General features: G+C 68.2%; 222 protein-coding genes and 2 tRNA genes (2 of these 224 only partly in view). 88 read left to right on the top strand and 136 right to left on the bottom strand.

The features are described 5' to 3' along the window. Positions 1-802, top strand: the 3' portion of a protein-coding gene (locus ACFQRE_RS13670) for a GNAT family N-acetyltransferase (protein WP_380123198.1). 467 nt of this gene lie to the left of the window's left edge; only the last 802 of its 1,269 coding nucleotides appear in the window; its start codon lies beyond the left edge, outside the window; its stop codon occupies positions 800-802. Positions 803-956: 154 nt separating this feature from the next. Here the strand turns inward: ACFQRE_RS13670 and ACFQRE_RS13665 are convergent, their stop codons facing one another. The 3 genes from ACFQRE_RS13665 to ACFQRE_RS13655 form a co-directional block, all read right to left on the bottom strand. Next, positions 957-2,969 (bottom strand): protein meaA, encoded by a 2,013-nt coding sequence (locus ACFQRE_RS13665; protein WP_380124276.1) that lies wholly within the window; start codon positions 2,967-2,969, stop codon positions 957-959. A 133-nt stretch (positions 2,970-3,102) separates the two neighbouring features. Further along, positions 3,103-4,161 (bottom strand): acyltransferase family protein, encoded by a 1,059-nt coding sequence (locus ACFQRE_RS13660; RefSeq protein ID WP_380123196.1) that lies wholly within the window; start codon positions 4,159-4,161, stop codon positions 3,103-3,105. Between the two features lie 35 nt (positions 4,162-4,196). Beyond that, a complete protein-coding gene (locus ACFQRE_RS13655) occupies positions 4,197-4,550 on the bottom strand; it encodes an STAS domain-containing protein (protein ID WP_380123194.1) in 354 nt (117 codons plus the stop codon). Positions 4,551-4,650: 100 nt separating this feature from the next. On the opposite strand from ACFQRE_RS13655, the gene ACFQRE_RS13650 reads away from it, so the two are divergent. Beyond that, entirely contained in the window at positions 4,651-5,316 is a 666-nt protein-coding gene (locus ACFQRE_RS13650) for a cob(I)yrinic acid a,c-diamide adenosyltransferase (RefSeq protein ID WP_380123192.1), read from the top strand. Positions 5,317-5,334: 18 nt separating this feature from the next. Here the strand turns inward: ACFQRE_RS13650 and ACFQRE_RS13645 are convergent, their stop codons facing one another. The 11 genes from ACFQRE_RS13645 to ACFQRE_RS13595 all read right to left on the bottom strand — a co-directional run bounded on the left by ACFQRE_RS13645 (position 5,335) and on the right by ACFQRE_RS13595 (position 14,262). Then, positions 5,335-5,763, bottom strand: a complete 429-nt coding sequence (locus ACFQRE_RS13645) for a DUF2550 family protein (RefSeq protein ID WP_380123190.1) — start codon at positions 5,761-5,763, stop codon at positions 5,335-5,337. Between the two features lie 19 nt (positions 5,764-5,782). Then, a complete protein-coding gene (locus ACFQRE_RS13640) occupies positions 5,783-6,052 on the bottom strand; it encodes a F0F1 ATP synthase subunit epsilon (protein ID WP_380123188.1) in 270 nt (89 codons plus the stop codon). Between the two features lie 120 nt (positions 6,053-6,172). After that, entirely contained in the window at positions 6,173-7,633 is a 1,461-nt protein-coding gene (gene atpD, locus ACFQRE_RS13635) for a F0F1 ATP synthase subunit beta (RefSeq protein WP_380123186.1), read from the bottom strand. Between the two features lie 8 nt (positions 7,634-7,641). Beyond that, the gene (locus ACFQRE_RS13630) at positions 7,642-8,544 is read right to left on the bottom strand and encodes a F0F1 ATP synthase subunit gamma (protein WP_380123183.1); all 903 of its coding nucleotides are present in this window, start codon (positions 8,542-8,544) and stop codon (positions 7,642-7,644) included. 140 nt (positions 8,545-8,684) lie between these two features. After that, positions 8,685-10,322: a F0F1 ATP synthase subunit alpha gene (gene atpA / locus ACFQRE_RS13625; RefSeq protein ID WP_380123181.1), complete on the bottom strand. Its 1,638-nt coding sequence runs from the start codon at positions 10,320-10,322 to the stop codon at positions 8,685-8,687. Positions 10,323-10,426: 104 nt separating this feature from the next. After that, complete coding sequence (locus ACFQRE_RS13620) at positions 10,427-11,236, bottom strand: F0F1 ATP synthase subunit delta (RefSeq protein ID WP_380123179.1); 810 nt, start codon at positions 11,234-11,236, stop codon at positions 10,427-10,429. Continuing rightward, positions 11,236-11,877, bottom strand: coding sequence for a F0F1 ATP synthase subunit B (locus ACFQRE_RS13615; RefSeq protein ID WP_380123177.1), 642 nt, complete (start codon positions 11,875-11,877; stop codon positions 11,236-11,238). Before ACFQRE_RS13615 ends, ACFQRE_RS13620 begins: the two co-directional genes overlap by 1 nt. Before the next feature lie 49 nt (positions 11,878-11,926). After that, positions 11,927-12,139 carry an ATP synthase F0 subunit C gene (atpE, locus tag ACFQRE_RS13610; RefSeq protein WP_009775711.1) on the bottom strand — a complete coding sequence of 71 codons (213 nt, stop codon included), beginning with the start codon at positions 12,137-12,139 and terminating at the stop codon, positions 11,927-11,929. 107 nt (positions 12,140-12,246) lie between these two features. Further along, the gene (atpB, locus tag ACFQRE_RS13605; RefSeq protein WP_380124273.1) at positions 12,247-13,059 is read right to left on the bottom strand and encodes a F0F1 ATP synthase subunit A; all 813 of its coding nucleotides are present in this window, start codon (positions 13,057-13,059) and stop codon (positions 12,247-12,249) included. A 169-nt stretch (positions 13,060-13,228) separates the two neighbouring features. Next, positions 13,229-13,690, bottom strand: a complete 462-nt coding sequence (locus ACFQRE_RS13600; RefSeq protein WP_380123174.1) for a hypothetical protein — start codon at positions 13,688-13,690, stop codon at positions 13,229-13,231. A gap of 179 nt (positions 13,691-13,869) precedes the next feature. Then, the gene (locus ACFQRE_RS13595; RefSeq protein ID WP_380123172.1) at positions 13,870-14,262 is read right to left on the bottom strand and encodes a hypothetical protein; all 393 of its coding nucleotides are present in this window, start codon (positions 14,260-14,262) and stop codon (positions 13,870-13,872) included. A 254-nt stretch (positions 14,263-14,516) separates the two neighbouring features. On the opposite strand from ACFQRE_RS13595, the gene ACFQRE_RS13590 reads away from it, so the two are divergent. Then, on the top strand, positions 14,517-15,911 hold the full coding sequence (locus ACFQRE_RS13590) for a sugar transferase (protein ID WP_380123170.1): 1,395 nt from the start codon (positions 14,517-14,519) through the stop codon (positions 15,909-15,911). A gap of 113 nt (positions 15,912-16,024) precedes the next feature. Here ACFQRE_RS13590 and ACFQRE_RS13585 read toward each other — a convergent pair whose 3' ends face one another. From ACFQRE_RS13585 to ACFQRE_RS13555, 7 genes are all read right to left on the bottom strand, one after another. Beyond that, positions 16,025-17,299: a serine hydroxymethyltransferase gene (locus ACFQRE_RS13585; protein WP_380123169.1), complete on the bottom strand. Its 1,275-nt coding sequence runs from the start codon at positions 17,297-17,299 to the stop codon at positions 16,025-16,027. Continuing rightward, the gene (locus ACFQRE_RS13580; protein WP_380123168.1) at positions 17,292-17,999 is read right to left on the bottom strand and encodes an L-threonylcarbamoyladenylate synthase; all 708 of its coding nucleotides are present in this window, start codon (positions 17,997-17,999) and stop codon (positions 17,292-17,294) included. Before ACFQRE_RS13580 ends, ACFQRE_RS13585 begins: the two co-directional genes overlap by 8 nt. A 337-nt stretch (positions 18,000-18,336) precedes the next feature. Beyond that, the gene (locus ACFQRE_RS13575; protein WP_380123166.1) at positions 18,337-18,888 is read right to left on the bottom strand and encodes a hypothetical protein; all 552 of its coding nucleotides are present in this window, start codon (positions 18,886-18,888) and stop codon (positions 18,337-18,339) included. Between the two features lie 144 nt (positions 18,889-19,032). Next, positions 19,033-19,890 carry a peptide chain release factor N(5)-glutamine methyltransferase gene (gene prmC / locus ACFQRE_RS13570; RefSeq protein ID WP_380123164.1) on the bottom strand — a complete coding sequence of 286 codons (858 nt, stop codon included), beginning with the start codon at positions 19,888-19,890 and terminating at the stop codon, positions 19,033-19,035. Continuing rightward, complete coding sequence (gene prfA / locus ACFQRE_RS13565) at positions 19,887-20,969, bottom strand: peptide chain release factor 1 (RefSeq protein WP_380123162.1); 1,083 nt, start codon at positions 20,967-20,969, stop codon at positions 19,887-19,889. Before prfA ends, prmC begins: the two co-directional genes overlap by 4 nt. Before the next feature lie 119 nt (positions 20,970-21,088). Next, the gene (gene rpmE / locus ACFQRE_RS13560) at positions 21,089-21,304 is read right to left on the bottom strand and encodes a 50S ribosomal protein L31 (RefSeq protein WP_009775720.1); all 216 of its coding nucleotides are present in this window, start codon (positions 21,302-21,304) and stop codon (positions 21,089-21,091) included. Between the two features lie 210 nt (positions 21,305-21,514). Beyond that, complete coding sequence (locus tag ACFQRE_RS13555; RefSeq protein WP_380123159.1) at positions 21,515-22,714, bottom strand: trans-sulfuration enzyme family protein; 1,200 nt, start codon at positions 22,712-22,714, stop codon at positions 21,515-21,517. Positions 22,715-22,816: 102 nt separating this feature from the next. Between ACFQRE_RS13555 and ACFQRE_RS13550 the strand changes: the two genes are divergently transcribed. Together ACFQRE_RS13550 and ACFQRE_RS13545 are read left to right on the top strand one after the other, a co-directional pair. Beyond that, positions 22,817-23,320: an Lrp/AsnC family transcriptional regulator gene (locus ACFQRE_RS13550; protein WP_380123157.1), complete on the top strand. Its 504-nt coding sequence runs from the start codon at positions 22,817-22,819 to the stop codon at positions 23,318-23,320. After that, positions 23,317-23,793, top strand: a complete 477-nt coding sequence (locus ACFQRE_RS13545; RefSeq protein ID WP_380123154.1) for a GNAT family N-acetyltransferase — start codon at positions 23,317-23,319, stop codon at positions 23,791-23,793. The genes ACFQRE_RS13550 and ACFQRE_RS13545 overlap by 4 nt, the downstream gene beginning before the upstream one ends. Before the next feature lie 74 nt (positions 23,794-23,867). Here ACFQRE_RS13545 and rho read toward each other — a convergent pair whose 3' ends face one another. The 7 genes from rho to ACFQRE_RS13510 form a co-directional block, all read right to left on the bottom strand. Continuing rightward, the gene (rho, locus tag ACFQRE_RS13540; protein ID WP_380123152.1) at positions 23,868-25,871 is read right to left on the bottom strand and encodes a transcription termination factor Rho; all 2,004 of its coding nucleotides are present in this window, start codon (positions 25,869-25,871) and stop codon (positions 23,868-23,870) included. 259 nt (positions 25,872-26,130) lie between these two features. Next, complete coding sequence (thrB, locus tag ACFQRE_RS13535) at positions 26,131-27,063, bottom strand: homoserine kinase (protein ID WP_380123149.1); 933 nt, start codon at positions 27,061-27,063, stop codon at positions 26,131-26,133. Between the two features lie 2 nt (positions 27,064-27,065). Further along, positions 27,066-28,154 (bottom strand): threonine synthase, encoded by a 1,089-nt coding sequence (gene thrC / locus ACFQRE_RS13530; protein WP_380123147.1) that lies wholly within the window; start codon positions 28,152-28,154, stop codon positions 27,066-27,068. 1 nt (position 28,155) lies between these two features. Beyond that, on the bottom strand, positions 28,156-29,481 hold the full coding sequence (locus tag ACFQRE_RS13525) for a homoserine dehydrogenase (RefSeq protein ID WP_380123145.1): 1,326 nt from the start codon (positions 29,479-29,481) through the stop codon (positions 28,156-28,158). Between the two features lie 50 nt (positions 29,482-29,531). Further along, positions 29,532-30,992 (bottom strand): diaminopimelate decarboxylase, encoded by a 1,461-nt coding sequence (gene lysA, locus ACFQRE_RS13520; RefSeq protein WP_380123143.1) that lies wholly within the window; start codon positions 30,990-30,992, stop codon positions 29,532-29,534. Positions 30,993-31,003: 11 nt separating this feature from the next. Beyond that, complete coding sequence (gene argS, locus ACFQRE_RS13515) at positions 31,004-32,650, bottom strand: arginine--tRNA ligase (protein ID WP_380123141.1); 1,647 nt, start codon at positions 32,648-32,650, stop codon at positions 31,004-31,006. A gap of 9 nt (positions 32,651-32,659) precedes the next feature. Further along, positions 32,660-33,094, bottom strand: coding sequence for a response regulator (locus ACFQRE_RS13510; RefSeq protein ID WP_380123139.1), 435 nt, complete (start codon positions 33,092-33,094; stop codon positions 32,660-32,662). A 73-nt stretch (positions 33,095-33,167) separates the two neighbouring features. On the opposite strand from ACFQRE_RS13510, the gene ACFQRE_RS13505 reads away from it, so the two are divergent. After that, positions 33,168-33,242 (top strand) — tRNA-Arg (locus ACFQRE_RS13505). Positions 33,243-33,469: 227 nt separating this feature from the next. Here the strand turns inward: ACFQRE_RS13505 and ACFQRE_RS13500 are convergent. Next, positions 33,470-34,507, bottom strand: a complete 1,038-nt coding sequence (locus ACFQRE_RS13500) for a hemolysin family protein (protein WP_380123137.1) — start codon at positions 34,505-34,507, stop codon at positions 33,470-33,472. Further along, on the bottom strand, positions 34,504-35,853 hold the full coding sequence (locus ACFQRE_RS13495) for a hemolysin family protein (RefSeq protein ID WP_380123135.1): 1,350 nt from the start codon (positions 35,851-35,853) through the stop codon (positions 34,504-34,506). Before ACFQRE_RS13495 ends, ACFQRE_RS13500 begins: the two co-directional genes overlap by 4 nt. A gap of 188 nt (positions 35,854-36,041) precedes the next feature. Between ACFQRE_RS13495 and ACFQRE_RS13490 the strand changes: the two genes are divergently transcribed. The 5 genes from ACFQRE_RS13490 to ACFQRE_RS13470 all read left to right on the top strand — a co-directional run bounded on the left by ACFQRE_RS13490 (position 36,042) and on the right by ACFQRE_RS13470 (position 42,935). Further along, the gene (locus ACFQRE_RS13490; protein ID WP_380123133.1) at positions 36,042-37,022 is read left to right on the top strand and encodes an ABC transporter ATP-binding protein; all 981 of its coding nucleotides are present in this window, start codon (positions 36,042-36,044) and stop codon (positions 37,020-37,022) included. After that, positions 37,022-37,846, top strand: a complete 825-nt coding sequence (locus ACFQRE_RS13485; RefSeq protein ID WP_380123131.1) for an ABC transporter permease subunit — start codon at positions 37,022-37,024, stop codon at positions 37,844-37,846. Before ACFQRE_RS13490 ends, ACFQRE_RS13485 begins: the two co-directional genes overlap by 1 nt. A 237-nt stretch (positions 37,847-38,083) precedes the next feature. After that, positions 38,084-41,986 (top strand): multifunctional oxoglutarate decarboxylase/oxoglutarate dehydrogenase thiamine pyrophosphate-binding subunit/dihydrolipoyllysine-residue succinyltransferase subunit, encoded by a 3,903-nt coding sequence (locus tag ACFQRE_RS13480; RefSeq protein WP_380123129.1) that lies wholly within the window; start codon positions 38,084-38,086, stop codon positions 41,984-41,986. Between the two features lie 83 nt (positions 41,987-42,069). Next, positions 42,070-42,246, top strand: coding sequence for a DUF6104 family protein (locus ACFQRE_RS13475; protein ID WP_009775737.1), 177 nt, complete (start codon positions 42,070-42,072; stop codon positions 42,244-42,246). 2 nt (positions 42,247-42,248) lie between these two features. Continuing rightward, positions 42,249-42,935 (top strand): GDSL-type esterase/lipase family protein, encoded by a 687-nt coding sequence (locus ACFQRE_RS13470; protein WP_380123126.1) that lies wholly within the window; start codon positions 42,249-42,251, stop codon positions 42,933-42,935. 13 nt (positions 42,936-42,948) lie between these two features. On the opposite strand, the gene ACFQRE_RS13465 is transcribed toward ACFQRE_RS13470, so the two are convergent. After that, complete coding sequence (locus ACFQRE_RS13465; protein ID WP_380123124.1) at positions 42,949-43,917, bottom strand: zinc-binding dehydrogenase; 969 nt, start codon at positions 43,915-43,917, stop codon at positions 42,949-42,951. Between the two features lie 48 nt (positions 43,918-43,965). Between ACFQRE_RS13465 and mmuM the strand changes: the two genes are divergently transcribed. Continuing rightward, positions 43,966-44,850, top strand: coding sequence for a homocysteine S-methyltransferase (gene mmuM, locus ACFQRE_RS13460; RefSeq protein WP_380123122.1), 885 nt, complete (start codon positions 43,966-43,968; stop codon positions 44,848-44,850). A gap of 19 nt (positions 44,851-44,869) precedes the next feature. Here mmuM and ACFQRE_RS13455 read toward each other — a convergent pair whose 3' ends face one another. Beyond that, positions 44,870-46,027, bottom strand: coding sequence for an NAD(P)-dependent malic enzyme (locus ACFQRE_RS13455; protein WP_380123120.1), 1,158 nt, complete (start codon positions 46,025-46,027; stop codon positions 44,870-44,872). Positions 46,028-46,198: 171 nt separating this feature from the next. On the opposite strand from ACFQRE_RS13455, the gene ACFQRE_RS13450 reads away from it, so the two are divergent. Continuing rightward, on the top strand, positions 46,199-46,558 hold the full coding sequence (locus ACFQRE_RS13450) for a S24/S26 family peptidase (RefSeq protein WP_380123118.1): 360 nt from the start codon (positions 46,199-46,201) through the stop codon (positions 46,556-46,558). 66 nt (positions 46,559-46,624) lie between these two features. Next, on the top strand, positions 46,625-47,026 hold the full coding sequence (gene sodN, locus ACFQRE_RS13445) for a superoxide dismutase, Ni (protein ID WP_380123115.1): 402 nt from the start codon (positions 46,625-46,627) through the stop codon (positions 47,024-47,026). A gap of 74 nt (positions 47,027-47,100) precedes the next feature. On the opposite strand, the gene ACFQRE_RS13440 is transcribed toward sodN, so the two are convergent. From ACFQRE_RS13440 to ACFQRE_RS13430, 3 genes are read right to left on the bottom strand one after another with little or no spacing between them, the layout of a single operon-like run. Beyond that, positions 47,101-48,432, bottom strand: a complete 1,332-nt coding sequence (locus ACFQRE_RS13440) for an HD-GYP domain-containing protein (RefSeq protein ID WP_380123113.1) — start codon at positions 48,430-48,432, stop codon at positions 47,101-47,103. Beyond that, entirely contained in the window at positions 48,429-49,679 is a 1,251-nt protein-coding gene (locus ACFQRE_RS13435; RefSeq protein ID WP_380123111.1) for an HD domain-containing protein, read from the bottom strand. Before ACFQRE_RS13435 ends, ACFQRE_RS13440 begins: the two co-directional genes overlap by 4 nt. Positions 49,680-49,695: 16 nt before the next feature. Continuing rightward, positions 49,696-49,827 (bottom strand): hypothetical protein, encoded by a 132-nt coding sequence (locus ACFQRE_RS13430; RefSeq protein WP_380123109.1) that lies wholly within the window; start codon positions 49,825-49,827, stop codon positions 49,696-49,698. 164 nt (positions 49,828-49,991) lie between these two features. Here ACFQRE_RS13430 and ACFQRE_RS13425 point away from each other — a divergent pair, with 164 nt between their 5' ends. Beyond that, the gene (locus ACFQRE_RS13425; RefSeq protein ID WP_009775747.1) at positions 49,992-50,066 is read left to right on the top strand and encodes a 50S ribosomal protein bL37; all 75 of its coding nucleotides are present in this window, start codon (positions 49,992-49,994) and stop codon (positions 50,064-50,066) included. A 95-nt stretch (positions 50,067-50,161) separates the two neighbouring features. Here ACFQRE_RS13425 and rsrA read toward each other — a convergent pair whose 3' ends face one another. Further along, positions 50,162-50,464, bottom strand: a complete 303-nt coding sequence (gene rsrA / locus ACFQRE_RS13420) for a mycothiol system anti-sigma-R factor (protein ID WP_380124270.1) — start codon at positions 50,462-50,464, stop codon at positions 50,162-50,164. A gap of 5 nt (positions 50,465-50,469) precedes the next feature. Next, a complete protein-coding gene (locus tag ACFQRE_RS13415; protein WP_380123107.1) occupies positions 50,470-51,096 on the bottom strand; it encodes a sigma-70 family RNA polymerase sigma factor in 627 nt (208 codons plus the stop codon). Between the two features lie 156 nt (positions 51,097-51,252). Here ACFQRE_RS13415 and ACFQRE_RS13410 point away from each other — a divergent pair, with 156 nt between their 5' ends. Continuing rightward, positions 51,253-51,792 (top strand): ferritin, encoded by a 540-nt coding sequence (locus ACFQRE_RS13410; protein ID WP_380123105.1) that lies wholly within the window; start codon positions 51,253-51,255, stop codon positions 51,790-51,792. Positions 51,793-51,796: 4 nt separating this feature from the next. Here ACFQRE_RS13410 and ACFQRE_RS13405 read toward each other — a convergent pair whose 3' ends face one another. Both ACFQRE_RS13405 and ACFQRE_RS13400 read right to left on the bottom strand, forming a co-directional pair. Further along, positions 51,797-52,432, bottom strand: coding sequence for an alpha/beta hydrolase family protein (locus tag ACFQRE_RS13405; protein ID WP_380123103.1), 636 nt, complete (start codon positions 52,430-52,432; stop codon positions 51,797-51,799). After that, positions 52,429-53,271, bottom strand: a complete 843-nt coding sequence (locus ACFQRE_RS13400; protein WP_380123101.1) for an SOS response-associated peptidase — start codon at positions 53,269-53,271, stop codon at positions 52,429-52,431. Before ACFQRE_RS13400 ends, ACFQRE_RS13405 begins: the two co-directional genes overlap by 4 nt. A 152-nt stretch (positions 53,272-53,423) precedes the next feature. On the opposite strand from ACFQRE_RS13400, the gene ACFQRE_RS13395 reads away from it, so the two are divergent. Genes ACFQRE_RS13395 through rsgA form a run of 3 tightly spaced genes read left to right on the top strand, consistent with a single transcriptional unit; the run spans position 53,424 to position 56,279 of the window. Then, positions 53,424-53,963, top strand: a complete 540-nt coding sequence (locus tag ACFQRE_RS13395; RefSeq protein WP_380123099.1) for a DoxX family protein — start codon at positions 53,424-53,426, stop codon at positions 53,961-53,963. Further along, on the top strand, positions 53,950-55,248 hold the full coding sequence (gene aroA / locus ACFQRE_RS13390) for a 3-phosphoshikimate 1-carboxyvinyltransferase (protein WP_380123097.1): 1,299 nt from the start codon (positions 53,950-53,952) through the stop codon (positions 55,246-55,248). The genes ACFQRE_RS13395 and aroA overlap by 14 nt, the downstream gene beginning before the upstream one ends. Continuing rightward, positions 55,248-56,279: a ribosome small subunit-dependent GTPase A gene (gene rsgA, locus ACFQRE_RS13385; protein ID WP_380123095.1), complete on the top strand. Its 1,032-nt coding sequence runs from the start codon at positions 55,248-55,250 to the stop codon at positions 56,277-56,279. The genes aroA and rsgA overlap by 1 nt, the downstream gene beginning before the upstream one ends. 191 nt (positions 56,280-56,470) lie before the next feature. Here the strand turns inward: rsgA and ACFQRE_RS13380 are convergent, their stop codons facing one another. The 5 genes from ACFQRE_RS13380 to ACFQRE_RS13360 form a co-directional block, all read right to left on the bottom strand. Next, a complete protein-coding gene (locus tag ACFQRE_RS13380) occupies positions 56,471-57,694 on the bottom strand; it encodes an ABC transporter ATP-binding protein (RefSeq protein ID WP_380123093.1) in 1,224 nt (407 codons plus the stop codon). Then, entirely contained in the window at positions 57,687-58,721 is a 1,035-nt protein-coding gene (locus ACFQRE_RS13375) for an ABC transporter ATP-binding protein (RefSeq protein ID WP_380123091.1), read from the bottom strand. The genes ACFQRE_RS13380 and ACFQRE_RS13375 overlap by 8 nt, the downstream gene beginning before the upstream one ends. 16 nt (positions 58,722-58,737) lie before the next feature. Beyond that, a complete protein-coding gene (locus tag ACFQRE_RS13370) occupies positions 58,738-59,658 on the bottom strand; it encodes an ABC transporter permease (RefSeq protein WP_380123089.1) in 921 nt (306 codons plus the stop codon). Then, positions 59,651-60,580: an ABC transporter permease gene (locus ACFQRE_RS13365; RefSeq protein WP_380123086.1), complete on the bottom strand. Its 930-nt coding sequence runs from the start codon at positions 60,578-60,580 to the stop codon at positions 59,651-59,653. Before ACFQRE_RS13365 ends, ACFQRE_RS13370 begins: the two co-directional genes overlap by 8 nt. Positions 60,581-60,860: 280 nt before the next feature. Then, on the bottom strand, positions 60,861-62,510 hold the full coding sequence (locus ACFQRE_RS13360; protein WP_380123084.1) for a peptide ABC transporter substrate-binding protein: 1,650 nt from the start codon (positions 62,508-62,510) through the stop codon (positions 60,861-60,863). Positions 62,511-62,705: 195 nt separating this feature from the next. Here ACFQRE_RS13360 and hisN point away from each other — a divergent pair, with 195 nt between their 5' ends. Continuing rightward, positions 62,706-63,488: a histidinol-phosphatase gene (gene hisN, locus ACFQRE_RS13355; RefSeq protein WP_380123082.1), complete on the top strand. Its 783-nt coding sequence runs from the start codon at positions 62,706-62,708 to the stop codon at positions 63,486-63,488. Positions 63,489-63,514: 26 nt separating this feature from the next. Here hisN and ACFQRE_RS13350 read toward each other — a convergent pair whose 3' ends face one another. From ACFQRE_RS13350 to ACFQRE_RS13325, 6 genes are all read right to left on the bottom strand, one after another. Beyond that, positions 63,515-64,873, bottom strand: a complete 1,359-nt coding sequence (locus tag ACFQRE_RS13350) for a M16 family metallopeptidase (protein ID WP_380123080.1) — start codon at positions 64,871-64,873, stop codon at positions 63,515-63,517. Positions 64,874-64,928: 55 nt separating this feature from the next. Continuing rightward, a complete protein-coding gene (locus tag ACFQRE_RS13345) occupies positions 64,929-66,215 on the bottom strand; it encodes a M16 family metallopeptidase (RefSeq protein WP_380123078.1) in 1,287 nt (428 codons plus the stop codon). Positions 66,216-66,273: 58 nt separating this feature from the next. Next, a complete protein-coding gene (locus tag ACFQRE_RS13340; RefSeq protein WP_380123076.1) occupies positions 66,274-67,689 on the bottom strand; it encodes an NAD(P)/FAD-dependent oxidoreductase in 1,416 nt (471 codons plus the stop codon). A 173-nt stretch (positions 67,690-67,862) separates the two neighbouring features. After that, positions 67,863-68,549 (bottom strand): uridine kinase, encoded by a 687-nt coding sequence (locus ACFQRE_RS13335; protein ID WP_380123074.1) that lies wholly within the window; start codon positions 68,547-68,549, stop codon positions 67,863-67,865. 80 nt (positions 68,550-68,629) lie between these two features. Continuing rightward, positions 68,630-68,703, bottom strand: a tRNA-Met gene (locus ACFQRE_RS13330). A 71-nt stretch (positions 68,704-68,774) separates the two neighbouring features. Next, positions 68,775-71,912, bottom strand: coding sequence for a UPF0182 family membrane protein (locus ACFQRE_RS13325; protein ID WP_380123072.1), 3,138 nt, complete (start codon positions 71,910-71,912; stop codon positions 68,775-68,777). 90 nt (positions 71,913-72,002) lie between these two features. Here ACFQRE_RS13325 and ACFQRE_RS13320 point away from each other — a divergent pair, with 90 nt between their 5' ends. Beyond that, positions 72,003-72,539 (top strand): PPA1309 family protein, encoded by a 537-nt coding sequence (locus ACFQRE_RS13320; protein ID WP_380123070.1) that lies wholly within the window; start codon positions 72,003-72,005, stop codon positions 72,537-72,539. A 24-nt stretch (positions 72,540-72,563) separates the two neighbouring features. Here the strand turns inward: ACFQRE_RS13320 and ACFQRE_RS13315 are convergent, their stop codons facing one another. Together ACFQRE_RS13315 and ACFQRE_RS13310 are read right to left on the bottom strand one after the other, a co-directional pair. Further along, positions 72,564-73,673 carry a YlbL family protein gene (locus ACFQRE_RS13315; RefSeq protein ID WP_380123068.1) on the bottom strand — a complete coding sequence of 370 codons (1,110 nt, stop codon included), beginning with the start codon at positions 73,671-73,673 and terminating at the stop codon, positions 72,564-72,566. Next, complete coding sequence (locus ACFQRE_RS13310) at positions 73,670-74,125, bottom strand: molybdenum cofactor biosynthesis protein MoaE (RefSeq protein WP_380123066.1); 456 nt, start codon at positions 74,123-74,125, stop codon at positions 73,670-73,672. The genes ACFQRE_RS13315 and ACFQRE_RS13310 overlap by 4 nt, the downstream gene beginning before the upstream one ends. Positions 74,126-74,213: 88 nt before the next feature. Here ACFQRE_RS13310 and ACFQRE_RS13305 point away from each other — a divergent pair, with 88 nt between their 5' ends. Beyond that, the gene (locus ACFQRE_RS13305; RefSeq protein ID WP_380123064.1) at positions 74,214-75,713 is read left to right on the top strand and encodes a zinc-dependent metalloprotease; all 1,500 of its coding nucleotides are present in this window, start codon (positions 74,214-74,216) and stop codon (positions 75,711-75,713) included. Then, the gene (locus ACFQRE_RS13300; protein WP_380123062.1) at positions 75,710-76,315 is read left to right on the top strand and encodes an NUDIX hydrolase; all 606 of its coding nucleotides are present in this window, start codon (positions 75,710-75,712) and stop codon (positions 76,313-76,315) included. The genes ACFQRE_RS13305 and ACFQRE_RS13300 overlap by 4 nt, the downstream gene beginning before the upstream one ends. Positions 76,316-76,320: 5 nt before the next feature. On the opposite strand, the gene ACFQRE_RS13295 is transcribed toward ACFQRE_RS13300, so the two are convergent. Next, on the bottom strand, positions 76,321-76,914 hold the full coding sequence (locus tag ACFQRE_RS13295; protein ID WP_380123060.1) for a M48 metallopeptidase family protein: 594 nt from the start codon (positions 76,912-76,914) through the stop codon (positions 76,321-76,323). A 200-nt stretch (positions 76,915-77,114) separates the two neighbouring features. Between ACFQRE_RS13295 and ACFQRE_RS13290 the strand changes: the two genes are divergently transcribed. The 3 genes from ACFQRE_RS13290 to ACFQRE_RS13280 all read left to right on the top strand — a co-directional run bounded on the left by ACFQRE_RS13290 (position 77,115) and on the right by ACFQRE_RS13280 (position 79,425). Further along, the gene (locus ACFQRE_RS13290; protein ID WP_009775774.1) at positions 77,115-77,276 is read left to right on the top strand and encodes a DUF5679 domain-containing protein; all 162 of its coding nucleotides are present in this window, start codon (positions 77,115-77,117) and stop codon (positions 77,274-77,276) included. Positions 77,277-77,479: 203 nt separating this feature from the next. Beyond that, on the top strand, positions 77,480-78,094 hold the full coding sequence (locus ACFQRE_RS13285; RefSeq protein WP_380123057.1) for a hypothetical protein: 615 nt from the start codon (positions 77,480-77,482) through the stop codon (positions 78,092-78,094). Next, positions 78,091-79,425: an ABC1 kinase family protein gene (locus ACFQRE_RS13280; RefSeq protein WP_380123055.1), complete on the top strand. Its 1,335-nt coding sequence runs from the start codon at positions 78,091-78,093 to the stop codon at positions 79,423-79,425. The genes ACFQRE_RS13285 and ACFQRE_RS13280 overlap by 4 nt, the downstream gene beginning before the upstream one ends. A 39-nt stretch (positions 79,426-79,464) precedes the next feature. Here ACFQRE_RS13280 and ACFQRE_RS13275 read toward each other — a convergent pair whose 3' ends face one another. The 7 genes from ACFQRE_RS13275 to ACFQRE_RS13245 form a co-directional block, all read right to left on the bottom strand. Then, the gene (locus ACFQRE_RS13275; RefSeq protein ID WP_380123053.1) at positions 79,465-79,896 is read right to left on the bottom strand and encodes an NUDIX hydrolase; all 432 of its coding nucleotides are present in this window, start codon (positions 79,894-79,896) and stop codon (positions 79,465-79,467) included. A 41-nt stretch (positions 79,897-79,937) separates the two neighbouring features. Further along, positions 79,938-80,516, bottom strand: coding sequence for an HhH-GPD-type base excision DNA repair protein (locus ACFQRE_RS13270; RefSeq protein ID WP_380123050.1), 579 nt, complete (start codon positions 80,514-80,516; stop codon positions 79,938-79,940). A gap of 67 nt (positions 80,517-80,583) precedes the next feature. After that, positions 80,584-80,997 carry a rhodanese-like domain-containing protein gene (locus tag ACFQRE_RS13265; protein WP_380123048.1) on the bottom strand — a complete coding sequence of 138 codons (414 nt, stop codon included), beginning with the start codon at positions 80,995-80,997 and terminating at the stop codon, positions 80,584-80,586. After that, entirely contained in the window at positions 80,994-81,491 is a 498-nt protein-coding gene (locus tag ACFQRE_RS13260) for a cysteine dioxygenase (RefSeq protein ID WP_380123046.1), read from the bottom strand. Before ACFQRE_RS13260 ends, ACFQRE_RS13265 begins: the two co-directional genes overlap by 4 nt. Before the next feature lie 538 nt (positions 81,492-82,029). Continuing rightward, positions 82,030-82,317, bottom strand: coding sequence for a WhiB family transcriptional regulator (locus tag ACFQRE_RS13255; protein WP_380123044.1), 288 nt, complete (start codon positions 82,315-82,317; stop codon positions 82,030-82,032). Between the two features lie 149 nt (positions 82,318-82,466). Further along, on the bottom strand, positions 82,467-82,691 hold the full coding sequence (locus tag ACFQRE_RS13250; RefSeq protein WP_380123042.1) for a hypothetical protein: 225 nt from the start codon (positions 82,689-82,691) through the stop codon (positions 82,467-82,469). A 128-nt stretch (positions 82,692-82,819) separates the two neighbouring features. Further along, on the bottom strand, positions 82,820-85,006 hold the full coding sequence (locus ACFQRE_RS13245; RefSeq protein WP_380123040.1) for an ATP-dependent DNA helicase UvrD2: 2,187 nt from the start codon (positions 85,004-85,006) through the stop codon (positions 82,820-82,822). Between the two features lie 58 nt (positions 85,007-85,064). On the opposite strand from ACFQRE_RS13245, the gene ACFQRE_RS13240 reads away from it, so the two are divergent. Then, positions 85,065-85,325 (top strand): mycoredoxin, encoded by a 261-nt coding sequence (locus ACFQRE_RS13240; protein WP_380123038.1) that lies wholly within the window; start codon positions 85,065-85,067, stop codon positions 85,323-85,325. A gap of 23 nt (positions 85,326-85,348) precedes the next feature. On the opposite strand, the gene nudC is transcribed toward ACFQRE_RS13240, so the two are convergent. Beyond that, complete coding sequence (nudC, locus tag ACFQRE_RS13235; RefSeq protein ID WP_380123036.1) at positions 85,349-86,293, bottom strand: NAD(+) diphosphatase; 945 nt, start codon at positions 86,291-86,293, stop codon at positions 85,349-85,351. A gap of 39 nt (positions 86,294-86,332) precedes the next feature. Between nudC and ACFQRE_RS13230 the strand changes: the two genes are divergently transcribed. Beyond that, the gene (locus ACFQRE_RS13230) at positions 86,333-87,868 is read left to right on the top strand and encodes a macrolide 2'-phosphotransferase (RefSeq protein WP_380123034.1); all 1,536 of its coding nucleotides are present in this window, start codon (positions 86,333-86,335) and stop codon (positions 87,866-87,868) included. On the opposite strand, the gene ACFQRE_RS13225 is transcribed toward ACFQRE_RS13230, so the two are convergent. Genes ACFQRE_RS13225 through ACFQRE_RS13215 form a run of 3 tightly spaced genes read right to left on the bottom strand, consistent with a single transcriptional unit; the run spans position 87,834 to position 95,539 of the window. Further along, positions 87,834-91,145 (bottom strand): ATP-dependent helicase, encoded by a 3,312-nt coding sequence (locus ACFQRE_RS13225; RefSeq protein WP_380123032.1) that lies wholly within the window; start codon positions 91,143-91,145, stop codon positions 87,834-87,836. The genes ACFQRE_RS13230 and ACFQRE_RS13225 overlap by 35 nt on opposite strands. Further along, positions 91,142-94,285, bottom strand: a complete 3,144-nt coding sequence (locus tag ACFQRE_RS13220) for an ATP-dependent helicase (protein WP_380123030.1) — start codon at positions 94,283-94,285, stop codon at positions 91,142-91,144. Before ACFQRE_RS13220 ends, ACFQRE_RS13225 begins: the two co-directional genes overlap by 4 nt. A gap of 51 nt (positions 94,286-94,336) precedes the next feature. Beyond that, a complete protein-coding gene (locus ACFQRE_RS13215; protein ID WP_380123027.1) occupies positions 94,337-95,539 on the bottom strand; it encodes a ThiF family adenylyltransferase in 1,203 nt (400 codons plus the stop codon). Between the two features lie 123 nt (positions 95,540-95,662). On the opposite strand from ACFQRE_RS13215, the gene ACFQRE_RS13210 reads away from it, so the two are divergent. The 3 genes from ACFQRE_RS13210 to ACFQRE_RS13200 all read left to right on the top strand — a co-directional run bounded on the left by ACFQRE_RS13210 (position 95,663) and on the right by ACFQRE_RS13200 (position 97,058). Next, positions 95,663-96,304: a TetR/AcrR family transcriptional regulator gene (locus ACFQRE_RS13210; RefSeq protein ID WP_380123025.1), complete on the top strand. Its 642-nt coding sequence runs from the start codon at positions 95,663-95,665 to the stop codon at positions 96,302-96,304. Positions 96,305-96,366: 62 nt separating this feature from the next. Next, positions 96,367-96,591 (top strand): DUF3107 domain-containing protein, encoded by a 225-nt coding sequence (locus ACFQRE_RS13205; protein WP_009775792.1) that lies wholly within the window; start codon positions 96,367-96,369, stop codon positions 96,589-96,591. Positions 96,592-96,788: 197 nt separating this feature from the next. Then, positions 96,789-97,058, top strand: a complete 270-nt coding sequence (locus tag ACFQRE_RS13200; RefSeq protein WP_035939695.1) for a GlsB/YeaQ/YmgE family stress response membrane protein — start codon at positions 96,789-96,791, stop codon at positions 97,056-97,058. Positions 97,059-97,204: 146 nt separating this feature from the next. On the opposite strand, the gene ACFQRE_RS13195 is transcribed toward ACFQRE_RS13200, so the two are convergent. Then, positions 97,205-97,882: a ferritin-like fold-containing protein gene (locus tag ACFQRE_RS13195; protein ID WP_380123022.1), complete on the bottom strand. Its 678-nt coding sequence runs from the start codon at positions 97,880-97,882 to the stop codon at positions 97,205-97,207. A gap of 200 nt (positions 97,883-98,082) precedes the next feature. On the opposite strand from ACFQRE_RS13195, the gene ACFQRE_RS13190 reads away from it, so the two are divergent. After that, entirely contained in the window at positions 98,083-99,708 is a 1,626-nt protein-coding gene (locus ACFQRE_RS13190) for a DEAD/DEAH box helicase (RefSeq protein WP_380123020.1), read from the top strand. A 183-nt stretch (positions 99,709-99,891) separates the two neighbouring features. Here ACFQRE_RS13190 and ACFQRE_RS13185 read toward each other — a convergent pair whose 3' ends face one another. The 7 genes from ACFQRE_RS13185 to ACFQRE_RS13155 all read right to left on the bottom strand — a co-directional run bounded on the left by ACFQRE_RS13185 (position 99,892) and on the right by ACFQRE_RS13155 (position 105,487). Then, positions 99,892-100,956, bottom strand: a complete 1,065-nt coding sequence (locus tag ACFQRE_RS13185; protein ID WP_380123018.1) for an NAD(P)-dependent alcohol dehydrogenase — start codon at positions 100,954-100,956, stop codon at positions 99,892-99,894. A 78-nt stretch (positions 100,957-101,034) separates the two neighbouring features. Continuing rightward, positions 101,035-101,817 carry a ParA family protein gene (locus tag ACFQRE_RS13180; RefSeq protein WP_380123015.1) on the bottom strand — a complete coding sequence of 261 codons (783 nt, stop codon included), beginning with the start codon at positions 101,815-101,817 and terminating at the stop codon, positions 101,035-101,037. 76 nt (positions 101,818-101,893) lie between these two features. Beyond that, positions 101,894-102,331, bottom strand: a complete 438-nt coding sequence (locus ACFQRE_RS13175) for a VOC family protein (protein ID WP_380123013.1) — start codon at positions 102,329-102,331, stop codon at positions 101,894-101,896. 8 nt (positions 102,332-102,339) lie between these two features. Beyond that, positions 102,340-102,723 (bottom strand): VOC family protein, encoded by a 384-nt coding sequence (locus ACFQRE_RS13170; RefSeq protein WP_380123011.1) that lies wholly within the window; start codon positions 102,721-102,723, stop codon positions 102,340-102,342. A 77-nt stretch (positions 102,724-102,800) separates the two neighbouring features. Continuing rightward, positions 102,801-103,694, bottom strand: a complete 894-nt coding sequence (locus ACFQRE_RS13165) for a RecB family exonuclease (RefSeq protein WP_380123008.1) — start codon at positions 103,692-103,694, stop codon at positions 102,801-102,803. Between the two features lie 60 nt (positions 103,695-103,754). Then, positions 103,755-104,645, bottom strand: coding sequence for a formyltetrahydrofolate deformylase (gene purU / locus ACFQRE_RS13160; RefSeq protein ID WP_380123006.1), 891 nt, complete (start codon positions 104,643-104,645; stop codon positions 103,755-103,757). After that, entirely contained in the window at positions 104,642-105,487 is an 846-nt protein-coding gene (locus tag ACFQRE_RS13155; RefSeq protein ID WP_380123004.1) for a PHP domain-containing protein, read from the bottom strand. The genes purU and ACFQRE_RS13155 overlap by 4 nt, the downstream gene beginning before the upstream one ends. A gap of 126 nt (positions 105,488-105,613) precedes the next feature. Between ACFQRE_RS13155 and ACFQRE_RS13150 the strand changes: the two genes are divergently transcribed. The 4 genes from ACFQRE_RS13150 (at position 105,614) to ACFQRE_RS13135 (ending at position 108,538) form a co-directional block, all read left to right on the top strand. Continuing rightward, positions 105,614-106,120 carry a SigE family RNA polymerase sigma factor gene (locus ACFQRE_RS13150; protein WP_380123001.1) on the top strand — a complete coding sequence of 169 codons (507 nt, stop codon included), beginning with the start codon at positions 105,614-105,616 and terminating at the stop codon, positions 106,118-106,120. Continuing rightward, positions 106,117-106,956, top strand: a complete 840-nt coding sequence (locus ACFQRE_RS13145; protein ID WP_380122999.1) for a hypothetical protein — start codon at positions 106,117-106,119, stop codon at positions 106,954-106,956. The genes ACFQRE_RS13150 and ACFQRE_RS13145 overlap by 4 nt, the downstream gene beginning before the upstream one ends. Positions 106,957-107,043: 87 nt before the next feature. Continuing rightward, on the top strand, positions 107,044-107,541 hold the full coding sequence (locus ACFQRE_RS13140) for a SigE family RNA polymerase sigma factor (RefSeq protein WP_380122997.1): 498 nt from the start codon (positions 107,044-107,046) through the stop codon (positions 107,539-107,541). Then, positions 107,534-108,538 carry a hypothetical protein gene (locus ACFQRE_RS13135; RefSeq protein WP_380122995.1) on the top strand — a complete coding sequence of 335 codons (1,005 nt, stop codon included), beginning with the start codon at positions 107,534-107,536 and terminating at the stop codon, positions 108,536-108,538. Before ACFQRE_RS13140 ends, ACFQRE_RS13135 begins: the two co-directional genes overlap by 8 nt. Before the next feature lie 18 nt (positions 108,539-108,556). On the opposite strand, the gene ACFQRE_RS13130 is transcribed toward ACFQRE_RS13135, so the two are convergent. Beyond that, positions 108,557-108,961: a VOC family protein gene (locus ACFQRE_RS13130; RefSeq protein WP_380122993.1), complete on the bottom strand. Its 405-nt coding sequence runs from the start codon at positions 108,959-108,961 to the stop codon at positions 108,557-108,559. A 90-nt stretch (positions 108,962-109,051) separates the two neighbouring features. Between ACFQRE_RS13130 and ACFQRE_RS13125 the strand changes: the two genes are divergently transcribed. Together ACFQRE_RS13125 and ACFQRE_RS13120 are read left to right on the top strand one after the other, a co-directional pair. Then, complete coding sequence (locus ACFQRE_RS13125; RefSeq protein ID WP_380122991.1) at positions 109,052-109,582, top strand: SigE family RNA polymerase sigma factor; 531 nt, start codon at positions 109,052-109,054, stop codon at positions 109,580-109,582. After that, entirely contained in the window at positions 109,575-110,597 is a 1,023-nt protein-coding gene (locus tag ACFQRE_RS13120; protein WP_380122989.1) for a hypothetical protein, read from the top strand. The genes ACFQRE_RS13125 and ACFQRE_RS13120 overlap by 8 nt, the downstream gene beginning before the upstream one ends. An 83-nt stretch (positions 110,598-110,680) precedes the next feature. On the opposite strand, the gene ACFQRE_RS13115 is transcribed toward ACFQRE_RS13120, so the two are convergent. Further along, positions 110,681-111,208, bottom strand: coding sequence for a MaoC family dehydratase (locus ACFQRE_RS13115; RefSeq protein ID WP_380122987.1), 528 nt, complete (start codon positions 111,206-111,208; stop codon positions 110,681-110,683). A gap of 114 nt (positions 111,209-111,322) precedes the next feature. On the opposite strand from ACFQRE_RS13115, the gene glpK reads away from it, so the two are divergent. Then, on the top strand, positions 111,323-112,837 hold the full coding sequence (gene glpK / locus ACFQRE_RS13110; protein ID WP_380122985.1) for a glycerol kinase GlpK: 1,515 nt from the start codon (positions 111,323-111,325) through the stop codon (positions 112,835-112,837). Positions 112,838-112,943: 106 nt separating this feature from the next. After that, positions 112,944-114,662 carry a glycerol-3-phosphate dehydrogenase/oxidase gene (locus ACFQRE_RS13105; RefSeq protein WP_380124268.1) on the top strand — a complete coding sequence of 573 codons (1,719 nt, stop codon included), beginning with the start codon at positions 112,944-112,946 and terminating at the stop codon, positions 114,660-114,662. Between the two features lie 66 nt (positions 114,663-114,728). Here ACFQRE_RS13105 and ACFQRE_RS13100 read toward each other — a convergent pair whose 3' ends face one another. Further along, positions 114,729-115,781 (bottom strand): DUF2332 domain-containing protein, encoded by a 1,053-nt coding sequence (locus tag ACFQRE_RS13100; RefSeq protein WP_380122983.1) that lies wholly within the window; start codon positions 115,779-115,781, stop codon positions 114,729-114,731. An 18-nt stretch (positions 115,782-115,799) separates the two neighbouring features. On the opposite strand from ACFQRE_RS13100, the gene ACFQRE_RS13095 reads away from it, so the two are divergent. Next, complete coding sequence (locus ACFQRE_RS13095; RefSeq protein WP_380122981.1) at positions 115,800-117,296, top strand: aminopeptidase P family protein; 1,497 nt, start codon at positions 115,800-115,802, stop codon at positions 117,294-117,296. A 12-nt stretch (positions 117,297-117,308) separates the two neighbouring features. On the opposite strand, the gene ACFQRE_RS13090 is transcribed toward ACFQRE_RS13095, so the two are convergent. From ACFQRE_RS13090 to ACFQRE_RS13080, 3 genes are all read right to left on the bottom strand, one after another. Next, a complete protein-coding gene (locus ACFQRE_RS13090) occupies positions 117,309-118,055 on the bottom strand; it encodes a PIG-L deacetylase family protein (protein ID WP_380122978.1) in 747 nt (248 codons plus the stop codon). 36 nt (positions 118,056-118,091) lie between these two features. Next, a complete protein-coding gene (locus tag ACFQRE_RS13085) occupies positions 118,092-118,676 on the bottom strand; it encodes a general stress protein (protein WP_380122976.1) in 585 nt (194 codons plus the stop codon). 92 nt (positions 118,677-118,768) lie between these two features. Next, positions 118,769-119,983: an acyl-CoA dehydrogenase family protein gene (locus ACFQRE_RS13080; protein WP_380122974.1), complete on the bottom strand. Its 1,215-nt coding sequence runs from the start codon at positions 119,981-119,983 to the stop codon at positions 118,769-118,771. 270 nt (positions 119,984-120,253) lie between these two features. Here ACFQRE_RS13080 and ACFQRE_RS13075 point away from each other — a divergent pair, with 270 nt between their 5' ends. Next, the gene (locus tag ACFQRE_RS13075) at positions 120,254-121,105 is read left to right on the top strand and encodes a serine protein kinase RIO (RefSeq protein WP_380122972.1); all 852 of its coding nucleotides are present in this window, start codon (positions 120,254-120,256) and stop codon (positions 121,103-121,105) included. A gap of 65 nt (positions 121,106-121,170) precedes the next feature. On the opposite strand, the gene ACFQRE_RS13070 is transcribed toward ACFQRE_RS13075, so the two are convergent. The 6 genes from ACFQRE_RS13070 to ACFQRE_RS13045 form a co-directional block, all read right to left on the bottom strand. Then, complete coding sequence (locus ACFQRE_RS13070) at positions 121,171-122,949, bottom strand: glycoside hydrolase family 35 protein (RefSeq protein WP_380122970.1); 1,779 nt, start codon at positions 122,947-122,949, stop codon at positions 121,171-121,173. Then, entirely contained in the window at positions 122,946-127,289 is a 4,344-nt protein-coding gene (locus ACFQRE_RS13065; RefSeq protein ID WP_380122968.1) for an endo-alpha-N-acetylgalactosaminidase family protein, read from the bottom strand. The genes ACFQRE_RS13070 and ACFQRE_RS13065 overlap by 4 nt, the downstream gene beginning before the upstream one ends. Before the next feature lie 119 nt (positions 127,290-127,408). Continuing rightward, a complete protein-coding gene (locus ACFQRE_RS13060) occupies positions 127,409-128,674 on the bottom strand; it encodes an ROK family transcriptional regulator (protein ID WP_380122965.1) in 1,266 nt (421 codons plus the stop codon). A gap of 167 nt (positions 128,675-128,841) precedes the next feature. Continuing rightward, entirely contained in the window at positions 128,842-129,612 is a 771-nt protein-coding gene (locus tag ACFQRE_RS13055) for a L,D-transpeptidase family protein (RefSeq protein WP_380122963.1), read from the bottom strand. A 95-nt stretch (positions 129,613-129,707) separates the two neighbouring features. Then, a complete protein-coding gene (locus tag ACFQRE_RS13050) occupies positions 129,708-130,580 on the bottom strand; it encodes an HpcH/HpaI aldolase/citrate lyase family protein (protein WP_380122961.1) in 873 nt (290 codons plus the stop codon). After that, entirely contained in the window at positions 130,580-131,680 is a 1,101-nt protein-coding gene (locus ACFQRE_RS13045) for an HpcH/HpaI aldolase/citrate lyase family protein (protein WP_380122959.1), read from the bottom strand. The genes ACFQRE_RS13050 and ACFQRE_RS13045 overlap by 1 nt, the downstream gene beginning before the upstream one ends. A gap of 54 nt (positions 131,681-131,734) precedes the next feature. Between ACFQRE_RS13045 and ACFQRE_RS13040 the strand changes: the two genes are divergently transcribed. The 4 genes from ACFQRE_RS13040 to ACFQRE_RS13025 all read left to right on the top strand — a co-directional run bounded on the left by ACFQRE_RS13040 (position 131,735) and on the right by ACFQRE_RS13025 (position 135,411). Then, entirely contained in the window at positions 131,735-132,274 is a 540-nt protein-coding gene (locus ACFQRE_RS13040; RefSeq protein WP_380122956.1) for a hypothetical protein, read from the top strand. A gap of 79 nt (positions 132,275-132,353) precedes the next feature. After that, entirely contained in the window at positions 132,354-133,652 is a 1,299-nt protein-coding gene (locus ACFQRE_RS13035; protein WP_380122954.1) for a magnesium transporter MgtE N-terminal domain-containing protein, read from the top strand. Beyond that, positions 133,645-134,256, top strand: a complete 612-nt coding sequence (locus tag ACFQRE_RS13030) for a DUF1003 domain-containing protein (protein ID WP_380122952.1) — start codon at positions 133,645-133,647, stop codon at positions 134,254-134,256. The genes ACFQRE_RS13035 and ACFQRE_RS13030 overlap by 8 nt, the downstream gene beginning before the upstream one ends. 9 nt (positions 134,257-134,265) lie before the next feature. Next, positions 134,266-135,411, top strand: a complete 1,146-nt coding sequence (locus tag ACFQRE_RS13025) for an Mrp/NBP35 family ATP-binding protein (protein WP_380122950.1) — start codon at positions 134,266-134,268, stop codon at positions 135,409-135,411. Between the two features lie 118 nt (positions 135,412-135,529). Here the strand turns inward: ACFQRE_RS13025 and ACFQRE_RS13020 are convergent, their stop codons facing one another. Together ACFQRE_RS13020 and ACFQRE_RS13015 are read right to left on the bottom strand one after the other, a co-directional pair. Continuing rightward, entirely contained in the window at positions 135,530-135,934 is a 405-nt protein-coding gene (locus ACFQRE_RS13020; RefSeq protein WP_380122948.1) for a Sec-independent protein translocase TatB, read from the bottom strand. 25 nt (positions 135,935-135,959) lie between these two features. Then, entirely contained in the window at positions 135,960-137,408 is a 1,449-nt protein-coding gene (locus tag ACFQRE_RS13015; RefSeq protein ID WP_380122945.1) for a S1C family serine protease, read from the bottom strand. A gap of 69 nt (positions 137,409-137,477) precedes the next feature. Between ACFQRE_RS13015 and ACFQRE_RS13010 the strand changes: the two genes are divergently transcribed. Beyond that, entirely contained in the window at positions 137,478-137,780 is a 303-nt protein-coding gene (locus tag ACFQRE_RS13010) for a hypothetical protein (RefSeq protein ID WP_380122943.1), read from the top strand. A 193-nt stretch (positions 137,781-137,973) separates the two neighbouring features. On the opposite strand, the gene sigE is transcribed toward ACFQRE_RS13010, so the two are convergent. After that, a complete protein-coding gene (gene sigE / locus ACFQRE_RS13005) occupies positions 137,974-138,624 on the bottom strand; it encodes an RNA polymerase sigma factor SigE (protein ID WP_380122941.1) in 651 nt (216 codons plus the stop codon). Positions 138,625-138,726: 102 nt separating this feature from the next. Here sigE and ACFQRE_RS13000 point away from each other — a divergent pair, with 102 nt between their 5' ends. Then, the gene (locus ACFQRE_RS13000) at positions 138,727-139,362 is read left to right on the top strand and encodes an O-methyltransferase (RefSeq protein WP_380122938.1); all 636 of its coding nucleotides are present in this window, start codon (positions 138,727-138,729) and stop codon (positions 139,360-139,362) included. 30 nt (positions 139,363-139,392) lie between these two features. On the opposite strand, the gene ACFQRE_RS12995 is transcribed toward ACFQRE_RS13000, so the two are convergent. From ACFQRE_RS12995 to dapE, 9 genes are all read right to left on the bottom strand, one after another. After that, on the bottom strand, positions 139,393-139,758 hold the full coding sequence (locus ACFQRE_RS12995; protein ID WP_380122936.1) for a hypothetical protein: 366 nt from the start codon (positions 139,756-139,758) through the stop codon (positions 139,393-139,395). Beyond that, a complete protein-coding gene (locus ACFQRE_RS12990; protein WP_380122934.1) occupies positions 139,755-141,269 on the bottom strand; it encodes a leucyl aminopeptidase family protein in 1,515 nt (504 codons plus the stop codon). Before ACFQRE_RS12990 ends, ACFQRE_RS12995 begins: the two co-directional genes overlap by 4 nt. 75 nt (positions 141,270-141,344) lie before the next feature. After that, positions 141,345-141,521, bottom strand: a complete 177-nt coding sequence (locus tag ACFQRE_RS12985; protein ID WP_083784437.1) for a DUF3117 domain-containing protein — start codon at positions 141,519-141,521, stop codon at positions 141,345-141,347. Positions 141,522-141,642: 121 nt separating this feature from the next. Next, positions 141,643-142,932, bottom strand: a complete 1,290-nt coding sequence (locus tag ACFQRE_RS12980) for a hypothetical protein (protein WP_380122931.1) — start codon at positions 142,930-142,932, stop codon at positions 141,643-141,645. Further along, positions 142,929-145,016, bottom strand: coding sequence for a hypothetical protein (locus tag ACFQRE_RS12975; RefSeq protein WP_380122929.1), 2,088 nt, complete (start codon positions 145,014-145,016; stop codon positions 142,929-142,931). The genes ACFQRE_RS12980 and ACFQRE_RS12975 overlap by 4 nt, the downstream gene beginning before the upstream one ends. Continuing rightward, positions 145,013-145,432: a hypothetical protein gene (locus ACFQRE_RS12970; RefSeq protein ID WP_380122927.1), complete on the bottom strand. Its 420-nt coding sequence runs from the start codon at positions 145,430-145,432 to the stop codon at positions 145,013-145,015. The genes ACFQRE_RS12975 and ACFQRE_RS12970 overlap by 4 nt, the downstream gene beginning before the upstream one ends. Further along, a complete protein-coding gene (locus ACFQRE_RS12965; protein WP_380122925.1) occupies positions 145,413-145,721 on the bottom strand; it encodes a hypothetical protein in 309 nt (102 codons plus the stop codon). The genes ACFQRE_RS12970 and ACFQRE_RS12965 overlap by 20 nt, the downstream gene beginning before the upstream one ends. Before the next feature lie 35 nt (positions 145,722-145,756). Beyond that, positions 145,757-146,491: an LOG family protein gene (locus ACFQRE_RS12960; protein WP_380124266.1), complete on the bottom strand. Its 735-nt coding sequence runs from the start codon at positions 146,489-146,491 to the stop codon at positions 145,757-145,759. Positions 146,492-146,593: 102 nt separating this feature from the next. Continuing rightward, positions 146,594-147,676: a succinyl-diaminopimelate desuccinylase gene (dapE, locus tag ACFQRE_RS12955; RefSeq protein WP_380122923.1), complete on the bottom strand. Its 1,083-nt coding sequence runs from the start codon at positions 147,674-147,676 to the stop codon at positions 146,594-146,596. A gap of 84 nt (positions 147,677-147,760) precedes the next feature. On the opposite strand from dapE, the gene dapD reads away from it, so the two are divergent. From dapD to ACFQRE_RS12935, 4 genes are all read left to right on the top strand, one after another. Further along, positions 147,761-148,684, top strand: a complete 924-nt coding sequence (dapD, locus tag ACFQRE_RS12950; protein WP_380122921.1) for a 2,3,4,5-tetrahydropyridine-2,6-dicarboxylate N-succinyltransferase — start codon at positions 147,761-147,763, stop codon at positions 148,682-148,684. Beyond that, positions 148,684-149,562, top strand: a complete 879-nt coding sequence (locus tag ACFQRE_RS12945) for a hypothetical protein (protein WP_380122919.1) — start codon at positions 148,684-148,686, stop codon at positions 149,560-149,562. Before dapD ends, ACFQRE_RS12945 begins: the two co-directional genes overlap by 1 nt. A 295-nt stretch (positions 149,563-149,857) precedes the next feature. Beyond that, positions 149,858-150,439, top strand: coding sequence for a TetR/AcrR family transcriptional regulator (locus ACFQRE_RS12940; RefSeq protein ID WP_380122917.1), 582 nt, complete (start codon positions 149,858-149,860; stop codon positions 150,437-150,439). Positions 150,440-150,513: 74 nt separating this feature from the next. Further along, positions 150,514-152,874: an MMPL family transporter gene (locus ACFQRE_RS12935; protein ID WP_380122915.1), complete on the top strand. Its 2,361-nt coding sequence runs from the start codon at positions 150,514-150,516 to the stop codon at positions 152,872-152,874. Positions 152,875-152,988: 114 nt separating this feature from the next. On the opposite strand, the gene ACFQRE_RS12930 is transcribed toward ACFQRE_RS12935, so the two are convergent. The 4 genes from ACFQRE_RS12930 to fdxA form a co-directional block, all read right to left on the bottom strand. Beyond that, on the bottom strand, positions 152,989-153,366 hold the full coding sequence (locus ACFQRE_RS12930) for a hypothetical protein (RefSeq protein ID WP_380122913.1): 378 nt from the start codon (positions 153,364-153,366) through the stop codon (positions 152,989-152,991). Continuing rightward, positions 153,366-154,664: a citrate synthase gene (locus ACFQRE_RS12925; RefSeq protein WP_380122911.1), complete on the bottom strand. Its 1,299-nt coding sequence runs from the start codon at positions 154,662-154,664 to the stop codon at positions 153,366-153,368. Before ACFQRE_RS12925 ends, ACFQRE_RS12930 begins: the two co-directional genes overlap by 1 nt. A gap of 101 nt (positions 154,665-154,765) precedes the next feature. After that, positions 154,766-155,902, bottom strand: a complete 1,137-nt coding sequence (gene dapC, locus ACFQRE_RS12920; protein WP_380122909.1) for a succinyldiaminopimelate transaminase — start codon at positions 155,900-155,902, stop codon at positions 154,766-154,768. 9 nt (positions 155,903-155,911) lie between these two features. Beyond that, positions 155,912-156,241: a ferredoxin gene (fdxA, locus tag ACFQRE_RS12915; protein WP_009775857.1), complete on the bottom strand. Its 330-nt coding sequence runs from the start codon at positions 156,239-156,241 to the stop codon at positions 155,912-155,914. 20 nt (positions 156,242-156,261) lie between these two features. On the opposite strand from fdxA, the gene ACFQRE_RS12910 reads away from it, so the two are divergent. Further along, positions 156,262-157,311 (top strand): GNAT family N-acetyltransferase, encoded by a 1,050-nt coding sequence (locus ACFQRE_RS12910; RefSeq protein ID WP_380122906.1) that lies wholly within the window; start codon positions 156,262-156,264, stop codon positions 157,309-157,311. 7 nt (positions 157,312-157,318) lie between these two features. Here the strand turns inward: ACFQRE_RS12910 and ACFQRE_RS12905 are convergent, their stop codons facing one another. Genes ACFQRE_RS12905 through ACFQRE_RS12880 form a run of 6 tightly spaced genes read right to left on the bottom strand, consistent with a single transcriptional unit; the run spans position 157,319 to position 164,682 of the window. Continuing rightward, a complete protein-coding gene (locus tag ACFQRE_RS12905; protein WP_380122904.1) occupies positions 157,319-159,034 on the bottom strand; it encodes a VanW family protein in 1,716 nt (571 codons plus the stop codon). 38 nt (positions 159,035-159,072) lie between these two features. Beyond that, a complete protein-coding gene (locus tag ACFQRE_RS12900) occupies positions 159,073-159,588 on the bottom strand; it encodes a flavin reductase family protein (protein WP_380122901.1) in 516 nt (171 codons plus the stop codon). Beyond that, positions 159,585-160,451, bottom strand: coding sequence for an N-acetyl-1-D-myo-inositol-2-amino-2-deoxy-alpha-D-glucopyranoside deacetylase (mshB, locus tag ACFQRE_RS12895; RefSeq protein WP_380122899.1), 867 nt, complete (start codon positions 160,449-160,451; stop codon positions 159,585-159,587). Before mshB ends, ACFQRE_RS12900 begins: the two co-directional genes overlap by 4 nt. Next, complete coding sequence (locus tag ACFQRE_RS12890) at positions 160,448-162,259, bottom strand: ABC transporter substrate-binding protein (protein WP_380122897.1); 1,812 nt, start codon at positions 162,257-162,259, stop codon at positions 160,448-160,450. Before ACFQRE_RS12890 ends, mshB begins: the two co-directional genes overlap by 4 nt. A 40-nt stretch (positions 162,260-162,299) precedes the next feature. Then, positions 162,300-164,201: a translational GTPase TypA gene (gene typA / locus ACFQRE_RS12885; RefSeq protein ID WP_380122895.1), complete on the bottom strand. Its 1,902-nt coding sequence runs from the start codon at positions 164,199-164,201 to the stop codon at positions 162,300-162,302. Positions 164,202-164,226: 25 nt separating this feature from the next. Next, positions 164,227-164,682, bottom strand: coding sequence for a (deoxy)nucleoside triphosphate pyrophosphohydrolase (locus ACFQRE_RS12880; protein ID WP_380122892.1), 456 nt, complete (start codon positions 164,680-164,682; stop codon positions 164,227-164,229). A gap of 194 nt (positions 164,683-164,876) precedes the next feature. Here ACFQRE_RS12880 and ACFQRE_RS12875 point away from each other — a divergent pair, with 194 nt between their 5' ends. The 9 genes from ACFQRE_RS12875 (at position 164,877) to ACFQRE_RS12835 (ending at position 173,723) form a co-directional block, all read left to right on the top strand. After that, positions 164,877-166,553: an ABC transporter substrate-binding protein gene (locus tag ACFQRE_RS12875; protein ID WP_380122890.1), complete on the top strand. Its 1,677-nt coding sequence runs from the start codon at positions 164,877-164,879 to the stop codon at positions 166,551-166,553. Positions 166,554-166,651: 98 nt separating this feature from the next. Next, positions 166,652-167,662: an ABC transporter permease gene (locus tag ACFQRE_RS12870; protein WP_380122888.1), complete on the top strand. Its 1,011-nt coding sequence runs from the start codon at positions 166,652-166,654 to the stop codon at positions 167,660-167,662. 4 nt (positions 167,663-167,666) lie between these two features. After that, complete coding sequence (locus ACFQRE_RS12865) at positions 167,667-168,674, top strand: ABC transporter permease (protein WP_380122885.1); 1,008 nt, start codon at positions 167,667-167,669, stop codon at positions 168,672-168,674. Between the two features lie 16 nt (positions 168,675-168,690). Further along, positions 168,691-169,713: an ABC transporter ATP-binding protein gene (locus tag ACFQRE_RS12860; RefSeq protein WP_380122883.1), complete on the top strand. Its 1,023-nt coding sequence runs from the start codon at positions 168,691-168,693 to the stop codon at positions 169,711-169,713. Continuing rightward, the gene (locus tag ACFQRE_RS12855) at positions 169,710-170,903 is read left to right on the top strand and encodes an ABC transporter ATP-binding protein (RefSeq protein ID WP_380122880.1); all 1,194 of its coding nucleotides are present in this window, start codon (positions 169,710-169,712) and stop codon (positions 170,901-170,903) included. The genes ACFQRE_RS12860 and ACFQRE_RS12855 overlap by 4 nt, the downstream gene beginning before the upstream one ends. Positions 170,904-171,041: 138 nt before the next feature. Then, the gene (locus tag ACFQRE_RS12850; RefSeq protein ID WP_380122878.1) at positions 171,042-171,899 is read left to right on the top strand and encodes a trypsin-like serine protease; all 858 of its coding nucleotides are present in this window, start codon (positions 171,042-171,044) and stop codon (positions 171,897-171,899) included. A 105-nt stretch (positions 171,900-172,004) separates the two neighbouring features. Continuing rightward, a complete protein-coding gene (locus tag ACFQRE_RS12845) occupies positions 172,005-172,313 on the top strand; it encodes a 4a-hydroxytetrahydrobiopterin dehydratase (protein WP_380122875.1) in 309 nt (102 codons plus the stop codon). Further along, complete coding sequence (locus ACFQRE_RS12840; RefSeq protein WP_380122873.1) at positions 172,306-173,031, top strand: VIT1/CCC1 transporter family protein; 726 nt, start codon at positions 172,306-172,308, stop codon at positions 173,029-173,031. Before ACFQRE_RS12845 ends, ACFQRE_RS12840 begins: the two co-directional genes overlap by 8 nt. After that, a complete protein-coding gene (locus tag ACFQRE_RS12835) occupies positions 173,028-173,723 on the top strand; it encodes a type 1 glutamine amidotransferase (RefSeq protein ID WP_380122871.1) in 696 nt (231 codons plus the stop codon). The genes ACFQRE_RS12840 and ACFQRE_RS12835 overlap by 4 nt, the downstream gene beginning before the upstream one ends. A 167-nt stretch (positions 173,724-173,890) precedes the next feature. Here the strand turns inward: ACFQRE_RS12835 and malQ are convergent, their stop codons facing one another. The 3 genes from malQ to ACFQRE_RS12820 form a co-directional block, all read right to left on the bottom strand. After that, entirely contained in the window at positions 173,891-176,023 is a 2,133-nt protein-coding gene (malQ, locus tag ACFQRE_RS12830; RefSeq protein ID WP_380122869.1) for a 4-alpha-glucanotransferase, read from the bottom strand. Between the two features lie 88 nt (positions 176,024-176,111). Continuing rightward, on the bottom strand, positions 176,112-177,830 hold the full coding sequence (gene mctP / locus ACFQRE_RS12825; RefSeq protein WP_380122866.1) for a monocarboxylate uptake permease MctP: 1,719 nt from the start codon (positions 177,828-177,830) through the stop codon (positions 176,112-176,114). Next, positions 177,827-178,216: a DUF3311 domain-containing protein gene (locus ACFQRE_RS12820; protein WP_380122864.1), complete on the bottom strand. Its 390-nt coding sequence runs from the start codon at positions 178,214-178,216 to the stop codon at positions 177,827-177,829. Before ACFQRE_RS12820 ends, mctP begins: the two co-directional genes overlap by 4 nt. 300 nt (positions 178,217-178,516) lie before the next feature. Here ACFQRE_RS12820 and ACFQRE_RS12815 point away from each other — a divergent pair, with 300 nt between their 5' ends. After that, positions 178,517-179,131: a hypothetical protein gene (locus ACFQRE_RS12815; protein WP_380122861.1), complete on the top strand. Its 615-nt coding sequence runs from the start codon at positions 178,517-178,519 to the stop codon at positions 179,129-179,131. 9 nt (positions 179,132-179,140) lie between these two features. Here ACFQRE_RS12815 and ACFQRE_RS12810 read toward each other — a convergent pair whose 3' ends face one another. Then, the gene (locus ACFQRE_RS12810; RefSeq protein WP_380122859.1) at positions 179,141-179,752 is read right to left on the bottom strand and encodes a hypothetical protein; all 612 of its coding nucleotides are present in this window, start codon (positions 179,750-179,752) and stop codon (positions 179,141-179,143) included. Between the two features lie 146 nt (positions 179,753-179,898). Between ACFQRE_RS12810 and ACFQRE_RS12805 the strand changes: the two genes are divergently transcribed. Continuing rightward, positions 179,899-181,236 (top strand): HAMP domain-containing sensor histidine kinase, encoded by a 1,338-nt coding sequence (locus ACFQRE_RS12805; protein WP_380122857.1) that lies wholly within the window; start codon positions 179,899-179,901, stop codon positions 181,234-181,236. Here the strand turns inward: ACFQRE_RS12805 and ACFQRE_RS12800 are convergent. Both ACFQRE_RS12800 and ACFQRE_RS12795 read right to left on the bottom strand, forming a co-directional pair. After that, complete coding sequence (locus ACFQRE_RS12800; RefSeq protein ID WP_380122855.1) at positions 181,175-181,894, bottom strand: response regulator transcription factor; 720 nt, start codon at positions 181,892-181,894, stop codon at positions 181,175-181,177. The genes ACFQRE_RS12805 and ACFQRE_RS12800 overlap by 62 nt on opposite strands. After that, a complete protein-coding gene (locus ACFQRE_RS12795) occupies positions 181,875-182,654 on the bottom strand; it encodes a phosphatase PAP2 family protein (RefSeq protein WP_380122853.1) in 780 nt (259 codons plus the stop codon). Before ACFQRE_RS12795 ends, ACFQRE_RS12800 begins: the two co-directional genes overlap by 20 nt. Before the next feature lie 157 nt (positions 182,655-182,811). On the opposite strand from ACFQRE_RS12795, the gene ACFQRE_RS12790 reads away from it, so the two are divergent. After that, positions 182,812-183,876, top strand: coding sequence for a lysylphosphatidylglycerol synthase transmembrane domain-containing protein (locus tag ACFQRE_RS12790; RefSeq protein ID WP_380122851.1), 1,065 nt, complete (start codon positions 182,812-182,814; stop codon positions 183,874-183,876). Further along, a complete protein-coding gene (locus tag ACFQRE_RS12785) occupies positions 183,873-184,979 on the top strand; it encodes a glycosyltransferase family 4 protein (RefSeq protein ID WP_380122849.1) in 1,107 nt (368 codons plus the stop codon). The genes ACFQRE_RS12790 and ACFQRE_RS12785 overlap by 4 nt, the downstream gene beginning before the upstream one ends. A 194-nt stretch (positions 184,980-185,173) precedes the next feature. Here ACFQRE_RS12785 and ACFQRE_RS12780 read toward each other — a convergent pair whose 3' ends face one another. From ACFQRE_RS12780 to ACFQRE_RS12765, 4 genes are all read right to left on the bottom strand, one after another. Beyond that, complete coding sequence (locus ACFQRE_RS12780; RefSeq protein ID WP_380122847.1) at positions 185,174-185,998, bottom strand: COG4705 family protein; 825 nt, start codon at positions 185,996-185,998, stop codon at positions 185,174-185,176. A 154-nt stretch (positions 185,999-186,152) separates the two neighbouring features. Further along, entirely contained in the window at positions 186,153-187,244 is a 1,092-nt protein-coding gene (gene ychF, locus ACFQRE_RS12775; RefSeq protein WP_380122844.1) for a redox-regulated ATPase YchF, read from the bottom strand. Between the two features lie 12 nt (positions 187,245-187,256). Next, positions 187,257-187,481, bottom strand: a complete 225-nt coding sequence (locus tag ACFQRE_RS12770; RefSeq protein ID WP_380122842.1) for a hypothetical protein — start codon at positions 187,479-187,481, stop codon at positions 187,257-187,259. 1 nt (position 187,482) lies between these two features. Further along, complete coding sequence (locus ACFQRE_RS12765) at positions 187,483-188,010, bottom strand: NUDIX domain-containing protein (RefSeq protein WP_380122840.1); 528 nt, start codon at positions 188,008-188,010, stop codon at positions 187,483-187,485. A gap of 64 nt (positions 188,011-188,074) precedes the next feature. On the opposite strand from ACFQRE_RS12765, the gene ACFQRE_RS12760 reads away from it, so the two are divergent. Next, complete coding sequence (locus ACFQRE_RS12760; RefSeq protein WP_380122837.1) at positions 188,075-189,001, top strand: DUF389 domain-containing protein; 927 nt, start codon at positions 188,075-188,077, stop codon at positions 188,999-189,001. A gap of 41 nt (positions 189,002-189,042) precedes the next feature. Next, on the top strand, positions 189,043-190,233 hold the full coding sequence (locus tag ACFQRE_RS12755) for a DNA recombination protein RmuC (protein ID WP_380122835.1): 1,191 nt from the start codon (positions 189,043-189,045) through the stop codon (positions 190,231-190,233). A gap of 61 nt (positions 190,234-190,294) precedes the next feature. Here the strand turns inward: ACFQRE_RS12755 and ACFQRE_RS12750 are convergent, their stop codons facing one another. Next, a complete protein-coding gene (locus tag ACFQRE_RS12750; protein ID WP_380122833.1) occupies positions 190,295-190,696 on the bottom strand; it encodes a VOC family protein in 402 nt (133 codons plus the stop codon). Between the two features lie 136 nt (positions 190,697-190,832). On the opposite strand from ACFQRE_RS12750, the gene ACFQRE_RS12745 reads away from it, so the two are divergent. Then, a complete protein-coding gene (locus tag ACFQRE_RS12745) occupies positions 190,833-191,609 on the top strand; it encodes a TetR/AcrR family transcriptional regulator (RefSeq protein ID WP_380122831.1) in 777 nt (258 codons plus the stop codon). On the opposite strand, the gene ACFQRE_RS12740 is transcribed toward ACFQRE_RS12745, so the two are convergent. Next, positions 191,593-192,240, bottom strand: coding sequence for a M23 family metallopeptidase (locus tag ACFQRE_RS12740; protein ID WP_380122829.1), 648 nt, complete (start codon positions 192,238-192,240; stop codon positions 191,593-191,595). The genes ACFQRE_RS12745 and ACFQRE_RS12740 overlap by 17 nt on opposite strands. 26 nt (positions 192,241-192,266) lie before the next feature. Beyond that, entirely contained in the window at positions 192,267-193,292 is a 1,026-nt protein-coding gene (locus ACFQRE_RS12735) for a 4-hydroxy-3-methylbut-2-enyl diphosphate reductase (protein WP_380122827.1), read from the bottom strand. A 244-nt stretch (positions 193,293-193,536) separates the two neighbouring features. Between ACFQRE_RS12735 and ACFQRE_RS12730 the strand changes: the two genes are divergently transcribed. The 4 genes from ACFQRE_RS12730 (at position 193,537) to ACFQRE_RS12715 (ending at position 196,115) form a co-directional block, all read left to right on the top strand. Then, entirely contained in the window at positions 193,537-194,157 is a 621-nt protein-coding gene (locus tag ACFQRE_RS12730) for a TetR/AcrR family transcriptional regulator (protein ID WP_380122825.1), read from the top strand. Positions 194,158-194,246: 89 nt separating this feature from the next. Further along, a complete protein-coding gene (locus ACFQRE_RS12725) occupies positions 194,247-194,555 on the top strand; it encodes a hypothetical protein (protein WP_380122823.1) in 309 nt (102 codons plus the stop codon). Positions 194,556-194,587: 32 nt separating this feature from the next. Beyond that, the gene (gene xseA / locus ACFQRE_RS12720; RefSeq protein WP_380122821.1) at positions 194,588-195,832 is read left to right on the top strand and encodes an exodeoxyribonuclease VII large subunit; all 1,245 of its coding nucleotides are present in this window, start codon (positions 194,588-194,590) and stop codon (positions 195,830-195,832) included. A gap of 10 nt (positions 195,833-195,842) precedes the next feature. After that, positions 195,843-196,115, top strand: coding sequence for an exodeoxyribonuclease VII small subunit (locus ACFQRE_RS12715; protein WP_380122819.1), 273 nt, complete (start codon positions 195,843-195,845; stop codon positions 196,113-196,115). Positions 196,116-196,214: 99 nt separating this feature from the next. Here ACFQRE_RS12715 and ACFQRE_RS12710 read toward each other — a convergent pair whose 3' ends face one another. Further along, a complete protein-coding gene (locus ACFQRE_RS12710; RefSeq protein WP_380122817.1) occupies positions 196,215-196,793 on the bottom strand; it encodes a DUF4245 domain-containing protein in 579 nt (192 codons plus the stop codon). Between the two features lie 117 nt (positions 196,794-196,910). On the opposite strand from ACFQRE_RS12710, the gene glpX reads away from it, so the two are divergent. The 5 genes from glpX to ACFQRE_RS12685 all read left to right on the top strand — a co-directional run bounded on the left by glpX (position 196,911) and on the right by ACFQRE_RS12685 (position 202,099). Then, positions 196,911-197,909 carry a class II fructose-bisphosphatase gene (glpX, locus tag ACFQRE_RS12705; RefSeq protein ID WP_380122815.1) on the top strand — a complete coding sequence of 333 codons (999 nt, stop codon included), beginning with the start codon at positions 196,911-196,913 and terminating at the stop codon, positions 197,907-197,909. 1 nt (position 197,910) lies between these two features. After that, on the top strand, positions 197,911-198,846 hold the full coding sequence (locus ACFQRE_RS12700) for a PfkB family carbohydrate kinase (RefSeq protein WP_380122813.1): 936 nt from the start codon (positions 197,911-197,913) through the stop codon (positions 198,844-198,846). A 5-nt stretch (positions 198,847-198,851) separates the two neighbouring features. After that, positions 198,852-200,567, top strand: a complete 1,716-nt coding sequence (locus tag ACFQRE_RS12695; RefSeq protein ID WP_380122810.1) for a fumarate hydratase — start codon at positions 198,852-198,854, stop codon at positions 200,565-200,567. Beyond that, a complete protein-coding gene (locus ACFQRE_RS12690; protein ID WP_380122808.1) occupies positions 200,564-201,079 on the top strand; it encodes a beta-class carbonic anhydrase in 516 nt (171 codons plus the stop codon). The genes ACFQRE_RS12695 and ACFQRE_RS12690 overlap by 4 nt, the downstream gene beginning before the upstream one ends. Positions 201,080-201,250: 171 nt before the next feature. Then, complete coding sequence (locus ACFQRE_RS12685; protein WP_380122806.1) at positions 201,251-202,099, top strand: MOSC domain-containing protein; 849 nt, start codon at positions 201,251-201,253, stop codon at positions 202,097-202,099. A gap of 3 nt (positions 202,100-202,102) precedes the next feature. Here the strand turns inward: ACFQRE_RS12685 and ACFQRE_RS12680 are convergent, their stop codons facing one another. Both ACFQRE_RS12680 and ACFQRE_RS12675 read right to left on the bottom strand, forming a co-directional pair. Next, a complete protein-coding gene (locus tag ACFQRE_RS12680; RefSeq protein ID WP_380122804.1) occupies positions 202,103-202,756 on the bottom strand; it encodes an SDR family oxidoreductase in 654 nt (217 codons plus the stop codon). 2 nt (positions 202,757-202,758) lie between these two features. Continuing rightward, complete coding sequence (locus ACFQRE_RS12675; protein ID WP_380122802.1) at positions 202,759-203,187, bottom strand: Ohr family peroxiredoxin; 429 nt, start codon at positions 203,185-203,187, stop codon at positions 202,759-202,761. 45 nt (positions 203,188-203,232) lie between these two features. Here ACFQRE_RS12675 and ACFQRE_RS12670 point away from each other — a divergent pair, with 45 nt between their 5' ends. The 4 genes from ACFQRE_RS12670 to ACFQRE_RS12655 all read left to right on the top strand — a co-directional run bounded on the left by ACFQRE_RS12670 (position 203,233) and on the right by ACFQRE_RS12655 (position 207,382). Then, positions 203,233-204,600 (top strand): GH1 family beta-glucosidase, encoded by a 1,368-nt coding sequence (locus ACFQRE_RS12670; protein ID WP_380122800.1) that lies wholly within the window; start codon positions 203,233-203,235, stop codon positions 204,598-204,600. A gap of 140 nt (positions 204,601-204,740) precedes the next feature. Further along, positions 204,741-205,568, top strand: coding sequence for an ABC transporter substrate-binding protein (locus tag ACFQRE_RS12665; RefSeq protein WP_380122798.1), 828 nt, complete (start codon positions 204,741-204,743; stop codon positions 205,566-205,568). Positions 205,569-205,664: 96 nt separating this feature from the next. Further along, the gene (locus ACFQRE_RS12660) at positions 205,665-206,489 is read left to right on the top strand and encodes an amino acid ABC transporter permease (protein WP_380122796.1); all 825 of its coding nucleotides are present in this window, start codon (positions 205,665-205,667) and stop codon (positions 206,487-206,489) included. 5 nt (positions 206,490-206,494) lie between these two features. Then, entirely contained in the window at positions 206,495-207,382 is an 888-nt protein-coding gene (locus ACFQRE_RS12655; RefSeq protein WP_380122793.1) for an amino acid ABC transporter ATP-binding protein, read from the top strand. Positions 207,383-207,495: 113 nt separating this feature from the next. Here the strand turns inward: ACFQRE_RS12655 and glmM are convergent, their stop codons facing one another. The 3 genes from glmM to rplM form a co-directional block, all read right to left on the bottom strand. Then, positions 207,496-208,842 carry a phosphoglucosamine mutase gene (glmM, locus tag ACFQRE_RS12650; protein WP_380122791.1) on the bottom strand — a complete coding sequence of 449 codons (1,347 nt, stop codon included), beginning with the start codon at positions 208,840-208,842 and terminating at the stop codon, positions 207,496-207,498. 260 nt (positions 208,843-209,102) lie between these two features. Further along, positions 209,103-209,618 carry a 30S ribosomal protein S9 gene (rpsI, locus tag ACFQRE_RS12645; protein WP_380122789.1) on the bottom strand — a complete coding sequence of 172 codons (516 nt, stop codon included), beginning with the start codon at positions 209,616-209,618 and terminating at the stop codon, positions 209,103-209,105. Beyond that, on the bottom strand, positions 209,618-210,061 hold the full coding sequence (gene rplM / locus ACFQRE_RS12640; RefSeq protein WP_380122786.1) for a 50S ribosomal protein L13: 444 nt from the start codon (positions 210,059-210,061) through the stop codon (positions 209,618-209,620). The genes rpsI and rplM overlap by 1 nt, the downstream gene beginning before the upstream one ends. Positions 210,062-210,338: 277 nt before the next feature. Here rplM and ACFQRE_RS12635 point away from each other — a divergent pair, with 277 nt between their 5' ends. Together ACFQRE_RS12635 and ACFQRE_RS12630 are read left to right on the top strand one after the other, a co-directional pair. Beyond that, entirely contained in the window at positions 210,339-210,947 is a 609-nt protein-coding gene (locus tag ACFQRE_RS12635; RefSeq protein WP_380122784.1) for an ArsR/SmtB family transcription factor, read from the top strand. Next, positions 210,944-212,254, top strand: a complete 1,311-nt coding sequence (locus ACFQRE_RS12630; protein WP_380122782.1) for an MFS transporter — start codon at positions 210,944-210,946, stop codon at positions 212,252-212,254. The genes ACFQRE_RS12635 and ACFQRE_RS12630 overlap by 4 nt, the downstream gene beginning before the upstream one ends. Here ACFQRE_RS12630 and ACFQRE_RS12625 read toward each other — a convergent pair. Both ACFQRE_RS12625 and ACFQRE_RS12620 read right to left on the bottom strand, forming a co-directional pair. After that, positions 212,241-214,646: an alpha-amylase family glycosyl hydrolase gene (locus ACFQRE_RS12625; RefSeq protein WP_380122780.1), complete on the bottom strand. Its 2,406-nt coding sequence runs from the start codon at positions 214,644-214,646 to the stop codon at positions 212,241-212,243. The two genes, ACFQRE_RS12630 and ACFQRE_RS12625, sit on opposite strands and share 14 nt — an antisense overlap. Further along, the gene (locus ACFQRE_RS12620) at positions 214,547-215,329 is read right to left on the bottom strand and encodes a pullulanase X25 domain-containing protein (RefSeq protein ID WP_380122778.1); all 783 of its coding nucleotides are present in this window, start codon (positions 215,327-215,329) and stop codon (positions 214,547-214,549) included. The genes ACFQRE_RS12625 and ACFQRE_RS12620 overlap by 100 nt, the downstream gene beginning before the upstream one ends. 194 nt (positions 215,330-215,523) lie before the next feature. Here ACFQRE_RS12620 and ACFQRE_RS12615 point away from each other — a divergent pair, with 194 nt between their 5' ends. Further along, on the top strand, positions 215,524-216,186 hold the full coding sequence (locus ACFQRE_RS12615) for an LmeA family phospholipid-binding protein (protein WP_380122775.1): 663 nt from the start codon (positions 215,524-215,526) through the stop codon (positions 216,184-216,186). Between the two features lie 8 nt (positions 216,187-216,194). Here ACFQRE_RS12615 and ACFQRE_RS12610 read toward each other — a convergent pair whose 3' ends face one another. Continuing rightward, positions 216,195-217,046, bottom strand: a complete 852-nt coding sequence (locus ACFQRE_RS12610; protein ID WP_380122773.1) for a tRNA pseudouridine synthase A — start codon at positions 217,044-217,046, stop codon at positions 216,195-216,197. A 55-nt stretch (positions 217,047-217,101) separates the two neighbouring features. Here ACFQRE_RS12610 and ACFQRE_RS12605 point away from each other — a divergent pair, with 55 nt between their 5' ends. Then, complete coding sequence (locus ACFQRE_RS12605; protein WP_380122771.1) at positions 217,102-218,349, top strand: MFS transporter; 1,248 nt, start codon at positions 217,102-217,104, stop codon at positions 218,347-218,349. A gap of 10 nt (positions 218,350-218,359) precedes the next feature. Further along, on the top strand, positions 218,360-218,656 hold the full coding sequence (locus tag ACFQRE_RS12600) for a DUF2087 domain-containing protein (protein ID WP_380122769.1): 297 nt from the start codon (positions 218,360-218,362) through the stop codon (positions 218,654-218,656). A 174-nt stretch (positions 218,657-218,830) separates the two neighbouring features. On the opposite strand, the gene rplQ is transcribed toward ACFQRE_RS12600, so the two are convergent. The 7 genes from rplQ to infA all read right to left on the bottom strand — a co-directional run bounded on the left by rplQ (position 218,831) and on the right by infA (position 222,922). Next, the gene (rplQ, locus tag ACFQRE_RS12595; protein ID WP_380122767.1) at positions 218,831-219,556 is read right to left on the bottom strand and encodes a 50S ribosomal protein L17, sunset domain variant; all 726 of its coding nucleotides are present in this window, start codon (positions 219,554-219,556) and stop codon (positions 218,831-218,833) included. A 27-nt stretch (positions 219,557-219,583) separates the two neighbouring features. Then, positions 219,584-220,624, bottom strand: coding sequence for a DNA-directed RNA polymerase subunit alpha (locus tag ACFQRE_RS12590; RefSeq protein ID WP_380122765.1), 1,041 nt, complete (start codon positions 220,622-220,624; stop codon positions 219,584-219,586). Between the two features lie 209 nt (positions 220,625-220,833). Continuing rightward, the gene (gene rpsD / locus ACFQRE_RS12585) at positions 220,834-221,442 is read right to left on the bottom strand and encodes a 30S ribosomal protein S4 (protein ID WP_009775925.1); all 609 of its coding nucleotides are present in this window, start codon (positions 221,440-221,442) and stop codon (positions 220,834-220,836) included. Positions 221,443-221,474: 32 nt separating this feature from the next. Then, positions 221,475-221,879: a 30S ribosomal protein S11 gene (gene rpsK / locus ACFQRE_RS12580; protein WP_009775926.1), complete on the bottom strand. Its 405-nt coding sequence runs from the start codon at positions 221,877-221,879 to the stop codon at positions 221,475-221,477. Further along, the gene (gene rpsM / locus ACFQRE_RS12575) at positions 221,879-222,256 is read right to left on the bottom strand and encodes a 30S ribosomal protein S13 (protein WP_009775927.1); all 378 of its coding nucleotides are present in this window, start codon (positions 222,254-222,256) and stop codon (positions 221,879-221,881) included. Before rpsM ends, rpsK begins: the two co-directional genes overlap by 1 nt. A 222-nt stretch (positions 222,257-222,478) precedes the next feature. After that, positions 222,479-222,592 (bottom strand): 50S ribosomal protein L36, encoded by a 114-nt coding sequence (gene rpmJ / locus ACFQRE_RS12570; RefSeq protein ID WP_009775928.1) that lies wholly within the window; start codon positions 222,590-222,592, stop codon positions 222,479-222,481. A 108-nt stretch (positions 222,593-222,700) separates the two neighbouring features. Next, on the bottom strand, positions 222,701-222,922 hold the full coding sequence (gene infA / locus ACFQRE_RS12565; RefSeq protein WP_006946284.1) for a translation initiation factor IF-1: 222 nt from the start codon (positions 222,920-222,922) through the stop codon (positions 222,701-222,703). A 206-nt stretch (positions 222,923-223,128) separates the two neighbouring features. Between infA and ACFQRE_RS12560 the strand changes: the two genes are divergently transcribed. Further along, a complete protein-coding gene (locus ACFQRE_RS12560) occupies positions 223,129-224,382 on the top strand; it encodes a CPBP family intramembrane glutamic endopeptidase (RefSeq protein ID WP_380122762.1) in 1,254 nt (417 codons plus the stop codon). Positions 224,383-224,390: 8 nt separating this feature from the next. Here the strand turns inward: ACFQRE_RS12560 and meaB are convergent, their stop codons facing one another. After that, on the bottom strand, positions 224,391-224,753 hold the end of the coding sequence (gene meaB, locus ACFQRE_RS12555; protein ID WP_380122760.1) for a methylmalonyl Co-A mutase-associated GTPase MeaB. It continues 606 nt past the right edge of the window; 363 of the gene's 969 nt are visible here — the last part of the coding sequence; its start codon lies off the right edge, out of view; the stop codon is at positions 224,391-224,393.

The raw sequence follows: 224,753 nt of genomic DNA, 5'->3' as shown, positions 1-224,753 counted from the left end.
GGTCGACACCTCCTCACGCTTTCGGCTTCGCGACCGACCGGATGACGGTGGACGGGTGGTGATCGTTGCCCCCAGCGAGGCATGGCCCCTCCTCGAGAAGGTGTTCGCCCGCCACCACGACGTCACCCGCGGGAGCGTGGGCCGGCCGACCTACTATGAGTCGTGGCTCCAGGGCTACGACTGGGACGAGATGAGCGAGGACCGCAAGCAGCGCCTCGCTGTGCGTCTTGGTCCGGATGGTGAGCCCGACGGCTTCGTGGCCTACGCCATGAAGCGGCCGGACGACAACGGTGAGGTGGAGGTTCGCGACCTCGTCACGGCGAGCGCTGAGGCGTTGCTCGCCCTCTGGCAGTTTCTCGCTGACATCGACCTGACCGAGATCGTCACCGGCCCAGCGCCCGTCGTCGACCCCCTGACGCACGCACTGGTCAACCACCGCGTCCGACGAGTGACGGCGATGCCCGACCACCTCTGGGTGCGCGTCCTCGATGTGCCGGTGGCTCTCGAGGCGCGGCCATGGTTCAGCGATGACCGCATGATCGTTCGGGTGGTCGACGGCCTGGGTCACGCCGACGGCACATTCGCGATCGACGCCTCTGACGGACGCGCAGCGGTGACCCCGACCTCGGCCGCCCCCGACGTCACCCTTGATGTCGAAACCCTCGGCACGCTCTACCTCGGTGACGTCACCGTCGACCCTCTGGCCAGGGCTGGCCGGATCACGGGCACCGACGACGCCGTCCGCCGCTTCGGCTCCCTCGCGGACGGCAGCCCGGCCCCCCACTGCAACACCCACTTCTGACCTGCCCCAACTTGCCCACGCACAGCGTGGGACCCGCCGCCCGAAGTGGTTTCCTCTCACGTCGCCTGAGGGCGGCGATCAGGCGATGTGGGAGGCCCCGCACGTGAGTGGGACCGCGGCCGCGAGGCGCCGCGCTCAAGGTTGAGAAGTTGGGTCAGGCCGTGGGGGTCACCGTGGCCAGGCGCGAGTCGCGGATGACGTCGACGAAGCGACCCATGATGTCGTTGAGTCCGAAGTCCTTGGGGGTGAACACCTCAGCCACACCGAGCGCCTTGAGCTTGGCCGCGTCGGACTCGGGGATGATCCCGCCGACGATGACCGGAATGTCGCCAGCACCTGCCTCGCGCAGCCCGTCAAGAATCTCGGGCACGAGCTCCATGTGCGACCCCGACAGGATCGAGATGCCGACGAGGTGGACGTCCTCGGACACGGCCGCTGCCACGATCTGGTCGGGCGTGAGGCGAATGCCCTGGTAGATGACCTCGAAGCCGGCATCACGCGCGCGCACGGCGATCTGTTCGGCGCCGTTGGAGTGACCGTCGAGGCCTGGCTTGCCCACGAGGACGCGCAGGGTCTCACCCAGCTCGTCCCGCAGTTCCGCCACACGCTCGCGCACGGCCGACAGCTCGACACCGGCAGCCCCACCGGTGAGGCCCACCGAACCCGTGACTCCGGTGGGGGCACGGAACTCGCCGAACACGTCGCGCAGGGCTTGGGCCCACTCCCCCGTGGTCACCTCGGCGCGAGCGCACTCGATCGAGGCCTCCATGAGGTTCTCGTCGGTCTGCGCGGCTGCCTTCAACCGAGCCAGCGCCGCAGCGGCACGATCGCGCTTGACCGGGTCGGCGTCGCGGGTCTCGCGCCACTCGCGCACCGCCTTGGCGGCAGCAGCCTCGACACCTGCGTCGACGGTCTGGATGGCGGTGTCGAGGTCGGCCGTGAGCGGGTTGGGCTCCGTGGTCTCGAACTTGTTGACACCGACGACGATGTCCTCACCGGCCTCGATCCGCTGGCGGCGTAGAGCGTGCGAGGCGACGAGGGCCGACTTCATGTAGCCGCTCTCGACGGCAGCGACTGCGCCTCCCAGCTCGGCGACGCGGGCGATCTCGGCCTTGGCGCCGGCGACGAGTTCGGCGACCTTGGCCTCGACCACGGCCGACCCCTCGAAGAGGTCTTCGTACTCGAGCAGGTCGGACTCATAGGCGAGCACCTGCTGCATGCGCAGTGACCACTGCTGGTCCCACGGACGCGGGAGACCGAGGGCCTCGTTCCACGCCGGCAGCTGCACGGCGCGGGCCCGGGCACCCTTGGAGAGCGTGACCGCGAGCATCTCCAGGACGATGCGCTGGACGTTGTTCTCGGGCTGGGCCTCGGTGAGTCCCAGCGAGTTGACCTGCACGCCGTAGCGGAAGCGCCGCTGCTTGGCGTCGGTCACGCCGTATCGCTCCCGCGTGAGCTCGTCCCACAGCTCGACGAAGGCGCGCATCTTGCACATCTCCTCGACGAACCGCACGCCGGCGTTGACGAAGAACGAGATGCGCGCGACGACCTCACCGAAGCGCTCGTGCGGCACCTGACCGGCGTCACGCACGGCGTCGAGCACCGCGATCGCCGTGGACATCGCGTAGGCGATCTCCTGCACGGGCGTCGCGCCGGCCTCCTGCAGGTGATAGCTGCAGATGTTGATCGGGTTCCACTTGGGGATGTCAGAAACGGTGTAGGACACCATGTCCGTGATGAGCCGCAGCGACGGAGCCGGCGCAAACACATAGGTGCCGCGCGACAGGTACTCCTTGATGATGTCGTTCTGCGTCGTCCCACCGAGCGACAACACCACGGCCGCAGGGTCCTCATTCGCCGCGACGGCCTGGTCCTCGGCAGCCACTTGGTACATCGCGAGCAGCCACATCGCCGTCGCGTTGATCGTCATCGACGTGTTCATCTGGCCGAGCGGGATCTGGTCGAAGAGTGCTCGCATGTCGCCGATGTGCGAGATGGGGACACCGACCTTGCCGACCTCGCCGCGCGCGAGGACGTGGTCGGGGTCGTAGCCCGTCTGCGTCGGCAGGTCGAAGGCGACCGACAGTCCGGTCTGCCCCTTCGCCAGGTTGCGGCGGTACAAGGCGTTCGACGCAGCGGCACTGGAGTGGCCGGCATACGTGCGCATGACCCACGGACGGTCGCGCTCGGGACGGGCAGGAGCGGCGGCGGGCGCCAGTGCGGCGGAGGGGTCTTCGGGCATGGATTCGACGCTACCCGTGGCCCACCGGTCGAGACAGGGTCTCAGGCGGTGAGAGTCCTCACGCCCCGACAGGGGCGCGCGGGCGTCGAGCGGGCGACAGCGCGTCGATGAGCAACTCCACCGGCCCCCGTCCGATGAATCGTGCCCACGCCCAGGACGTGACGAGCGCCACGGCAAGCAGCAGCCCGAACGGCAACCAGCCGCCTTCGGGGAATCTCGGAATGAGCGGCACGAGCAGCACGACGTGGAAGACGTAGAGCGAGAGCGCGACCTGACCGACGAGCGAGAGGGGTCGCAGCACGGCATACACGGCTGGTCGTCGTCCGGCTGCGATGTCAACGGCCATGACGATCCCGTATGCCGCGAGCGCCAGTCCGTTCTCCTGCACCTGATCGGGGTGGTCACCGGAGAAGACGACCGGGTGCCCCAACAGCTCTGCGGCAAAGCTCGCCCACAGCAGGGTCAACCCGCCGAGGGCGCACCACCACGACGCGCGTGCGTCGCCGAGACCTCGTCGCGCCAGTACTGCTCCGACGAGGAAGAGCGGGAGGAGGGTGAGGACGCGGTAGTGCGTGTTGGTGACGAGCCATTGCACGAGCGGGTTCGCCGCCCAGTCGGCCGTGGTGGCAACGCTGCCTGCGACGCCGCCGCCCGCCCGTGTCACCGCCTCGATCACCCACGGGCTGCCGACGAAGAGAGCGGCCGCGATCGCCACCATCCATCGCGTGCCCAGGACGAGCAGGGGTGTCCCGACGATGAGGAGGAGCCCGAGGATGTGCAGGATCACGGCGACCCAGTGGTTCAGCTGCTCCAGGCCCACGCCGAGGGCGATGAGGGCGACGCCTCTGACCGTCGCGCGCCCGATCCCTCGGGTTGCGGAGCCGCGATCGAAGACCAGACCTGCGGCAACGCCCATGACGAGGACGAACAGGGGCGAGGCGAGGTCATTGATCTGGTTCAGGACGAACGCGCCCGACGTCGACACCCGCTCACTGATGAACGGAACGCCGTGAGCGATGACCATCGCGACGACCGCCAGCCCACGCGCGGCGTCCAGCCCGAGAACCCGGCGTGGCACCACGACGTCGCCGTCATCGTCGGTCACGGGATCTGCCACAGGGACAGGGTGGCAGATGTCGAGGGCCGCAGAGGTCAGCCGACCGCGGTGGTGATCGCCGACGGCAGTGACCCCACGAGGTGGTTCAACCTGGCCCGACGGAGCAGGCGAAGAGTGCGCGGGTCCGCTTCGACGATGCTGAAACCGCGCGATCCCCGGCGAGCGCGTCGCAGGCATTCGACAATGACGCCGAAGCCGGTCGCGTCGCCGATCTCGCACTCCGCGAGGTCCAGCAGCAGGTCGTCATGGCCGTCGTCGACGATGCGGTGAAGCACCATCCGCAGGTCCGGGACGGTGTGGAAGTCAAGGCGTCCGCGCAGGGAAACATGGTGTCCAGACGTGTCGCGATGCTCGACGAGCGTCACGATCGCGGGTCGGCGTTGATCCACGGTCGCCTCCTTCAGGTGGCACCCATTGAACGCGACGGTTCCCACGCTCCGGGCATGCTCCGGGTAAAGAATCGGCAAAGGCGTCTGGCAGTCTCATCCCATGGTCAACCTCACCCGTATCTACACGCGCACCGGCGATGACGGCACCACCGGGCTCGGAGACTTCAGCCGCACGAGCAAGACCGACCCGCGTCTGGCGGCCTACGCCGACGTCAACGAGGCCAACGCGGTCATCGGGGTCGTCCTGGCCACCGGCGCCCTCACCGACGACGTCCGCGCGATCCTCACTCGGGTGCAGAACGACCTCTTCGACGTGGGCGCGGACCTGTGCACTCCCCTGCTCGAGAACCCCGAGTACCCGCCCCTGCGCGTCCAGTCCGAGTGGATCGACGAGCTCGAGGCCGACTGCGACACCCAGAACGCCAAGCTCGAGAAGCTCCGCTCGTTCATCCTCCCCGGTGGCACGGTCGGCGCGGCCCACCTGCACCAAGCCACCACGGTCGTCCGCAGGGCGGAGCGCACGACCTGGGCCGCCATCGAGACTCACGGCACGGAGGTGGGGACCGCCAAGGGTGAGGGCGGCGTGAACCCGACGACGGCGGCATACCTCAACCGTCTTTCGGATCTGCTGTTCATCCTCGCTCGCGTGGCCAACCTCGACGCCGGCGGCGACGTCCTCTGGCAGCCCGGCGGTGGCCGAGCGGCGGCTCCCACCAAGGGCGCCAAGGTCTCGGAGACCGACGACCCCACGACCGACGACGACTGAGCCGCCGCGCCTCAGTCGTCAGGCGACGTTGACGTTGAACCCGGGTGGCGAGCTCTCGAGCCAGGCACGCAACGACGTGTATGCCGCAGGGCTGAGGGCGAGCTCGTAGTCCTTCGACCGCGACCGACCGGTCACGCAGACCGCATCGGAAGGTAGGCCCGGGACGGCCTCACCGAGCCGATGCGGTGCACCGAGGTCGAGGTCGTGGCGGATCCACGAGTGCCCGGGACGCAAAGAGGGACCGACGACTGAGAACCAGTCGAGTCGATCCCCCGCGATGCGCGCCAGGCCGAGACGCCAGCGGCGATCTCCGGTGCTGATCGCACACAGCATGAGCGGCTTGCCGCCCGAGATGTAGCGGCGGCGGAGCCAGATGAAGACGACGGCAGCCACGAGGAGGGCGAGCGCCACCACGAGCACGAGCTCAATGGTGGCGATCGGCGTCATGGCATTCCCCGCCCTGGACCTAGTTGTTCAGACCCGAGGCGTCGACGGCCTCGGCGAGGATCGTGACGCGGTCGTGGTCGACCGAGAGGAAGCCACTGTCGATGGTGGCCGTGCGGACTCCACCGTCGGCGTGGATCTTGACCTCGCCCTCGACGAGAACGCCGAGCAGGGGGGTGTGACCGGGCAGGATGCCGAGCTCACCCTCGATGGTGCGGGCGCTCACCTGGCTCGCCTCGCCCTCCCAGACCTTGCGGTCCGCGGCAACGAGTTCGACCTGAAGCTGGCTCACGAGTTCCTCCGGGAAGTGAAGTGGGAATGAAGTCTAGCGGCGCTGGCTGGGAGCCCCAGCGCCGTATGACGCAGGGCCGATACCACTCGCGGCATCGGCCCTGCGATCAACTGAAGAAGATCAGAGGTTCTTCTGGATCTCCGCGGCCTGACGCTCGACGTCGTCGAGGCCACCACACATGAAGAACGCCTGCTCGGGGAAGTGGTCGTAGTCGCCATCGGCGATCTTCGTGAACGCCTCGATGGTGTCGACGAGCGGCACCGTCGATCCCTCGATGCCGGTGAACTGCTTGGCAACGTAGGTGTTCTGACCGAGGAAGCGCTGGATGCGACGGGCCCGGTTGACGAGGATCTTGTCCTCTTCGGAGAGCTCGTCGATACCCAGGATCGCGATGATGTCCTGCAGCTCCTTGTTGCGCTGGAGGATCGACTTGATCCGCACCGCGGTGCTGTAGTGGTCCTCGGCGATGTAGCGACGGTCGAGGATTCGCGAGGTCGACGTGAGCGGGTCCACGGCCGGGTAGATACCCAGCGAGGCGATCTCACGCGAGAGCTCGGTCGTCGCGTCGAGGTGCGCGAACGTCGTGGCCGGGGCCGGGTCGGTGTAGTCGTCTGCAGGCACGTAGATCGCCTGCATCGAGGTGATCGAGTTGCCTCGGGTCGAGGTGATGCGCTCCTGGAGGGTGCCCATCTCGTCGGCGAGGGTCGGCTGGTAGCCCACGGCGGACGGCATACGGCCGAGCAGCGTGGAGACCTCGGAACCGGCCTGCGTGAAGCGGAAGATGTTGTCGATGAAGAGCAGAACGTCCTGGTTCTGCACGTCGCGGAAGTACTCGGCCATGGTCAGGGCCGAGAGGGCGACGCGAAGACGCGTGCCCGGCGGCTCGTCCATCTGGCCGAACACGAGGGCGGTCTGTCCAAGGACGCCGGCCTCTTCCATCTCGACCATGAGGTCGTTGCCCTCACGGGTGCGCTCACCGACACCGGCGAACACCGAGACACCACCGTGGTCGCGAGCGACTCGGGCGATCATCTCCTGGATGAGGACGGTCTTGCCGACACCGGCTCCGCCGAACAGGCCGATCTTGCCACCCTGCACGTAGGGGGTCATGAGGTCGATGATCTTGATGCCGGTCTCGAACATCTCGGTCTTGGACTCGAGCTGGTCGAAGGCCGGAGCCTTGCGGTGGATGCCCCAACGCAGCGTGGGCTCGAAGGTCTCACCCTCGGCAAGGTTCATGACCTCACCGGTGGTGTTGAAGACCTTGCCGAGCGTCTCGTCGCCCACGGGCACCGTGATGGGGCCGCCGGTGTCCTGCACCTGCGTGCCGCGGACGAGTCCGTCGGTCGGCTGGAGCGAGATGGCGCGAACCATGTTGTCGCCGATGTGCTGGGCGACCTCGAGGTTGAGATTCTTCTTCTCACCCGAGAGCTCGACCGTGGTGGTGAGCAGGTTGTACTGCTCGGGCATGGCGTCGGCCGGGAACTCGATGTCGACGACCGGGCCGATGATGCGCGAGACACGGCCGATGCCGCCGGGCTCGGCAGTGTCTGCTGTGTTTTCAGTGACAGTGGCAGTCATGTTCTCTCTCACTTGCTCTCGGCCAGGGCGCTGGCGCCACCGACGATTTCGCTGATCTCTTGGGTGATCTCCGCCTGACGGGCCTGGTTGACCAGACGGGTGTACTTCTTGACGAGCTCCTCGGCGTTGTCCGTCGCGGACTTCATCGCACGCTGACGTGCGGCGAGCTCGGACGCGGCGGCCTGGAGCATGCAGTTGAACAGGCGCGAGGTGACGTACTTCGGCAGGAGCGCGTCGAGCACGTCCTCCACGCTCGGCTCGAACTCGTAGAGCGGGAACAGGTCCCCTTCTTCGGGGGCCTCGGTCCCTTCCACGATCTCGAGCGGAAGCAGGCGGATGACCTCGGGCTCCTGCGTCACCATCGACACGAAGCGGGAAAAGACGATGTGGACCTCGTCGACGCCGCCCTCGGACTCGGTGTCCCGGAGGAAGTCCGCGACAAGTCGCTCGCCGATCTCACGGGCACGTTCGAAGGTCGGCTTCTCGGAGTCACCGGTCCACTCGGCCGCGAACGGGCGCTGGCGGAACTTGAAGTAGCCCAATGCCTTGCGGCCCAGGAGGTAGGGGACGGCTTCCTTGCCCTCTTCACGCAGACGCGCGATGAGACGCTCGGACTCCTTGAGGACCGACGAGCTGTACGCGCCGGCGAGTCCACGGTCCGAAGTGATGATGACGACCGCAGCGCGGGTCACCTTCTCCTTCTCCGTGGTGAGGAGGTGCTCCTCGTTGGAGAAGGTCGCGACGGCCGAGACTGCACGAGTGATCGCTCGCGCGTACGGGGTCGACTCACGCACGGCTTGCTGGGCCTTGACGACGCGAGCCGCGGCCATGAGCTCCATGGCGCGCGTGATCTTCTTCGTCGCGCTGACGGACCGGATGCGCTGCCGGTAAACCCGGATCTGCGCTCCCATAGTTTTCCGCCTTCCTGTCTGGTCTCTGCTTGCCTGAAAGTTCTCTACTGCTGAAAATCTTGGGTATGCCGTGCAGTCGCCTTCAGCGACCCGGCTGCCGGTGCCGGGTGGTCACGAAGGTGACCACCCGGCATACCGGGTCAGCGCTTCTGCTTGACGATCTGCTCCTGATCGGAGTCGAGGGCGTCGTCGCCGCTCTCGTTCGCGTCGCCGACGGGAACGTTGGCCTTGTCGGAGGGCTCGAAGCCCTTCTTGAAGGAGTCGATCTCGATCTTGAGTGCCTCTTCGGTGGACTCCTCGAACTTGCCCGTCTCGCGGATCGCGTCGAGGAGCTCCTTCTTGCTGCGACGAAGGTGACCGAGGAACTCGGACTCGAAGCGGCGGATGTCCTCGACCGCAACCGAGTCGAGCTGGCCCGTGGTGCCGGCCCAGACGGAGACGACCTGCTCCTCGACCGGGAACGGGTTCGACTGCGACTGCTTGAGCAGCTCGACGAGACGCGCACCCTTGGCCAGCTGGGCCTTGGAGGCGGGGTCGAGGTCGGAGGCGAACATCGCGAAGGCCTCGAGCGCACGGAACTGGGCGAGGTCGAGCTTCAGACGACCCGAGACACCCTTCATGGCCTTGGTCTGCGCGGCGCCACCGACTCGGGACACCGACACACCCACGTCGACCGCGGGGCGGACGTTGGCGTTGAAGAGGTCGGCCTGGAGGTAGATCTGACCGTCGGTGATGGAGATGACGTTGGTCGGGATGTAGGCCGAGACGTCACCCGCCTTGGTCTCGATGATCGGAAGGCCGGTCATCGAACCCGCACCCAGCTCGTCGCTGAGCTTCGCGCAACGCTCGAGCAGACGGGAGTGCAGGTAGAAGACGTCACCCGGGTAGGCCTCGCGGCCCGGCGGGCGCCGGAGGAGGAGGGAGACGGCGCGGTACGCCTCAGCCTGCTTGGACAGGTCATCGAAGACGATGAGGACGTGCTTGCCCTGGTACATCCAGTGCTGGCCGATGGCCGAACCGGTGTAGGGCGCGAGGTACTTGAAGCCGGCCGAGTCGGACGCGGGGGCCGCGACGATGGTCGTGTACTCCATGGCACCGGCGTCCTCGAGCGTGCCGCGGACCGACGCGATGGTCGAGCCCTTCTGGCCGATCGCGACGTAGATGCAGCGCACCTGCTTGTTCGGGTCGCCCGTCTCCCAGAACTCCTTCTGGTTGATGATCGTGTCGACGGCGACAGTGGTCTTGCCGGTCTGACGGTCACCAATGATGAGCTGACGCTGGCCACGGCCGATGGGCGTCATGGCGTCGACGGCCTTGAGGCCGGTCTGCAGCGGCTCGTGAACCGACTTGCGCTGGACGACGTTGGGCGCCTGGAGCTCGAGCGCGCGGCGCTCGTCACTCTGGATGTCACCGAGGCCGTCGATCGGGTTGCCGAGGGGGTCGACGACGCGGCCGAGGAAGTTGTCTCCCACGGGAACGGAGAGGACCTCTCCGGTGCGCTTGACCTCCTGGCCCTCCTCGATCTTGGAGAAGTCACCGAGGATGACGACACCGATGTTGTGCACATCGAGGTTGAGGGCGAGGCCCAGCGTGCCGTCCTCGAACTCCAGGAGCTCGTTGGTCATGGCCGAGGGCAGACCCTCGACGTGGGCGATGCCGTCACCAGCGTCGCTGACTCGGCCGACCTCTTCGCGGGAGGCCGCGCCGGGCTCGTAGGACTGGACGTAGGTGTCCAGTGCGTCCCGGATCTCCTCCGGACGGATCGAGAGCTCCGTCATGTGATCTCTTCTCCTCGGTTACCAGCCCCCTGTGGGGCCGAAGTGTGTGGGGTGTCGTGCTCTTGCTTCTTCAGATGTGGTCGAGCAGTGGCGCGAGCGCCGAGTCAGCCAGTGAGGTCGCGCCGCACCATGTCCAGCCGGCGCACCACCGTGCCGTCAACGACCTCGTCGCCGATCTGGACGCGGATTCCGCCGACGATGCTCGGATCGAGCACCAGCTGCAGCGTGACCTTCTTGCCGTAGATGTCGCCCAGCGCCGCCGCAAGGCGGGACTGCTGCTGCTCGTCCAGCGGTAGGACGGCGGTGACCAGAGCGGTCAGCTCGTCGTGACGACCCGCCGCGAGCTTGAGGTAGGCCTCGAGCACCCGGTCGAGGCGACGACCACGCGGCACGAGCACGGCCTGCTCCGCGAGACGAATCGTCTCGGGCGCTGTCTTGCCCTCGAGCAGGTTGCGCACGACGCCGGCCTTGCCGCTGGCGTCGGTGTTGCGCGTCGACAGGGTGTCGCGCAGCCCCGCGTCAGCGGCGATGATCCGCTCGAAGCGGAACAGCTCATCCTCGACTGCATCGACACGGCCGGCCTTCTCGGCGCTCGCGATGAGCGCCCGAACAGCCAGGGCCTCGAGCGTGTCGCCGAGATCGCCCTCGTCGGACCAGCGCTGCGCGACGACCTCGCCCGTGAGGGCGGTGGCTGCCTCGCTCACCTTGCCGCCGAAGAGGCGGTCGGCGAGCGCACGCTTCGCGTCACCCTCGCGAGAGGGATCGGCAAAAGCACGACGCAGTGAGACGTCGGTCTCGATCGCCTGCGCGATGGAGAAGAGCTCCTCGGCGAGCGCAGCGCGGTCGACACCGTCGAGAGCTTGGGTGAGGGCCTTGTCGGCCGCCGCCCGGGCTCCGCGCGACGAACCACGCATCAGGCGTCCTGACCCGAAGTGCCGAGGTCGAGCTCGGTCTGCTGAGCCTGAGCTGAGTCACCGGCAACTGCGGCCGCGCCGACCTTCTCGGGGCGGACGGCGCCGCTCTCGAGCTCCGCGAGGAAGCGGTCGATGGTGCCCCTCTGGCGCACCTCGTCCTCAAGGGACTCACCGACGATACGACCAGCGAGGCTCGTGGAGAGGGTGCCGACCTCGGAGCGCAGCGAGACATAGGCCTGCTGACGCTCGGCCTCGATCTGACGCTGTGCCGAGTCGGTGATCCGAGCGGCCTCCGCCTGCGCCTTCTCGCGCAGTTCGGTCACGATCAGGGCGCCCTCGGCGCGCGCCTCCTCACGGATGGCGTTGGCCTCGGTGCGGGCCTCGTGCAGCTGCGCTTCGTACTGCTGAAGCGCTGCGTGGGCCTGAGCCTGGGCCTCCTCGGCCTGCTCCATGCCACCCTCGATGGCCGCGGTGCGCTCGGCGTAGAGCGCCTCCATGCGCGGAACGACCTTCGACTTGTACAACCAGTACATGATGCCGAAGGCAATCAACCCGACGATCATCTCAACCGGGTGCGGGAGCAGCGGGAAGCCCGAGGGGAAGCCCACCTCTTCGGCGGCAACGACGGATGTGGGAATCACATCTGGTCCTATCTGTTTAGGGCTCGATCAGCAGTAGACGAGGGTTCGGTCAGCCCTTGAAGACGAACGCGAAGACCAGACCGAGGATCGCCAGTGCTTCGGTGATCGCCATGCCGGTGAAGGCGATGGTCTGGAGCATGCCGCGGGCCTCAGGCTGACGCGCAACCCCATTGATGTAGGCGGCGAAGATCAGGCCGACACCGATGCCGGGGCCGATCGCAGCAAGTCCGTAGCCGAGGAAGGCGATGTTGCCAGTGACCATGTCAGTGTTTCCTTTCGGAGGCGCCGGAGGGGTTCCGGCGTCGAGTGCGGTGCGGTGTATTCAGTTGGTGGTGCAGACCGGCTGGAAAGACCGGGGCGTGTGGCGTCTCAGTGGTGTTCGGAGACGGCGTCGGAGATGTAGAGCGCGGCGAGCAGGGTGAAGATGAAGGCCTGCAGGAACTCGATGAGCAGCTCGAAGAACGTCATCCCGATCGAGAAGCCGAAGGCGAGGAGTCCCGAGCCCTTGAGGAAGAAGTTGTCACCGTGGAGCAGGAGGTACTCGCCTCCCAGGATGAAGACGAGGAGCATGAGGTGACCGGCGAGCATGTTGCCCATGAGTCGCAGTGCCAGCGTCAGCGGGCGGATCACGAAGTAGGTGAGGAACTCCAGCCCGAAGAGGATGGGCTTGAGCCAACCGGGCAGGCCCGGGGGGATGAGCGACTTCAGGTAGGGCAGCACGCCGTGCTTCCGGCGGATTCCCACGGTGTGGTAGACGATGTAGACGATCAGCGTCAGCACGAGTGGGATGCCCAGGCGGCTCATCGTCGGGTACTGGACGAAGGGCAGGATCCCGAAGAGGTTGTTCAGCAGGATGAGCGTGAAGAGCGTCATCAGGAGCGGAACGAACTGTAGGAAGTCCTTGCTGCCGATGATGTCGCGCCCAAGCGTGTTGCGGACGAAGTTGTAGACACCCTCGACCATGAACTGACGCTTGGTCGGCACGACAGCCAGCTGCCGGCTCGTCCCCACGAAGAACCAGGCGAGGACGCCGACGGAGATCAGCAGCACGAGCGCCGGGCGGGTGAACGCAAAGGCTCCCTCGCCGATCAGCGGCCACCAGAAGTCCTGCACGCCAGGCGTCTCGAACCCGCCTTCGGCAGGGACGGAACCGATGCCGGGCAGCATGTGCAGGGTCATCATGTTCGGGGTCAAGACCTCTCCTCCAAGGACGTGTCAAACGATTGCCGCGTCGTCTCCGACCCGAGTGAATCCGCAGTGGCGCACGATGGCACCCGCTTCGTCGAATCTGCAGCCGACGGCACGCCGTACGGTACCGGACGCGCAGTGGTGGTGGATACGCGGGCCGAAATCATGACGGCCCCTCTTCCGGTGCCTGATCCGCGTCTGCCGGCTCGTCGTAGACGGGCACTCGAGCCTTCCGCCAGGCGTACATCTGGGCGCCCTGCCAGACCAGCACGGTGACCAGCAACGCGATTCCGGCGGCCAGGCTGTCGAAGGTCTCGATCTGGCGAGCGAGCACGAGGACGCCGAGCAGAGCGATGACCTGCGCGAAGTAGACCGACATCCCCACGGCCATGAACAGCACGGGCTGGGAGTTGTCGCGCACGAAACGGCCGACGATGAACAGGCCGGAGGCAAAGAAGACGAGCCCGATGGCCACGCCAACAAGGGCGGACACGAGGCCGAGGCCACCTCGGAACGGAGTCAGGACCAGGGCCGTGACGACTCCCGCGACGGCGGTCGGAAGCAGTGCTCCGCGCAGGACGACGTCGAAGAGGTTGTCGCCTCTTGCCGCTGTCTGCTGTGTCATCAGTGGGGTCTCCGTTGACTCGTTCTGGGTGCTTGTGAAAACTATCACAAGCGCCCTGTGGAGGCCAACTGGCCGACGGGACAGGGCGTCCCCGAACCCACTTCCTGCAACAAAGCGGCACCGCCACAACAACGAATGGGGCCCCTGAACCAGAGACCCCATTCGTCAAACGTGAAACTTCACCAGGTTGTGTAGGACTTCCACGAGCCGTAGCTGGTGTATCCGTACCGCTCCAGACCGACTTTTGTCCGGAAGTTGCTCGGCGCCCTGGTTCCGGATCGGAACGTGAAACTCGTCGAGGTACCCACTCCGCCGTCGGCCTCCACTCGGTTGGAGCAGCAGTCCTCTGTGAAATGGATCTGAGCCACTGCGCTCGAACTGTCACCCGCGGTGTCCTTCACAGTGCCCTTGAGGACGATGTAGCCGTTCGTGTCCTTGTACCAGACACCTGACACCGTCACTCCCGACGCAGACTGCGACCAGGAGTACTCCGTCACGGCCTGGGCGTTCGGAGCAGCCACCACGGCTGCCAGCGCGGTCGCCGCGGAGGCGATCGCTACGAATCTCTTCATATCAATTCCCCTTGTCTCGTGGTGCCGAGCCCCTCATGCACGTCCCAGCCCCATGGGATTCGGCGGCCGAGCGACCGCCGCTTTCAGGGTAACCAGAGTGATCTGCACTCGCATGTCGAGATTTGGGCGGACCAAGACACCATGTTCATGGGCTGTGACGGCATGGATGGGAACCACCTCCAACTGCGAGCGGCCAACTGGCCGACGGGTCGGGGTCCCCGAGCGCGACTCCGGCGGCGAATACACTCACCGCCATGAGACAGCGGCTCCTCGTCGGCATGGCCTGCGCAGACGCCGCACTCCTCTTCGTCGCCTTCGTCATCGCAGCGTTTCTGCAGTTCGGCGGTCACCCGTTCAGCGAGACCGTGAAGATGCAGACCCAGGGTCGTGGGCTGATGAGCATCCTCGCCATCGCCATCGTGGGGTCATTCCTCGGCAGTGCACTCGTCGCCGCAGTGATGCCGCAGGGTCCGCCTCGTCCGACGTTCAGTCGCGCCGCCCTCGGGGCACTCTTCGCCTTCCTCGCCATCACAGCGCTGATCGTCCTTGCCCGCCCCTACTACTCGCGACCGCAGCTCTTCACGACTCTGGCGATCTGGCTGGGCCTGGTGCTGCTGTTGCGCGCCGTCCTCCGACTGCGGCCGTGGACCGAGCGCCTCGTCGTCGTCACCAGCTCCGACGCCATCGTGCGGGCCCTGGACGCGACCCCCCACATCACGGTCGTCGGCGTCATCGACCCGGCGGCCACCGGGCCTCTCTCCGCTCCCCCGCCCGACACGATTCTCACGGTCGACCTCAGTGCCCCGTGGTCTCGCGAGGTCACGCGCTACGTCTCTGCGACGTCGGTCGCGGGACGTGAGGTGCGCCCCCTCAACGACGTCTACGAGGAGCACACCGGTCGGGTCCCCCTGGGACACCTCTCCGAGGGCTGGGAGATCGAGACCTCGCTGCTGCGCAAGCTCCCCTTCCTCCCGTTCAAACATGCAGTGGACCTCGTCCTCGTCATCGCGACGATTCCGTTCTGGCTGCCGGTGGTTGCTGTCGTTGCCGTCCTCGTGCGCCTGGTCGACGGCAGTCCGGTGATCTTCCGGCAGGTCCGCGTGGGACGGCGCGGAGAGCTCGTCGAGCTCTTCAAGTTCCGGACGATGCGCGCCGACGCCGAGTCACACGGTGCCCGTCAGGCGACGGGTGACGACCCCCGGATCACCCCCCTGGGCCGGTTCCTGCGCAGTGTGCGGCTGGACGAGTTGCCGCAGTTCTTCAACGTCCTGCGCGGCGAACTCTCCCTGATCGGCCCCCGTCCGGAACAGGTGAGCTTCGTCGAGAAGTACCGCGACGCGATCCCCTTCTACGACCAGCGCCACCTGGTGCGTCCCGGCATCACCGGTTGGGCGCAGGTGCGCCACGGCTACGCCGCGTCGGAGGAGGAGACGATCGAGAAGCTGTCCTACGACTTCTACTACCTCAAGCACATGTCTCCGCTGCTCGACCTCGAGGTCTTCGCCCGCAGCGTGTGGACCATCGCGTCGGCATCGGGCACCAAGCCCAAGGCCCGTCCCTCGGCCGAGGAAGCAGCAGCACTCGAGGACGAGGCGCGCGAGCAGGCCGCCGACGACCGTCGGAGTCGACGGGGCCGCTCAGCCGACTGACGCAGGGACCGTTTCCCGGGGACGGCGGGAAACCGGTCCCTGACAACGGAACAGTTCCCTTGCTCCGGAACCGTTTCCCGGGGACGGCGGGAAACGGTCCCGGGACTACTACTTCAGCGGGGGTATGCCGGGAAGCGCGTCACGAGATCGGTCACCTCGGCGCGCACCTCCTGCGAGACCTTGTGCTCCGGGTCCGCGTCACCGTCGACGACCGCGCGGGCGATGAGGCCGGCAATGGTCCGCATCTCGTCCTCACCCATGCCCTGCGTGGTGACGCAGGGAGTGCCGACGCGGATTCCGCTGGCGATGTTGGGCTTCTGCGGGTCGAACGGGATGGCGTTCTTGTTGAGCGTGATGCCGGCCGCGTCGCAGCGGGCCTCGGCGTCGACACCGGTGACGAGCACCGGCTGGAGGTCGTGCAGTGACAGGTGGGTGTCAGTGCCACCCGTGGTCGGGCGGATGCCCTTGTCCCCCAACGTCTCAGCGAGAACCTTGGCGTTGGCGATGACCTGTTTGGCGTAGGTCTGGTACTCGGGCGAGGCGCACTCCTTGAAGTTCGTGGCCTTGGCCGCGATGGTGTGCATCTGCGGCCCGCCCTGCATCATCGGGAAGACCGCCTTGTCGATGGCCGCCTTGTGCTCTTCCTTGCAGACGATCGCGCCACTGCGCGGGCCACGGAGCACCTTGTGCGTCGTGAAGCTCACGACATCGGCGTAGGGCACCGGGCTGGGGATCGCCTTGCCGGCCACGAGGCCGATGAAGTGCGCGGCGTCGACCCAGAAGATCGCGCCGACCTCGTCGGCCACGCGACGGAAGAACTCGAAGTCGATGAGCCGCGGAATCGCGGACCCACCGGCAAGGATGACCTTGGGCCTGTGCTCCTTGGCCAAACGCTCGACCTCGGCATAGTCGATGTCCTCGGTCTCCTTGTCGACGCCGTAGTGCACGGCGTTGAACCACTTGCCCGAGAACGACATCTTCGTGCCGTGGGTGAGGTGTCCACCGTGCGGCAGGCTCATCGCAAGGATCGTCTCGCCCGGCTTCATGAACGCGCCGTAGACCGCCTGGTTCGCGCTGGCGCCCGAGTGCGGCTGGACGTTGGCATGGTCGGCCTCGAAGAGGGCCTTGGCCCGCTCGATGGCCAGCGTCTCGGCCTTGTCGACCTCGGAGCAGCCACCGTAGTAGCGGCGACCGGGGTATCCCTCGGCGTACTTGTTGGACAGCGTCGAACCGAGCGAGGTGAGCACTGCGGGCGAGGACATGTTCTCGCTCGCGATGAGCTGCAGACCGCCACGGAGGCGGTCGAGCTCCGACACCAGGACACCGGCGATCTCGGGGTCATAGGCCTCCAGGGCCCCGAAGTCCGAACCGTAGAACGTCTCACTCATCGCTGCTGCTCTCCTCGGGTTCTGATTCCTGCTGGTCAGCTGCCTGCTCTTCTGGCGGCAACTCTAGGTGTTGGTTCGCGAGGGCCATGATCTCGTCCGCGTCGATGGCGCCCCGGCGCAGAATCGTCGGCTCGGGGTGCGTGCAGTCGACGATGGTCGACGCCAGCCCTCCGGTCACGGGACCGCCATCGAGGTAGAACTCCACCGACGCGCCCAGCTGGGTCGCCGCATCGATGATGGTGCGCGAGGCCGGCTGTCCGGTGCGGTTGGCGCTGCTCACGGCCATCGGCCCGACCTCCTTGAGGAGTTCGAGGGCGACCTCGTTGTCGGGCATGCGCACGGCGACCGTGCCGCCGGTGTCGCCGAGATCCCACATCAGGGAGGGCTGCGCCTTGAAAACCAGCGTCAGTGGTCCGGGCCAGTAGCGCTCGATGAGGGCACGAGCGTATGCCGGCACGTCCGTCGCGAGTCCGTCGACGGTGCGGACCTCGGGGACGAGGACCGGCGGCGGCATCTCGCGACCGCGACCCTTGGCGTCGAGAAGCCGCTGGACGGCGTCGGGCGAGAAGGCGTCGGCGCCAATGCCGTAGAGGGTGTCGGTGGGGAGGACGACGAGGTCCCCCTGGCGCACTCCGGCAGTCGCCTTGGCGATGCCGTCCTGGCGCCCCTCGGGCGTCGTGCAGTCAAAGACGGGGCTCATGGCACCAGCCTAGGACCGACCACGCATCGTCATGTCGGCGCCTTTCGAGATGGCACGTGAACAGCACAAACGCAGAAATCTTCCGACGCCCTAAACCCCCGCCGACCCCCTCGCCCTGCATAAGGTCAACTCAGAAACTGTCACCGAATGGAGGTGTCGCACATGCGTGGATCCGGACTGATCTGGACCGTCGTTGGTGTTCTTCTGATCATCGCCCTGGTGATCTACATCTTCTGACCAAGGCCGACGCCAAGCCACGGCCCCACCCGCTTGCGGGTGGGGCCGTGGTGCGTCTCACCCGCTTGCGGGTGGAGCAGTGAGAGGGGGACGAGTCGCGTCAGCCGCGACGCGCGCCGGCGAGCTGCCGGAAGGTCCCGAACAGGCCGAGGGCCGCGAAGACGAGGAACATCGCGAGGTCCTTGCCGTAGGAACCGAGGACCTGCGGGGAGAAGAGGTTGTTCCCGAGCATCGACCAGACGGACGGGTAGCCCAGCTCCTTGCCCTCGGGAGTTCCGTAGGCCTGGACGATGTCGCTCGCCACGATCGCAAGGAACGACAGGGCCACTCCCACGATGATGACGCCGACGAGCGGCACGATGCCGCGACGGGGAACAGTGCCCGCGCCCTTGGTGTAGAGCCACATGGCGGCACCCGCGACGACAAAGCTCGAGATCGACGCGATGAACCCCAAACGCCAGATGAGGGCGGCCGAGATCATGCCCAAGGGGATCGCCCCGAGGCTCCAGAGCACACCGCGAGAGACGATCTCGAAGGGTGCTGCTGCTGCGACCGTCGCCGGCTGTGCTCCCTCTGGGACCGGGGTGCTGATGGCCGAAGGCTGCTCGGGAAGGGCGTTCGGCTGCGGCGCCGGCTGCTCGGAAAAGCTCATGGTGGTTCCCCCTGGCTGTGCACGTGGTCGTGCATGTGGTGGTGTGCGTGGTGGCGCCGGGCCTGTCGCCGGCAGCCCACCGTAATGGTGAGGCCGCCACCTGCGCAGGGACATTGGCGAAGGTGTGATGCGGGCGTGACCAACTCAGGCCCGGACGGCCACAGTCGCTCTCGGTCGGCCCGTCAGGTCGAGGCGATCCTCCACGTACGTCCACGAGCCGGTCGCCCGTAACGCAGTGGGCAACGACTCGCCCTGACTGTCGGCGTGCTCCATGACGAGCACTCCCCCGCTGCGCAGAAGTCCTGCGGCACGAGCCGCGACCAGACGCGGGATCGCCAGACCGTCCTCGCTGCCGCCATAGAGCGCGACGTGCGGGTCGTGGTCTCGCACCTCGGGATCGATCGGCTCGGCGAGGGTCGGGATGTAGGGCGGGTTCGACACGACGACGTCGACCTCCGCGAGCTCCTCGAAGGCCGTGACCGCATCACCATGCACGATCTCGATGTCGAGTCCGAGTCGGTCACGGTTGCGTTCCGCCCACGCCACCGCCAGGTCACTGACCTCGACGGCGTGGACCTGTGCATCCGGCACCTCGGACTTGATCGCGAGCGCGATGGCACCCGAACCCGTGCAGAGATCGACGACGACGGGAGCCGTGACGCCGTCGTCGAGACGCGCCTGCGCAGCCTCGATGGCCCACCCAGCAACGACTTCCGTCTCAGGCCGCGGCACGAACACCCCCGGCCCGACCTCCAGCTCGAGACCTCGGAACCAGGCCCGGCCCGTGAGGTGCTGGAGCGGAACGCGACTGGCGCGCTCGGCGACGAGGGCGGCATACGCCTCAGGCACGGGACCACCAAGGATCATGAGCCGCCGCACCTCGCTCGCGTCGACACCCAGGGCGTGCGCCGCGAGCGCGATGGCGTCGTGCTCGGGCGAACCAACCCCCGCGTCGGCGAGCCTCTGGGTGGCCTCCCGGACCGCGTCACGCAGGTCGTTCACGCGGTGCCCTCGCCGAGCGCGGCCAGACGTGCTGCCTCATCCGCCGCCATGGCCGACTCGACGACCGGGTCGAGCTCGCCGCCGAGGACAGTGTCGAGGTTGTAGGCCTTGAAACCGGTGCGGTGATCGCTGATTCGGTTCTCGGCGAAGTTGTAGGTGCGGATGCGTTCGCTGCGGTCGACCGTGCGCACCTGGCTGGCACGGATGTCGGCGCTCGCCGCGTTGGCCTCGTCCATCGCCATCTGGTGCAGCCGCGCCCGCAGCACGCGCATCGCGGCCTCGCGGTTCTGCAGCTGCGACTTCTCGTTCTGGCAGATGACGACGGTGCCGGTCGGGAGGTGGGTGAGCCGCACGGCGGAGTCGGTGGTGTTGACGCTCTGCCCACCGGGGCCGGACGAGCGGAAGACGTCGATCCGCAGGTCGTTGGCGTGGATCTCGACCTCGACCTCTTCGGCCTCCGGCATGACCCACACACCGGCGGCGCTCGTGTGGATGCGGCCCTGCGTCTCCGTGATGGGAACGCGCTGGACGCGGTGCACGCCGCCTTCGTACTTGAGCCGGGCCCACGGACCTTCACCCGGCTGGGGAGCCTTCTTGGACTTGACGCTGACCTGCACGTCCTTGAAGCCGCCGAGGTCGGTCTCGGTCGAGCCGAGGACCTCTGTGCGCCAACCGCGCTGGTCGGCGTAGCGGAGATACATGCGCAGCAGATCGCCGGCAAACAGCGCCGACTCCTCGCCGCCCTCACCCGCCTTGACCTCGACGATGACGTCGCGGTCGTCGTCGGGGTCGCGCGGGATGAGCAACCGACGGAGGCGGTCGGCGGCCTCGGTGGCGCTCGCCTCGAGCCCCGGGACCTCGGCCGCGAACCCGGCGTCCTCGGTCGCCAGCTCACGGGCCGTCTCGAGGTCGTCGGTGGCCACCTGCCAGGCGGCGTATGCCGCGACGGTCGGTCCCAGCGCGGCATACCTCTTGTTGATCTCGCGCAGCTGGTCGGGGTCGGAGGCGATCGCCGGGTCACCCATCTCGCGCTCGAGCGTGGCGTGCTCCTCAGCGAGGGCGGCGGCGGACTCGAACATCGGGTGTCCTCTCAGGGACGGTCAGTGGCGGGTGGGGCGTCGGTGGCGCGCCGTCGGGGGAAACACAAAGCGCCGACCCGGATCCTGTGCAGGATCAACGGGTCGGCGCAGTGAGAGTGCTACGCGTCGGCCTTCTTGCCGTAGCGAGCCTGGAAGCGCGCAACGCGGCCACCGGTGTCGAGAATCTTCTGCTTGCCCGTGTAGAACGGGTGGCACTGGCTGCAGACCTCAGCGTGGATCGCGCCACTCTCGGCGGTGCTGCGAGTGGTGAACGACGCGCCACAGGTGCAGGTGACCGTGGTCTCGGCGTAGTTCGGGTGGATGTCCTTCTTCACGATGTTCTCCTTGAGAGCTCTGGATGTCTCCGGGTCGGCGGGTCCATCAGGTAGATGCAAACCCGGTAGCGCCCCGCCTGCATCCACTCGTGAGGGTGATGCTCAGGAAACGCGTTCGTGCCGTGAACCGGTCCAGCGAACAAGTGTGCCAGAGCAGGCACACAGAGACCTAAACGACGACCCCCACCCCCGCATTCCCCGCCCCAAGGGTCACGGGAGGTTGGCGAAGGCCTTCTCGAGGTCGGCGATGACGTCGTCGACGCCCTCGAGTCCGACCGACAGGCGCAGGAGGTCCGCATCAGGTCGCGCCTCGGAGACGACAAGGCGGTGGGTGAGGCTCGCCGGATGCTGGATCAGGCTGTCCACCCCGCCCAGCGACACGGCATGGGTCACCAGGTCCAGGTGTTCCACGAAGGCCGCCGCCGCGGCATACCCACCCGTGAACCGGAAGGCGACCAGTGCGCCCGGGCCGGCCATCTGGGTGCCGACGAGCCCACGGGGGTCTCCGCCCGCCAGGCCGGGGTAGTGCACCCGCGACACCTCGCAACGCTTGGCCAGCCACGCCGCAACCACGGCTGCGGACTCCTGCTGGGCGCGTACCCGGACGTGGATCGTCTGCAGCCCTCGGTGCAGTTCGTAGGCAGCGAGCGGGTGAAGCACCGCACCGGTGATGGCTCGGACCTGCCGCAGCCGGGCCGTCCACTCGTGGTTGGCCGCCACGACCCCACCCATGACGTCGCCGTGCCCCCCCATGAACTTCGTGGCCGAGTGCAGCACGAGGGTCGCGCCGTGACGGACGGGCTGCTGGAGCACCGGAGTGGCGAACGTGTTGTCGACGGCGACGGGTACGTCACCGGCCTGGGCCACGACAGCCGCGATGTCGATGAGCTCGAGCGAGGGATTCGCTGGCGTCTCGAGGAGCACCAGGCCCGTGTCCGGACGGATGGCGTCGCCGACCGTTTCGGGCGTGGCCCAGGTGACGGTCGTGCCGAGGAGTCCCGTGGCGAGGAGGTGGTCCGAGCCGCCGTAGAGCGGGCGGACGGCGACGACGTGAGGCGTGCCGGCGGCCACCGCCGCGAGGAGAACCGCGGTGAGGGCGGCCATGCCGCTCGCGAACGCGACAGAGGACTCGGCCCGCTCCAGGGCCGCGACGGCTCGCTCGAAGCGGTCGACCCCCGGGTTCCACAGGCGCTGGTAGACGAGGGTCGCCTCGTGGTCCGGCCGCTCCCCCGCACCCAACGTGTCGTATGCCGTTCCGCCGGCTTCGATCGTCGGCATCGGATACGTCGTGGCCAGGTCAATGAGCGGGACGTGCAGCCCGAGGGCCGTGAGGTCCTCACGCGCGGCGTGGACGGCGGTCGTTGCGGGATCGGCGTGGCGCGTCATGGATTCTGTCCTCATGGTGATCATCCTCCGCAGGATCCACGTCCCAGCGAAAGAGTCCCGCTGAAACCGGGTCCAAAGAGGCCTCTGCTGATGCGATCCGCGCTTACGGGTGAGTAGCGTGGGGGTGTGCCGAAGAATCCGCATCCCCTCACTCCAGGCCCGGCCCCGACCGCGCCACCACAGCTCGATGAGATCGACCGCGCCCTCGTTGCCGCTCTCGTGGACGATGGACGCATCTCGAACGCTGCACTGGCCCGCGAGGTGGGCATCGCTGAGTCGACGTGCGTCGGTCGAGTGCGCTCATTGCGTGAGCGTGGTGTCATCACTGGCTTCCACGCGACCCTCGACGCCGCCAAGATGGGGCGCCCGCTCCAGGCGGTCATCGCCATCGGACTGTCGGGACACGACCGGGCGCAGGTCGAGGCCTTCGGCGACGAGATGGCCGGCCTCCCAGGGGTGCTGGCGGCGTTCAACATCAGCGGAGCCGACGACTTCCTCGTGCACGTGAGCGCCGAGTCCCCCGACCAGCTGCGCGACTTCGTCCTCGACAACGTCTCGAGCCGGCCCGGTGTCTCGCACGTGCAGACCTCCCTGATCTTCCGCACCCACACCGGTCGTCAGAGCCTGTGATCCGTCCAGCGACTCCCGCCGACGTCAACGACCTCATCCGGTTCCGGGTGCTCATGTTCGAGGCCATGGGCACTGCTCAGACAGACCTCGCTGCACCCAAGTGGCTCGCCGCCACTCGGGCTTGGTTCGAGAAGGTTCTCGCCCGCGACGACGCGTGCATCCTCGTGGCCGAGGTCGAAGGTCAGGTCGTGTCTTGCGGCGTGGGCGAGGTCAAGCACATCGGGCCCAGCCCGGGCTGTCCCAATGGGTTGGCCGGGGTCATCAACAACATCGTCACCGACGTCGAAGCCCGCGGCCAGGGGTGGGGCCGTCGGATCACCGAGGATCTGGTCGACTGGTTCGACACCGAGACCGACGCACGGCGCGTCGACCTCTACGCCACCCCCGACGGTGCCCGCATCTACCGCGACCTTGGCTTCACCGAGCACGCCTTCCCCGCCATGCAGCGACCGTCACCACCGCGCGCGAGGTGAGCGGACGGCATACCCCGCAAAGCCGCGAAGCGGCCTCCCCAAGGGGAAGACCGCTTCGCAGGTGAGGACGGCTGTCAGTTGTCGCTGTCGTCGTCCTCGAGCCTGATCGAGCTGTTCTGCTGGACCTGCTTGAGGAACTCGTAGTTCGTCTTGCTCTTGCGGAGCCGGTCGAGCAGGAGCTCGATGGCCTGCTGGCTGTCGAGCCCGGACAGCACGCGACGCAGCTTCCACATGATCTTGAGCTCTTCCGGCGCGAGAAGGATCTCTTCGCGACGCGTGCCCGAGTTGTTGATGTCGACGGCCGGGAAGATGCGGCGGTTGGACAGGCCACGGTCGAGCTTGAGCTCCATGTTGCCGGTGCCCTTGAACTCCTCGAAGATCACCTCGTCCATGCGCGAGCCGGTCTCGACGAGGGCCGTGGCGAGGATGGTGAGCGAGCCGCCGTCCTCGATGTTGCGTGCCGCGCCGAAGAACTTCTTCGGCGGGTAGAGCGCAGCGGAGTCGACACCACCGGAGAGGATGCGGCCACTCGCCGGAGCGGCGAGGTTGTAGGCGCGACCCAGCTTGGTGATCGAGTCGAGGAGCACGACGACGTCGTGACCCATCTCGACGAGGCGCTTGGCGCGCTCGATCGCGAGCTCGGCGACGGTGGTGTGGTCCTCGGCAGGACGGTCGAAGGTCGAGGCAATGACCTCACCCTTGACCGCGCGCTGCATGTCGGTGACCTCTTCGGGCCGCTCATCGACGAGGACGACCATGAGGTGAACCTCGGGGTTGTTCGTCGTGATGGCGTTGGCGATGGCCTGCATGACCATGGTCTTGCCGGCCTTGGCGGGCGCGACGATGAGGCCGCGCTGGCCCTTGCCGATGGGGGCGACCAGGTCGATGATTCGGGTCGTCAGGATGCCCGGCTCGGTCTCGAGACGGAGGCGGTCCTGCGGGTAGAGCGGCGTGAGCTTGCCGAACTCGACCCGGGTGCGGGCGTCGTCGGGGTTCTGGCCGTTGACGGTGTCGAGACGTGCGAGCGGGGTGTACTTCGCCCGGTTGTTGCGCGTCCCCACGGTCTGCTGCTGCGGGTCCTCACCATCACGCGGCGCCTTGGTGGCCCCGACGACGGCGTCGCCCTTGCGCAGGTTGTGGCGCTTGACCATGCCGAGCGGCACGTAGACGTCGTTGTTGCCCGGGAGGTAGCCCGAGGTCCGCACGAACGCATAGTTGTCGAGGATGTCGAGGATGCCGGCCACGGGGACGAGGACGTCGTCCTCGGTGAGCTGCGGCTCGTTCTCGACCTGAGACTCGCCAGCAGCGGTGACCGGGCGACGCTTGTCGCGGTCGCGGTCGCGGCTGCGGTTGCGGTTGCGGCGACGACGGCCACTGCGGCCGGTCTCGTCGTCATCGTTGCCCTGGTCCTGGCCGACCTGGTTCGGGCCCTGGTCCTGACCCTGCTGCTTGCCGTCCTGGCCCTGGTTGCGGTCGGCGCGGTCGTTGGTGCGGTCGCGCTGCTCGCGGTTGCCGTCGCGCTGCTCGCGGTTGCCGTCGCGCTGCTCGCGGTTGCCGTCGCGCTGCTCACGGTTGCCGTCGCGCTGCTCACGAACCTCGCGGTTCTGGCCGTTGCGGGCCTCGGCGGGGGCGTCGGCAGATTCGGCGCGCTCAATGCGGTCGGCGCGGTCCGAACGGTCGTCGCGGTCCGTGCGCTCGGTGCGCTCGGTGCGCTCGGTGCGCTCGGTGCGCTCGGGATTGTCCTCGCCAGACGTGGCCGACTCGGTCGACGCCTTCGGGGTGTCGGACTTCGGGGTCACCTGACCCGACGAGGAGGCGCGACGCGATCGACCCTGCGCCGGAGCGGAGGACGTCGCGGAGGACGTCGCGGAGGACGTCGCAGCGGGACCGCTGTCGCCGTTCTGCCGGGACTTGATGGCGGCGACCAGGTCGCCCTTGCGCATCTTGGCGGTGCCGGAGATGCCCATGCTCGAAGCAAGACCCTGGAGCTCGGCGAGGCGCATGGCCGTCAGCGAGCCCGATCGGCGCGGGCTCTGCCCGGATGCCGCGGATGCCTCAAGGGTGGTGGTGTCTGTCACGAAGGATCCTTCCCCTCGTCAGTGGGCCCCGTGCCCGAAAGGGGCGGGGCCGAAAGTGGGTGCCAGAAGTCTGGCGGATTGATCCACGGGGCTGCCGAATTCCGGCGCGTGACTCAGCACGACCAGCCCAACAGTGAAGGGTGCGTATCGCGGTAGGCATCGGTTGAGCAGAACGCTTCCCCGGCATCAACTACGACCGCGCCTCCACACTAACACCCTGAACCGCGCGACAGCCCCCGCGACGCCCGCTTCGACGCGCTCAGGAGTCGTCGACCTGCGCACCACGATCCGGTATGCCGGGCAGCAGGATCTGCCACCCGTCACCTCCCGCTTCGCTCACCGCTGGCGCCGTGGCCGAGGTGGCGAGGACGAGGACGGACGGGCCGGCCCCGGAGATGACCGCCGCATGACCCGCAGCACGGAGCTGGTCCACTAGTTCCATCGAGGCGGGGTAGGCCGGGCGACGGGGCTCCTGGTGCAACCACTCCCGCGTGCCGTCGAGGAGGTACTCGGGCGCACTGGTGATGGCGTGGATGAGGAGCGCCGCACGGGCGGAGTTGGCAGCCGCATCGGCCAGTCGCACCTGAGCGGGCAGCACTGCTCGCGCCGTGGCCGTGGACAGTTGGGTCTGGGGAGTGAAGACGACGGGGACGATGTCGGGGTGGGCGACGAGCCGAAGGGTCGCGGTCCCCTTGTCGGCGTCGTCGGACCATGAGAGCGTCACGCCACCGAAGACACTCGCGGACGAGTTGTCGGGGTGCCCCTCAAGTCGTGCCGCGAGATCGTTCACCACGGCGAGGTCGAGGTCGGCGCCGGGCTGGCCCTCACGTGCCGCGCGGAGGGCGTGTGCGAGGACGATGCCGGTGACGATCGCGGTAGCCGACGAACCCATCCCACGGCCGTGGGGCACGGCGTTGTCGCACTCGAGTCGCAGGCCCGGAGGGGGCTGCTCCCCGAAGGACTCAAAGGCGCGCACGAAGCTGCGGAAGACGAGGTGGGAGGCGTCGGTCGGGACTGCTCCGGAGCCCTCCCCCGCCACCGCGATCTCGAGTCCCGAGTGTGCGAGAACCGTTGCGCGACACCGGTCCCAGACACCGAGAGCGACTCCGATGGAGTCAAAGCCCGGGCCGAGATTGGCACTGCTCGCGGGCACCGCCACGGCCACGGAGGTGCCGGGCTCCCACCGCCCCACGATCAGCTCTCGAAGCCGAGAACCTCGGCGACAGCCTGGGCCTCGGCATGGACCTTGACCGGCACGATCTCGGAACCGTCAGCGGTGCGCAGCGCCCACTGGGGGTCCTTGAGGCCATGGCCGGTCACGGTGCAGACGATGGTCGCGTCGCGCGGGACCTGACCTCGCTCGCTCGCCTGCATCAGGCCGGCGATGCTCGCAGCCGAGCCGGGCTCGACGAAGATGCCTTCGGTCGAGGACAGCAGCCGGTGTGCGGCGAGGATCTGCTCATCGGTGACGGACTCGATGCGGCCACCGGACTGGTCGCGCGCCTCTTCGGCCTGGCGCCAGGAAGCAGGGTTGCCGATGCGAATCGCGGTGGCGATGGTCTCTGGGTTGTCGATCGGGTGGCCGAGGACGAGTGGAGCAGCCCCGGCTGCCTGGAAGCCCCACATCTGCGGAGTGCGGGTCGACACTGCGGGCAGGCCCTCGGCGTCCGCGGCGTACTCGCTGTAGCCGCGCCAGTATGCGGTGATGTTGCCGGCGTTGCCGACCGGGAGGATGTGGATGTTCGGGGCGTCGCCCAAGGCATCGACGATCTCGAAGGCCGCGGTCTTCTGCCCCTCGATGCGCGCCGGGTTGACCGAGTTCACGAGTTCGACGGGATGCACCTCGGCGAGTTTGCGGGCCACGGTGAGGCAGTTGTCGAAGTTGCCGTCGACCTGGATCAGGGTGGCGCCGTGGGCGATCGCCTGGCTGAGCTTTCCCATGGCGATCTTGCCCTCGGGGACGAGGACGGCGCAGGTCATGCCGGCCTTCGTCGCGTATGCCGCGGCCGAAGCGCTCGTGTTGCCCGTGCTCGCGCAGATGACAGCCTTCGCGCCACGACCCTTGGCATAGGAGATCGCGGTGGTCATCCCGCGGTCCTTGAAGGACCCGGTCGGGTTGAGGCCTTCGTACTTGACGAGGACGTTGGCACCGACGAGCTCGGACAGGTGCTCGGCCTGGATGAGCGGCGTGCCGCCCTCGTGCAGGGTCACGACAGGCGAGCCGGCCAGCATCGGCAGGCGGTCGGCATACTCACGGATGACTCCGCGCCACTGGTGTGCCACGTCAGGCCCCTTCCACTCTCATCCAGGAGACGACGGCGTCGACGGTGTCGAGGCCGGTCAGTGCATCGACCGTCGCGGCCAGGGCCGAGTCGGTCGCCCGGTGGGTGACGATGACGAGCGAGGCGCGCTCGTCGCCTTCACCCAGCACCCGCTGACGGACCGTCTCGATCGACACCCCGTGCTCCGCGAACGCTGATGCCACCTGCGCGAGGACACCCGGGCGGTCGGCCACGGCGAGGCTGATGTGATACCTCGTGGTCGCCTGACCCATGTCGACGACGGGCAGGTCGGCGTAGGCCGACTCGGTCGGGCCGTGCCCTCCGGCGAGGCGGTGGCGGGCCACCGCGACGACGTCTCCGAGGACGGCCGACGACGTCGGGTCGCCACCGGCACCCTTGCCGTAGAACATGAGCTCGCCCGCGGCCGTGGCCTCGACGAAAACCGCGTTGTAGGCATCACGCACCGAGCCCAGTGGGTGGCTGCGGGCAATCATGGCCGGGTGCACCCGCACGCTCACGCCGCTGGGGGCGCCGGACTCGTCGCGGACGAGTTCGCAGATCGCGAGCAGCTTGACGACGGCATCCATGTCACGGGCCGCCTGGATGTCCGCGGCGGTCACCTCGGTGATCCCCTCGCGGTGCACGTCATCGATGGAGACGCGGGTGTGGAACGCCAACGATGCGAGGATCGCCGCCTTGGCGGCTGCGTCGAAGCCCTCGACGTCGGCGGTCGGGTCGGCCTCCGCATAACCGAGCGACTGGGCCTGCTCGACGGTCTCGGCGAAGCCGGCGCCGGTCGAATCCATCTTGTCGAGAACGAAGTTCGTCGTGCCGTTGACGATGCCGAGGATGCGCTGCACGTCGTCACCGACGAGGGACTCGCGCATCGGGCGCACGATCGGGATGGCGCCGGCAACGGCGGCCTCGTAGTAGAGGTCGACTCCGTGCTCGCCCGCGGCGGCATACAGAGTCGGCCCGTCCTCGGCGAGCAGCGCCTTGTTGGCGGTGACCACCGAGGCTCCGTGCTGCATCGCCGTGAGGATGAGCTCGCGGGCCGGGTCGATGCCGCCGATGACCTCGATGACGATGTCGGCGCTGCGCACGAGGGTGTCCGCATCCGCCGTGAAGAGTGAGGGGTCAACAGGAACATCGGGACGCGCACGGTCGGGACGACGCACGGCGATGCCGATGAGCTCGAGCCGGGCGCCGACGCGCGAAGCCAGGTCATCGGCGTTGTCGACGAGCATCCTCGCGACGGAGGAGCCCACGACTCCACAACCGAGCAGGGCGACCTTGAGGATCGGCAGATCAACGGTGGGGGATGCCATTTCGGCGGGGTTCTCCTCAGGCGTCACGGGTTCATGCCGCGGCGAAGTGTTCATAGCGCTGCGTCATCACTGCTCCCGACGTCGAGAGCAAGCAGGTCGTCGATGGTCTCACGGCGCACGATGACCCGTGCCTTGCCGTCTCGGACCGCGAGCACCGGCGGCCGCGGAGTGTGGTTGTACTGGCTGGAGAGCGCGCGGCAGTAGGCACCGGTGCCCGGCACGGCGATGAGGTCACCGGGCTGGGTGTCTGCGGGGAGCCACTCGTCCTGGACGACGATGTCGCCACTCTCGCAGTGCTTGCCGACGACGCGGGCCAGCATCGGTTCGGCATCGGAGCTGCGGTTGGCCAACGTGCACGAGTAGTCGGCCTCGTAGAGCGCGGGCCGCACGTTGTCACTCATGCCGCCGTCGACGGAGACATAGACACGGGAGTGGTGGTCGCCGAGCTCGACCGGCTTGACCGTGCCCACCTCATAGAGCGTGAAGGTCGACGGCCCGACGATGGCGCGGCCCGGCTCGATCGAGACCCGAGGCACAACCACGTCACCGTCTCGTGTTCCCAGAATCGCCTTGAACTCGCGGCCCACGATGTTGGCCAGCTGCTCACCGAGTTCCCCGGGCTGCAGCGGCGTGTGCTGCGACGTGTAGGCCATGCCGAACCCGCCGCCGAGGTCGATCTCGGGGCTGTGGTGACCCAGCTCGTTGGCGATCTGCGCGTGCAGTCCCACAAGGCGACGCGCACTCATCTCGAAGCCGCCCGTGTCGAAGATCTGGCTGCCGATGTGCGAGTGCAGTCCGCGCAGGTCGAGGGTGTCGTGGGCCAGGACGGCCTTGGCCGCGTCGAGCGCCTGCCCGCCGGAGAGGCTGAAGCCGAACTTCTGGTCCTCGTGCCCGGTGGCGATGAACTCGTGGGTGTGGGCCTCGACGCCGACGGTCACGCGGATCATCACCGGTGCGACGACGCCGAGGTCGGCGGCGACTGAAGCCACGCGCTCGATCTCGATGAACGAGTCGACGACGATCCGTCCCACGCCGTAGTCGAGCGCGTGGCGGATCTCGGACAGTGACTTGTTGTTGCCGTGGAAGCCGATGCGCTCGGGCGGGAACCCGGCGCGGCGGGCCACGGCGAGCTCGCCGCCGCTGCAGACATCGAGGGAAAGCCCCTCTTGCGCAACCCAGTTCGCAACCGCGGTGCACAGGAACGCCTTGCCTGCGTAGTAGATGTCGGCGCCACCGCACACGGTCTCGAAGGGCGCCGCGAAGTCGTCGCGGAACGACCGTGCCCGCGCCCGGAAGTCACCCTCGTCAACGACGTAGGCCGGCGTGCCGAACTCGCGCGCGATGCTCTCCACGTCGAGACCGGCGACGGTCAAGCGGCCCTCGTCGCCACGGCATACCGAATCTGCCCAGAGCTGCGGGAGCAGCGCGTTGACGTCGGTCGGGAACGGCAGGTAGAGCGGGGGTCCGCCATAGCCTTCGGCGTGGAGGGCACCGGCCTCGTGCGAACGCATCGTTCAGCCCCTCACATGCGCTCGGGCGCGCTGACGCCGAGCAGGTCGAGGCCGTTGGCGAGCACCTGGCGGGTGGCGTCGTTGAGCCACAACCGGGTGCGGTGGAGGTCGGTGACCTCCTCGTCGGCGTTCATGGGCCGGACCCGGCAGGTGTCGTACCACTTGTGGTAGCGGCCGGCGAGATCCTCGAGGTAGCGCGCCACCCGGTGCGGCTCCCGCAGGTGGGCGGCCTGCGCGACGACCCGCGGGAAGTCGCTGAGGATCGCGAGAAGGGTCGCCTCGGTGGCATCGGTGAGCAGCCCCGGGTCGAACCCGCCCTCGCGGCTCACGCCGTCCTCCCCCGCGAGCCGGGACACGTTGGCCGTGCGGGCGTGGGCGTACTGGACGTAGAAGACGGGGTTGTCGTTGGTCTGCTTGCGCAGCTCTTCGCCGTCGAGCGACAGCGGGCTGTCGGCCGGGTAGCGAGCCAGGTTGTAGCGCACGGCGTCCTTGCCGATCCAGTCGAGCAGGTCATTGAGCTCGATGATGTTGCCGGCCCGCTTGGACAGCCTGGCGCCGTTGAGGTTGACGAGCTGACCGATGCGCACGTCGATGTTGACGTCCGGGTCGTCGCCGGCGCAGGCCGCGATCGCCTTGAGTCGGCCGATGTAGCCGTGGTGGTCGGCACCAAGGAGATAGATCTTCTCGGTGAAGCCGCGGTCCTTCTTGCTCAGGTAGTAGGCAGCGTCGGCCGCGAAGTAGGTCGGAACGCCGTCGGCGCGGATGAGGACGCGGTCCTTGTCGTCCGTGAAGTCGGTCGTGCGCAGCCACACCGCGCCGTCCTTGTCATCGACGTGGCCCTGCTCGCGGAGCCGTTCGACCGCGCTCTCGACCGCGCCACCGTCGTGGAGCTCCTGCTCGGAGAACCACACGTCGAAGAACACACCGAACCGCTCGAGCGTCTGCTGGATCTCGGCGAGCTGCGCCGTGTAGGCGAGCGGTCGGACGAGCGCGATGGCCTCGTCGTCGGGCAGGTCGAGCACGTCCGGGCGCTGCTCGACGACGCCCTTGGCGAGGTCGCCGATGTAGGCACCCGGGTAGCCGCCCTCGGGAGTGGGCTGACCCTTGGCACTGGCCAAGACGCTGAGGGCGAACTTGTCCATCTGGGCGCCGGCGTCGTTGATGTAGTACTCCGCCGTCACGTCGGCACCCGACGCGGTCAGCAGGCGACGCATCGAGTCGCCCAGCGCAGCCCAGCGGGTGTGGCCGATGTGCAACGGCCCCGTGGGGTTGGCCGAGATGAACTCGAGGTTGATCGTGTGGCCGGCTTCGGAGTCGTTCTTTCCGTATGCCGTGCCGCTCTCGACGATGTTTCGCGCCAGCTCTCCAGCGCTCGCCGCATCAAGGGTGATGTTGAGGAAGCCCGGACCGGCGACGTCGACCTGCGAGATGCCGTCGATCGCGGTCAAGCGCTCGGCGAGGCGGGTCGCGAGGTCTCGCGGCGGCATACCGGCGGCCTTGGCCAGCTGGAGGGCGATGTTGGTGGACCAGTCGCCGTGGTCGCGGTTCTTGGGTCGCTCCACGCGCACCTCTCCGGGGACGTCGGCGGTGAAGTCACCGGCGGCAGTGGCCTCGAGCAGGGCAGCCCGGATTGCGGAGGAGAGTTCTTCGGGAGTCACCCGGGAAGTCTATTGGGCCGGAATCTCCGGGCGTCCGTCGGCCGCGAGGCGTGAGATGACGTCGACCAGGTCGACCGGGTCGAAGGGTTTGCCGATGAAGGCGTCGAAACCAGCGAGCGCTGCGGCGCTGCGGTCGTGCTCAGTGGTTGAGGCTGTGACCAGAACGGTCGGGACCCCGGCGAGGCGGGGATGCGCGCGGATCGCGGCAATCGCCCACCAACCGTCACGGCGGGGGGTCTGCGCGTCGAGGATGATGACGTCGGGCACCCGGGCCGACGGATCGATGAGGTGACTCATTGCCTCGTGGCCGTCAGCGGCCTCCAGGACGTCGAATCCCTCGAGCTCGAGGTTGATCCGGATGATGGCTCGGATGGAGTCGATGTCGTCGCACACCATGACCAGCGGCCGGGGCGTGATCGCCACGACTGCGGGTATGGATTCCATGGTCCGAACTTTAGGCTGATACCCTCCCTGAGCATCCCAGAACAGCCCGAATAGTCACTATTCGGACCGTTGAGCCCCCGTAGCTCAGGGGATAGAGCACCGCCCTCCGGAGGCGGGGGCGCAGGTTCGAATCCTGCCGGGGGCACCAAAACGACGAAAGACTTTGAACTTCGCGAAGCGTTGTTCAAAGTCTTTCGTCGTTTGGGGCCCACGGCAGAAGTAACAGGCGCTTCGAACGGAGTGAGAGCGCCGACGGGGGCACCATGGGGCAGCACGACGCAGTCGGGCACAGGTTCAGGGCCGAAGGCCCGCTGCCCGACAGGCGACGGTGCAGCGGAAGCTGGCGGCAGCGGACGAACTCAGCCGCGCTGGGACTCAGCGGCGCTGGGACGAGTCCGTGACCTCTCCGACCAGCTCCTCGATCACGTCCTCAAGGAACACGACGCCGATCACTCCCCCGTCGTCGCCGACGACCCGCGCCAGGTGCGAACCCGTCCGCTGCATCGTGGCCAGTACGGATTCCACCTCGTCGCCAGGTCGCACGTTGGCCATCTTGCGGATGCGTTTGGCCGGCACCGGCTGGAGGCGCTCCTCCTCGTCGGCGAACAGGACGTCCTTGAGGTGGAGGTAGCCGGACAGCTCTCCTCCGGCATCGACGACCGGGAAACGGGAGTACCCATGTCGGGCCACGAGTCGTTCGATGCTGTCCGGGGTGGCGTCCAGGCCCACGGTGATGAGTGCACCCAGGGGCACACCGACGTCGCGGGCGTCCTTGTCGCTGAACTCGAGCGCTGCCCCGAGCAGGCCGTACTGGTCCGCTTCGACGAGCCCCTCCTTGTGCGACTCGGAGAGGATCTGGGCGACCTCCTCGGCGGTGAAGGCCGAGGCGAGCTCGTCCTTGGGGTCCACGCCGAGCGCGCGGACGAGGACCTTGGAGATCCAGTCCATGGCGCTGATGATCGGCTTGACGACCTTGGACACGACGACGAGAGCGGGCACCAGTGCGATGGCTGCCCGTTCGGGCGTCGCGATCGACAGGTTCTTGGGGATCATCTCGCCGATGACGACGTGCAGGAACACGACGATGAGCAGGGCGAGGACGAGCGCCAGGATGTCGGCGGCGGCCTCGGGGGCTCCCAGTGCTTCGACCGGACCGACGAACGCGTGGTGCAGCGCCGACTCGGAGACGGCACCCAGCAACACGGAACACACCGTGATCCCCAGTTGCGCCGTCGCGAGAAGGATTCCGGTGCGCGACATGGCATCGAGCGCGGTGCGTGCGCGGCGGCTGCCTTCCTGGGCGAGGGGTTCGAGCTGACTGCGCCGGGCCGACATCGCAGCGAACTCGGCGCCGACGAAGAACGCGTTGGCGAGCAGCAGGACGAGGGTGATGAGGACGGTTCCCAGACTCATGCGGATGCCCCCTCTTCCGCGTCGGGCGAGCCCGTTGGGGCGTCACCCTCCACCGCGACGAGGGTGAAGCGCAGGCGGTCGACCCGACGCGCCTCCATGTCGATGACCGTGATCCGCCACCCGGGCAGCTCCACGACGTCACCGACCTCGGGCACCCGCCCGAGCTCGGACATGAGGAAACCGGCGACCGTTTCGTATGCCGGCCCCTCGGGGATCTCGATGCCGGTGCGCCTGTGCACCTCGTCGGGTCGCCAGAGACCCGGGACGGTCCAGGATCCGTCCTTCATCTGGCGGCCGGTGGTCTGGCTGCGGTCGTGCTCGTCGGAGACCTCGCCGACGATCTCCTCGATGAGGTCCTCGAGCGTCACGACCCCGGATGTGCCGCCGTACTCGTCGACGACGATCGCGAACTGTTGACCGCTGTCGCGCAGGTGGATGAGGAGCGGGTCGAGGCGAATCGTCTCGGGGACGACGAGCGGTGGTGTCATGAGGGCGGAGACGGGCACGTCGTCGCGACGTTCGTGGGGGACGGCGATGGCCTTCTTGACGTGCACCACACCGTCGACGTCGTCCCAGTCGTCGTCGATGACGGGGAAGCGGGAGTGACCGGTCTGGCGCGCGAGCTCGACGCATTCGCGGGCCGAGGCGGACCGGTCGATGGCGGTTGCGCGCGAGCGCGGGGTCATGACGTCGGCTGCGGTCTGGGCACCAAAGGTGAGCGAGGCAGTGACGAGGCGGGCCGTCCCCAGGTCGAGCGTCCCGGCCTCGGCGGACGTCCTGATGAGCGAAGCGAGCTCAGCAGGGCTGCGCGCGGCCGAGAGCTCCTCCTGCGGCTCGACACCCATGGCTCTCAGGGCGGCATTGGCCGTGCCGTTGAGGACGTGGATGAAGGGCTTGAACGCGAGGGCGAACCACCGCACCGGGCCGGCGACCCATTTGGCCGTGGCCAGTGGCGTCGAGATCGCGAGCGTCTTGGGCACCATCTCGCCGACGATCATCGAGAAGATCGTGGCGATGACCATGGCGAGAACGGAGGCCACCCGTTCGGCGAGGGAGTCGCTCAGACCCAGGGACTCGAGCGGCCCGAGCAGCAGTTTGCCGATCGACGGGTTGGCCAGGAAGCCGAGCACCAGCGTGGTCAGCGTGATGCCGACCTGAGAGGCCGAGAGCTGCGTCGACAGGGAGCGCAGGGACGTGAGAACGGACCGGGCGCCCCCATCGCCGCGCTCGACGGCCTTCTCGACACTGGGCCGATCGAGTGCGACCAGCGCGAACTCGGCGGCAACGAACAGGGCGGTCCCCAGCGTCAGCGCAATGCCGGCGAGGACGAGTAACCACTCGGTCATAGTGGAATCCATCCTACGGACCTCACGACAGCCAACGGGACCCCGCCACCCGGCGCACCGCGATCGCCGGTCGAGCACGTCATCCTTCGGGTGGACCTCCGCTCCACCGCGCGGTTGACCCTCTCGCGACGTGAGCCTGCGAGACTTGGCGCCATGGCCAAACATCAGCATTTGGGGGGCGGCGCTCGATGACCGCCACGTCCACGTCCACCGGCGCACGCATCGAGGTGCGTGACCTCACCAAGACCTTCGGGTCCTTCACTGCCGTCGACCAGTTGTCCTTCGCGGTCGAACCCGGCCGGATCACCGGCTTCCTCGGGCCCAACGGCGCCGGCAAGACCACGAGCCTGCGCATGCTCCTGGGGCTCATCCATCCGACCTCGGGCAGCGCGACGATCGATGGCCAGAACTACCACGACCTCGATCACCCGATGTCGATCGTCGGCTCAGCCCTCGAGGCGACCAACTTTCACCCGGGCCGCACCGGTCGAGACCACCTGCGCGTCCTTGCAGCCGCGGGCGGCCTGCCCGTCAGCCGGGTCGACGAACTCCTGGACCTCACCGGCATACCCGCTGCTGCGCGCAAGCGCGCCGGTGAGTACTCCATGGGCATGCGCCAGCGCCTCGGTCTCGCGGCCGCGCTGCTCGGTGACCCGAGGGTCCTCATCCTCGACGAGCCGTCCAACGGTCTCGACCCCGAGGGCATCCGTTGGTTGCGCGGCTTCCTGCGCCACCTGAGCAGCGAGGGCAAGACGATCCTCGTCTCCAGCCACCTCCTCCAGGAGGTGGAGGCCACGGTGGACGACGTGGTCATCATCGCCAACGGCCGCATGGTCCGCTCCGGTGCCATGTCAGAGCTGCGCGGCGCTCCCTCGACGATCGTGCGCACCTCCGACACCTCACAGCTCGCTGGCGCCCTGCGCGTCGCCGACGTCATGGCCTCCCCCGGCACCGACGGTGAACTCATTGTCGAGACGACCGACAAGCGACTCGTCGGTGACGTGGCCCTGCGAGCGGGCCTGCCCGTCTGGGAGCTGCGCGACCGCAAGGCCGACCTCGAAGCGCTCTTCTTCGAGCTCACCGAGGGCACCAACCGCAACCTCGGTGGCGGCACTGCCAGCCCTGCCGAAGCCGATGCCGTCACCGGCCAGGAAGGGGCAAACCTCTGATGGGCAACGCCATCAAGTCCGAGATCCGCAAGATCTTCACCACCCGCCTCTGGTGGGGTCTGGCCATAGGCCTCGCCATCCTTGCTGCCCTCATCTCCGCGGGCTTCGCCGCACTGGTCGGAGTGGAAGGTGCTGGCGGGCCGGACGACGGGAACAACCCGTTCGGGTCGATGACCATCGGCACCGCCCAGCTGATCTACAACGCCGGGCTCATCCAGAACCTCACGACACTGTTGCCCCTGGCACTCGGCGTCCTACTGATCACGTCCGAATACCGCCACAAAACGATCTCGTCGACCTTGCTCGCCACGCCGAAGCGCTCGGTGGTTCTCCTGTCGAAGATCGCAGCCGTCGCGGTGATCGGCGCCGTCTACGCCGTGATCCACGCGGCCTCGAGCATCCTCGGTGGGGCGCTCATCCTGACCTTGGTCAAGAACCAGCCGACGATGCTCGGCGAACCCGAGGTCTGGCGCTCCTTGGGTGTCGGCGTCATCGCGTTCATCCTGTGGATCCTCCTTGGCTTCGGCTTCGGCATGCTCGTGCGCAACCAGATTGCCGCAGTGCTCCTCGCGGTGGGTGTCGGATTCGTCGCACACATCGCCCTGAACATCATCTTCGGTGTCCTCGAGTGGACCACTGCGGCGAAGTTCATCCCGGGCAACCTCACCGCCTCCATGCTCGTCCAGAGCGACCCGGTGGCTGGCGGCAGTTCAGGGCCGCAGCCGTACTTCACGTGGTGGGTCGCCGGCCTGATCCTCGCTGGCTATGCCCTCGCCATGTCGATCGCCGGGGCATGGCGGATGTCGCGTCAGGACATCTCCTAGGACCTCCCACCGCAGGTGAGCAGGCTGGACTCAGGGGCCGGCCCCGCTCCCTGCGGTGGGTCAGGAAAGGCCGAGCCGGTATGCCGTGTGCGAGCCACACGGCATACCGGCTCGTTTTCGTGCGGTGACACACAGCCGCAGACAGGCTGGACCGACGCCCGGCAGGCGGGGTCGGAGAGATAGGCTGGCCGGACCCGAGAACCCTGAAGTCAACGCACAGAAAGAGGCGTAACCGCCGTGCCCGACCAGCCCGCTTCGAACGATCCCCTCACAGCCTTCGGACCCAACGAATGGCTGGTGGACGAGCTCTTCGAGCAGTACCAGAAGGACAAGAACTCGGTCGACAAGGCGTGGTGGGACTTCTTCGCTGACTACGACCCGGCGGCCGCACACGCGGGAGCCGGCAACGGCGCGGCTCCGGGCGACGCTGCGGCACCTACTGCGGCACCTGCTGCGACCACGCCGGCCGTGCCTGCTGTTCCGGCACCGGCTGCATCACCTGCTCCTGCCGCCCCGTCGCAGCCCGCCCCCGCGAAGTCAGCGGCGCCGGCGGCAGCCCCGGCCGCCACGCCCCCGGCTCAGGCCCCCAAGGCCGAGGCCCCCAAGGCCGAGGCCCCCAAGGTCGAGGCCCCCAAGGTCGAGGCACCCTCCGACGCTCCAGCCGGGGCGCCCAAGCCTCGCGATGCGGCCCCGGCCAAGTCCGAGTCAGCTGTCAACGCGCCCGAGACCTCGCCGATCCGCGGTGCGAGCGCCCGGGTCGTCACCAACATGGAGGCCTCGCTCACCGTCCCGACGGCGACGAGCGTGCGCGCCGTCCCGGCCAAGCTGCTCGTCGACAACCGGATCGTCATCAACAACCACCTCGCCCGCTCGCGCGGCGGCAAGGTGAGCTTCACCCACCTCATCGGTTTCGCCGTCGTCAAGGCTCTCGGCGTCATGCCCGCCATGAATGCGGGCTTCACCACCGACGAGAAGGGCAAGCCGGTGCTCGTGACGCCGGCCCACGTCAACTTTGGCCTCGCCATCGACCTCGAGAAGCCCGACGGCACGCGCCAGCTCCTCGTCCCGTCCATCAAGTCCGCCGAGACCATGGACTTCGGCCACTTCTGGACCGCCTACGAGGAGATGGTCAAGAAGGCCCGCGGCGGCAAGCTCACCGTCGAGGACTTCCAGGGAACCTCGATCTCACTGACCAACCCCGGTGGCATCGGCACCGTCCACTCCGTCCCGCGCCTCATGGCCGGTCAGGGTGCGATCGTCGGCGTCGGCGCGATGGACTACCCCGCCGAGTGGCAGGGAGCGAGCGACGAGACGCTCAACCGCAACGCCGTCTCCAAGATCCTCACGCTGACGAGCACCTACGACCACCGCATCATCCAGGGCGCCCAGTCCGGCGAGTTCCTGCGCGTGATCCACCAGTTCCTCCTCGGCGAGAACGGCTTCTACGACGAGATCTTCGAGAGCCTGCGCATCCCCTACGAGCCGGTGCGCTGGGTCCAGGACATCTCGGCCTCGCACGACGACGACATCAACAAGGTGTCGCGCGTCCAGGAGCTCATCCACGCCTACCGCGTGCGCGGCCACCTCATGGCCGACACTGACCCGCTCGAATACAAGCAGCGGCGCCACCAGGACCTCGACGTCACGAGCCACGGCCTGACGCTGTGGGACCTCGACCGCTTCTTCGCGACCGGCGGGTTCGGCGGCCAGCCGTTCCTCAAGCTCCGCAAGATCCTGGGCATCCTGCGGGACAGCTACTGCCGCAGCATCGGCGTCGAGTACATGCACATCCAGGACCCCGAGCAGCGCGAGTGGATCCAGTCCAAGATCGAGGTCGGATACGCCAAGCAGACGCGCGAGGAGCAGCTGCGGATCCTGCGCAAGCTCAACGCCGCCGAGGCGTTCGAGACCTTCCTGCAGACCAAGTTCGTTGGCCAGAAGCGCTTCTCGCTCGAGGGTGGCGAGTCCGTCATCGCCCTGCTCGACCGCGTCCTGTCGCTGGCTGCCGAGGACGACCTCGAAGAGGTCTGCATCGGTATGCCGCACCGCGGTCGCCTCAACGTGCTCGCCAACATCGCCGGCAAGTCCTACAGCCAGATCTTCCGCGAGTTCGAAGGCAAGCAGGACCCCAAGTCGGTCCAGGGCTCGGGTGACGTCAAGTACCACCTCGGCACCGAGGGCACCTTCACCGCCGAGGGCGGGGCGACGACCAAGGTCTACCTCGCGGCCAACCCGTCGCACCTCGAAGCGGTGAACCCCGTGCTCGAGGGCATCGTGCGCGCCAAGCAGGACCGCCTCGATCTCGCCGGTGAGGACTTCACCGTCCTGCCCGTCCTCATGCACGGGGACGCGGCGTTCGCTGGTCAGGGAGTCGTCGCCGAGACGCTCAACCTGTCGCAGCTGCGCGGATACCGCACGGGCGGCACGGTCCACATCGTCGTGAACAACCAGGTCGGCTTCACGACCTCACCGAGCTCGTCGCGGTCGTCGACCTACTCGACCGACGTTGCCCGGATGATCCAGGCGCCGATCTTCCACGTCAACGGTGACGACCCGGAGGCGTGCGTGCGCGTCGCCGAGCTCGCCTACGAGTTCCGCAAGGACTTCGCCAAGGACGTCGTCATCGACATGGTCTGCTACCGCCGTCGCGGTCACAACGAGGGCGACGACCCGTCGATGACCCAGCCGCTCATGTACAACCTCATCGAGGCCAAGCGCAGCGTCCGCAAGCTCTACACCGAGTCCCTCATCGGTCGTGGCGACATCACTGTCGAGGATGCCGAGGCCGCGCTGCGCGACTACCAGCAGCAGCTCGAGCGGGTCTTCGTCGAGACCAAGGAAGCGCTCAAGCAGAACGACGCGGACGCGGCCAGGGCCGCCGACGACAACTACACCGGCACCGACGTCGAGGGTCACACCGGTCTCGAGCCGCCCAAGGCCCAGACGACCGATGCCACGACGCGATCCGCGACCGAGACAGCGATCTCGCCCGAGGAGCTCAAGGCCATCGGCGAGGTCTTCGCCAACCCACCCCACGGCTTCACCGTCCACCCCAAGCTGCAGCAGATGCTCGACAAGCGCGTCGGCAGCGTCAGCCAGGGCGGGATCGACTGGGCCACCGGCGAGCTCCTCGCCTTCGGCTCGCTCCTCAAGGAGGGGACCCCGGTGCGGCTCGCCGGTCAGGACAGCCGTCGCGGCACGTTCGTGCAGCGTCACGCCGTGCTCATCGACAAGGAGACGGCGCTCGAGTGGACGCCGCTGCTCTACCTGGGCGAGGGTCAGGGCCGCTTCTGGGTCTACGACTCCCTGCTGTCCGAGTTCGCGGCCCTGGGCTTCGAGTACGGCTACTCCGTCGAGCGGCCCGATGCCCTCGTCCTCTGGGAGGCCCAGTTCGGTGACTTCCTCAACGGCGCGCAGACGATCATCGACGAGTTCATCAGCAGCTCGGAGCAGAAGTGGGGCCAGCGTTCCTCCGTCGTGCTCCTGCTCCCCCACGGCTACGAGGGCCAGGGGCCGGACCACTCCTCCGCCCGCATCGAGCGCTTCCTGCAGATGTGCGCCGAGGACAACATGACGGTGGCCTACCCGACGACGCCGGCGTCGTACTTCCACCTGCTGCGCCGCCAGGCCTACGCCCGACCGCGTCGACCGCTCATCGTCTTCACGCCGAAGTCGATGCTGCGCCTCAAGGCAGCCTCGAGCATGCCCGAGGACTTCACGACCGGCACGTTCCGTCCGATCCTCCCGGACCGCGAGGGTGCGACCAGCGGCACCGTCGACCGGGTGCTCCTCGCTGCCGGCAAGGCCGTCCACGAGCTCGAGGCCGAGCGGGCCAAGCGTGGCGACACGAGCACCGCGATCCTGCACATGGAGCAGTACTACCCGCTCCCGGGCAAGGAACTCGCCGACGAGCTCACCAAGTACCCCGACGCCGAACTCGTCGTCGTGCAGGACGAGCCGGAGAACCAGGGTGCGTGGCCCTTCCTGGCCCTCAACCTGCCCAAGGCCCTCGCCCAGCACGACGTCCAGCGCCCGCTGCGCGTCCTCTCGCGCAAGGCGTCGGCCTCGCCGGCGACGGGCTCCTCGAAGAAGCACCAGGCAGAGCAGGCCGACCTCGTCGCACAGGCCTTCAACCGCTGACGTTCGACCACACGGTCAGACGCACCGCCCGGCGCGGCCCGGTCCTCACGGACGGGGCCGCGTCTGCGCGTTAGGGTTCCTTGGTGTACTTCACCGACCGAGGGATCGAGGAGCTCGAGGCACGCAGAGGCGACGAAGAGGTCACCTTGGCCTGGCTCGCCGAGCAGCTGCGCACCTTCGTGGACCTCAACCCCGATTTCGAGACACCCGTCGAGCGCCTCGCCACCTGGCTGGCTCGGCTCGATGATGAGGACGACTGAACATGACCGACCAGATCCACCACTCGGAGCCCACCGACGAGGGCTCCCCCGGCGACATCGAGTTCCGACCGAGTGCCGACTTCACCGCGCCCGGAGACGGCCCTCGTGACGTCGCCATCGTCTTCATGGGCGACTCCCTGGTGGCTGGTGTCGGCGACCCCAAGGGGCAGGGATGGGTGACCCGCGTCGTCGGGCGCACCGCGCACCCGGAAGTCGAGTTCACGGCATACAACCTGGGGGTTCGGGGACAGACGAGCGGTGACGTGCTCGCGCGCTGGCACACCGAGTGCCCGCCGCGGTGGAAGTCACGCAGCGAGCGACGCCTCGTGGTCTCCTATGGCGCCAACGACATCGCCGCCGGCGTCACGCTGGCCCGCCACCGGCTCAACCTCGCCAACATCCTCGACGAGGCAGCGAGCACCGGCGTTGCCGCGTTCGTCGTGAGCAGCCCGCCCACGAGCGACGAGGCGTTCAACGAGAAGCTCGCCGTGCTCGTCGAGGCCCAGGCCGACGTGTGTGCTCGGCGCTCGGTCCCCTTCGTCGACTGCTTCCGCCCGCTGCTGGGCCACGACCAGTGGCGTTCCGAGCTCGCGGCCAGCCGCGACGGCCACCACCCCGGCCAGGCGGGTTATGGCCTCATCGCGTGGCTCGTCCTGCACAACGGCTGGAACGAGTGGCTCCAGATCTGAACCCCAGATCGGTTCACGCTGCAAACACCACCTTGCCGGTGACCTGACCGTCGACCATCTTGGCGAAGCCGTCGCGTGCGTCAGCGAGCGGGACGACCGAGTCGATCAGGGGCTCGATACCCTGCGCGACAACGAAGTTCGCCAACTTCTGGAGCTCGTCGCGAGTGCCCATCGTCGAGCCGATGACGCGCAGCTGCTTGAAGAAGATCTTGGTCAGCTCGGCCTTGGCCGGGGCGTCGCCCGAGGTTGCGCCCGAGATGACGATCGTCCCGCCGGGCCGCAGGGCATTGACGGAGTGGGACCAGGTCGCCGCGCCGACGGTCTCCATGACGGCGTCGACGCGCTCAGGCAGTCGCTGACCGGAGGCGAACGCGCGGTCGGCACCGAGGGCGACGGCCTGCTCGCCCTTGGCCTCGTCGCGGCTCGTCACCCACACGCGGATGCCGGCAGCGGCGCCGAGCTGGACGAGGGCCGTGGCGACGCCACCGGCCGCTCCCTGGACGAGGACCGTGCCTCCGGGCTGCACCTGCGAGTTCGTGAAAAGCATCCGGTATGCCGTGAGCCAGGCCGTGGGAAGGCAGGCGGCCTGCTCCCAGCTGAGTTCCGCCGGCTTGGGCACGAGGTTGGTGCGCGGCACGGCGACCTTGGTCGCCAAGGTGCCGTCGTGCAGCTCCGAGAGAAGGGTACGGCGAGGGTCGAGGGTCTCGTCACCGTTCCAGCCGTCCGACGGAATGACCGCGTGGATGAGCACCTCGTTGCCATCGGGGTCGATGCCGGCCGCATCGCAACCGAGCACCATCGGCAACCGGTCGGCGGCCAGTCCCACTCCACGCAGCGACCACACGTCGTGGTGGTTGAGGGCGCAGGTCCTGACGTCGACGACGACCCACCCGTCGCGCGCCTGCGGGTCGGGGCGCTCCCCCACCTCGAGGCCCGAGAGCGGGTCGGACGCGGACTGGGAGACAGCGTAGGCAGCGAGCATGGTTCGACCCTACCCATGGCCCAGGAGGTGCAGTGCGACGATGTGGCGATGACCATCGACGCGCTCCTTCGCACCGGGCCGGTCGTCCTCGACGGCGGCTTCTCCACGGCATTGGAGGCACGAGGTCACGACCTGTCCGGGCGCCTCTGGTCGGCCCGGCTCCTGCGGCAAGCCCCCTCGGAGGTGGTCGCGGCCCACCGCAGCTTTGTCGACGCAGGGGCCGAGATCCTCATCAGCGCCTCGTACCAGGCGAGCTACGCGGGCTACGTCGACGCCGGACTGACCGAGCAGGACTGCGACGCCGACCTCGACGCCTCGATCGAACTGGCCCGTCAGGCCGCCGACGGTCGGGCCCTCGTCGCTGCCTCGGTCGGTCCCTATGGCGCGCACCTGGCCGACGGGTCCGAGTACACCGGCTACCCGGACGTGAGCCGAGCGACGTTGCGAGAGTTCCACTCCCGCCGACTGGAGCGCTTGGTGTCGGCCAACCCCGACCTCGTGGCCGTCGAGACCATCCCCGAGGTGACCGAAGCAGAGGTCGTGGTCGAACTTCTCACCGAGCTCGCCCCAGCCCTGCCATATTGGGTGTCCTTTTCGGCGACGGAGGGCGCGCGACTCACCGGGGGCGCGCCGTTCACGGAGGCCATCGACGTCGTGCGCGGAGCAGGCATCGCCGTCGGCGTGAACTGCACAGCGCCCCGACACATCGACGAACTCCTCGAAGCAGGCGATCCGAGCGTGCCCTACGTCATCTATCCCAATGCGGGCGCGACCTACGACCCCGACAGCAAGACCTGGACCGAGGACGGCTCAGCGCATTTCTCGTCGACCACGGTGCAGCATTGGCACGACCTCGGAGCCCGCTTCATCGGAGGCTGCTGCGGCATCGACGCGGACGGCATCCGCGAGATCGCGGGCGCCGTCCGCGCCTGAGTGACGCGGCAGAGAGCCGTCAGGCGAGCTTGGCCACTGCGGCAGCAACGATGTCGGCAACACCCGGCGCGAACACGCTCGGCACGATCTCTTCGGCCGTGGGCTCGGGCACCATCGCTGCGATCGCCTCGGCCGCAGCCAGCTTCATCGCCTCGGTGATCTGGCTCGCTCCCGAGTCGAGCGCCCCCCTGAAGATGCCCGGGAACGCCAGGACGTTGTTGATCTGGTTCGGGAAGTCCGAGCGACCGGTGGCGACCACTGCGGCATGCCGGTGGGCGACGTCGGGGTGCACCTCGGGGTCAGGGTTCGCGAGCGCGAAGATGATCGAGTTCGGCGCCATCCTCGCGATCTCTTCCTCGGGCACGGTGCCACCGGAGACACCGACATAGACGTCAGCGTCGACGAGGGCGGTGCCGATCAGACCTGACAGGCCGCGAGGGTTGGTGGAGGCAGCGATGCGGTGCTTGTGGCCGGTGAGGTCCGTGCGTGACGGCGAGATGATGCCGCGAGAGTCGCACACGACCACGTCTCGCACCCCAGCCCTCTGGAGCAGACCGGTCACTGCAACCCCGGCAGCGCCGGCGCCGGCGACGACGACCCGGAGTTCTGGAAGGGCGCGGTCGACGACCTTCGCTGCGTTGAGGAGCCCGGCGAGCACGACGATCGCGGTGCCGTGCTGGTCGTCGTGGAAGACGGGGATGTCGAGGCGCTCCTTGAGCTGGTCCTCGATCTCGAAGCAGCGCGGAGCCGAGATGTCCTCGAGGTTGATGCCGCCGTAGGAGGGCGCGATGCGGGCGATGGCGTCGACGAGCTCGTCCACGCTTCCGGTCTCCATGCACACCGGAATGGCGTCGATCCCGCCGAAGTGCTTGAAGAGGATCGCTTTGCCCTCCATCACGGGCATGGCCGCCAGCGGACCGATGTCACCCAGTCCGAGGACCGCCGTGCCGTCGGTGATGACAGCGACGGTGTTGCGACGAGCGGTGTAGCGGGCCGAGAGACTCGGGTCCTCGGCGATGGCCCGGCAGACGTCAGCAACGCCCGGTGTGTAGAGCAACGACAGGTCATCGCGATCACGCAGAGGCTGCGTCGCGTGTACGCCGAGCTTTCCGCCTTCGTGAGCCCGGAAGACCGGACCCTCGAAGTCGAAGCTGGAGTACAACGGGGACGCAGACATGACAGGACTCCCAACACAAAGAACTTGCGCAACCGAAGCGGATCGGTGCGACGGGCCGAGTCCCGGGTGGGGGACGTCGAGGGGCGGGAGGTGTGCCGCGCTCGGCCATCCTCGCACGCTCCGGGCTGGCACGTCTCCGGCTTGCCGCGTGCTCAATGCCACAATCAGCGCGTGCCCTTCCGGTCGATTCCCCGTCCTCGCATCGTGCGGGTGCGCGGCCGGTCCATGGAACCCACGCTCCGCGAGGGCGACCTGCTCCTCGCCCTGTGGGGTGGCAGCGTTCGTCCAGGAGTCATCGCCGTCGTTCGTCTGCCACCCGACGCCACGGGGGCTCCTCGACCTCTCTCGATCAAGCGAGTCGCGCGGGTCGACCCGGACGCTCCGGACCGTTGGTGGCTCGACTCCGACAATCCCCGGGAGGGCGTGACCTCCTTCGAGGTGGGCTCCCTCGACCCGGGCGACGTCCTCGCTGTGGCGCTGGCTCGGGTCTGGCCCCGCCCCGGAAGGGTGACCACACGGCATACGCCGTGATCAGGCCCGCAGGGCTCGTTGTAGGTTGGGAAGTGGCCACAACTCAGCCCAACGAAAGGGACGTTCATGCGCCTCCCCACTCTGTTCAGCATCACCGATGTCAGCGCCCACTGCGACCTGCCCTGCGGCGTCTACGACCCCACCCAGGCCCGCATCGAGGCGGAGTCGATCAAGGCGATCATCGCCAAGGTCGCCGACAACGACGACCCCGACTTCCGCACCCGCGCCGTGCTCATCAAGGAGCAGCGCTCGCAGCTCGTCAAGGAGCACCTGTGGGTGCTCTGGACCGACTACTTCAAGCCGCCGCACTTCGAGAAGTTCCCCAACCTGCACAGCCTGATCAACGAAGCCACCAAGCTCGCTGGCGCCTCGGGCACCAAGGGTGAGTTCGACGCCGCCAAGGCCGACGAGCTCCTCGCAAAGATCGACGAGATCGACGAGATCTTCAAGGAGACCAAGAAGGCCTGACCCGCGACAGCGAGCCACCGCTCGAAGGCCCCGGCGCACGACGTGTGCCGGGGCCTTCGACTGTCCCGGATGGCTCAGGTCCGCAGTTGCGGTTGCACACTGCGGATGAGTGCCTCGACGACCTCGGGGTCGTACTCGTATCCCAGTCCCAGGTGGATCCGCTCGAGGGCAGCCTCGATGGACGGCGCATCGGTTCGGCCGTGGGAGAAGTCGTCAAAGGCATTGGCGACCTTGATGATCCGACTCTCCAACGGCACCTTCTCGCCCCACTCGCGCACATGCCGGAACGGTGTCGTCTGTCCCTCCATGAGGTCTGCGACCCGGTCGAGGACCTCCGTGCGACGCACGATGCGGGCGCCCTCCGAGGCGATCCGTCTCTGGTCGTCGGGTGCGGCCAGCACCGTCGCACCCTCAGGGATCGGTGACCGCAGGCCGACCTGGCCGAGGTCGTGCAGCAGCGCTGCATACTCGAGGTCCTGCAGCTGCTCCGCGTGCATCCCCATGGATCGCGCGATCCTCACCGAGATGGCCGCGACCCTCGAGGCATGGCCGGATGGGGTGTAGCCGGCCACCTCGGTGAGCAGGGACAGGGTGGCGATCGTCTGTCGGTAGGTCTCGCGATTCGTGGTGTAGCGGCGTACGGCCACGTAGGTCAGCATCATCGGCAACAGTCCGAGAGGAAGCGCGGCCAAGCCCACGACCGGAGCCAGGAACGCCACGAGTGGCCCCGCTGCAAGGACTCCGAGGGTGAGCGCCTGGGCCTCCCCCAGCTCCTCGGACAAGGCGCTGACCACTGGGAGGGACCGACGCTGGGCGCGGACGAGGCCGGTGAGGATGATCTCGACATAGAGACCAGCGGCGGCTGCACCCATCATCACGATGGCCACGACCCACGCCGGTCGATGGCGGTCGACCTGCCAGGCCCAGGCCGAGGCTCCCCCGTCGAGCGGCACCACGCGGATCAACGCAGCCGTGACACCGACCCCGACCGTGCGCGCGGCCACGACATACCAGGCGATCCTTCGGTGCAGCACCCAACGCAGCAGGGCGCCCATGCCCAGCGACCCGGCCGCGACGAGGGCCACCGTCCCTGCGGGAACGTCGAACGCGGGGTTTCCGTACACCGAACCCAGCACGGCCAGCGCTATGGCCGAGGCAGTGGAGACGGGAGCGGCAACTCGACCCGAAGGCATCCGCACGCGGAACTGCTCGCCCACCACGATGGCCACGACGAACGCCACAAGAACTGCGGTCTGGTCGCGCGCGACCTCTTCAATCCGCGCGAAGTCCGTCACCAGGGAAGCCCCTACAGTGAACGCCCCGAGTGCGAGGACGAGCGGCTCCACCCGGGTGGCGCGAGCAACCACGCGCGGGGAGAGCACTCCCACGACCGGCTGGGGAGTCATGATGTCGCCGCGACACCGTCGGCGGCGCCGTCATGGAGTCGGACCACACGCGTCAGCACCTCAAGCACGCGGTCCGTGTCCGGGGTCGAGAGACGGCGGGCACGCACTCGTGAGATCGCCGCCAATGGACCGATCCCCTCGTCCGAGTGAAGCATGAGGTCGTACTCGTCTGCCGCGCGAATGATGTTCGCGGCGACGGAACCCGTCGCGTCGGGGCTGCTGGCTCGGGCGACTTCCTCCATGACCGCGGACGCCCCCGCGAGGAAGGGCAGACCCTGGAGCATGGCCGCACCGCGAAGGGCGGCGCTCGCCACGTCGTCGGCACCTTGGCGTCCGGGGGCCACCACAACTCGCCCAAGATCATGGAGCAGACCGGCTGTGCGGACGTCGGCGACCTCTTTGGGCCCGAGCCCGAGCTCCTGAGCCATGAGCCCAGCCATCGCGGACACCCGCCCACTGTGCCCCTCGAGGACGGGCGCTCGTGTCTCGATGGCCGTCACCAGGGCGCCGAGAGCACGTTCTCTGGCGTCGCGCTCCTCGCCGTACTGCAGCAGAGCCCAGCGGGCTCCCGCCAGTGGCGCAAGAGCGACGAGAATGGCCACGGCGCCCATCTGACCAGGGAGCCACATGATGACGACGAGAAAGGCAATGATCCCGTAGGCGAACTGGGTCAGGCCGGAACTGGCCAACATGTCCAGCACCTGAAGGCGGAGTGGAATACCTGCCGACAGACGAATGACCCCGGCGACGATGAAGGCATTCGCCAGGAGCAGGGCCAGATCAGCAATGACGATCGGGGCACCGACGTGCCAGATCAGCTCACGCGGACCCACGAGAGAGGCTGCCGCGAAAGTCCCCCCGGCCAGGCCGTAGGCGATCGCACTGAGCATCGTGGTCGACACGACCGCAGCCATGTTGAAAAGGCGCCGTCGCAGGGGAATGCGACGTCTGGTGGCGGCGGCCATGATCAGGCTGACGAGGCCGCTGCCCAGTGGGCCGACGATGGGGATCGCCGCCAGGATCACGACGTTGTCCGCCGTGAAATGCACACGTCCATCGCTCGAGGTCGCCGGAAGCCACCACGTCGAGGCGCCGAGAAGCGCCAAGGCGCCCACGGCCCACCAGTCGTCCGGATAGCCGTAGCGGACCTCACACAGGACACCCAGGCCGATGGCCAGGAGGACAACGGACGCGATGTAAAGGTTGGTGCCGTCTCTCGCGAGTTGCGAAACAACCTTGCGATTCACGCGTGCGGTGGCGAAGTCACCACTGCCAGGTGTTGGACGTGACGACCCCGACCTTGGCAGCGGAGACGTCGGCCTGGGCGGAGGAAGCACCGAGTGCGGACAGTGCGGCGATGGCGAGGGCAGCAGCGGCGAGACGAAGGGCGCGCATGATGAAACCTTTCGATATGCCCGACCGGCAGTCAGGGCTGAGAGCCCCATCCTTCCACGCGGCGCAAGTGTGTAACAATGACCGTGACGCACGAGTGATTTCTGGAGCCCTTTGCACCGTCGGGGCTCTGGGTCGCCCGTCCACCCCGATCTCGAGGAGTTCCCATGAGCAAGCGTGCCCGCAAGCGCCGCTCGCGCAAGGGCAACAAGGCCAACCACGGCCGCAAGCCCAACGCCTGAGCACTGCGCAGCAGACGATCGAAGGGGCGACCACCGCATGGTGGTCGCCCCTTCGTCGCGTCCGGCGCCAGTTCTCCCCGGCACCGCGACAGGTCTCAGCTGTCGAGTTCGAGGCGGACCATCGTGATGCGCTGGAGGATCTGGACGCGGAGCTGGTCCGGGCACTCCTCCGACCCACCGGACCGCCGCACCGCGGCCTTCACCGCGCGGTCGAGGTCGTGCTCGTGCAGGCACGGTCCGCAGGCCTCCAGGTGCTCCGCCACCCGGGCGACGTCGGAGGGCTGCATCTCTCCATCGAGGTACTCATAGATCCGGTGAAGGACCTCCGAGCACTCCGCGTGGGACTCAGAATGAGACTCGGCGTGGGACTCCGGGGCCGTCTGACTGTCCTTGTGCATCTCGTTCACGACGAGACCTCCTTGCCGAAGCCGCGCTCGGCGGCATACTCAGTCAGCATCTCGCGGAGCTGCCGGCGACCGCGGTGGAGCCGTGACATCACGGTGCCAATGGGCGTTCCCATGATCTCGGCGATCTCCTTGTAGGCGAAGCCCTCGACGTCGGCGAGGTAGACCGCCATCCGGAAGTCCTCGGGCAAGTCCTGCAGCGCCCTCTTGATCTCGGAGTCGGGCAGGTGGTCGAGGGCCTGGGCCTCGGCCGACTTCAGCCCGGAACTGGTGTGCGACTCGGCGCGCGCGAGTTGGTAGTCCTCGACCTCGGACGCGTCGGACTGCAGCGGCTCGCGCTGCTTCTTGCGGTACGTGTTGATGTAGGTGTTGGTGAGGATGCGATACATCCAGGCACGCAGGTTGGTGCCGGGCCTGTACTGGTGGAAGGCGGCGAACGCCTTGGCGTAGGTCTCCTGCAGCAGGTCCTCGGCGTCGGGCGGGTTGCGCGTCGTGCGCATCGCAGCGGCATACAACTGGTCGAGCAGCGGAAGCGCCTCGGCTTCGAAGCGGGCCTGCCGCTCGTCCGGGGTCTCGGTGGTGACATCCACCGTGGGTTCGTCAGAGGTCGTCTGTGGCGTGGTCATTGCGCTCCACCCTAGACCCGTCTCTGTGGGGGACGTCGTGTGCAGTACGAGCACGGGCCAGACCTCTCGGCAACGCGATGCGCCGGTTCTCGGCGCGTGGACAAGGGTGTCAACAGGGGGGAGGGAGGCACCATTCCCCGCGTGTAGCGTTTGCGCATGACCACGCCGACCACGTCACCCTTCGTCACCCTCCTCGGGGAGCAGGTCCGCCACGAGTTCACCGCGAGCCAGCAATACATCGCCATCGCGATCTGGTTCGACGACCTCGACCTCCCGCGGCTCGCCGAGCGCTTCTACGCGCAGAGCGTCGAGGAGCGCAACCACGCGATGATGATGGTCCGCTACATGCTCGATCGTGACTGGGACGTCGAGATCCCCGGCGTCGGCACCGTGCGCAACGCCTTCGACCGTCCGGCCGAGCCCATCGCTCTGGCCCTGGAGCAGGAGAAGGCTGTCACCGAGCAGTGTGAGGCCCTCTTCCGCGCCGCTCGGGCCGAGGGAGACGTCCTGTCCGAACAGTTCATGCTGTGGTTCCTCAAGGAGCAGGTCGAGGAAGTCTCGTCGATGAACACCCTGCTCACCATCACCGAGCGTGCCGGCAACGACTGGTTCCAGATCGAGGAGCACCTCGCCCGCGAACCCCAGGCCGAGCCCACTGACAACTCGGCCCCCGAGGCCGCCGGCGGTGCCCTCTGAACGGTCACTGACCGACCGTCTCGAGGAAGGCGCGGGCCGCTTCGACGAGCGGACCTGTCACCCTGATCGTGTGCTCACCCTTGACCGCGGTGACGTATGCCGGGTCGCTGAGTTCCGCTCGCACCTGCGCCGGGGTGCCGAACGGGTCTCGCTCCCCCTGCACCACGTGGACGGGGATCCCGGCGCCGATCGGAAGGCGCAGCTCGTCGGCCCGTGACACCTCCGGTTTGCCGGGCGGGTGCAGCGGGAACGACAGGCAGAGCACGCCGTCGGCCTCCAGGTCCGCGGCGGTGCGGCAGGCCACCCGGGCGCCGTTGCTCTTGCCCGAGAGGACCAGCGGTCCGGGGAGTCGCCCGCGGCCGCTGCGCAGTGCCGCGACCACAGGAAGCCAGGCCTCGTCCTGCGGAACGGGACGCGGCGGCATACGCCGTCCGGCAACGCCCCACGCCTGCTGGACGAAGGCCACGGCCCAGCCACTCTCGACGAGTCCGTCACGCACGGCGTGGAGGTCGACACCGCCGAGTCCCCCACTCGCCCCGTGCGTGAGAACGACGGTGCCGCGAGCGCGCGGCGGTCGCACGACGTGCGCGTGGGCAGGGCCCAGGGGGGTCGGGACCTCGACGAGTCGTCGCGTCGTCATGATGCGGACCCGATGATCTCGCCGGTCATCGGGTCGACGACGCCGCGCAGCTCGGACTCGGGGAGCGGGTCCAGCAGCTGCGGCCCGTTGGACCGGTTGCTGCTCACGGCCCGGGAGACGGGGTATGCCGTGAAGCGTCCCGGATCGCGCGGCTCCAGGAGGGTGGCCACGTGTGCGAGGTCGTTCAACCTGGGATCGAGCCAGGCCTCCCAGTCGGCGTGGTCGAGGACGAGGGGCTGGCGGTCGTGGATGCGGTCCAGGCCCGGCTCCGCCTCGGTCGTGATGATCGTGAACGTCGTGAGCCACGCAGCGGGGTCGTCCTTGTCGGCGACCGCGGGGTCGCGCCAGAACTCATAGAGCCCGGCGAAGGCACAACTCGCGCCGTCGTCGCGCGCAGTGAAGAAGGGCTGCTTGAGCGGCTTGCCCTTGGTGTCGGTCGCGGTCGGTGAGACCTGCCATTCGTACCAACCCCGCGCCGGAACGAGGCATCGACGGCGTGCCGCCGCCTTGGCGTATGCCGGCTTCTCCAGCACGGATTCCGCGCGCGCGTTGATCATGCGCACGCCCGCCTTGGGGTCCTTGGACCAGCTGGGCACGAGCCCCCACGTGAGCAGCCGAAGCTGGCGCGTGGGTTCTGCCTCGGCCTCGCCACGGGGCGAGCGGGTGAGCACGACGGGCGCCTGCTTGGTCGGGGCCATGTTGGTGTCGGGTGTCCCGGGCGGTGGCGACTGGGGGTTGACGAGGACGCTGCGCGTGGGCTCGGTCGAGCGGTCGTCGTCGACCTCGAACTCGAGGGTCAGCTCGTCTGGGTTGGCCGTGGCCGCGTAGCGCCCGCACATGTCGCCAAATCTACGCACTGGCAGTGACAACGGCACGGACACCGACCCGGACAGAGGCATCGACGTCCGCTGACCCTCGAAGACACGGATCCGCACGAACCAACTACGGTAGGAGAAGGTCCACGATCCGTTACCGACCCTGAGGAGGACGCATGTCTTTGGTGCGTCGTGTTGCCCGTCCCATGCTCGCCGCCATGTTCGTCGTGGGAGGTCTCGACCAGCTCAAGCATCCAGGGGCCAAGGCCAAGGCCGCTCGCCCCGTGCTCGACCAGGCCACAAAGCTCGGGCTCCCGGACGACCCCGAGCTCCTCGTGCGCGCCAACGCTGTGGCCATGGTGGGCGGAGGCGCACTGCTGGCCACCGGACACGTTCCGCGCCTGGCATCGACAGTTCTGGCGGGCGCCCTGCTGCCGACCACCCTTGCGGCACACGCCTTCTGGAACGAATCCGACCCCCAGACCCGCGCCCAGCAGAAGATCCAGTTCCTCAAGAACCTCGGTCTGCTCGGTGGCCTGCTCCTCGCCGCCGTCGACACCGACGGCAAGCCCAGCCTGTCCTACCGCGCTCACCTCGCCGGTGAGCGCGCACAACGCACCGCCCACACGACCAAGCGCGAGGCCCGTCACATGGCCAAGGCTGCTCGGCGCGAGGCACGACTGAAGGCGGTCCAGGCACAGAATGCCCTCACCTGACTGGACCTGCCCCGCTGCCGACGGACCGGTCGCCGCGATCATCGACCTCCCCGGCAGCAAGTCGCTGACCAACCGCTTCCTCGTCCTTGCCGCGCGCGCTGGCGGGGTCTCGCGGCTGCGCCTCCCGTTGCGCTCACGTGACACCCTGCTCATGGCCCAGGCGCTGCGTGGTCTGGGGGTCGGCATCGAAGACGTCGACGGTGACGACTGGTTGGTCACGCCGGGCGACTTCGGGGGCCCCGCAGAGATTGACTGCGGGCTCGCTGGCACAGTCATGCGCTTCGTCCCACCGCTGGCCGCGCTCGCACGCGGACCCGTGCGGTTCGACGGTGACCCGCATGCCCGAACCCGTCCCATGGGTCCGGCTCTCGAAGCCCTGCGGCACCTCGGCGTCGACCTCGACGACGACGGCCGCGGCGCCCTGCCCTTCACCGTGGGCGGCACGGGGGCAGTGCGGGGCGGGGACGTGACCCTCGATGCCTCGGCGTCGTCCCAGTTCATCTCCGCACTCCTGCTCTCCGCCCCGCACTACGACCAGGGCGTGACGATCCACCACGAGGGCCAGCCCGTGCCCAGCCAACCGCACATCGACATGACCGTCGAGGCCCTGCGCGACGCCGGAGCCGACGTCGACGACACCGAGGCCGACACGTGGCGGGTGGAGCCGGGGCCACTCAACCCTCTGGACGTCCAGATCGAGCCGGACCTCTCCAACGCCGCGCCCTTCCTCGCCGCCGCTCTCGTGACCGGCGGCAAGGTGCGGATCTCCAGCTGGCCGCAACACACGACTCAGGCCGGCGACGAGATCCGCGACATCCTCGACGAGATGGGCGCCGACGTCAGCCTCGGCCGCGACGGTCTCACCGTGAGCGCTGTCGACGGGTTCAGCGGCGTCGACGTCGACCTCCACGACGCCAGCGAACTCACCCCCGTCGTGGCCGCCCTCGCAGCGCTCGCCCAAGGGCCCAGCCTCATCCGCGGTGTCGCCCACATCCGTGGCCACGAGACCGACCGGTTGGCGGCGCTCGCCCGCGAGCTCAACGCGCTCGGAGCCACGGTCACCGAGACCGCGGACGGTCTGCACATCGTGCCTCGACCCCTCTCCGCCACGACGTTCCACACCTACGGCGACCACCGCATGGTCATGGCCGGTGCGGTCATCGGACTCGCTGTCCCCGGTGTCGTCATCGAGGACGTCGGCACGGTCGCGAAGACCCTGCCCACGTTCACCGAACTGTGGTTCGGCATGCTCGGGCGGCCCTTGGCTCAGGGGCGCATCGCCTGATGGCTCGCGCCACGAGCGACTACGACGAGTCCGACGCCCGGATCCGCCCCAGCAAACGCGGAAGCCGTCCCCGGTCCAAGGACCGCCCGGCCCACCTCGATGCCGTACCCGGCATGGTCATCGGGGTCGACCGTGGCCGCTACCACGTCCTCATGGAGCCCGGCACCGGCGACGAACGCATGGTGACCTCGATGCGGGCACGCGAACTCGGCCGCAAGGGCATCGTCGTCGGCGACGACGTGTTCGTCGTCGGTGACGTCTCGGGCAGCCCCGATGCGTTGGCCCGCGTCGTGAGAGTGGGCCAACGCCGCACCCTCTTGCGACGCACGGCGGATGACACCGACCCGGTCGAGCGCGTCATCGTGTCCAACGCCGACCAGCTCGTCGTCGTCTGTGCTCTGGCCAACCCCGAACCAAGGCCGAGGCTCATCGACCGCTGCCTCGTCGCGGCCTACGACGCCGGCATGACACCCCTGCTCGCCCTCACCAAGGCGGACCTCGCGGACCCGGCTCCCTTCCTCGAGAACTACGCACCCCTCGAGGTGCGCAGCGTCATCACGGCAACCACCGAGAGCGAAGGAACCGACGGCCTCGAGGCCGTTCGCGACGCACTGCGAGGACATGTCAGTGTCCTGGTCGGGCACTCCGGCGTGGGCAAGTCCACCCTCGTCAATGCCCTTGTCCCCAACGCCTATCGCGCCGTCGGCGTCGTCAATGACGTCACGGGACGCGGCCGCCACACCTCGACTTCGGCGGTGGCGCTGCGCCTGCCCGACGGAGACGGATGGGTCATCGACACGCCGGGCATCCGCTCGTTCGGCCTCGCCCACGTCGACCCCGAACGCATCGTCACCCACTTCCCCGAGCTCGAGGCAGGCACTGGCAACTGCCCCCGCGGGTGTTCGCACGACGAAGAGGAGTGCGCCCTGGACGAGTGGGTGGCCGACGGCCATGCCGGGCCGTCAGGTGTCTCGCGGCTCGAGTCCTTGCGCCGGCTCCTGCGCACCCGCAACCCGCAGACCGGCGACTGACCACAACGACTTCGTGCCCCGCACGGTCATGGCCACTTAGTGCCCCGCACGGACACGAGCCAACAGCTGAAGCCACCTTCGCCCGGTCCGTATGGGGCACGAAGTGGGCGCCCGCAGCAGACACAGGTATGCCGCCCGCTCGGGAGAGCGGGCGGCATACCTTGAGGTGTTGCTGAGCGGACCGGGTGAGCTCAGACGTTCTGACCGGGCTTCTCGTTGGGCTCGTTGTCGATCACCCGGTGGGTATCGCTGGGACGGTCGTACGGACCTTCCTCGCCCGTGGACTGGGAACGCTCGACCGTGGAAGCGGCGTCGGCCGGAAGCCGATCTTCCTCGTCCGCGAAAGCGTCGAAGTCCACGACCTCCGTCGTGGCAAACCGAATGTCGGGCTCGACGTCGGAGACGTCGACGGTCTCGACGATGACGCGGGGCTCAGCGAACAGGCATGCCGAACGGTGCGCGGCCAAGCCGTCGGGCCGGTCGATCAGCTCGGGGTCGTCCACCTTGCAGCGGTCCTGCGCCTTGAAGCACCGCGTGTGGAAGCGGCAGCCCGAGGGCGGGTTCGCCGGCGACGGGACGTCACCGGAGAGGACGATCTGCTCACGCTTGCCACGCATCGTCGGGTCCGGGACCGGAACCGCCGAGAGCAGGGCCTGCGTGTAGGGGTGAGTCGGCCGCTGGTAGATCTCTTCCTCGGTGCCGAGCTCAACCATGCGCCCGAGGTACATCACGCCGACGCGGTCGGAGATGTGCCGGACGACGGAGAGGTCGTGCGCGATGAAGATGTAGGACAGGCCGAGCTCGTCCTGCAGCTTCTCCATGAGGTTGATGACCTGCGCCTGCACCGACACATCGAGCGCAGAGACCGGCTCGTCGCAGATGAGGACTTTGGGCTTCAACGCAATCCCTCGGGCAATGCCGATGCGCTGTCGCTGGCCGCCCGAGAACTGGTGCGGGTAACGGTTGATGTGCTCGGGGTTGAGCCCCACCATGTCAAGCAGGTCCTTGACCGCCGCCTTGCGACCACCCTTGGGCACGACGTCGGGGTGGATCTCGAACGGCTCACCGATGATGTCGCCAACCGTCTTGCGCGGGTTGAGCGACGTGTAGGGGTCCTGGAAGACGATCTGGATGTCGCGACGCAGCTTGCGCATCGCCGACCCGCCCTGCGAGTACATGTCGACACCGTCGAAGTTCACGGTTCCCGCCGTGGGCTCCTCGAGACGCATGAGCACGCGACCCAGGGTGGACTTGCCACAACCGGACTCACCCACGATGCCGAGCGTCTCGCCGCGGTTCAGCTCGAATGAGACCCCGTCGACGGCCTTGACCTGACCGGTCGTCGTACGCAGGACACCACCCTTGATGGGGTAGTGCTTGAACAGGTTGTCAGCCTTGAGGATGACATCAGCCATTGAGGACCTCCTCGGCGAAGTGGCAGGCGGACTGTTGCTGACCGACGCGGCGCAGAGCGGGCTCGTCGGTGCGGCAGATGTCCTGGGCCATGCGGCAGCGCGGGTTGAAGGCACATCCCTGCGGGATGCGCGTGAGGTTGGGCGGGAGACCACCGATGGCGGCCAGCGTCTGACCCTTCTGGTCCAGACGCGGGATCGACTCGAGCAGCCCACGCGTGTAGGGATGTGCGGGGTGGGCGTAGAGGTCCTCAATGTCTGCCTGCGCAACGATACGACCGGCATACATGACCGCTGCACGGTCAGCGACGTCAGCCACGACGCCGAGGTCGTGGGTGATGAGGATGAGGCCCATCTGACGCTCCTCCTGGAGCTCAGCGAGCAGGGCCATGATCTGCGCCTGGACGGTCACGTCGAGCGCCGTCGTCGGCTCGTCTGCGATGAGGACCGCCGGGTCGAGCGCGATGGCCATCGCGATCATGATGCGCTGGCGCATGCCGCCCGAGAACTGGTGCGGGTAGTTCTTGACCCGCTCCCTGGCGCCCGGGATGGCGACGCGCTCCATGAGGCGGACCGCCTGCGCGTAGGCGTCCGACTTGTTCATGCCCCGGTGCTGCCGGAACATCTCGCCGATCTGCCAGCCGACCGGGAAGGTCGGGTTGAGCGAGCTCAAGGCGTCCTGGAAGATGATGGAGATCTCCGGGCCACGCGACTTGCGCCGCTGCTCCTCGGGCATCGTCAGCAGGTCCTGGCCGCAGTAGCGGATGGCACCTGAGGGGATGACGGCCGGCGGCATGTCGAGGATGCCCATGATCGCCTGAGCGGTCACCGACTTGCCCGAGCCGGACTCGCCGAGGATCGCGAGAGTCTCGCCCTGACGCAGGTCGAACGAGACGCCGTTGATCGCTTTGGCGATGCCCTCGGCAGTGTGGAACTCGACGAAGAGGTCGTCGACCTCGAGTAGGCGGCCCTCGGAGTCGGGCTTGTAGCTCGACTCGGGCACGGCGGACTTCGTGGTGGTGCTGGTCACTGGTGGCTCCTCCTGCTCATCGGGCCTTCGGGTCGAACGCGTCCCGCACGGCATCGCCGAGAAGGATGAACGCGAGGACCGCGAGGCTGAGGAACAGACTGGGGAAGAGAAGGACGTGCGGGTACGTGCGGATGGCGCTGAGAGCGTCGCTGATCGCGACACCCCAGGAGATGGCGGGGTAGGTCAACCCGATCCCGAGGAACGACAGTGTCGCCTCGGCCACGATGAACGCACCGAGGTTGATCGTCGTGACGACGATCGCCGGCGCGAGCGCGTTGGGCAGGATGTGCGACCGGATGATCCGCCACGGGCTCGCACCCAGGGCACGGGCCGCGAGGACGTACTCGTTGGGCTTCACCTGGAGAACACTCGAGCGCATGAGGCGTGCGATCGAGGGCCACCCAAAGATCGTCAGGGTGAGCACGACCTTGCCGACCACGACGAAGTAGTTCGTGTCCGGCTTGTTGGGGAAACTCGCCATGAAGAGGATGCCGCCGAGGAGCAGCGGGATCGCGAAGAAGATGTCAGTGATACGGGAGGTCAGGGAGTCGAGCCAGCCGCCGTAGAAGCCGGCGACGACACCGATCACGCCGCCGACGATGAGGGTCGACAGTGAAGTCAGGACTCCGACGATGATCGACGCGCGGGCACCGTAGATGGTGCGGGCGTAGATGTCGTAGCCCTGGGTGTCCGTCCCGAACCAGTGGGCACCACTGGGCCGTTCGCGCACATTGTTGATGTCCCCGAACGTCGGGTCGGTCCTCGTGAAGAGCGAGGGCCAGATGGCCATGAGGACGAACAACCCGATGAGCGTGACCGAGATCCAGAACATCTTGTTGCCACGCAGGGAACGCCACGCATCCTGGGCAAGCGAGCGAGCCTCGCCCACGTCGTCGGCAGCTCCGGGCTGGACGGTGGCAGCGATGGTGTCAGTCATGGCTGATCCTCGGGTCGAGCACGCCGTAGAGCAGATCGACGAGCAGGTTGACGAGCAGGTACACGATGACGAGCACCGTCACCGCAGAGACGACGGCGACACCGTCACGGGAGTTGATGCCCTTCCAGATGTAGCCACCCACTCCCTGGATGTTGAAGATGCGCTCGGTCACGATGGCACCGCCGAGAAGGCCACCGAAGTCGGCGCCGATGAAGGTGACGACCGGGATGAGGGAGTTGCGCAGGGTGTGGACGCCGACAGCTCGCGTCTTGGTCAGCCCCTTGGCCGCAGCCGTGCGCACGTAGTCGGCCCGCAGGTTCTCCACGAGGTTGGTCCTCGTGAGGCGCGCGACGTACGCGATCGACAGGGAGCCAAGCACGAAGGCAGGCAGAAGCAGCGAGTACGTCGACGCCTCCAGGCTCGGCACTGTCGCGGGGAAGATGCCCCACTTGATGCCGAAGGTGTACTGGAGGAACACACCGATGACGAAGACCGGGATCGAGATGACGAACAGCGTGCTCACCGTGACGAGGTTGTCGATGAACCTGCCCTTTCGCACTCCTGCGAGGACACCGGCGAGAACACCGATGATCGTCTCGAACAGGATCGCCATGACGGCGAGACGGCCCGTGATGGTGTAGCGCTTGGCCAGGTCCTCCTTGACGGGGATCCCGTAGTAGTTCGTGCCGAGGTCGCCCTGGACGAACTTGCCGAGATACTTGCCGTACTGAACCGGCAGCGGGTCGTTGAGGTTGTGTTCCTCTTTGAACTTTGCGACGTATTCCGCCGAGCACGGGCGTTCGCCGCACTTGCCGGAGGTCGGGTCTCCGGGCAGGGCGAAGACCATGACGAAAATGATGAAGGTTGCTCCCAGAATCACCGGGATCATCTGCAGCAGTCGCCTGACGATGTACTTGCCCATGTCACCTCCTGTGTCACAGTCGGCCCGTTCCGTGGTAACGGACGAGCGCGGCGAGACGGCATCCGCGCGTCTCGTGAAGTCTGATGATGGCCTCGTGGGCCGGCCAGAACTGCAACATACCTGACGCCTGTTTGGCGGTGGGGCCGGTCACACATCTGGGGGGCGAAGGGGCCCAGCCGAGGGTCGTGGACCCCCGGCATGCGGTCGGCCTGCCGGCGGGAAGCCGGCAGGCCGACAGCCTGCTGAGTGTCGGGTCAGGTGCTCACCCGACACGCGGGAGTCACTTCAGCGAGATGCTCGCGTAGTCAGGCACACCGAACGGCGTGACCTTGACGTTGGTGACCTTGTCGGACCAACCCATGGTGGTGGTGCCGTACCAGAGGGGGATGGAGGCCATGTCCTCGGACAGGACCTGCTCGGCCTCCTGGTAGAGCTTGTTCGACGAGGCAGCGTCGGTGGCCGCAGCGGCCTCCTTGAGCTTGGCGTCGAACGCCGGGTTGTTGTAGTCACCGTCGTTGGACGAGGCGCCCTTGGCGTAGATCGGCGTCAGGAAGTTCTCGATCGACGGGTAGTCCATCTGCCAACCGGTACGGAACATTCCCGTCATCTTCCGGTCGTGGATCTGCTTGCGGAACGTGGAGAAGTCCACGACACCGGTGGCGACACAGTTGACACCGAGAGCCTGCTTGATGCTGTTGCAGGTGGCCTCGGTCCACTCCTTGTGCGACGCGTCAGCGTTGTAGGAGAGGGTGATCTGCTTGCCCTTGAAGCCACCAGCGGCCTCGAGTGCAGCCTTCGCCTTGGCCGGGTCGTAGACACAGGCCTCGCCGCAGACGTCCTTCTTGTAGCCGTCAACGACCGGGGAGACCCAGCCGGTGGCCGGCTGGCGGGTGTTGTTGAAGATGGCCTTGATGATGGCCTCACGGTTGATCGCCATCGAGATGGCCTTCTTGATCGCCGGCGGGTAGTTGGGGTCAACTGCCGTCGGGGCCGTGGTGATCGTCTGGATGACGCCGACCGGCTTCTGGAGGTTGCGGTCCGGAAGGTCGGTCTTGTACTTGTCATCGATCTGGGCGCTGGCCGGGACCTCGTCGGTCACGTCGAGCTGGTTCGCCTGGACGTCGGCGTAAGCAGCACCGGCGTCCTGGTAGATCTTGAACGTGATGTTGTCGACGTTGCCCTTCTTGGCGCCGCTGTAGTCCGCGAACTTCGAGAGCTTGATCTCGGCGTTCTTGGTCCAGGTGTCGAGCTTGTAGGGGCCGGCAGCGACCGGCTTGTCACCGAAGGCCTTCGGGTCCGTGAAGAACGAGTCGGGCTGGGGGGCGAAGGCCGTGTAGCCGAGGCGGACCGGAAGGTTCGAGACCTTGTCAGCCGTCTTGATCGTGAAGGTCGAGTCGTCGACGACCTTGAGACCGGTCATCTCCTTGGCCTTGGGCTCCGGCGCCTTCTGCGGGCCGTCCTCGTCGGGGTCGGTCGACTGCAGGTCGCCGTAGCCCTCGATGGGCTCGAAGAAGTAGGAACCGAGCTGGGCGTTGGGGCCGTAAGCGGTGTAGTTCCATGCGTCAACGAAGTTCTTGGCCTTGACGACGGTGCCGTCATGGAACTTGTAGTCCTTCTTGAGCTTGACCGTGAAGGTCTGGTTGTCAGTGCTCTCGATGGACTCGGCAATGTCGTTCTCGGGCGCGGCCGTCTCGTCGTTGTACTTGACGAGCTTGGCCGTGATGACGTCGAGCACGTTGCCACCGCAGGTCTCGGACGTGTTGCCCGCGATCAGGGGGTTCTCGGGGTTGCAGCCACGAACCGCGATGGCGCCGCCAGTCTTGGCGCCGCTCGTCTCAGGGGTTTCGTCGCCGCCGCCACCGCAGCCAGCCAGAAGCAGGGCTGCCGCCGAAATACCGGCAACGGCCACCGTGCGAGTGGTTCCTCGCATGGATGTCCTCCTACGTGTAGAGCCGCCCAGGGAAAGTGAACGGACATCAAGTGAGAGCCGGTCCCGGTCGGGTGGCCCCCGCATGCCCGTGAAGGGCGCGCGGTCCCCATGAAAGACCACAAGTGCGACTCGCGGGAGAGGCGTGACCGACCCGAGACCCGATTGTGACCGTTGCAAGCGGCTACGGTGACGGACGTGCCGACCTATGACGACGACCTGCGACTTGCCCATGTCCTCGCGGACGCCGTCGAGCGAGTGACCGTCTCGCGCTTTCGCGCTGAGGACTTGCACGTCGAGTCAAAGCCGGATCTCACCCTCGTGAGCGACGCCGATCGCAGCGCCGAGGAGCTGGTCCGGTCGCAACTCAAGCGGACCCGTCCGCGGGACGCCGTCATCGGCGAGGAGATGGAGAACACCGGGCACGGACCGCGGCAGTGGGTCATCGACCCGATCGACGGCACCCACAACTTCGTGCGCGGCGTCCCGGTGTGGGGCACCCTCATCGGACTCATCGACGACGGCAAGCCGGTGCTGGGCCTGGTCGCCGCCCCCGCCCTCAACCGCCGCTGGTGGGCCGCCCTCGGCAGTGGCGCGTGGGTCGGCCGCAGCCTGACCTCGGCCAAGCGCATGAGCGTCTCGAAGGTCTCCAGGATCAGCGACGCCTCGCTGTCCTACAGCTCGGCCTCCTCCTGGGAGGCCGTCGGCCGCCAGCAGGCGTTCCTCGACCTGGCCCGCGACTGTTGGCGTGAACGCGCCTACGGCGACTTCTGGTCCTACATGCTCCTGGCCGAAGGTGCGGTGGACATCGCCGCCGAGCCAGAGCTCAACCTGCACGACATGGTGGCGCTCGTACCCATCGTCACAGAGGCCGGCGGTCGCTTCACCTCACTGCAGGGTGAGGACGGTCCGTTCGGCGGCAACGCCGTGGCCACCAACGGCCTCCTGCACGACGAGGTCCTGGCCCGCATCGGCCTCTGACTCGACTCGCACGAGGAGTTCGTCGCTCAGTTGGGGACGACCCTCACCGGGCCGAGCTCGAGGCTCTCGATGCCGTCCCGGAGCTTTGCCGCATCACCCACGACGATGATGATCCACTCCCCCGTGACGACATCACCGTATGCCGCCGTGAGACGTGCGTTGTCGAGTGCGCCCATGCGGGTCAGTGTGGTCGTCTGGAAGTCGAGTGGGAGCCCCTCGATGGCAAGGGCAGAAGCCTCATCGGCCACCGTGTCAGCAGTGGCATAACGCCCCGGAGCGGTCTGCACGACGTAGTCGACTCCTGCGCGAATCTCCCTGTCGGAGAACCCTGTTCGCGCCTCGCCGAGGATCTCGACGAGGAGTCGCAGCGCGTCGACGGTGGCATCGGCTCGCACAGATCCCGCGGTGATGAAGGACCCGCCGCGCGCACGCGGACGGAAGCTGGCTCGGATGCCGTAGGTGTAGCCCTTGTCCTCTCGCAGAACCGCATCCACGCGTGCGCTCGGAGAGCCGCCAACGATGAACGAGAGCACGGGGTAGGGGTCCCAGCCGGTGGTGATCGAGCGGTCGGGGCCAGGTGCGGCGACAGACAGCTCGCTCTGCACCGAGCCGGGGCGATCGACGAGCACCACGCGCGTCGCTCCCCCGGTCGGCACCGGCGGACGCGCGGGTGTCGCGGGGACGTGATCGCGGTTGACCCAGCCGCCCAGACCGTCGGCGACAGCCTGAGGAACGTCGACGTCGGCGAGGTCACCCGCGATGACGAGGGTGGCGCCCTGAGGACCGATGTGGGCGCGGTGGAAGGCGACGACATCGTCACGCGACATCGCCGCGATGGAGTCCGGAGTGCCAGCAGTCGGCCGCGAGGCGCGCTCGGTCGGCGCCCACAGGTTGGCGGTGAGTTCGCGCGCGCCTCGGTGCGGGGCTGACGCACGTTCCTGCTCGATCTCGGCGAGGCGGCTGCGCAGGATGCGTCGCACCTCGGCCTCGGGGAAGACCGGCTCGGCCAGCGCCTGACGCATGAGGTCCAGGGCCGCGGGCAGGAACCGTTGCGGCACATCGACGTCCACCGTGAGTGCACCGTCGGTGACCGATGCACCGAGCACCATCCCGGTGCGCTCCATCAGCTCCGCGAACTGGTCGCTCGAGTGACGCGCAGTGCCCTCGTCGAGGAGTCGCGCGGTCATCGCGGCAACGCCCTCCCGATCAGTGGGTTCATCGGACAGTGACAGGGGCACGACGAGACGCACGGAGATGACGTACTGGCCGGGCACGGCATACGAAAGAAGGCGTATGCCGTTGTCCGTCACCGACTCGTCGGGCAGCGGGAAGGCCCAGGTCTCGGGCGGGGCGACGTCGGGCCTGGGGACAGTGGGGGTGCTCATCGGGGTCCCCGAAAAGTATCGTAGTGACGGAGGAACGGAGAACTTTGTGGGGTGATCATGCGACTTCCTCGGTCTCGATGTCTGCGCGGTAGGCAACGACTGCGCGGCTGTCGGGTCGCAACCACGCAGCCGCGGCGGCCCGCACCTGTTCGGAGGTGATGGCACGCAGGCGGTCGAGGTGGGTGTTGACGAGCTGCGGTTCTCCGTGGAGCAGGGCGTAGTGGCAGATGGCGTCGGCGCGCTCCTCCTGGCTGGCGAGCATCGACAACCAACCGCGCTCGGCCTGGGCGAGGGCTGCCTCCATCTCCGCCTCCGTAGGGCCCTCGACGGCGAACCGTTCGAGCTCCTCGAGGAGGGCGGCCTCGACCTCGTCGGTGTCGGCCTCGCTGGCGATGTCGACGACGATGAAGCCGAGCGACACCCCGTCGACGAAGCCCCACGACGTGGCGTGGGCACCGAGCGCGGTCTGTTCCTTGCGCACCAGGCGTCGCACGAGTCGCGAGGACGCGAGGCCGCCGAGGGCGTCAAGGGCAAGGCTGACCGCGCTGAACTCCTCGGTCTCGTCGACGGGCAGACGGAAGGCGATGTGCAGCCGGTCGTTGGGCACGTCCTCGCGGCGCTCCACCCGAACCGGCTCGGTGAGCGGAGGCAGGGCGTCGACCGGCCCGCGGCGCGTCACGAGGTGAGGCTCAATCGGCCCGAAATAGCGCTCCACGAGGGCGAATCCGTCATCCGGGGTGACGTCGCCACACAGTGTCAGAACAGTGTTGTCCGGCGCGTAGTGACGTCGGAAGAACGCATGGACATCCTCGACGCTCGCGGCGTCGAGATCCTCCATCGAACCGATCGTCGAGTGGTGGTAGGGATGCCCCTCGGGAAAGATCGCGGCATAGACGTCGATGAGGGCATTGCCGTAGGGCTGGTTGTCGTAGCGCTGCCGCTTCTCCTCCTTGACGACGTCACGCTGGTTGTCGAGGTTGGCCTGGTTCACGGCGTCGAGGAGGTGGCCGTGCCGGTCGGCCTCGAGCCACAGGGCGAGTTCCAGGGCACCCTTGGGCACCGTCTCGAAGTAGTTGGTCCGGTCGAACCACGTCGTGGCGTTGAGCCGACCACCCTGCGTCATGAGGGCCTCGAAGTGCTCGCCGCTCGCGACGCTGCGGGACCCCTGGAACATCAGGTGCTCGAAGAGGTGCGCGAATCCGGTTCGCCCGGCGGCTTCGTGGCGCGAGCCCACTCCCACCCAGATGTTGACGGTGACATTGGGAACGCTGGGGTCCGGCGAGACGACGACACGCAAACCGTTGGGCAGCGTGCGCTCATGGACCGGGTAGTCGAGCGGCATGACGCCACCCTACGTGGCGTTCCCGGACGGCTCGCTGGCCCGCCGGTATGCCGTTCGGTCAGCTCGCGCGCTCGGCCTCGACCTCGTCCGACACGCTTGGATCGGCGGGCTCGACCTGGTCGGGCGCGACGTGATCCGACTCGACCACCGGGAGCTTGGGCAGGTCCTCGGGCGACATCTTGCGGATGATGTTGCGGGCGAGGATCTGCTGCGCCGTCACGGTGCGCTCGGAGCGGCCGCGCCCGATGAAGCTCACCATCCAGTGCAACAAGGTGGTGATGCGCTGCTTGAAGCCGATGAGGTAGACGATGTGGATCGCGAGCCACAACACCCAGGCGAGGAAGCCGGAGAACCGCAGCTTGCCGACGCTCGCCACGGCGCTGAACCGCGAGATCGTCGCCATCGAACCCTTGTCGAAGTACGAGAACGGGCCGGGGGCGGGCTTGCCATCGAGGCGGGCCTTGAGGTGCTTGGCGCTGTATCGGGCGCCCTGGATCGCGACCTGCGCAACTCCCGGCAGGTTGTCGAGCGAGGCCATGTCACCCACGACGTAGACGTCGGGGCGGCCCGGAAGCGTGAGGTCAGGATTGACCTTGACGCGCCCAGCGCGATCGAGCTCCGCGTCGGACTGGGCCGCGAGCATGGCCCCGAGTTCGGAGCCCTGGACACCGGCGGCCCAGACCTTGGTCATCGCCTCGATGCGGGCGTGGGTCCCGTCGGACTTCTCGATGTCGATCCCGGTCGAGTCGACTCCGACGACCTTGGTGCCGAGCTCGACCTCGATGCCCATCTTGGAGAGGCGCTGCTTGGCGGCGCCACCGAGACGATCACCGAAGGAGGGGAGCACCTGGGGTGCGGCGTCGAGCAGGATGATCCGCGCCTGGCGCGTGTCGATCGCCCGGAAGTCCCTCTTGAGAGTGCGATGTGCGAGCTCCGCGATCTGACCGGCCATCTCGACACCGGTGGGCCCTGCGCCGACCACGACGAAGGTGAGGTAGCGGTCGCGTTCGGCCGGTGCGGTGGCCAGCTCGGCCCACTCGAAGGCACCGAAGATGCGGCCACGCAGTTCGAGGGCGTCATCGATGCTCTTCATGCCGGGGGCGTACTCGGCGAAGTGGTCGTTGCCGAAGTAGGACTGCCCAGCGCCGGCCGCCACGAGCAGGGTGTCGAAGGGCGTCACCGTCTCGCGACCCAGCACCTCACTCGTCACCGTCTTGGCCTCGAGGTCGATGTTGACGACGGTGCCGAGGATCACGCGGGCGTTCTTCTGCTTGGCGAGGATCTCGCGGGTGCTCGGGGAGATCCCGCCCTCGGACAGAATGCCGGTCGCGACCTGGTAGAGGAGGGGCTGGAAGAGGTGATGGGTCGTCTTGGCAACGAGGGTGACCTCGACGTCGTCACGACGCTTCAGCGCCTGGGTTCCGAAGAGCCCGCCAAAGCCAGATCCGATGACGACTACGCGGTGCGGGGCCATGCTGTGCCTCCCGAGAGACCACCTCGTGTTGCCACAGGTGCTAGATGCAAAAAACGGCGAGTCGTCAGGTGACGACACGCCGTTGTGGTGTGAGTTGCGACCAGTGCGTTCCTGATCCCCTCCATGGTATCGGACCTCATGCCGCCCGGACGCCACGCGGGACGTGAGGTGCGCTACTGCCCCATCCGGCACAGGATCGGGGCCTGAGGATCGGTGTGGTCCACGACGATCGACGCCTGCGATCGTGGATCCTGCTCTACCAGGTAGATCCGGCAGGCGGCCATGTAGCGGCTGTCGTAGGCCGCGCGAGCCTGCTCCACCCCACCCATCCGATCGGCGTCCCGCGCGGTGCCCCGGCGCATCGCCGCCTCCTCGTCCGCATCGAGATGGATCACCTCGTCCCACAGCGCCCTCAGCCCGTCACGCTGGATGAAGGTGGCGGCGAAGAGCACGACCGCATTGGTGGGAGCGGTGGCGACGGCGTCCGCGATGACGGCGTCGGACACCAGGTCGTGAACCGTCGTCGCGAACTCGCCGCTGCCACCGGGCCCAAGGGGCAGGAGCACCCGCTGCGCCAGGGAGTCGAAGTCGTAGGCGTCCTCGTAGTAGCCACGCGCCGACTCACGCCCCTGCAGATAGCGGCGCTCGCGGACATGGTGGAAGCCGTCCGAGTCGACGTGGATGGCCGGACGCCCCAGGGATTCGACGGCGGCCGCGAGCTCGCCGGCAAACGTCGTCTTGCCGACCCCACACACCCCGTCAATGCCCACGCGCAGTCGTTGTCCGGGCTGCTGTTGGACGAGGTGGCGCGCGATCCGATCCATCACGTCGGTCCGGTCCTGCGCTGCGGTCACGCCCATGGGAGTCCTCGTCAGAAGTTGGGTCACGTCCAGAAACGGCTTCAGGCCCGGAATCCGAAGATTCCGGGCCTGAAGTTTCGTAGCGGGGGCAGGATTTGAACCTGCGACCTCCGGGTTATGAGCCCGGCGAGCTACCGAGCTGCTCCACCCCGCGTCGGGTGAGTGACCTTGCGGCCTCTCGGTATCCCCTAGGTTACGGGACGGTGGCCCGTGCGCCAAATCGGTTCAGGGAGAAGGGCTTGGCGTCCCCGTGGAACTCGCTGTCGGGGTGGGCGACGCGGTCGCTGAACCGCTCGGAGTCGGTGACGCCGTGAGTTGCGGGCTGAGCGCCGCAGCGCGGGCGATGGCGTCCTGGAGATCCTTCTGAGCGACGCCGTATGCCGCGAAGTCACCCTTCTTGAGCGCCGCCTGGCCGGCCGCGTTGGCGGCTTCGATGTCACGGATGACCTCGGCCAGCTGCGCGCTCGGGGTCGTCGTCGGCGTGCCGCCCCCGGTGGTCGGCGGGGTGCCGCCCGTGCCGGAACCGCTGTCACCGGCACTCGCGCCCGAGTTGCCGCCGAAGAGGCCGTCGAGGGCCTGGTCCAGCGTCTCGCCCCAGGCGATGCGCTTGCCGAAGACTGCAACGGTCGCCTTGTTCTGCGGGAAGGAGCCGCCCTCACGCGAAGCCTGGACATACATCGGCTGGACGTAGAGGAGCCCCTCGCCCACAGGAAGGGTGAGCAGGTTGCCGTAGGTCAACTGCTTGCCCGACTGGCGGTTCTGCGCGATGAACTGGCTGAGGTTGAGGGGTTCGGTCGGGCTCTGGGACCGAGCCGTCGAGACCTCGATCTGGTTCTGCACCTGACCGGGACCATCAACGGCCGAGTTGCGTGGCAGCTCGAGCAGACGCATCGACCCATAGGTCCCTGCCGGTTTGCCTGCCTCGGAACCGGCATCAGCATCCACAGCGAGGAACCCACGCAGGATCTCGCGGCCCGTTCCGGAGGGGATGAAGGTGGTCGTCAACGAGAAGGCCGGCGACTTCTGGTCCGGCATGGCAAGCGACTGGTAGTAGACCGGCTGGTCCTGGGTCGCGTGGGTCGGGTCCTTGGGCACGCGCCAGAAGTCGCCACCGCCGTAGAACGAGTTCGCGTCCGTGACGTGATAGCTCGACAGGAGCTGGCGCTGAACCTTGAAGAGGTCCTGCGGGTAGCGAATGTGGGTCATCAGCTGGGAGGACATCTCCGAGAGCGGCGACACAGAGCCCGGGAAGGCATTGCTCCACGCCTTGAGGATGGGGTCGGTCGTGTCCCAGCCGTAGAGCTTGACCGAGCCGTCGGCCGCATCGACCGTGGCCTTGACCGAGTTGCGGATGTAGTTGACCTGCCCCGCACCCGTGACGACGACGCGCGAGGTGGCGCTCACGGAGTCGGACGTGGCCTCAGTGAGGTCGGTGAGCTTGCTGTTGGGGTAGCGCGCGGTGGTCGTGTAGCCGTCGACGATCCACTTCACGCGACCGTCCACGACGGCCGGGTAGGCGTTGCCGTCGATGGTCAACCACGGGGCGACCCGCTCGACGCGCTCTCGAGGCATGCGGTGGTCGAGGATGCGGGAGTCCGAGTTCACCGCATCGGACAGGAGGAACTTCGGCTCGCGGTACTTCACGGCATACGCAAGTTTGCGGATGAAGGACCCGATCTTCACTCCACCCTTGCCCGAGTAGGTCGTGTTGGCCTGACCGCCCTCACCCTTGTCGTCCGGGAAGTCGAACTCGCGGGGCTTGGCGCCTGCGGGTGCTCCCACGATCGAGTACGACGGGGACTGCTCGCCGAAGTAGATGCGGGGTTCGTACTCGACGCCGTTGGGACCCTTGGTGGTGAACCCGTTCGAGAAGAACTGCGGGTCTCCCTCGGTGGTGCGCTTGTTGCCGTAGGCCCCGATGAAGCCGAACCCGTGGGTGTAGACGGTGTGGTCATTGAGCCAGTTGCGCTGACCCTCGGGAACGCCGTCGAGGTTGAGCTCGCGCACCGCCACGATCGAGTCGCTCTTCTTGCCGTCGACGGCGTAGCGGTCGACGTCGAGGATGTCCGGGAAGGCGTAGTACTGACGCAGGCCCTCGAACTGCCGGAACGTCGGCGAGACCACGTTGGGGTCGACGAGGCGGATCCCCGGAATCGTCTCGGCGTCCGCGCGCAGCTGCCCGGGGGCGGCGTCCGTGGTCGCGGCATACGGAGTCTTCTTGATTCCGTCGATGGCGAAGGCCTTGCGGGTGGCGTCGATGTTGCGCTGGATGTACATGGACTCGAGGGACTTCTCGGACGGTCGCACCTTGAGTGACTGCACCGCTGCGGGATAGAGGCCACCGGCGACGACGGCCAGGACGGTGAGCAGCCCGACGCCGATGAGCGGGAGACGCCAGCTGCGCGTCCAGATCGAGGCGATGAAGAAGCCGGCGCACATGACTGTCGCGACAGCGAGGATCGCCTTGATCGGCAGCACCGCGTTGGCGTCGGTGTAGGTGATGCCGGTGATGAGTTTGGACTCGTGCGTCGTGAGGCTGTAGCGGTCCAGCCAGTAGGCGGCCGCGCGCACGAGCGCCAGGAGCGAGGCGACCGTCGCGATCTGGATGAAGGCGGCCCGCGTCGTCGTCCCCCGTCCCGGGAGCTGGAGCCCGCCGTAGACGTAGTGGGTGAAGGCGGCAGCGATCAGCGCGAGGAGCAGCACGACGGTGAAGAAGCTGACGAGGAAGCGCAGCCACGGCAGCGTGAAGACGAAGAAACCGACGTCGAGGCCGAACTGAGGATCCTTGGTGCCAAACGGAACAGCGTTGCGCCACAGCAGGAAGGTGCGCCAGGCGCCCATCGCGGCAGCACCGGCGAGGAGGCCGAGGACCGAGGGGATGACGACCGTCGCGAGACGACGGAGCGGGTCGAGGACCTGACGGTACTGGTCGAGCACCTGGGCCGACGGCGAGGACGGGATGCGCAGCGGACGCGTCCGGTATGCCGTGACAAGACTTGCCGCGACCGCGCCGGCGGTGAGGATGAAGGCGGCGATGAAAAGCAGCACGCGAGTGCCGAGCTGGGTCAGGAAGACGTCCTTGAAGCCCACCGAGTCGAACCACCACAAGTCGGTGAGAATCCCGGAGATGAGCAGGGCGACGATGACCAGCGCGGCAAGGATGCCGATGGTCGTGCCGAGAGGCCCGCGCTTGGGCGGAGTTCCCCCACGAACAGTGCGGATGCGACCCCCGCCGAAGCTGGCGCCGCCCGCTGCCGGACCCTCAGGGCGAGACGGCCGCCCCTGGCCGCCGGGCCCGGTCGCGCCAGGCCCCTTGTCTGCGTCGTCGGGGTTGATCCCGTCGAACCACTCTGACCGGCTCACTTTTAGCTGACTCCACGTCCGTGCCTCCCCGAGCGAGCCCGGGCTGGAGGCCAACCTATCCCGCCAACATGAGTGCGGCACGATGGGTTCGTGACCTCCGCCTCCCAGCCTGTGACCGAGCCGCTCTCCCTCGCCGCCCTCGACACCGAACGCCACGTCGCGTCGTCGGGGTGGGACCAGCCCCCGCGCCTCTTCGCGCTCGTCCCGACTGCCGACCTCCTCAAGCGCGAGCCGCACCTCGCAGCCGGGTTGACGGTGTCCGACCAGATCGACGGTGCGCTCACGGCCATCGAGCAGGAGGATCTGCCCACCAACGAGTCGATCGAGACCCTGCTGGGCCAGATCGCCTGGCCGGAGACCGTCGAGGGATGCGCCATCGTCGTCGAGCGACTCGTCGTCCCCCCGGACGCCGAGCATGGCCTGCCCGAGGATCGCGAAGCCGCGGTGGCCGCCCTCGCCGAGCATCCCGACCGGCGCGATGTCCGGCTGCTGGCGGCAGTCACTCGCGACGGACGCAGCATCTGCCTCCTACGACAGCGCGATCACGACCGCGACGACCGCGTCGCCACCGGGGCCGACATCGCTCCGGGGCTCGTGGCTGCACTGCGAGCCACCTTCACCGACTGACCCCCCGAACGGGCAATCATTCGGTCAGTCGACCGTGCAGGTGGGGAGAGTGTCGGCCTTGCCGGCAGCGATCGCCTTGACGGCGCCGAGGGCGTCGTCGAAGCTCCCGATCTTCACGACCGTGAGGCCGTCAGGGATGTGGCCGACGACCTCAGAGCAGTTGTCTGCGGGTGCCAGGAAGTAGTCGGCCCCGCCGTCACGGGCGCCGTGGAGCTTCTGTCGAATGCCACCGATCGGGCCGACGGACTCGTCCGGCTCCATCGTGCCGGTGCCAGCGATGCGCTTGCCCGCGGTGAGGTCTCCCGGGGTGAGGACGTCATAGACCGCGAGCGTGAACATCGTTCCGGCTGAAGGCCCCCCGACTCCCCCAGCCGCAATGGTGACGTCGACGGGAAGGGTGTAGTCACGTCCGAGGAGGACGCCGATGATGGTGGAGCCCTTGTTGTCGCGAGTCGGCACGGACAGCGACTTGTCGGCGCCCTTGCGCTTGACGACGATGGTCACGGAGCTGCCGGCTTTCTGCGCACGCACGGCGGTCTGCACCGCGACAGCGTCGGTGGTGGGTGTCCCCGCGATGGAGACGAACTCGTCACCCGCCTCGAGCACGCCCTTGGCCGGTGAGCCCTCCGGAACCTGGGACACGATGACGCGCTCGGGCACGACGTGCCCGAGCTCGCGCAACGCGATCGCCGAGGCGACCTCCTGGGAGTCCACCATCTCGGCGGCGTTCTCCTGTTGGATCTCCTCCTGGGTCGACGCCTCGGGATAGATCTCCTCGCGCTTGAACACCTCTTGGTCATCGCGCAGCGCGGCGACCGCGAGGTCAAAGGCGTTGACGCGCACCCCTGGCCCGCCGATGACCCGCACCGTCGTGAAGTCCAGAGCGCCTTTGGCGGGGTATGCCGTGGCGCCCTTGATCGCAATGATCGGCTTGCCGTCGAGCTGGCCAAGAGTGTTGGTGATGGGCCCCGGCTGGAGGACGACGTAGGGCAACGGGATGAACGAGATCCCGGCCGACAGCACGATGGCCACGAACAGGGCGGTGAGCAGAGCGGAACTGCGACGGCTCACGGCATACAGATGAGGATCGGGCGCCCCGAGGTCGTGAGGCGCCGGCGACTCGGGCGAGCTCACGGCATACCCACCCATTCGGTGCCACCGGCACCGAGGTGTTGGTGTTTCCAGATGGGCACCTCGGCCTTGAGCGTGTCGATGAGGTCACGGCAGGCGGCGAACGCCGCGTCTCGGTGGGGCGCCGACGCGCCCACGACGACCGCCACATCGCCGACCTCGAGATGACCACTGCGGTGCAGCGCTGCGAGGCGCACGGCACCGGATCGCGCAGCGACGACTCCCGCGACCTCGGCCAGGCGGGACTGGGCAGTGGGGTGGACCGAGTAGTCCAGCGAGGCGACATCCTGCCCCCGGTCGTGGTCACGGACGACACCGACAAACACGGTGATGCCACCACACGTCGGATGCTGGACAGCCGCCAGAACCTCGTCGATGGACAGGGGCTCCTCACGGATCTGCGCCAACGACACGGTGCCGGTCACCGACTCCGCACCGGTCACGTCGTGCTCCACACGTTCCTCCTCGGAACTATCCCCGGGTCATCCGTGGTTGGGTACTGATAAGACCACATCTTCTCATCGCCGCCACAGGAGCCCAGCAGTGACCGATTCGCACGACCGCCCCGACGAGCCCGAGGACACGGGCATTCCGCCGGAGCTCGAGGAGGTTCTCAGAGGCCTCTCCGGTGGTCGCGAGCTCGACCCGCAGATGCTCGAGATGATGCGGGGCATGGGCCTGGACAAGGTCGACCCGCAGATGCTGCAGATGGTGGCCAGTCAGGTGCAGGCGATGTTTGCCGGAGCAGACGAGTCCGGTTCCGTCGACGCCACCGTCGCCACGGACATTGCCCGCAAAACCGTTGCTGCAGAGGGCGATCCGACCATCTCGGCTGCTGTCTCGGCAGACGCGCGCCAAGCCGTCGATGTCGCCAACCTCTGGCTCAACACCGTCACCGACCTCGACCACTCAGGCCTCGTGGGGCGGGCGTGGAGCCGCGCCGAGTGGGTCGAGGCAACGATCCCCGTCTGGCAGGAACTCGTCGACCCCATTGCCGTCGGCGTCAGTGATGCGATGGGCAACGCCCTGACCAAGCAGCTCGGTGATCTCGGCGAGGGTGGGCTGCCCGAGGGTCTGGTCCCTCCCGGTACGAACCCGGCCGAGGTCATGAGCCAGATGGGACCCATGCTTCGCCGCATGCAGGGTTCGATGTTCTCGGTCCAGCTCGGTCAGGCGGTCGGAGCGCTTGCCGGCGAAATTCTCACCGGCGGCGAGGTCTCCCTCCCCCTCGTCCCCGCTCCCGACGTGGTCCTCATGCCCGAGGCCATCACCGTCTTCGCGCAGGGCCTCGAGATCGACGAACCCCAGGCCCGCCTCCTGCTCGCCGTGCGCGAGAGCGCCCGCACCCGCCTCTTCCACGCCGTGCCCTGGGTGGCACCGCAGCTGCTGTCGGCCGTGCGTGACTACGCCCGCGACACCACCATCGACACCGAGGCCATCGAGGAAGGGTTGCGCTCCATCGACCCGAGCGACCCCGAGGCCATGCAGCAGGCGCTGGCGGGAAGGCTTTTCGCCCCACAGCAGTCCGACGCGCAGAAGGCCGCGCTCGGCCGCCTCGAGACCCTCCTCGCCCTCATCGAGGGCTGGGTCGACGTCGTCACAGCAGCTGCGGTCAAGCAGCACCTGCCGCAGGCCGATGCCCTGGGTGAAGCCGTGCGCCGCCGCCGCGCCAGCGGAGGACCGGCCGAGAAGACCTTCGCCGCGCTCGTCGGGCTCGAGCTGCGCCCCCGCCGCCTGCGTGACGCCGCCAACCTCTTCGCCGCGCTCGAGGCCTCCGGTGGCGCCGAAGCACGCGACGCCGCCTGGGCCCACCCTGATGTCGCACCGTCTGCGGCCGACCTCGACGACCCGCTGGGCTATGTCGAGCGGCAGAACGCCGTCGCGTTGGGCGCCGACTCGTTCGACGCCGAGCTCGATGCCCTGCTCCGCGGCGACACCGGTGCAGCTGGCGACACCAGCGGCTCAGGCAGCTCAGGCGGCTCAGGCAGCTCGGGCCCAGCTGGCAACCCCGACCCCTCGACGGACGGCCCCTCCTCCCCGTGACCGGCGAGATCGACGCCCACGCCGGCTCCGTCGACGCGGCGGTCGCGCATGCCTTCGCGCACCTGCACGCGGACGCGACCACAGCACTCGCCACCTGGCAGGCACCGGACGCGACCCAGGAACGGTTGCGGACGGCATACCTGGATCATCTGCAGCGGCATCCTGACGGTGTCGCCAAGGCCGGACCACCGGCCCACCTCACGGCCAGTTGCCTCGTCATCAGCCCCGATGGCACCGAAGTCCTGCTGACGCACCACCGGCGGGCGAAGCAGTGGTTCCAGTTCGGTGGTCACCTCGAGGTCGGTGACTCACGTCTGTGTGCCGCCGCGCAGCGCGAGGGGCGTGAAGAGTCCGGGATTGCCTCGGTGACGCCCGAACCACTCATCGTCCAGCTCAACCGGCATGCATTGAGGGGTGACTTCGGGCGCTGCCGCGAACACCTCGACGTGCGCTTCGCCGCCGTGGTGGACCGCGAGGTCGTGCCCGAGACGAGCGAGGAGTCACTCGACGTCGCCTGGTGGCCGACCGAGGGTTTGCCGGAGGGCACTCGCACCGAACTCACAGCGCTGGTGGGCGCGGCCCGACGGGCCCTGCGACTCTGACCGAGTCAGGCCGAGGCGTCCTCGACGCCCTGCTCGACATCGACATCGACGTCACCGTCGTCCGCGATGTCGAAGCCCTTCGCGAGCGCCACCCCGTCGAGGAAGCCGCGCGCTCGCTCGAGCTTGGGATAGGACCGTAGGAGGGTCCAGAAGTCGCGGTTGTGTCCGGCGACGAGCAGATGCGCCAGCTCGTGCAGGATGACGTAGTCGATGACGTAGCCCGGCATGTCCTGGAGGCGATCCGACAGACGGATCGAGCCGTCGGCGGGGGTGCAGCTGCCCCATCGCGAGCGCTGGTTGGTGACCCACCGGATGCTGCGCGGGCGGGCATGGCCCCCGAGGTAGCGCTGCGACAGGTCGGTCGCGCGCGCGAGCAGGTCCGTGTCGCTGGGGCGTCGTCGCCGCTCACCAGCCTTGAGCTTGTCGAGCATGCGTGCCACCCAGACGCGTTCCTCGGCCCGGGACATCGAGGCGGGGATCAGCACGACGACACGGCCGTTTTCGCGACGGGCGCTGACGGTGCGTCGACGTCGCGGGCTGCGTCGGACCTCAACGTCCTCGGTGCTCACGGCAACAACGGTAGGCCAGAGCGCCGACATTGTCCGTGACCAGCCGCCCGACCCTCCGGGTGACCAGTGAGACCCAGGTGACCAGTGTGGTCGGTGAGGCGGATATCCGGTCCGGCGCCCCCCACGCGACGCGTGTCGGCCGAGCGTGGCACGGCGCGGTTTCGTGCTCAGTCGGTCTAGGGTGAAAGAGTCCTCGCCGCTCACCGCGGCACCACGACCAAGGAGTTGCTATGGCTGACGAGACCTACAAGGGCGAGTTCTACTGCGTGAAGTGCAAGGAGAAGCGCGAGGCCGAGGGCAACGTTGTCGTCTCCGACAACGGTCGTCGCATGGCCAAGGGCAAGTGCCCCGTCTGCGGCACCAACCTCAACCGCATCCTCGGCAAGGCCTGACGCCCAGCCTGTCTCGTTGTGCAGCGGCCCCCGGTGTTCACCGGGGGCCGCTGCTTTGCCTCCGGCTCCACATCCGCTCCGCTTCCGCTCCGCTTCCGGGATTCTCTGGTCGCGCGTAGGGGCCGCGGGCCTGTGGATGACGGGCGAGGCGCCGGCCCACCGTGTGTCAGATTGTCTGGACCAGACGTTCTCGGGAGGCATTGATGGTCCAGCCGGCAATGGTCGTGGACGGTCGCGGTGGCCTCCCCGACGAGATCGCTCGTCAGCTGCGATTGGCGGGCACCGACCGGGTGCACGGCGGCCCCTTCGCCGCCGACGCCGCCGAGGCCCTGCTCGGGCTCAGCCCCCGCGAGCGTCCCGCCGCCGTGATCCTCGTCGACAACCACACCGTCACGGTCGAGTCAACCGCGCCGTGGCAACGCGCGGGCGTGATCCACCTGCCGGTGACGTGTGACGGGACCCGCTCGGTCGTGGGGCCGCTGATCATCCCGGGTCGGGGAGCGTGCTGGCGCTGCCATGCCCTGACCGCTCACGACCTCGAGGCCGTCGGCGCCCTCCCAGCCGTCGGCCGCTTCACCCTCGACCCCGTGGCGCTTCCTCCCGGGGGTCTCGGCGTCCTCACCGCAGCCGTCACGGCGAGCGTCGCCCTGGCCGCGGTCGCCGGAGCGACCCGCCTCAGCGGGGTCTCGACGGAGCTCGAGGTGGAGGGACCGAGCGTGGCCCACCGGCACTGGGGACGGCACCCGATGTGCACCGACTGCTCCGCATCGGGATCCGCCGCATGGCCACCCAACGGTCAGGACACAATGGCTGGGTGAGCGACATCCCCCGGCGATCCCTGACCCGCACGGCCAAGCTCGTGGGCCTGCCCCTCGGGCACGCCGGGCGCGCGGCCGTGGGTCTCGGGCGTCGCGTCGGCGGCGCGCCTGCCGAGGCCATCGCCGCAGAGCTCCAGACCCGCACCGCTGAGCAGCTGTTCGCCGTCCTCGGCGAGCTCAAGGGTGGCGCGATGAAGTTCGGCCAGGCCCTTTCCGTCATGGAGGCCGCGATGCCCGAGGAGCTTGCCGGCCCCTATCGGGCCACGCTGACCAAGCTCCAGGAAGCCGCTCCCCCGATGGCGGTCGAACGAGTCCACGCGATCCTGGCCGACCAGTTGGGCCCGCGCTGGCGGACCGCCAAGTTCCAGTCCTTCGAGGACCTGCCTGTCGCGGCGGCCTCCATCGGCCAGGTGCATCGTGCCGTCTGGCGCGACGGACGCGAGGTGGCCGTCAAGGTGCAGTACCCCGGAGCCGGGGCAGCTCTCCTCTCCGACATCACCCAGCTGTCGCGGGTGGCGCGCCTCGCCGGTGCGTGGATCCCCGGGATCGCCATGGGGCCGATCCTCGACGAGGTGCGCGACCGCATGAGCGAGGAGCTGGACTACGACCTCGAGGCGACGCACCAGAAGGTCTTCGCCAAGGCGTTCCGTGACGACGAGGACGTCTTCGTGCCCGACGTGCTCGCCCATGCCGATCAGGTCATCGTCTCGGAGTGGGTCGAGGGCCGCCCACTCTCCCAGGTCATCTCCGACGGCACGCCCGCCGAACGCGACCAGGCCGCTGGCCTCTACCTCGAGTTCTTGCTGCGCGGCCCCAACCGAGCCAGCCTCCTGCACGCAGACCCCCACCCGGGCAACTTCCGGATCACACCGGATGGCCGCCTCGGCGTTCTCGACTTCGGAGCGGTCAACCGGCTGCCCCACGGCATGCCTGCCGACATGGGCGAGATCATCACGCACACCCTCGCCGGCGACGAGGCGTCGCTCGGCGTGGTGCTGCGCCGCGCAGGCTTCATCCGTCCCGGCGTCGACGTGTCCGATTCCGCCCTCCTGCAGTACTTGAGCACGTTCGTCGAACCGTTCCAGCACGAGACCTTCACGTTCAGCCGCAGCTGGTTGCGTTCGGTCTCGGCGACGATCCAGGACCCGCGCCGAGAACAGTTCCTTGTCGGCCTGAAGTTCAATCTGCCGCCCGACTACCTCCTCATCCACCGGGTGTGGCTCGGCAGCATCGGCGTGCTGTGCCAGATCGGTGGCACCGTGCCGATGCGCGACCTCGTCTTCGCGCACGTTCCCGGCATCGACGAAGGCGCCGTTCCCCCGCCGAGCTGAGCGGACGGCATACGCCGTCTTTTGGGTATGCCGGCCAGTTCAGTCTGCGCGAAGATGCGCTGCCGCTTGCCTCACCAAGGCACCAGCACCGCTGGGGTACAGCGGAATTCGCACGCTTGCATCGTCGATGGGACGCCACTCGACCGGCATCGGCTGGTCGTTGTCCGCGAACATCCCGCCCTGCGGCGGAACCCTGTCGGCAGGGTCGAGCCTGCCGCAGTAGACGAAGACGACTTCGTGCCCGGGGTCCCCATCGAGTTCGAAATGGTTCTCGAGGACCCCGAGCAGTGAGGGATCGATGAGCGTCGCCCCAAGTTCTTCACGCACCTCCCTGACGACAGCCTCGAGGGAGGTTTCGCCGAACTCGACGCCGCCGCCGACGAGGCGGTGATAGCCCTCGGGGTTCTCACGTGATGGCTCCAGACGCGCCACGGCATGCCGCGTCCCGTCCGAGCCGAGGAGGACAGCCATCGCCGTGACCCGGATGCCGGATCGATCCAACGAGATGGGTCTCAGTCCTTCGCTGCCTTGGCCGCAGCCTTGGCCGACTTCTTGAAGTCACGAACCTTGAGGAGCGATTCGGGATCGACGACATCCGCGACGGAGCGGAAGCTGCCCTGCTCGGAGTAGGCACCAGCGGCCTTCTCCCAGCCGTCCGGTCGCACGGCCAACTGCTTGGCCAGCAGCGCGACGAAGATCTTGGCCTTCTGCTCGCCGAAGCCGGGGAGGTTCTTGATGCGGGTGAAGAGTTCGGCCCCGGTCGGCGCGTCGGACCAGATGCGACTGGCGTCGCCGGCGTACTCGTCGCGCACGACGGTCGCGAGCGCCTGGATACGCCCGGCCATGGAACGTCCGTAGCGGTGGACTGCCGGCGGCGTCGCGCACAGGTCGGCGAACGCCTCGGGCTCGGCCGCGGCGAGGGCTGCCGGGTCGAGGCTGCCGAAGCGCTCGAGCACCTTGGCCGGACCGGCGAAGGCACGCTCCATCGGGAACTGCTGGTCCAGGAGCATGCCGGTGAGAAGCGCGAACGAATCGTTGGTGAGCACCTCGTCGGCGGCCTCGTCCTGGGAGATACGGATCTGGTTTGCCATGCCGTCCATCCTGCCGCATGCCTGGCGGGCGCTCCCCCGGTCGCTTCGACGAGGGTGGCGGCGCCGTCTACGCCTCCAGGAGGATGGCCCGACTCGCAATCGGCAGGCCCTGCCCGCGCCACGCCGCGAAACCACCCACGACGTCGGTGGCACGCGACAGACCCAACGAGCGGAGGGCATCCGCGGCCAGACTGGAGGTGTAGCCCTCCTGGCACATGATGATGACGCGGGTGTCGAAGTCGACACCCGGGAGAACTGCATCCTGTCGAGGGTCAAAACGCCACTCGAGAACGTTGCGCTCGATCACGAGTGGGGCCAGCCCCGGCGAGACCTCACCCTCCTCAGCGCGCTGCGCCGCTGGCCGAATGTCGACGAGCCAGGCGGCGCCGGAGCGCACCTCGCGCCAGGCATCGCGAGCCGACCGTCGGTCGAGTCGCGAGCGCGCCTGTGCAAGCTGTTCGTCAATTCCGTTGCCGCTCACCAGGTCTCACCTCTCTGCTCGACGCCCGCCACGACGAGCTGGCCGTCAACGAGGTCGTAGTGGGTCATCTGATCGAGTCGTGGCGAGTAGGCGTGGACGCTCAGCGCGGGGACGTCGCCGTTGTTGACGACGTCGTGCAGGTGGTTGGGGCCGAAGGCCCTGCCCTCTCCCGCCGGCAGTGCCCGCGTGTGCAGGACGCCGTGGATGACCTGCCGTTCGGTGAGCACGCCTCGCACGGTTGTGAAGGCACCGCGGGATCCACCGTGGTCGTGGAATCCGGTGCTCGCGCCGGGCGGCCATTCGATGACCCAGAGCTGCAGGTGGTGAGTCTGCGCCAACTGGTGCCACCGGCGACCGTCCGGGTCCTCGGCACGCACCGGGAGCAGGTCGGGCAGGTCCGGGTCAGCGGCGAAGAGCCGGGCGACGCGCAGCAGTTGGACGGGGGTGAAGGTGTTGACGCCGGGAAGAGCCGACGCGGGACGTGCAAGGGTCATGGGGTTCTCTCAAAGGGGTGTCGTCTGTGGTGGTCGCGACGCAGGGCGACCGGGGCTGTGCGAGATCAGCAGCAACAGCGACAGCACATGACGGCAGCGGGCATGACCGGGAACTTCCGGGCGGCTGCGGTCGACGACATGGGTAGAGCGAACCACGGCCCACTGGGCCGGTCCACCCGAAAAGTGGGACGTCTCACGGAATGGAAGGACACGGCATACCGGCTGCCTTCCTTGCGTCTGCGCAAGTGGCGGTTCTGGCCACCACATCCGCAGACGCAAGGGGTGCGCCCGGGTCCGGACATGAAACGGCGCCGCCCCCGGCCTGGGGAGCGGCGCCGATTCCATCGGTCATCGCACGATCATGCGAACCTCGGCGAGCTGTCGCGCTCGCTCGAGGTGCGCCTGTGCACGGCGTTGCGCTTCGTGCGCGTTCCGCTCGTGCAGGGTGCGACGAACCTGCTGCATTCGTCTGCGGTACATGGTTCCTCCAAGGATCCAGGTGGGCTGTCATGTGGTCAGTTGTCGCTCGACGGTGAGGTCATGCCGCGACCGTGTCCTTGCGCGGACGGCCACGGGGCCGCTTGCGCGGGATCACGACGCCCTGCTCGAAGAGCTCGCCACCCCAGACACCCCACGGCTCCTGACGGTCGAGGGCACCTGCGAGGCAGGCGCTCTTGATCGGGCAGGTCCCGCAGAGGGTCTTGGCGAACTCGACACCGGCAGGGGTGTCGGCGAACCAGATCTCAGCGTCGTTCTCGCGACAGGGCACGGCGTCACCGAGTTCGGCAGTGCACTCCTGTGCGTCGATGAGGTCAGTCAGCTGCATGAGTGTCACCTCCTTCTCCGCCCGGTCGGGGCGGGGTTTGTTTGTCTTCGATCGGTTGGTGTGTGGTGTCTGTGGATCGAGCGACACAACGAAAAAGGCCGCGGATCCCGGGTGGGTTCCGCGGCCTTTTGGCCAATCGCAGCTGTGGTCTACAGCGGCGACGCCAAGAAGGAGGCGGAGAAGTCACCCGTGGGGTTGAGGGCACCATCGGCGCGGACGCCGGCGCCGAAGCCAGCGATATCCATGCCAGCGGCGGACACAGTGGTCCCCTGAACCGGAACGGTGATCGGTGCGAGGGTCGGCAGTGCACCCAGGCGCTCACGCGTGCGGAACGGGACGGTGTAGTCCGTCGCGATGCTCTTCGTGGTCTCCATGCGGCCAACCCTCCTCACTGTCTGGTGACGTCGTGGCACGGCGGCTGCCGTGCTGTGTCAGATCAGGTTAGGGGACCGCTGCGAGGGCGTGCAACGGAATTAATGAGTTGATTTTGCGGGAGCACGCATCAGGCGTCGGATTCCGTTGTGGCAGAACCGGATTCATCCTGAGAATTTGTTGCAGATTCGACGACGGATTCGGGAGATTCGCCGCCGAGGACCGCCAGCACCTGGGCTGCGTAGAGGTCGAGCTTGCGCTGCCCAACGCCGCTGATCGCGGACAGGCTCGCCAGGTCGGACGGTGTCTGCTCGGCGATGGCCGTGAGAGTCGCATCGGTGAAGACGACGTATGCCGGCACAGCGGCACCTCTCGCGGTGGCGAGCCGCCACTCGCGCAGACGCTCGAACAAGGCCTCGTCATAGGTCGCCGGACACGTGGCGCAGCGACCGACGGTGCGCTCCGAAGCGGTCGACAGGTCGGCACCACAGGTGCGGCAGAGGCTGCGCCGTGCCACCTTGGGGGTCTTCGCTCCCCCGGCACCGACACGCGACGAACGCTTGGGCTGTGACCGGGCGCCGTCACCGAGGATGCTCGCGGTGCCGTCGAGGAAGCGGGAGGGTCGGCGGGTCGCCCGAGCACCGGGCGTGCGTGCCCCGGACCACGAGACGATGAGGCGGTCGCGCGCTCGGGTCACCCCGACATAGAGCAGTCGGCGCTCCTCCTCGATCGCCTCGGGCGTGTCCGCCATGGAGATCGGGAGATAGCCGTCGGAGGCGCCGATGAGGAACACCGTCCCCCACTCGAGGCCCTTGGCCGCGTGGAGCGAGGCGAGCGTGACGCCCTGGACCGATGGCGCGTGCTGTGACGCCATGCGCTCGTCGAGCTCCCGGACGAAGGCCGGCATACGTGCCTCGCCATCGGCGGCCGCGAGGTCGTCGGCGAGCGCAGCCAAGGACGCGAGCGACTCCCACCGCTCACGGGCGGCTCCCCCCGCGTTGGGTGCCTGCCGGGACCACCCGGCGCCGAGCAGCACGTCCCGCACGAGGTCGGGCAAGGACACCGACCCGTCGTCGGACCGGGCCGCACCTCGCATGAGGACGATGGCGTCGCGCACCTCCTTGCGTTGGAAGAACCGCTCACCCCCACGGACGAGATAGGGGATGCCTCGATCAGCGAGGGCCGACTCGACGTTCTCGGACTGGCCGTTGGTCCGGAAGAGCACAGCGATGTCGGCCGGGGCCGCTCCACCGGCGATGAGGTCAGCGATCTGGCCAGCGACCGCGGCCGCCTCACTCGGATCGTCGGGGTGGTTGATGAGCGTCGGCGCGGGGCCGGGCTCGCGCTGGGCCTCGAGGACGACGGACCCACTGCGTCGGCCGCCGCTCGGTGAGCGGAGCACGAGGTTGGCCAGCCCCACGATCTCGGGGGTCGACCGGTAGTTGCGCACGAGCTCGACCTGCCGCGCCTTCGGGTGCCGGGCGCGGAAGCCGAGCAGGTGAACCGGTGAGGCCCCGGTGAAGGAGTAGATCGTCTGGGCCGGGTCACCGACGACGCAGATGTCCTGGCGACCGGCGAGCCACAGGTCGAGCAGTCGCTGCTGGAGGGCGTTGACGTCCTGGTACTCGTCCACGACGAAGCTGCGGTACTGCTCGCGCACGGCCCGGGCGACGCCCTCGTTCTCCTCGAGGATCCCGACGAGGACCAGCAGCACGTCCTCGAAGTCGATGACCCCCCGCTCAGCCTTGACCTCTTCGTAGCCAGCGAGGACGCGGGACATGGCGGTGAGGTCGAGCCCCGGCGCCTCACGCCCCGCCGCACGAGCCGCGGAGGCATAGGTCTCGGGGGTCAACATGCTGACCTTGGCCCACTCGACCTCGGCCGCGAGGTCGCGAATACCGGTGCGGTCAAATCGCATTCGTAACCGACCCGCCGCCTCAGCGACGGCACCGGCCTTGTGCGGCATGACCTCGGGGGACGCCCCACCGATGGCCTGCGGCCAGAAGTAGTGCAACTGTCGCAAGGCCGCCGCGTGGAAGGTCCTGGCCTGCACGCCGCCGACCCCGAGATCGCGCAGGCGCGTGCGCATCTCGCCCGCGGCCCGCGCCGTGAAGGTGACCGCAAGCGTGCGTTGCGGTTGCTGCGCACCGGACAACACGGCATACGCAATGCGGTGCGTGATGGCCCGGGTCTTGCCCGTGCCCGCGCCCGCGAGCACGACCATGGGTCCGGTCGGGTTCGCGGCGACCTCGCGCTGCTCCGGGTCGAGACCCTCGAGAATCGCGTCGGCAGTGGGGTGTGCGGGCATCAGGGACATCGGTGCGATCCTAGATGTCAGGTCCGACCTCGCACCCTCGCCTGTCCACAGGAGCACCATGAGCGCCAAGAACCCTGCCCCGGGAACCGTGACGATGTATTCGACGACGTGGTGCGGCTACTGCCGTCGCCTCAGGTCGCAGCTCGACCGCGAGGGCATTGCCTACGACATCGTCGACATCGAGCGCGACGAGAACGCTGCGGTCTACGTGATGCAGGTCAACGGTGGGAACCAGACCGTCCCGACGGTGGTCTTCCCCGACGGGACCGCAGCGACGAACCCGTCAGTGGCCGAGGTCAAGCAGCGCCTCAGCGCCTGACTCTGGCCCGACCATGCGGTCGGTCAGCCTCGCAACGGAGCGTCGGCGACGTCGATCTCTGCGCCGTACCAGTGCTCGATGAGCCGGCGGGCGATGGAGATCCGGCTGGAGATCCGCAACGACCCGTCGGCGAGGGCGCGGGTGAACTCGTCGCGATCGAACCACTGCGCCGCCTCGATCTCGCTCTCCTGCAGCGTGAGATCGGTCGTGACCGCACGCGCCGTGAACCCGATCATCAGCGATGACGGAAACGGCCACGGCTGGTCCCCGAGATAGGTCACGTCCGTCACCGTGACCCCGACCTCCTCGTGCACCTCACGCGCCACCGCACTCGCCAGGCTCTCGCCCGGCTCGACGAATCCGGCGAGCACCGACATGCCGGACGAGGCGAACCCCACGCCGCGCGCGAGCAGCAGCCGGTCGCGGTCGTCGATGACCGACATGATCACGGCAGGGTCCGTACGCGGATAGTGCTCGCTCTCGTCATTCGGGCACACCCGGATCCAGCCCGACTGCGCGGGTTCGGTGGGTGAACCGCACCGCGGGCAGAAGCCGTGGCGTTGGTGCCAGTTGGTCAGGCCTGTGGCCGTCGTGAGCACACCGGCGTCGAGATCGCCCAGGCTGGCGCCCACAGCGCGCAGACCTCGCCGCTGCGGATCGTCGGTCGTCGCGGCGGTCTCCGGGGCAACACAGACGAGGTATGCCGTGCCGCCCGTCGGTGCATCGTGGCCCAAGTAGGCGACGAACCGGTCGCGGTCATCGGGGTCCGGCGCGCGATAACGCAGCGCCACCTGCCCGTCGATCTGCTCCTCGACCGGGGCCCGACCGTCGACGAGCTCGAGCACTCGCGTGCCCGGATCGTCGAGGAGAACGTCGAGAAGTCCGGGTTCGGTGCGGAGTTCGCTGTGGCGGTCGAGACCACCACGGGAGAGAGGGAGAGAAGGAAGACTCGCTGCTGCACGCGCCACGTTCCCACCCTAGAGGGCCACACGGCATACGGTGAACGGGTGGCACTCACCCCGACCTTCCTTGCGGCCGTCGCTAGCGCCGGCGTGCCCGGTCTGGACCCGGTGAGCGTCGAGGCCCTGCCGAGCGTGCCGGACCAGGACTATGACGTCGCGTTCGTCCAGGACACCGAGCACCGCCGATGGGTGGTCCGGGCTCCGCGCAACGAACTGGCGGCGGCACGGATGGACCTCACGGTCACGCTGCTCCAGCTGCTCGCGCGACGACTGCCGTTCACGGTGCCCGCACCACGCGGCTTCGTCGAGCTCAGGACTGGCGGGCGCGCGATGATCTATCCCTATCTGCCCGGGCACAACCTGTCCTTCGACTCACTCCCCGCAGGCGCCGGGCCGGCCGCGGAACTGGGTCGGGCCATCGCGGCCCTGCACAACACCGATCCCCGTCTCTTCGACGAGGCCGGGATGCCGACCTATGACACCGACTCGTATCGGCGGCGCCGGCTCGCCGAGCTCGACCGCGCCGCCGAATCGGGACGCGTTCCCACGGCCCTGCTGGCGCGCTGGGAGCACGCCCTCGAGGACGTGGCGCTGTGGCGGTTCGCACCAACCGCCACCCACGGGGACCTCACCGGAGACCAGGTGCTTGCCGTCTTCGAGGACGACTCCGACGCCTCGTCCGGTCGCATCCGGGGCATCACCGGCTGGGAGGACGCCAAGGTCGCCGATCCCGCAGACGACTTCGCGGCTCTTGTCGACGAGGCCGACCCGGCGACTCTCGAGACCGTTCTCGAGGCCTACGCCCACGCTCGGGTGGAACGACCCGACCCCAACCTCCTGGTGCGCGCCCGACTCGCTGCCGAACTGACCGTGCTGAGGGAACTCATGCGCGCCGACTCGCGGGGCGACGCCCCGGCCATCGAGGGCCTGTCCAGCCGCCTGCGCCGACTCGATGAGGACGTCCACGCCGAGGACACGGCCGATGACTACCGCCGCACCTCGCTCACCCCCGTCGCCCTGCGCGGCCGGGCCACTCCCCCGCCAGCTGTCGCTGAGGAGGAGGACGAGGAGGAGGACGTGGAGTTCGAACCCTCGATCCCCGAGGACTCATCCACACCGGAGGCCGAGGTCACTTCGGAGGACTCGGAACCCGCACAGCCCACGCCACTGCTCTCGACGGCCGGCCTCGGACTGGACCTCGACGACGACGAGGCGGCGGAGGCGGGTTCCGCCCACGAGACGTACGACGAAGTCGACGACGCGGACGACGCGGACGACGCGGACCAGGACGATCTCGACTCGGTCATCGAGGACGCCTCCCACGATGACGAGGTGGCGTGGACGCCGCGAACCTTCCCTCCGCCTGCGGTCGCGGACGTCGCACTCGGGGACGAAGCCGTGACCGACCCCGAACCCACGGCCGAGGTCGAGGTCGAGACCGAGACCGAGACCGAGACCGAGACCGAGACCGAGACCGAAGCAGAGGACCTGACGATCACGCGGCCCATCCCCGGGCTGGCAACGGGTCGAGCCGCGGAGCCCGAGATCACGCCCGAGGAACTCCCGCGAGAAGGTCGCTGATCTCGGCCTCGTCCGCGAGATCGGGCCAGACCGTCTCACCGGTACCGGCGTAGTAGAACGCGCCGCTGACCCGTTGCGGGTCCACGCCGCGCAGGCGTGCCCAGGCGATTCGGTATGCGGCGAGCTGCAGCGCGCGCACCCTTGCGACCTCGCCGGACGGTTTGCGGCCGGTCTTCCAGTCGACGATCACCCAGTCGACGCCCTCGACGTCGGCAAAGACGGCATCGATGCGGCCGCGGATCGCGACACCGTCGACCACGGTTTCGAGCGCCGTCTCGATCTCGATCGGATCCCGGGCGGCCCAGGGGCTCGCGAGGAAGCGCTCGCGCATGGCTGGCAACTCGGCGTCGCCCAAGGGGTCCTCGTCGGCACTTCCGGGCAGATCGAAGAGGTCGACGATCGCGGCCCTCGCGTAGTGCTCCTCGATCCAGGAGTGGAAGGCCGTTCCTCGACGCGCCGCCTGTGCGGGTGCCGACGGCATGGGTCGACGTAGCCCGGCGGCGAAACGTTCGGGGTCGGTCGCGAACGCCACGAGGGACGATGTGGACAGGTGCGAGGGAAGCTCGACGACGTCGTCGTGCCGGGACTGCCGCCGGGCGCGCTCGGCGAGCAGCAGGTCCAGCTCCCGCGCCCACGGGCCCAGGGTCGGAGAGGTCGACTCTGGCTCCTCGCTGGCCCGGGTGACTGCACGTGCCGCCGCGTCAGCCCGAACCCGACGGTGGCCCAGGTGGTCGACCGGCCAGACGAACTCGTGACCGTCCTCAGTGCCCGGCTTCACCAGCGCCGAACCATCCTCGGGAGGCACCGGGAGATCGGCCCACTCGCGGATGCGAACTGGGGAGTCATCCACCGTCGTGAGCTGCATGACTTCGTCGAGGAAGCGTGAGGTCACCCTTGGGGTCTTCGGCCGACTCCACACACTCGCCGTGAGCAGCAGCGCGTGGCGTGCCCGGGTGGCTGCCACATAGGCCAGGCGGCGTTCCTCGGCCACGGCGTGCTCTCCCCCGGACACGGCAAACTCCTCGAGCCGCACCGCCAGCTCGTCCCACCCGACGGCGCTCCGCCAGCCGAACTCGGGCAGACCGTCGCGGTCCCCGCGCAGCTCGTAGGGCAGCCCTCCGTCCTGCAGGCCCGCCAGCCATCCCTTGTCCTTGGGCGCCGAGATGCGCCACTGCCCGTCCTTGAAGCTCGGCGAGTGGAGGTTGTGCGCCGGGAAGGTGCTCTCGACGAGGGCGGGCACCGCGACGACGTCCCACTCCAGGCCCTTCGCGGCGTGGATGGTCATCACCTGCACGGCATCGGACGTCGCATCGGCGTAGCCGCGATCGAGCCCTCTCTCCTCGTCGATCGCGGCCTTGATCCAGTCGAGGAACCCGCCGAGGGTGGCCCGGTCGGCGCTCTGCGAGAACTGGGCGGCCACGTCACCGAAGGCGTCGAGGTGGGCTCGGGCCGCGGCCGGCGTGTACTCGGGTCGGGACAGGACCTCGATGTCGAGCCCGAGGGACTTCTCGGCCTCGAGGACGAGATCTGCAAGGGGCAGGAAGGTGAGTCCGCGCATCCGCCGCACCGTGGCCGCGAGTCCGGCCAGACGGTCGCGGGCAACGTCGGAGAGCCGCTCGCCCTCGTCGCCCACCCATCCACGCGGCGGCAGGGAGTCGAGTGCCTCGATGATGCTCGGCGCATCCGCAGCATCCGGTGCGAGGTCCTTCTCGTGACGCGCAACGGCTCCGCCACGCAGACGCTGTTGCACGCGAGACCAGGCCGCGAGGGCATCGAGGTCGGCGATCCCGAGCCGCATCATCGGGCCCGAGAGCAGTCGAACCAGGTGGTCTCCACGGGCGGGGTCCTGCACGACGTGCAGCAGGGCGACGACGTCCTCGACCTCCGGTGTGAGGAGCAGACCTCCCAGTCCCACGACTTCGTGGGGTATGCCGTGTTCTTCCAATGCCGCTGTCACAGTAGCGAATTCGGCTCGCTTACGACAGAGCACGGCAGCGCTCACAGCGCCTCGTGACCGGTGGACCGCGAGCCATCGCGCGATGTGGTCGGCCTCATCCGCTGCCGTGGTGAGCCGGGCGACCTCGACGGATCCGACTCCTGCGCCGGGTCGCGAGGCCAGTGGCTCGACCGTCACCCGGGACGCGGCGCGCAACGGCTGCGCGAGGTGGTTGGCGACATCGAGCACGGCGCTGTCGTTCCGCCAGCTCGTCGACAGGTCGAGCTTCCTGGCGGGCTCCGGGTCGCCGAACTCCACGGCGAAGCGCGTCAGGGTCGTCGCGCTGGCTCCGCGCCAGCCGTAGATCGACTGGTGCGGGTCACCGACGGCGGTGACCGCCGAGGTCTCACCCGGCGCGACGTAGAGCGCCTTGAGCAACGCCAGTTGCGCCTCGGACGTGTCCTGGAACTCGTCGAGCAGGACGACGCGATGGCGGGCCCGCTCGATCGCCCCGATGTCGTCGAAGGTCATCGCGAGCTTGGCCGCGAGCGCCATCTGGTCGGCGAAGTCCATGGCGTCCCGGCTGCGCTTGAGCTCGGCGTAGCGGCCGACGATGGGCAGCACGGCTCGACGCAGCCGGAGGTTCGTGAGCTCACCGGCCACGGGGTTGACCCGCTTCTTCGTGTCGCCGCGCTCCAGCTGCTCAAGGTGCTCGATGACCTGATCGAGGTGTGCAGCAACACTTTCGGGCGTCTGGAGGTGCTCCGCCATCTCACCGGCGAGGTCCACGACAGCTGCGGTCACGGTCGACTCTGCCTTGTCGACCTCGTCCATCGGGCCGTCGTAGCGCACCACTGCTTCGTGGGCCGTCTGCCAGGCGGCCGCCTCCGACAGCAGTCGCGTGTCGGCTTCGTAGCCCAACCGCAGGCCGTGCTCGCGAACCAGCCGACCGGCATACGAGTGGTAGGTCGACACGCTCACTGCCGTCCCGAGCGAGGGAGCGCCATCGACTTCCTGAGGAGTCCACAGCCCGACGCGACGCAGTTGCGAGAGGCGGTTGCCGATGCGGTCGGAGAGCTCTGTCGCCGCCTTGCGCGTGAAGGTGAGTCCGAGCACGTCCTCGGGCTCAACGAACCCGTTGGCGACGAGCCACACGACCCGAGCGGCCATGGTCTCGGTCTTGCCCGATCCGGCCCCCGCGATGACGAGCAAGGGACGCAGGGGTGCCTCGATGACTGCCGTCTGCTCGGCGGTGGGACGGTGCGGCAGGCCGATGGCTTCGGCGACGGCTGCAGCGGACCAACGCACCTCCGTCTCGGCCGGTGCCGCCGCGGAGTTCACAACGCCCTCCCCTCGGGCTGGGCCGGGCACGAGCTGCGCACCGGACAGGTGCGGCAGAGCTCGTCGCTCGGGCTGGCGACAAAGGTCACACCACCCATGAGCTCACCCGTGTCGACGATGAGGCGCTGCGCCCACTCCGGGTCCTCGTCCTGCGCCAAGGGTGGCTGGACCTGGATGGTCGTCGCCTTGCCTGCGGCCTTGCCGACGTGGAGCAGCGCTGCGCCAGAGGAGGACTGGGGAACCTCGACGTCCTCGAAACCACCCTCGATGACGGCGAGTTGATAGGCACCGAGCTGCCCGTGCCTCGGCACATCCGAGGCCTTGGGTTTGCTCGAGCCCGTCTTGTAGTCGATGACCCGGACCTCGCCCGACGAGCTGACGTCGAGGCGGTCGACCGTGCCACTCAGCACGATGCGCCCGAGCTCGACCTTCATCCGCGCCTCGGCGGCGAGACGCTGCCAGCCGGCCGCGGTGTTCTCGTCGAAGAAGCGCGCAAGCCGGTCGACCATTCCCTCGGCCTGCCGACGTTTGAGGTCGGTCGACCACCCCGGAGGGAGCCCGAGTCGGGGCCAGCGCTCATCGAGAGTCGTGCGCATGGTCGCGGCATCGGCGTCACCCTCGGCGGCGATCTCGTGGATGAGCGTGCCGATGTCGCGCTGACCGATCATCGGGCCGTCTCCCCCGACCTTGGTCAGCGCCCACTTGAGCTGGCAGGACGTGAAGCCGTCGATGGCCGACGGTCCGACCCGCACCGGGTCCTCGGGCCCACGACGTGGTCGCTCGTCGGACAACCCGTGGAGCACCCACCACGAGGCCGGATCGGCGCCGGGGACACCCGCGCGGGCGAGCCGGGCCAGGCCGGTGATGGCGCCTCCCCGACGGCGCACGTCGTCGGACACGACGTCGCGGCGCAGGGCACCGACGAGGGCCGGGAGAGTCACGGGTCGCGCCCAGTCGCTGGCTTCGCGGCGGTCCGCGTCATCGGGCAGAGGATCGACGACATCGAGGTAGGGAGAGGGCTGTTCGTCCTCGCTGCGCACCGCCGTGACGAGGAGCGACCGGGTCGCGCGCGACACGGCGACGTGGAAGAGCCGGGTTTCGTCATGGCGCACCGCAGCGAGCGCGGCTCGATGTCCACCCGCGCGACCACGCACCACGTCGACGAGGTCCTGGGACCCCAGCAACGAGCCGCGCAGCCTGAGGTCGGGCCACGACCCCTCCTGCACACCGGCGACGACCACGAGCGGCCACTGGCGCCCCGCCGCCGACTGGGGGGTCAGCAACGAGACCGACTCGCCGACCGGGGCCCGGGCGGCAAGGGTGTCGCCGGGCACGTCCTGACCAAGGACATGCTGGAGGAAGGCTTCGGGCGACGAACCCGGCAGACGTTCGCCATAGGTCGCGGCAGCACGCAGCACCGCCAGAACGGCATCGAGATCGCGATCCGCTCGAGCGCCCGCGGCACCACCACCCAGAGCCGTCTCGCGCCACTGTCCCGCGAGCCGGGAGGCGTCCCACATGGCCCAGAGAATTCCTTCGGCGCTGACGCCGGGGCCCCACTCACCCTCGACGGCACCACACGCCTCGACCCCGGCCCGGATCATCCGACCGATGCGCTGGACGGAGCGGCCCTCGATCCCGAGGCGGTCGTGCACGGCCGGGCGCATCAGCACCTCGGCGATGAGCTCATCGCTCGTGCGAGACCCGCCGGCGTCGAGCTCTTCTCGGCGGAGCGCTCGCCGCAGGCGTCGCAGCTCGACCGGGTCAGCTGCGCCCAGTGGCGAGACGAGCACATCGAGGGCCACCTCCACGGGCACGTCCTCGGTGCGCTCCAACGCGAGGTCGGTCACGACCTGGAGAAGCGTGAGCAGCGGTCTCACCGCTGGCTCGTCGCGCACGGGCAGCTCGGCCTCGGCAGCACTCACGGGCACTCCGGAGGACTGCAGGGCCCGCCTGAGAGCCGCGCTGCGGGACTGGCCGCGCACGATCACCGCCATGTCGGACCACGGCACGTCGTCGAGCAGATGGGCCGCCCGCAGGCGCGCAGCGATGAAGCCGGCTTCCTGGCTGGCCGACCGCAGCAGGTGCACCTCGGACGAACCACCCTCGCCAGCAGCCTCCGCCCGGCGATGAGCCACATCGCCCAGCACACCGATGTGCCCGGCCACCGCATTGGTCACGGTCAGCAAACCCCCCGGGAGGCGATGGCTGCGAGGGAGCACGACGGTCGGCCCGTCACCGAGGCTGGCCCACTCACGCGCCAGCAGCGTGGGGTCACCGCCGCGGAAGGTCTGGGTGGCGCTGTCGGGGTCACCGATGAGGACGATCCCTGCAGCGGGAACCACGTGTCGCAGCACCTCGAGCAGGCGCAGCGCCGCTGGCGTCATCTCCTGGGCGTCGTCGACGACGACAAGGCGCAGACCGGCGGTGAGCGAGCGGGCCAGGTCTTCGTCACCCATGAGCGCACTGGCGGCCGCTCCAAGGATCCACGCGGGGTCGAACGCGCCGGGAGTGAGCAGCGCGGTCACCTCGTCGTACTCACGCAGCAGCTCGGCCCCCGCAACCCACTCGTCGCGCCCGTGCAGCACGCCCAGTTGCGCCAACTCGTCGGGATCGAGTCCGAGCTCCACGGCGCGCATCAGCAGGTCGCGCAGTTCAGCCCGGAACGCCCGGGTGGGGAGCGCGAGCCGGACCCGCTCGGGCCAGCGCGGGCCGACGCTCTCGCCCGAGGCGTGCCCGGCCAGGAGCTCGCGGATCACGACGTCCTGCTCCGGGCCGCTGAGAAGCCGGGGCGGCGGGTCGCCGACGAGGGCGGCGGACGCTCGCAGGACTCCGAACCCGAACGACGGGAAGGTGCGCGCCAGCGGCTCGGTCGACGTGCCACCCACGCGCGCCGTCACCTGGTCGCGCAGCCGGGCCGCGTCGCGCCGCGATGAGGCGAGAAGCAGGCACTGGTCCGGGCGAGCACCATCGGTCACGTGGGCTGCCACCAACTCGACGGCCACCGTGGACTTGCCGGTTCCTGGGGCACCAAGGACCCGCAGCACACCGGTCCCGCGCCAGTCGACGACCGATTGCTGCCCTGCGTCGAGGACCGGCATCACGGTCTCGGCGGTCGCAGCACGTCGGAGGGTCAGCACGTCCCGATCCCATCACGCCGCACCGACATCAGCGCTCAGCCCTGCGCCGTGTCAGTAGGTCGACAGGGTCGGGTCGACCTCGCGCACCCAGGCGAGCACGCCGCCGGTCACGTCAACGGCGTCGACGCCTCGGGCGCGCAGGAGACCCACGGCTTCCGCTGATCGTGCTCCCGACTTGCAGTACACAAGCGTCGGTATGCCGTCCGCGAGCTTTGCGACCGCCTCACCTCGGTCGCTGCGCACCTGCCCGAGTGGCAGCGGCACAGCCCCCGGGATGGTCACGACCTCACGTTCGCCGGGCTCGCGGACGTCGAGCAAGATGAACGCGTCGGCACCCGCGTCGCGGTCACGCAGCCGTTGAGCCAGAGCCGTGACGCTCAAGGATGGGAGCGCGGGTTCGGTTGCGACAGAGGAGATTTCAGAGCCATCACCAGAGCCGGGCCGCGGCTCTTTCTCAATGCCGAGGGGCCGGTGCGGATCGGCAGCGGCACCGCACACGACGCAGTCCGGGTCTGCCGCGACGGCCAGGGTGCTCCATTCCTGACGCCACGCGTCGTGCAGCAGCAATCGGCCGACGAGCGGTTCGCCCACGCCGACGAGGAGCTTGACGACCTCCTCCGCCATGACCGACCCGACCGCACCGCAGGAGGCCCCGAGCACCCCGCCCGTCGAGCACGACGGCACCGCTCCGGGTGGCGGGGGGTTGGGGAAGACACAGCGATAGCACGGACCCTCACCGGCCCACCAGACGCTGGTCTGGGCGTCGTGCTGATAGACCGAGCCCCACACGTGCGGGACGCCGAGGCGGGCGCACGCGTCGCCGACGAGGTATCGGGTCGGGAAGTTGTCGGCACCGTCGACAACGACGTCGTGGTCGGCAACGAGATCGAGGATGTTGTGGGCGCTCAGCCGCTCCCCCACGGGCGTGACCGTGACGTCGGGCGCAAGCGCCTGCAGGGCGGCCACGGCCGACTCGACCTTGAGGCGTCCGACATCGGCGACCCCGTGAACCACCTGACGCTGCAGGTTGGTCGATTCCACGACATCGTCATCGACGACGGTGATCCGACCGACCCCCGCAGCGGCGAGGTAGAGCAGGACCGGCGACCCCAGTCCGCCCGCGCCGACAACGAGAACCCCGGCGGCTCGCAGTCGGCGCTGCCCCGTGTCACCGATCCCCGGAAGGATGACGTGGCGCGCAAAGCGCGTCCGCTCGGGAGGCGAGAGCTCCTCGCCGACTGGTGCGAGCGGCATACGCCCGCTTGTCCTGCCCACGGCGTCCACCCGGCCACGATACGTCCGAGCGCCCCCGCCCGACTCCGGCGTTCCGTACTATGACGCGCACCACACCGAACGCGAAGCCCAGACAGGACTCCCATGGACACGAGCACTCAGCGCGGACAGCGCATGCCCCGATCAGAGCGCCGGGCCCAGCTCCTGGAGGCGGCACAGGCGGTGTTCGTCGAGCGCGGCTACCACGCGGCCGCGATGGACGACATCGCCGAACACGCCGGGGTGTCCAAGCCGGTTCTCTACCAGCACTTCCCGGGCAAGCTCGAGCTCTACCTGGCGCTCCTCGATGAGCACTGCGACACGCTCGAGCGCCTGGTTCGGGCGGCCATGCAGGAGCCGGCGGAGGGCAACGAGGACCGCGTCCGCGCCACGATCAGCGCGTACTTCGACTTCGTGTCGCGCGAGGGTGCGGCCTTCCGCATGATCTTCGAGTCCGACCTCACGGGTGTCCCCCAGGTGCGCGCCCGCCTCGACAGCCTCGAACTCGCCTGCGCCGAGGCCATTGCCGACGTCATCGCCCACGACTCTGGCATCCCCGACGAACACGCCATGCTGCTCGCGACCGGCCTGTCCGGCATGTCCCAGATCACCGCGAGGCACTGGTTGGCGGCCGAGTCCGACCTCGACCGTGACGAGGCCGCTGCCCTCGTCACGCAACTCATGTGGCGCGGCATCGGCTACCTGCCCATGGTGGGCGGGGAACGATCTGAACCCGCTCAGGGTTAGCCTCTCGTGAAAGGTCGCTCGGCTCTTGCCGGGCGGCCCCCACGAACGAAAGGTGACTGACCGTGGAGGTCAACATCGGCGTGCAGAACGTCGCACGCGAGATCGCAATCGAGACCGACGCCTCGCCCGCAGAGGTGTCCAAGGCCATCGCGGCTGCCCTCACCGACGGCGGCATCCTGCGCCTCACCGACACCAAGGGCCGCGAGCTCCTCGTGCCCGGACGCGCGCTCGGCTGGGTCATGGTCGGCGAGTCCGAGAAGAGCAAGGTCGGCTTCGGTCAGATCTGACGGCGTGACACCCCCGCCACGGGCTCGGTCGGATCCCGAAACATGGTCTGACCTGCCGCGATGACGAGGGGCCTCGCCGAGAAATGGGTGACGCGCAGTGCGTGTTCAACCCAGAATGTGGCATAAGGTCAAAGCGTCAAGGTCACCAAACAGGTGACCACATTTGCGCCCGACAGGGCCAGAAAGGAGCGGTTCCCGTGATCGGAACCATTATCGGCGCCATCATTGTCGGTGCCATCATCGGAGCACTGGCTCGCCTTGTCCTCCCGGGCAAGCAGAGCATCTCCGTCGTGGTGACCGTCATTCTCGGTATCCTCGGCTCCCTCATTGCCTCCTGGCTCGTCTACCAGCTGGGCTACAACAACGAGAACGGCGGATTCCAGTTCGTCCCGTTCCTCGCCGGCGTGGTCGTTGCCGCCCTCCTCATCGTGGGCTACGGCATGGCGACCAACAAGAAGCAGGTCTGACGCTTCAGCGCCTGACTCAGCATCACGGCGAAGGCCCCGATCCTCATTGCGAGGATCGGGGCCTTCCCCTGTGACCGCCACTCGTGCCCCGCACGGACATCGCGAGCGCAGCGAAGCGTGTCCGTGCGGGGCACGAAGACGGCGGGTCAGGCAGAGAGCCCCAGGCGGGCCATGCGCTGGCTGTGACGGTCGGTCAGTCGGGTGAACATCTGGCCAATGGCTGTGAGGTCCGCTCCCCCGCCGACGAGCAGGCCCGTGAGGGCGTCCCGCTCCACGGCGACGGACTGGCCCTGGCTGAGGGCCTCACCAAGCAAACGACGGCCCCACAAACTGAGCTTGCCCGTGGCCGTGCGGTCGGTCTGGATCGCGTCACGGACGACGGAGACGATGAAGTCACCCGCACCGGCGTCGTCCAGGGCGTGGTCCATGACCGCCCGCGTCTCGGCGTCGACAAAACTGGCCATCTCGCGATAGAAGTCCTTGGCGATGCCATCCCCGACGTAGGCCTTGATCAGCCCCTCGACCCAGCTCTTGGGCCTGGTCCGATCGTGGAAGGCCGAGAACGGCGTCACGAACGGCTGCATGGCGCTCTCGGCATCGACGCCCATCTCGGTGAGGCGGTCGACGAGCAGTTCGTACTGGCGATACTCGGTCGCGGCGAATCCGGCCATCTGCGCCTTGATCCGCAGCGAGGGCGCGAGGTCCGAGTCCGTGGCCATCCGGATGCAGGCCGTCAGCTCGCCGTAGGCCAGGACTCCCAGCAGGTCAACAACTGCTGCCCTGTATGCCGGGTCGTCCAGTCCCGTCGTGCCGTTGGTCTCCATATTGCGCAGCCTAGCGACCCGGGTGCGGCGGGCGGACGGCATCCAGCGCGGTAGGCTGAAGAGGTCCACGGTGCCCGGTCGGCACGACGAACACCCTCTGTGAGGTTCTCATTCACGAGAGCCCACCCGAAGAACTCCGATCGGCCCGCCACAGCGGCGACGAGCCTCACCCGCGTGAAGCCGCCGATCAGAGAGCTCTCATGACAGACGCATCAACCATCCCTGCCGACCCGACCGCCGAGGCGATCCCCGACGAGGCAGCCATCGAGGCGACCAAGCAGGCCACGGCCGACGTGCAGTCCTTCTCGGACTTCGCCATCCACCCCGACATCGTCTCGGCCCTCGCTGCGCACGGCATCACGACGCCGTTCCCGATCCAGGCCATGACCCTCCCCGTCGCCCTGGGTGGCCACGACATCATCGGTCAGGCCAAGACGGGCACGGGCAAGACGCTCGGCTTCGGCATCCCGCTCCTCAACAAGGTCATCGCCCGCGGCGACGACAAGTGGGACGGCTTCGTCCACAAGGGCAAGCCCCAGGCACTCGCCGTGGCCCCGACCCGCGAGCTCGCCGTGCAGGTGTCCGCCGACCTCGAGCGGGCCGGCAAGGCCCGCGGCATCCGCGTGCTCACCGTCTACGGTGGCCGCGCCTACGAACCGCAGATCGACGCCCTGACCAAGGGTGTCGAGGTCGTCGTCGGCACTCCCGGACGACTCATCGACCTGGCCAAGCAGGGCCACCTCGACCTGTCGCACGCCAAGACTGTCGTGCTCGACGAGGCCGACGAGATGCTCGACCTGGGCTTCCTCCCCGACGTCGAGAAGCTCCTCGCCATGACCTCGCCGGGCCGCCAGACCATGCTCTTCTCGGCGACCATGCCGGGCGCCGTCGTCGCGCTGGCGCGTCGCTACATGACACAGCCGACGCACATCCGTGCCATGCAGGAGGGCGAGGGTGACACCTCGCAGACCGTGAAGGCCATCACGCAGCACGTCTACCGCGCGCACGCGATGGACAAGGTCGAGATGCTCGCCCGCATGCTGCAGGCCAACGGTCGCGGCCTGACCATCGTCTTCAGCCGCACCAAGCGCACCGCCGCCAAGGTCGCCGACGACCTCGCCGAGCGCGGCTTCGCTGCCGCCGCCATCCACGGCGACCTTGGCCAGGGCGCTCGCGAGCAGGCGCTGCGTGCGTTCCGCTCGGGCAAGGTCGACGTCCTCGTCGCGACCGATGTTGCCGCCCGCGGCATCGACGTCGAGAACGTCACGCACGTCATCAACTACCAGTGCCCGGAGGACGAGAAGACCTACGTCCACCGCATCGGCCGCACGGGTCGCGCCGGCCAGACAGGTATCGCCGTGACGTTCGTCGACTGGGACGACCTGCACCGCTGGACGATGATCAACAAGACCCTCGACCTGGGTATCCCGGACCCGGAGGAGACCTACTCCTCGTCGGACCACTTCTACGCCCAGATGGACATCCCGGTCGGCTCCAAGGGTCGCCTGAAGAAGTCCGAGCAGACCCGCGCCGGACTCGGCGCGGAGACGCTCGAGGACCTCGGCGAGACTGGCAAGTCCGGTGGCCGTCGACCCAGTGGTGGCGGTTCGCGTGACGGTGGCCGCGGCAGTGGCGACGGTGGTTCGCGTGATGGTGGACGCGGCTCACGAGACGGTGGACGTGGCGGTCGCGATGGCGACCGTGCCCGCAGCGAGGCTCCCCGTGTTTCCGCTGACGCACCGGCCGCCGAGGGTTCGGCCGCACCGCGCCGCAACCGGAACCGTCGTCGGACCCAGGGCGGCAAGCCCGCCGCAGCCACCGACTGACGCAGCCCCGCCACGAGCGGCGCTCATCGTGACCACCGGTGCTCCCACGGGAACGCCGGTGGTCACGGCTTGCGCCGGGCGCACGAGCGGCGCTCATCGTGAATCGCGAGGCGCCCACCCGGCATACGCCAGAGCACGAAGGCCCTTCCCGCACAACGGGAAGGGCCTTCGTCGTATCTCGCGTCAGGCGGAGGGGCTGATCGTGCTCGTGTCGATGACGACGCGATAGCGCACGTCACCAGCAACAACGCGGTCGTATGCCGCATCAACAGCCGTCGTGTCACTCGCGTCGATCGTCTCGATCGTCGCGCCGATGCCGTGCTCGGCGCAGAAGTCGAGCATCTCCTGGGTCTCGGCGATGCCACCGATGTTGCTGCCGGTGAGCACCTTGTTGCCGCCGATGAGGTTGAACGGCTTGACCGAGAGGTCGCTCGGCGGGAGGCCGACGTTGACGAGGGCACCGTTGGGCTTGAGCAGGCGCAGGTAGGCGTTCATGTCGAGGTCGGCGCTCACCGTGTTGAGGATGAGGTCGAAACTGCCCTGTGCAGCCTTCATGGCGTCGGCGTCGCTGGTCGCGATGTGGTTGCTGGAGCCGAGCACCTTGGCGTCATCGGCCTTGGCGGAAGAGCGCGACAGGGTCGAGACCTCGGCGCCCATGGCGTTGGCGATCTTGACGCCCATGTGGCCGAGGCCACCGACGCCCACGACCGCGACCTTGCGGCCGGTGCCGGCGCCCCAGCGCTTGAGCGGGGAGTAGGTCGTGATGCCGGCACACAGCAGCGGGGCGGCCTCGTCGAGCTCAATGCCTTCGGGGATGCGGACGACCATGCGCTCGGTGACGACGATCTGCTGGCTGTAGCCGCCAGCGGCCCACTCGCCGTCGTAGTTCTTGGCGTTGTAGGTGCCGACGGCACCCTTGGTGCAGAACATCTCCTGACCGTTCTTGCAGTTCTCGCACTCGGCGCACGAGTCGACGAGACAGCCGACGCCGACGCGGTCGCCGACCTTGTGCTTGGTCACGGCGCTGCCGACGGCGCTGACGGTGCCCGCGACCTCGTGGCCGGTGACGATCGGGTAGTGCGCCGGACCCCATTCGTCGCGGACGGTGTGGATGTCGCTGTGGCAGATGCCAGCGAAGGCGACGTCGATGCGGACGTCGTCGTCGCGCAGGTCACGGCGCTCGATCTCGACGGCCTGGAAGGGTGCCCCGGCGGACGGGACGGACAGTGCAGATGTCGTGGTGGGCATGAATCCACCGTAACCCCGCAGTCGCCTCCCCAGAGAACTCGTCCCGACCGCTCACCCGGCCCGGGCGACCGGTGAGGCCTACAGCGTCGGGACCAGCGACTTTGCGACCTCGCGGTAGGCACGAGCGCCCTTGGACGAGCGTGACGTCGCGAGGATCGAGCGCCCCACGGCCGGGGCCTCGGCGAACCGAACCGTGCGCGGGATCGGCGGCGACAGCACGGGCAGGCCGTAGCGCTCGCCCACGTCGGAGAGGACCTCCTGCGCGTGGTTGCTGCGGCCGTCGAACAGGGTCGGGAGGATGCCGATGACCTTGAGCTTCTTGTTGAGGAACTTCTTGACGTCGGCGACGGTGTCGAGGAGCTGCCCGACGCCTCGGTGGCTGAGCATCTCGCACGGCATCGGGATGATGAGTCCCTGCGCGGCTGTGAGCGCGTTGAGGGTGAGGACGCCGAGGCTCGGCGAGCAGTCCAGCAGGATCACGTCGTAGTCCTTGCGGACGTCCTGGAGCGCGCTCTGCAGGACGTACTCGCGGGCCGGTCGACCGAGCAGCACGGCCTCGGTGCCGGCAAGGTCGATCGAGCTGGGGACGAGGTCGACCCCGTCCTCACACGTGACGATGACGTTGCTGAGCTCGGCCTGCCCGAGGAGCACGTGGTGGACGGACTCCTCGACGGCGTCGGGATCGACGCCGAGGCTGAAGGTCAGGCAGGCCTGCGCGTCGAGGTCAACAAGGAGCACGCGCTTGCCGAGCTCGGCGAAGGCAGCGCCCAGGGAGGCGACCGACGTGGTCTTGGCGACGCCGCCCTTCTGGTTGGCGAGGGCGATGATCGTGGCACCGGTGGAGCGGGGGCGTGGGGGCACGAGGAGTCCTTGCAACAAGAGTGGGTATGCCGTCCGCCCCAGTCTCGCAGGCCGGGGCGGCTTCTCGTGCGCTCGCTCAGGTGGTGTTGCCCACTGGTGGAAGGACGAGTTGGCCGACCGGCCCGGGGTTCCAGGCGATCTCCCACCGGAACCCGTCGGGGTCGGCGAAGTAGCCCGTGTAGCCACCCCACTCGCGCTCGACACCCTCGGACACCACTGGTGCGCCGGCGGCACGCGCGTCGGACAGCACGGCATCCACCTGCTCGCGCTCGTGGACGTTGTGACTCAACGTGATCGGCGCGACGCCGGGACCGGTCTGGGCTGGCGCGCCGATCTCGGCCTCGAAGTGGGCGCGGTCCCACAGCGAGAGGACGGTCAGTGGACCGGCCCGGAACATCAGCACCTCGTCGGGGTCGTGGAACTCGGGGGTCCACCCCAAGCCCTCGACATAGAACCGGTGCGACGCCGCGAGGTCCTGCACGGCCAAGGTGATGAACGAGACGCGCTGCTCCATCGCGACCCTCACTCGCCTGCTGGAGCGGCCGTGTGGCAGACGGCCTCGACGTTGTTGCCGTCGGGGTCGCGCACGAAGACGGCGTAGTAGCCGGGGTGGTATTCGGGCCAGTGGCGCGGCTCGTGCAGCGTCTCGGCGCCGAGATCCTTGGCGGCGGAGTGGAAGGCATGGACCGTGTCGACGTCGGCGGCAGTGAACGCCAGGTGCGACTCCCGGTTGGGCCCGTCCACCTCGGGTTTGGCGAGCCAGAAGTCGGGCCCCTCGCTGCCGTAACCCACGGCAACGTCGAAGTCCATGACGCGGCGGTGGCCCAGAGTGCCGAGCACCGCGTCGTAGAAGCGCTTCGCGGCATCGAGGTCCGCGCAGGTGATTCCGATGTGGTCAACGATCATGACGACACCCTTGCACTGGCCCCCGACAGCCGCTCGGAACACGGCGGGGAAGACACCTCAAGCCGCCTCAGACCGCCTCAGTCGACCTCGACCGGCCGCGGCACGAGTGCCGCCTCAGCCGCCTCGAGCGCCGCCCACCCGGACTTCTCCGGTCCGGCGGCTTGCCCCTCCGGGCAGTGGGCCCTGAAGTCGCACCAGGTGCAGATCGGCCCGACCACCGGGGGGAAGAGGGTTGATTCGACCCCCCGCTCCGCGAAGTCGGCATCCGCTCGCTGGGCGTCCCGGGCGATGGACTTCGCCTCGTCCACCTTGCGCGTAAGGGACTCCGGGGTGTGGGTGTGCGCCAACACCTCCCCCGACGGAACGTGGTGCAACTCGACCCGAAGGCACGGGCGACGGAACATCTTCCAGACGGCCGCGGCATACAGGGCCATCGGGAGGGACGTGCGCGCGTCGTCGTCACTGAGCGGCTTCTGGCTCGTCTTGTAGTCCACGACGACGAGCTCGCCATCGCGGTCGTCGAGGCGGTCGATGCGTCCGGTGACCCGCAGCGCACCGCTGATGAACGACACCGTGCGCTCGATCCCCCGCGGCGGGTCATCCGCATCGACCCCGGCGAGATAGGCGACGACGTGCTCCTGCGCGCGCTTGCGCCACAGCACCGACTGCTCCGGGTCGCGGAACCCCACGTCGATCCAGGACGTGCGCACCAGCTCACGCCCGGCGGACGCGGTGCGTCGGTCTCGCGGCAGGTCCCACCAGTCGCGCAGCGCGTTGTGAACCGCCAGGCCAAAGGACGTGTGCGCCCGCTGCGAGCGTTGCTCGGGTCTCGGCTTGTCGAGGTACTGCATCCGATAACGCCGGGGGCAGTCGACGTGAGCGAGCAGGCGAGAGGGGCTCGCGGCATACAACTTGGGTGGCATGCCCGCGAACTCACTCTGGACCGGTCGCCCGGCACTCACCTCGGTCACCGGACCAACCTAGCCAGCCGCGCGGACACTCCCGGGACGCCATCCACAGGCGCGCCAGAGTCAGCTGAAGACGACAGTGCGGTCCTCGTTGAGGATGACGCGGCTCTCGCAGTGCCACTTCACGGCGCGCGCGAAGACGCGGGACTCGACCTCTTCACCGGCGGAGACGAGGTCCTCGGCGTCCATGCGGTGGTCGACGCGGTGGATGTCCTGCTCGATGATCGGGCCCTCGTCGAGGTCGGCCGTGACGTAGTGAGCCGTCGCCCCGATGACCTTGACTCCGCGCGCATAGGCCTGGTGATAGGGCTTGGCGCCCTTGAAGCTCGGCAGGAACGAGTGGTGGATGTTGATGACCCGCCCACCGAGCTGTCGGCAGAGGTCGTCGCTCAGCACCTGCATGTAGCGGGCCAAGGCGATGAGCTCGACGTCGTGCTCCGCGACGAGTTCGAGCAGCTGCGCTTCGGCCTGCGCCTTGGTGTCGCGCGTGACCGGGATGTGGTGGAACGGGATGCCGTAGGAGCGAGCCATCGGCTCGAGGTCGGGGTGATTGCTGACGATGCCGACGATGTCGGCGTTGACCTGTCCGGACTTCCAGCGGAAGAGGAGGTCGTGCAGGACGTGGTCGAACCTGCTCACCATGACCAGCATCCGGTATGCCGTGACAGCTTTGCGCAGTTCCCACACCATATCGAACTCGGTTGCGACAGAAGCGAATTCACGGCGCCAGCATTCGACGTCGACGTTGGCGTCGCCCGTGTCACAACGCACCCGCATGAAGTAGCGCCCTGTGCGGTGGTCGCTGAACTGTTGGCTCTCCTCGATGTTGGCGCGTCGGTCGAGGAGGTGCTGGCTCACCGCTGCGACGATGCCGGGACGGTCGGGGCACGACAGGGTGAGGACGAGGTCGCCCTCGTCCTCGGGGTTCATGCGCCGGGAGACGCTTTCGGTCATGGTTGGACCACCTTCACGCCGTGGGACTGCTCGACGATACGGGACCACTGGCGCGGCTCCGTCGTGAACTCCCCGAGTCGGTTGAGCTTGCCCGTGCCGTGGTAGTCGCTGCTGCCCGTGATGACGAGGTCGTGGCGCTCGGCGAGGCGGACGGCCCGCTCGACGTCTGCCGGCTCGTGGTCGCGGTGATGGGCCTCGAGACCCGCCAACCCAACCGCGGCCAGCTCCTCGACCATGTCGTCACTGATCGTCGCGGTGCGCATGGCGAAGGGGTGTGCCAGAACGGGCACTCCCCCGGCACCTCGCACGAGACTGATCGCGGCAACGGGGTCCGGGGCGTAGTGGCCGACGTAGTACTTGCTGCCGTCGTGGAGCAGGTCGCGGAACGCCTCGTCCCTGTCCGGCACTACTCCGCTCACGACCAGAGCGTCTGCCAGGTGTGGGCGACCGAGGGTGGCTCCGGGTGCGACCTGGGCGCGCACCTCCTCGACCGTGATGGGTATGCCGTCATCGGCCATGCGTTGGACCATCCGGTCCATGCGACTCACCCGGCTGTCGCGAGCGCGAGCCAACTCGATCGCGAGGCGCGGGTCGTCAGGGTCCGGCAGGTAGCCGAGCAGGTGGATGCTGCGGTAGTCGCGACTGCACGAGATCTCGATGCCGCGCACCAGGTCGATGCCTTCGTGGATGGCGGCCTCGACCGCTTCGTCCCAGCCCGCCGTGGTGTCGTGGTCGGTGATCGCGATGGTGCTCAGACCGGCCACCTTGGCCGCCGCCACGAGTTCGGCAGGGCTCTCTGTCCCGTCGCTCGCGGTCGAGTGCGCGTGGAGGTCGATCTTCACGCTGCGTAGCCTATGCGGCAGCCGTGGGGACGGGGGTGTGCCACACAGAAGGTGACGGATGCCGCGCAAGGCAACCTTTTGCGGCATACCCCCGTAGTGCTGGGTGAGAACCACGAAGGGGGAGCCATGGGGCGGGAGTCCAAGTTGGAGCGCGACGCAGCGTTCAGTGCGTTCATGAGTGACGCGACACCGTCCCTCCTGCGCACCGCCTGGCTGCTCACGGGGTCGACCGATCGATCGCAGGAACTCGTGCAGGCCGCGTTCGTCAAGACGTATGCCGCGTGGCCCAAGGTGCGACGCGAGTCCGCCCTGGCCTATGCGCGGCGGATCCTCGTGAACCACAAGACCGACACGTGGCGCAAGACCTCACGCGAAGTCATCGTCGACGACGTACCTGAGCGCTCGGTCAGGCCGGACAGCAGCATCGAACATCGCGACCAGATTCTGCGAATGCTCGACCTGCTGCCGCGGCAACAACGCACAGTCGTGGTTCTCCGCTACTACCAGGACCATTCCGAGCAGCAGACCGCTGACCTGCTCGGGATCTCCGTCGGCGCCGTGAAGTCCGCAGCCTCACGTGGCCTGGCCACCCTCCGCACCGCCCACCCCTCCACCGAAGGGAGCCAGCGATGAGCCCCGACATTGAAGACCTGCTCAGGAGCGAGCTCCGAGGCGCCGCTTCCGGCGCCCCCCACCACCTCGGCGTCGACGACCAGGACCTGATAGCGCGCGGCCACCGCGCCGTGGTGCGACGCCGTGTCCTCTCCGTGGCCGGCGTCGCCGTTGCCACGCTGACGATCGCCGGAACCATCGGGATTCTCGCGCCCCGCGTCAGCAATGACGTCATGCCCGCCATCCCCACACCGACCGTCACACCCACCCCGGACGTCACGCCGACGACGACCTCGACGGCATCACCGTCCGCAACCGTGATCGCCACTCCATCAGCCACTCCCAGCTCGGCATCCGCATCCTCGACCCAGATAAGGACAGAGACACCGAGTGCGAGCACCACCTTGGCCGCAGGTCTTGAGTGGTCTGATCCCGTGACGGTGGGAGAGGTGGCCTATCGGGCCAGGCTCGTCCGCGACGGCATGGCTGGCGAATACCCGAACTACAAGGCGGAGTTGCGTGCCAACGGCTCGCTCGTGTTCACGCGGGATCACGCCAACGGCGAGCCTGGCCTCCGCATTGCTTCGGACCCTCACGTCATCTACGCATCGCACGTCGGACCCCTGTCCGATGTTGTTTCTGAGAACGGGCAGCCGGTCACGGGCGAGGAGTTCAAGTCGATCACCCTGCCCTACCCCGACACAGGTCATGAATATCCGCAGGGATCCATGACCTTTACCATCATCAACCTCCCCAGGCCCGCAAGCGCCACCGAGAACGGAAACGTGGCGAGCATGGTGGTGCGAAACACGGATGGGACCGAGTCCACGCTGTGCGAGGGGTATTGCTGGCCGTAGAACTGACATCCACGAGAAGTCAACCTTTCGAACCGGTCGCCCGTATCAGGGGCGTCCGGTTCGATGGAGATGAGAAGAGGTGGTGTCGTGATCAGGCGCAATGACGGGTCGTTCGACGAGTTCATGCGGTCGAGCTCACCGCGGCTGCTGCGGTTGGCGTGGCTGCTCACCGGTGGCGCCTCGAGCGCGGAGGACCTCGTCCAGGAGACCCTGGAGCGCGTCTATGTCGCCTGGTCGCGAATCGAGCCGGGCGGGACCCACAACTACGCCCGCCGCGTCCTCGTCAACCTCCACACCGACTCCCACCGGCGTCGCTGGCGCGAGAACCTCACCTCCGAGGTCCCCGAGCTCAGCCGCACCGACCGTTCCGACCAGGTCGCCCTCGCCGACCAGCTGACGACGGCGCTGGCTCAGCTCCCCGTGCGCGAACGGCAGTGCGTCGTCCTGCGCCACCACGCCGACCTCTCCGAACGCGAGGTCGCCGACGCCCTCAACATCAGCACCGGAACGGTCAAGTCCTCGACCTCGCGCGGCCTCGCCCGTCTGCGCACCGTTCTCGCCCCGCAAGGAGACCGTCATGTCTGACCCGATCCTCGAGCTGCTGGCCGCTCCCCCGAACCCTTCGATGACCGTCGACGAAACGGCGGTGTATGCCGGTGGGCGCCGTCGCCTGCGTCGACGGACGTTGCGCCGCACCGCAGTTGGCGTGGTCGGGGTCGTCGGTGTCGCCGCGATCGCGTTCGGCGCACTGGGTACGGGCATTGGTAACGATGCCCTGCCAGCCGGCCCGTCACCGTCCGCTTCCTCGTCCGGTCGCGTGTCGGCCGAACTGCTCGACGGCCGGTATGCCGTCGAGGTCATTCCCGGTGCCGGCGCGGACCAGCCCAACGTCATCTTCTCCTCGATCACCAACGGCAAGCGGACCCAACTCGCCGGCTCCAGCGCCTCCCCTGACGTTGTCTCCCTGGGCACGGGCAGTGGTGCCGACGGAGTCATGCTGGGCACCGCCCCCGCCGACCTGGCCAAGTCCCTCACGGTCGCGGACGGCGGGATCCAGCAGGACGAGGCTCTGCTGCCGGGGACCGACTACAAGGCCTACGCGCTCGAGTTCGACAACCCGTCTGATGTCGAGACCTACAGGGGCACGATCTGGATGGACGACACCGGCTCCGGCATTGTCCGCGACGCGATGGGCAACCGGCTTCCGAGCACCAAGCTCGCAGGATCGGACACCTTCTTCGTCGCCCGCGAGGCCAAGGTGATCGGGGTCTTCACCACTGATGGAGGATCGACCAAGCCGCTGCCGGCCGGTCCGGCCACCATGGGCTACGGAGAGAAGGCCAAGGGCGGACTGTGGTCCTGGCGCTCCGTGACGCTCTTGCCTACAGGTGCTCGCAGCATCGACTTCACCTGGAGCGGAGACGAATACCACTCCGAGGTGTTTGTGGAGCAGCTACCCGAAAGTGAGGGAGTCGCGGCGTTCGCGGACGGTTCAGCCGTCGGCACGAGCGCAGGCCCAATCGTGACGAAGGTGACGTGGACCGACAAGGCGGGTACACGGCATACCGAATCGGTGAACTGAAGCCCGGAAGAAGGGAACTCAGACGACGAGGTGGGCGTAGGGGTCGGGTCGTTCGGACTCGCTGCGCAGGATGCAGAACTCGTTGCCCTCGGGATCGAGGAGCGTGGCCCACCCACCGTCGGGCTTGCGCAGGTCCTGGTGCATCGACGCCCCATGGGCGAGCAGTCGCTCGACCTCTTCGTCCCGGGTGCGGTCGGTGGGGGTGAGGTCGAGGTGCAGCCGGTTCTTGATCGTCTTGCCCTCCGGTACCTCGATGAAGAGCACCCGCTGACGCCCGTCGGAGCTGAAGATCATGCACTCCTCGTGACCCGGCAGGTTCGGGTCCTTGGGGTCCTCCGACCAGCCGAGCACCTCACCCCACCAATGGGATTGGGCGTGCGCATCGCGTGAGTCGACCGTCGTGTGCGAGATCCGTGAAGTCATGACGGACACCCTCCCACCTCGGGTGTGACCGAGCCACCGAGATTTGGCACTCAACCTTTTGCCGGGGTGCTCCGTTCAAGGGGTGCAACGATGACCACCGAGATGGGGGCGAGGGGTGAGATGGCAGGAAATCACGACGACGCGTTCGCCGAGTTCGCGACCGCGGCGACGCCAGGTCTGCTCAGGACTGCGTGGCTGATCTGCGGCAACGCGTCACAGGCAGAGGACCTGGTGCAGTCGGCCATGGTCAAGGTCTACGTGCGCTGGGGCAAGCTGCGGCACGGGCAGCCACAGGCCTACGCCCGCAAGTGCATCCTCAACGCGCACATCGACAACCACCGACGGGGCAGGCACGAGAGCACGGTCCGTGAGCTGCCCGAACAGCACCACCACGACCGGGAGCCGGAGGACACCGACAGCGTCGTCCGCCTCCTCGCCACGCTGCCGACGCGCGAGCGCCAGGTCGTCGTGATGCGCCACTACGTCGGGCTCCCCGAGGCCGAGGTCGCCGACCTCCTCGGGATCAGCCTCGGCACTGTCAAGAGCAGCGCTTCTCGAGGACTCGCCAAGTTGCGCGAGGCACTCGCCGCCGAGGACCAGAAGGAGGACAACCATGTCTGACCACGAGTACGACGACATCCACGACCTGCTCGTCCGCGCACCATCTCCGGACCTGCACTACGACCTCGCTTCGACCCTGACCACGGGCCGGAAGATTCGCCGTCGCCGCCGCCTCGCTGCGGTCGGCGGTGGAGTCGCAACACTCGCAGCCGGGGCGATCGCCTTCGGTGCCTTCGGACCTCTCCCCGGTGGGGATACCCAACCCACCGGGCCGGGCACGGGTGCGGCGTCGGCAGAGATCCTCGACTACCGCTACGCCGTCGAGGTCGGGCCCTCTGGAGCCGGGCGTCCAGCCACTGTGACGGTCTTTTCTGTCGACGCCGGCAAGCGGACCCGGCTCGACAGATGGACCGCGAACCCCGGGGTGGTCACCCGCGCGCCCAAGGAAATCGCGCCAGGGATCCTGCTCGTCGTGGCGCCGGCGCGGGCCCGCACGTTCACCCTGGTCTCCGACGACGGCGTCATCCGGACCATCCCGGATGCCAAGCCGTTGGTCGGCACGGACTACCAGGCTGTGACCTTCCGCCTCCCAACCGAGACCACGGCAGGCAGGCCCAGTGACGTCATCTGGACCGACGACACCGGCGCCTTCAACCAGTCCGGCAAGCCCCTGCCGAGCGTCCTCAACCCCACCACCGAGGAAATCACCTTTCTGGACACCCAGCGGCGCCTCATCATCAGCCAGCGTCCCAACGGTGGTTCCGGCTCCGACTACCCGGAGGGCTCGACGCCGTGGACCGGCGATGGCTTCGACATCCGCTCGTCCAAGGTCCAGTTCCTCAGTGCGACGTTCGTCATCCCCACCCAGGGGCTCACGGCGACGGACACCACGGTGAGATGGAACAACGGCAACTCAACCGTTGCGACGAACCTCGGGAAGCCGGGAAGCGAGTGGACCTTCCTCCGCACTGAGCGCGAGGTGTCGCCGAAGGTGGAGGCCGGAGACGTCTACCCGACGGCAGTCGAGTGGACGGACGGATCGGGCACCCGCCACACGGAGCCCGTGAAGCGGTAGGTGCCCTGACAGCGCAACGCGAGCGGGCGGCATACCCAAGAATTTTGGGTATGCCGCCCGCTTGCGTTGCGAGAGAAGGAGACTCAGCCCTCGGCGGGCCAGTTCTTGTCCGGCTGCGGCACGGGGCGACCGGGCTGCTCGCCGCCACGAGCCTCGAGGTAGTTGTCCTTGGGGACCATGACCTTGCGGCGGAAGATGCAGACGACCTTGCCGTCCTGGTTGTAGCCGATGGTCTCGACGTGGACGACGCCGCGGTCGTCCTTGGAGGTGGACTCCCACTTGTCGAGGACGCGGGTCTCGCCGTAGAGCGTGTCGCCGTGGAACGTCGGGGCAACGTGACGCAGCGACTCGATCTCGAGGTTGGCGATCGCCTTGCCGCTGATGTCGGGCACGGACATGCCGAGCAGGATCGAGTAGACGTAGTTGCCGACGACGACGTTCTTGCCGAACTGCGTGGTCTCTGACGCGTAGTTCGTGTCGAGGTGCAGCGGGTGGTGGTTCATGGTCAACAGGCAGAACATGTGGTCGTCGAACTCGGTGACCGTCTTCCCGGGCCAGTGCTTGTAGGTCGCGCCGACCTCGAACTCTTCATAGCTGCGTCCGAATTGCATGGCGCCCATCCTTGCGTGCCGCTCGCTCCGACACAGCACCTTTGCCGCGTGCGTTCCCTCACAGGGCCCCTCACCTGCCGTCGTGGGCGGGTTCGAGCCCTAGGCTCTCGGTCCATGGCGGACTTCATCGGAGCAGTCGACCAGGGCACGACGAGCACGCGGTTCATGGTGTTCGACCACGATGGCCGTGAGGTCGCGCGCCACCAGCTCGAACACGATCAGATCCTCCCGCGCGCCGGATGGGTCGAGCACAACCCCCTGGAGATCTGGGACCGCACCCAGTCGGTCATCAACAGTGCCTTGACCAGCGCTGGTCTCGCCTCCACCGACCTTGCCGCGATCGGCATCACCAACCAGCGCGAAACGGCGATCGTGTGGGACCGGCGCAACGGACGGCCCTACTACAACGCCATCGTCTGGCAGGACACTCGCACCGACTCCATCGCCAAGGCCCTCGACGCCGACGAGCGGGGGCAGACGATCCGCCACAAGGCGGGGCTGCCCCCTGCGACCTACTTCTCGGCCGGCAAGCTCCAGTGGATCCTCGAGAACGTCGATGGTGTCCGCGAGGCCGCCGAGCGTGGCGACGCGATCTTCGGGACGCCCGACACCTATCTGGTCTGGAACCTCACGGGAGGTTCGCGTGGCGGCATCCACGCCACCGACGTCACCAACGCCAGCCGCACGATGCTCATGGACCTCACGACGCTGGAGTGGGACGACGAGCTCCTGAGCTTCTTCAACATCCCGCGCCGAATGCTGCCGGAGATTCACGCGAGCAGTGAGGCCACGGCATACGGGACGACGTCCGGGGAGCGCGGCACGGCGCAGGTGCCGATCACCGGAGTCCTCGGCGACCAGCAGGCCGCGACCGTCGGCCAGGTGTGCTTCGAGCCCGGCGAGGCCAAGAACACCTACGGCACCGGCAACTTCCTCCTGCTCAACACGGGCACAGAGCTCGTCCGCAGCAGCAACGGCTTGTTGACCACCGTTGCCTACCAATTCGGTTCTGCTGCACCGGTTTACGCCCTCGAAGGTTCGATCGCCGTCACCGGTAGCGCCGTCCAGTGGTTGCGCGACCAGCTGGGCATCATCTCGGGCGCATCCGAGATCGAGACGTTGGCGGGGCAGGTCGAGGACACGGGCGGCGTCTACTTCGTGCCGGCATTCAGCGGACTGTTCGCGCCCTACTGGCGCAGTGATGCCCGCGGCGCGATCGTCGGGCTGTCCCGGTTCAACACCAACGCCCACCTGGCCCGGGCCACTCTCGAGGCGATCTGTTATCAGAGCCGCGACGTCGCCGATGCGATGACCGCCGACTCCGGGGTCAAGATCGAGACCCTGCGCGTTGACGGTGGCGTCACGGCCAACCGTCTGTGCATGCAGCTCCAGGCCGACATCCTCGGGGTGCCCGTGAGCAAGCCCGTGGTCGCCGAGACGACGGCCCTCGGAGCGGCGTATGCCGCAGGGCTGGCCACCGGATTCTGGTCCGGTACCGATGAGCTCCGGGCGAAGTGGGCGCAGGACCAGCGCTGGGAGCCGAACTGGTCGGACGAACAGCGCAGGGACGGGTATGCCGGGTGGCGCAAGGCCGTCGAGCGCACCTTGGATTGGGTCGACGTCGACTGACCTGCGCCTGAGGGCAGGGCCAGCGCCTCGTGGACGATCTCGGAGAGGGTCGTTGGTCGTCTCCTGCGTAGCGGAAGAACTGAGGGCTGCAGGCATGGCCCGAACTATGCTGACGCGTGTGACCCTTTCACCCGCGGCACGTGCGTCCACCCTCGAACGGCTCCGGTCGGGAGAGGAGCTCGACGTCCTCGTCGTCGGCGGCGGTGTCGTCGGTTGTGGCGTGGCCCTGGATGCCGTCACCCGCGGCCTCTCCACCGGCCTCATCGAGGCCCGCGACTACGCCAGTGGGACGAGCTCGCGCTCCAGCAAGCTCATCCACGGCGGGCTGCGCTACCTCGAGATGCTCGACTTCGGACTCGTCCACGAGGCCCTCCAGGAGCGACGGCTCCTCCTGACCACGATCGCGCCGCACCTCGTGCGCCCGGTGCCGTTCATGTATCCCCTGAGCAAGCCTGCGTGGGAGCGCTTCTACGTCGGGTCGGGCATCGCCCTCTATGACGGGCTCGCGTTCGGGGTGCGTCAGACGGCGGGACTTCCCCGCCACCGGCACCTCGGCAAGAAGGCCGCGTTGCGACTCATGCCGAGCCTGCGCCCGGACGCCCTGACCGGCGCGATCCAGTACCACGACGCCCAGGTCGACGACGCCCGCTTCGTCCTCGAGCTGGCACGCACCGCAGCCATGCACGGCGCGCACGTCGTCAACCGCGTGGCGGCCGTGAGCATGCTGCGCTCGGCCGACAGCGAGAAGGTCATCGGTGTCCGGGCCCGGGACAACCGCACGGGCGAGGAGTTCGACATCCACGCGCGTCGCGTCATCGCAGCCGCCGGGGTATGGACCGACGAGATCCAGGCCATGCTCGGCGACGACGGACCACTCAAGGTCCGCTCCAGCAAGGGCATCCACCTGGTCGTGCCGCGCGACCGGATCACGTCGGAGACCGGCGTCATCCTGCGCACGGACAAGTCCGTCCTCTTCATCATCCCTTGGGACGAACACTGGATCATCGGCACCACCGACACCGACTGGAGCCTCGACAAGGCCCACCCTGCCGCGACCTCGGCGGACATCGACTACCTCCTCGAGACGGTGAACTCCGTGCTCGTCACTCCCCTGACGCGCGACGACATCGACGGCGTGTATGCCGGTCTGCGCCCGCTGATCTCGGGTGACGAAAAGGACGAGACGACCAAGGTTTCGCGTGAACACGTCGTCGCCACACCGGTTCCCGGGCTCACGCTCGTCGCCGGCGGCAAGTACACGACCTACCGGATCATGGCCAAGGACGCGGTCGACGAAGCCGTCAAGGACCTCGGGGTCGAGGTCGCTGAATCGTCCACCGACAAGGTGCCACTCGCGGGTGCGGTCGGCTGGGAATGGTTGAGCGAGCGCCCCCAGATCCTCGCCCGCTCGGCGGGCATCGACCAGGAGCACGTCGAGACCCTGCTCGAGCGCTACGGCACGCTCACCAAGGAGATCATCGCGCTCATCAACGCCCAGCCCGAGCTCGGTGAGCTCCTGCCCGGTGGCGAGACCCACCTCAAGGCCGAGATCGCCTATGCCGCAGCGACCGAGGGCGCGATGCACCTCACCGACATCCTCGCGAGGCGCACCCGCATCTCCATCGAGGCCCGCGACCGTGGCCTCAGTGCGGCACCCCACGCGGCTGCCCTGGCAGCGCCCATTCTCGGTTGGGACGAGGCTCGGGTGGCGCAGGAGATCGACATCTATCACCGCCGGGTCGAGGCCGAGATGTCGAGCCAGACCATGCCCGACGACGAGAGCGCTGACCAGGCTCGCCGCCTCGCCCCCGACTCCGCCCTCTGAACTCCCGTCCCAAACCCACCCAATTGGACGCTTGGGGACGTGCAGATTTCAATGTCCCCAAGCGTCCTATTGGGTGACTTCGGGACCGGTGTAGGTGAGGTTCAGGGGTGGGCCGTGGTAGGTGCAGTGGGCGATGACGTCGTCGTCGACCTCGACCTGTGGCTGCCACGTGCCAGACGTCGGCAACGGGGTCGGGTCCTCGAGGGCCACCCGAACAAGCGGCATCCGCGACCTGGCCTCGTCGATCGCGGCGAGCATCGCGGCATACTCGGCGGCCGGCCAGTACTGACGCGTGATCGAGTGCCACACCACCGTGAGCACGCCGTCCGGTGCCGGGACCGCCAACTGGTCCTGCACCCACTCGGCTGCGGGTGCACGGTCGATCACCACCGGATGCTCGCGCAGGGTCGCCAGGGCAGCAACGAGTCGTCCGTCGCGCCCGGGCATGTGCGGCCAGATGAACGAGCGCAGGTAGGCCTCCCCCTCGGCGGTGGTCGCATCGAACGGATCGAGGTCGCAGCCTCGACGCTCCACGACCTCGAAGGACTCGGGCAGGAAGCCAGGCGCGCCACACCCGTCCAGCACGAGGTGCGCGTTGTCCGGCCCGGCGTCCCAGCCATCACCCTCGAAACGGAACCGGTCGACCAGCAGGTTCAGCCCTGCTGAGGCGCCCGGCTCGAGCAGCCTCACGCTGCGAATCCCGCTGCGGCGCACAGCTTCTGACAAGCCCGTCAGCAACGCGATCGAGCGCCCCACCTCATTGGTCTGAGGCGCCACATCAAGCGCGCCCCGCAACTCAGCCACGTGCGCACGCAGGACGGGCTCGAGAGCCGACCACACGGCATACCGGTCGGCAGTTCCACCCACGGACGGATAGAACGACGCCAGCTCAGGTGCGTCCCCACGCAGCACGATCCGATGGATCCCGGCCAGCAGCCGGAGCTGCACCATGTCACCCGGCGGCGCGTCCTCGCGCCCCGCGAGGATCTCGCGCACCACGCCACCGCGCTCCCAATCGGCCGCCAGGTCGCGCAGGAGCACGCCGTAGAGGTGCTCCGTGCTTCCGCCGTAATGGTTTGCCATGCGCTCACCCAAGGTGGCTCCGTCGTAGGCACTCACACATGCCACGATAGGGGGGTGAGCGAAGAGCAGAAGCAAGCCGAGAACCGTGCCCGCCCGACGACCGAGGAGTTTCGCGGCTTCGTCCGTGAGGACTGGGCCGATCGCCGACCACAGTCCGGTGGCCAGGCGCCTTCGGCGGAGTATGCCGCGGCTCGCCGCGCGCTCGTGAGCGCCGCGTTCCCGAAGCAGCGGCTCATCGTCCCCGCCGGTGGCCTCAAGGTGCGCAGCAACGACTGCGACTACGTCTTCCGCCCCCACAGCGCCTTCGCCCACCTCACCGGCCTCGGCGCCGACCGTGAGCCCGACGCGGTGCTCGTCCTCGAACCGACCGACGACGGCCACGAGGCGATCCTCTACTTCCGCCCGCTCGGTGAGCGCGACAGTGACGACTTCTTCGCCGACGCCCGCTACGGCGAGTTCTGGGTCGGTGCCCGCCCGAGCCTGGCCGACCTCGAGCTCGAGCTCGGCCTGACCGCCCGCCACATCGACGAGTTCGAGGCCGCTGCGGCCAAGGACGCCGGCGAGGTCACCGTGCGTCTCGTGCGGGACGCCGACCGCGATCTGACTCGGGCGCTGGACAGCGCTCGTGTCGAGAACGGCGCCGCCGAGGAGACCCTCGCCGAGCACGACGATTCCCTCGCCCACGCGCTCTCCGTGCTCCGCCTCACCAAGGACGAGTTCGAGATCGAGCAGATGCGGGAGGCCGTCGCCGGCACGCACGTCGGCTTCGAGGCCGTCATCGCCGAGCTCGAGCGAGCCGTCGAGCTCGGTCGTGGTGAGCGCTGGATCGAAGGCATCTTCGGGCTGCACGCGCGCCACCAGGGCAACGGTGTCGGCTACGACTCCATCTGCGCGGCGGGCGATCACGCCAACACGTTGCACTGGATCAAGAACAGTGGCGATGTCGAGGACGGTGACCTCGTTCTGCTCGACGCCGGGGTCGAGGTCGACTCCCTCTACACCGCCGACATCACCCGCACCCTGCCCGTGAGCGGCACCTTCACGGACGCGCAGCGCGAGATCTACGACGCCGTGTATGCCGCGTCCGAGGCCGGGATCGCCGCGGCCCAGCCGGGGGCCAAGTTCTCCGACATCCACGCCGCCGCCATCCGCGTCATCGCCGAGCACCTGCACGCCTGGGGTCTGCTGCCCGAGGGTGTGAGTGTCGACGACACCCTTGACACCGAACACGGTCAGTACCACCGTCGCTGGATGGTTCACGGCACCTCGCACCACCTCGGCATCGACGTCCACGACTGCGCCCTCGCGACGCGCGCCGAATACATGGACGCCGAGCTCACGGCGGGCATGGTTCTCACCGTCGAGCCAGGCCTCTACTTCAAGGCCGACGACCTCAAGGTGCCCGAGCGGTTCCGTGGCATTGGAGTGCGCATCGAGGACGACATCGTCATCACCGCGGACGGCAACGAGAACCTCTCGGCCGCCATGCCGCGTTCCAGCGCCGATGTCGAAGCCTGGATCGCCGACATCCGCGCAGAGGTCGCTGACTGATCCTCTGGTCGGTCAGCGGCGGTTGACGACGTCGAGGGCGAGGGCGTGGGTGACGCCCTCGGCCTGGGCCGCCTTGGCGCCCATCTCGAGGATCATCGGCACCAGCTGGTCTGGCTTGGGGAACTCGTCCGGCAGGGCTGAGTTGTAGGCCGCGTGCTCCTCGAGCGATGCGACCGCCACGTCCACCTTGTCGCCGACGTCGACGTAGTGCGTCGGTGTCGGAGTGCCCATGAAGGCGAGCACTCCGACGTTCCACGGCTCGAAGCCCTCGTCGACGAGTTCGGGGAAGATCCAGCGGTTGCCCGCGTCCGCGACGGCGTCGGCGCAGGCCAATCCCACCGCCCGGTGGTCAGCCTGGTTCAGCATGCCCGCGACGAACCGGTTGCCGTAGTCCCCCGTGATGACGAGTTCGGGCTTCCTGCGCCGGATTTCACGCGCGATGTCTCGGCGGAGGTCGAGGGAGTACTCGACATTGCCGTCGGGATGGTCGCCGAAATCCACCTCGGTCACTCCGACGACGGCGGCACTCGCGCGCTCCTCAGCCTCACGAACTGGTCCCGCCTCAGCAGGAGCCATGGTGTCGATGCCGGCTTCACCACGAGTGAGCAGGAAGTAGGTCACGGTCTTGCCGGCCTCGGTCCAGCGCGCGACGGCCGCCGCTGTGCCGTACTCGATGTCGTCGGGGTGCGCGACCACGCACAGGACCGAGGAGAAGTCCTCGGCAAGAGGTTCCAGCGGGGCAGTCGAGGGCGCGTCCATCCCGTCAGGCTAGACCTGCTCCGGCGCAGGTTCGGGTCAGTTCGCGGAAGCCGGACCGTGCGACTCGGAACTGCGACGAGCGGCTTCCTGGGCACGCTGGGCCTCGGCCTGGGCAGCGGCCATCGGGTCCATCTCGGCGATGAGCTCGCGACCGCGCGTGGCGTGCTTGTGCTCCGTGAGGACTTCGTACTTCGTCGCGACAACCTGGGTCACGGAGGTGAAGTCACGCTGACCACCGGTGAGCGAGTAGCCGACCAGCGCCCAGATGGCCCCGAAGACGGAACCGAAGACGACGGTGGCGAGGACCGAGGTCCACGAGAACCCACTCGTGTCGAAGAGCGCGAAGATCAACCCGATGAGAAGACCGAGCCACGCTCCGGACAGCAAGCCACCCAGGAGGATGCGGCTGCGGGTCAACCGACCCGTGACCCGCTCGAGCTGCTTGAGGTCGGTGCCGACGATGAGGACGTTCTCCACCGGGAATTCGTGGTCGGAGAGGTAGTCGACAGCCTTCTGCGCCGAGGCGTAGGTGTCGTGGACGCCCAATGACATGGGGTACTCGAGGGAGAGGATCTTGGACGCGGCGGCAGCGCCGAGTCCACGCGTCGGTTGGGTGCTCATGCGCTCAGTCTCCCACCCGGAACTGGACGATGGCTGGGAGGTGACTGACCGGCATACCCGAGCATTGTTCGTCGCGCTCGTCAGTGAGGCGATCAGCGCTTGAGCGCGTACTCCTCCAGGAGGCGACGGCCGATGATCATCTTCTGGATCTCGGCCGTGCCCTCACCGATGAGCAGCATCGGGGCCTCGCGATAGAGGCGCTCGATCTCGTACTCCTTGGAGTAGCCGTAGCCACCGTGGATGCGGAACGACTGCTCGACGACGTCGTGGCAGTACTCGGCTGCGAGGTACTTGGCCATGCCGGCCTCGAGGTCATTGCGCTGACCTGAGTCCTTCAGACGCGCCGCCTTGACCATCATCTGGTGACCGGCCTCGACCTTGGTCGCCATGTCGGCCAGGCGGAACATGATCGCCTGGTGCTGCGCGATCTGCTTGCCGAACGTCTCACGCTGCTGTGCGTAGGTGATGCCGAGCTCGAAGGCGCGACGAGCCAGGCCGCAGGCGCGGGCGGCGACGTTGACGCGGCCGACCTCGACACCATCCATCATCTGGTAGAAGCCCTTGCCGGGCGCCCCACCGAGGATCTGCGCCGACGTGGTCTCGTAGTTCTCGAGCACCAATTCGGTTGTGTCGACGCCCTTGTAGCCCATCTTGTCGATCTTGCCGGGGATCGTGACACCAGGGGCGGTCTGCCCGAAGCCGGGCTCCTTCTCGACGAGGAAGGTGGTCATGTTCTTGTAGGGCGAGTCCGACTCACCGAGGTCGGTCTTGACCAGGACGGCCACGAGGTTCGACGAACCACCGTTGGTCAGCCACATCTTCTGGGCGTTGACGGTCCACTTCTGGTCGTCGCCCTCACCCTCGCCCGCAATGGCCTTCGACTTGATCGCTGCGACGTCGGAGCCCAGCCCCGGCTCGGACATCGAGAACGCGCCACGGACCTCACCCATCGCCATGCGCGGGAGGTAGCGCTGCTTCTGCTCCTCCGTGCCGTGCTGCAGCAGCATGTAGGCGACGATGAAGTGCGTGTTGATGATGCCGCTGACCGACATCCAGCCGCGCGCGATCTCCTCGACGCACAGCGCGTAGGTCAGCAGGGACTCGCCGAGGCCGCCGTACTCCTCGGGGATCATCAATCCGAAGATCCCCATCTCCTTCATGGCCTCGACGATCTGCGTGGGGTACTCGTCGGCGTGCTCGAGCTCCTGCGCGACCGGGATGATCTGCTCCTCGACGAACTGCCGCACGAGCTTGATGAGCTCGCTCTGCTCGTCGGTGAGACCTTCAGTGCGCTGGAGCCGAGACATGCGTGTGCGCCGCCTTCGTGAGGGGTTGGGAAACGACCATCTGAGTATGCCGTCCGCTCCCCTTCGCTCCCACCCGTCCAGTGTGTGAGTCCCCCCACCCCCACCACGGCCGAAAAAGGGGTGGCGCCACAGCGGCAGAGGCTGGGACGCTGGTTGCCAGCCGCACGGCATACGCAAGAGCCCGTGCACCGATTCCAAGGAGGCGTGACATGTCCACGACTGTCCTGGGCCGTTCCCGCGCCCTGTTCCTTCCCTCCTTGGAGTCCCACCTTGTCTGTTCACCGCAGTTCCACCGAGTCACAGCTCTTCGCTTCTGACAGCTGCCCTGACGCCCCACCCGAGGGCGAGCGCTGGTCCAGCTGGGACGGCGCCATGCACGGCCCCACACCCCGACCCGACTGGGTCATCACCGCTCTCGGCGCCGTCGAGGAGGATCTCGGCGTCCTCAAGACCGGCAAGGAGGCGGACGTCCACCTGATCCGACGTTGGGTGCCCGACGGTTCCGCCGAACCGGCAACACAGTCACTCCTCGCGGCCAAGCGCTACCGCGGGTCCGAGAACCGCCTGTTCCATCGCGATGGTGGCTACCTCGAGGGTCGTCGCGTGCGCAAGAGCCGCGAGATGCGCGCGATGGCTCGTCGCACCGAGTTCGGACGATCGATGATCGCCGGCCAGTGGGCGGCGGCCGAGTTCGACGCCCTCGGTCGACTCTGGGAGCTCGGTCTCCCGGTGCCCTATCCGGTGCAGCTCAGCGAGACCGAGATGCTCATGGAGTTCGTCGGCGACGGTCGCACCGCAGCACCGCGACTGGTGCAGACCAAGCCATCACCGGAGCTCCTTGCGCAGTTGTTCGAGGAGTTCCGCGGCGTCGTTCTCACCCTCGCGCAGGAGGGGTGGGCGCACGGTGACCTGTCCCCCTACAACGTCCTCGTTCACGACGACCACCTCGTCGTCATCGACTGGCCGCAGATCGTCGACGTCGTCGGCAATCCGCACGGGTTCGAGTTCCTCGAACGCGACGTCCGGGTGATGTGCGACTGGTTCACCCGCCGTGGACTCGATGTCGACGTCGATCTGCTCTTCGGCGACGTCGCGGCCATGGCTGCGGGCAGCGCCTGGTGACTCCCGTTGCGTCTGCGTATTCGGTGGTTCTAGCAACCACATGCGCAGACACAACGGTGAGTTGCTCAGCCGAGGTCGGGCTCCCCACGGAGCTCGACCTCGGTGCCCGGCTGCTCCATCTCCAAAATGATCAGATCGTTGGAACCGCTGCGCCACAACGGTGCTGGTGCATAGAGCGTCACTTGGGGACCGATCCCCCAGTAGCGGCCGAGCAACGTTCCGTTGAGCCAGAGGAACCCCTTGCCCCAACCGGGGAGCGCGAGGAAGCCGTCGGCCGGCGCGTCGATGTCGATGGCGCCTTTGGCGAACACGGGCCCGCGAGCTGCATCGACGACGGCATCGCCGAAGTCGAGCCGGTCGGTCAGGGAGGGGTCGTCGAGGCGGATGGCCGTCGACTCCCAACCGTGGACGTTGCGGTGCGCGATGCGAACTCCCTGGAGTCCCTTGCGCTCACCGATGGCCGCGCCGAAGTTGATCCGCCCTTGGTTCTCGACGATGACGTCGAACGTCGTGCGCGCTCCGTCGGGCCGAGCTGTCAGAGGCAAGGAGTGGCTCTCGCCGTTGCGGTCCACGCGGCCGAGCAGCGCACCGTCAACGAGGACGGTCGCGCGGTCAGCCAGGCCGTCCAACTCAAGGGTCCGACCATCCAGCGGCACGAGCGCGCTCCCGCGGTAGTGCACAAGTCCGTGGTCCTGACCGAGGGCCTCCATCGACTTCGGCACCGCCCCGGCCACCGGCTTGTCGAACAGGTCGAGAGTGTCGAGTAACGCCACCCATCCGTCGACCTCGACCGCCTGCGGAGCCAACCGCGGCGGAAGGGGCGGCGCCTCGGGAAGCTCGCTCCCGGCATACCGGCTGATGACCTCACGGAAGGCGTGGAACTTGGGCGTCAGCTCCCCCGCCTCGCCCACGGCCGCGTCGTAGTCGTAGCTCGTGACGGTCGGCTGGAGCTTCCCGTCCTCGACGTTGCACCCGCTCCACAGCCCGAAGTTCGTGCCGCCGTGCGCCATGTAGAAGTTGACGCTCCCGCCGGCGCGCAGGACGTCTTCCAGCACTCCGGCGGCGTCGTCGACGTCGCGGACGTGGTGCGGCTCGCCCCAGTGGTCGAACCAGCCGTTCCAGTACTCCATGACCATGTCCGGGCCGGCCGGCTGCACCTTGCGAAGCTCGGTGAACGCCTCGTCAGTGCGCGACCCGAAGTTCACCGTCGCGAGCACGCCGGGGATGGTGCCGTTGTCGAGCCAGTCAGGACCCGGGCCGTCGGACGTGAAGAGCAGGACGTCAACTCCCCTGTCCAGCAACCCTTTACGGCAGTGTTCAAGGTATGCCGCGTCGTCACCGTAGGAGCCGTACTCGTTCTCGACCTGGACGGCGACAACCGGTCCACCCGCTGTGGTCAGCAGCGGCTGGATGACGGGAACCACCGCGTCGAACCAGGCATCGACGGCCGCGAGGAACACCGGGTCGCTCGTCCGCAGGGCGATGTCCGGCTCGGTCATCAACCACGAGGGCAGCCCGCCGAAGTCCCACTCGGCGCAGATGTAGGGACCCGGCCGGACGATGACGTCGAGACCGAGATCCCCGGCGAGAGTGACGAACTGCGCCAGGTCGCGCGGCCCGGTGAAGTCGATCTCGCCACGAACGCGCTCGTGGAAGTTCCACGCGACATAGGTCTCGATGGTGTTGAGCCCCATCGCCGCGAGGCGGCGCAACCGGTCCTCCCAGAGGTCGGGGTGGATCCGGAAGTAGTGGATCGCCCCGCTGATCACGCGGTGCGACTCACCGCCCCGACTGAACGCGCCATCTCGCACCTCGAGGTGGCGGGCTCCAGCCGCATCGGTCATGCGTAGAACTCCAGCTCGGCGATCGACGCGAACGGCAACCCGTTGTGCGAGTTCAGTCCGACCACCTTGACGTAGCGCGCCGCTTGGGGTGACGTGAAGGTCACCTTCTGGGGCGTCGTCGCCGTGGTGAACGCTCCGGAGGCCACTGGCGCACCCCACGACGAACCATCCGCCGAGACGTAGACCTGGTAGTCCTTGATCCGACCGTTGGCACCCGACGGGCGTCCCTGAACCGTGATGGACGCGAGTGTCTGGGTGGCACCCAGGTTGACGGCAACGAAGTGCGGGAACGGAGCCTCGCGCGCCTCCCACTCGGAGTGCCAGATCGTCGAGGTGTCACCGTCGAGGACGTTGGTGGCTGCGCCGTCCTCGCCACTGATCTCTTGGGAGTCGAAGGAGTGGATCGACATGCCCTGCTTGGGCAACGGCAGGGCCGGCTGGTTGACCCGCTTGCCCCACACGTTGAGCTCACTGGCACCACCGAAGACAGCACCGTTGATCGAGCTGAGTCCGACGAGCCTGACGTAGCGGCCGCGCTTGACCGGGAAGGCCAGGTGCTGGACGCCCGTCGTGCTGGTGAAGTTCCCGGCCTTGACCGGCGTGCCCCACGTCGCGTTGTCGGTGCTGACGTAGACCTCGTAGCCCTTCATCGAACCGTTGCCGATGCGCACCTGGTAGTCGAAGCCGTCGACGTCATAGTCCTCGCCGAGGTCGAGCGTGATCCAGTGCGGGTAGGGCTTGTCCGGGTCGACCTGCGACCACGCCGAGTGCCACATGGTCCCGGGGTTGCCGTCGATCGCCGCACCGGCGGAGCCATCACCAGAACCGGGCTCGGCATCGCTCACACCTGCCACGGCGAGCCGCGACTGAGGGATGAGCCCCGCAGGAAGGGTGGCGACGTTGATGCTCGTCTCGATCGTGCGGGGTTCACCGTCGACCGAGTAGGTGGCTGTCGCGCTCAACGGGTGGTTGCCCGCGACGTCTGCCGGGGCGATGACCCGCCACGTGGTCTTCACTGTCGCCCCGGGAGCGACGGACGCGAAGGTTGCCGGGGTCGTTGCCGTCACGGTCCAGCCGGCGGGGGCCCTGAGCGCCACTGTGACACCGGTCGCCGCCTGCGTCTCGACGTTGGTGAAGCTCGTCGACACCTGACTGACCTCGCCGGGGACGACACCACTGGTCGGACCGGTGATCTCGAGTCGGGCGCACGCACCCGCGGCGTCCGAGACACCGAGGTCGGTGACCTGCAGGTTGTCGAGGATGAAGTCCGCCTGGGCATTCCCCACCGCGTTGCGGCGCAGCCCGATGAAGGTGTCACCACAGGAGCCCGCCGTGAACTCACGAGCGAAGCGGGCGGTGGTGCGCTGCTGGCCGAAGGTGTCGGCCGTCAGCTCGGACGTCCGGGTCTCCCCCGCGACCACCTGGTCGACACCCGTGACGAACGAGTAGGCACCCGCCGTCGCGTTCTGCTGGTCGAACTCCACCTTGTAGCGGTGCCCGGCCTCGAAGGGGACGGTGCCAGCCCACGTGCGATAGGTCAGACCGGTCGCTTCCTCGTGCGCCTTGAGCGACCACTCACCAGCGAGCACGTCGTCGACGAGCTTGCCGTTCCAACCGGCCTGGGTGAAGGGAGCGTTGATCCGCGAGATGTGGGTCCGGGCGTCGCCGCCGGCCTGCGCCGGTCCGGAGACGAAGGGCCACCAGCCCTGGTCGACGCCTTCGTAGTCCTGCTTCGCGATGACGTTGCCAGTAGGTGCCGTCTCAGTCGTCACGACGACTCGGACGTCATCGACGAGCACCGCAGCGCTGCCGGCCCCGACGGTCAGGGCCAAGGTGGCCCGGCCGTCGCTCGGAGCCGTGAACAGCACGCGAACCCTCTGGAAATTCGTCCCCAGCAGTTCGTTGGAGGCTTCCGCATTGCGCACTGTCGACCGCTCGATGGAGTTCGCGACGTCGACCCCCGAACCCTTGACCGACAGCGTCGTCGAGCGCGTGGCGCCGGGAGCGACCTGCACCCAGGCGGAGGCGGCATACGTCCTGCCCGCCGTGAGCCCGGTGAGCGATTGGGAGATCGAGGACGCGCCAGAGCCGACGCTGGCGACGCGCTGGCCCGTCTCCGTCCGGGTCTGCGTGACCGCCCCGGTCGGGCTCCACACGTCGAGCGAACCACCGTTGAAGCCAGGGTCCTTCACCGGCGTGCCGAAGCCATAGGCCGGGTCCACCTGCGCGGGTGCCTGGTTGGGATAGAGCACGTATGCCGTGTTGGCCTTCGCCGTGAGCGTCACCGAGTTCTTGGTGTTGGCGACCGTGCCAACCTTGGTCCGACCGGTCTCGCTCAGTTCGTAGACAGTGAACGTGGACGCCCTGCGCAGCTTGGGTGCGAGCTTCCAGGTCGTCGTGCCACCATCGGCGTTGTAGTGGTAGGCCTTTGTGGGCTGGTGCGGCGTCTCATCGCCCCACGGCAGGAGGTAGGCGTCACCGTCGAGGACCTTGGCGTCGGCGACGAAGAGCTGCCGGACGCCGTCCTTCGATGTCCCTCGCACGCCACCGTCGAAGGTGATGTCGGTCGTGCCCGTGGCCGAGGTCCATTTCGTGATGTCGAAGTGCTGGAGGAACTTCGTGGGGAGCTGCCCCGTCCAGACGTTCTTCATCAGCGCGTTCCAGTCGTGGTGACCCGTCCACCCCTCGGCCTCGACGATCGTCGAACCACCGAGGATGGGGTCCGGGTTGAAGACATCCTTCTCACCGTTGCGGATGAAGCGCACGATCGTGCTGTTGACGCCCTTGTTGGTCACGCCGCCATAGTTGCGGTCGACGGCCCAGTGCGACCACGTGTTGTCCCGCTCCATCGCGTAGGCCCACTCCGAGCCCATCTGCCAACCCTGCTTGCGCAGCGCCTGGTTCATGGAGTCCGGGATCCAGCCGTAGCCGTAGTAGACGTCCCAGTAGAGCGCGTCGAGCTTGCCACCGGTCTCGTCGCGCAGCTGCTGCGTGCGCCCCAGGAGGTCGCCGGTGTTGAGGTCGGATCGCTGGTTCATGTAGTAGCTCTGGTTGAGCCAGTTCCAGCCGGGCTTGGTCTTGTCGACGAGCTCCTCGCTGAAGGCTCGCGCCTCCGGATAGGACTCGGTCGCGTTGACGTGGACGCCGAAGTTCGCGCCGACCTTCTCACCTTCGGTGAGCAGGGTGTTGAGGTCCTTCAGGCCTCCAGCGCGCTCGTTGTAGTTGCCGGCGTAGTCCGGGTGGGCGCTGTCGTGGCCCTCGGCCCCATATCCCTTGAGGAGGGCGAACTGGCCGAGCCCGTCGGTCGCTGCCGCGATGCGCTTGGTGTCGTCGAGCGTGCGCAGGAACGGGTGTGTTGCAAGGCTGCTGAAGTTGAAGGGAATCCGCTGCACGACGCGGTTCGGCACGTCCTCGGCCCCGTTCGGCACATAGGCGATGTCCCGGAAGGCGACAGCGCCGTCCTGCCAGTTCACGGCGGCATCGGCGTTGCGGTCGCCAGTGACGACAACCTTGGCCCAGGGCAGCTCACTCTGGGCTGGGGCCCCTTCACCGCGCACAGTCCACTGCCCGGGGGCGATCCCGACGCGCTTGGAACCGTCTGTGTCGGCGCGCACCTGGTGCCAGAGTCGGCCGTTGTCCTTGGTCGTGGCACCCGCAGGCTTGTCATAGGTGCCGTTGGTCTCGACGGACGCCGCGAGCTGCGCCGTGTTGACGATCCCGTAGGCGGCACCGACCGGCGCGCTCTGGACGGCATCCGTGGCCTTGACGGGTGCAATGACGTCGGCGTTGCGGGTCGAGTTGGTGTCGATCGTGGTGAAGGCCGTCGTCGCGCCCGGCTGCGCACTCGAGACCGAGACGAGGTCGAGACCTGGGATGTCGACGGTGCCGACCTTGACGCTTGCCGAGTCGGTCACCTTGGTGACGCGCCAGGTGAGAACGCTGCCCTCGACCGTGACGGTCAGCTCGATGCGCACATCGGGGAGATCGGCAAAGGTCAGGGCGTATGCCGCGGAGCTGGCTCCCGGGGTCACGGTCGCCACCGCGACGCGGGGCGTGCCGTTGATCGTCACCGAGTTCAGCGCGTCGGACTGCCCGCCCAACCGGGCTCCCGTCACGACGGACCGGTAGGCCAGCGTCTGCGGGAACGTGGGGCTGAGCTGCACTTCGAGGTCCGCCGAGGCGATGACCACCGGAGCTGCGGCCGTGTCGACCGAGGGGGCAACGGCGCTCGCCGTGGAGCCCGCCGCCCACGCCGGGGTCGTCGCGAGGCCACCAACGGCGACCGCGCAAATGCTCGCTGCAGCGGCGAGCCGCCGGGATGTGTGCTGGGACCTGCGCATTGCAACCGCCTCCGGATTAATACGTTCACTCAGTGAACGAAATATGGCAGCGCGCTGAATGGCCTGTCAACCCTTGGCCCACACGGATCAGACGAGCGGTCGCTCCGGTGACGAGGTGATCACGCGGGCGGGACCGTCGTGGGGTCCTCGAACACGGCCTCGAGCGCCGCGAGAGCACCCCCACGGCAGGCGGCACTCAGGCCGAGCGCGGAGGCGACCACCAGGACCTCACTCCCTGCATCCATCCGACGCTCGTCCAAGGCCGACTTCACCGGCGCCAGGAGGTGCTCGCCGAACGAAGCGAAATAGCCGCCCAGCACGATCAGCCTCGGGTTCAGCACGTCGACGAGGACCGACAGCCCTCGGATGAGGTCGCTGGCGATCGTGGCCAGAGCCGCGATCGTGCGGGCGTCGCCGGCAGAGGCTCGCTCGCGCAGGATCTCGAGACGATCATCCATCGACCGCCTGGATTCGTGGACGATGTCGCCGTCCGGTGCCGCCAGGCGAAGAAAGTGGTGCAGGCCCACGACGAGCTCCCAGCACCCCCGACGACCACAGCTGCACTCCATCTCGCTCGGCCCGAGGGCCAAGTGCCCCACCTCGCCGGAGAAGCCCGACCAGCCCCGGACCAACCGTCCCTCGGCAATGATGCCGGCGCCCACGCCGACCTCCCCCGACAGGTACACGAGGTCTTGGACCTCGGATTCGACGTAGCCGGCATACTCCGCGACAGCGGCCAGCTTCGCGTCGTTCTCAAGGTGAATCTCGGGGCACTCAGGGCCAATTCGCTCGGTGAGGCCCGCCGCCAGGGCGACCGCACGCCAGCCGAGGTTGGGCGCGAACCGCACCATGCCGGCGTCATAGTCGATGACTCCGGGTGGTGCGACCGTGAAACCGACGACGATGTAGCCGGCGCTACGCAGTGACTCGAGCGTGCGGAGTGCTATGCCTGCCACACGGTCGAGAACAACGTCGACGGGGAGGTCCGGCACATCCATCGGGGTGATGCTCTCGCGGATGACATTGCCGGTCAGATCAACTGCGGTCACGGCCACGTAGTCGATCGAGATCTCCAGACCGAGGCCCGCGACCCGACGGCCGTCGAGGTTCACCGTGAGCCCTGGTCGACCGACCGATCCGCCCCGGTGGATCTCACCCTCACGCACCAGACCGCGCTCGGCGAGATCGGCGATGAGGCTGGACGCGGTGGCCTTCGAGAGGCCGGTCTCCGTGGCCAAAGTGGCTCGCGAGCGCCCGCCGTGGATCTGCAGCTGACGCAGGATGAGGCCCATGTTGGCGGCCCTCATCTGAGCCTGGTCGAGGCGCCCGGACCGGGGCGTTCGACGCACGGAGCGCGACTGCGTGACACTGGCCTGGGTCGACACGGCACCTTCTTCGACAGCGGTCCGGGGTCAACCCCGGAAGGAGGCGGATCGAGACCCGATCCGATGATTTCGGGTCACCATCGCGCTGCGGCCAGTTTAGGCCACGGGGCGAACGAACCTGCGAAGAACGCGGGTTTGAGTGACGTCTGTGCCGCTCCGGACGGGTGTCAGTAGATCCAGACCTTGCGACCGACGACCGTCCAGCTCTCGGCGTACAACTTGTCCATCGCGGCGGTGCTGACGCGGCAGCAGCCGTGCGATGCGGGGTACGGCGGGATGGAACTGGAACCATGAATGGCCCAGCTGTTCTTGAAGTACGTCGGTCGCCACATCGCACCGAGCGAGCCGTTCTGCCAACCCTGCGTCCACCGGTAGTAGATCGAGAAGCTGCCCTTGGGCGTGTAGGCGGTGCGCCACTCACCCTGGGAGTAGTAGCGCTCGCCGCTCCCCGTGCTCGTGTTGATCGTGTACATGAGCTTGCCGTCGCGAACGAACATGAGGGTGTTCTCGGCGAGGTCACACTCGATGACAATCCCGGACGTGGAGCGGGGGTTGCCCTTCACTCCGGCGTCCAGGAGGTTCCAGGCAAGGTCATCGACCTTCCCCGTGCGACTGACATGGGCCACTTTCTGCAGCGCCCACACGGCCTGCTGCGTCAGTGAGCCGAACGAGCCGTCGCTGGCACCGCACCAGTAGCCGAGCGCGTTGAGCCTGACCTGTGCGGCCTTGACGTGCTCATTCGCGTCGCCGAGCTTCACGACCGGGCGAATGACCAGCGGAGGGTGCACGGGCGGAGTCGCGGCCTTGTCCCGACGCTTCTCCCACACGGTGTCGGCTGCCGCGGGGCCGGCCGTGACCGTCAGGGCGGTCAACAGGCCACCACCCCCGGCCGCGCTCAGCGCCGCGCGACGCGTCGCCTTTCGTCCCAAGATCTCCATGCTCCCCTTGCCCCTTCGTGCCGTGAACGTGCTCCACTTCCCAGACGCTCCAGCCCACCACACGGTTGCACGAATTCGCCGGGAATGGCCGAATTCTACCCGCGATTGACGATGACGTCGTGAACGGCCAGAACGCGACGAGCGATGTCGACGTGGAGGCTCTCGACCATCCGGCCGTTGTGGGTGACGACGCCACTGCCGGCACCGGCCTCCCATGCCTCGAGAATGCCGCGAGCCTGCGCAACGGACTCCTCGCTCGGAGCGAAGATCGCGTTGCACGGCTCGACCTGCCCCGGGTGGATCAACGTCTTGCCGTCGAAGCCGAAGTCGCGGCCCTGGAGGCACTCGGCCTCGAAGCCTTCGGCGTTCTTCACGTCGTTGTAGACGCCGTCGAGGATGGCGATCCCCGACTCGCGGGCGGCGAGCAGCGACAGTTGCAGCGCCGTCAGGAGCGGACCGCGACCCGGGACGTGGTCGGCGTGCAGTTCCTTGACGAGGTCGTTGGTGCCCATGACGAGCACGGCGAGGCGTGGCGAGGCCGCGGCGATCTCACGGACGTTGAACACGGCCTCGGGCGTCTCGATCATGGCCCAGAGCTTCGTGTGCTCGGGGGCTCCGGCGGCCTCGAGTCCGGCGACGAGTGAACGCACCTCGTCCGCCGAGCCGACCTTGGGCACGACGACTCCGGCCGGTCCGGCAGCAGCAGCCGCCGCGAGGTCGGCCTCGTGCCACTGGGTGCCGATGCCGTTGATCCGGATCGTCACCTCACGGTTGCCGTACTCCCCCGATGCCGCTGCGGCACACGCGTTCTCGCGCGCAGCATCCTTGTGGTCCGGACCGACTGCGTCCTCGAGATCGAGGATGAGCCCGTCGACGGGCAGCGTCTTCGCCTTCTCGAGTGCGCGCTCGTTGGAGCTCGGCATGTAGAGGACAGAACGACGAGGTGTGTATGCCGTCTGCTCGCCCATCAGTTGCTCTCACCTTCGGCGTCCGGTGCGGGGACGGCATACAGCGAAGCAAGCTCGGGGTCGCCGGCGCCGAGACGCTCGGCGAGCTCGAGGATGACGAGGCACTGCTTGAGCGAGGCGTCGTCCTCCATCTTGCCGTCGAGCATGACGGCGCCGGTGCCGTCGCCCATGGCCTCCTTGACGCGGCGCGCGTGTGCGACGTCCTCGCCGGACGGGCTGAAGACGCGCTTGGCGATGTCGATCTGGACCGGGTGCAGCGACCAGGTGCCGACGCAGCCGAGCAGGAAGGCGTTGCGGAACTGGTCCTCACAGGCGACGACGTCCTTGATGTCACCGAAGGGGCCGTAGTACGGGAAGATCCCGTGCATCGCGCAGGCATCAACCATGCGCGCGATCGTGTAGTGCCAGAGGTCCTGCTGGTAGGTCGTGCGCTCGGCGGTGATCGGGTCGATGCCCTCGCCGAGATCCTTTGACGGGTCCTGACGCACCAGGTAGCCCGGGTGACCGCCACCGACCCGGGTCGTCTTCATGCGGCGGTCGGCGGCGAGGTCGGCGGGGCCCAGGCTGATGCCCTGCATGCGGGGCGACGCGCCGGCGATCTCCTCGACGTTGGCCACGCCGCGCGCGGTCTCGAGGATCGCGTGGACGAGGATCGGGCGCTTCAGACCCGCGCGGGCCTCGAGCTGGGCAAGGATCCGGTCCACGTAGTGGATGTCCTCGGGACCCTGCACCTTGGGCACCATGATGACGTCGAGCTTGTCGCCGATCTCGGTGACGAGGGTGACGAGGTCGTCGAGGACCCACGGACTGTCGAGGCTGTTGATACGCGTCCAGAGCTGCGTGCTGTCACCGAAGTCGGTCGCCTTCGCGATGTCGACGAGGCCCTGACGGGCTGCTTCCTTGCGGTCGGCCTTGACCGCGTCCTCGAGGTTGCCGAGCAGGACGTCGACCGAGCCGACCATGGCAGGGATCTTGGCCGCCATCTTCTCGTTGCTCGGGTCGAAGAAGTGGATCATCCGGCTGGGGAGGGCCGGAACCTCACGCACGGGTGCCGGGGCACCGACCGCGAGGGGGCCAAAGAAGTCCTTGGGTGAGCGCATGCTGCCGGACGCTAGCAGTGCGGACGGGCAAGGCGTTATGAGACAGTTCACGCCGTGAGCGGTTCGCCCATCCCGACCCCCGGACAGACCTCCGTCAATGTCACGCGCCTCCTCGCGGAGGCCGCGAGCAAGTCCGGCGTGCTCTGGATCGAGGTCCCCGGCGGCAGCACCCACGCCGTGTGGTTCGTCTGGCACGACGACGAGGATCCGCGCAGCGCAGGCCCTGCGATCCATGTCGTCTCCGGCACCGGCGAGCAGACCCTCCCCCCGCTCCCGGACGAGGTCACGGTCATCCTGCGCAGCAAGGACAGCGGTGCCCGCCTGCTCCGCCTCAGGGCGACGACGCGGGTCCTGGACCCCACGTCGCCCGAGTGGCTCGGCTCCGCCGAGGTCCTGCAGGCCAAGCGGCTCAACGCGACCGGCGACGTCCTCGCCAGGTGGCGCGAAGGTGCGACGATCCACGTCCTCGTGCCACACGGCATACCCGATGAAGCTCCCGGGGCGTATGCCGCCGAGTCCGGTCGAGTGACCGTCTCACCGGCGTGTGGCACGACGGCGAGCTGGCGCCCATGGCACTGGCGCGGACGCGGCTGAGCCCTCCCCGGACGACGCGGCGGCGCGTTGAACCTCCCGTGGCACTGGCACGGTGGCGGACCCGACTAACCTGTGGCTCGTGAGCACGAACACCCGCGTCTTCGTCGGCCGACTGGCCGAGCTGGCCGTGTTCGACCCCTTGGGCGACCCGGTGGGTCGCGTGCGGGACGTCGTCCTGACCTTCAGCGTGCAGCGCGCCAGACCGCGAGTCATCGGCCTCGTCGTCGAGGTCCCCGGGCGTCGTCGCGTCTTCGTGCCCATGACGCGCGTGACGTCGGTCGACGGCGGCCAGGTCATCACCACCGGTCTCGTCAACATGCGTCGGTTCGAGCAGCGCCCCAACGAGACTCTCGTCCTCGCCGAGCTCATTGAGCGCAACGTCCAGGTCCGCGACGAGCAGGGCGAGACCGTCGAAGCCACCGTCGAGGACATCGGGCTGGAGCAGAACCATGCCCGCAGCTGGTCGGTGACGCGCGTCTTCGTGCGTCGCACCTCCAACCGAAGCCCGATCACCCGCCTCGGTCGACGCCGTGGTGAGACCTTCGTCGTGCCCGTGGAGGACGTCACCGGGCTGCGTGACACGAGCGACGAGCAGAGTGCCGCACGGCTCCTCGAGCACTACGAGGACCTCAAGCCGGCTGACCTCGCCGAGGCGATCCACGACCTCCCCGTCAAGCGCCGGGCCGAGGTCGCTGCTGCCCTCGCCGACGACCAGCTTGCCGACGTCCTCGAGGAGCTGCCCGAGGACGAGCAGGTGGAGCTGATCTCCGGCCTGGGCAACAACCGCGTCGCCGACGTCCTCGAGGCCATGGAACCCGACGACGCCGCCGACCTCCTCGCCGAGTTCCCTGCAGAACGCCAGGAAGAGCTGCTCCAGCTCATGGAGCCCGATGAAGCAGCCGACCTGCGACGGCTGCTCACCTACGGCGAGAACACCGCCGGTGGGCTCATGACGACCGAGCCGGTCATCCTGGGTCCGGACGCGTCGATCGCCGAGGCCCTTGCCGTCGTCCGGCGTCAGGAGCTGTCGACCACGATGGCCTGCACGGTCTTCGTCTGCCGTCCGCCGCTCGAGACACCCACGGGCAAGTTCCTCGGGATGGTCCACATCCAGCGACTGCTGCGCGAGCCGCCGCACGCCTCCGTCGGCTCGATCCTCGACAAGGACGTCGAACCGGTCACGACCGAGGCGAGCGTCGGCCAGGTGACCCGACTCCTCGCGACCTACGACCTCATCGCTCTCCCCGTCGTCGACGAGAACGGCCTGCTCGTCGGTGCCGTCACCGTGGACGACGTGCTCGACCATCTGCTGCCCGACGACTGGCGTGACGACCGGCACGAGGTCACGGGGACCCACGAGGTGATCCCGCATGGCTGAGCGTCGCGACCGGGCCCCCCGGCTCGACCAGCCGCGCGAGAAGCGCCGCCAGTTCATCACCCGCCCCGAAGCCCTCACCTCGGAAGCCTTCGGCGTCCTCTCCGAGAAGTTCGCCCGCTACATGGGGACGGCCTACTTCCTCATCGGCATGACCGTCTTCGTGCTCGTGTGGGTCGTATGGAACCTCGCTGCGCCGAAGGACTGGCGCTTCGACAACTACCCGTTCATCTTCCTCACGCTCATGCTCAGCCTGCAGGCGTCGTATGCCGCGCCGCTCATCCTGCTCGCCCAGAACCGTCAGGCCGACCGCGACCGCGTCATGCTCGAGCAGGACCGCAACCGTGATGAGCGCAACCTCGCCGACACCGAGTTCCTCACGCGTGAGGTTGCTGCGTTGCGCATCGCGATGCGTGACTCAGCGACTCGTGACTTCGTGCGAGGTGAGCTGCGTGACCTCCTCGACGAGATGGAGGAGCGAGGGCTCGTCGCCGGCCGACTCGCCAAGGCCGACAAGCCGGACAAGCCGGACAGGGCTGGCAAGCGTGACGCGTCAGACAGCTCGAAGCGGCGGACCGATGAGGGCGGAACGCGGCGCTCGACCTAGCATGGAGCAATGCCTGTCACTGCTGCACTTGTGAGCGACGAGGCGCTGCGCGCCGCCCTCGCCACCGTCAACGACCCCGAGATCCGCAAGCCGATCACCGAGCTTGGCATGGTCGAAGCCGTGGAGTGTGACGCCACCGGTCGCGTCGCCGTGACGATCCTCCTGACGATCGCCGGCTGCCCGCTCAAGGAGACCCTCACCAACGACACCACCAACGCGCTGCTCAAGGTGGCTGGTGTGACCGCAGTGGACGTCACCCTCGGTGTCATGTCCGAGGAGCAGCGCGCCGAGCTGCGCACCAACCTTCGAGGCGGTGCGGACGAGAAGGAGATCCCGTTCGCCAAGCCCGGCAGCCTGACCCGCGTGTATGCCGTGGCGTCGGGCAAGGGTGGCGTCGGCAAGTCGTCGATCACGGCCAACCTCGCCGCAGCACTGGCCCAGCAGGGCCTCAAGGTCGGTGTCGTCGACGCCGACATCTATGGCTTCTCCATCCCGCGCATGCTCGGTGTGGAGCAGAAGCCCACGCAGGTCGACGAGATGATCCTGCCGCCCATCGCGCACGAGGTGAAGGTCATCTCGATCGGCATGTTCGTGCCCGGCAACCAGCCCGTCGTGTGGCGTGGACCGATGCTCCACCGGGCGCTGCAGCAGTTCCTCGCCGACGTCTTCTGGGGCGACCTCGACATCCTGCTCCTCGACCTCCCGCCGGGCACCGGCGACATCGCGATCTCGGTCGCGCAGCTCATCCCCGGCGCCGAGATCCTCGTCGTGACCACGCCCCAACAGGCTGCTGCCGAGGTCGCCGAGCGCGCCGGCGCCATCGCCATCCAGACCCACCAGCGTGTTGCCGGCGTCATCGAGAACATGTCCTGGCTCGAGCTGCCCGACGGTTCGCGTCAGGAGATCTTCGGCTCCGGTGGTGGCCAGGCCGTGGCAGATTCACTGACCCGCAGCATCGGTGCACCCGTGCCGTTGCTCGGTCAGATCCCGCTCGACACGGCCCTGCGCATCGGCTCCGACCAGGGCACCCCGATCGTCCTCGGCGAGTCGACGTCACCGGCGGCCGTGGCCCTGCGCGGCATCGCCCGGGAGCTCGGCACCCGCTCGCGTGGCCTCGCCGGTCGTTCCCTCGGCCTCACGCCCGCCGGCCGCTGAGCGACCAGCGTCCATCGTCGGTCTTCAGCGACATGGATTGTGGGGTGCACGCTCAGTTGCTCCTTCGTCGCAAACGCGCGCACCCCACAATCCATGTCGCAGTGGGCTTGAAGCTGTCCTAGGTGGCGTCGACGTCGTAGACGGTCGGGCGCAGCGGGTCCCATTTGCTCAGGTCCGCGCCGTAGTGCACCCCGTCGTCGTCGATGACCACGGAGTCACCCACGTCGGGGTTGGTGCCTCCGGACTTCAGGCCTGAAGCTGCGTCCTCGAGGGGCTCGATGAGGGCCTCCCGCACGATCCGGCGCGGGTCGTACTGGCGCGGGTCGTACTGACGCCAGTTGATGTCGTTGTACTCGGGCCCGAGCTGGTCCTTGAGCTGCCCCTTGGCGCCCTCGGCCATGACGCGCGCCTTCTTGATGAGCTGCGCGAGCTTTTGGGCGTACTCCGGCAGACGCTCCGGCCCAAGCACGAAGACAGCGATGAGGGCGAGGAGCACGATCTCCCAGCCGTTGATGCCGAACACGCGTCCTCCTGTGCGCTTGCGCGCGTCAGTCGCTTCTGCCCTGGAGGACCATCTTGACATCCCGCGACTTGCCGTCACGCAGCACGGTCAGCGAGACGGTCGATCCGACGGCCTTGGACCGGATCGCGACGACGAGGGCATCGGGGTCAACCATGGGTCGCCCCTCGAACGCGGTGATGACATCGCCGGCCTTGAGTCCCGCCTTGGCAGCCGGTCCGTCGGGCGTGACCGCGGGAGTGTCGCCGGAGTCCGTGGCGATGCGCACGCCCTCGCCCTGGTACTCACGGTCGAGCAGCACACCGATGATCGGGTGTTCCGCCTTGCCCGTACGGATGAGCTGGTCGACGGTGATCTTGACCTGCGCGCTCGGGATGGCGAAGCCGACGCCGATGTTGCCGCTCTGCCCGCCGATGGCGTTGCCAGCGACGCGCGCGATGGCCGAGTTGATCCCGATGACGCGGCCCTGCATGTCGAGCAGCGGCCCACCTGAGTTGCCGGGGTTGATCGCGGCGTCGGTCTGGATGGCGTTGATGAACGACTGGTCGTCGGCCTCGCCGGGAGTCACCGGCCGGTTGAGCGCCGAGACGATGCCGGTGGTCACGGTCGACTCGAGGCCGAGTGGTGCGCCCACGGCAATGACGGGGTCACCGACGACGACCTTGTTGGAGTCGCCGAGCGGCAAGGGAGTGAGGTCGGTCCGGTCCACCCTGAGGACGGCGAGGTCGTACGACACGTCGCGCCCGACGATGGTGGCGGAGGCCTGCTTGCCGTTGGTCAGGACGACCGTGATCTTGCCCTTGCTGGCGGCGGCCGAGACGACGTGGTTGTTGGTGACGATGTGCCCCTTGTCGTCGAGCACCCAACCCGAGCCGGTGCCGTCGCCATCTGCGGCCTCAACCCGAATCGTCACGACGCTCGGGGTCGCCTTTGCGGCAATGCTGGCCACCGAACCCTCGGGCCGCGTGCTCGCGCCGGGACCCGGCTCGGGTGTCGGTCCGGTCGCACTGGAGTCGAAACCGTCGAAGCGGTCGGACGAACCCAGCCACCCGCCGAGGAGTCCGCCACCGAGACCGGCGAGCAGGGCTGCAAGGCCGGCGATGAGGAAGACCCCGAACCAGCCCGGGCCACGCGTCGTCGTGGGCGCAGCCACGCTGGAAGCCGCTGACGCGGCATACGGATTCGGTGTGTATGCCGCGTGCTCGGCTGCGCGCGGTGCGTAGGCCGGCTGCCCACTCGTGTCCCACCCCTGCGCCGCGCTCCGAGTGGGCACTGGGTAGCCGGGAGCCGGCGCGGGGTGGTCCGGCCACGTGGCGGCCCCGACGGGCTCTGGTGCCGGATCCTCAGGCGGCAGCAGCGGCGGCTGGCCCGGGGGTGGGCCCAACTCCTGCGTGCGGCTGAGGTCGACCTCTTGGGTGTGGTCCGGATCGACGGGGGGCTGCTCTGCCTCGTCGTGGCGTGCACTGTCCTCGGTCATGCCCGCGATTCTGCCTCGCAGATGTCAAGGTTTCGAACTGAGGTGCTGCTCATCCACACTGTGGAGACCGTGCGAGACCCCCGCCCGCTGCTCGAGGAGGGGCTGGGAGTGCTTCCCACAGGTCGCACGGACGGAGACGTCCCACCCACAGTGGTGACGGTCGTGGTGATCGCCCCGGTCCCGGCGATGGTGAGTGTCCACGCGACCGCCGCGGTGGCGCCGGCGGCCGCCGTCGCGAGGGCGGCCGACCGCAGCGGGCTGCGGTGTCCCGGTGGCGCGGAGGGCGGCACCATCTCAAGTGGTGCGCGCTCGCTCGTCTGGGCCATGGCCGGTCCGGTCATTGACGAAGCGAGCGCGACGAGTTGGGCGTGAAGGCTGCCGGGCATCGACGGGCACCCGGACGAGAGAAGCGTCTGGAGGCGACGCTCGCCGGCGACAGCGTGCTGGCAGTTCACGCACGTGATGAGGTGTCGGTCCCAGTCGAGGGTGCGCTGCATCGAGAGCTTGCCCGACACGTAGTCGGGGAGCTCGTCGAGGCGGCAGCGGGAGGGACGCGACAGGTGGATCACACGGCACCTCGCGCCGGCGTGAGGACACCGGGAAGCCGTGAGGTGGACGAACTGGACGCCGCGGCGCGGACCTCTGGAGCGCGGTGGGCCAGGGCTTCACGGAGCTGGGCGCGACCGCGGTGGATGCGGGAGCGGACCGTGCCGAGCTTGATGTCGAGGGTCGCCGCGATCTCTTCGTAGGACAGACCCTCGATGTCGCAGAGGACGACGGCCGCGCGGAAGTCGGGGGCGAGGGAGTCGAGTGCGCGCTGCACGTCGTCGTCGAAGTGCGTGTCATGGAACGTCTGCTCGGGTCCGGCCTCGCGAGCGGGCAACCGGGCCGCGGACTCGTCGGAGAGCGCGTCGAAGCGGATGCGCTGCTTGCGCCGCATCTTGTCGAGGAAGACGTTGGTCGTGATGCGGTGCAGCCAGCCCTCGAAGGTGCCGGGCCGGTAGGTGTGCAGGGACCGGAAGACGCGGATGAACACGTCCTGGGTCAGGTCCTCGGCGTCGTGGACGTTGCCGGTGAGGCGGTAGGCCAGGCGGTAGACCCGGGCCGAGTGCTCCTCGACGATCTGCTCCCAGCTCGGCGGCGTCCACTCCCCTGTGGCCGCACCTGCGTCGCTCGTCATCGTCGTCCCCTGCTCGGTGCCCACGTGGCTGTTCATGTCATAGGTGTCTACGCGCCGGAACCGGGAAATGTTCCGGAGAATCCTGTATGCCGCCTGTGAGTCCGTGTCCGTGCTCACGCGCGAGTAGGGTTGCCGCACATGAGCACCCTCAAGCCCGCGAGCTGGTCGTACGCCGAGGACTTCGTTCCCGAGCCCGAGGTCATCGAGCAGGCTCGCGCCCGTGGTCTGGCCTTCGAGGCCGCCACCCCGGTCGGCACCGGTGCTGGAGCGACCCTCCGACTGCTCACCGCGGCCATCGGCGCCAAGCACGTCATCGAGGTCGGGACCGGAGCGGGCACGTCTGGCCTCTGGCTCCTGGCCGGAATGCCCCAGGACGGCGTCCTCACGACGATCGACATCTCACCGGAGCACCAGAAGGCCGCCCGTGAGGCCTATGTCGCGGCCGGCTACCCGACGCAGCGCACCCGCGTCATCTCCGGGCGCGCGACCGACGTCCTCCCCCGCATGACCGACGGCGCCTACGACATGGTGCTCATCGACGCCGACAAGGCGAGCTACCCGGCATACGTCGAGCACGGGATCCGGCTGCTGCGCAGCGGCGGGGTGCTCGCCCTCGACAACATGCTCTGGCACGACAAGGTTGCCGACCCCGCAGCTCGTGACAGTGACACGACCACGTTGCGTGATCTCGGCAAATCCCTGCGCGACAACGACGACCTCCTGCCGGCGCTGCTGCCGGTGAGCGACGGCCTGTTCATCGCCGTCAAGCGCTGACCGTTTTCCGGGTGACCCGGAACAGGTGGGTCAGGCGTGGGCGTCGACGCGAGGTCCGGCACCGCGTCGGAAACCGGCGGGCCCCTCAGCGATCGCCACGACCTCGAACTCCTCGATCGCAATGGGTGATGAGCCGATGAGCTCGGAGCCCTTGGACTCGGCGGCGACCGCTTCGAACTCCTCGCGGAAGACCTTGCGTTCCTGCTCGCTGTCGAAGACGTAGGTCCCCTCGAACCACTCGCCCTCGCGCATTCGCCACACCTTGAAGGCGAGACCGTCGAGGAACATGAAGCGGGCGATCGAGGTCCCGACGACGTACTCGCGCAACAGGTCGGGCGCGTTCTCGGGGGCGTCCTCGAGCGACCAGCGCACTGCCAGTCCGTATCCGGCGTTCATCGCAGACCTTCCAACCATCGCAGCAACAGACGTGCACCGAACCCCGTCCCACCCTTGCCGTGGACTCCGGAGTCGACATCGGAACGGCCCGGGCCGGCGATGTCGAGGTGGGCCCACCGGCGCTCCCCCACGAACTCACGTAGGAACAACGCCGCGGTGATCGACCCACCTCCGACCGAGGGCCCGATGTGGTTGATGTCTGCCACTTCGGACTCCAGTGCCTGACGGTAGGCCGCGACCAGCGGGAAGGGCCACAGCGTCTCACCTGCTGTCTCACCGGCAGCGCGCAGTTGGGACGAGAGGTCGTCGTCCGTCGCGAACACGGGGGCCATGGTGCGGGCCAGGGCGACCCGAGCCGCGCCGGTGAGCGTGGCGATGTCGATGAGCACGTCCGGGTCGAGCACGGCGTCGGCGTAGGCCAGGGCATCGGCGAGGACGATCCGCCCCTCGGCGTCGGTGTTGCCGATCTCCGTGGTGATCCCGCCGAAGTGCGTCACGACGTCACCGGGCCGGTATGCCGCCCCACTCACCATGTTCTCGGCGAGAGCCAGCAGGCCGGTCACCCGGACGGGGATGTGGAGATCGCGGCAGGCCGCGAGAACCGAGAGAACGATCGCCGAGCCGGACATGTCGGTCTTCATCGCGAGCATGCCGTCAGCCGGCTTCACCTGGAGGCCACCGGAGTCGAACGTGATGCCCTTGCCGACGAGGACGACGTGCGGTGTGGACGCGTCCGCAGCCTCGGGGGTGTAGCCGAGCTGGACGAGCCGTGGCGGAGTTGCCGAACCTCCACCAACTGCGAGCAGGCCGCCGAATCCGGCTGCGGCGAGGGCCTTTTCGTCCCAGACCTTCACGTCCAGGCCGGAGCGTGACGCGATCGTGCGCGCCTGGCGGGCCATCCAGGCGGGGTTCTTGATGTTGGAGGGAGTGTTGGCGAGGTTGCGCGCGAGCAGGCTGGCGGCGGCGCGGCGGACGGCGCGCGCGACGACGTCCGACTCGGCATCGACGAGGACGACGGCGCTCGCCACGTCGACACCAGCCGCCCAGGCCCCACCCGTCAAGCGTGCTGGCGCCCAACCCCCGAGCACCGCGCCCTCGACGAAGGCGGCCTGCCCGGCTTCATCCGCCGAGGGTGCCAGCACCACGACCTGCTCGCGTCCGCGCGTTGCCCGCCCAGCGGCGGCTCCCGCCAGCCTGAGGTCATGGGGAGCGCCCTGACCCAGCCCGATGAGGACGACCACTCTGGCGGCGAAGTCTCCACGCGGCATACGCACCAACGTCGTGGAGCCCACCGACGTCTTGGGTTCGTGGACCTCGAGGAGCGCGTCCGGGTCGAAGCCGGCGGCATCGAGCGCCTGGCGCGCTCGCGGGCCCCACGGGTCGTCGCCGTCGGCCACCCCGACGACGAGCGCGAGGTCAGCTGGGTCGAGGTCGGCGAGAACATCGGCGAGGGGACCATTGGCGGCGGTCCAGGCGGGAAGGGTCGGGGCGAGGAGATCTTCGGCAGGCACGGACTCGACCCTACGACGACGAGAGGGCCCCCACCATGTCGGTGGGGGCCCTCTCAACACGTCAGAGTCGACGAATCACTTCTTGAGTGCGTCGCAGTCGTCGATGGCCTGACCCAGCGCTCGCACCTCGTCTGGAGTCATCTCGACGACGAGTCGGCCACCACCCTCCAGGGGCATGCGGAGCACGATGCCGCGTCCCTCCTTGGTGACCTCGAGAGGGCCGTCGCCCGTCCTGGGCTTCATTGCCGCCATGGGTGTTCCCTTCGTTGCCGCGGCGCACAGACGTGCGTCACGTGTTCACATCCCGGCGTTGGCGCACCGGTATCCCTGACCATTATTCCTTCACGCAAGGTGGGAACGAAATCGGGGTCCCTCACGGGGGTTGAGATCCCCATGGGGTGAAGGTGAGCAGAGCACAGGTCCACCACACCAGTCCGGCGACGATGGGCACGAGGAGGATCGCCACGCGTCTGCGCCAGTGCGTCACGATCTGCTCCCCCGTGGACGTCCGCATCGCCACGCTCGCGAGCAACGCTGCGACGGGAAAGTCGAGCAGCAGGAAGCGCCACATGCTGGTGATCGGGCGGACCACCGCGAAGAGATAGAGCGGGTAGGCCACGGCCCAGGCCCGGACCTCCACCGGGATCCAGCGCCCGTGGCGCCCGAGAATGAGTGCGAGGTAGGTACCGCCCAGGGCCACGAGTACGCCCACTCCGGCCGCCCCGTGGGCATCCCACGCCCACTGCACCCAGAGGACGAACGGCCCGGAGGCGGGCTTTTGCCCCCATGCCTCCTGGACATCGAAGAAGGCCGTCGGTATGCCGCTCACGACGCCCACGATCACCGGCCACGCGATGCCCGAGAGCCCCGTGATGAAGAGCATCAGTGCGGCCGTCATCCGCTGGCCCCGAAGCGGTGCCACGCCCGCTGCCCGGTCCTCACGGATGCGGACGATGAGGTGGATCAGGGCGGCGCAGCCCATGGCGGCAGCCACGCCACGGGTGAAGCCGAGCGGCACCGCGAGAGCTGCGACGACGACATACCGGCGTCTCATCAGATAGAGGAGGGAGGCCGCGACGAGGACGACCGCCAACGGTTCCGTGTAGGGCTTGAGCATGACCCCTGTGGCCGGATAGAAGCACCAGAGGCATGCGGCGACAAGGGCCAGTCGCTCGCGGCCCGGCTGCGGTTCGGCGTGGAGCCCGTGACGGAAGAGCGCCCAGACGAGCACCGCGCCGACACCCCCGAGGACGACGTTGAGCCCGACGGCACCGACCGTGAACGGGATGCCGATCGCCATGAACCCCTTCACGAGGAAGGGGAAGAGCGGGTAGAAGGCCCACGCACTGTAGGTGAGCTTGCCCGTGGTCGGATCTGCTGGCAGCGGGACCGGATAACCCCTCGTCGCAACGGTTTCGTACCACTGGCTGTCCCACAGACCGAAGAGATCCCCGATGGTGGGGTCCAGGTGTCCGACTCCCGCAGGGTTCTGGAACCACGTTGCGGCGACCCACATCGCGGCCAGGGTCACGAGCCGCGAGGTGACATAGACGAGGAGGATTGCGCGGATCGGGTGGGCCAGCGCGAGGACCGTGAGGTTCGACCGACCCGCCCCCGTGAGGAGGGAGCGCGACTCCGGCCGGGCGCGAGTGGCGGCCGTCATGACGAGAACTCCCGCACGTCCCAGACAAGGACGTCCTCAACCTGGTGCGGCTCACCAAGGACGGTGACGAGCGAGTCGCGCAGCGCGGCGCTCTGGTCCCTCATGGGCAGGACCACGGAGTCGGTGCGCCAGGCGGCCAGGTCCTGCGCGAACTGCAGGCGCTGGGCCTCGGTCGCGGGCATCACGACGTTGGCCGCGTTGACGTCGTAGAGCCACAGCGACAGGGGGCGACGCACGGCGCCGTACTGACCACCACGATCGCTTGTTCCGTTGGGGCCGACGAAGTAGCCCTCCACGATGGGGAAGGCCATGGTGTCGGCGGCGAGCTGCCAGTCGAAGGCGCGCGCGTCGACGATGTCGGTCGGTGGGACGGCGAGGATCGAGCCGCCGTGACTCCAGTCGCGCCAGGCACCGCCGGTGAAGAAGGACGGCACCGCGGGGCGAGGGTCGACCTGGAGTGCGGTCGGCGCGACGGGGAGCAGGGCCACGACGGCCGCTGCCGTCACGATCCAGCCGCCCACCCGGGGCTGCCAGGTGGGGAGGTCTAGTTCGTATGCGTCATCCGCACTGAACGGTGACGCCTTCATCGCAGCGTCGATGCCGATCGCGACGAGCCCGGCAAAGGCTGGGACGGCGATCATGGCGAAGCGCGTCGGCAGGACGTTCTCGAGGACGGGGAACCCGTCGAAGAGCGACCACAGACTGGGCATGCCGGTCGGTTGGCCTCGCAGGAGCACCTCTTCTCCCAGCGAGAGCCAGGAGGTGACGACAACGACCGCCGCGAGCGCCTGCACGCCGGGGCGACGGATGAGCGCGAGCACGATGACTGTGGCGAGCAGCCAGAGCGGGACACCGAAGAAGGCGTTCTCCTCGGTGCGGTTCATCGACACCGCGGCCGACGCCCAGGGGTCGGCGCCCATCGAGCGCGTGGCTCGACCCCAGAGCGCCGCGAGGTCGTTTCCGCCGGGCGGGTGGTAGATCGAGGTGTAGCTCTGGCGCCCGGAGAACTGCCACCACAGGGGGACGGCCACGAGGACGAGACACAGGGCCGCACCGATGCCGATGCCGGGGAGCGCTCGAGTCAGGTTGATCCGGCGGTGGGCGACGAGGACGAGTCCGGCGATGAGCATGCCGATGGCTGCGAGCAGGAGCGGTTCCTCGCCGATGAAGACCTGCCAGGTGACCAGGAGGCCGAGGATCATGCCGTCGCGGACACGGCGCCTTCCCTCTGCCAGTCGCAGGACGCGATCGATGATCACCGGGATGAGGAACAGGGCGACGAAGTTGGGGTGCCCGTTGGCGTGCGACACCATCGCCGGGGCGAAGCCGGCGAACCAGCCCCCCACCGCTGCGGCCGTCCGACCGAGACCGCGCCGACGGAAGAACCAGAACCACGCCGCCGCTGTGCCTGCGAGTCCGAGCAGCTCGACGACGAAGAACGTGACGTGCGCGCTGGTGGCGAGCGTCAGCGGGGCCAGCAGGATTCCGAGTCCGGTGACGGCCGCGTTGGCCATGAGGTTGACGCCGTCGGGGAAGTTCTGTCGGTCACTGAAGAGGGGGTTGGACAGTGTGGCCACGTTGTGGGCCGAGGCCCCGAAGTACCACTCGAACGCCTGGTGGTCCTGCACCCCCTGGGACAGGTAGCCGCTGGACGTGCGTCCGATGAGTCCGGAGAGGACGTGCAGGGCCGTGCCCAGATAGGCGGCGATGACGACGAGGTCGACCCACCCCCACCCCACCCTTGCGTCTGGGGACGCTTCCCTTGCGTCTGCGGATGTGGTCGCTCTGGCCGCCACATCCGCAGACGCAACGGGCAGGGGGGCATCGAGGAGAGGGGCGCCGAGGAGGGGGGCGTCGGGGAGAGGGGCATCGGGGAGAGGGGCGCCGACGAGGCGGGCGTCGTTGCGCGCGATCTGGGCGTCGAGGCGGTCGAGCACCTCGTGGACGCGTTCGGCGGGATAGCCGATGAGCTGCATTCTGAAAGCGTTGTCGTCCCCGTCGCGGGCTTCCCGTCGGAAGAAGAACCACGCGAGGGCCAGGGCGCACAGGACCACGGGGACGCTGAGGAGCAGGGACCACTTCACGGGGCCACCGCCGCGAAACGGTCGACGACCCGGCCGAACAGTCGTGGGCCGAGGAGGTCGCCCATGGCGCTTGTGAGTCTCCGGACGCCGCCCGACCCGAGCCAGAGCTCTTCGGTCCACGTGACACGGGACCCAGCGGCATACGGAGTCACGACGAGCTCGGCCCACCCGGACAGGCGGCCAGTCTTGCGAATTCGCCACTGCCGAGGGGGTTCCCACGTCTCGACGACCATGCTGTCGTCGAAGTGGAACGGGCCGAGGGCCGTGCGCACGACGAAGCCCCAGCCCACTGTGGGCGAGCCGGGGTCGGCGATCGTCGTCGTCAGCGGAACCGTGGCGGTGTGCTCGGCCAGTGCAGAGGCACGCAGCCACAACTCGGCTGGCGTGAGCTCTGAGTCACGCGTCAGGATGAACATGATCGTCCCACTCCCCCGAGGTGCGCTCTCCCAACGCTCGGTCCTGTTCGGCGAGCCGGTCGCGGCGGGCATCGAGGGCGGCATCCACCTCGGCTGGCGCGTAGCCGTAGAGGGACGTGCCCAGGCTCAGTCCGTCGACGTCTGGCGCCGTGACGTTCGGCGGAAGCTCGAGCGGGGGCCTGGCCGACGTGGGCTCGGCCAGGGTCGCGGCGTTGAGCCGACCCGTCGCCAGGAGCACCGTGACCGCGATGACGGCGACGGCGAGCACTGCGAGGGCAACCCATTCCACGTTCGCGATCCTAGGTGGAGCTCAGCGGTGGTGGGTCACTCGGCGTGGGTGCCACTGCCCTCGGGAGCGTCGGGAGCCTGGGCCCGGTCGGAGGTGACGATGGCCGCGACCGCTTCCTCGACGTCATCGGTCAGCGTGATGAGGGCGAGGTCCTTGGCGCTGATCGTCCCCGCGGTGAGGGCCGAGGACTGGAGCCAGTCGAGCAGTCCCTGCCAGTAGGCCGTGCCCATGAGGATGATCGGGAACGACGTGACCTTCTGGGTCTGCACGAGGGTGATCGCCTCGAAGAGCTCGTCGAGGGTCCCGAAGCCGCCGGGCAGGACGATGAACCCCTGCGAGTACTTGACGAACATCGTCTTGCGGGCGAAGAAATAGCGGAAGTTCACGCCGAGGTCGACGTATGGGTTGAGGCCGGTCTCGAAGGGCAGCTCGATGCCGAGACCGACCGACGTGCCACCTGCTTCGCACGCTCCCTTGTTGGCCGCCTCCATGGCGCCGGGACCGCCACCGGTGATCACGGCATACCCGGCCTCGACGAGGCTCGCGCCGACACGCACACCCAGGTCGTAGGTGGGGTCGTCCTCGTTGGTGCGGGCCGAGCCGAAGACGCTCACGGCCGGGCCGAGCTCAGCCAGAGCGCCGAAGCCCTCGACGAACTCGGACTGAATTCTCATGACGCGCCACGGATCCGTGTGTACCCAGTCGGCCGAGCCACGGCTGTCGAGGAGTCGCTGGTCGGTCGTCTCGTCCGGCACCTTCGATCGGCGCATGACGACAGGACCCTTGTAGTAGTCCTGCGTCGCATCCCAGGGCTGGGGTGCGTCCTTCGGTGAGTCAGTCGCTGCGTCAGTCACGAGATCAACCTAGGCGAGTCAGGCGAGCCATCTGAGCATGGCGGCCTCGGACGACACGAGCTGGTCGACGGGGCAACGTTCTTCGTCGTGGTGGGCGAGGTTGGGATCGCCCGGACCGAAGTTCACGGCCGGCAGTCCCATCGCCTGGAAGCGCGCGACGTCGGTCCACCCCTGCTTGGCGATGACCTCGACACCGAGCGCCTCGACGAACGCCTTGGCGGCCGGCAGGTCCAGACCCGGGCGCGCTCCCCCGGCGTTGTCGGTGATCTCGAAGGTGAGCCCGTCGAAGACCTCGTGCATGTGCGCGACCGCCTGCTCCTCGCTCGTGTCGGGGGCGTAGCGGTAGTTGACGCTGATGGTGCACCGGTCGGGGATGACGTTGCCGGCGATGCCGCCGGAGATCCCCACGGCGTTGAGTGCCTCGCGGTACTCGAGTCCGTCGACGATCACCGTCTTCGGCTCGTATGCCGTGAGTCGGGTGAGGATCTCGGCTGCGTCGTGGATGGCGTTGTGGCCGTTCCACGGCCGCGCCGAGTGAGCCGCCGCTCCCTTGGTGGTGAGGTCGATGCGGAGCGTGCCCTTGCACCCACCTTCGACGATGGCGCCGGTCGGCTCGAGGAGGACGGCGAAGTCGGCGTCCTCGATGAGCTCGGGGCGCTGCTGCTGGATGTGGAGGAGCCCGTTGAACTCGCTCTCGATCTCCTCGCCTTCGTAGAAGACGTAGGTCACGTCGCGGCTCGGCACGGGAACCGTTGCGGCGAGCCGCAATTGGACAGCGACGCCGCCCTTCATGTCGACGGTGCCACGACCCCAGAGCACCTCGCCCTCACCCTCGCCACCGGGCAGGCGCTTGGTCGGGAGGTTCTTCGGATCGGTCAGCGGCACGGTGTCGATGTGTCCCGCGAGGACCACTCGCTCGTCGTGCCCGAGTTCGGTGCGAGCGACGACGGTGTTGCCAATGCGCGTGATCGTGAGGTGCTCGAGTGGTCGCAGCGCCTCCTCGATCGCATCGCAGACAGCGCCCTCATCACGGCTCACCGACTCGATGTCGCACAGGGCAGCGGTGAGGGTGACTACATCGGCAGTGAGGTCGAGCGGCATACGCCAGACCCTACCGATGCTCGACTCGACCGCTCATGGTGAGGGCATGATCCGCAGACAGGGGCGGGCTCTAGGCTTGTGGCCATGACCGCGCGCACCGCACACGGCTTCGGCCTGCTCACTCTCCATGGCGACAGCGTCCTCGACGCCTGGTTCCCGGCACCGGCCCTGGGTGACGCCGGTGACTCTCAGGAGCCGAGCGAGCTGACCGCGCTGGCGGGGTCGGATGAGGTCCGCGGGGTCACCCTTGAGGTGCGCCTCGTCAAGATCGACCTCGACGCCGCGCCTGCGGACACCGCCGATGGCTGGTTGCGTCTGCACCTGCTGTCCCACCGTCTCGCGGCCCCTAACTCGATCAACCTCGACGGGCTGTTCGGTGCGCTCACCAACGTCGTCTGGACGAGCCAGGGGCCCTGTGCCGTCGAAGGATTCGAGCTGACCCGGGCCGGGATGAGGGCCCGTGGACCGGTCCAGGTCTTCGGCATCGACAAGTTCCCGCGGATGACCGACTACGTCGTGCCCTCCGGTGTGCGGATCGCCGACGCCGACCGGGTGCGTCTCGGCGCCCACCTCGCCAGCGGCACGACCGTCATGCACGAGGGCTTCGTCAACTTCAACGCCGGCACGCTCGGCACGTCGATGGTCGAGGGCCGCATCTCGCAGGGTGTCGTCGTCGGTGACGGCTCCGACATCGGAGGTGGCGCCTCCACGATGGGCACGCTGTCCGGGGGTGGCACCGAGCGGGTGTCGATCGGCGCGCGCTGCCTGCTCGGTGCGGAGTCGGGTCTCGGCATCGCGCTCGGTGACGACTGTGTCATCGAGGCCGGGCTCTATGTCACCGCTGGCACCAAGGTGACCATCCCTGACGGCTCCGTCACCAAGGCCAGCGAGCTCTCAGGGCAGTCCAATCTGCTCTTCCTGCGCAACTCGGTCACCGGCACCGTGGAGGCCCGCCCCCGCGACGGCCACGGCATCGTCCTCAACTCCGTGCTCCACGCCAACGACTGATGCGTTCGACAGGCCGAGTCACCCTCGCCGAGGAGCAGCCCCGTCGCGGCCCTCGTTGGATCGCGCGCGCCCTCGTCCTCTCCCTCGTCGCCCTGGTCGGGCTCGGGGCCTGGTTCGGTGGCCGCGGTCTCTTCCACAGCGTGCTCGGGCCGCGCTGTCAGGCAACAGCCGGCGGCAACTCCGTCGACTTCGACCCCGAGCAGATGAGCAACGCAGCCACGATCACTGCGATCGCCCTGCGCCGGGGCCTGCCGGCCAGGGCCGCGACCATCGCGCTGGCGACGGCCATCCAGGAGTCCAAGCTGCGCAACATCCGCTACGGCGACCGCGACTCCGTGGGGTTGTTCCAGCAGCGCCCATCCCAGGGGTGGGGCACGGTCGAGGAGATCCTCGACCCCGAATACACGACCAACAAGTTCTACGACGCCCTCGTCAAGGTCAAGGACTGGGAGAGCGGCACCATCACGGTCGTCGCGCAGAAGGTCCAGCGCAGCGCCTACCCCGAGGCGTACGCCGACCACGAGCAGGAGGGCCGCATCCTCGCCTCCGCCCTGGCCGGCCACTCCCCCCGTGGCGTCGCCTGCCGCCTCGACGATCCTGAGGGTGAGGCAGACGTCGCGCTGGTCGGACGACTCCTCGACAACGAGTACGACGTGAAGTCCACAGCCAGCGAAGGCACCCTGACCGTCAAGGCGCCCAGCGACCAGATCGCCTGGTCGATCGCGTCCTGGTCCGCCGCCAAGGCCGTCGACACGGGCATCACCGGCGTCACCATCGGCGACCGTCGCTGGACTCGCAGCCGCGACTCCGGGGCATGGGAGTGGAAGGCGACTGACTCCCCCGCCCCCTCCCGTCAGGTCATCCTCCACCTCACCTGACGCTCGTTCACGCAACGGCTTGGGTATGCCGTTCCGTTGCGTTTGGGGTCGCGTGCAAAAACCGGTTCGCCGCAATCCCATCCGCCGCTCGCGCGCTGAGCGCACGCCCACGCAGTGCGTGGGACCCGCCGGCTCCCGCCAGGCCCAGCCAGCGGCGAACCGGCATTTGCACGCTCCGTGTCGGCTCACCTTCCAGCGCCCCAGACGGCGGCAAAACGGCCTCTCGGGGCACCTCCCCGTGCCGTCCAGGCCCCCGTGGGTTGCACTTTTGACTCCATAAGTGCAAACTTGCACTATGGCCTCGGGAAGTGCAGTTTCGCGTCGGGAGCAGACCGCGCGCCGGATCTCGACGTGTGCGCAGGAACTGGCCGTCGAGCACGGCTTCGACGGGTTCACCCTCGACGAGCTGGCCGAGAAGGTCGGGGTGTCCCGGCGGACGTTGTTCAACTACTTCCCGGGCAAGGAGGCTGCCGTTCTCAACAGCCCCGACTGCATCGAGCCGGATGCTCTCGAGGTCTTCGTGGCGGGCGGGCCGGAAGGTCACCTGCTGAAGGACCTCGGACACCTCGTCGTGAGCCTCTACACGCGCGAGGAGCCGACGAAGGACGACTGGCACCGCATCCACGCGCTGTTCGAACGCAACCCGCGGCTCATCTCCGTGGCGAAGGAACGCTTCGGAACCATGGCCGCCGAGGTCTGTCTGGCCACGGAGACCCGGGAGGGACTGCCCTCCGGGCACCGGCGGGCCCGCATCGCCGTCGCGCTCATTGCAGGGATCTTCCAGGACACGCTCACGTCCTTCCTCACCGACGAGGACGGCGACTTCCCCACTGACTTCATGGCTGGTGTCGACGAAGCCACCCGCCTTCTCGCCTGACCGACCACGCAACCGCTGCGTGGTCCTGACGGCACCACTCCACCCACACACCTCCACCAAGGAGCAGCTTCGCCATGGCGACCTATCTCTATCGACTGGGCCGGACGGCATACCGTCGCTGGCCGTACTTCATCGCGGCCTGGCTGGTCGCGCTCGTCGCCATCGGCGGGGTCGCGACGACGATCTCCAAGCCGATGATCGACAAGTTCTCCATCCCAGGCATCCCGTCCGAGCAGGCGGCGCAGCTCCAGCAGGAGCTCTTCCCGCAGACCGGGGACGCCTTCGACCAAGCCACCGCCACCGTCGTCATCGCGGCGCCAGAGGGTCAGAAGCTCTCCGACCCGACCAACACCGCCAAGGTCGATGCCCTCCTCAGCGACCTCAAGGGCCTCCCCCAGATGCCTGTCGAGGGCACGCCGGGCGCCGCGCAACTCGTGAGCCCCGTGGCGGCCGCCGACAGTCAGCGCGAGCAGATGCTCAAGGCCGCGACCGAGCAGGGCACGCCGGCGGCCGAAGCGGAGGCCAACGCCGCTGCCCTGTCGCCACTGAGCGCTGACGGCCGCATCGGCACCATCACGTGGGCCTTCGACGTCAAGACCGTCACCGACGTCGAGCCGGCGACCCAGGACGCCGTCCTCGCAGCCCTCGACACCGCGCGTGACCAGGGCCTGACGGCCGAGGTCAACGGCGCCGGCATGCAGAGCTTCGCCCCGCCGGGTGGCACGAGCGAACTCATCGGACTCGCGATCGCTGCCCTCGTCCTCATCCTCACCTTCGGCTCCCTCGTGGCCGCCGGCCTCCCGCTCGTCACCGCGGTCATCGGCGTCGGCATCGGCTCCCTGCTCGTCGTCGGAGCGACGGCGTTCTGGGACCTCGGCACGATGACGCCGACCCTTGCCACGATGCTCGGCCTCGCCGTGGGCATCGACTACGCCCTGTTCATCCTCAGCCGCTACCGCAGCGAACTGCGGCACACCGACGACCGCGCCGAAGCAGCGGGTCGCGCCCTGGGCACCGCTGGCTCGGCCGTCGTGTTCGCAGGCCTCACCGTGATCATCGCGCTCGCCGCGCTCTCCCTGGTCAGGATCCCGTTCCTCACGACGATGGGGCTCGCTGCGGCGGCCACGGTGTTCGTGTCGGTCCTCATCGCCCTCACCCTGACGCCGGCCATCCTCGGCATGCTCAAGGGCAAGGCGTTCGCCGGTCGGGTCCGCAAGGAGAAGATCGACGAAGGTGAGGTCGTCAACAACGGCGTCCGTTGGGCCCGACTCGTGGGCCGTGCACCGGCGCTCGTCGCGGTCCTTGCGATTGTCGTCCTCGGCGCTCTCGCCATCCCCATGAAGGATCTCCACCTCGCCCTGCCGTCCGACTCGACCTCGCCGGTGGAGACGACGCAGCGCAAGGCTGCCGACCTCATGACCGACGCCTTCGGTGCCGGCCGCCAGGGCCCGCTCGTCCTCATCGTCGACGGTCGCGACATCAGCGACCCGGAGCAGCGCCCCGCGGCATACGGCGAGGTCGTCACGTGGACTGCCGGCCAGACCGACGTCGCCAACGCGCAGATCGTCGGCATGAACGAAGCAGGCACGGGCGCCCAGATCCTCATCACCCCCAAGAGCGGTCCGGACGACGAAGCCACCCTGACCCTGCTCGAGGACCTGCGCGGCACCAGCGCAGACATCGAGGCCCAGACCGGCACCACCGTCGGCGTCACCGGCCTCACCGCCATCCAGACCGACGTCTCCGAGAAGCTGCAGAGCGCACTGCTCCCCTACCTCGCAGTCGTGGTCGGTCTCGCGTTCATCCTGCTGATGATCGTCTTCCGCTCGATCCTCATCCCGCTCACGGCCACCCTCGGGTTCCTCCTGTCGGTGCTCGCCACCCTGGGGACGACGATCCTCGTGTTCCAGGAGGGCGTCGGTGGGTTCTTCGACGGCGCACCACTCATGAGCTTCATGCCGATCCTCGTCATCGGGATCGTCTTCGGACTGGCGATGGACTACCAGGTCTTCCTCGTGACCCGCATGCGTGAGGCGTTCGTGCACGGAGACACGGCACGCGACGCCGTCGTCGACGGATTCCGCCACGGTGCTCGGGTGGTCGCCGCCGCGGCAGCGATCATGATCTCGGTGTTCTCCGCGTTCATGCTCCAGGACCAGCCGCTCATCCAGTCGATCGGCTTCGCCCTCGCGGCGGCTGTCTTCTTCGACGCGGTGATCGTGCGGATGACCCTCATCCCGGCCCTCATGTACCTCATGGGCGACAAGGCCTGGTGGCTGCCGTGCTGGCTCGACCGGATCCTTCCGAACGTCGACGTCGAGGGCGAGAAGCTCGGCCGTCCGGGCCAGAAGCCCGCAGAGACGTTCGACGAGGTCGACGGCTCGAACGAGCCCGAGGAACGCGAGCTCGTCAGCGCCGGTCGGCACCGCAGCTGAGCACACGGCATACGCGACAGAGTCCCGTCCTGCACGAAGCAGGACGGGGCTCTTGCGTATGCCGGGTGGTCACGGCTTGCACCGCAGGCACCAGCAGTGCGACAGCTACAGCCCTTATCCGTCGCCCAGGTCGGCGATCGTCCGGGAGTCCGCGACGGAGGCCGCGACCATCGCTGCCACGCCCACCATCGCCCCCTTGGAGCGCTCGCTGCGCACCAGCCCCGCGCAGTAAGCGGCGATCCCGAGGTTCAGCGCCACCCGGGCGACCAGCCAGGGTCGCCGATGCCGCCCGACGAGCAAGCCGGGGACCAGCGCGAGGTCGAGTGCGCCGATCGCGCGCAGAGCCGCCGGGTGGTCGCCCAAGGCGAGCACACGGCCGATCCGAGCAGGAGCAGCCACGAGCGCCAGGCCGATGGGCAAGGTCACCCAACCCACCGCGCTGGCCGAACGGAGCGCTGCCTCGCGCTTCGGGGACTCGGCCAGCCGACTCATCAACGGCCCGTGATGGCCTTGTAGTCGCGCTCGGTCTCACCGGTGTAGATCTGGCGCGGGCGGCCGATCTTGGTGTCGGGGTCCTCGATCATCTCGCGCCACTGCGCGATCCAGCCAGGGAGGCGACCCATGGCGAACAGGACCGTGAACATCTTGGTCGGGAAGCCCATCGCCTTGTAGATGAGTCCCGTGTAGAAGTCCACGTTGGGGTAGAGCTTGCGCTCGATGAAGTAGTCGTCCTCGAGCGCCACCTGCTCGAGCTTGAGGGCGATGTCGAGGAGCGGGTCGCGCACGCCGTCCTTGGCCAGGATGGAGTCGGTCGTCTTCTTGATGATCGCGGCGCGCGGGTCGTAGTTCTTGTAGACCCGGTGCCCGAAGCCCATGAGCTTGACGCCGTCTTCCTTGTTCTTGACCTTCTTGACGAAGGTGTCGACGTCGCCGCCGTTCTGGAGGATGCCGTCAAGCATCTCGAGGACGGCCGAGTTCGCGCCACCGTGCAGCGGACCAGAGAGGGCGTGGATGCCTGCGGAGACCGAGTTGAACAGGTTGGCGTGGGCGGAGCCGACCAGGCGCACGGTCGACGTCGAGCAGTTCTGCTCGTGGTCGGCGTGCAGGATGAGGAGCTGGTCGAGAGCCTTGACCATGTCGGGGTCGATGTCGTAGTCCGTGGCCGGGACGCCGAACGTCATGCGCAGGAAGTTCTCGGTGAGCGAGAGCTCGTTGTCCGGGTAGAGGAACGGCTGGCCGATGCTCTTCTTGTAGGCGTAGGCCGCGATCGTCGGCAGCTTGGCGAGGAGGCGGATCGTCGAGATCTCGACGTGCTCCTTGTCGAACGGGTCGAGGCTGTCCTGGTAGAACGTGCCGAGTGCGGACACCGCGGACGACAGGACCGGCATCGGGTGGGCATCGCGCGGGAAGCCGTTGAAGAACGCCTTGAGGTCCTCGTGCAGCATCGTGTGCTGGCGCAGGCGCTCGGTGAAGCTCTCCAGCTCGGTGGTCGAGGGAAGCTCGCCGTAGATGAGGAGATAGGACGTCTCGATGAAGTTCGACTTCTCGGCGAGCTGCTCGATCGGGTAGCCGCGATAGCGCAGGATGCCGGCGTCGCCGTCGATGTAGGTGATCGCGCTGTTGCACGAGGCAGTGTTGACGAACCCGATGTCGAGGGTGGTGTCGCCGGTCTCCTTGAGCAGGGTGGAGATGTCGTATCCGTTGTTGCCCTCGGTGGCCTTGATGAGGGGGAACTTGAGTTCCCTGTCGCGGACCTGGAAGGTCGCGCCAGCGGCTGCGTCGGTGCTCATCGTGTCTTCAATCCTCACGTCTCGGGCGAGGTCGCAGTGGGCGTCGCTCGCGCAGCGTTGACGCTACCCCAGACCCCGGGAACGACGAAAAGAGCGTCCGCTCAGCCGACCGAGAGGCGCTCGGCTGCCGCCCGGATCCGCTCGTCGGACGCCGTGAGTGCGATGCGCACGTGCTGCCGGCCGGCGGTGCCGTAGAAGGTGCCCGGAGCGGCGAGTATGCCGCGTGCGGCCAGCCGCTCCAACGTCACCCAGGCGTCCTCTCCCGCCGTGGCCCAGAGATAGAGGCCCGCCTCGCTGTGCGTGGTCTCGAGTCCGAACGCACGCGCCCCGGCGAGCAGGGTCTCGCGGCGCGCGGCATACACGGCCTTTTGGGCCTCCACGTGGCTCGCGTCCCCGACCGCAGCCGTGAGGGCGACCTGGACCGGCCACGGCACGATCATGCCGGCGTGTTTGCGCACTTCGAGGATCTGCCTGACGAGGCGCGGGTCCCCCGCGACGAACGCCGCGCGATAGCCCGCGAGGTTGGACTGCTTCGACAGCGAGTAGACGCAGAGCAGGCCCTCGTGGGAACCCCCGGTGACGCGAGGATCGAGGATCGACGGCGTGGTCGGTGCGGTCGCTCCGTCGCGGTCGGTGCGCCAGTCGAGCTCGGCGTAACACTCGTCACTGGCGACGATGACGCCGTGCTGACGGGCCCACGCGACGACCTTGGCGAGGTGGTCGACACCGAGCACCTGCCCGGTCGGGTTGCCAGGAGTGTTGAGCCACAACAGTTTTGGAGTCGTCGACGGGGTGAGTGGTCCCAGGGCGGCGAGGCCGTCGACGACCTGGGGGGTCGCCCCGGCGAGGCGCGCACCGACGTCGTAGGTCGGGTAGGCCGCGGACGGGAAGCCCACGATGTCCCCGGCACCGAGCCCGAGAAGCGTCGGCAGCCAGGCCACGAGCTCCTTGCTGCCGATCGTCGGCATGACGCCATCCGGGTCGACGTCGGGCACTCCGCGACGCGTGGCGAACCAGCTCGCCACCGCCTCGCGCAGGGCCGGAGTGCCCCAGGTCTGCGGGTAGCCGGGGGCGTTCGCCGCCGAGCGCAGGGCCTCCTGCACGACCTCGGGCGTCGGGTCGACCGGCGTCCCCACGGAGAGGTCGACCAGACCCAACCCGTCGGTCGTGGCAACAGAACTCGCCCGCTCCTTGACCGGAGCGAGCGAGTCCCAAGGGAAGTCTGGAAGGTGGAGCAAGGGGTGAGGTCAGCCCTCGTCGTGGATCTGCGGGGGGAGGTCCGCGATCAACGGGTGGTCCTTGTTGATCAGGCCCATCTTGGCGGCGCCGCCAGGGCTGCCGAGGTCGTCGAAGAACTCGACGTTGGCCTTGTAGTAGTCGGCCCACTGCTCAGGAGTGTCGTCCTCGTAGTAGATCGCCTCGACGGGGCAGACCGGCTCACACGCACCACAGTCGACACACTCGTCGGGGTGGATGTAGAGCGATCGTTCCCCTTCGTAGATGCAGTCGACGGGGCATTCCTCGATGCAGGCCTTGTCCTTGAGGTCAACACAAGGCTGCGCGATCACGTACGTCATGCGGCCATAGTATGCCGGGCGTGCCTGCCTCCTTCGACGCCGTCCACATAGGAGCTCGTGTCGTCGTCCGAGCGCGTCTCGATCCTCGCCTCCACGCGCCCTACGACGGACCTTCGATGACCGACGCCGTCGGAACCCTCGTCTCGCGCACGGACACCGAGGTCGTCGTCGCCACGCGTCGCGGCGACGTGACGATCCCCCGCGACCGCATCGTCGCAGCCAAGGAGATCCCGCCGAAGCCCAGTCGTCGCGGCTCACCCCACCTCGCGATCTCGATGGCCGACCTCCAACGCGTCATGGGACCGAGCTGGGGCGCCCTCGAGCGCGAGCGGCTCGGCGACTGGGAGCTGCGAGCCTCCGACGGCTTCACCCAGCGGGGCAACTCCGTCCTTCCCGTCGGCGACCCGGGCGTCCCCCTCGCCGACGCGGTGGACCGCATCGAATCTTGGTATGCCGCCCGCGGCCTTCCCTGTCGGGTCGCCGTCACCGGGCCGGTCGGGTTCGACCCGGAAACGGACCCTCTCGGCGCCGAGGTGCTGTCGCGCGGCTGGGTCGCTGCCAGTCGGACCCTCAACCTCACGTCATCGACGGAGCGAGTCGCCGCAGCTGCCCCCGGAGGGCCGGACGTGCGGTCGACCGACGACCTCGACGACGCGTGGTTCGCCGCCTATCGGCTGAGTCGGCCGCAGGTGCCGGAGGTTGCAGTCGGCGTGCTGAGCGGCAGCCCGCGCCAACGCTTCGCCAGCATCGCCCTCGGTGGGGGGCTGGCCCAGAAGCTCGGCGTGAGCACACCCGGCACACGAGACCCCCGGCCCGTGGCGATCGGCCGGGTCGGCATCGCCCACGGGTGGGCCGGGTTGGGCGCCGTGTGGACCGACCCGGCGTTCAGGGGACGCGGCCTCGCCGCGCACCTCACCGGACACCTGGCCGGCGAGGCGCACCGCGACGGCATACACCTGATCCACCTGCAGGTCGAAGCCGACAACACGGACGCCATCCGCCTCTACGAGCGCCTCGGGTTCGAGAGGCACTCGAGCTACGTCTACCTGACGAGCCCTCCGCCCGGCTGAGCAACGGCTACTTGGCGTCGGGGTGCGTGCAGGTGACGTCGTCCTCGGGGTTGTAGTGCGTGTTGAACCTCTCGGTCCGGATGGTCGACCCACCCTGCTTGAAGATCCGGGTGACCGTGACGTCGAAGCCGGGAGTCGGGTTCTGGGTGATGCACGCCGGCGACGGGTCGGTGATCTTCTTGGGCGCGACCACGTTGCGCCGTGGACTCTTCGTCGCGACGATGTCCCACTTCTTGGTGCCGTAGAACGCCACGGTGATCTGACCGCCCGACGAGTTCGCCCGGATCACGATGCCACCGTCGGTGGTGTTGGTCCAACGGTTGTCGGGGTACGGGAACGAGATCGTCGCCTCGCGGCCCTCGGGGTAGCGGGAGATGTAGAAGCCGTGGGCCTGGTACTGCTCGAACTTCACGCCCGCGAAGAATGCCGCGTTGAACAGGGTCGTGGAGACCTGAGAGATGCCGCCGCCGTAGTTCTCGCTGAGACGGCCCTCCGAGATGACACCACCCTTGACGTAGCCCTTCTCCGGAGTGCGCTTGCCGAGAACGGCGTTGAGGCTGAAGGTGCCGCCCGGGGGGACGTAGGTGCCGTTGAGCGTACGCGCGGCGAGCCGAATGTTGCTCACCCGTCCGCCGCCATTGGCCGGGAAGTGGGTGGTGAACGTCGAGATCATGCCCTTGGGGAGCGTCGACTTCGCCTCCTCGGTGGTGAACTTCGGCTGCGACACGGTGACCGGGATGATCGCGGCTCGCTCGTCCGAGGTCAGCGCGGCCGTCACGGGAGCCACGATCTTGGTCGCGTCGAGCGCGACGCCTGTCTTGTGGGGGATGACGGTTGGCTGGCCGCTGCGGTAACTCACGGTGGCGTCCTTGGCCTTGGCCGTGGCGCCTGCGCCATCTGCCGCCTTCGTCACGGCGGCGACGATGAGCTTGTCGTCGAACTTGGGCGCGATCCTGCCCTCTGCGTCGGCGGGGAAGGAGATGGCAGGCGCCAGCGTCGCGGCACTGATCTCGAAGGTCTTGTCGCCTGCCTTGACCCCGATCGGACCGGACATCGCCTTGTCAGCGAACTCGGTCTTGACCCGCTGGAGCTCCTCGGCCGACACCTTGGGCGTCGAAGCGGCGACAGGAACCACGATCGGCGCGCTGCGCGGCCAGGAGGCCGCGATGAGGTCGGCGGTCTTGTCGACCTCGACCGCCTGGCCCTTCACGGGGGCGGACACGGCGACCTTGCCTCCGGTCACGGCGATGGTGCCCTCCTTGGGGGCGACGGCCAGCGCCGCGGACGTCTTGGTCACCGCGGCCTTGAGTTTCGCCTCGTCGACCTCGGTCTTGAGGCTGGGGGTCGCGCCGCCCGTGAGGTGATGGAAGAGCTTGACCGGGTTGAGGCTGAAGCCGGTCAGGTCCTCGACGGAACCATCGAGGTCGATGGCCAGGCCTGCGTCGGCCGGAGCGATGGTGGCCGACTTGCCACCCGCCGTCAGCGTGACCGGCTCGGATCCCCGGTCAGCGACACCGGTCTCGAGCGCCTTGCGGGCCGCCGCCGGACCCAGACCACCGACCTGAACCCCACCGATCTTGGTGTCAGCAGGCGTGCGCCCGCTCGCATAGGCAGCCACACCGACGTAGCCGGCCACAAGCAGGACAAAGGCACCCACGAGCACCGCGACGGTGACCCGTCGGCGTCGGGGTTGACCAAGCTGGTGGTCGAAGGCGTCGGTCATTGCGGTCCTTGGTTCGTTCGGGTGGTTCGTCATGGAGCTCAGGGCAGCGCGGAGTACTGTCCGCGGAAGTGTACGAGGGCAGCGTGCGGATCGCCCGCGAGACGGGCCGCAGCGACCTCCCCCACGATGATGCTGTGGTCCCCGGCCGGGTGGACGTCACGCACCACACACTCAAGGGTCGCCAGCGCCCCGTCAAGCAGGGCGACGCCGCTGGGTGCCCGGGTGTGCGGCGCCCGGTCCATCTGCCCCGGCAGCGGGCGACCGGGTGTGGCGAACCACGCAGCCAGCCGCCGCTGCTCTGCCGCGAGCACGCTGACCCCGAACGTCCCCGACTCGAGGACCGCATCGTGGAAGCGGGCGTCGGTCTCGACGCAGATGAGGAGGAGCACCGGGTCGAGGGAGACGCTCGTGACGGAGTCAGCAGTCAGTGCGTGGTCCTGTCCGGCCGACGTTGTCGTCAGCACGCAGACACCCTTGGCGACCCGTCCCATCACATGGCGATAGGCGTCGACGTCCACGGGGCCACTCGCGCTCCCGTCCCCCGGTGCGGTCATCGTGGGTCCTCGACCAGACCTGGGCGCCGGTCAGCATCTCCCGGGACGAGATCGCCGGTCGTCGGGTCGAGCACGGCGTAGCCCTCACGCCCCGAGAGTCGCGACGCGATGTCGTTGGACAGCGCGAACCAGCCCTCGCCGACGACGACCTGGGTGGCGTGGTGACGCAACGCCTCCTCCTGTCGCGGGACGACCTCGGGATCGATGACGGCGTGCGTGACGACCTCGTCATCGACCACGGACGGTGCCATGGGATCGGAGGGTGACGGCACGGCATACCCGGCGTCTCCCGGAACGTGGGAGGTGAGCCACGCACGATCCTCGACCACCCACGAGCGGGGGGTCAGGGTGACGAAAAGTGTTGGCGCAGAAGGGTTTTCGGCCAGAGCAGCACGGACGGCGTCGTGGACCCGAATGTGGTCGGGGTGCCCGTAACCACCTTCGGCGTCGTAGGTGACGACGACGTCGGGGGCGATCTCGGCGATGGTGGCACGCATGCGCTCCGCGACCTCGAGGAAGTCCCCGCCGGCGAAGGCCCGCGGGTGCTCGAAGGCGGCGGAGCCGACCATGCCCGAATCCCGGTATGCCGGCTGGTCACCCTCGGTGACCGCGCCGAGGTAGTGGTGGGTCACGCCGAGGACCGACACGGCACCCGCGAGCTCACCCCTTCGATGGGCCGCCAGTGGATCGTCGGCAGCCCCCTCGAGATGGGCCAGCTCGGGCGGGATGACCTCGCCCTCCTCACCGAGGGTGCAGGTGAGGACGTGGACGTCGTCGCCGCGCGCGACATGGTGCAGGATCGCCACACCCGTGGCGAGGGTCTCGTCGTCCGGGTGGGCATGGACGAAAAGCAGCCGGGTCACTGGCGAACCGCGATGTCCGCGAACTCCACGACGCCGCCGATGACCTCGTTGGCCGAGAGATTGCGGACGTCGCCGCCCGCGATGTAGAGCGCCCGACGCTCGGCCAGACCGATGTAGGCGCCGAGGGTCTGGAGCCGGACGTCGAGGGCCGTCCAGGCCTTCTCGCGTTCGCCACGGTCGGCGATGGTGTTGATCCGGGCCATCTCGGCGTTGATCTTGGGGTCAGCGAAGTAGCCGTAGTCACGGCCGGGCCCGGCCGCGGTGAGGTTGATCGAACTGTCGAACAGGGCCGGCAGGATCGTGCTCGCCGACGCCCACGCGGGGGCCCAGTTGGACCAGAAGACGTCATAGGACGTGGCGGCCACGGGCTGGGTGATCGTCGTGAAGTACTCGTCCTCGAGCGGGGTGAGCTTGGGGGCGAAGCCGGCCTCGGTCCAACCCGCGACCAGGGACGCCATCGCCTTGTCGGCCACCGGGCTGGAGCGGTAGGCGACCCGGATGGGCACGGGGATCGTCAGCCCGGCCTTGCCGAGCAGCACCTTGGCCATCCCTGCATCGCCGCCGTCGCCGGCCTTGAGCGGGTCGCTCTCGTGTGCCGCCGGAAGCACTGCGGGGATGAGCGAGGTCGCCGGCCGCCCGGTGGTCCCGCCGCCGAGGGCCGTCACATAGGCCTGACGATTGGTCGCCACCGCAAGCGCCTGCCGTGCCTCAACCGTGGCGAACGTCGGGCTCTTCAGATTGGGGACGAGGTAGTCGACGAGACCGGTGCCGGCCGTGACAGAGCGCTCCTTGAGCGCGTCCACCGTGAGCACGTGCTGCTGGATGGCCGGTGGCGCCGATCCGAGCGCCACCGCGCTGCGCGAGTTGTCACCGTCGGCCATGATCTGCTGCGCGACGGTCTGGGTCTCGATGCCCTCTTGGTAGTCGATGCGATCGGGGAAGGCCCGGCGCACCTCGTCGGTCGACGCCTTCCAGTGCGGGTTGCGCTCCCAGGAGCCGCCCGTCGAGGCACGCCACGGCGCGGACAGCCTGTAGGGCCCGTTGGAGAAGACCGCGAAGGTACCGTCGCCACGCTTGTCCTCCGACCGCTTCACCGGCGCGAAGGCGGCCTGGGCCACCATCTCGTTGAAGTCACTCACCGGTGCACTCAGCGCGAACGTGATCGTCGTGCCCCGGCAGGCCACGGCGCTGTTGTATGCCGCGGTGCCGGCCCTCGCAGCCGGGCCGGTGAGGTAGGGACCGGTGTAGACCGAGCTGCCGTTGGGCAGCTTCGGCACGTTGAGGACCGCGAGGGCGTCGGTCGACCCGCCGGTGATGACCTTGGTCGCGAAGCTGCGCGAGATGCCGTACTTGACGTCCTCGCAGGTGACCGGGGTGCCGTCCTCCCACGCGAGGTCGTCACGCAGCGTGAAGGACCACGAGGTCAGGTCCTTGTTGGGCGTGCCCGTGTCGGTGGCGAGGTCGCCCACGAGGCGCGACTGGTTCCGCGGGTCGGTGCTGGGCTGGTACGCGGTGAGCGTGCGCAAGAAGGTGCGCCCGGCGAAGGCGGCATCGTCGCGCGCGCCGATCCGCTGCGGGTCCCAGCTGAGCACCGGCCCGAGGGACAGCGCCTTGATGGTGCCACCACGCTCGTCGGTGCGGTCATGGGACGCGGCGACGGCTGGCGTCGCGGACGAGCCCTCGTCACCTCCCCCGAGGATGCTGCACCCGGCGGCTCCCCCCATCACCATCACGACCACTGCGGCGGTGACGGCCCAGCCCCGACGTCGCGCGGGGCGACGCCGGGACCGGGTGGGGAGAGTTCTCACGAGCAGCCCTTCGTGGGAGGCATCGCCGTGATGCCCGGCCTCAGGCCTTGCGGCCGCGCGAGGCCGTGCGGCCGCGGACGGTCTGGTCGAGCTCGACCTTGCGGATGCGAACGGCCTCGGGCGTCACCTCGACACACTCGTCCTCGCGGCAGAACTCGAGAGCCTGCTCAAGGGTGAGGCGACGCGGCGGGACGACCTTCTCGAAGTTGTCAGCCGAGGAGGCGCGCACGTTGGTGAGCTTCTTCTCCTTGGTGATGTTGACGTCCATGTCGTCGGCGCGGGAGTTCTCGCCGATGATCATGCCCTCGTAGACCTCGGTCGCGGGCTCGACGAACAGCGTGCCGCGCTCCTGGAGGTTGACCATCGAGTAGGCAGTGACCGGGCCGGTGCGGTCGGCGACCAGCGAGCCCGACGTGCGGGTCGTGATGGTGCCGAACCACGGCTCGTAGGCCTCGAAGACGTGGTGCGCGATGCCAGCGCCACGGGTGTCCGTGAGGAACTGGGTGCGGAAACCGATGAGGCCACGCGAGGGCACGAGGAACTCCATGCGGACCCAGCCGGTGCCGTGGTTGGTCATCTGCTCCATGCGGCCCTTGCGTGCCGCAAGGAGCTGGGTGATGGCCCCGAGGTACTCCTCCGGGGTGTCGATGGTGAGGCGCTCGACCGGCTCGTGGAGCTTGCCGTCGATCTGCTGCGTGACCACCTGGGGCTTGCCGACGGTGAGCTCGAAGCCTTCACGCTTCATCTGCTCGACGAGGATCGCGAGGGCCAGCTCGCCACGACCCTGGACCTCCCAGGCGTCGGGACGCTCGGTGGGAAGGACGCGGAGCGAGACGTTGCCGACGAGCTCCTTGTCGAGGCGGTCCTTGACCATGCGGGCGGTGACCTTGGAGCCACGCACCTTGCCGACCATGGGGCTGGTGTTGGTGCCGATCGTCATCGAGATGGCCGGCTCGTCGACCGTGATGATCGGCAGGGCAATGGGGTTCTCGGCGTCGGCGATGGTGTCGCCGATCATGATGTCGGGGATGCCAGCGATGGCGATGATGTCGCCGGGGCGAGCCGACTTGCCCTCCTCGAGCGGCTTGCGCTCGAGGGCCTCGGTCATGAGGAGCTCGGTGATCTTGACGCGCTCGATGGTGCCGTCGTGCTTGCACCACGCCACCTGCTGACCCTTCTTGATCTCGCCGTTGAAGACGCGCAGGAGGGCGAGGCGGCCGAGGAAGTTGGACGCGTCGAGGTTGGTGACGTGCGCCTGCAGCGGCGTCTCCGGGTCGTAGGTCGGCGCAGGGATCGTGCTGATGATCGTGTCGAACAGGGCCGTGAGGTCCTCACCGTCGGGCAGACCACCGTTGTCCGGACGCTCCATGGATGCGCGGCCGTTCTTGGCGGAGGCATAGACGATCGGGAACTCGATCTGCTCCTCGGTCGCCTCGAGATCCATGAAGAGCTCGTAGACCTCGTCGACGACTTCCTGGATGCGGGAGTCGGGACGGTCGACCTTGTTGATGCAGAGGATGACGGGCATGTGGGCGGCGAGGGCCTTGCGCAGGACGAAGCGCGTCTGCGGCAGCGGGCCCTCGGAGGCGTCGACGAGCAGGACGACACCGTCGACCATCGACAGACCGCGCTCGACCTCGCCACCGAAGTCGGCGTGACCGGGGGTGTCGATGATGTTGATCGTCAGGCCGTCGGCCAGACCGGCATCGAGCGCCGCCTTGCCCGCGTAGTGCACCGCGGTGTTCTTGGCGAGGATCGTGATCCCCTTTTCACGCTCCAGGTCACCGGAGTCCATGACGCGTTCGCCAGTGGACTCGACAGTGGCTCGGGCCTCGAAGGCGCCGGCCTCCCAGAGCATCTTGTCGACCAGAGTGGTCTTTCCGTGGTCGACGTGCGCGACGATGGCGACGTTACGGATGTCGTCGCGAGTAGTGATGGGCATGATGCCAAGTGTCTCAGGACTTGGCTCATTGACGAAAACGGCACAACTCGCCAGCCTGCGCGACGATGGCATCCACGATCGGATGGTCCGCTGGGAGCCACTGCACGGCATACACATCGTCCATCGTCAGCCAGCGCAGCTGGTCGTGGTCCTCGAGGGGTTCCGGGTCACCTTCGGTGATCGACGCAAAGAACACAGACATGGCGTATGCCGTGCCCAGCGGCCAGCGGCCGCGCTCCAGTGGTCCTTCCACGAGGCCACCGAGGACGACCTCGACGCCGAGTTCCTCGACGAGTTCGCGGTGCAACGCCGCCACCGCGCCCTCCCCCGGGTCGATCTTGCCGCCAGGAAGTTCCCAGCCACCCGCGAGCGAGGCCGGCTCGGTGCGCCGGGCCGCGAGAAGAGCGGTCGGATGCTGCAGATCGTCGACGATCGCGGCGGCCACCACCTCGATGGGCGCCTTCGGCTCTGGGGTGCTCACGCCGCAGTTCCTCCTGACCTCTCGGTCTCACTCCGATAAACAATGCCGATGCGGGGGCCGACGACCGACGAATGTCGCTATGGTCAACCCGTCCGTCGCAGTGAGGCACGACACAGCCGCCTTGCTGACCGGTCGCACCATCCTTCGGGGGTCAACCGTGGCATCCGAGGTTCGCACATCCAAGCGAGGTATCGATGACGTTCAAGCGCAAGGCGACGCCGTTCGCCGTGCTGACTGTTGCCGCGCTGGCCCTGACGGCCTGCGCCCAGTCCGACCGGAAGGACTCTGACTCGGGCTCCGGCACGGGTTCTGGAGGCACGTCCACCTTCACCTTCGGCGCAGCTGGCGCGCCCAAGGTCTTTGACCCCTTCTACGCCACGGACGGTGAGACCTTCCGGGTCACCCGTCAGATCTTCGAGGGCCTGGTCGGCATCAAGGAGGGCAGCGCCGAGGTCGAGCCCGAGCTCGCCGAGAAGTGGGAGCCCGACGCATCCGGCACCAACTGGACCTTCACGCTGCGCACCGGTGTGAAGTTCAGCGACGGTGAGCCGTTCAACGCCGACGCCGTGTGCAAGAACTTCGAGCGCATGTTTGACCAGAACAAGGACGGCCAGGTGGCCGCTGAGTACTGGTCGGGCACCTTCGGCGCGTTCAAGGACAAGGCTGCCGAGTCGCTCTACAAGGGCTGTGAGGTCAAGGACGAGAAGACCGTGGTCCTCTCGGTGACCCGCCCGACGTCGGCGTTCCCGACGTTCCTCTCGCTGGACTCGCTGTCGATGCAGTCGCCCAAGGCGATGGACGCAGGCAAGGCCAACGACGTCGTGGCTCAGGGTGAAGGCTTCACCTACCCGGCCTACTCCAAGTCTGGCGTCGGCACGGGCCCCTACACGCTCGAGAAGTACGACGAGGCCAACAAGACGGTCACGCTCAAGCGCAACGACAACTACTGGGGCGAGAAGGCCAAGAACGCCAAGGTCGTCTTCAAGATCGTCCCCGACGAGAGCACCCGTCGTCAGGAGCTCGAGGCCAAGAGCATCAACGGCTACGACCTCCCGAACCCCGCTGACTGGAAGGGCCTCGAGTCCGCCGGCAACAAGGTCGAGATCCGTCCGGCGTTCAACGTGTTCTACCTGGGCCTCAACCCCATCAAGAACCCGAAGCTCGCCGACCTCAAGGTCCGCAAGGCCATCTACATGGCCCTCAACCGCGAGCAGCTCGTCAAGACCCAGCTGCCCGAGGGCGCAACGGTCGCGACGCAGATGATGCCCGACACCGTGAGTGGCTACAACAAGTCGCTTCAGGCCGTGAAGTACGACCCCACGGCGGCCAAGGCCCTGCTCAAGGAAGCCGGCGCCGAGGGCATGGCCCTGACGTTCGCCTACCCCTCCGAGGTGTCGCGTCCGTACATGCCCAACCCGCAGAAGCTGCACCAGGCGATGGCCGCTGACCTCGAGGCCATCGGCATCAAGGTCAACGTCGTCACCAAGCCGTGGAACGGTGGCTACCTCGACGGTGTCGACGCCAACGCCTACGACGCGTTCCTCCTCGGATGGACGGGTGACTTCGACTCGGCTGCGAACTTCATCGGCACGTTCTTCGGCAGCCTGGACGCGAACAACTTCGGTCTGGCCAAGCAGTCCTTCGGCCCGACCCTCGCGGCGGACCTGGCCAAGGCCGACTCGACCGTCGACGAGGCGCAGCGCACCGCGGCGTACGAGAAGCTGAACCAGCAGATCCAGGAGGAGTACCTCCCGGCTCTCGCGATCAGCCACTCCCCGCCCGCGCTCGTCGTCGGTGAAGGCGTCGAGGGCATCGTTGCCTCGCCGCTCACCGCAGAAGAGTTCAGTGGCGTGACCGTCGGCGGCAAGTGAGCTGACCGCTCGCAACCGTTGACGCAGGTGGCCGTCCCGGCGAAGACTCGCCGGGGCGGCCACCGTCATGATCACCGCCATTTTCCAGGGAGGTTTGCGTGCTGAGGTTCATCGTCAGGCGCTTGATTCAGATGGTCGGCGTCCTCGTCGTCCTGTCGTTGTTGTTGTTCCTGTGGCTTCGTGCCCTGCCCGGAGGGACCGTCTCGGCGATCCTCGGTGAGCGGGCGACCCCGGCGTCACGTGCGGCGATGGAAAGGGCCTTCGGTCTGGACCAGCCCGTCTACGTCCAGTACTTCAAGTTCGTCGGCCGAGTGCTGCAGGGAGACTTCGGCCCGTCGACGAGCGTCCTTCCCGGCACCGATGCGCTGGACATCTTCTTCCAGCGGTTGCCGGCAACCATCGAGTTGAGCTTCTTCGCGATGCTCTTCGCGATCGCCCTCGGCATCCCGCTCGGCTACTTCGCGGCCCGGCGTCGGGCCACCTTCTTCGACAACGCGTCAGTGATCTTCTCCCTGGTCGGCGTCGCGATCCCCGTCTTCTTCCTCGCGTTCCTGCTCAAGTACCTCTTCGCGATCAAGCTCGGCTGGCTTCCGGTCTCGGGACGTCAGGACGGCCAGCTCGGGGCGACCCGCGTCACGGGCTTCTTCGTCATCGACGGGTTGATCACCCGCGAGTTCGATGCGTCGTGGGACGCCCTCAAGCACCTCGTGCTTCCGTCGGTCGCCCTGGCGAGCATCCCCTTCGCCGTGATCTTCCGGATCACCCGCGCCTCGGTCCTCGATGTGCTCGACGAGGACTACATCCGCACCGCGGAGTCCAAGGGTCTGACGAACCGGATCATCCGTGGACGCCACATCCTGCGCAACGCGATGCTCCCGGTGACCACGACGATCGGCCTGCAGATCGGCGCCCTGCTCGCGGGCGCGGTCCTCACTGAGCGGGTCTTCTCGTGGGGTGGCCTGGGTGAAGCCCTGGCCCTGTCCTTCGAGCGCCGGGACTATCCGGTGCTTCAAGTGCTCATCCTCGCGGCCGCCGCGATCTATGTCCTCGTCAATCTGCTGGTCGACATCATGTATGCCGTGATCGACCCCCGAGTTCGGACGAGGTGACCGCATGACTCCCTCCCCGATGGATCCGCGCCCCAGTTCCAAGAAGGAGCGCATCGACTCCCTGGCCCGTGCCGGGACGGGTGGCACGGCCACCGCCACCGACGTGCAGATCGCCGACGCAGGCAAGGTCAAGGACACCGGTGGTGTCTCCCTCATCGCGAGCGCCTGGGCCCGACTTCGCCGCGACCCGGTCTTCCTGATCGGCGCCGTGATCACGCTCGTCTTCGTCGTGCTCGCCATCATCGCCCCCTGGATCTCGCCACACGACGCGACCAAGCGTGTGCCCGAGCTCCTCAAGGACCTGACCCCGGGCAACATCCCCGGACCCGCGCCGGGCTTCCCTCTCGGCTCGGACGAGTTCGGTCGCGATCTCCTGTCCCGCCTGCTCGAAGGTGCCCGGCAGACCCTCATCGTGGGTGTCTTCGCCACCATCTTCGGCCTGACCGGAGGCATCGCCCTCGGCACGCTCGCCGGTGCGTTCGGTGGCTGGGTCGACTCCGTGGTCATGCGCATCGTCGACGTGATGCTCTCCGTCCCGTCGCTGCTGCTCGCGGTCTCGATCGCGGCGCTCGCCCCCAAGCCGTCGCAGTGGACCGTCATCATCGCCATCGCCACGGTGCAGGTGCCGATCTTCGCCCGGCTGCTGCGCGGGTCGATGCTCGCCCAGCGTTCGAGCGACCACGTCCTCGCGGCACGGTCGCTCGGCGTCAAGGAGCAGTCGATCGTGTTCCGGCACATGCTGCCGAACTCGCTCGGTCCGGTCATCGTCCAGTCGACCCTCGTCCTCGCGACGTCGATCATCGACGCTGCCGCGCTGTCCTTCCTGGGTCTCGGCAATCCCGATGACCGCCAGCCGGAGTGGGGCCAGATGCTCGGCTCCGCCCAAGGTTTGATCCAGGACTACCCGCACCTCGCGTTCTATCCCGCGATCTGCATCATCATCGTGGCGCTCGGCTTCACCCTTATGGGTGAGTCGTTGCGTGAAGCCCTCGATCCCAAGAGCCGGAGGTGACCCGGAAGTGACCAGCATGACGACATCACCCTCCGCTCACTCGACAATGCGCACGAAGTCGGACGAGCCCCTTCTCTCGGTGCGCGACCTGCGCGTGACGTTCCAGCGCCAGGGGCAGGAAGCCTTCGAGGCCGTCCAGGGCGTCAACTTCGACGTCCGGCCCGGTCAGACCGTCGGCCTCGTCGGCGAGTCCGGCTGCGGCAAGTCGGTCACCTCTCTGGCGATCATGGGACTGCTTCCCAAGCGCGGCAACAGGGTCACCGGCACCGTCACCTATGACGGCACCGACCTGCTCTCGCTGTCGGACCAGCAGATGCGGGACAAGCGCGGCAAGGACATCGCCATGGTCTTCCAGGACCCGCTGTCCTCGCTCAACCCGGTCGTGCCCATCGGCATCCAGGTCACCGAAGTCCTCGAGCGCCACCGTGGGATGTCCCGCAAGGCCGCGACGCCCGTGGCCCGCGACCTGCTCGACCGGGTCGGCATCCCCGACCCGACGCGACGGCTCAAGGACTACCCGCACCAGCTCTCCGGCGGGATGCGCCAGCGCGCGCTCATCGCCATCGCGCTGGCCTGCCAGCCTCGTCTCCTCATCGCCGACGAGCCGACGACCGCTCTCGACGTGACGATCCAGGCCCAGATCCTCGCCCTGCTCAAGGAGCTCGTGCAGGACACCGGCACGGCGCTGGTCATGATCACCCACGACCTCGGCGTCGTCGCCGGTCTGTGCGACGAGGTCAACGTCCTCTATGGCGGCCGCATCGTCGAGCGGGGCGAGCGTCATGAGCTCTTTGCCGAGCCGCGCCATCCCTACACGCACGGCCTGCTCGCGTCGGTCCCGCGTCTCGATGCCCCCAGGGGCCAGCGACTCCAGCCCATCCCGGGCTCGGTCGCCGACAACCTGCCGTGGACCAGCGCCTGCGCCTTCGCCCCGCGGTGCTCACAGCCCATCGAGCTGTGCACGCAGGTCATGCCCGAACTCGTGGAGCAGCACTCGCGCGCCTTGCGCTGCCACAACCCCATGGAGGTGGCCCGATGAGCGCGCAGCCGGACGACAACGTGACCACGCAAGGTGAGCGCGGGTCCCACGCTCTGCGTGGGCCGGCATACACGGACAAGGACGTTCTCGTCGACGCGCGAGGCATCAAGGTCCACTTCCCCATCAAGCGTGGGGTGATCTTCGACAAGACGATCGGCCACATCTACGCGGTGGACGGCGTCGACCTCCAGATCCGACACGGCGAGACCTACGGGCTCGTCGGCGAATCCGGTTGCGGCAAGTCGACGCTCGGTCGCGCCCTCCTCAAGCTCGAGCCTCCGACCGAGGGCACGGTGTCCTTCGACGGAGTCGACATCGCCTCGCTCAAGGGTGAGGACCTGCGTCGCAAGCGCCAGGACATCCAGATGGTCTTCCAGGACCCGCTGTCCAGCCTCGACCCCCGCCAGTCGGTGGAGTCGCTCCTCTTCGAGGGCATGAAGGCTCACGGGCTCGCGAAGAACCCCAAGGAGGCCCGTCCGCGTCTCGTCGAGCTGCTCAACGCCGTTGGCCTGCCCGAGGCCGCGCTGGCGAAGTACCCGCACGAGTTCTCCGGTGGACAGCGCCAGCGCATCGGCATCGCCCGGGCGCTGTCGGTCAACCCCAAGCTCATCGTCGCCGACGAGCCGGTCTCAGCCCTCGACGTCTCGGTCCAGGCGCAGGTCATCAACCTGCTCGAGGACCTGCAGGAGGAGTTCGGGTTGACCTACCTCGTCATCGCCCACGACCTCGCCGTCGTCCGCCACATCAGCGACCGCATCGGGGTCATGTACCTCGGGGCGCTCGCCGAAGAGGCTGCGGCCGACGACCTGTATGCCACTCCCCTGCACCCCTACACGCGGGCGCTCATGTCGGCTGTTCCCGTGCCGGACCCGGTCGTCGAGGACGCGCGCGAGCAGATCCTGCTCACCGGCGACCTGCCCTCGCCCTCGAACCCGCCCAAGGGTTGCCGGTTCCACACGCGCTGCCCGTGGCGGCAGGAGACCAAGTGCGACACGGAGCGTCCGGTGCTGCGCGTGCCCGAGATCCCCGGTGTCGCCCAGAGCCATCGCGTCGCGTGCCACTGGACCGAGCAGATCGAGGCCGGAGAGATCACCCCGCACGCGGTCACGGCGACGATCACCGACGCGAGCGATCTCGACTCCGGCGCAGACTCCTTGATGGGCCCCGCGTCGATCTCCGAGGCGTTGTGAGTTCGCAGGTTCGGTGAGTTCGCAAACCTGTGAGTCCGCAGGCCATGTCACCAAACGACCCCGCGCGTGCCGCCACTGCGTGCATCATCGCGAAAGAACCACCACTCCCTGAGCACCACCATCTGACCTGGAGGTCACATGAACATCCGACGCATGGCCGCTGCCACAGCCATCGCCGCCGGCCTGGTTGCCGGTCCCGCGCTGGCGGCCCAGGCCATCACTGGCGGACAGCCCGACGGCGAGGGCCACCCCAACGTCGCCCTCATCGCCTTCTACGACGCGACGGGCCGCTACCGCTGCACTGCCAGCCTCGTCTCACCCACCGTCCTCGTCACTGCTGCGCACTGCACCGACGGCACGCTCGGTCGCACCGCCGTCACGTTCAAGACCAAGATCGCCGATGCCCCGCCGTCGCCGCTCCCTGTCGCGGCCAACCCGGCAGCGGGCTACACCGCAGCGGAGCTCAAGGCCGCCGGCTACTTCTCCGGGACGGCACACACCCACCCGAAGTACTCCGACTTCACCGACGTGAGGAACTGGAACGATGTGGGCGTCATCGTCCTCGACGAGCCGATCACGTCGATCGCGCCGGTCAAGGTCGCACCGTCGGGCTTCCTCAACCAGTTCACGCCGAACGTCCTCAACCAGACGCTCTTCACCTCTGTCGGCTACGGCACCGAGGTGCGACAGGCCGCGACCGGGCCCAGGAAGCCGACGCCGCAGTCCTACCCGCTGCTGCGCCGCGTCACGGACGAGAAGGGTCAGAAGCTCACGCCTCAGATCCTCCAGGTCAACGGCAACGAGAACGACCCGTTCGGTGGCGGTGGCACCTGCTTCGGTGACTCCGGTGGCCCGACGTTCAAGGGTGGCTACCAGGTCACCGTGACGTCCTACGGCTACACCAGCAACTGCCGCTACCTCGGCGGTCTGCAGCGCATCGACATCCCCGTCGTCCAGACGTGGCTCGCGACGTTCGGCGTCGCACCCGCGGCCTGACTGAACACCTGACGGTCCACGTGGTCGTCCCCCAGCGAGGCCGGCTCCGCTTCCGTGGAGTCGGCCTCGCTGGACGTCCGGCTCCTTTCGGGTCAGGCTGTGCGCATGAGCCGCCTGCTGAACGATGAAGAGATCGAGCGACAGCTCGGGGACCTGCCGCTGTGGTCGCGTGAGGGTGACACCATCGTCGCCACGATCGAGGCGCCGGACTTCCCGGCCGCCATCCGCATCGTCGACGATGCCGCAGAGGTCGCCGAGGAGATGAACCACCACCCCGACATCGACATCCGGTGGCGCACGACCAGCTGGTTGCTCACGACCCACGACGCTGGCGGACTGACCCAGCTCGACATCGAGCAGGCCCACCGGATCGTTGAGATCGCCCGACGTCACGGTGTCGCCGTCGGTGACTGAGCCGACGAGGTTGCTCGACGAGCACGACGAACCGCACGACGAGAGCGTTGGTGCTCGCCTCAACTGGCTCAGGGCTGCCGTCCTCGGCGCCAACGACGGCATCGTCTCGACTGCCGGCATCGTCATCGGCGTCGCCGCCGCCACGACGGAGCGATCCACGATCCTGACAGCCGGGCTCGCCGGGCTCGCTGCGGGGGCCATGAGCATGGCTGTGGGCGAGTACGTCTCGGTGAGCACCCAGCGCGACACCGAGGAGTCGCTCCTCGCCAAGGAACGTCGAGAGCTGCGCGACGAGCCCGAGGCCGAACTCGAAGAGCTCGCGCAGATGTATGCCGACAAGGGCCTCTCGCAAGAACTGGCCCAGGAGGTGGCCGTCCAGCTCACCGCCCACGACGCGCTGGGTGCCCACGCCGAAACCGAGCTCGGCATTGATCCGAATGCACTGACCAAGCCGATGCAGGCGGCATACGCGTCGTTCGTGTCGTTCACGGTGGGCGCGTTGGTGCCCTTGCTCGCGGTGCTGGTTGTCGGAGTGGGTGCTCGGGTGCCCGTCACGGTGGCCGCAGTCGTCGTGGCACTGCTCGGCACCGGCTGGCTCAGTGCCCGCCTCGGGTCCTCATCCGTTGGACCGGCTGTGCGCCGCAACATCATCGGAGGCGTTCTCGCCATGGCCGTGACCTATGCGATCGGATCACTCGTCGGGACCCAGGTCTCATGACGCGCTACCTCATCGTCCAGCACGAGGCCGAGGCGCCGGCCGGCTGGCTCGCGGAGCGCTGGTCCCAGCAGGGCATCGAGCTCGACGTCGTGCGACCCGATCTGGGGGAAGCCATCCCCGAGACCCTGAAGCACGATGCCCTGATCGTGCTCGGCGGCGCGATGAACGCCAACGGCGACGAGCACTACCCGTGGCTCGCCCCGACCAGGGATCTGCTGCGTACGGCGGTCGCGCACGGCACGCCCACTCTGGGTGTCTGCCTCGGCCACCAGTTGTTGGCAGTCGCCCTCGGGGGCGAGGTCATCGTCAACCCAAGGGGCCGAGTCGTCGGCCTGGTTCCGTTGTCCCTCAACGCTGATGGCGATGAGGACCCGCTGCTCGCGGGGCTCTCCGGCCGCGAGGTCGTGCACTACAACGGCGACGTGGTGAGCCGCCTCCCCGAGGGTGCCACCGTCCTCGCGACGTCACCTGATGGGTCCCCACAAGCCGTTCTCTACGGACCGCGAGCTTGGGGTGTGCAGTTCCACCCGGAGACCACCCCGGAGGTGTTCAAGGACTGGATGGCGACCTTCCAGCCCGAGGGCGACGAGCCCGAGGACGGCGCGCAGACGTGGCTCGCCGAGGTGGAGTCACGCCGCGACTCGCTCCAGGCCACGGGGTATGCCGTGGCCGACGCCTTCGCGCGCGCCTGACCGTCGCCTCAGCCCCCGTGGCGTTCCGACCCCTCGCGTTCCGCACGACGCGCTAGCTGCCCTGCGTCCTTCGCGCGACGTTCGTCCTGGACGCACCTTTGTCTGTTGGTGCGCGAAGGACTTCGGTCAGACGCACGTCGCGCGGAACGCCATGGGGGCTCCGCGCGTCAGTCGCCGGCTGTGGCTTGGAAGAGGACGTTGGCGAACTCGGACCGGGTGGCGGCCTCGAGAGAGATGGCCGTGCCGTCGGGGCCGGCCAGGGGCAGGTCCCAGTTGGGGTACTCGTCATCGGTGCCGGGCTGGTTGATGGCGCGGCGGTCGCCCACGACGTCGGCGAGGGAGACGGCGCGCAGGACGCTCGGGGTGTGGCCGAGCCAGCGGTGCATGGCCTCGATGACTGAGGGAAGTCCCGCGGCCGGTTCGAGCCAGCCTCGGGCGACGAGGGCGGCGCGGACCTTGGCGATCGACTGCTCCTCATGGGCCCGTTCCTCCTCGACGGGACGGGTGAGCAGGCCGAGGCGCTCGCGGATGTCGACGTGTTCGAGGGTGAGGAAGCCTGCGGTGGGCGGCAGGTCGTGCGTCGTCACGGACGACAGGCACAGCTCGCGATAGTCCTCGGGCGGGGTGGGGGCGTCGTCCGTGTTCTCGAACCACATGATGCTCGTGCCGAGGACTCCACGCTCCTGGAGGTAGTCGCGGGTGTTGGCCGGAACGACCCCGAGGTCTTCGCCGATGACGACGGCGCCAGCGCGCTGGGCCTCGAGGCAGAGGATGCCGATGAGGGCCTCGTGGTCGTAGGTGACATAGGTGCCGTCGGCCGGGGTCAGGCCTTCGGGGATCCACCAGAGGCGGAACAGCCCGATGACGTGGTCGACCCGGATCCCGCCGGAGTCGCGCAGGATCGAGCGGACCATGTCGCGAAAGGGCGCGTAGCCGAGCTCGGCGAGCCGCTCGGGATGCCACGGTGGTTGGGACCAGTTCTGGCCGAGCTGGTTGAACTGGTCGGGCGGCGCGCCGACAGTGACCCCGACGGCGAGCGCATGCGCCAGGCCCCAGGAGTCGGCGCCGTGCGGGTGGACGCCGACAGCCAGGTCATGGACGACGCCGAGTGACATGCCGGCGTTCTTGGCCTCCCGCTGGACCTCGCCGAGCTGGCGGTCGAGCAGCCACTGCAACCACATGTGGAAGCGCACGCGGTCGTGCTGGCTCACGGCGAACTCGGCGACCGCGGGGTTGGTGGGGTCCTGGTACTCGGTCGGCCACTGCGACCAGAGCTGACCGTGCCGCTCGGCCAGTGCGCACCAGGTGGCGAAGGTCGACAGACCATCGCCCTCGCGTTCGCGGTAGCGGTCGAAGTCGCGCGCTCGGCGCCCCTCGAGACCCACGGCGTGGACGAGCCCGAGCGCCTCACCCTTGGCCGCCCACGCGCCGTCGCGGTCGATCAGGTCAGCAGCATTGAGCGCCTGCGCCCGGGCCGCGAGCGCAGCCACGCGGGCACGGGACTTCTCGTCGAGGCGCACCAGCTCGGGGATGTCCTCGACGTGCAGGTAGATCGGGTTGACGAAGCGCCGCGTCGTCGGGAGGTAGGGCGACTCCTCCATCGGCGCAACCGGTTCGGCCGCGTGGAGGGGGTTGACGAGGACGAACTCGGCTCCGAGGTCAGTGGCAGCCCACGACGCAAGGTCGCCCAGGTCCGCGAGGTCGCCGACTCCCCAGGAGCCCGCCGAGCGCACTTGGTAGATCTGCGTCATCAGGCCCGTGGCCCCGCCATGGCGCAGGACCTCGGGCAGCTCGAGCCGACCCGGGGTGACGACGAGGGTCGAGAGTTCGCTGCCCTCCAGCACGGCGGGCTGGTCGAGGTGGGCGATGAGGCGGTGCCATCCGGTTGGCAAGTCACCTGGCAGCTCGAACGTGGCCTCTCCGATCTCACGACCGTCCACCACACGCGGGTGGACCCACCGTTCGACCTGCGGCACCTCACGCGTGGTGCCGTCCTCGAGCTCGACGGTGAGGGAGACGGTGGAGCCGTTGGGCACATGCGCATGGATCCACGGAGTCCAGCCCTCACGGCATACCACGGTTGCCGGCAGGGTGCGACGCCACGGGCGGTTGTCGACATCGGCCAGAGCGGATGCGACCGACTCCTCGGAGCCGACCTCGACGCCGAGGGCGGTGAGGACACTGCGGAGCGCCGTGTCACCGATGACGGTGTGGGCGCCCTTCCAGTCGACGAACTCGGTCGCCACCCCGTGGGCTCGGGCGAGCTCGAGGAGGGCATCGGACGGCGCGACCGGAGACATGGCTCCATCCTGCCCGCCCTAGACCAGGGACACGCGCAGGGCGCCGTCGCAAGTGCGACGACGCCCTGGGCTCAGCTCCGGACCGGGGTCAGGGGCTGGGCGTGCTCTCGCGGGCACCCAGCGCCAGCTTCTCGACGCGGGGGTCGCCGGCGTCGGCGAAGTAGTCGCCCTTGATCGTGTCGTCGTGCCCGTTGGACACCTTCATCGCATTGAGGACGCCGCTCAGGATCGCCGCGATGATCAGGTTGATGGCGAACGCCGTCATGGCGATGTAGCCCATCTGGGCGATGCCCGGGATGTTGGCCAGGGACCCACCGAAGTGGCTGCCGGTCACGGGGTTGACCACGTTGTAGGCGGACCAGGTGCCGTAGACCATGCCGACAGCCCAGCCGGCGAGGAGGGCCCACCGGTGGAACCACCGGGTGTAGAGACCGAACACGATCGCCGGGAACGTCTGGAGGATCCAGATGCCACCCAGGAGCTGGAAGTTGATCGCGTTCTGCTTGTCGAGGAGCAGGACGAAGACCAGCGCAAAACCTTTGACCACGAGGGACACGAGCTTGGAGACCTTGGCCTCCTGCTGGGGGGACGCGTCAGGCTTGATCCACTCCTTGTAGATGTTGCGGGTGAAGGTGTTCGCCGCCGCGATCGACATGATCGCCGCAGGCACGAGGGCACCGATGGCGATCGCTGCGAACGCGATCCCCGCGAACCAGCTCGGGAACATGTCCTCGAACAGCTGAGGGATGACGAGCTGTGCGTTGGGCTTGCCATCGAGCCCAATGGGCTTGGTACCAGCTGCGATTGCCACCCAACCCAGCAGCGCGAGCAACCCGAGGACGAAGGAGTATGCCGGCAGGATGGCCGCGTTGCGTCGGATCGTGTTGCGGCTGCTGGACGACAGGCTCGCCGTGATCGAGTGGGGGTACATGAACAGGGCCAGGGCCGAGCCGAGGCCGAGGGTGGCGTAGGCCCACATCTGCTGGCTACCCGGAATGAAGGCACCCACCGGTTTGCCCGTCGCCGGGTTGGGCGACGTCATCTTCTTCTCGGCCGCACCGAAGATCGCCTCCCAGCCACCGACCTTGGTCGGCAGGTAGATGATCGCGACGATGATGACGAGGTAGATCAAGCCATCCTTGACGAAGGCGATCATCGCGGGGGCGCGCAGCCCACTGCTGTAGGTGTAGGCCGCCAGAAGCGCGAAGGCGATGAACAGCGGTGCGTCCTTGGCGACCCAGTTGTCGCCACCGCCAACACCGGTCACCTCAAGGACGGCCTGGATGCCGACGAGCTGGAGGGCGATGTAGGGCATCGTCGCGAGGAACCCGGTCACGGCGACCGCGAGCGAGAGCTCGCGACTGCCATAGCGGCCCTTCACGAAGTCAGCCGGAGTGACGTAGCCGTGCCGGTGGCTCACCGACCACAACCGCGACATGAAGACGAAGATGATCGGGTACAGCACGATCGTGTAGGGCACGGCGAAGAACCCGGACACGGATCCGAGCGCGAACATCGCAGCCGGGACCGCAACGAACGTGTATGCCGTGTAGAGGTCACCTCCGAGAAGGAACCACGTCACCCAGGTGCCGAACGAGCGGCCACCGAGGCCCCACTCGTCGAGCGACTCCATGCTGTCGGGCCGGCGCCAGCGCGTCGCCAGGAAGCCCATGACCGTGACGACGAGGAACAGCACGATGAGGATGGTGAGGGCGACGTAGTTCACGCCACTCGGATTCGCTGCGGGAAGTGCTGCGGGAAGCTCTGCGGGAACTGCCGCTGGAAGTGCTGTGGCCAACGTGGTCATCGGTTGCCTTCCTCGGCGTCGAAGGGCTGGCCGTCGTGCAGGTCGGCGTCGGTGGTGTCACCGATCGCCGCACCCCGCTCGTGGCGGCCGTGCCCGGGGTGAGCGGTCTTGCGCGAGTGGCGCTCGGCGTCACCCATGGGGCGGTGGGGGCGCGCCTTGAGCACGAGTTTGTAGGCAGTCCACGTCATCGCCGAACACAAAAACACCCAGAGGAACTGGTACCAGATGAAGAACGGGAAGCCCCACAGTCGCGGCTCGGCCTTGCTGTAGGAACTGACCCACATCAGGGCGACGATGGGGGCGAGCAGCAGGACGCCGGCCACTGCCAGCAACCCCTTGTTGGCAGGTGGGACCGTGTCATGGTCCACGACCTCGTGTTCGTCCACGAGCAACCCTCTTTCGGTCGGATGCGAGCGCCGTTGCGCGCACCCGCGAACACTAGACCCCGACGTGGCCCACGTCACAGGGGCGCGCCGGTTTCTTTCGGCAAGCGGTGCTCCGGCGCGGCGGAAAGTGCCTTGCCGCGTCATCGGCAACTACAGGCACGGCAACGAGCGGACCGCCAAGAACCAGCCCCGCAACCGCTGACCTGCTCCGGTATGCCGGCCGCCCACCTCACGCACGCGCATGCCACCCTTCGGTGACGGCCGGCGGACAGAGCGGGCCAACGGCGGGTAAAGGACGCGATGCAGACCAGCGACGGCGGTGCCCTGCGCTTCACTCCGGATGGCCGGCGACGCCGGCCTCGCTCACAGCCCACGGGGAGCCGCGCCAGCGCAGCGGCCGGCGCCATCGTCGTCGGAGGCCTCAGTCTGCGCGCGATGGACCTCGGCGCCGGGCTGTGGATCGCGGGAATCACGGTCGTCGTCACCCTCGTGGCCGTGACTGTGTGGCGGTGGTGCCTGCCTCGAGCAGTGAGCCTCACCGTCGCCCCCGACACGGTGACCTATCGGCGGTTCGGTCGGAGCACCACGATCGCGCGCGGCCCGGGCACGGTCGCCGTCGCGACCCTCATCACCCACTCGAGCGCGTCCCTGACCACGCGCTACCTGTGCCTGCGCGGCGACGGTGGGCAGTTCGCGGTGAACCTCGACCCGTGGTCCGACCTGGACCGCACCGAGATGGTGCTCGCCACCGGAGCAGCGGACCGGACCGAGACGGCGGTCCCCGTTGCTGTCTTCGACGCCGAGTTCCCGGGCCTGCTTCCGGGCCACGTCCTGCACCCACACAGATTCGCGCTGATCTTCATCGTGGTCGCCGTAGCCGTCATTATCGGTGTGACAGCCCTCCTGCAGCTCTGACCCGGGGCCTCACTCGTCGAGGGAAGTACGCAGGTGCGCGATGGCTGCGGCAGCGTTGTCGTCACGCACCTTGAGGGGCACAGGAGGCAGCAGGTCGTCCCAGACCGCCATGTAGGTGCCGCGCAGCTGAGTCATGCCCAAGGGTCGTGCGATGAACCAGACGTGCGCGTGTGAGCCTCCATCACCCCAGCGGCTGATGTGGCAGCGACCCACGCTGGGCAGCGACTCGATCGCTCTCACCAGCGCAACGGTCCGCACACCGAACTCGGCCGCCTGCTCCGTCGTGAGGTCGTCGAGGTCGACGTGCTCCTGGGGCTCGAGCACGAGGATGAGGGGGCTGCCCGAGGGCGGCGCGACCTTGACCTGCCAGCCCTCGTCCGTCCACACGACATCCCACCCACCATCCGACAGGTCACCCCGACACGGACACTCCGGCCCACCGGGTTCGCCCATCCGCGGCACCTCTTTGGCGAGTGGGCCGAGCGCCTTGACGCGCAGGTCACTCGACTCGAACGGGAAGACGTCCCAGGCCGGCATACCCGAATCGTCGAGCGGCAGGCGACCGTCATGTGTCTGGGCGGCAAAGGCTCGGGCGGCAAACTCTTCGATCGACTCAGGCATACCCAGACCCTAGGTCTCGAACTCAGCAACTGCTCAGGCGCTCACTGTTAGCCTTCCTGCGCACTTCGAACTGACAGGGCAATCGCGTGAGACGTTGGAACACCTGGTCATTGCAACGCCGAGTCCTCGTCGTGTCCGCTGCCGCCGTGACCGTAGCCATCGTCCTCGGGGTGATCGGCTTCGCCGTCGCGCTGGACCGCATCCTCTACAGCGCCGCGCAGGACTCCGCCCGCACCCACGCGGCCGAAATCAGCAGCACCATCGAGTCCGGCGGGCGACCCGCGAGCGAAGCCCTGACCGACGTCACCAGCAAGGGGTCCTTGCTCCAGATCCTCGACAGTCAGCAGCGAGTTGTCGCGTCCTCGGAGCCGGCCCTTGCGGGAGCGCCGATCACGACTCTCCGCCCCGAACCGGGTGTCGTGGACGTCGACCAGGAGGCGACGCTGCCCGGCGAGGTCGGAGACCCGCACGCCCTCGTCGCGCAAGGTGTCAAGGATCCGGACGGCACGGCATACGTCGTCGTCGTCGCCAACCCCCTGGACGTCGAGGCGACCTCGCTCCGCACCGCCACGGTGCTCCTCGTCCTGGGAGCCGTCGTCCTGCTGCTCATCCTCATGGTGCTGATCAACCGCATCCTCAGGCAGGCTCTCGAGCCCGTCGAACGCATCCGCAGCGAGGTCGCCAGGATCACCCGGGTCAACGGTCGTGGCCATCTCACCGTGCCGCCGTCGGGCGACGAGATCGCCCGCCTCGCCGAGACCATGAACGTCATGCTCGATCGACTGGAGCGCGCCGACGCCCTGACCCATCGCTTCATCTCGGACGCGTCGCACGAGCTCCGCAGTCCGCTCGCGACGATCCGGGCGGCGATCGAGATCTCCGAGCACCAGACCGGGCCTGACCCTGAGCGCGACGCCGTCATTCACGGCGAAGTCCTGCGGATGCAGCACCTCGTCGAGGACCTGCTCACCCTGGCCAAGGCCGATGACGGGGTGCCGCTGGCCCTTGAGGAGGTGGACCTCGACGACCTCGTGGAGAGCGAGCTCCGGCGTCTGCGGGCCACGGGAACGGTGCCGGTCACGGCGTCCATCTCGGCGGCCCGGATCGTCGGGGACCGGCTCAAGCTGGCTCAGGCCCTGCGCAACCTCGTCGACAACGCGATGCGGCACACGACGGGAGACGTGGCTCTTGCCGTGCGACCTGTCGAGGACCTCATCGTGCTGACCGTGGACAACCACGGACCACCCGTGGGCGCGGACCAGCGTGAGGCCGTGTTCGAACGCTTTGCCCGTCTCGAGGAGTCCCGGGAACGCGATACCGGTGGTAGCGGCCTCGGCCTCGCGATCGTGCGTACCATCGTCGAGGCCCACCAGGGCACGGTCGAGGCGACAGAGACTCCCGATGGACAGTGCCGCTTCGAGGTCAGGCTCCCCCGGGCGCATCCCGAGAGTCTTCGACTGGCTCTCCACCCGCGACAGCCATGAGGCGATAGCCCATCCCCCGCACCGTCACCAGTGACGTCACGCCGAACGCGACGTCGATCTTGCGCCGCAGGTAGGCGACGTAGACCTCGACGATGTTGTCGCTGCCGTCGAAGGCCTGGTCCCAGACGTTGTCGAGGATCTCGGCCTTCGAGAGCACCACCTCGGGGTGGCGCATCAGGAACTGCAGGACGGAGAACTCCTTGGCCGTGAGGGCGATGGGGTGGCCGTTGCGGCTGACCGTGCGCTTGTTGGGATCGAGCAGCAGGCCACCCACGGTGAGGTCGACGGGGCGGGCCGGGGCCCCCCGGCGAACCAGTGCCCTGAGCCTGGCGACGAGCACGACGAAGCTGAACGGCTTGGTCAGGTAGTCGTCGGCACCGAGTTCGAACGCGTCGGTCTGGTCGTACTCGCCGTCCTTCGCGGTCAGCATCATCGCCGGCGTCCACACCTTGAGGCCGCGCAGGTTGCGCAGCACTTCGTAGCCGTTGCGACGCGGCAGCATGATGTCGAGCACGATGACGTCATAGGGGTTCTCGGTGGCCATCCACTGGCCCGTGACCCCGTCATGAGCGACGTCGACGACGAAGCCCTCGTTCGTCAGCCCGCGGCGGATCGTCTCGGCCAACGCCTTTTCGTCCTCAACGAGCAGGACTCGCATGCCCATCCTTCGCGGGGTCGTGGTCGGGTGCGACAACGCCGGGTGCGTCGGAGTCAAGCCCGAGCCTGGTCAGCAGCATCGTCGCCACAGCCATTGTCGGTGACGCCAGCGCCAGAGTCACCGTGAGCACGGCGACACCCAACACCCAAGCGGCAATCACGTCGGTGGTCCAGTGATAGCCGAGATAGACCCGGCTCGCCCCGATGACGAGACTCGCGAGCACAGCCGCGACGACGGCCGCGACCCGGGCGCGGCGTCCGGCCGACGGCCAGATGAGGAGCATCACCACGAGCCCGAGAAAGGCCGTCGAGAACAGCGTGTGACCGGACGGGAACGAGTACCCGGTGTCGACCGGCCCGACGACGAACCCGGCTGGCGGCCGGTGTCGCTCGACGAGGTGCTTGCCAGCCAGGGTGAGCACGACGCCCAGCCCCATGGCGCCGGCAAAGAGCACGGCCCGCGCCCGATCCCGTCGCACGAACCAGAGCCAAGCGAGCGCAGCGAGGCTGAGCACAGCCACGCAGACCTCACTCCCGACGAGGCTGGCCACCTCTGCGGCGATGGTCAGACCGGTTCGTCGCAGGGAGGCGACGGACGACGTGATGCCTGGGTCATAGGCCGAGAGGTCGGCATTCTCGTTGACCCCGTCGACCAAGCCGCCAACCGCGACCACGGAGGCTGCCACGACACCACCTGCAGCGAGAAGGAAGGTCCGTCCGGCCGCAGGTGGTGAGGACGCAAGGTGGGTTCGGGGAGGCATGCAGCCACTGTCGTCCCTGTCGCCTGAACGTTTCCTGAGGGCCGACGCGTCTCTCAGGAACCCTTCAGGGCCCCCGAGTCATGGTGTCCGCGTTGACCCGACGTTCGCGGAACGTCGACGGAACGCTGACCGACAACAGGCTCACCGGGAGTGACTCATGGACGCACGCTCGCCCCGCGCGACCGCTCCTTCGTGGTCGGTTCTCGTCCGGGCCATCGCCGCTGCGGGTCTCACGCTCGCCGCCCTGTGGTGGGCGTTGCCCAGGGTCGCAGGAGTGGGCTGGTCGGCCATCTGGACGGTGCTCGGCAGCATCTCCCCCGGCACTGCGCTGGTGCTGGCAGTTCTGTGGATGGCCGGGCTCCTCGCCCACTCCTTCGTCCTCACCGCTGCCCTCCCCGGACTCAGCCGGCGACGCGCCCTCACCCTCAACCTCACCGGCAGCGCGGTCTCGAACGTGCTTCCTTTCGGTGGTGCGCTGGGCCTGGCCCTCAACCTCTCGATGGTCCGCGCCTGGCGATTCCGAAGGAGCTCCTACGCGACGTTCGTTCTCGTGACGAGCATCTGGGACGTCCTGGCCAAGCTGGCCCTTCCGGTCGTGGCCATGGCGTTCATGACCGCCGCCGGCGCCCTGCCGACCAGCTCCCTGCGCTCAGGTGCGGTGCTCGGCTCTTCCCTCTTGGTAGCAGTCATGGCCCTCACCGCAGCCGGACTCAGCAGTGACCGGCTCGCAGGCAGAGCGGCACGCGTCGTTGCACCCGTGGCTCGTCGGCTCGGACGGCTCGACCAGGGCTCGCCGGCCCAGCTCGACGCGCGCCTCCTCGAGGCACGAGACCGCGTGCGCCAGGTGGTGCTGACGCGTTGGGCGCAGCTGACGACCGGGATGCTCGGCTACGTGGCCCTTCAGGGACTGCTGCTCTGGTTCTGTCTGCGTGCCGTGGGACTGACCGAACCCGTGTATGCCGTGCTGGCCGCCTTGGCCGCCGACCGCCTCCTCAGCCTCATACCTCTCACGCCCGGCGGGGCCGGGTTCGCCGAGGTCGGCGCCGCAGCGACCCTCATTGCGTGTGGTGCTGACCCGCTCGGGGTGACCGCCGGCGTCCTGCTGTATCGCGCGTTCATCTTCCTGCTCGAGATCCCCGTCGGAGGACTGTGGCTGGGCTGCTGGCTGGTCGCGCGCCCCCGCACCCGCACCGTCGTCGGCGCCCAGGTGGTGGCGCTGTGAGGATCCTGCACACGACCGACACGTATGCCCCCATCGTCGGTGGCATCGAGGTTCTCGTGCGGGCCCTGGCCGAGAGCCAGGTCGCGCTCGGCCACGACGTCACGGTCCTGACCCGCACGCCCGACCGGAACACCATGACTTCGCCCTCGGCGAACATCGAGGTATGCCGTGATCCGCGCGCGCTTGCGTCGTTGGTCGCCGGGGCCGACGTGGTCCACGGCCATGTCTCGGCGATCTCGCCGCTGGCCCTGCGCGCCGTCGAGGTCGGCGCCCGAGCCGGGGTCCCCTCGGTCGCCACGGTGCACTCCGTGTGGGGCCGGGCGTGGCCGCTCTTCAGGGCCACCGCCGCGGCTCGAGGCTGGAACGACCTCCCGATCCAGTGGGCGGCCGTCAGCGAGGTGGCCGCCGGTCCGGTACGTCGGGCCCTGGGTGGTCGCGAGGTTCTCGTCGTACCCAACGCGGTCGACACGGGCTACTGGGCACCCACGGTGCGCACCCGGCATACCGACGTCGTGACGTTGGTGGCAGTGATGCGGATGGTGAGCCGGAAGCGGCCGCTCGAACTCGTGAACGCCCTGCACCGGATGAGGGCGCTCGTCCCCGATCACGTCGCCATCGAGGCAGTCCTCGTTGGTGACGGGCCCCTGCTGGGCGCAGTGCGCCGACGAGTCGACCGACTGGGGATCTCGGAGTGGGTACACACGCCCGGCGACGTCGCCCATCCGGAACTGCGCGACCTCTACCGCCGGGCAGAGGTGTTCATCGCGCCGGCGACCCACGAGTCCTTCGGTCTGGCCGCTCTGGAGGCTCGGGCCGCAGGACTTGCGGTGGTGGCGCGATCCGGCACCGGCATCACGGAGTTCATCACCCACGAGGTCGAGGGACTGCTCGCCGACAGTGACCCGGCCCTGACCGAGCACCTGGCCAGGCTCTGTCGCGACGAAGCCACGCGCCGACGCATCGTGCTGCACAACCATCTGACTCGCCCCGCGTTCGACTGGTCGGATGTGCGCGAGCTCAATGCTGCGGCCTACGTGCAGGCCGGTGCGGTCGACAACCTCGTGGGCCGCTCCAGCAACCCCGAACCCAAGTTCGCCGCATGACCAACACACCTCGACGCCCGGCACTGTGCGGACAGCCGGTCGTCCTCCCCCCTCGTCCTGGTGCCGACCCCTTCCCCCCTCTGTGGGTCGGCACCAGGACGAGGGCTGGCCAGCCCTCGCAGCGCGCCCCTTTCGCTGCTGGCTGACCGTCGCTGCCTGGCGGTCCTCCAGCCGCCAGGCAGCGACACGCCGAGTCAGGCAACGGGGTCGCTGGACATGACTCGCTCTCGCGGCTCGCTGTCCCGGGCAGCTCGCTCGATACGGTCCTTGTGGGTCACGCTGAGGTAGACCACGACGGCCAGGATCGTCCCCAGGAAGAGGACGCTCGTGCCCAAGGTGCCCAGTCCGGCGCCTCCTTCTGCACGAGCGGAGGCCAGGTAGTCGCCGATGTTGGCGCCCAGGGGTCGGGTGAGGATGTAGGCCAACCAGAAGCACAGGACCGGACCGGCGCCCAGCTTCCGGGCGGCCAGCACAAGGGCAATCAGGGTGAGCGGCAGCAGAACTGACGCCCCAGCAGACCAACCGGTGAGCTCGAGCGTCCAGTCTCCGGCGGCCGTTCCGAGGGCGAAGGTCACGAGGACGGTGAGCCAGTAGAACGCCTCGCGGGGAGTGGTGACGATGGAGTGGATCGACAGGGTGTGCTCCCGGGCGTACCAGATCGCGAAGACCGCCGCGAGAGCGATGGCGAAGATGACACTGCTGACGGCGAGCGGCACTCCCACCCCATCGGTCAGGTTGTCGGTGAGCAGGGTTCCCACCACGCTGATGAGGACCACGGCCAGCCAGTAGACGGAGGGCACATAGGCGCGCAGGCGGAACTGCAGCAGGAGAACGGCGATGAGGGCCACAGAGAAGACCAGAGTGGTCTTGCCGAGGCCGAAGCCAAGGGTTTCGTTGACGTAGTCGGCGAAGCTCTCACCAACGGTGGTGCACAGGATCTTGATGATCCAGAAGTACACCGTGACCTCGGGCACCTTGTTGAGCATGGCGCGGCGTGGGGCGAATTCGGTTGTCGTCATGGGTGAACGGTCGCAGCGGCCTGCTGAACAAACCCTGAGCCGCGGAGGCGGTTCAGGTATGCGTCCCCCATGAGTCAACCCAAGGAGCCAGGATGGAGCGCATCCTCAAGGGGCTTCAGTCCGCGGTCGCAGGCACCTGACGACCCCGGGGGGATCAGACGTTGAAGCGGAACTCCACCACGTCGCCGTCGGACATGACGTACTCCTTGCCCTCCATGCGGACCTTGCCGGCGGCCTTGGCCGCGGCCATGGACCCGGTCTCGTCGAGGTCGGAAAAGGACACGATCTCGGCCTTGATGAATCCGCGCTGGAAGTCGGTGTGGATGACACCGGCGGCCTGCGGAGCGGTCCACCCCTGACCGATCGTCCACGCCCGCGACTCCTTGGGCCCGGCCGTCAGGTAGGTCTGCAGCCCCAGCGTGTGGAAGCCCGTGCGAGCCAGCTGGCTGATGCCGGACTCGGTCGCACCGAACGACTCGAGCAGCTCCATCGCCTCGGCCGCGTCCATCTCCATGAGGTCCATCTCGAGCTTGGCGTTGAGGAATACCGAGTCGGCCGGTGCGGCCAGTTCACGCAGCGTGGCGTGCAGATCGGCGTCGGCGAGCTGGTCCTCATCGAGGTTGAACACATAGATGAACGGCTTCGTCGTGAGCAGCCCGAGCGACGTCGTGGCATCCCAGTCGAGACCGACCTTGGTGTCGTCCTTGACGGCATACAGGGTCGTGCCCTCTTCCAGGACCTTCTGCGCGACCAAGGCGTTCTCGTGGAGCGGCTTGGACTCCTTCTTGATCCGAGACTCCTTCTCGAGGCGCACGACGGCCTTCTCGAGGGTCTGCAGGTCCGCGAGGATCAACTCGGTGTGGATCGTCTCGATGTCGGATTCCGGCGAGACCTTGCCGTCCACGTGCACGACGTCGCCGTCCTCGAACGCGCGCACCACCTGGCAGATCGCGTCGGCCTCACGGATGTTGGCGAGGAACTTGTTGCCCAGGCCCTCACCCTCCGAGGCGCCGCGGACGATGCCGGCGATGTCGACGAACGAGACGGTCGCCGGCAGGATCTTCTCGGAGCCGTGGATCTCGGCGAGTCGGGCCAGCCGCTCGTCCGGCAGTGGGACGACGCCGACATTGGGCTCGATCGTGGCGAACGGGTAGTTCGCAGCAAGGACGTTGTTCTTGGTCAGGGCGTTGAACATCGTTGACTTACCGACGTTGGGGAGCCCGACAATTCCGATGGTGAGTGCCACGGGGACAGAAGTCTACTGGCGTACGGCACGTGCCTTCACCACTCGCCGGGCCACCCACCACGCGAGGGCGGGGATCGCGACGCCGACCACGACGAACAGGGCATAGATCCTCGCCGCCTGGCCATCGCCCTGGGTGAGCGCGTAGACGAGCGCTGCGAGGCTGACGAAGATCCAGATGAGCAGCACCGCCCCCAGCAACATGGCCGCCAGACCGCCAAGGATCCTGGGGAACGTCACGTCATGCTCCGGGGACTTCGCTGTTCTCGAAATACATCGTGTATGCCGTGTCGTCGCCGTCCAGGAGCTGCTCCACCATCCGTGCGGTGTAGGGCGCGACGTGATCACCGAGCTCGTGCGGTGCCACCCAGTGCACGGCCTTGATCTCACGCGGCAACAGGGTGAGGTCATCGGTGAACGAGCGCGGGACCACGCCCAGGTCGTAGAGGAAAAGGACCGCGTCGTCCCAGCCGCGCCACGGCGGCAACCAGTTGACGGCAAGGAGCCCTTGGATGCCCAGTGAGACGCCGAGCTCCTCGCTGATCTCGCGGACGACGCATGCGGCCGGTGACTCCTTGGGGTCCACGACTCCCCCGGGCAGGTCCCACTCGGACTTGTAGGCCAGTTCGCAGAGCAGGACTTCACCGTCCTCGTTGCGCAGCAGCCCCTGCGCGATGTTGCGCTTGCGCGGGAGCTTGGCATTGAGGATGTGGATGAACGAGCGTCGGCCGGCCTCGGATGAGGTGTCGGGTCGCCCGCTGTCAGCCATGGTCCGAGGCTAACCTGCGCGCCGGAAGCCCGATGGGGCGACCACGCGGCATACGCTGCTCGGCATGCTCGTCCACCTGCGCATGACGGTCCCCGACGACCTCTCGCACACCATCGAGACCCTCCTCGTCGACGACGACCGCGTCACCAACGTCGTCGTCATGCGCGGCGTCTCGGTGCAGCCCGTGGGCGACGCGATCGAGGCCGACGTCGCGCGAGAGGCTGCGAGCGACGTCATCGACGCGATCTGCGCGACGGGTCTCCCGGAACGCGGCGGTCTGGCGTTCAGTGACGTCGACGGGTCGCGGTTCGACGCAGCCGCGGCCGTCGGCCGCGCCGCCCCCGGCGACCCGGACGACGCGGTGCTCTGGGGTGCCGTGATCGATCGAGCCCGCACCAGCGCTCGGCCGAGCGCGACCTACCTCGCGTTCCTCGTGCTCGCGACAGTCCTTGCGTCCATCGCGGTCATCACCGACTCCGCTGTCCTCGTCGTGGGCGCGATGGTCGTGGGTCCCGAGTTCGCGTCCATCGCGGGAGCCTGTGTCGCCGTGGCCTTCGGGCGCTGGGGCCTTGCCGTCCACGGCCTCGCCCGCCTCGTCGCGGCCTTTGCCATCGCGATCGCGGCCGTGATGGTGCTCGCCCTCGTGGCCAGATGGACCGGACTGATCACTGCGGAGATGGTGACCCGGCCGAGGCCGCTCACGGGCTTCATCTGGCACCCGGATCAATGGTCCTTCATCGTGGCGCTCGTGGCTGGCGCGGCAGGGGTCCTCGCGATGACCACCGCGAAGTCCGCAGCCATGGTGGGTGTCTTCATCTCCGTGACGACGGTCCCTGCGGCTGGCAACCTCGCCCTCGCCCTGGCCCTGTCGGCTGCGGACGAGATCCGCGGTTCGGCCAGCCAGCTCGCGCTCAACATCGCGGGAATGCTCGTCGCTGGGGTGCTCACCGTCTGGCTGCAGCGTGCTCTCCGGCCCGCCCCTCGGACCTGACGTCCCGCACCCTGTCGGTGCCGACTGGCACGGTGTCGTCCATGAACCCGTGGATCGCTTTGGTGGGCGGCATCGTCATCGGTGCGCTGGCGGCATACCTGTTCTTCAAGCAGGCGTATGCCGTGCGCGCAGCCTCCGTGGCGACCGAGCGTGACCTGTTGCGCGAGCGGGTTGTCGACCTCGAGGCCTCGCTGGCCGAGGACCTCGAGACGGCATCGCTGCTCGCGCCGCTGCGTGACGCGCTGGGGCGGGTCGAGCGGCAGGTCGGTGTGCTCGAGCGGGACCGGGTCGAGCAGTTCGGCGCGATCCGGGCGGTCATGGGGCGGGTCGAGTCCGAGGCCCAGCAGTTGGGGAAGCAGACGCAGTCGCTCGCCGGTTCGCTGCGCTCTTCGTCGGTGCGCGGGTCCTGGGGCGAGGTGCAGCTGCGCCGCGTCCTCGAGGCCTCAGGCATGTTGGCGCGATGCGACTTCGAGGAGCAGGTGCGGGCACGCAGTCGCCACGACCGCGAGGTGCGGCCCGACGTCGTCGTCCGCCTGCCCGGCGATCGCTCACTCGTCATCGACGCGAAGGCCCCGATGGCTGCCTTCCTCGATGCCCAGACCGAGGACCTCCCCGAGGACGAGCGCGCAGAACTGCTCCGCGATCACGCGCGCGCACTGCGCCAACACGTCCACGCACTGTCTGCCAAGGACTACTGGTCGGCGTTCGACACGACTCCCGAGATGGTCGTCTGCTTCGTGCCCAGCGACGCCATGCTCGGCGCCGCACTGGCCGCGGACCCAGGACTGCACGAACGGGCGATGGCCTCACGCGTCGTCCTCGTCGGACCCGGCACGCTGCTGGCACTGCTGCGCACCGTGGCGTTCGGCTGGCAGCAGGACTCGCTCTCCTCCAGCGCTCGCGAGCTCCTCGCGTTGGGGCAGGAGCTCTATCGACGACTCGCGACGCTCGGCACCCACACGGCCAAGATGGGGCGGTCGCTGCATGCGACGGTCGAGAGCTACAACCAGTTCGTCGGGGCGCTCGAGTCACGTGTGTTCGTCACGGCGCGACGGATGCAGGAGCTCGACGTCGTCACCGACGAGCTCCCTCAGCTGGCGCCTCTCGAGACCGGTCCGCGCGTCCTCACCGCCATCGAGCTGCTGGAAGCCGTGGGGGTCGACCATGAGCGGCCCGACCTGCTCCTCGACCTCCCCACCCCTCACTCCCTGGGTCGAGACCAGGTCGGCTGAACGCCAGGACGCCGCGGCCGCACCCGTCTGGGTGCTACCGCGGCGTCCTGCATTCACGTGCCTACTGCGCGTACTGCGGGTCGGTCGGGGCAACCCACTGCACGAGCTGGTAGACGACCCCATTGGGGTCGGTCATCTGGAAGTAGCGCTCACCCCAGGGCTCGGTCTCGATCGGCGTGGCGATCTCGGCACCCTCGCCCTGCAGTCGGGCGTAGTCAGCGTCGATGTCCTCGACCGTGAAGACGACGAGCAGACCGTCGGCGTTGCCCGCTGCGGACGCAGGCTTGAACGTTGGCAGACCGGTGCGCAGGTAGATGAGATTCATCCCTGCCTGAGCGTGCTCTAGAGAGGCGAACCCGTCGGCGGACATCGCCTCGGTGAACCCGAGGTACTTTTGCGCCCACGTGGCCGAGGCCCCGACGTCCGGGACGTTGAGCGAGATGGCGGTGCTGGTGATGTGCATGCGGTTTCCTGTCTGCTGGTGGGTCGTTGCTTCGGTCGTGCTCTGAGTCATTGATCTCGCTGGTCTCGTTGTGCGCCCCTTTATTATACATTGTACGGTGTACTGCGTACAACAAAGCCGTGGCAGAATCATTCCCATGGCCATCGACCCACCTGCAGCCACCGGCTCCGGCGAACCCAGCCGGACCCTCGCCCTGTTATGGGGTGACGCGTCAGCAGCCCCTCGCCGCAGGGGTCCTGGTCGCTCCGTCACGGTCGACCAGGTCGTCGACGCAGCCCTGTCCTTGGCGGATGATCAAGGGTTGGGATCCGTCACCATGCGCGCCGTGGCCGAGGCCGTCGGAGTGTCGGCGATGTCGGTCTACACCTACGTACCGGGCAAGGCAGAGCTGCTCGACCTCATGGTCGACACCCTCTATCGGCGCATGCACCGTCCCGCGTGGCGACGGTCCCTATGGCGCACGCGTCTCACCAAGGTCGCTGAGGCCAATCGCGAGCTGCTGACCGCCCACCCCTGGCTGACCGAGGTGGCCGCCCTGAGCAGGCCACCGCTGGGACCAGGCGTCATGGGCAAGTACGAGCACGAACTCGCGGCCTTCGACAACACCGGGCTGTCCGACGTCGCCACCGATGCCGCGCTGACCTACCTGCTCGGGTTCGTCCAGTCGCACGCTCGATCGGCCCACGATGCCCAGCGCGCGACAACCGACACCGCGAAGAGCGATGACCAGTGGTGGGCCGCCAACCAACCTGTCCTGGAGCAGGCCTTCGACCCAGAGACCTATCCCCGCAGCGTGCGCATCGGGTCGGCCGCCGGCGAGGCGCAGGGCGGCGCGTGGAGCGCGGACTCAGCATGGGAATTCGGTTTGGCTCGCACCCTCGACGGTCTGGCCGCGCTCATTGACCGACGGTGACGATCTCGCCCTCGCCCGGAACCCATCGCTGACCCTCCGGACCAGAGAAGATCAGCGGCACGCCCTGGGCGTCGATCCCGCCGATCGAGTGACTCACCTGAACGTGGATGTGGGGCTCCGTGCTGTTGCCGGAGTTCCCGCACTCCCCCACCTGTTGCCCGGTCTCGACGGTGTCACCAACCCTCACCCTCGCCGAGCCGTGACGCAGGTGAGCGAGCAGGACGAACGGGCCAGAGGGAGTGACCGCGATGACGACATGGTTTCCGGCGAGCCCGACGATCCCCCGCCGCGTGCGCCGGGCCTGCCCGAGGGCATATCCCACGAGACGGAGCTGAGAGCGCCGCGCCTCGTGATCGGGCTCGACGTCGTGAACCGCCACGACGTCCCCGTCGATCGGAGCCATGACGGGCTCCCCGAACCCGATGAAGCCGTCCGGCGCCTCAACCCCGACCCACGTGCGCCAGGTCCGGGGAGCAGAACGGTCCCGAGCATCGACCGCGACGAAGTCAATGGCGTGGGAGACACTGAACGCGTGCGTCCCGTGACTGGGAATCCGGCGAGCCGGACTGTTCTCGACCCGCCAGACCCCACTGAAGGGGAAGGCGAGGACGACCGGCTCGGGTGAGCTCACGGCATACGCCCCAGACGCCGAAGGCGTCAGTGCAGGGAACCGTCTTCGGTGAAGCCTGCGTCGTGAACCATCTTGTCCGACATGCCGGCAGCCTTGAGGTCACGACGGATCTCGTTGGGCAGCGAGAACACGAGCGACTCCTCGGCGGCGACGACCGGACGAACGTCCTCGTAGCCACGCTCGGCGAGGTAGTCGAGGACACCGCGCACGAGAAGTTCGGGCACCGACGCGCCGGACGTCACGCCGACCGTCCCCACGCCGTCGAGCCAGGTCTCATCGATCTCGTCGGCGTAGTCGACGAGGTGGCCCGCCTTGGACCCGTGCTCGATGGCGACCTCGACGAGACGCACCGAGTTCGAGGAGTTGCGGGAGCCGACGACGATCATGAGGTCGCAGTCGGGCGCCATGTGCTTGACGGCCAGCTGACGGTTCTGGGTGGCGTAGCAGATGTCATCGCTGGGCGGGTCCTGCATGAGCGGGAACTTCTGACGCAGCCGCCGCACCGTCTCCATGGTCTCGTCGACCGACAGCGTGGTCTGAGAGAGCCAGACGACCTTGTCGGGGTCGCGCACCTCGATGTTGTCGACGTCGTCGGGACCCTCGACCAGGGTGATGTGCTCGGGCGCCTCACCGGCGGTGCCGACGACCTCTTCGTGACCCTCGTGACCGATGAGGAGGATGTCGAAGTCGTCGCTCGCGAAGCGGACGGCCTCGCGGTGCACCTTGGTGACGAGCGGGCAGGTCGCGTCGATCGTCTTGAGACCGAGCGCCTTGGCCTCCTCGTGGACGACGGGCGCGACACCGTGCGCCGAGAAGATGACCGTCGAGCCCTCGGGCACCTCGTCGGTCTCCTCGACGAAGATCGCGCCGCGCTTCTCGAGCGTGGTGACGACGTGCTTGTTGTGGACGATCTCCTTGCGGACATAGACCGGAGCGCCGTAGAGGTCGAGCGCCTTCTCGACCGTCACGACGGCTCGATCGACTCCTGCGCAGTAGCCACGAGGCGCCGCGAGGAGCACGCGCTTGGTGGCCTGGTCAGTCGTGGCGGTCATGTGTCCCATCGTAGGTCGCCCCCTGCTGGGCGTCCCCAACCACCCAAGACGGCGCGTATGCCGTGAGCTCGGCTCACCGCATACGCGCACTTTCGTCGTGGTCCGGTCAGAAGGAGCTCGACGGCTCCGATGAAGCGGACGGTGCGGTCGGAGAAGTCCTCCATCCACGTCATCTTGTCCTGCAGCCTCTTGCCCTGGCTGAGCTTGAGCGGCCCAGCAGGTCTTCGGTGAAGGAGGCGTCTCGGTGCCCCTCACCGATGTCGCTGAGCGCGCCGGAGTCGGTATCGCGACCCTCTATCGACGCTTTCCCACTCGCTCGTCACTCGTTGAGGGGGCCTTCGAGGCCGCATTCGCCCGATACGACGAGAGTGCGGACGCGGCCCTGGCGGAGGAGGACCCGTGGGAGGGCTTCGCGGGACTGCTCGAGCGGATGGGAGCGCTCCAGGCGGAGAACAGGGGCTTCACCCACCTCGTGCAGTCGTCCGTGCCCTTGGGGCATCGACGGGACGGGCGCCGCGAACGGGCTTACCGCAAAGTCGTCGACGTCATCGACCGCGCACGCCGGGCCGGCGCGATCCGCGAGGACATCAGCCCGGAGGACCTGCCCGTCCTGTCGTTCGCTCTCGCCGGAATCCTCGAGGTCACACGAGACGATCAGCCCGATGCCTGGCGTCGCCACCTCGCCCTGGCCCTTCAGGGATGCCGGCCCGACGCCGCCGCGTCCCTTCCTCCGGCGCCCGTCCCCCGACAGCTGCAACGCGCGATGCTGCGTTCCGGGCGGCGACGCCAGCAGCGCGGACAGCGCTGCCTGCCGCTCTACGCTGGAGCATGGCTCGCGTCCCTCACCTCGCTCTTGTCGCCCTGATCGCCTCGGGGACAGCACTTGTCGGCGTGGCCGGATGCAGCCGTGAGCGCGTATCCCTCCCCAGCGCCGATGCCCCACCCCAAGACGTCGTGAGCGCGTACGTTCGCGCGATCAACGCCGACGACTGCGCGAGCATGAGGGCCCTTTCCGATCCGGTGAACACCGTCGAGGCCTGGTGCGGAGGCATCACGGTGAGCAATCTCGTGATTCACGATCCTGTCGAGGACACCTGTTGCGGTCCGGGCCAGGACCACTCCCAAGTCGTCAAGGTGCCAGTCGAGTTTCGCCTGGAGGGGGCAGACTCCTCGATGCCCGATGGTGAGCACGCCTGGGGCTACATCCTCGTGCGGGACAACGACGCAGAGCGGTGGCGGGTGGCGAGCGAGGGTGCTGGCTGAACACTGACGGTGTCGCCTCCTACAGTGGCTCCGTGACCAGCCCCGATGCGCGCCCGGCTCTCCCAGAGCGGGCCGGCGACACCACTGCCGAGCAGCCGTGGCCGGTCCGCCTGCTCTCGATGAAGATCGCCGAGTACGTCGACAAGATGTCGACCCTGTGGGTCGAGGGCCAGGTCGTCCAGCTCAACCGCCGACCCGGCGCTCGCACTGCCTACCTGACCCTGCGAGACCCCGACGTCGACATGTCCCTGTCGGTCGCGATCCAGGTCAACGCCCTCGACGCCATGGGCACCCCGCTGACCGAGGGCTCGCGCGTCGTCGTGCAGGCGAAGCCGACGTTCTGGACCCAGCGCGGCAGCCTCATGCTCGATGGTCGACAGATCCGGCCGGTCGGCGTGGGCGAACTCCTCGCGCGGATCGAGTACCTCAAGCGCAACCTCGCCAGCGAAGGCCTCTTCGACGCCGACCGCAAGCGCCCCCTGCCCTTCCTTCCTCGCCGCATCGGCCTCATCTGCGGACGGGCCAGCGCGGCAGAGAAGGACGTCGTCGAGAACTCCCGACGTCGGTGGCCGACTGCGCAGTTCGAGATTCGCCAGGTGGCCGTGCAGGGAGCCAACGCCGTCACGGAGGTGACAGCGGCACTGAGCGAGCTGGACGGCATACCCGATGTTGATGTCATCGTCATCGCGCGCGGTGGCGGCAACGTCGAGGACCTGCTGCCGTTCAGCAACGAAGCACTGATCCGGGCGGTTGCGGCCGCCCGGACCCCGGTCGTCAGCGCGATCGGGCACGACGTCGACTCGCCGTTGCTCGACCTCGTCGCCGACCACCGCGCGTCGACCCCGACCGACGCGGCCAAGGCGATCGTCCCCGACGCCGACCGCGAGCACCAGGTCATCGAGGCTGCGCGCACGCGAGGGCGGAGAGCCCTCGAGGGACGGTTGCACCACGAGCGGAGGCGTCTCGTCGAGCTGCGATCGCGCCCGGTGCTCGCCGACCCCGCCGCGTTCGTCCGCGTGCAGCGCGACGTGGTCATGGCGTTGCGGGCTCGGGCCCACCATCGGGTCGAGGCCCAGTTGCATCGACACCGTGATCACGTCGGCCACCTCCGAGCACAGGTACGCACCCTGTCGCCGCAGTCGACGCTCGACCGGGGCTACGCGATCGTGCAGCGAGTCGACGGGGCGGTCGTGCACGATCCCGCCGAACTGACCATCAAGGAACTGCTCCACGTGACCGTGGCGCGCGGCGACTTCGGTGTCCGCACCGAGGGTTAGGGTGCTCGGCATGGCCAAGAGCACCCCGCAGCCCGAGATCACCGACGCCGAGGCCGACGTCGAGACGCCGGCAACCGGAGAGGTCGACGGCGCCGATGCCAGTTCAGACGTGGCGGAGATGAGCTACGAGGCGGCGCGCGACGAGCTGGTCGACATCGTGGCCCGGCTCGAGAACGGCCAGGTCGGACTCGAGGACAGCATGGGTCTGTGGCAGCGAGGCGAAGCCCTGGCTGCGCACTGCGCGCAATGGCTCGATGCCGCCGAGGCCAAGCTCAGCGAGTAGTCAGACCTGCGCCCTTGGCGCCAGAGGCGCAGATCCGGATCACGGGCGCAGCCATGGGAGCGCCCCTCGCCAATCTGTGCGCCCTTGGCGCCGCGTCGACTACTGGGTGACGGGGCCGAGGTGCTCGGCGACGAACGTCAGCTCCTCGAAGGTGCCCGTGCCCGTCAGCAACGTGGTCATGGCTCCGGGCCCCTTGCGCCGGTCCAACAGGCTGTTCTGGACCTTGGCGCCACGCTCGTACTTGATCCAGGTGAGGCCGGCGGCCTGGAGCTCACCGATGCGCCGCGCCCGGTTGGTCTGGGCGTCCACCCACCCCTGTGAGGCGTCACGGGTCTGCTCGACGGCGACATAGTTGCCCGACGGGGCCTGGTAGCCGGCGTGCCACGTCATGAGTCCGTCGGTCGCCTTGACGTAGCGAGCGCTCGTGGTCTTCCAGCCCTTGGGCAGGTCCACGGCCTCGGAGATCGGCCAGCCGCTGTCCTTGGCCACCGTCACAGCCGTGCCGTGGACGTCGACGACGGGACCGCCGAGCGTGTTCACCCGAGGCGTCATGAACCAGATGAGGGCCATGAGTGCACCGATGACGAGGAGGGACCGCACCATGTTGGGGGTGGATCCCATCGAGTAGCGGCTCTTCGGCGGCGTGCTGGGCTCAGTGCCCGTCGGCGTGGTGCTCACATCCCCATGGTCCCTGATGACCGCAGGAATCGACGTATCGGGTCGGCGATAGAGTCGGGCGCGCAGGATCCCAGCCCGATCCAGCCCCCGTGCCACGTCAAGGAAGACAGGTTCCTCATGCCCGACGCCCCGTCCACGAACGTCCCCGACCGCAACCTCGCGCTCGAGCTCGTCCGTGTCACCGAGGCCGCCGCGATGGCCGGTGGCCGCTGGGTCGGTCGCGGTGACAAGAACCGCGCTGACGGTGCAGCGGTCGAGGCGATGCGGGCCCTCATCGCCACCGTCGAGATGCGCGGGACCGTCGTCATCGGCGAGGGCGAGAAGGACAACGCCCCCATGCTGTTCAACGGCGAGCAGGTCGGCGACGGCAACGGCCCCGAGGTCGACGTCGCCGTCGACCCGATCGATGGCACCACTCTGGCCGCCAAGGGCATGCCCAACGCCATCGCCGTCATGGCTGTGAGCGACCGCGGCACGATGTACGACCCGAGCGCCGTGTTCTACATGGACAAGTTGGTCGCCGGGCCCGAGGTCGCTGACGTGGTCGACATCCGCCTGCCCGCGGCCGAGAACATCCGCCGGATCGCCAAGGCCAAGAAGGAGAGCCCCGAGGACGTCACCGTGGTCCTCCTCGACCGCCCGCGCCACGAGAAGCTGGCCGAAGAGATCCGCAACACCGGAGCCCGCATCAAGCTCATCTCCGACGGCGACGTCGCTGGCGCCATCTCCGCGGCCCGCGAGACGACCGGCATCGACCTCCTCCTCGGTATCGGCGGCACGCCCGAAGGCATCATCACGGCCTGCGCCATCAAATGCCTCGGCGGCGTGATCCAGGGCCGCCTCTGGCCCCAGGACGATGACGAGCGGCAGAAGGCTCTCGACGCGGGCCACGACCTCGACCGCGTGCTCACGACCGAGGACCTCGTCACCTCCGACAACTGCTTCTTCGTCGCCACGGGCATCACCGACGGCGAACTGCTCCAGGGCGTGCGCTACTCCCGGGGACGGGCAACGACCAACTCGATCGTCATGCGGAGCAAGTCCGGGACGGTCCGGGTCATCGAGAGCCACCACGTCCTCGACCGCACCGCCGGACTCCCGCAGGGCCTGGTCTGACATGGTCGTCGACACCAGCCCCGCGCAGCACATCCTCGTCGTCGGCGAGACGCTCGTCGACATCGTCCACACGCCAGACGGCGCCGTCGCCGAGCACGTCGGGGGCTCCCCCGCCAACGTCGCGATGGGTATCGCCCGACTCGGCCACACCACGGTCCTGGCGACGACCCTCGGCGACGACGCCCACGGAACCCGCTGCGAGGAGCAGATCACCTCACATGGTGTCGCCATCGAGAACCTCGACACCGGCAGCCACCCGACCTCGACGGCCATCGCCACGATCGACGACTCCGGCGCTGCTGAATACGACTTCGACCTCCACTGGGACCTCCGCCCCGTCGCGGACCTCGACACCTTCGCCCACGTCCACACGGGCTCCATCGCGGCGACCCTCACCCCCGGCGCTGCGGTCGTCACCCAGACGCTCGTTGACGCCCGCGAGCGCGCGACGATCTCCTACGACCCCAACGTCCGCCCGACGATCATGGGCAGCGTCGACGAGGTCCGCGCGCGCGTCGAGGAGCTCATTGCTCTGAGCGATGTCGTCAAGGCGAGCGAGGACGACATCGACTGGCTGTATGCCGGTGAGTCCCTTCCCGATGTGATGGCCGCCTGGGGGCGGCTCGGCCCCGGACTCGTGGTCATCACCCGTGGTGGCGACGGTGTGACCTACCGCGCGACCGCCACGGGTGAGATCGCCGATGCGCCAGCCCGGGTCGACGAGGTGGCCGACACCGTCGGCGCCGGCGACTCGTTCATGGCCGGTTTGGTCTCGGGACTGCTCGATGCCGGCCTGCTCGGTGACACCGATGCCCGCCAGCGGCTCAGCACCGCGACGCTCGAGGCCGTCGCCGGCTCGGTCAGCCGAGCCATGGCCACGAGCGCCATCACCGTCGGCCATGCGGGCGCCTACGCGCCGACGCGAGAGGAAATCTGAGCACGATGACAGAGTTCGCCTACGAGGACATCCTGCCGATCGGCAGTGACGACACGGCATACCGGTTGCTGACCACGGACGGCGTTGAGGTCCTCGACGGTCCCGGCGGGCGCCAGTTCCTCTCGGTTGCGCCCGAGGCTTTGCGCCTGCTCAGCGAGACGGCGATGCACGACATCGCGCACTACCTGCGTCCGGCCCACCTGCAGCAGCTGGCCAACATCCTCGACGACCCCGAGGCGAGCAACAACGACAAGTTCGTCGCGCTCGACCTGCTCAAGAACGCCAACATCGCTGCGGGTGGCGTGCTCCCGATGTGCCAGGACACCGGCACGGCGATCGTCATGGGCAAGCGCGGTCAGCACGTGCTGACGCAGGGCGTGGACGAGAAGGCGCTGAGCAACGGCATCTACGACGCCTACACCCGCCTCAACCTGCGCTACTCCCAGATGGCCGCCGTGAACATGTGGGAGGAGAAGAACACCGGCAACAACCTTCCCGCCCAGATCGAGATCTACGCCGACACCGCCCAGGGCCACGAAAGCACCTACAAGTTCCTCTTCATGGCCAAGGGCGGCGGCAGCGCCAACAAGTCGTTCCTCTTCCAGGAGACCAAGGCCGTCCTCAACGAAGCAGCGATGATGCGCTTCCTCGACGAGAAGCTCCGCGGCCTCGGCACCGCTGCCTGCCCGCCCTATCACCTGGCCATCGTCATCGGCGGCACGAGCGCCGAATTCGCGCTCAAGACAGCGAAATACGCGAGCGCCAAGTACCTCGACACCCTCCCCACCACCGGCGACGCGGCCACGGGACGCGGTTTCCGCGACACCGTGCTCGAGGAGCAGGTGCTCGGCCTGACGCGCGAGTTCGGCATCGGCGCCCAGTTCGGCGGCAAGTACTTCTGCCACGACGTCCGCGTCGTCCGCCTTCCCCGCCACGGCGCATCGCTACCCGTCGCCATCGCCGTGTCCTGCTCCGCCGACCGTCAGGTGCTCGCCAAGATCACCGCCGACGGTGTCTTCATCGAGCAGCTCGAGACCGACCCGGCACGCTTCCTCCCGGACACGACGCACGACGCCCTCGAAACCCACGGCGACGAGGCCACCGGCGCCAGTTCGACCGGCCAGGGTGCCGTCGTCGAGATCGACCTCAACCGGCCGATGGACGAGATCCTCGCCGAACTCACGGCCCACCCCGTCAAGACCCGCCTCTCGCTCACCGGCCCGCTCGTCGTCGCCCGCGACATCGCTCACGCCAAGATCAAGGAGCGTCTCGACGCCGGGGAGGAGATGCCCGACTACCTGCGTGACCACCCCGTCTACTACGCCGGTCCCGCCAAGACACCCGCCGGTATGCCGTCCGGCTCCTTCGGTCCGACGACTGCCGGTCGCATGGACTCCTACGTCGAGCAGTTCCAGGCCGCGGGCGGCTCCAAGGTGATGCTCGCCAAGGGCAACCGGAGCAAGGTCGTCACGGATGCGTGCAACGAGCACGGCGGCTTCTATCTCGGCTCGATCGGCGGGCCCGCGGCTCGCCTCGCCCAGGACTGCATCAAGAGTGTCGAGGTGCTCGAGTACCCCGAGCTCGGCATGGAGGCGATCTGGAAGATCGAGGTCGAGAACTTCCCCGCCTTCATCGTCGTCGACGACAAGGGCAATGACTTCTTTGCATCCGTGACCAAGCCGATGGCCTTCACCATCCCCAAGAGAGCAGGACTCCTGTGACCGAAAATGCTTCTCCGACAATTGGATTCGACGATCTCATCGCCGCGAACAAGTCGTTCGCAGCACGCTTCACCCTCGGCGGGTTCGACGGCATCGCGCACCGCGGCGTCGCCCTCGTCACGTGCATGGACTCGCGCATCGACCCTCTCGGCATGCTGGGCCTCTCCCCCGGCGACGCCAAGATCTTCCGCAACCCCGGTGGCCGCGTCACCGCTGCAGCTCTCGAGGCGCTCGTCCTCGGCGTGCACCTCCTCAACGTCCAGCGCATCCTCGTCGTCCCGCACACCCGCTGCGCCATGACGAAGTACTCCGAGACCGAACTGCGCGAGATCATCGGCGAGAAGGCCGGGTCCGACGCCTCGTGGCAGGGCTTCCACGTGATCGGCGACCAGGAAGCCGCCCTCAAGGCCGACGTCATGGCCATCAGGGCTCACCCCCTCATCCCCGACACCGTCGCCGTCGGTGGGTTCATCTACGACGTCGACACCGGCCTCCTCGACCAACGCGCGTGAGCTGACGGTGAAGGTCGAGCGCACAGCGACGCACGCTCAGTCGCTCCTTCGTCGCGCTCGCGCGTGAAGGTCGAGCGTAGGGCGATGCACGCTCAGTCGCTCCTCCGTCGCGAAGGCGCGCATCGCCCTACGCTCGACCTTCTGGATTGCAAGAGAGGGAGGGGTTGAGCGATGTCGAACGTCCACGTCGTCGGGCTCAACGTGCATCCGGTCAAGAGCACGGCAATTCGGCCGGTGAAGTCGGCCGCCGTCGAACTGGCGGGCTTCGCTGGTGACCGGCGCTGGATGGTCGTCGACGCAGAGGGTGTGCTGGTGTCGGCGCGCGAGCTCCCTCGGCTCTTCTCGATCGCTGCGGACACCCCGGAAACCTCGTCGGACGTGACCACGGGGTTGCGACTGCGTGCCGATGGCCTGGGCGACCTGCACATCGCGACCGACCCGGGCGATGAGATCCCGATCCGGATGTTCAGCAACGACCTCACCGGAGTCCTCGTCTCAGCCGAGGCCGACGCCTGGGTCTCAGAGGCCGTCGGGACCTCGGGGCTGCGGCTCGTGCGCTGCCCCGATCCCACGCGGCGGGCACTCAAGCCGGGCCTTGGTCGCGAAGGCGACCACACGGCATACGCCGATGCAGTTCCGGTGACGCTGGCAAGCCTGAAGTCGCTCGCTCAGCTCAACGACTGGGTGGCCGAGGGTGCGGTCGGGCGTGGTGATGAACTGCCGGCCACTTTGCCGGTCCACCGGTTCCGCCCCAACGTCGTCATGGACGGTGATCTCGAGGCGTTCGTCGAGGACACGTGGTCGCACGTGCAACTGGGCGACGTGACCTTCCGGGTCACCGGCCCCGTGAGCCGCTGTGTCATGACGACGATCGACACGGACGACCTTGCCAAGGGCAAGGAGCCGATACGCACCCTGGCTCGGCACCGACGCTGGGACGGCAAGACGTGGTTCTCGATACAACTCATCCCCGACGGCGCCGGTGTGGTGCGCGTCGGGGATGAGGTCGAGCCCAGCTGAGATTCAGACGATCGCGTCGAGCGCCAGCTTGATCGGTGTGTCGCCGTTGTTGAACAGGACCGTGGTGCGGGCGAAGACGTCGTGCTTGACGACGTATGCCGCCACGGTCGCCACATCGTCGCGGGTCACGTGCGAGCTGGCGAGACCCTCGCCGACCTCGATGCGGCCTGTGCCCGGGTCATCCGTGAGGGTGCTTGGCCCGAGGACAGTCCAGTCGAGCGACGACTCGCGCAGGTAGGCGTCCGCATCGGACTTGGCCTGGGCATAGGTGAAGAACGCATTGTCCTGCGGCACACCATGGTTGGGCCCGGCCCCGAAGTAGGACACCATGACGTAGCGCGGCACCCCGGCAGCGACCGCAGCATCCATCGAACGGATCGCCGCGTCACGATCGACGGCGACGGTGCGCTCGGGACTGCCGCCGCCGGCACCGGCCGACCACACGACGACGTCGGCTCCGGCGAACGCCTCGCTCATCTGCTCGACTGACATGGACTCGACGTCGAGGACGGCCGGGGTCGCCCCGGTCTCCTCGATGTCGGCGCTCTGGTCGGCGTTGCGGATCCACGACGTGACGTCGTGCCGCGCGTCGGTCAACTGGCGAGCGAGACGCAGCGCGATCTTGCCGTGGCCGCCGATGATCGTGATGGAGGCCATCGTCAGACCGTCCTCACCGTGACGATGACGTCGATGTTGCCGCGCGTCGCCTTGGAGTAGGGGCAGGTCTGGTGGGCGGCCTCGACAAGCGCCTGGGCCGTGGCCTCGTCGACTCCGGGGATGACCGCCTCGAGAGCGACCGCCAGGCCGACCCCCGTGGCCGTCGTGCCGAGGTCCACCGACGCCGTCACGGTGGACTCGCTGGTGTCGAGACCCTGTTTGCGAGCAACGGTGTTGAGGGCGTTCCCGAAGCAGGCCGCATAGCCAGCGGCGAAGAGCGTCTCGGGGTTGGCCTTCGGGTTGGCCTTGCTCCCGGGCTTGCCCGTCGCGAGGTCAATCACTCCGTCCTCGCTCTTGACCGCGCCCTCTCGCCCACCCTTGGCGGTCGCGGCAGTGGTGTACAGGGTCTTGGTGAGCGCTTCGTATGGCATACGAACACCATGCCCCAGCCGGGCGTCCCCCACTACGTTGGGTCCATGACGTTCGAGACGACCTTCCCCGACGGTTTCCTGTGGGGCGCAGCAACGGCGAGCTACCAGATCGAGGGGGCGGTGGCCGAGGACGGCCGCTCGCCGTCCATCTGGGACACCTACTGCGCGACCCCCGGCAAGGTCCTCGGGGGTGAGTCGGGCGAAGTGGCCTGCGACCACTACCACCGCGTGCCCGAGGACGTCGCGCTCATGAAGGAGCTCGGCCTCGAGGCATATCGCTTCTCCGTCGCCTGGCCCCGCGTCATCCCCACCGGCACGGGCGCGGTCAACCAGGCTGGCATCGACTTCTACTCGCGACTCGTGGACACGTTGTTGGACAACGGGATTCGACCGTTCGTCACGCTCTACCACTGGGACCTGCCACAGGCGCTCGGCGACAAGGGCGGCTGGCTCAACCGCGATGTCAAGGACTGGTTCGCCGAATACACCGGCGCGGTGGTTGGCGCGCTCGGCGACCGGGTCAAGAACTGGACGACCCTCAACGAGCCGTGGTGCTCCTCGCTGCTCAGCTATTCACTCGGTCACCACGCACCCGGGCACACCGACCCGGTCGAGGGGCTCGTGTCCGCCCACCACCTCATGCTGGCTCACGGGACCGCGGTGCCGGTCATCCGCGAGAACTGTGCCGACGCGCAGGTGTCGATCACCCTCAACCCCACCCAGGTCTACGGACCCGACAACCCCACCGAGGCCGATCTCGACGCCGTCCGTCGGGCCGACAACATCCTCAACGGCATCTTCTTCGGACCGCTCTTCCACGGTGCCTACCCGCAGAGCCTGCTCGACGACACCGCACACCTCACCGACCACGGCTACATCCAGGCCGGTGACCTCGAGGTCATCAACGCACCACTTGACAACCTCGGGGTCAACAACTACTTCCCGACTCGCGTGCGGCACGTGGAGGGGGCCGTTCACCCGCTGCCCGGAGGGGACAACGTCGAGGACACCGAGCCCCACCCGCCGCTGACGGACATGGGCTGGGAGATCTCGCCTCAGGGCCACCACGACATCCTCATGCGTTCGTGGGAGGAGTCCCGCCTGCCGATCTACATCACCGAGAACGGCTCGGCGTGGCCGGACGTCATCGAGACCGGCGCCGAAGGTGAAGCGGTGCACGATCCGGACCGGACGGCATACCTGCATGGTCACCTGGACGCTGCGAAGCAGGCGATCGACGACGGCGCCGACATCCGGGGCTATTTCGCGTGGTCGCTCATGGACAACTTCGAGTGGGCGTTCGGCTACAGCAAGCGGTTCGGAATCATCCACGTCGACTACGACACGCAGAAGCGCACGATCAAGGACTCCGGCCGCGAATACGCCCGCATCATCGCGTCGCACCGCCCCTGACCTGCGCATGAGACCCCCGCACAGGTCACGATTCGGGGGTCTCATGCGGCAAAGGGCCTGTTTGTCGCCCCCCGCTGGGTAGGGTCAGCGACTAGTCAGACGTGGGTCGACCACGTCCACTACCGCCAAGGAGTCCCCCGGTGACCACCTCACGTACCCGCCGCGCCAGCGCCCTCGCTGCCGCCGCGCTCATGTCCACTCTTGCCCTCGCCGCCTGCGGTTCCGGTGACGGGGACACCCCGGCCGCCACGAACTCCAGTGGCGTCGCGCTGATCACAGATGGCAAGCTCAAGGCCTGCACGCACCTGTCCTACAAGCCGTTCGAGTTCAAGGAAGGCTCCAAGGTCGTCGGCTTCGACGTCGACCTCATGGACCTTGTCGCCAAGAAGCTCGGCGTCGAGCAGGAGGTCGTCGACATCGAGTTCGCGACCATCACCTCGGGAGCGGCCTTCGCCGCCAAGAAGTGCGACGGCGGTTTTGGCGCCACGACCATCAACGACAAGCGCAAGCAGGCCATCAACTTCTCGGACCCGTACTTCGACTCCACCGCAGCCCTGATCACCAAGAAGGACTCCGGCGTCACGGACCTTGCCAGCCTCAAGGGCAAGAAGATCGGTGTCCAGACCGACACCACGGGCCAGGAGTTCGCCGAGAAGGAGAAGGGCGCCAACGGCTTCACCCCCGTCGTGTTCGACGACCTGCCGACGCAGCTCGCCGCCGTGCTGGCCGGAAAGGTCGATGCCGCGATCAACGACAACGGCCCCCTCCTCGACTACGTCAAGGACAACCCCACGACCGCTGTGGTCAAGGAGTTCGACACGGGCGAGCAGTACGGTCTGATGTTCAAGAAGGACGCCAACGGTCAGAAGCTCACCGACCTGACCAACGAGGTCCTCAAGGCCGCAGTGGCCGACGGCACCTACAACACGATCTACAAGAAGTGGTTCGGAGTCGACGCCCCGAAGTGACCCTTCCGCATCGTCGGGGGGCGGCGGTACGGTTTCGACCGGCCCGCCGCCCCTCGGCGTTGCGGCCCATGACCCCGTAGGTCGGCAGGAGAGCTGATGAGCACCACCACTACTGAAGCGCCACAGAAGAACAAGTTGTCGCCCCGCAAACGCGCCCAACGGATCCGATGGGCACAGTACGCCGTGCTAATCGTGGTCGCCCTGGCCCTCGCCCTGACCGCGAACTGGCCGCAGATTCAGAAGCAGTTCTTCGACCCGGAGCTGATCAAGACCACCCTGACCGAAGGCGTGGGTTCGGCCCTCAAGAACACGGTCATCTACACCGCTGGCGCCTTCGTCATCGGTTTGCTGCTCGGCACAGTCTTGGCCCTCATGCGGCTTTCTTCGGTGGCTCCCTACCGCTGGATCGCGACGGTCTGGATCGAGTTCTTCCGCGGTCTGCCGGCGATCATCGTCTTCATCGCGTTTGGCCTCATGTCCCTGGCCTTTGAGGGCTTCGTCATTCCCTACGACCCCTATGGAACGGTCTGGGTCGCCCTCGGTCTCGTGGCCTCCGCCTACATGGCCGAGACCATCCGAGCTGGCATCCAGGCCGTCCCCCCGGGGCAGATCGAGGCAGCCCGCTCGCTGGGTATGCCGTCCGGAGTCGCCACGCGCAAGATCGTCCTTCCGCAGGCGTTCCGGGTCATCACGCCCCCATTGACGAATGAGCTCATCCTCCTCGTCAAGGACTCCTCGCTCGTCTACGTCCTGGGGCTCTCGGCCTCAGGGTACGAGCTGACGAAGTACGGGCGGCAGCTCTCCAGCGACAACGCCAGCCTCACACCTCTCGTCGTGGCCGGCTTCTGCTACCTGATCATCACCCTCCCGCTCTCCGTCATCGTGCGCCGCATGGAAGCCCGTCAGAAGAAGGAGCGCTGAGCCACATGTCTGCATCCACCACCACGGTCTCCCCCGTCGTCGAGGTCACCGACCTCCACAAGTCGTTCGGCGCCAACCACGTCCTGCGAGGGCTCAACGCCACCATCAGGCAGGGCGAGGTCGTCTGCGTCATCGGCCCATCGGGTTCGGGCAAGTCGACCTTCCTGCGTTGCATCAACCTCCTCGAGGAGCCCACGAGCGGCTCGATCAAGGTCGGTGGCGACGAGGTCAACGACCCCGACTGCGACATCGACGCCATCCGCCGCAACATGGGCATGGTCTTCCAGCAGTTCAACCTCTTCCCGCACCTCTCGGTCCTCGAGAACTGCACGGTCGCGCAGACGACGGTGCTCAAACGGAGCAAGGACGAGGCGCAGGCCAAGGCACGCGAGAACCTCGAGAAGGTCGGCCTCTCCGAAAAGGAGGACGCCTATCCGGCGCAGCTCTCCGGCGGTCAGCAACAGCGCGTGGCCATTGCGCGTGCGCTCTCGATGGATCCCAAGCTCATGCTCTTCGACGAGCCGACTTCTGCGCTCGACCCCGAGCTCGTCGGTGACGTTCTCTCGGTCATGCGCCGTCTCGCAAGCGAGGGCATGACGATGTTCGTCGTGACCCACGAGATGGCCTTCGCGCGCGACGTCGCCGACCGGGTGATCTTCATGGACGGTGGCAACATCGTCGAGGAGGGCTCCCCCGAGCAGGTCATCGGCGAACCGACCGAGGAGCGGACCAAGGTCTTCCTTCAGCGCGTGCTCGACCCGACGCACGTCGAACCGGGAGCCGAGGACGAGGCCTACCTCAAGCGCCACGTCGCCGGCCCGACGGACGACGGCCTCGAGGAACGCCAGCCGGGCACTCACGGCCGCTACAGCGGCGGCGCCGGCCTCGGCTGAAGCCCCACTCAGCATCCCCCGGCTGACACCAGTCGAGAGGAGAGAACGCGCTGTCTCCGGTACCTCGGAGACAGCGCGTTCTCTCCTCTCGACTGCTCTGGTGTGGCGGGGCCTCAGAGAGTGAGGCGTTCCTTGACGACCTCGACCAGGCGGTCGGCGACCAGTTGGGCGTCGTCCTTGGTCGCAGCCTCGACCATGACGCGCACGACGGGTTCGGTGCCGGACTTGCGCAGCAGGACGCGACCGGAGCCGTTGAGCTGCACCCCGGCTGCGGCCACCGCGGCCTGGACGCCCTCATCGGTCTCGACGCGGGCCTTGTCGACGCCCTTGACGTTGATGAGGACCTGAGGCATCCGGGTCATCACCGTGCCGAGCTCGGCGATGGTCTTGCCCGTGGCGACCATGCGGGCGGCGAGCATGAGGCCGGTGAGGACACCGTCGCCAGTGGTGCCGTGGTCGAGCAGGATGACGTGGCCGGACTGCTCTCCCCCGAGCGTGTGTGCGGACCGACGCATCTCCTCGAGGACGTAGCGGTCGCCGACTCCGGTCTGCTTGACCTTGATGCCCTCGCGCTCCATCGCCTGGATGAGGCCGAGGTTGCTCATGACGGTGGCGACGAGGGTGTCCTCATGCAGCGCGCCGCGGGACTTCATGTCGACCGCGAGGATTCCCATGATCTGGTCGCCGTCGATCTCGTTGCCTTCGGCGTCGACCGCGAGGCAGCGGTCGGCGTCACCGTCGTGAGCGATGCCGAGGTGGGCGCCGCGGCGCACGACGGCGTCCTTGAGGTGGTCGAGGTGGGTGGAGCCGTAGCCATCGTTGATGTTGAGGCCATCGGGCTCGGTGCCGATCTCGATGACCTCGGCGCCGGCGAGGCGGAACACCTCGGGTGAGACCGACGAGGCCGCCCCGTGGGCCCCGTCGATGACGACGGTCAGCCCGTCGAGCCGGTTGGGGATGGCTTCGAGGAGGTGCGCGACGTACCGAGCCTGGCCGGCGCGGTTCTGGAGCACGCGACCGACCTGGGCGCCCGTCGGGAGTTCCGGCGGGTTGTTGAGCCCCGCCTCGATCTCGTCCTCGAGCGCGTCGGGGAGCTTGTGTCCACCGAGTGCGAAGAACTTGATGCCGTTGTCCGGCATGGCGTTGTGCGAGGCAGACAGCATGACGCCGAAGTGGGCATCCATGTCCGCGGTGAGGAAGGCGACGGCGGGCGTCGGCAGCACGCCGACGTCGTGGACGTCGACGCCGGACGAGGCGAGTCCGGCGATCACGGCCGCGCTCAGGAACTCACCTGAGGCCCGCGGGTCGCGCCCCACGACGGCCTTGGGTTTGCGCCCGGTCTCACGTGCGCTGCGACCGAGGACCTCGGCGGCCGACATGGCGAGGCGCATGGCGAGGTCGGCGGTGATGTCGACGTTGGCGAGACCACGCACGCCGTCGGTACCGAAGAGTCGAGACATGCTCGGTGGACCTTTCGTTTGTCAGACAGTCGAGTAGGCGAACGCGCGCCATGCCTGCCACAGCAGGCGGCGCACAGAACCGCGCATCTCGTCGAACCTACCCCTGAACGCGCCGATGGCGGCACCCGAAGAAATCGGGTGCCGCCATCGAACGACAAGACCCAGGCTCGATCCAGCGCTTGAGGAGCCAAGCGATGAGACCGCGCCAGCGGCTCGATCCAGCGCTTGAGGAGCCAAGCGATGAGACCGCGCCAGCGGGATCAGCGCTTGGAGTACTGGGGTGCCTTACGGGCCTTCTTGAGACCGGCCTTCTTGCGCTCGGGAACGCGGGAGTCGCGCTTGAGGAAGCCGGCCTTCTTGAGGGCGGGACGGTTCAGCTCCTCGTCGATCCCATTGAGCGAGCGGGCCACGCCGAGACGGACCGCGCCGGCCTGGCCGGAGGGGCCACCGCCGTGCACGCGCACGAGCACGTCGTAGGCGCCAGCGAGCTCGAGCAGGGTGAACGGCTCGTTGACGATCTGCTGGTGGACCTTGTTGGGGAAGTAGGCCTCGAGCGTGCGGCCGTTGACCTTCCACTCGCCCGTGCCGGGGACGATGCGCACGCGGGCGATGGCCTGCTTGCGACGACCGGTGGCCGCGCCGGGCGCGGTGACGGCAGCGCGACGGGTGGACTCGCCGGCGTCGGCGGAGGACTCCGAGGTGTACTCGGTGATCTCCTGGTCTTCGGTGTCGGTGCCGAACTCAGCCTCGGGGGCTTCGGTGATGTTCTCGGTCATTACTGGGCCACCTGGGTGATCTCGAAGGGCTTGGGCTGCTGGGCCGCGTGGGGGTGCTCGGAGCCGGCGTAGACCTTGAGCTTGGTGAGCTGCTGACGGCCGAGGGTGGTCCGGGGAAGCATGCCGCGGACGGCCTTCTCGACGGCCTTCTCGGGGTACTTCTCGAGCATCTCGACGTAGTTGCGGCTGCGCAGACCACCCGGGAAGCCGGAGTGGCGGTACGCCTTCTTCTGCTCGGCCTTGGCGCCGGTGAGGGCGACCTTTTCGGCGTTGATGATGATGACGAAGTCGCCACCGTCAACGTGCGGAGCGAAGGTCGGCTTGTGCTTGCCGCGCAGGAGCGTCGCCGTCTGAACGGCGAGACGACCGAGCACGACGTCCGTGGCATCGATGATGTGCCACGTGCGGGTGATGTCGCCCGGCTTCGGGGTGAAGGTACGCACGGTGTTACCTAACGTGTGGATGGAACGGGGTGACCTGCGGTCGCGCTCGTCAAAGGCTCAGCAGGGTATGCCGTGTGCTCCCGCCAGGGTTCTCACCTCTCGGGTCACCCTGGGAAGGGCGCACGGCACAACAGTCCTCAAGTTTACGGATCAGCGGTCCCGCACCCAAATCGGCCCAGAACCACCCCAAAAGGGCACCTGACCTGCACAAACGCAGGTGAGAATCCGGCATACAGAAAGGTTGTGCAAACAGAGTGTGCACAGGTATTGTGCACACATGCCCTCCGAAACGTTCGACAACGCAGGCCTCACCGGCCTCCGCCTCGACGCCGTCTCGCTCAAGGTCCTCGCTCACCCGCTCCGGTCACGACTGCTCTCCAGTCTGCGGCGCGCAGGGCCGGCGACGGCAACCGACCTCGCGACCTCCCTCGGCACCAACTCGGGCGCCACCAGCTACCACCTACGCAAGCTCGAGTCCGTCGGGCTCGTCGCCGACACCGGCGAGGGCGAGGGCAAGAGACGACTGTGGCGGGCCGCCACCGAGAGCCACACGTTCGAACCGAGCGACTTCGACGGAGACGAGGACTCCGAGACGGCACTCAACTGGCTGGTGCGCGACTACACCCGCCACTTCGCCGAGCAGTTCGAGAAGTGGCTCGACGTCGAGGCCGCCTGGCCGATCGCTTGGCGCGACGCGGCCGGGATGAACGACTCCTATGTCATCGCCACACCCTCACAACTTCGAGAGATGTCGGCCGAGATCGATGAGGTCGTCGCGCGCTATCGCCGTGTGGGACAGGGCAATCCGGCCGCGCGCCGCCTCGCCGTCTACAACGTCACCTACCCGCTGGACCTCGACCGCATCCCGCGTGGGGAGGAGTCATGAGCACCAACCTCTCCCCCGTCGCCGCGCGCCGTGTCTTCTACCTGCTGTCGACCACCCGGTGGTTGCCGGTCGGCTTCGTCGTCGGACTCTTCACGCTCATCGCCCGCGAGCGCGGCATGTCCGTGCAGCAGATCACGCTCTACATGACGGCGCAGGGGATCATGGTCCTCCTGCTCGAGCTGCCGACGAGCGGGTTCGCCGACGTGCTCGGTCGCAAGCCCGTGCTCCTGGCCGCTGGACTGGTGAACATCGTGGCCGGCTTCGCCTTCCTCTTCGCGCAGTCGTTCTGGACGTTCGCGCTCGCCGCCGGACTCATGGGCGTCTATCGCGCCCTCGACTCCGGCCCCCTCGAGGCGTGGTACGTCGACACGGTGCATGACGTCGAGCCGGGTGCGGACGTGCACGGCGCGATGTCCATCCAGGGCGTCCTCGTCGGCGTCGGCATGGGCGGGGGCGCCCTCATCTCCGGCGGACTCGTGGCATGGCACCCGTTCAAGGAGTCCAGCGCGCTGCTGCTGCCCGTCCAGGTCTTCGTCGCCCTGTGCGTCGTGCACCTCCTGGCAACCCTGGTGCTGCTGCGCGAGACACCCCGCAGCGCGGGTCGACTCGCCCCGAGGCTCGCCTCGTCGGTGAGAGAGACGCCCACCGTCGTCCGAGACGGGCTGCGCCTCCTGCGCACCAACACGGTCCTGCGCAGCCTCGTGCTCGTCGAACTGTTCTGGGTCACCGGGATGATGGCTTACGAAACGCTGTTGCCGTTGCGACTTGCCGAGCTCCTCGGCTCGGAGACCCGGGCTGGTGTCTGGATGGGACCGGCTGCTGCGGGTGGCTGGGCGCTGTTCTCGTTCGGGTCCTGGCTCGGCGGCAAGCTGGCCGATCGGCTCGGCCTGGTGCGAGCGGCGATCCTCGGCCGGGTCATCAACGGGCTCGGCGTGGTGGTCATGGGCCTGGCCCTCGGACCGGCCGCGCTCATCGCCGCCTACCTGTTCACCTACACGATGCACGGAGCCGCGAGCCCCGCCTACATGGGGCTCATGCACCGGGAGGCCAGCTCGAAGAACCGCGCCACGATCCTGTCGATGGGCTCCCTGGCGATGCAGGGTGGCGGCGCCATCGTCGGCCCCCTGCTCGGCCTCCTCGCTGCTCGCACATCGATCGGCACCGCCATGGTGGTCGCCGGGGTGGTGAGCACCGTGGGCTTCGTCTGCTTCCTGCCAGCCCGTCGCCGCGAACGCACTCTTGCGTCTGCGGATGTGGTCGATAGAGCCACCACATCCGCAGACGCAAGGGACGTCACTGGCTCGTGACGGTCGTGAGGTGGGTCGCCGAGTTGTAGGTGAAGGACGTCTTGGCGCCGTCACTCGCCACCGTGACCGTCATGTTGGCGCCGCCCGGCACGCCACCATCGCCGTAGTTCTCGGTCCACGACAGGCCGTGAGCCACCTTGAACGTCCAACTGCCTGCCGGGATCTTCGTCGTCGCCCAGCTGAAGATGCCGTCGCCGTCCTTGTCCTGCAGCCACGGACGCATGCAGTCCGGCGAGAAGTCCGCCGGACAGCCCAGCTCGGACTGGAACGAACCCGGCACAGTGATGATCTCCGTCTGCTCGTCCGACGTGGCCCAGTGCGTCGTCGGGTCGTAGTAGAAGGTCACCGTGCCGTCCAAGGTCTCGTACGAGATGTTCGCGCCGTCGCGCAGACCCTTGTCGCCGTAGTTCTCCGTCCACGATCCGTTGAGCGCAGCCTTGTAGGCGTATGGCCCGACCGGCAGGGTGAAGGCGCCCTTCCAGATCTTGTCCTTGGCGTCGAGGGCCAGCCGGGCGTCGACGCACGACGGTTCCCAGTCAGTGGCACAACCCATCTCGGTGTTGTGGGTACCTGCCGGAACGACACTCGTCGGCTGGGTCGCCGGCGAGTCACCGATCTCGGCCTCCACAGGCGGACCCGTGTCGGCGACCACGCTGGCCCAGGTGCCGTCAGCAGCCACCCGACCAGCCGCGTCGCGCACGACCGCGCGGTACTCGAGAACCGAGCCCAGCGGCATACCCGCAACGTCGTGGAAGACGCGGAACGGAGCGTTGTCGTCGGTCCCGATGCTGCGCCACTGCGTCGTGCCGACCGGCCGGTAGAGGAACGTCGTCTGGGCAAAGGTGCTCGACGCGACGTCCGCGGAGATCTCGGCTCGACCCGCAACCGTGGCCGCGGCACCGGTCGACACCTCGATCGTCGGCGCAGCACCTGAGGTGTTGATCGCCTTGTTGGCCTTCCAGATGCTCACCGTCAGCGGCGGCACCGTGACCTTGAGCGACCCGTCTGCGGCCGGCTTGACCGCGGTGTCCGTGCCCGAGATGGGGGTGAAGACGACTCCCTTGCCCTTGCTCCAGGTCGGGAAGGTCGCCGACGCTGCCGACGTCGAGTTGTTGGCCGCGACAACGTACTCGACCTTCTGGGAGGCGTCGATGCGCGACACCGCGAAGATCCCGGCTCCCTCGGCCGCAAACCGCGCGACCTGGGCGCCGTCAGCGAGGGCCGGGTTCTTGGCCCGCACCGCCGACAGATCGCGGATGTGCGTGTAGAGCGGGTGGTCCGTGGCGTAGCGGTCGCGTGACCCCTCAGGCCCGGCAAGGACGTCCTCGGTGTTGTAGACGTCGACCTTGCTGGCAAACATGTCCTCGCGCGCCAGCTGGTCACCACCCGTGCCGATGAAGCCCTGCTCGTCGCCGTAGTAGGTCACCGGGTTGCCGCGCGTCGCGAACATCAGCGAGTCGGCGAACTTCACGCGGGCGAGGTGCTCGGCCTCGTTGGCCGTGCCCTCCTTGAGGAACATCGCAACCCGCCCCATGTCGTGGTTCCCGAGGAAGGTCGGCAACTGGTACGCATTGCTGTCGGCGTCGGTGTACCAGTCGTCCTTGGCGAAGAAGTCCGCCAGCACGTTCGCCGGCTTGCCCTTGGCGAGGTCGACACCCTGCTGCTGGAACCCGAAGTCGAGGGTGGCCTGCAGCTTGCCGCGCGTCGTGTACTCGGACATGACCGCGGGGTTGCCGTCGTAGACCTCACCGAAGGCGAAGAAGTCGTCGTTGCCGACCCTCTTGGCCTCGCCGAGGATGTCCGGCACGAACTTCTGCCAGAACTCGAGGTTGACGTGCTTGACGGTGTCGATGCGGAAGCCGTCGATGCCGAAGTCGACCCACTCCTTGTAGATCTCGCCCATCCCGTCGACGACCTCGGGACGCTCGGTGAAGAGGTCGTCCAGTCCGATGAAGTCGCCATAGGTGGAGGACTCACCGGCAAAGGTCGAGTCGCCGCGGTTGTGGTACATCAGCGGGTTGTTGAGCCAGGCGGGGGTCTTGGCGTTCTCGTCGCCCGCGTGGAAGAACGGCACGTAGGGGAAGGACGTCGCCGGGTCCATCGCCGGGAACGTCTCGTTGACGTAGTCGCGGTCGTCGAAGGCCACGCCCGTGGCGTTCCTGTAGGGCGAGGCCTTCTTCGACTTGTAGGTGTAGGTGCCGCCCTTGTAGTCGATGACGTCAGCGGTGTGGTTGGTGATGATGTCGAAGAAGACCTTCATCCCCTTCTTGTGCGCCGCCGCGATGAGCGTCTTCATCTCCGCATTGGTGCCGAGGTGGGGGTCGATCTGGGTGAAGTCGGTGATCCAGTAGCCGTGATAACCCGAGCTCTCCTCCCCCGGTTTGCCCTGCACGGGCTGTTCTTGAAGCTCGGCGTGAGCCAGATGGCCGTCGTGCCCATGCCCTTGATGTAGTCGAGCTTGTTGAGCACGCCCTTGAGGTCGCCACCGTGATAGAAGCCCTTGTGCGTCGGGTCGAACCCGGTGGTGAGCGGCCCGCCGGTGAGACCGCCCTTGTCATTGGCCGCCGTGCCGTTGGCGAACCGGTCAGCCATGAGGAAGTAGAACCGCTCCTTGGTGAGCGGCGAGCGAAGGGAGTTCGCGGCCAGGGCGGCGTCGGCGGAGGTCGTGCCACCGGCGAGACCTTGCGGCGTGAAGGTCACGAGGTGGCTCACGTCGTCATACGTGAACTTCAACGTCGCCGAGCCCTCGAGGACGAGCGGGATGTTGGGCCCGTCGAAGACCCCTCCTGCGCCGTAGTTGACGTCCCACGAGTCGTTGATCGCGACCTTGAACTCATAGCTCCCCGCCGGCAGCGTGAACGTCTTGGCGTATGCCGTCGTGTCACCGACCCGGGTCAGTTCCGTTGCGCTGCACGCGGGTTGCCAGTCATCCGGGCAGCCGAGCTCGGACTGGAGCGAGCCTGCGAGGGCGACCGACGTCGTCACGGCCGCAGCCGGCATCGCGGCCTCCACGAGCGGGGCGAGAGCGAGAGCGCCCCCGGCCAGAACGGCATACGCGCGGCGTGGACTGGGCATCGTTGCTCCTCCAAGATCGCCGCGACACCCCCGTTGGTGTGCGGACACAGCCCTTCGTGACCACGAACCGGCGTCACAAGGAACTGGGTGGAGGCTATCTGCGTAAACGCTTTACATGAAGCCTTTGGCCTCACCTGGTGTGCCTGAGCCCACGTCCGGGCGTGACCTCAGGCACACAGGGCAGGATGTGGCGGGTGAAGCAGTTCATCCTCGGTGCCGTCACCATGCTCGTGGCCCTGCTCGTTGCCGCCCTGGCCCTCGTGTGGTCGGTGGGCAGCCCCGGCTCGGGCCCCAGCACGGCCCAGACCCCTTCGGCCTCCCCCACCCGCCCTTCGCCGCCGGAGGAACTCGAAGGCGGTGACACGTGGCTCGGCGACGTCCGGCTCACGAGCGCCGACGTGGCCACGGGCGACGGCCCCCTGACGGACGTCACCGCTGTCGGCACGGGAGTCCTGCTGACGGGCAAGGGGCTAAAGGCCGGCCGGCTCGAGCTCGACGCGACCCTGCCGTTCGAGAGCGCGGCCGGACAGATCGGCGCCGGGGTCACGCTCAGCGCTGCCCCCAACGGTCGCGCCTCCCTGCGCCGCACCGTCAACATCCTCAGCCGCGACATCACCGTGCGCACCACGGGCCAGGTGCGCGCCGTCGGCGGGCAGCTGGTGATCACGCCCGAGACGATCGACTTCGACGGTCCCGACTGGCTCGATACGGCGGCGTCAGCGGTGGTTCGCGAGCTGGTGACGATCCGACACACGGTGCAGGGCGTGCCCCAGGGCATGGCACTCACCTCGGTGAAGGTGGAGGCCGACGGGTTCCGCGTTCATCTGAGCGGAGCAAACGTCAGCATCACGCGCTGACGAGTCGTTCAGACGTCGGAGTCGAGGGTGCGCGTTGAGCGGGCCTCGACGGCTCGGGCTGCGAGGTCGGCATCGGCCGGATAGGTCACTTCTTCGAGCGAGAGTCCGTGCGCGGGCATCACCTTGACCCGGGGGTCCCTCGCGCCTCCTGTCAGGATCTCGCGGGGGAACCCGACCTCTGCACGCCCCATGCCGACCGGCACCACTGAACCCACCAGGGCGCGAACCATGCTGTGGCAGAACGCATCCGCGACGACGGTGGCCTGCACAGTTCCGTCAGGTGCGCGGTCCCAGGAGTAGTTGAGCAGGGTTCGGACGGTCGTCGCACCGTCCCGTTTCTTGCAGAACGCCGCGAAGTCGTGGAGCCCGACGAGCCGTCCGCCTGCCTCATGCATGGCGGCCACGTCGAGAGGGTCCTTGAGGACAACCGTGTCCCGTCGGCGCAGCGGATCCAGAGCTCCGGGGTTGTCGCAGATCCGGTAGACGTACCGCCGTTGGAGCGCCGCGAACCTGGCGTCGAACCCGTCCGGGGCGCGCGTCACCGCGCGCACGACGACATCGGAGGGGAGTATGCCGGCCAGCCGAGTTCGCGCCGCTTCCTCCGGTGAGCGCGAGGACCGACCGGGCAAGGCGGCATACAGGGTTGCGTCGACATCGGCGTGCACGACCTGGCCGCGCGCGTGGACACCGGCGTCCGTGCGCCCGGCGACGGTGAGCCGCACCGGTTCTGGAGCCCGGAGCAACGTGGTCAGGGCAGCAGACAACTCGCCCTCGACCGTCCGGCGGCCCGGCTGCGCGGCCCAGCCGGAGAAGTCGGTGCCGTCGTAGGCGAGGTCGATCCGCACACGCAACGACGTCATGGGTCCGCAGCCTAATCGGGGCACCCGGGCGGGCGGACGGCATACGCTGCACTTCGTGACTCTGCGACCGGCGCGCATCGCCATCAGCGCGGCCTTCTTCGTTCAAGGGCTGCTCTTCATCTCGCTCACCCTGCGGCTGCCGGTCGTTCAAGACCTGCTCGACCTCTCGGAGCTCGCCCTCTCGGGGCTGATGCTCATGCTCGTGCTGCTCTCCGGCGCGGGTTCGGTCGTCGCCGAAGCCCTGGCCAAGAACTCCGACAGTGCCCGCACGCTGCGGCTCGCACTGGCCGTCATCGCCCTGGCCTTCGTGCTCATCGCCTTTGGGGTGCGCGGCGACGGGAGCCTGCCGATCTTCGCCGTCGGGATCGCCGTCTATGGTCTCGGTCTCGGCGCGAATGACGCCGCGAGCAACATGCAGGCCGTGGCACTCGAGGCCCGGGTTGGCCGTCCGGTCATGCCGTCGTTCCACGCCGCGTGGACTGCCGGTGGGCTCGTCGCCACCGGACTGGCCTTTGTGCCGGTCAGCTTCCCTGCGATGGTCGCGGCCCTCGTCGTGGTTCCCCTCATCGCCCTCGGCGCCCCTCTCCTCCGACGCGATGTCCCCACAGTCGCAACGCCCGTCACGACAGCGCAGCTCGGCGTCCCGTGGTCACGCATCCTTCTCGTCGGCGTCGCGCTGATCCTCTTCTACATGGTCGACACGTCCGCGACCGCGTGGGGACCGGTCTATCTCAGCAGTGGCAACGTCTTCGACAACCCGCCGACGAACAGCTCCATGTTTGCGCTCGCGACGCTGCCCTACCTCGCGGCCACCCTGCTCGCCCGCCTCGTCGGCGACGGCCTGACCGCACGCCTCGGCGCCCGCACTGTGGTCCGCGGTGGAAGCATCCTCGCCTTCATCGGGCTGGCCATCATCGTCTTCGCCCCACGCTCGACGTGGCAGGTCGGCATCCTCGGCTTCTTCGTCGTCGGGCTTGGCGTCGCCATCATCGCCCCCCTCGCCTTCTCGGCGGCGGCCCGCATCGCCAGCGAGTCCGACCCAGCCTCGGGCCCCATCGATGAAGCCGCCCACCGCGCCCGTGTCGACGCGGTCATCGCCCGCTTCAACCAGTTCAACTACGTCGGTGCCCTCTTGGGTGCCGTCCTCACCGGCGCGATCGGGTCCGGCAACCTACGGATCGGGTATGCCGTCCCCATGGTTCTCGTCCTCGCAATGCTTCCGCTCGCGAGACACTTCGTCGGCCCGGCCACTCGGACCCCGGCCCCCGACAACTCGCTCGCGCCGGGGCCCGCCACTCCCTAGGGTCGAGAGCATGAGCCGTCCAGCCCTCACCGATGCCCTGGCCAACCGCGACATGGTCCTGCGCGCCTTCATCGGCGCCGACGGCCGCCTCTCGAGCATCCCCACCAAACTCACCAAGCGCCTCGTGGTCCTCGACCACATCGCCCAGTCCTTCGAGCCCGGCGTCCGCTACAGCGAGGCCGAGGTCAACGACCTCATGCACCGCTTCCACCCCGACCATGCAGCCCTGCGCCGCTACCTGGTCGAGAACGAGTTCCTCGAGCGCGACGCCGGCGTCTACTGGCGAGCCGGCGGCACCACCACCTGAGCGATCGGACCGGGCCAATGGACATGCAGTGCGGAGTCAGGCAGCCAACCTCTAAGCACACGGGTGGCGCGCAACCGGCACCACTGCATGTCCATTGGTCCGCTGGCCACGCGCAAAGCACACAGGCCGTTCACCCCGAAGGGTGAACGGCCCGTGCGAACAGCGAAAGCAGAATCAGGCGTCGTCGCCCTCGACCTGCTGCTTGTCCTCGCCACCAGCAGGCTCGAAGCCGGCTGCCTTGGCGTCTTCCGCCGAAGCGAACCAGAACTCGGCGTCGGTCTGGTCGTACCACTGCGAACCCTCGACGTGGTACTTGCCGGAGTCGGCGTTGCCCTTGACCGAGTAGCCCTCGGGAGCGGAGCCGTCCTCGGTGGAGGCAACGGCACCCTTGGGCAGCTCGACAGCAGCAGCCTCGGTGGCCTCGGCCTCGTGCGCGGCGTCCTCAGCAGCCTTGGTCTCGACAGCTGCGGCCTTGGCCTCGTCCTGCTTGGCCGCACGCTTGGTCGCACCCTCGGCCTCCTTGACGGTGGCCTTCTTGGCGACGGGCTCGCGAACGAGCTCGATGACCGCCATGGGGGCGTTGTCGCCCTTGCGGGGGCCGATCTTCGTGACGCGGGTGTAGCCACCCTGGCGCTCGGCCATGTCAGGTGCGATCTCGACGAAGAGGCGGTGAACGACACCCTTGTCGCGAATGACCGTCATGACCCGGCGACGGGCGTGGAGGTCACCGCGCTTGGCGAAGGTGACGAGGCGCTCGGCGAGCGGACGAAGGCGCTTGGCCTTGGTCTCGGTGGTCGTGATCGAGTCGTGCTCGAACAGCGACGTCACGAGGTTCGCCAGGATGTGACGCTCGTGAGCCGGTCCGCCTCCGAGACGGGGACCCTTGGTGGGCGTAGGCATGTCTTTACTCCTTGATGTGGGTCAGCGTCAGAGCTGCTCGTCCTCGGCGAACGACGCGTCCTCTGCGTCGTCGGCGTCGGCGAAGCTGAACTCGTCGTCGTAGGAAGCGATCTGGCTCGGGTCGAAGCCGGCGGGGCTGTCCTTCAGGGCGAGACCCATGCCGTGGAGCTTGGCCTTGACCTCGTCGATGGACTTCTGACCGAAGTTGCGGATGTCGAGCAGGTCCGCCTCACTGCGGCCGACGAGCTCACCCACGGTGTGGATGCCCTCGCGCTTGAGGCAGTTGTAGGAACGGACCGTGAGGTCGAGGTCCTCGATCGGCAGAGCGAGGTCCGCGGCGAGCGCGGCGTCCGTCGGCGACGGGCCCATGTCGATGCCCTCGGCCTCGACGTTGAGCTCACGGGCGAGGCCGAAGAGCTCGACGAGGGTCTTGCCGGCGGAGGCGAGCGCGTCACGGGGGCTGACGGACTGCTTGGTCTCGACGTCGAGGACGAGGCTGTTGAAGTCGGTGCGCTGCTCGACTCGGGTCAGCTCGACCTTGTAGGTGACGTTGAGGACCGGGCTGTAGATGGAGTCGACCGGGATGCGGCCGATCTCCTGGTCGCCGGACTTGTTCTGCTGCGCCGAGACGTAGCCGCGACCGCGCTCGACGGTCAGCTCCATCTCGATGCTGCCCTTGTCGTTGAGCGTCGCGATGTGCAGGTCGGGGTTGATGACCTCGACACCGGCCGGCGGTGCGATGTCCGCGGCGGTGACGGCGCCAGAGCCCTGCTTGCGCAGGTACATGACAACCGGCTCGTCGTGCTCCGAGGAGACGACCAGACCCTTGATGTTGAGGATGATCTCGGTGACGTCTTCCTTGACACCGGGGATCGTGGAGAACTCGTGGAGAACGCCGTCGATGCGGATGCTCGTCACCGCGGCACCGGGGATGCTCGAGAGCAGGGTGCGACGAAGAGAGTTGCCGAGCGTGTAGCCGAAGCCAGGCTCGAGCGGCTCGATGACGAAACGGCTCCGGTATTCGGAGACGACGTCCTCGGTGAGGATCGGACGCTGTGCGATGAGCACGGTGATTTTCCTTCCCACGGGCGACCGCTATATGACGCCTCGTGAAACTGCCGGGTGAACCCGGCCGTCCCAGTCACCTCTGTCTGTGACGTGGACAAATCATGGGGTATGCCGGTCGCGCACCTCAGTGCGTCCGGCCCCGACTTCGTGCCCGTTACGGACAGCTCGCTGGAGCTCGCCGTCCGTAACGGGCACGAAGTCGGTTTTGATCAGTTCTTCGAGTAGAACTCGACGATGAGCTGCTCGGTCAGGATCGAGTCGATCTGCGCCCGGATGGGGAGCGAGTGGATCAGGATCTGGAGCGAACCCGGGACGACCTGGAGCCAGGCCGGGGTGGGGCGGTCGCCGAAGGTCTCACGGGCGAGCTGGAGCGGGAACGTCTCCACCGACTGCTTGCGCACGGTGATGATGTCGTACTGCTCCACGCGGTAGGACGGAACGTCCACGCGCTTGCCGTTGACCTCGAAGTGACCGTGCGTGACGAGCTGACGCGCGGCACGACGGGTGCGGGCGAGGCCCGCGCGGTAGATGACGTTGTCGAGTCGCGACTCGAGGATCGTCAGGATGTTCTCACCGGTCTTGCCGGGGCGGTTCGCCGCTTCCTTGTAGTAGCGACGGAACTGCTTCTCCATGACGCCGTAGGTGAAGCGAGCCTTCTGCTTCTCCTGCAGCTGGGTGAGGTATTCCTTCTCCTGCATCCGGCGACGGCCGTGCTGGCCGGGCGGGAAGGGGCGCAGGTCGAAGTTCTTGTCGCCGCCGACGAGGTCAACTCGCAGACGACGCGACTTCTTGGTGATGGGGCCGGTATAACGAGCCATGTTCTAGTTCTCTTTCCGTCTTCTCGCGGCGATCAGACGCGGCGGCGCTTGGGCGGGCGGACACCGTTGTGCGGTGAGGGCGTGACGTCCTGGATCGAGCCGACCTCGAGGCCAGCCGCGGTCAGGGAGCGGATCGCGGTCTCGCGACCGGAGCCGGGACCCTTGACGAAGACGTCGACCTTGCGCACGCCGTGGTCCATCGCGCGACGGGCAGCAGCCTCAGCGGCGGTCTGCGCGGCGAACGGGGTGGACTTGCGCGAGCCCTTGAAGCCAACCTGGCCGGCGGAGGCCCAGGCGATGACGGCACCGGTGGGGTCGGTGATCGAGATGATCGTGTTGTTGAACGTCGACTTGATGTGGGCCTGGCCCACGGGAACGTTCTTCTTGTCCTTGCGGCGCACCTTCTTGGCGCCGGCCAAACGGCCCTTGGGAGGCATTACTTACCAACCTTCTTCTTGCCGGCGACGGTGCGCTTCGGGCCCTTGCGGGTACGCGCGTTGGTCTTGGTCCGCTGACCGTGGACCGGAAGGCCCGAACGGTGACGGCGACCCTGGTAGGACCCGATCTCGACCTTGCGGCGGATGTCGGCCTGGACCTCACGGCGGAGGTCACCCTCGACCTTGAGGTTCTCGTCGATCCAGTCGCGGAGCGCGACGAGGTTGACGTCGGTGAGGTCCTTGACGCGGACGTTGGGGTCGATGCCGGTGGCCGCGAGGGCCTTCTGCGAGCTGGAGCGCCCCACACCGAAGATGTAGGTCAATGCGATCTCGACGCGCTTCTCGCGCGGAAGATCGACTCCTTGGAGACGTGCCATCTTGTGATGGTTCCTGTTCTGGTGTTCCGGAGGTCTGGTGCAGTCGCCGATCCGGCTTTCCTGATCCGGTCCTCGGCCTCCGGGCCGAGGGTGACGTCCCGTGCTCACCTCTGCAGGTGACGCAATCGGGGGTCGGGCGCTGCGTTCTCATCGTGTACTTGCGTGTGCTCGAAGGCTGTGGCCTCGTGCAGGTTTCCGATTGCTCGGAAGTGGATACTTCGATCAGCCCTGGCGCTGCTTGTGGCGCGGGTTCTCGCAGATGACCATGACCCGACCGTTGCGGCGGATCACCTTGCACTTGTCACAGATCTTCTTGACGCTCGGCTGAACCTTCATTGCCTCTGCTGTCTTGTCGATCCTCCCGACGCGGCGGAAGCCGTGCGGGTCGTTCTGGGTGTTGCGCGTGCTACTGCTGTGCCAATCGGTGAGTGAGTGAAACCCACGTCAGCGGTAGCGGAAGACGATGCGGCCTCGGGTCAGGTCGTAGGGGCTGAGCTCCACCACCACGCGGTCCTCGGGGAGGATCCGGATGTAGTGCTGACGCATCTTGCCTGAGATGTGTGCGAGGACCTTGTGACCGTTGGTGAGCTCCACGCGGAACATCGCGTTGGGGAGCGCTTCAACGATCGTGCCCTCGATCTCAATGACGCCGTCCTTCTTGGCCATACCCTCTCAATCCGTTGCTGGCCCACCCTGGGTGCGGCGCGAGGCCACCAGTGGAACCATGGAAGTGGCTCGTGCGGGTTCAGGCAAGCCTGAGTGCACACGAGACCGACGCTCCATCCTACGGGAGCCCACGCTGAGCACGAAATCCAGGTATGCCGCCCGCCCCGGAGGTGGAACCACGCTGCGCTCGGGCAAGACTGGGCACCATGAATGTGCGCATCGCCGCCGTGGGGGATCCCGGCCATGAGCAGGACCAGCAGGCACTCGCGCAGGCCCGAGCCCAGTCGGTGGGACCGGCCGCAGACCTGGAGTGGTGGCCGTTTGCGCCCTCGGAGGCGACTCACCGCAGGTTCGACCACTTCGACGGCCTGTGGCTGATGGACTGGCCCCGGGACGCCGGGTCCGAGCCGGTCCGGCAGGCCACCTGGCTGGCGCACCAGCAGGGCCTCCCGGTCATCGTCTCCCCGACCGAGCCACCCGGATGGTTCGTCGGGCAGGCACGGGAGCGGGCGGCATACCGGATCCGTGGCGAGCTCGAGCGGACTCGAGCCGCGGAGCTCGAGGCAGCCGAGCGCGAGCCGCGCCCCTTTGTCCACCAGATGCGCGGACCGCGCTACCGCTGGTGGCGCCCGCTCCTCGCGCTCGCCGTTGCCCTCGCGGTGCTGATCGCCTGCGTCATCGCGTTGATGGTGCCCAGCGAGCTCGGCGGCCTCCTCGACAGTGAGGACACCCTTGTCGACCCGCTGAACCCCTGGGCCGCACTGGTCACGAACCTCCTTCTCGCCAGCCTCATCCCGGCCACGCTCATCGGTCTCTGGGTGGGATTCCGGCGGAGCCCGTGGCGGGTGCTCTCGGTGGCCGGTCGGATGCGGTGGGGCTGGCTGGGGTGGTGCGCGCTCGTCGTCGCTCCCCTGTGGGCGGTCTATCTCGCCGTGAGCTGGGTGGTCTTCGACCAGGAGGTCCTCGACCGGCCCGAGCACTGGGGCGCCCTCCTCGCGATCACGCTGATCACCACTCCCCTGCAGGCGGCCGGTGAGGAGCTCGCCTTCCGCGGTGGGCTCGTCCAAGGAGTGGGAGCGTGGTTCCACTCGCCCGTGGTGGCGCTCGTCGTGACCACGATCCTGTCGACGGCGTTCTTCGCGGCGGCCCACGGCTCCGCGGACCCGTGGATCATCATCGAACTGGGCTCCTTGGCCGTCGCCGGTTGCTGGCTGGCGTGGCGCACCGGAGGGCTCGAGGCCGTCATCGTCCTCCACGTCGTCAACAACGTGCTGATCATGGGGACCGGGATCCTCTTCGGCGGACTTGAGGAGTCCTTCGTCGACGGAACTACCACCGGATCACCGGTCTCGGCCGCCATCAACGTCGCTGGGACCTCACTCGTGACCGCCGCCCTGCTGTGGTTGGCGCGTCGAAAAGGCGTGGCTCCGGCCGGCTGGCGCACGCCCGCTCGGGGCTGATCGCCCGATCAGGGCCCGAATGCGTCGAGGATCTGGGCGGCCGCGTCGACGGCGCTGAGCTCGCCGGATCGCACCGCCGACTCGATCTTGGCGCGCTGCTGCTTCACTCCCGGGGCCGCTCGCACGGCATCGGTGAGGTGCGCGTCGACAAGGGCCCACATCCAGTCCTGCTGCTGCTGGGCCCGTCGAACCTCGAGCGAACCCTCCGACTCGAGGTGGGCACGGTGCTCGATCACGGCCTCCCACACCTCGTCGAGGCCCGCGCCGGTCATGGCCGAACAGGTCAACACGGCCGGGCGGCGAACGTCGGCCCCGGGGAGCATGAGTCGCATCGCCGCCGTGAGGTCCTTGGCCGCACCCTTGGCGGGCAT

It is taken from the genome of Knoellia pratensis, from assembly GCF_042666395.1.
GTDB classification, from domain to species: domain Bacteria; phylum Actinomycetota; class Actinomycetes; order Actinomycetales; family Dermatophilaceae; genus Knoellia; species Knoellia pratensis.
The sequence above is the reverse complement of the archived record's forward strand: the minus strand, read 5'-3'. Positions and strand labels throughout refer to the sequence as shown.

Excerpts from the sequence above, each read along its gene's own strand:
- ACFQRE_RS13120 (WP_380122989.1), top strand. The coding sequence starts at position 109,575 with ATGTCTGACCACGAGTACGACGACATCCACGACCTGCTCGTCCGCGCA.
- ACFQRE_RS12685 (WP_380122806.1), top strand. The coding sequence starts at position 201,251 with ATGTCGAACGTCCACGTCGTCGGGCTCAACGTGCATCCGGTCAAGAGC.
- ACFQRE_RS12835 (WP_380122871.1), top strand. The coding sequence starts at position 173,028 with ATGACGCGCTACCTCATCGTCCAGCACGAGGCCGAGGCGCCGGCCGGC.
- ACFQRE_RS13335 (WP_380123074.1), bottom strand. The coding sequence starts at position 68,549 with ATGGGCGTGACCGCAGCGCAGGACCGGACCGACGTGATGGATCGGATC.
- ACFQRE_RS13290 (WP_009775774.1), top strand. The coding sequence starts at position 77,115 with ATGGCTGACGAGACCTACAAGGGCGAGTTCTACTGCGTGAAGTGCAAG.
- sigE (WP_380122941.1), bottom strand. The coding sequence starts at position 138,624 with ATGAACAGCCACGTGGGCACCGAGCAGGGGACGACGATGACGAGCGAC.
- ACFQRE_RS13630 (WP_380123183.1), bottom strand. The coding sequence starts at position 8,544 with ATGGGAGCGCAGATCCGGGTTTACCGGCAGCGCATCCGGTCCGTCAGC.
- ACFQRE_RS13650 (WP_380123192.1), top strand. The coding sequence starts at position 4,651 with ATGGTCAACCTCACCCGTATCTACACGCGCACCGGCGATGACGGCACC.
- mctP (WP_380122866.1), bottom strand. The coding sequence starts at position 177,830 with ATGACCACGTTGGCCACAGCACTTCCAGCGGCAGTTCCCGCAGAGCTT.
- ACFQRE_RS13015 (WP_380122945.1), bottom strand. The coding sequence starts at position 137,408 with ATGACCGAGGACAGTGCACGCCACGACGAGGCAGAGCAGCCCCCCGTC.
- ACFQRE_RS12635 (WP_380122784.1), top strand. The coding sequence starts at position 210,339 with ATGCCCTCCGAAACGTTCGACAACGCAGGCCTCACCGGCCTCCGCCTC.
- ACFQRE_RS12755 (WP_380122835.1), top strand. The coding sequence starts at position 189,043 with ATGAACCCGTGGATCGCTTTGGTGGGCGGCATCGTCATCGGTGCGCTG.
- ACFQRE_RS12780 (WP_380122847.1), bottom strand. The coding sequence starts at position 185,998 with ATGACGACAACCGAATTCGCCCCACGCCGCGCCATGCTCAACAAGGTG.
- ACFQRE_RS13125 (WP_380122991.1), top strand. The coding sequence starts at position 109,052 with ATGACCACCGAGATGGGGGCGAGGGGTGAGATGGCAGGAAATCACGAC.
- ACFQRE_RS13115 (WP_380122987.1), bottom strand. The coding sequence starts at position 111,208 with ATGCAATTCGGACGCAGCTATGAAGAGTTCGAGGTCGGCGCGACCTAC.
- ACFQRE_RS13070 (WP_380122970.1), bottom strand. The coding sequence starts at position 122,949 with ATGACCGATGCGGCTGGAGCCCGCCACCTCGAGGTGCGAGATGGCGCG.
- ACFQRE_RS13380 (WP_380123093.1), bottom strand. The coding sequence starts at position 57,694 with ATGGCTGATGTCATCCTCAAGGCTGACAACCTGTTCAAGCACTACCCC.
- ACFQRE_RS13025 (WP_380122950.1), top strand. The coding sequence starts at position 134,266 with ATGCCTGTCACTGCTGCACTTGTGAGCGACGAGGCGCTGCGCGCCGCC.
- ACFQRE_RS13395 (WP_380123099.1), top strand. The coding sequence starts at position 53,424 with ATGTCTTTGGTGCGTCGTGTTGCCCGTCCCATGCTCGCCGCCATGTTC.
- ACFQRE_RS13285 (WP_380123057.1), top strand. The coding sequence starts at position 77,480 with ATGGTCCAGCCGGCAATGGTCGTGGACGGTCGCGGTGGCCTCCCCGAC.
- ACFQRE_RS13470 (WP_380123126.1), top strand. The coding sequence starts at position 42,249 with ATGACCGACCAGATCCACCACTCGGAGCCCACCGACGAGGGCTCCCCC.
- ACFQRE_RS12795 (WP_380122853.1), bottom strand. The coding sequence starts at position 182,654 with ATGCCTCCCCGAACCCACCTTGCGTCCTCACCACCTGCGGCCGGACGG.
- dapD (WP_380122921.1), top strand. The coding sequence starts at position 147,761 with ATGACCGCGCGCACCGCACACGGCTTCGGCCTGCTCACTCTCCATGGC.
- ACFQRE_RS12655 (WP_380122793.1), top strand. The coding sequence starts at position 206,495 with ATGTCTGCATCCACCACCACGGTCTCCCCCGTCGTCGAGGTCACCGAC.
- ACFQRE_RS13275 (WP_380123053.1), bottom strand. The coding sequence starts at position 79,896 with ATGGCTGTCCTCCTCGGCTCGGACGGGACGCGGCATGCCGTGGCGCGT.
- ACFQRE_RS13500 (WP_380123137.1), bottom strand. The coding sequence starts at position 34,507 with ATGAGTCTGGGAACCGTCCTCATCACCCTCGTCCTGCTGCTCGCCAAC.
- ACFQRE_RS12855 (WP_380122880.1), top strand. The coding sequence starts at position 169,710 with ATGAGCGCGCAGCCGGACGACAACGTGACCACGCAAGGTGAGCGCGGG.
- rpsM (WP_009775927.1), bottom strand. The coding sequence starts at position 222,256 with ATGGCACGTCTCCAAGGAGTCGATCTTCCGCGCGAGAAGCGCGTCGAG.
- ACFQRE_RS13510 (WP_380123139.1), bottom strand. The coding sequence starts at position 33,094 with ATGGAATCCATACCCGCAGTCGTGGCGATCACGCCCCGGCCGCTGGTC.
- ACFQRE_RS13575 (WP_380123166.1), bottom strand. The coding sequence starts at position 18,888 with ATGAGCTTTTCCGAGCAGCCGGCGCCGCAGCCGAACGCCCTTCCCGAG.
- ACFQRE_RS12700 (WP_380122813.1), top strand. The coding sequence starts at position 197,911 with ATGGTCGTCGACACCAGCCCCGCGCAGCACATCCTCGTCGTCGGCGAG.
- ACFQRE_RS13345 (WP_380123078.1), bottom strand. The coding sequence starts at position 66,215 with ATGCCGCTCGACTACCCGGTCCATGAGCGCACGCTGCCCAACGGTTTG.
- ACFQRE_RS13620 (WP_380123179.1), bottom strand. The coding sequence starts at position 11,236 with ATGCGTGGTTCGTCGCGCGGAGCCCGGGCGGCGGCCGACAAGGCCCTC.
- ACFQRE_RS13580 (WP_380123168.1), bottom strand. The coding sequence starts at position 17,999 with ATGAGCCCCGTCTTTGACTGCACGACGCCCGAGGGGCGCCAGGACGGC.
- ACFQRE_RS12675 (WP_380122802.1), bottom strand. The coding sequence starts at position 203,187 with ATGCCATACGAAGCGCTCACCAAGACCCTGTACACCACTGCCGCGACC.
- ACFQRE_RS13190 (WP_380123020.1), top strand. The coding sequence starts at position 98,083 with ATGACAGACGCATCAACCATCCCTGCCGACCCGACCGCCGAGGCGATC.
- rsrA (WP_380124270.1), bottom strand. The coding sequence starts at position 50,464 with ATGCACAAGGACAGTCAGACGGCCCCGGAGTCCCACGCCGAGTCTCAT.
- purU (WP_380123006.1), bottom strand. The coding sequence starts at position 104,645 with ATGACCGAAAGCGTCTCCCGGCGCATGAACCCCGAGGACGAGGGCGAC.
- ACFQRE_RS13595 (WP_380123172.1), bottom strand. The coding sequence starts at position 14,262 with ATGAAGAGATTCGTAGCGATCGCCTCCGCGGCGACCGCGCTGGCAGCC.
- prfA (WP_380123162.1), bottom strand. The coding sequence starts at position 20,969 with ATGTTCGAGTCCGCCGCCGCCCTCGCTGAGGAGCACGCCACGCTCGAG.
- ACFQRE_RS13065 (WP_380122968.1), bottom strand. The coding sequence starts at position 127,289 with ATGCGCAGGTCCCAGCACACATCCCGGCGGCTCGCCGCTGCAGCGAGC.
- ACFQRE_RS12930 (WP_380122913.1), bottom strand. The coding sequence starts at position 153,366 with ATGAGTCGGCTGGCCGAGTCCCCGAAGCGCGAGGCAGCGCTCCGTTCG.
- ACFQRE_RS13150 (WP_380123001.1), top strand. The coding sequence starts at position 105,614 with ATGGGGCGGGAGTCCAAGTTGGAGCGCGACGCAGCGTTCAGTGCGTTC.
- ACFQRE_RS13295 (WP_380123060.1), bottom strand. The coding sequence starts at position 76,914 with ATGTCGGCGCTCTGGCCTACCGTTGTTGCCGTGAGCACCGAGGACGTT.
- typA (WP_380122895.1), bottom strand. The coding sequence starts at position 164,201 with ATGCCCATCACTACTCGCGACGACATCCGTAACGTCGCCATCGTCGCG.
- mmuM (WP_380123122.1), top strand. The coding sequence starts at position 43,966 with ATGACCATCGACGCGCTCCTTCGCACCGGGCCGGTCGTCCTCGACGGC.
- ACFQRE_RS12860 (WP_380122883.1), top strand. The coding sequence starts at position 168,691 with ATGACGACATCACCCTCCGCTCACTCGACAATGCGCACGAAGTCGGAC.
- ACFQRE_RS13525 (WP_380123145.1), bottom strand. The coding sequence starts at position 29,481 with ATGGCATCCCCCACCGTTGATCTGCCGATCCTCAAGGTCGCCCTGCTC.
- ACFQRE_RS13485 (WP_380123131.1), top strand. The coding sequence starts at position 37,022 with ATGGGCAACGCCATCAAGTCCGAGATCCGCAAGATCTTCACCACCCGC.
- ACFQRE_RS13495 (WP_380123135.1), bottom strand. The coding sequence starts at position 35,853 with ATGACCGAGTGGTTACTCGTCCTCGCCGGCATTGCGCTGACGCTGGGG.
- ACFQRE_RS13405 (WP_380123103.1), bottom strand. The coding sequence starts at position 52,432 with ATGACGACGCGACGACTCGTCGAGGTCCCGACCCCCCTGGGCCCTGCC.
- ACFQRE_RS13440 (WP_380123113.1), bottom strand. The coding sequence starts at position 48,432 with ATGACTCCCCAGCCGGTCGTGGGAGTGCTCTCCCCGCGCGTGGTTGCT.
- infA (WP_006946284.1), bottom strand. The coding sequence starts at position 222,922 with ATGGCCAAGAAGGACGGCGTCATTGAGATCGAGGGCACGATCGTTGAA.
- lysA (WP_380123143.1), bottom strand. The coding sequence starts at position 30,992 with ATGCGTTCGCACGAGGCCGGTGCCCTCCACGCCGAAGGCTATGGCGGA.
- atpD (WP_380123186.1), bottom strand. The coding sequence starts at position 7,633 with ATGACTGCCACTGTCACTGAAAACACAGCAGACACTGCCGAGCCCGGC.
- ACFQRE_RS13370 (WP_380123089.1), bottom strand. The coding sequence starts at position 59,658 with ATGACTGACACCATCGCTGCCACCGTCCAGCCCGGAGCTGCCGACGAC.
- ACFQRE_RS13240 (WP_380123038.1), top strand. The coding sequence starts at position 85,065 with ATGAGCGCCAAGAACCCTGCCCCGGGAACCGTGACGATGTATTCGACG.
- ACFQRE_RS13415 (WP_380123107.1), bottom strand. The coding sequence starts at position 51,096 with ATGACCACGCCACAGACGACCTCTGACGAACCCACGGTGGATGTCACC.
- ACFQRE_RS12610 (WP_380122773.1), bottom strand. The coding sequence starts at position 217,046 with ATGACGTCGTTGCGTGTGCGGATCGACCTCGCCTACGACGGCACCGAC.
- ACFQRE_RS13465 (WP_380123124.1), bottom strand. The coding sequence starts at position 43,917 with ATGCTCGCTGCCTACGCTGTCTCCCAGTCCGCGTCCGACCCGCTCTCG.
- ACFQRE_RS12745 (WP_380122831.1), top strand. The coding sequence starts at position 190,833 with ATGGCCATCGACCCACCTGCAGCCACCGGCTCCGGCGAACCCAGCCGG.
- ACFQRE_RS12905 (WP_380122904.1), bottom strand. The coding sequence starts at position 159,034 with ATGACCGACGCCTTCGACCACCAGCTTGGTCAACCCCGACGCCGACGG.
- rplQ (WP_380122767.1), bottom strand. The coding sequence starts at position 219,556 with ATGCCTACGCCCACCAAGGGTCCCCGTCTCGGAGGCGGACCGGCTCAC.
- ACFQRE_RS12875 (WP_380122890.1), top strand. The coding sequence starts at position 164,877 with ATGACGTTCAAGCGCAAGGCGACGCCGTTCGCCGTGCTGACTGTTGCC.
- rpsD (WP_009775925.1), bottom strand. The coding sequence starts at position 221,442 with ATGGCTCGTTATACCGGCCCCATCACCAAGAAGTCGCGTCGTCTGCGA.
- ACFQRE_RS12845 (WP_380122875.1), top strand. The coding sequence starts at position 172,005 with ATGAGCCGCCTGCTGAACGATGAAGAGATCGAGCGACAGCTCGGGGAC.
- ACFQRE_RS12925 (WP_380122911.1), bottom strand. The coding sequence starts at position 154,664 with ATGAGCACCGACGCAGCCGCTGGCGCGACCTTCCAGGTCCGCGACAGG.
- ACFQRE_RS13030 (WP_380122952.1), top strand. The coding sequence starts at position 133,645 with ATGGCTGAGCGTCGCGACCGGGCCCCCCGGCTCGACCAGCCGCGCGAG.
- ACFQRE_RS13085 (WP_380122976.1), bottom strand. The coding sequence starts at position 118,676 with ATGAGCACCCAACCGACGCGTGGACTCGGCGCTGCCGCCGCGTCCAAG.
- ACFQRE_RS13105 (WP_380124268.1), top strand. The coding sequence starts at position 112,944 with ATGCTGACGCGTGTGACCCTTTCACCCGCGGCACGTGCGTCCACCCTC.
- ACFQRE_RS12750 (WP_380122833.1), bottom strand. The coding sequence starts at position 190,696 with ATGCACATCACCAGCACCGCCATCTCGCTCAACGTCCCGGACGTCGGG.
- ACFQRE_RS13130 (WP_380122993.1), bottom strand. The coding sequence starts at position 108,961 with ATGACTTCACGGATCTCGCACACGACGGTCGACTCACGCGATGCGCAC.
- ACFQRE_RS12865 (WP_380122885.1), top strand. The coding sequence starts at position 167,667 with ATGACTCCCTCCCCGATGGATCCGCGCCCCAGTTCCAAGAAGGAGCGC.
- ACFQRE_RS12940 (WP_380122917.1), top strand. The coding sequence starts at position 149,858 with ATGGCCTCGGGAAGTGCAGTTTCGCGTCGGGAGCAGACCGCGCGCCGG.
- ACFQRE_RS12850 (WP_380122878.1), top strand. The coding sequence starts at position 171,042 with ATGAACATCCGACGCATGGCCGCTGCCACAGCCATCGCCGCCGGCCTG.
- ACFQRE_RS13410 (WP_380123105.1), top strand. The coding sequence starts at position 51,253 with ATGACCACGCCGACCACGTCACCCTTCGTCACCCTCCTCGGGGAGCAG.
- ACFQRE_RS13555 (WP_380123159.1), bottom strand. The coding sequence starts at position 22,714 with ATGATCACCATGAGGACAGAATCCATGACGCGCCACGCCGATCCCGCA.
- fdxA (WP_009775857.1), bottom strand. The coding sequence starts at position 156,241 with ATGACGTACGTGATCGCGCAGCCTTGTGTTGACCTCAAGGACAAGGCC.
- ACFQRE_RS12790 (WP_380122851.1), top strand. The coding sequence starts at position 182,812 with ATGGACGCACGCTCGCCCCGCGCGACCGCTCCTTCGTGGTCGGTTCTC.
- ACFQRE_RS13340 (WP_380123076.1), bottom strand. The coding sequence starts at position 67,689 with ATGGCCCCGCACCGCGTAGTCGTCATCGGATCTGGCTTTGGCGGGCTC.
- sodN (WP_380123115.1), top strand. The coding sequence starts at position 46,625 with ATGCGCCTCCCCACTCTGTTCAGCATCACCGATGTCAGCGCCCACTGC.
- ACFQRE_RS12670 (WP_380122800.1), top strand. The coding sequence starts at position 203,233 with ATGACGTTCGAGACGACCTTCCCCGACGGTTTCCTGTGGGGCGCAGCA.
- ACFQRE_RS13455 (WP_380123120.1), bottom strand. The coding sequence starts at position 46,027 with ATGTCTGCGTCCCCGTTGTACTCCAGCTTCGACTTCGAGGGTCCGGTC.
- ACFQRE_RS12660 (WP_380122796.1), top strand. The coding sequence starts at position 205,665 with ATGAGCACCACCACTACTGAAGCGCCACAGAAGAACAAGTTGTCGCCC.
- ACFQRE_RS13350 (WP_380123080.1), bottom strand. The coding sequence starts at position 64,873 with ATGAGCACCCCCACTGTCCCCAGGCCCGACGTCGCCCCGCCCGAGACC.
- ACFQRE_RS12630 (WP_380122782.1), top strand. The coding sequence starts at position 210,944 with ATGAGCACCAACCTCTCCCCCGTCGCCGCGCGCCGTGTCTTCTACCTG.
- ACFQRE_RS13055 (WP_380122963.1), bottom strand. The coding sequence starts at position 129,612 with ATGGAGATCTTGGGACGAAAGGCGACGCGTCGCGCGGCGCTGAGCGCG.
- ACFQRE_RS13600 (WP_380123174.1), bottom strand. The coding sequence starts at position 13,690 with ATGACACAGCAGACAGCGGCAAGAGGCGACAACCTCTTCGACGTCGTC.
- rsgA (WP_380123095.1), top strand. The coding sequence starts at position 55,248 with ATGGCTCGCGCCACGAGCGACTACGACGAGTCCGACGCCCGGATCCGC.
- ACFQRE_RS13255 (WP_380123044.1), bottom strand. The coding sequence starts at position 82,317 with ATGCAGCTGACTGACCTCATCGACGCACAGGAGTGCACTGCCGAACTC.
- ACFQRE_RS13360 (WP_380123084.1), bottom strand. The coding sequence starts at position 62,510 with ATGCGAGGAACCACTCGCACGGTGGCCGTTGCCGGTATTTCGGCGGCA.
- atpE (WP_009775711.1), bottom strand. The coding sequence starts at position 12,139 with ATGGTCACTGGCAACATCGCCTTCCTCGGCTACGGACTTGCTGCGATC.
- ACFQRE_RS13215 (WP_380123027.1), bottom strand. The coding sequence starts at position 95,539 with ATGCCGCTCGCACCAGTCGGCGAGGAGCTCTCGCCTCCCGAGCGGACG.
- ACFQRE_RS13585 (WP_380123169.1), bottom strand. The coding sequence starts at position 17,299 with ATGAGTGAGACGTTCTACGGTTCGGACTTCGGGGCCCTGGAGGCCTAT.
- ACFQRE_RS13270 (WP_380123050.1), bottom strand. The coding sequence starts at position 80,516 with ATGGCAAACCAGATCCGTATCTCCCAGGACGAGGCCGCCGACGAGGTG.
- ACFQRE_RS12815 (WP_380122861.1), top strand. The coding sequence starts at position 178,517 with ATGCAGACCAGCGACGGCGGTGCCCTGCGCTTCACTCCGGATGGCCGG.
- ACFQRE_RS13145 (WP_380122999.1), top strand. The coding sequence starts at position 106,117 with ATGAGCCCCGACATTGAAGACCTGCTCAGGAGCGAGCTCCGAGGCGCC.
- ACFQRE_RS13210 (WP_380123025.1), top strand. The coding sequence starts at position 95,663 with ATGGACACGAGCACTCAGCGCGGACAGCGCATGCCCCGATCAGAGCGC.
- ACFQRE_RS13645 (WP_380123190.1), bottom strand. The coding sequence starts at position 5,763 with ATGACGCCGATCGCCACCATTGAGCTCGTGCTCGTGGTGGCGCTCGCC.
- ACFQRE_RS12960 (WP_380124266.1), bottom strand. The coding sequence starts at position 146,491 with ATGCGCCGATCGAAGGTGCCGGACGAGACGACCGACCAGCGACTCCTC.
- ACFQRE_RS12620 (WP_380122778.1), bottom strand. The coding sequence starts at position 215,329 with ATGCCCAGTCCACGCCGCGCGTATGCCGTTCTGGCCGGGGGCGCTCTC.
- ACFQRE_RS13365 (WP_380123086.1), bottom strand. The coding sequence starts at position 60,580 with ATGGGCAAGTACATCGTCAGGCGACTGCTGCAGATGATCCCGGTGATT.
- glmM (WP_380122791.1), bottom strand. The coding sequence starts at position 208,842 with ATGTCTCGACTCTTCGGTACCGACGGCGTGCGTGGTCTCGCCAACGTC.
- ACFQRE_RS12735 (WP_380122827.1), bottom strand. The coding sequence starts at position 193,292 with ATGACCGCCACGACTGACCAGGCCACCAAGCGCGTGCTCCTCGCGGCG.
- ACFQRE_RS12760 (WP_380122837.1), top strand. The coding sequence starts at position 188,075 with ATGCTCGTCCACCTGCGCATGACGGTCCCCGACGACCTCTCGCACACC.
- ACFQRE_RS12810 (WP_380122859.1), bottom strand. The coding sequence starts at position 179,752 with ATGCCTGAGTCGATCGAAGAGTTTGCCGCCCGAGCCTTTGCCGCCCAG.
- glpK (WP_380122985.1), top strand. The coding sequence starts at position 111,323 with ATGGCGGACTTCATCGGAGCAGTCGACCAGGGCACGACGAGCACGCGG.
- ACFQRE_RS12985 (WP_083784437.1), bottom strand. The coding sequence starts at position 141,521 with ATGGCGGCAATGAAGCCCAGGACGGGCGACGGCCCTCTCGAGGTCACC.
- ACFQRE_RS13050 (WP_380122961.1), bottom strand. The coding sequence starts at position 130,580 with ATGGGCGAGCAGACGGCATACACACCTCGTCGTTCTGTCCTCTACATG.
- ACFQRE_RS13045 (WP_380122959.1), bottom strand. The coding sequence starts at position 131,680 with ATGCGCTCACCCAAGGACTTCTTTGGCCCCCTCGCGGTCGGTGCCCCG.
- ACFQRE_RS13090 (WP_380122978.1), bottom strand. The coding sequence starts at position 118,055 with ATGGACGCGCCCTCGACTGCCCCGCTGGAACCTCTTGCCGAGGACTTC.
- ACFQRE_RS12970 (WP_380122927.1), bottom strand. The coding sequence starts at position 145,432 with ATGTTCATCCTGACGCGTGACTCAGAGCTCACGCCAGCCGAGTTGTGG.
- ACFQRE_RS13260 (WP_380123046.1), bottom strand. The coding sequence starts at position 81,491 with ATGACCCTTGCACGTCCCGCGTCGGCTCTTCCCGGCGTCAACACCTTC.
- ACFQRE_RS12935 (WP_380122915.1), top strand. The coding sequence starts at position 150,514 with ATGGCGACCTATCTCTATCGACTGGGCCGGACGGCATACCGTCGCTGG.
- ACFQRE_RS12600 (WP_380122769.1), top strand. The coding sequence starts at position 218,360 with ATGAGCCGTCCAGCCCTCACCGATGCCCTGGCCAACCGCGACATGGTC.
- glpX (WP_380122815.1), top strand. The coding sequence starts at position 196,911 with ATGCCCGACGCCCCGTCCACGAACGTCCCCGACCGCAACCTCGCGCTC.
- rpmJ (WP_009775928.1), bottom strand. The coding sequence starts at position 222,592 with ATGAAGGTTCAGCCGAGCGTCAAGAAGATCTGTGACAAGTGCAAGGTG.
- ACFQRE_RS13400 (WP_380123101.1), bottom strand. The coding sequence starts at position 53,271 with ATGTGCGGGCGCTACGCGGCCACGGCCAACCCAGACGAGCTGACCCTC.
- ACFQRE_RS13185 (WP_380123018.1), bottom strand. The coding sequence starts at position 100,956 with ATGCCCACCACGACATCTGCACTGTCCGTCCCGTCCGCCGGGGCACCC.
- ACFQRE_RS13245 (WP_380123040.1), bottom strand. The coding sequence starts at position 85,006 with ATGTCCCTGATGCCCGCACACCCCACTGCCGACGCGATTCTCGAGGGT.
- ACFQRE_RS13665 (WP_380124276.1), bottom strand. The coding sequence starts at position 2,969 with ATGCGCACGTATGCCGGCCACTCCAGTGCCGCTGCGTCGAACGCCTTG.
- ACFQRE_RS13490 (WP_380123133.1), top strand. The coding sequence starts at position 36,042 with ATGACCGCCACGTCCACGTCCACCGGCGCACGCATCGAGGTGCGTGAC.
- atpA (WP_380123181.1), bottom strand. The coding sequence starts at position 10,322 with ATGACGGAGCTCTCGATCCGTCCGGAGGAGATCCGGGACGCACTGGAC.
- atpB (WP_380124273.1), bottom strand. The coding sequence starts at position 13,059 with ATGATGACCCTGCACATGCTGCCCGGCATCGGTTCCGTCCCTGCCGAA.
- ACFQRE_RS12695 (WP_380122810.1), top strand. The coding sequence starts at position 198,852 with ATGACAGAGTTCGCCTACGAGGACATCCTGCCGATCGGCAGTGACGAC.
- ACFQRE_RS12765 (WP_380122840.1), bottom strand. The coding sequence starts at position 188,010 with ATGGCTGACAGCGGGCGACCCGACACCTCATCCGAGGCCGGCCGACGC.
- ACFQRE_RS13175 (WP_380123013.1), bottom strand. The coding sequence starts at position 102,331 with ATGGAGCAGCGCGTCTCGTTCATCACCTTGGCCGTGCAGGACCTCGCG.
- ACFQRE_RS12680 (WP_380122804.1), bottom strand. The coding sequence starts at position 202,756 with ATGGCCTCCATCACGATCATCGGCGGCCACGGCAAGATCGCGCTGCGT.
- ACFQRE_RS13170 (WP_380123011.1), bottom strand. The coding sequence starts at position 102,723 with ATGATCGTTGACCACATCGGAATCACCTGCGCGGACCTCGATGCCGCG.
- ACFQRE_RS13250 (WP_380123042.1), bottom strand. The coding sequence starts at position 82,691 with ATGGAGACCACGAAGAGCATCGCGACGGACTACACCGTCCCGTTCCGC.
- aroA (WP_380123097.1), top strand. The coding sequence starts at position 53,950 with ATGCCCTCACCTGACTGGACCTGCCCCGCTGCCGACGGACCGGTCGCC.
- ACFQRE_RS13000 (WP_380122938.1), top strand. The coding sequence starts at position 138,727 with ATGAGCACCCTCAAGCCCGCGAGCTGGTCGTACGCCGAGGACTTCGTT.
- ACFQRE_RS12980 (WP_380122931.1), bottom strand. The coding sequence starts at position 142,932 with ATGACGGCCGCCACTCGCGCCCGGCCGGAGTCGCGCTCCCTCCTCACG.
- ACFQRE_RS13430 (WP_380123109.1), bottom strand. The coding sequence starts at position 49,827 with ATGCGCGCCCTTCGTCTCGCCGCTGCTGCCCTCGCCATCGCCGCACTG.
- ACFQRE_RS12900 (WP_380122901.1), bottom strand. The coding sequence starts at position 159,588 with ATGACCGCACCGGGGGACGGGAGCGCGAGTGGCCCCGTGGACGTCGAC.
- ACFQRE_RS13590 (WP_380123170.1), top strand. The coding sequence starts at position 14,517 with ATGAGACAGCGGCTCCTCGTCGGCATGGCCTGCGCAGACGCCGCACTC.
- ACFQRE_RS12715 (WP_380122819.1), top strand. The coding sequence starts at position 195,843 with ATGGCCAAGAGCACCCCGCAGCCCGAGATCACCGACGCCGAGGCCGAC.
- malQ (WP_380122869.1), bottom strand. The coding sequence starts at position 176,023 with ATGTCTCCGGTCGCGCCGTCCGATGCCCTCCTCGAGCTCGCCCGAGCC.
- rpsK (WP_009775926.1), bottom strand. The coding sequence starts at position 221,879 with ATGCCTCCCAAGGGCCGTTTGGCCGGCGCCAAGAAGGTGCGCCGCAAG.
- dapE (WP_380122923.1), bottom strand. The coding sequence starts at position 147,676 with ATGCCGCTCGACCTCACTGCCGATGTAGTCACCCTCACCGCTGCCCTG.
- ACFQRE_RS12560 (WP_380122762.1), top strand. The coding sequence starts at position 223,129 with ATGAATGTGCGCATCGCCGCCGTGGGGGATCCCGGCCATGAGCAGGAC.
- ACFQRE_RS13135 (WP_380122995.1), top strand. The coding sequence starts at position 107,534 with ATGTCTGACCCGATCCTCGAGCTGCTGGCCGCTCCCCCGAACCCTTCG.
- ACFQRE_RS12800 (WP_380122855.1), bottom strand. The coding sequence starts at position 181,894 with ATGCGAGTCCTGCTCGTTGAGGACGAAAAGGCGTTGGCCGAGACGATC.
- ACFQRE_RS12945 (WP_380122919.1), top strand. The coding sequence starts at position 148,684 with ATGCGTTCGACAGGCCGAGTCACCCTCGCCGAGGAGCAGCCCCGTCGC.
- ACFQRE_RS13080 (WP_380122974.1), bottom strand. The coding sequence starts at position 119,983 with ATGTCTCGGCTCCAGCGCACTGAAGGTCTCACCGACGAGCAGAGCGAG.
- ACFQRE_RS12995 (WP_380122936.1), bottom strand. The coding sequence starts at position 139,758 with ATGAACGCCGGATACGGACTGGCAGTGCGCTGGTCGCTCGAGGACGCC.
- ACFQRE_RS13195 (WP_380123022.1), bottom strand. The coding sequence starts at position 97,882 with ATGGAGACCAACGGCACGACGGGACTGGACGACCCGGCATACAGGGCA.
- rpsI (WP_380122789.1), bottom strand. The coding sequence starts at position 209,618 with ATGACCGAGAACATCACCGAAGCCCCCGAGGCTGAGTTCGGCACCGAC.